The 187,634-nt window shown below is 33.0% G+C and carries 172 protein-coding genes, 3 tRNA genes and 1 rRNA gene (1 of these 176 cut by a window edge); 78 read left to right on the top strand and 98 right to left on the bottom strand.

The window, feature by feature from the left end:
• Positions 1–1,198 (bottom strand): 16S ribosomal RNA (locus EZS29_RS14170) (it extends 339 nt beyond the left edge of the window).
• A gap of 633 nt (positions 1,199–1,831) precedes the next feature.
• On the opposite strand from EZS29_RS14170, the gene guaB reads away from it, so the two are divergent.
• The 5 genes from guaB to ahcY all read left to right on the top strand — a co-directional run bounded on the left by guaB (position 1,832) and on the right by ahcY (position 9,279).
• On the top strand, positions 1,832–3,367 hold the full coding sequence (gene guaB, locus EZS29_RS14175; RefSeq protein WP_216678691.1) for an IMP dehydrogenase: 1,536 nt from the start codon (positions 1,832–1,834) through the stop codon (positions 3,365–3,367).
• Positions 3,368–3,425: 58 nt separating this feature from the next.
• Positions 3,426–4,991, top strand: a complete 1,566-nt coding sequence (gene guaA / locus EZS29_RS14180) for a glutamine-hydrolyzing GMP synthase (RefSeq protein WP_130612184.1) — start codon at positions 3,426–3,428, stop codon at positions 4,989–4,991.
• A gap of 916 nt (positions 4,992–5,907) precedes the next feature.
• Positions 5,908–6,768, top strand: coding sequence for a glycosyltransferase family 2 protein (locus tag EZS29_RS14190; protein ID WP_130612187.1), 861 nt, complete (start codon positions 5,908–5,910; stop codon positions 6,766–6,768).
• A 29-nt stretch (positions 6,769–6,797) separates the two neighbouring features.
• Entirely contained in the window at positions 6,798–7,823 is a 1,026-nt protein-coding gene (locus tag EZS29_RS14195; RefSeq protein ID WP_130612190.1) for a glycosyltransferase family 9 protein, read from the top strand.
• Positions 7,824–7,986: 163 nt separating this feature from the next.
• Positions 7,987–9,279 (top strand): adenosylhomocysteinase, encoded by a 1,293-nt coding sequence (gene ahcY, locus EZS29_RS14200; RefSeq protein WP_246035204.1) that lies wholly within the window; start codon positions 7,987–7,989, stop codon positions 9,277–9,279.
• Between the two features lie 4 nt (positions 9,280–9,283).
• Here the strand turns inward: ahcY and EZS29_RS14205 are convergent, their stop codons facing one another.
• From EZS29_RS14205 to EZS29_RS14215, 3 genes are read right to left on the bottom strand one after another with little or no spacing between them, the layout of a single operon-like run.
• Complete coding sequence (locus EZS29_RS14205; RefSeq protein ID WP_130612196.1) at positions 9,284–10,216, bottom strand: DMT family transporter; 933 nt, start codon at positions 10,214–10,216, stop codon at positions 9,284–9,286.
• A gap of 9 nt (positions 10,217–10,225) precedes the next feature.
• Entirely contained in the window at positions 10,226–10,999 is a 774-nt protein-coding gene (gene sfsA / locus EZS29_RS14210; protein ID WP_130612199.1) for a DNA/RNA nuclease SfsA, read from the bottom strand.
• A 2-nt stretch (positions 11,000–11,001) separates the two neighbouring features.
• Positions 11,002–11,901, bottom strand: coding sequence for an Hsp33 family molecular chaperone HslO (locus EZS29_RS14215; RefSeq protein WP_130612202.1), 900 nt, complete (start codon positions 11,899–11,901; stop codon positions 11,002–11,004).
• 190 nt (positions 11,902–12,091) lie between these two features.
• Between EZS29_RS14215 and galE the strand changes: the two genes are divergently transcribed.
• Positions 12,092–13,129 carry a UDP-glucose 4-epimerase GalE gene (galE, locus tag EZS29_RS14220; RefSeq protein WP_130612205.1) on the top strand — a complete coding sequence of 346 codons (1,038 nt, stop codon included), beginning with the start codon at positions 12,092–12,094 and terminating at the stop codon, positions 13,127–13,129.
• Positions 13,130–13,331: 202 nt separating this feature from the next.
• Positions 13,332–15,299: a leucine-rich repeat domain-containing protein gene (locus EZS29_RS14225; RefSeq protein WP_130612208.1), complete on the top strand. Its 1,968-nt coding sequence runs from the start codon at positions 13,332–13,334 to the stop codon at positions 15,297–15,299.
• A 9-nt stretch (positions 15,300–15,308) separates the two neighbouring features.
• Here EZS29_RS14225 and EZS29_RS14230 read toward each other — a convergent pair whose 3' ends face one another.
• On the bottom strand, positions 15,309–16,748 hold the full coding sequence (locus tag EZS29_RS14230; protein ID WP_172603970.1) for a hypothetical protein: 1,440 nt from the start codon (positions 16,746–16,748) through the stop codon (positions 15,309–15,311).
• Positions 16,672–17,331, bottom strand: a complete 660-nt coding sequence (locus EZS29_RS14235) for a nucleotide exchange factor GrpE (RefSeq protein WP_130612214.1) — start codon at positions 17,329–17,331, stop codon at positions 16,672–16,674. Before EZS29_RS14235 ends, EZS29_RS14230 begins: the two co-directional genes overlap by 77 nt.
• Before the next feature lie 163 nt (positions 17,332–17,494).
• On the opposite strand from EZS29_RS14235, the gene serS reads away from it, so the two are divergent.
• Both serS and EZS29_RS14245 read left to right on the top strand, forming a co-directional pair.
• Entirely contained in the window at positions 17,495–18,763 is a 1,269-nt protein-coding gene (gene serS, locus EZS29_RS14240) for a serine--tRNA ligase (protein WP_130612218.1), read from the top strand.
• 37 nt (positions 18,764–18,800) lie between these two features.
• Positions 18,801–19,055, top strand: coding sequence for a hypothetical protein (locus EZS29_RS14245; protein ID WP_130612221.1), 255 nt, complete (start codon positions 18,801–18,803; stop codon positions 19,053–19,055).
• On the opposite strand, the gene EZS29_RS14250 is transcribed toward EZS29_RS14245, so the two are convergent.
• On the bottom strand, positions 19,048–19,794 hold the full coding sequence (locus EZS29_RS14250; protein WP_130612224.1) for a 4'-phosphopantetheinyl transferase family protein: 747 nt from the start codon (positions 19,792–19,794) through the stop codon (positions 19,048–19,050). The genes EZS29_RS14245 and EZS29_RS14250 overlap by 8 nt on opposite strands.
• 3 nt (positions 19,795–19,797) lie before the next feature.
• Positions 19,798–22,140: an aminotransferase class V-fold PLP-dependent enzyme gene (locus EZS29_RS14255; RefSeq protein ID WP_130612227.1), complete on the bottom strand. Its 2,343-nt coding sequence runs from the start codon at positions 22,138–22,140 to the stop codon at positions 19,798–19,800.
• 386 nt (positions 22,141–22,526) lie between these two features.
• On the opposite strand from EZS29_RS14255, the gene EZS29_RS14260 reads away from it, so the two are divergent.
• The 5 genes from EZS29_RS14260 (at position 22,527) to EZS29_RS14275 (ending at position 26,646) form a co-directional block, all read left to right on the top strand.
• Complete coding sequence (locus EZS29_RS14260) at positions 22,527–24,077, top strand: APC family permease (RefSeq protein ID WP_130612230.1); 1,551 nt, start codon at positions 22,527–22,529, stop codon at positions 24,075–24,077.
• 89 nt (positions 24,078–24,166) lie between these two features.
• Positions 24,167–24,778 carry a peptide-methionine (S)-S-oxide reductase MsrA gene (msrA, locus tag EZS29_RS14265; protein ID WP_130612233.1) on the top strand — a complete coding sequence of 204 codons (612 nt, stop codon included), beginning with the start codon at positions 24,167–24,169 and terminating at the stop codon, positions 24,776–24,778.
• 58 nt (positions 24,779–24,836) lie between these two features.
• The gene (gene msrB, locus EZS29_RS14270; protein ID WP_172603995.1) at positions 24,837–25,337 is read left to right on the top strand and encodes a peptide-methionine (R)-S-oxide reductase MsrB; all 501 of its coding nucleotides are present in this window, start codon (positions 24,837–24,839) and stop codon (positions 25,335–25,337) included.
• Positions 25,338–25,660: 323 nt separating this feature from the next.
• A complete protein-coding gene (locus EZS29_RS16025) occupies positions 25,661–25,822 on the top strand; it encodes a hypothetical protein (protein WP_172603971.1) in 162 nt (53 codons plus the stop codon).
• A gap of 206 nt (positions 25,823–26,028) precedes the next feature.
• Positions 26,029–26,646: an NAD(P)H-dependent oxidoreductase gene (locus EZS29_RS14275; protein ID WP_130612239.1), complete on the top strand. Its 618-nt coding sequence runs from the start codon at positions 26,029–26,031 to the stop codon at positions 26,644–26,646.
• A 409-nt stretch (positions 26,647–27,055) separates the two neighbouring features.
• Here EZS29_RS14275 and groL read toward each other — a convergent pair whose 3' ends face one another.
• From groL to trmB, 9 genes are all read right to left on the bottom strand, one after another.
• Positions 27,056–28,690 (bottom strand): chaperonin GroEL, encoded by a 1,635-nt coding sequence (gene groL, locus EZS29_RS14280; protein WP_130612242.1) that lies wholly within the window; start codon positions 28,688–28,690, stop codon positions 27,056–27,058.
• A gap of 63 nt (positions 28,691–28,753) precedes the next feature.
• Complete coding sequence (gene groES / locus EZS29_RS14285; protein WP_130612245.1) at positions 28,754–29,041, bottom strand: co-chaperone GroES; 288 nt, start codon at positions 29,039–29,041, stop codon at positions 28,754–28,756.
• Between the two features lie 248 nt (positions 29,042–29,289).
• A complete protein-coding gene (locus EZS29_RS14290; RefSeq protein WP_130612248.1) occupies positions 29,290–29,838 on the bottom strand; it encodes a hypothetical protein in 549 nt (182 codons plus the stop codon).
• Between the two features lie 93 nt (positions 29,839–29,931).
• Positions 29,932–30,417 (bottom strand): deoxycytidylate deaminase, encoded by a 486-nt coding sequence (locus EZS29_RS14295; protein WP_172603972.1) that lies wholly within the window; start codon positions 30,415–30,417, stop codon positions 29,932–29,934.
• Between the two features lie 8 nt (positions 30,418–30,425).
• Entirely contained in the window at positions 30,426–32,042 is a 1,617-nt protein-coding gene (locus EZS29_RS14300) for an acyl-CoA mutase large subunit family protein (RefSeq protein WP_130612254.1), read from the bottom strand.
• A 23-nt stretch (positions 32,043–32,065) separates the two neighbouring features.
• A complete protein-coding gene (locus EZS29_RS14305) occupies positions 32,066–32,851 on the bottom strand; it encodes a hypothetical protein (RefSeq protein WP_130612257.1) in 786 nt (261 codons plus the stop codon).
• A 153-nt stretch (positions 32,852–33,004) separates the two neighbouring features.
• Positions 33,005–34,117, bottom strand: a complete 1,113-nt coding sequence (queG, locus tag EZS29_RS14310) for a tRNA epoxyqueuosine(34) reductase QueG (protein WP_130612260.1) — start codon at positions 34,115–34,117, stop codon at positions 33,005–33,007.
• Positions 34,114–35,037 (bottom strand): cation diffusion facilitator family transporter, encoded by a 924-nt coding sequence (locus EZS29_RS14315; protein WP_130612263.1) that lies wholly within the window; start codon positions 35,035–35,037, stop codon positions 34,114–34,116. The genes queG and EZS29_RS14315 overlap by 4 nt, the downstream gene beginning before the upstream one ends.
• A gap of 11 nt (positions 35,038–35,048) precedes the next feature.
• Complete coding sequence (gene trmB / locus EZS29_RS14320; protein ID WP_246035224.1) at positions 35,049–35,750, bottom strand: tRNA (guanosine(46)-N7)-methyltransferase TrmB; 702 nt, start codon at positions 35,748–35,750, stop codon at positions 35,049–35,051.
• Positions 35,751–35,875: 125 nt separating this feature from the next.
• Here trmB and EZS29_RS14325 point away from each other — a divergent pair, with 125 nt between their 5' ends.
• Entirely contained in the window at positions 35,876–36,781 is a 906-nt protein-coding gene (locus tag EZS29_RS14325) for an OmpA family protein (RefSeq protein WP_130612269.1), read from the top strand.
• A 180-nt stretch (positions 36,782–36,961) separates the two neighbouring features.
• A complete protein-coding gene (locus EZS29_RS14330) occupies positions 36,962–37,804 on the top strand; it encodes a follicular epithelium yolk protein subunit (RefSeq protein WP_130612272.1) in 843 nt (280 codons plus the stop codon).
• A 47-nt stretch (positions 37,805–37,851) separates the two neighbouring features.
• Here EZS29_RS14330 and EZS29_RS14335 read toward each other — a convergent pair whose 3' ends face one another.
• Positions 37,852–38,730 carry a hypothetical protein gene (locus EZS29_RS14335; RefSeq protein WP_130612275.1) on the bottom strand — a complete coding sequence of 293 codons (879 nt, stop codon included), beginning with the start codon at positions 38,728–38,730 and terminating at the stop codon, positions 37,852–37,854.
• A 134-nt stretch (positions 38,731–38,864) separates the two neighbouring features.
• Here EZS29_RS14335 and EZS29_RS14340 point away from each other — a divergent pair, with 134 nt between their 5' ends.
• Genes EZS29_RS14340 through EZS29_RS14360 form a run of 5 tightly spaced genes read left to right on the top strand, consistent with a single transcriptional unit; the run spans position 38,865 to position 44,995 of the window.
• The gene (locus EZS29_RS14340; RefSeq protein WP_130612278.1) at positions 38,865–39,656 is read left to right on the top strand and encodes an ABC transporter ATP-binding protein; all 792 of its coding nucleotides are present in this window, start codon (positions 38,865–38,867) and stop codon (positions 39,654–39,656) included.
• A gap of 26 nt (positions 39,657–39,682) precedes the next feature.
• Positions 39,683–42,490, top strand: a complete 2,808-nt coding sequence (locus tag EZS29_RS14345) for an excinuclease ABC subunit UvrA (protein WP_130612281.1) — start codon at positions 39,683–39,685, stop codon at positions 42,488–42,490.
• 58 nt (positions 42,491–42,548) lie between these two features.
• Positions 42,549–43,484 (top strand): phosphatidylserine decarboxylase, encoded by a 936-nt coding sequence (locus EZS29_RS14350; protein WP_130612284.1) that lies wholly within the window; start codon positions 42,549–42,551, stop codon positions 43,482–43,484.
• Positions 43,485–44,480 (top strand): GNAT family N-acetyltransferase, encoded by a 996-nt coding sequence (locus EZS29_RS14355; RefSeq protein ID WP_130612287.1) that lies wholly within the window; start codon positions 43,485–43,487, stop codon positions 44,478–44,480. It begins immediately after the preceding gene.
• A 47-nt stretch (positions 44,481–44,527) separates the two neighbouring features.
• Positions 44,528–44,995 (top strand): acyl-CoA thioesterase, encoded by a 468-nt coding sequence (locus tag EZS29_RS14360; protein ID WP_130612290.1) that lies wholly within the window; start codon positions 44,528–44,530, stop codon positions 44,993–44,995.
• Positions 44,996–45,002: 7 nt separating this feature from the next.
• Here the strand turns inward: EZS29_RS14360 and EZS29_RS14365 are convergent, their stop codons facing one another.
• The 6 genes from EZS29_RS14365 to EZS29_RS14390 form a co-directional block, all read right to left on the bottom strand.
• The gene (locus EZS29_RS14365) at positions 45,003–45,956 is read right to left on the bottom strand and encodes a hypothetical protein (protein WP_130612292.1); all 954 of its coding nucleotides are present in this window, start codon (positions 45,954–45,956) and stop codon (positions 45,003–45,005) included.
• Between the two features lie 333 nt (positions 45,957–46,289).
• Entirely contained in the window at positions 46,290–46,913 is a 624-nt protein-coding gene (locus tag EZS29_RS14370) for a hypothetical protein (RefSeq protein ID WP_130612295.1), read from the bottom strand.
• A gap of 48 nt (positions 46,914–46,961) precedes the next feature.
• Positions 46,962–48,935: a S8 family serine peptidase gene (locus EZS29_RS14375; protein WP_130612298.1), complete on the bottom strand. Its 1,974-nt coding sequence runs from the start codon at positions 48,933–48,935 to the stop codon at positions 46,962–46,964.
• 79 nt (positions 48,936–49,014) lie between these two features.
• Positions 49,015–49,677, bottom strand: coding sequence for a hypothetical protein (locus EZS29_RS14380; RefSeq protein ID WP_130612301.1), 663 nt, complete (start codon positions 49,675–49,677; stop codon positions 49,015–49,017).
• A 63-nt stretch (positions 49,678–49,740) separates the two neighbouring features.
• Positions 49,741–51,717, bottom strand: a complete 1,977-nt coding sequence (locus tag EZS29_RS14385; protein ID WP_130612304.1) for a S8 family serine peptidase — start codon at positions 51,715–51,717, stop codon at positions 49,741–49,743.
• Positions 51,718–52,051: 334 nt separating this feature from the next.
• Positions 52,052–52,672: a 5-formyltetrahydrofolate cyclo-ligase gene (locus tag EZS29_RS14390; protein WP_130612306.1), complete on the bottom strand. Its 621-nt coding sequence runs from the start codon at positions 52,670–52,672 to the stop codon at positions 52,052–52,054.
• 73 nt (positions 52,673–52,745) lie between these two features.
• Here EZS29_RS14390 and EZS29_RS14395 point away from each other — a divergent pair, with 73 nt between their 5' ends.
• The 10 genes from EZS29_RS14395 to EZS29_RS14440 all read left to right on the top strand — a co-directional run bounded on the left by EZS29_RS14395 (position 52,746) and on the right by EZS29_RS14440 (position 61,640).
• On the top strand, positions 52,746–53,012 hold the full coding sequence (locus EZS29_RS14395) for a hypothetical protein (RefSeq protein WP_130612309.1): 267 nt from the start codon (positions 52,746–52,748) through the stop codon (positions 53,010–53,012).
• Between the two features lie 8 nt (positions 53,013–53,020).
• Entirely contained in the window at positions 53,021–54,280 is a 1,260-nt protein-coding gene (locus EZS29_RS14400; RefSeq protein WP_130612312.1) for a DNA methyltransferase, read from the top strand.
• A 78-nt stretch (positions 54,281–54,358) separates the two neighbouring features.
• Positions 54,359–54,664: a hypothetical protein gene (locus EZS29_RS14405; protein WP_130612315.1), complete on the top strand. Its 306-nt coding sequence runs from the start codon at positions 54,359–54,361 to the stop codon at positions 54,662–54,664.
• A 9-nt stretch (positions 54,665–54,673) separates the two neighbouring features.
• The gene (locus tag EZS29_RS14410) at positions 54,674–55,495 is read left to right on the top strand and encodes a MotA/TolQ/ExbB proton channel family protein (RefSeq protein WP_130612318.1); all 822 of its coding nucleotides are present in this window, start codon (positions 54,674–54,676) and stop codon (positions 55,493–55,495) included.
• Positions 55,440–56,009 (top strand): hypothetical protein, encoded by a 570-nt coding sequence (locus tag EZS29_RS14415; RefSeq protein ID WP_130612321.1) that lies wholly within the window; start codon positions 55,440–55,442, stop codon positions 56,007–56,009. The genes EZS29_RS14410 and EZS29_RS14415 overlap by 56 nt, the downstream gene beginning before the upstream one ends.
• Before the next feature lie 8 nt (positions 56,010–56,017).
• Positions 56,018–56,560 (top strand): hypothetical protein, encoded by a 543-nt coding sequence (locus EZS29_RS14420; protein ID WP_130612324.1) that lies wholly within the window; start codon positions 56,018–56,020, stop codon positions 56,558–56,560.
• 29 nt (positions 56,561–56,589) lie between these two features.
• Positions 56,590–58,335, top strand: a complete 1,746-nt coding sequence (locus EZS29_RS14425; protein ID WP_172603974.1) for an AgmX/PglI C-terminal domain-containing protein — start codon at positions 56,590–56,592, stop codon at positions 58,333–58,335.
• A gap of 11 nt (positions 58,336–58,346) precedes the next feature.
• Positions 58,347–60,002 carry a ribonuclease J gene (locus EZS29_RS14430; protein WP_130612330.1) on the top strand — a complete coding sequence of 552 codons (1,656 nt, stop codon included), beginning with the start codon at positions 58,347–58,349 and terminating at the stop codon, positions 60,000–60,002.
• 101 nt (positions 60,003–60,103) lie between these two features.
• On the top strand, positions 60,104–60,874 hold the full coding sequence (locus EZS29_RS14435) for a substrate-binding periplasmic protein (RefSeq protein WP_130612333.1): 771 nt from the start codon (positions 60,104–60,106) through the stop codon (positions 60,872–60,874).
• A gap of 100 nt (positions 60,875–60,974) precedes the next feature.
• Positions 60,975–61,640, top strand: a complete 666-nt coding sequence (locus tag EZS29_RS14440) for a hypothetical protein (RefSeq protein WP_130612336.1) — start codon at positions 60,975–60,977, stop codon at positions 61,638–61,640.
• Here the strand turns inward: EZS29_RS14440 and EZS29_RS14445 are convergent.
• Positions 61,637–62,671 carry a 3-oxoacyl-ACP synthase III family protein gene (locus tag EZS29_RS14445; protein WP_130612338.1) on the bottom strand — a complete coding sequence of 345 codons (1,035 nt, stop codon included), beginning with the start codon at positions 62,669–62,671 and terminating at the stop codon, positions 61,637–61,639. The genes EZS29_RS14440 and EZS29_RS14445 overlap by 4 nt on opposite strands.
• A gap of 82 nt (positions 62,672–62,753) precedes the next feature.
• Here EZS29_RS14445 and EZS29_RS14450 point away from each other — a divergent pair, with 82 nt between their 5' ends.
• The gene (locus tag EZS29_RS14450) at positions 62,754–64,634 is read left to right on the top strand and encodes a DNA repair protein RecN (RefSeq protein ID WP_130612341.1); all 1,881 of its coding nucleotides are present in this window, start codon (positions 62,754–62,756) and stop codon (positions 64,632–64,634) included.
• 2 nt (positions 64,635–64,636) lie between these two features.
• Here EZS29_RS14450 and EZS29_RS14455 read toward each other — a convergent pair whose 3' ends face one another.
• The 8 genes from EZS29_RS14455 to EZS29_RS14490 all read right to left on the bottom strand — a co-directional run bounded on the left by EZS29_RS14455 (position 64,637) and on the right by EZS29_RS14490 (position 72,460).
• Complete coding sequence (locus tag EZS29_RS14455; RefSeq protein WP_130612344.1) at positions 64,637–65,869, bottom strand: MFS transporter; 1,233 nt, start codon at positions 65,867–65,869, stop codon at positions 64,637–64,639.
• A gap of 2 nt (positions 65,870–65,871) precedes the next feature.
• The gene (locus EZS29_RS14460) at positions 65,872–67,071 is read right to left on the bottom strand and encodes an AMP-binding protein (protein WP_172603975.1); all 1,200 of its coding nucleotides are present in this window, start codon (positions 67,069–67,071) and stop codon (positions 65,872–65,874) included.
• Entirely contained in the window at positions 67,061–68,122 is a 1,062-nt protein-coding gene (locus EZS29_RS14465) for an enolase-like domain-containing protein (RefSeq protein WP_130612350.1), read from the bottom strand. The genes EZS29_RS14460 and EZS29_RS14465 overlap by 11 nt, the downstream gene beginning before the upstream one ends.
• A complete protein-coding gene (locus EZS29_RS14470; RefSeq protein WP_172603976.1) occupies positions 68,109–68,936 on the bottom strand; it encodes an NRDE family protein in 828 nt (275 codons plus the stop codon). The genes EZS29_RS14465 and EZS29_RS14470 overlap by 14 nt, the downstream gene beginning before the upstream one ends.
• Before the next feature lie 7 nt (positions 68,937–68,943).
• The gene (locus EZS29_RS14475) at positions 68,944–69,864 is read right to left on the bottom strand and encodes a 1,4-dihydroxy-2-naphthoate polyprenyltransferase (RefSeq protein ID WP_130612356.1); all 921 of its coding nucleotides are present in this window, start codon (positions 69,862–69,864) and stop codon (positions 68,944–68,946) included.
• A complete protein-coding gene (gene menB / locus EZS29_RS14480) occupies positions 69,861–70,679 on the bottom strand; it encodes a 1,4-dihydroxy-2-naphthoyl-CoA synthase (protein WP_130612359.1) in 819 nt (272 codons plus the stop codon). Before menB ends, EZS29_RS14475 begins: the two co-directional genes overlap by 4 nt.
• A 124-nt stretch (positions 70,680–70,803) precedes the next feature.
• Complete coding sequence (locus EZS29_RS14485; protein ID WP_172603977.1) at positions 70,804–71,736, bottom strand: ABC transporter substrate-binding protein; 933 nt, start codon at positions 71,734–71,736, stop codon at positions 70,804–70,806.
• Positions 71,737–72,052: 316 nt separating this feature from the next.
• A complete protein-coding gene (locus EZS29_RS14490) occupies positions 72,053–72,460 on the bottom strand; it encodes a hypothetical protein (RefSeq protein WP_130612365.1) in 408 nt (135 codons plus the stop codon).
• A gap of 729 nt (positions 72,461–73,189) precedes the next feature.
• On the opposite strand from EZS29_RS14490, the gene EZS29_RS14495 reads away from it, so the two are divergent.
• Entirely contained in the window at positions 73,190–73,588 is a 399-nt protein-coding gene (locus EZS29_RS14495) for a chorismate mutase (protein WP_172603978.1), read from the top strand.
• 71 nt (positions 73,589–73,659) lie between these two features.
• Here the strand turns inward: EZS29_RS14495 and EZS29_RS14500 are convergent, their stop codons facing one another.
• From EZS29_RS14500 to gcvT, 5 genes are all read right to left on the bottom strand, one after another.
• Positions 73,660–74,823, bottom strand: a complete 1,164-nt coding sequence (locus EZS29_RS14500) for an iron-containing alcohol dehydrogenase (protein ID WP_130612371.1) — start codon at positions 74,821–74,823, stop codon at positions 73,660–73,662.
• A gap of 25 nt (positions 74,824–74,848) precedes the next feature.
• Entirely contained in the window at positions 74,849–76,327 is a 1,479-nt protein-coding gene (gene gcvPB, locus EZS29_RS14505; RefSeq protein ID WP_130612374.1) for an aminomethyl-transferring glycine dehydrogenase subunit GcvPB, read from the bottom strand.
• 12 nt (positions 76,328–76,339) lie between these two features.
• Positions 76,340–77,701, bottom strand: coding sequence for an aminomethyl-transferring glycine dehydrogenase subunit GcvPA (gene gcvPA / locus EZS29_RS14510; protein ID WP_130612377.1), 1,362 nt, complete (start codon positions 77,699–77,701; stop codon positions 76,340–76,342).
• Positions 77,702–77,764: 63 nt separating this feature from the next.
• Positions 77,765–78,151, bottom strand: a complete 387-nt coding sequence (gene gcvH, locus EZS29_RS14515) for a glycine cleavage system protein GcvH (RefSeq protein ID WP_172603997.1) — start codon at positions 78,149–78,151, stop codon at positions 77,765–77,767.
• A 26-nt stretch (positions 78,152–78,177) separates the two neighbouring features.
• Positions 78,178–79,308 (bottom strand): glycine cleavage system aminomethyltransferase GcvT, encoded by a 1,131-nt coding sequence (gcvT, locus tag EZS29_RS14520; RefSeq protein WP_130612383.1) that lies wholly within the window; start codon positions 79,306–79,308, stop codon positions 78,178–78,180.
• 353 nt (positions 79,309–79,661) lie between these two features.
• Here gcvT and EZS29_RS16385 point away from each other — a divergent pair, with 353 nt between their 5' ends.
• The gene (locus EZS29_RS16385) at positions 79,662–80,798 is read left to right on the top strand and encodes a glycosyltransferase family 87 protein (RefSeq protein WP_425460371.1); all 1,137 of its coding nucleotides are present in this window, start codon (positions 79,662–79,664) and stop codon (positions 80,796–80,798) included.
• Between the two features lie 26 nt (positions 80,799–80,824).
• Here the strand turns inward: EZS29_RS16385 and EZS29_RS14530 are convergent, their stop codons facing one another.
• Positions 80,825–81,388: an inorganic diphosphatase gene (locus EZS29_RS14530; protein WP_130612388.1), complete on the bottom strand. Its 564-nt coding sequence runs from the start codon at positions 81,386–81,388 to the stop codon at positions 80,825–80,827.
• Positions 81,389–81,521: 133 nt separating this feature from the next.
• On the opposite strand from EZS29_RS14530, the gene EZS29_RS14535 reads away from it, so the two are divergent.
• The 11 genes from EZS29_RS14535 to EZS29_RS15775 all read left to right on the top strand — a co-directional run bounded on the left by EZS29_RS14535 (position 81,522) and on the right by EZS29_RS15775 (position 90,595).
• Positions 81,522–81,899, top strand: a complete 378-nt coding sequence (locus tag EZS29_RS14535; protein ID WP_130612391.1) for a translation initiation factor — start codon at positions 81,522–81,524, stop codon at positions 81,897–81,899.
• Positions 81,900–82,048: 149 nt separating this feature from the next.
• On the top strand, positions 82,049–83,122 hold the full coding sequence (locus EZS29_RS14540; RefSeq protein ID WP_130612394.1) for an RICIN domain-containing protein: 1,074 nt from the start codon (positions 82,049–82,051) through the stop codon (positions 83,120–83,122).
• Between the two features lie 208 nt (positions 83,123–83,330).
• Entirely contained in the window at positions 83,331–84,515 is a 1,185-nt protein-coding gene (locus tag EZS29_RS14545; protein WP_130612397.1) for a nucleotide-binding protein, read from the top strand.
• Positions 84,516–84,520: 5 nt separating this feature from the next.
• A complete protein-coding gene (locus tag EZS29_RS14550; protein WP_130612400.1) occupies positions 84,521–85,231 on the top strand; it encodes a helix-turn-helix domain-containing protein in 711 nt (236 codons plus the stop codon).
• 37 nt (positions 85,232–85,268) lie between these two features.
• Complete coding sequence (locus EZS29_RS14555) at positions 85,269–86,255, top strand: RluA family pseudouridine synthase (protein ID WP_130612403.1); 987 nt, start codon at positions 85,269–85,271, stop codon at positions 86,253–86,255.
• Complete coding sequence (locus EZS29_RS14560; protein WP_130612405.1) at positions 86,252–87,334, top strand: chorismate-binding protein; 1,083 nt, start codon at positions 86,252–86,254, stop codon at positions 87,332–87,334. Before EZS29_RS14555 ends, EZS29_RS14560 begins: the two co-directional genes overlap by 4 nt.
• 175 nt (positions 87,335–87,509) lie before the next feature.
• Entirely contained in the window at positions 87,510–87,812 is a 303-nt protein-coding gene (locus EZS29_RS14565) for a hypothetical protein (protein ID WP_130612408.1), read from the top strand.
• A gap of 160 nt (positions 87,813–87,972) precedes the next feature.
• On the top strand, positions 87,973–89,151 hold the full coding sequence (gene sucC / locus EZS29_RS14570) for an ADP-forming succinate--CoA ligase subunit beta (protein WP_130612411.1): 1,179 nt from the start codon (positions 87,973–87,975) through the stop codon (positions 89,149–89,151).
• Between the two features lie 26 nt (positions 89,152–89,177).
• Positions 89,178–90,059 carry a succinate--CoA ligase subunit alpha gene (sucD, locus tag EZS29_RS14575; RefSeq protein ID WP_130612414.1) on the top strand — a complete coding sequence of 294 codons (882 nt, stop codon included), beginning with the start codon at positions 89,178–89,180 and terminating at the stop codon, positions 90,057–90,059.
• A 76-nt stretch (positions 90,060–90,135) separates the two neighbouring features.
• Positions 90,136–90,354, top strand: coding sequence for a hypothetical protein (locus EZS29_RS14580; protein ID WP_130612417.1), 219 nt, complete (start codon positions 90,136–90,138; stop codon positions 90,352–90,354).
• Between the two features lie 85 nt (positions 90,355–90,439).
• Positions 90,440–90,595: a hypothetical protein gene (locus EZS29_RS15775; RefSeq protein ID WP_172603979.1), complete on the top strand. Its 156-nt coding sequence runs from the start codon at positions 90,440–90,442 to the stop codon at positions 90,593–90,595.
• Positions 90,596–91,091: 496 nt separating this feature from the next.
• On the opposite strand, the gene EZS29_RS14585 is transcribed toward EZS29_RS15775, so the two are convergent.
• Positions 91,092–91,982 carry a follicular epithelium yolk protein subunit gene (locus EZS29_RS14585; RefSeq protein WP_130612420.1) on the bottom strand — a complete coding sequence of 297 codons (891 nt, stop codon included), beginning with the start codon at positions 91,980–91,982 and terminating at the stop codon, positions 91,092–91,094.
• 762 nt (positions 91,983–92,744) lie between these two features.
• Positions 92,745–93,635, bottom strand: a complete 891-nt coding sequence (locus EZS29_RS14590) for a glycosyltransferase (RefSeq protein WP_130612423.1) — start codon at positions 93,633–93,635, stop codon at positions 92,745–92,747.
• Between the two features lie 160 nt (positions 93,636–93,795).
• Between EZS29_RS14590 and EZS29_RS14595 the strand changes: the two genes are divergently transcribed.
• Positions 93,796–94,521 (top strand): hypothetical protein, encoded by a 726-nt coding sequence (locus EZS29_RS14595; protein WP_130612426.1) that lies wholly within the window; start codon positions 93,796–93,798, stop codon positions 94,519–94,521.
• Positions 94,522–94,536: 15 nt separating this feature from the next.
• Here EZS29_RS14595 and EZS29_RS14600 read toward each other — a convergent pair whose 3' ends face one another.
• The 21 genes from EZS29_RS14600 to EZS29_RS14700 all read right to left on the bottom strand — a co-directional run bounded on the left by EZS29_RS14600 (position 94,537) and on the right by EZS29_RS14700 (position 118,419).
• The gene (locus tag EZS29_RS14600) at positions 94,537–95,001 is read right to left on the bottom strand and encodes a cytochrome C oxidase subunit IV family protein (protein WP_130612429.1); all 465 of its coding nucleotides are present in this window, start codon (positions 94,999–95,001) and stop codon (positions 94,537–94,539) included.
• A 20-nt stretch (positions 95,002–95,021) separates the two neighbouring features.
• On the bottom strand, positions 95,022–95,687 hold the full coding sequence (locus EZS29_RS14605) for a cytochrome c oxidase subunit 3 family protein (RefSeq protein WP_130612432.1): 666 nt from the start codon (positions 95,685–95,687) through the stop codon (positions 95,022–95,024).
• 3 nt (positions 95,688–95,690) lie between these two features.
• A complete protein-coding gene (locus EZS29_RS14610) occupies positions 95,691–97,346 on the bottom strand; it encodes a cbb3-type cytochrome c oxidase subunit I (RefSeq protein ID WP_130612936.1) in 1,656 nt (551 codons plus the stop codon).
• Between the two features lie 78 nt (positions 97,347–97,424).
• Entirely contained in the window at positions 97,425–98,411 is a 987-nt protein-coding gene (gene coxB, locus EZS29_RS14615) for a cytochrome c oxidase subunit II (RefSeq protein ID WP_130612435.1), read from the bottom strand.
• Positions 98,412–98,423: 12 nt separating this feature from the next.
• The gene (locus EZS29_RS14620; RefSeq protein WP_130612438.1) at positions 98,424–99,290 is read right to left on the bottom strand and encodes an SCO family protein; all 867 of its coding nucleotides are present in this window, start codon (positions 99,288–99,290) and stop codon (positions 98,424–98,426) included.
• Positions 99,291–99,305: 15 nt separating this feature from the next.
• Positions 99,306–99,659, bottom strand: coding sequence for a hypothetical protein (locus tag EZS29_RS14625; RefSeq protein WP_130612441.1), 354 nt, complete (start codon positions 99,657–99,659; stop codon positions 99,306–99,308).
• 11 nt (positions 99,660–99,670) lie between these two features.
• Entirely contained in the window at positions 99,671–100,885 is a 1,215-nt protein-coding gene (locus tag EZS29_RS14630) for a quinol:cytochrome C oxidoreductase (protein WP_130612443.1), read from the bottom strand.
• On the bottom strand, positions 100,882–101,550 hold the full coding sequence (locus EZS29_RS14635; protein ID WP_130612446.1) for a c-type cytochrome: 669 nt from the start codon (positions 101,548–101,550) through the stop codon (positions 100,882–100,884). Before EZS29_RS14635 ends, EZS29_RS14630 begins: the two co-directional genes overlap by 4 nt.
• Positions 101,551–101,554: 4 nt before the next feature.
• Complete coding sequence (locus tag EZS29_RS14640) at positions 101,555–102,094, bottom strand: DUF3341 domain-containing protein (RefSeq protein ID WP_130612449.1); 540 nt, start codon at positions 102,092–102,094, stop codon at positions 101,555–101,557.
• 31 nt (positions 102,095–102,125) lie between these two features.
• Entirely contained in the window at positions 102,126–105,242 is a 3,117-nt protein-coding gene (locus EZS29_RS14645) for a TAT-variant-translocated molybdopterin oxidoreductase (RefSeq protein WP_130612452.1), read from the bottom strand.
• A 64-nt stretch (positions 105,243–105,306) separates the two neighbouring features.
• On the bottom strand, positions 105,307–105,957 hold the full coding sequence (locus EZS29_RS14650) for a cytochrome c3 family protein (protein WP_130612455.1): 651 nt from the start codon (positions 105,955–105,957) through the stop codon (positions 105,307–105,309).
• Positions 105,958–106,293: 336 nt separating this feature from the next.
• Entirely contained in the window at positions 106,294–107,178 is an 885-nt protein-coding gene (gene cyoE / locus EZS29_RS14655; RefSeq protein WP_130612458.1) for a heme o synthase, read from the bottom strand.
• Between the two features lie 26 nt (positions 107,179–107,204).
• The gene (locus tag EZS29_RS14660) at positions 107,205–107,681 is read right to left on the bottom strand and encodes a hypothetical protein (RefSeq protein ID WP_130612461.1); all 477 of its coding nucleotides are present in this window, start codon (positions 107,679–107,681) and stop codon (positions 107,205–107,207) included.
• Positions 107,682–107,764: 83 nt separating this feature from the next.
• The gene (locus EZS29_RS14665; RefSeq protein WP_145987956.1) at positions 107,765–111,481 is read right to left on the bottom strand and encodes an ATP-binding cassette domain-containing protein; all 3,717 of its coding nucleotides are present in this window, start codon (positions 111,479–111,481) and stop codon (positions 107,765–107,767) included.
• Between the two features lie 73 nt (positions 111,482–111,554).
• Positions 111,555–112,214 carry an HAD family hydrolase gene (locus tag EZS29_RS14670; RefSeq protein WP_130612467.1) on the bottom strand — a complete coding sequence of 220 codons (660 nt, stop codon included), beginning with the start codon at positions 112,212–112,214 and terminating at the stop codon, positions 111,555–111,557.
• 3 nt (positions 112,215–112,217) lie between these two features.
• The gene (locus tag EZS29_RS14675) at positions 112,218–112,628 is read right to left on the bottom strand and encodes a cupin domain-containing protein (RefSeq protein WP_130612470.1); all 411 of its coding nucleotides are present in this window, start codon (positions 112,626–112,628) and stop codon (positions 112,218–112,220) included.
• A 57-nt stretch (positions 112,629–112,685) separates the two neighbouring features.
• Positions 112,686–113,477, bottom strand: a complete 792-nt coding sequence (gloB, locus tag EZS29_RS14680; RefSeq protein ID WP_130612473.1) for a hydroxyacylglutathione hydrolase — start codon at positions 113,475–113,477, stop codon at positions 112,686–112,688.
• 2 nt (positions 113,478–113,479) lie between these two features.
• Positions 113,480–115,915 carry a Tex family protein gene (locus tag EZS29_RS14685; protein ID WP_130612476.1) on the bottom strand — a complete coding sequence of 812 codons (2,436 nt, stop codon included), beginning with the start codon at positions 115,913–115,915 and terminating at the stop codon, positions 113,480–113,482.
• A 144-nt stretch (positions 115,916–116,059) separates the two neighbouring features.
• On the bottom strand, positions 116,060–116,491 hold the full coding sequence (ndk, locus tag EZS29_RS14690) for a nucleoside-diphosphate kinase (protein WP_130612479.1): 432 nt from the start codon (positions 116,489–116,491) through the stop codon (positions 116,060–116,062).
• 130 nt (positions 116,492–116,621) lie between these two features.
• A complete protein-coding gene (locus EZS29_RS14695) occupies positions 116,622–118,166 on the bottom strand; it encodes a hypothetical protein (RefSeq protein WP_130612482.1) in 1,545 nt (514 codons plus the stop codon).
• Between the two features lie 16 nt (positions 118,167–118,182).
• Positions 118,183–118,419, bottom strand: a complete 237-nt coding sequence (locus tag EZS29_RS14700) for a NifU family protein (protein ID WP_130612485.1) — start codon at positions 118,417–118,419, stop codon at positions 118,183–118,185.
• A gap of 214 nt (positions 118,420–118,633) precedes the next feature.
• On the opposite strand from EZS29_RS14700, the gene EZS29_RS14705 reads away from it, so the two are divergent.
• On the top strand, positions 118,634–119,758 hold the full coding sequence (locus EZS29_RS14705; protein WP_130612488.1) for a M14 family zinc carboxypeptidase: 1,125 nt from the start codon (positions 118,634–118,636) through the stop codon (positions 119,756–119,758).
• A 128-nt stretch (positions 119,759–119,886) separates the two neighbouring features.
• On the top strand, positions 119,887–120,996 hold the full coding sequence (tgt, locus tag EZS29_RS14710) for a tRNA guanosine(34) transglycosylase Tgt (RefSeq protein ID WP_130612491.1): 1,110 nt from the start codon (positions 119,887–119,889) through the stop codon (positions 120,994–120,996).
• 67 nt (positions 120,997–121,063) lie between these two features.
• Here the strand turns inward: tgt and EZS29_RS14715 are convergent, their stop codons facing one another.
• Positions 121,064–121,567: a CarD family transcriptional regulator gene (locus EZS29_RS14715; protein WP_130612494.1), complete on the bottom strand. Its 504-nt coding sequence runs from the start codon at positions 121,565–121,567 to the stop codon at positions 121,064–121,066.
• A 564-nt stretch (positions 121,568–122,131) separates the two neighbouring features.
• Here EZS29_RS14715 and EZS29_RS14720 point away from each other — a divergent pair.
• The 3 genes from EZS29_RS14720 to EZS29_RS14730 are packed head-to-tail and all read left to right on the top strand — an operon-like array spanning position 122,132 to position 126,767.
• Positions 122,132–123,739 (top strand): HD domain-containing protein, encoded by a 1,608-nt coding sequence (locus tag EZS29_RS14720; protein WP_130612497.1) that lies wholly within the window; start codon positions 122,132–122,134, stop codon positions 123,737–123,739.
• Positions 123,740–123,760: 21 nt separating this feature from the next.
• A complete protein-coding gene (locus EZS29_RS14725; protein ID WP_130612500.1) occupies positions 123,761–125,908 on the top strand; it encodes a thioredoxin domain-containing protein in 2,148 nt (715 codons plus the stop codon).
• Between the two features lie 13 nt (positions 125,909–125,921).
• Positions 125,922–126,767, top strand: coding sequence for a pyruvate, water dikinase regulatory protein (locus EZS29_RS14730; RefSeq protein WP_172603980.1), 846 nt, complete (start codon positions 125,922–125,924; stop codon positions 126,765–126,767).
• A gap of 755 nt (positions 126,768–127,522) precedes the next feature.
• Here the strand turns inward: EZS29_RS14730 and EZS29_RS14735 are convergent.
• The 10 genes from EZS29_RS14735 to EZS29_RS14780 all read right to left on the bottom strand — a co-directional run bounded on the left by EZS29_RS14735 (position 127,523) and on the right by EZS29_RS14780 (position 137,576).
• On the bottom strand, positions 127,523–127,963 hold the full coding sequence (locus tag EZS29_RS14735; RefSeq protein WP_130612507.1) for a GFA family protein: 441 nt from the start codon (positions 127,961–127,963) through the stop codon (positions 127,523–127,525).
• 93 nt (positions 127,964–128,056) lie between these two features.
• On the bottom strand, positions 128,057–128,398 hold the full coding sequence (locus EZS29_RS14740; RefSeq protein ID WP_130612510.1) for a tRNA-binding protein: 342 nt from the start codon (positions 128,396–128,398) through the stop codon (positions 128,057–128,059).
• The gene (locus EZS29_RS14745) at positions 128,382–129,119 is read right to left on the bottom strand and encodes a hypothetical protein (protein WP_130612513.1); all 738 of its coding nucleotides are present in this window, start codon (positions 129,117–129,119) and stop codon (positions 128,382–128,384) included. Before EZS29_RS14745 ends, EZS29_RS14740 begins: the two co-directional genes overlap by 17 nt.
• A gap of 153 nt (positions 129,120–129,272) precedes the next feature.
• Complete coding sequence (locus tag EZS29_RS14750) at positions 129,273–130,184, bottom strand: fatty acid desaturase family protein (RefSeq protein ID WP_130612516.1); 912 nt, start codon at positions 130,182–130,184, stop codon at positions 129,273–129,275.
• Positions 130,181–131,521, bottom strand: a complete 1,341-nt coding sequence (locus tag EZS29_RS14755; RefSeq protein WP_130612519.1) for a preATP grasp domain-containing protein — start codon at positions 131,519–131,521, stop codon at positions 130,181–130,183. The genes EZS29_RS14750 and EZS29_RS14755 overlap by 4 nt, the downstream gene beginning before the upstream one ends.
• 87 nt (positions 131,522–131,608) lie before the next feature.
• Entirely contained in the window at positions 131,609–132,793 is a 1,185-nt protein-coding gene (locus EZS29_RS14760; RefSeq protein ID WP_172603981.1) for an MFS transporter, read from the bottom strand.
• A gap of 916 nt (positions 132,794–133,709) precedes the next feature.
• Positions 133,710–134,879: a mechanosensitive ion channel family protein gene (locus tag EZS29_RS14765; RefSeq protein WP_130612525.1), complete on the bottom strand. Its 1,170-nt coding sequence runs from the start codon at positions 134,877–134,879 to the stop codon at positions 133,710–133,712.
• 36 nt (positions 134,880–134,915) lie between these two features.
• Positions 134,916–136,145: an MFS transporter gene (locus EZS29_RS14770; protein WP_130612528.1), complete on the bottom strand. Its 1,230-nt coding sequence runs from the start codon at positions 136,143–136,145 to the stop codon at positions 134,916–134,918.
• A gap of 14 nt (positions 136,146–136,159) precedes the next feature.
• A complete protein-coding gene (locus tag EZS29_RS14775) occupies positions 136,160–136,948 on the bottom strand; it encodes a sterol desaturase family protein (RefSeq protein WP_130612531.1) in 789 nt (262 codons plus the stop codon).
• On the bottom strand, positions 136,938–137,576 hold the full coding sequence (locus tag EZS29_RS14780) for a DUF547 domain-containing protein (RefSeq protein WP_172603982.1): 639 nt from the start codon (positions 137,574–137,576) through the stop codon (positions 136,938–136,940). The genes EZS29_RS14775 and EZS29_RS14780 overlap by 11 nt, the downstream gene beginning before the upstream one ends.
• 296 nt (positions 137,577–137,872) lie before the next feature.
• Here EZS29_RS14780 and EZS29_RS14785 point away from each other — a divergent pair, with 296 nt between their 5' ends.
• A complete protein-coding gene (locus tag EZS29_RS14785) occupies positions 137,873–138,442 on the top strand; it encodes a CDP-alcohol phosphatidyltransferase family protein (RefSeq protein ID WP_130612536.1) in 570 nt (189 codons plus the stop codon).
• 14 nt (positions 138,443–138,456) lie between these two features.
• Here the strand turns inward: EZS29_RS14785 and EZS29_RS14790 are convergent, their stop codons facing one another.
• The 4 genes from EZS29_RS14790 to lpxC form a co-directional block, all read right to left on the bottom strand.
• Positions 138,457–140,604 carry an FAD-dependent oxidoreductase gene (locus EZS29_RS14790; RefSeq protein WP_130612539.1) on the bottom strand — a complete coding sequence of 716 codons (2,148 nt, stop codon included), beginning with the start codon at positions 140,602–140,604 and terminating at the stop codon, positions 138,457–138,459.
• Between the two features lie 184 nt (positions 140,605–140,788).
• A complete protein-coding gene (cysS, locus tag EZS29_RS14795; RefSeq protein ID WP_130612542.1) occupies positions 140,789–142,267 on the bottom strand; it encodes a cysteine--tRNA ligase in 1,479 nt (492 codons plus the stop codon).
• 9 nt (positions 142,268–142,276) lie between these two features.
• Positions 142,277–143,404 (bottom strand): molecular chaperone DnaJ, encoded by a 1,128-nt coding sequence (dnaJ, locus tag EZS29_RS14800; protein ID WP_130612545.1) that lies wholly within the window; start codon positions 143,402–143,404, stop codon positions 142,277–142,279.
• 201 nt (positions 143,405–143,605) lie between these two features.
• Positions 143,606–144,571, bottom strand: coding sequence for a UDP-3-O-acyl-N-acetylglucosamine deacetylase (gene lpxC, locus EZS29_RS14805; RefSeq protein WP_130612548.1), 966 nt, complete (start codon positions 144,569–144,571; stop codon positions 143,606–143,608).
• 404 nt (positions 144,572–144,975) lie between these two features.
• Here lpxC and EZS29_RS14810 point away from each other — a divergent pair, with 404 nt between their 5' ends.
• On the top strand, positions 144,976–145,464 hold the full coding sequence (locus EZS29_RS14810; protein WP_130612551.1) for a single-stranded DNA-binding protein: 489 nt from the start codon (positions 144,976–144,978) through the stop codon (positions 145,462–145,464).
• Between the two features lie 35 nt (positions 145,465–145,499).
• Here the strand turns inward: EZS29_RS14810 and EZS29_RS14815 are convergent, their stop codons facing one another.
• Together EZS29_RS14815 and EZS29_RS14820 are read right to left on the bottom strand one after the other, a co-directional pair.
• Entirely contained in the window at positions 145,500–146,258 is a 759-nt protein-coding gene (locus EZS29_RS14815) for a substrate-binding periplasmic protein (RefSeq protein ID WP_130612554.1), read from the bottom strand.
• Between the two features lie 72 nt (positions 146,259–146,330).
• Positions 146,331–147,032, bottom strand: a complete 702-nt coding sequence (locus tag EZS29_RS14820) for a YceI family protein (RefSeq protein ID WP_130612557.1) — start codon at positions 147,030–147,032, stop codon at positions 146,331–146,333.
• A 497-nt stretch (positions 147,033–147,529) separates the two neighbouring features.
• Between EZS29_RS14820 and EZS29_RS14825 the strand changes: the two genes are divergently transcribed.
• On the top strand, positions 147,530–148,648 hold the full coding sequence (locus EZS29_RS14825; protein WP_216678693.1) for a tetrahydrodipicolinate N-succinyltransferase N-terminal domain-containing protein: 1,119 nt from the start codon (positions 147,530–147,532) through the stop codon (positions 148,646–148,648).
• Positions 148,649–148,674: 26 nt separating this feature from the next.
• Entirely contained in the window at positions 148,675–149,784 is a 1,110-nt protein-coding gene (locus EZS29_RS14830) for a hypothetical protein (protein ID WP_130612559.1), read from the top strand.
• Positions 149,785–149,821: 37 nt separating this feature from the next.
• Here EZS29_RS14830 and EZS29_RS14835 read toward each other — a convergent pair whose 3' ends face one another.
• Together EZS29_RS14835 and EZS29_RS14840 are read right to left on the bottom strand one after the other, a co-directional pair.
• Complete coding sequence (locus EZS29_RS14835) at positions 149,822–151,336, bottom strand: sulfatase-like hydrolase/transferase (RefSeq protein ID WP_130612561.1); 1,515 nt, start codon at positions 151,334–151,336, stop codon at positions 149,822–149,824.
• 644 nt (positions 151,337–151,980) lie between these two features.
• A complete protein-coding gene (locus EZS29_RS14840; RefSeq protein ID WP_130612564.1) occupies positions 151,981–152,991 on the bottom strand; it encodes a histone deacetylase family protein in 1,011 nt (336 codons plus the stop codon).
• A gap of 173 nt (positions 152,992–153,164) precedes the next feature.
• On the opposite strand from EZS29_RS14840, the gene EZS29_RS14845 reads away from it, so the two are divergent.
• The 6 genes from EZS29_RS14845 to EZS29_RS14870 all read left to right on the top strand — a co-directional run bounded on the left by EZS29_RS14845 (position 153,165) and on the right by EZS29_RS14870 (position 160,104).
• On the top strand, positions 153,165–153,893 hold the full coding sequence (locus EZS29_RS14845) for a glycerophosphoryl diester phosphodiesterase (RefSeq protein WP_130612568.1): 729 nt from the start codon (positions 153,165–153,167) through the stop codon (positions 153,891–153,893).
• Position 153,894: 1 nt separating this feature from the next.
• The gene (gene ugpB, locus EZS29_RS14850; RefSeq protein ID WP_130612571.1) at positions 153,895–155,187 is read left to right on the top strand and encodes a sn-glycerol-3-phosphate ABC transporter substrate-binding protein UgpB; all 1,293 of its coding nucleotides are present in this window, start codon (positions 153,895–153,897) and stop codon (positions 155,185–155,187) included.
• Between the two features lie 3 nt (positions 155,188–155,190).
• Positions 155,191–156,072, top strand: a complete 882-nt coding sequence (gene ugpA, locus EZS29_RS14855; RefSeq protein ID WP_130612574.1) for a sn-glycerol-3-phosphate ABC transporter permease UgpA — start codon at positions 155,191–155,193, stop codon at positions 156,070–156,072.
• Entirely contained in the window at positions 156,073–156,918 is an 846-nt protein-coding gene (ugpE, locus tag EZS29_RS14860; protein ID WP_130612577.1) for a sn-glycerol-3-phosphate ABC transporter permease UgpE, read from the top strand.
• A gap of 14 nt (positions 156,919–156,932) precedes the next feature.
• Positions 156,933–157,979 carry an ABC transporter ATP-binding protein gene (locus EZS29_RS14865; protein ID WP_130612580.1) on the top strand — a complete coding sequence of 349 codons (1,047 nt, stop codon included), beginning with the start codon at positions 156,933–156,935 and terminating at the stop codon, positions 157,977–157,979.
• A gap of 94 nt (positions 157,980–158,073) precedes the next feature.
• Positions 158,074–160,104, top strand: coding sequence for an alkyl/aryl-sulfatase (locus tag EZS29_RS14870; RefSeq protein ID WP_130612583.1), 2,031 nt, complete (start codon positions 158,074–158,076; stop codon positions 160,102–160,104).
• Between the two features lie 122 nt (positions 160,105–160,226).
• On the opposite strand, the gene EZS29_RS14875 is transcribed toward EZS29_RS14870, so the two are convergent.
• Together EZS29_RS14875 and EZS29_RS14880 are read right to left on the bottom strand one after the other, a co-directional pair.
• Positions 160,227–161,444, bottom strand: coding sequence for a glycosyltransferase (locus tag EZS29_RS14875; RefSeq protein ID WP_130612586.1), 1,218 nt, complete (start codon positions 161,442–161,444; stop codon positions 160,227–160,229).
• On the bottom strand, positions 161,431–162,483 hold the full coding sequence (locus EZS29_RS14880; protein WP_172603983.1) for a class I SAM-dependent methyltransferase: 1,053 nt from the start codon (positions 162,481–162,483) through the stop codon (positions 161,431–161,433). The genes EZS29_RS14875 and EZS29_RS14880 overlap by 14 nt, the downstream gene beginning before the upstream one ends.
• A 136-nt stretch (positions 162,484–162,619) precedes the next feature.
• On the opposite strand from EZS29_RS14880, the gene EZS29_RS14885 reads away from it, so the two are divergent.
• Positions 162,620–162,695: transfer RNA gene (locus tag EZS29_RS14885), tRNA-His, on the top strand.
• Positions 162,696–162,798: 103 nt separating this feature from the next.
• Positions 162,799–163,365, top strand: a complete 567-nt coding sequence (locus tag EZS29_RS14890) for a GNAT family N-acetyltransferase (RefSeq protein ID WP_130612591.1) — start codon at positions 162,799–162,801, stop codon at positions 163,363–163,365.
• A 2-nt stretch (positions 163,366–163,367) separates the two neighbouring features.
• Here EZS29_RS14890 and EZS29_RS14895 read toward each other — a convergent pair whose 3' ends face one another.
• Both EZS29_RS14895 and EZS29_RS14900 read right to left on the bottom strand, forming a co-directional pair.
• Positions 163,368–163,796, bottom strand: coding sequence for a universal stress protein (locus EZS29_RS14895; RefSeq protein WP_130612594.1), 429 nt, complete (start codon positions 163,794–163,796; stop codon positions 163,368–163,370).
• A gap of 29 nt (positions 163,797–163,825) precedes the next feature.
• Positions 163,826–164,248 (bottom strand): universal stress protein, encoded by a 423-nt coding sequence (locus EZS29_RS14900; protein WP_172603984.1) that lies wholly within the window; start codon positions 164,246–164,248, stop codon positions 163,826–163,828.
• A gap of 297 nt (positions 164,249–164,545) precedes the next feature.
• Here EZS29_RS14900 and EZS29_RS14905 point away from each other — a divergent pair, with 297 nt between their 5' ends.
• Positions 164,546–164,773, top strand: coding sequence for a hypothetical protein (locus tag EZS29_RS14905; protein ID WP_130612600.1), 228 nt, complete (start codon positions 164,546–164,548; stop codon positions 164,771–164,773).
• 97 nt (positions 164,774–164,870) lie between these two features.
• Here the strand turns inward: EZS29_RS14905 and EZS29_RS14910 are convergent, their stop codons facing one another.
• The 6 genes from EZS29_RS14910 to EZS29_RS14935 are packed head-to-tail and all read right to left on the bottom strand — an operon-like array spanning position 164,871 to position 170,704.
• Positions 164,871–166,376, bottom strand: coding sequence for a thioredoxin-like domain-containing protein (locus EZS29_RS14910; protein WP_130612603.1), 1,506 nt, complete (start codon positions 166,374–166,376; stop codon positions 164,871–164,873).
• 41 nt (positions 166,377–166,417) lie between these two features.
• Positions 166,418–166,849: a hypothetical protein gene (locus EZS29_RS14915; RefSeq protein WP_130612606.1), complete on the bottom strand. Its 432-nt coding sequence runs from the start codon at positions 166,847–166,849 to the stop codon at positions 166,418–166,420.
• 37 nt (positions 166,850–166,886) lie between these two features.
• Positions 166,887–167,663 carry an ABC transporter ATP-binding protein gene (locus EZS29_RS14920; protein ID WP_130612609.1) on the bottom strand — a complete coding sequence of 259 codons (777 nt, stop codon included), beginning with the start codon at positions 167,661–167,663 and terminating at the stop codon, positions 166,887–166,889.
• The gene (locus EZS29_RS14925; RefSeq protein ID WP_130612612.1) at positions 167,663–168,676 is read right to left on the bottom strand and encodes a FecCD family ABC transporter permease; all 1,014 of its coding nucleotides are present in this window, start codon (positions 168,674–168,676) and stop codon (positions 167,663–167,665) included. The genes EZS29_RS14920 and EZS29_RS14925 overlap by 1 nt, the downstream gene beginning before the upstream one ends.
• Position 168,677: 1 nt before the next feature.
• On the bottom strand, positions 168,678–169,493 hold the full coding sequence (locus tag EZS29_RS14930; RefSeq protein ID WP_130612615.1) for an ABC transporter substrate-binding protein: 816 nt from the start codon (positions 169,491–169,493) through the stop codon (positions 168,678–168,680).
• Positions 169,490–170,704: an RNA polymerase factor sigma-32 gene (locus EZS29_RS14935; protein WP_130612618.1), complete on the bottom strand. Its 1,215-nt coding sequence runs from the start codon at positions 170,702–170,704 to the stop codon at positions 169,490–169,492. The genes EZS29_RS14930 and EZS29_RS14935 overlap by 4 nt, the downstream gene beginning before the upstream one ends.
• Positions 170,705–170,733: 29 nt before the next feature.
• Here EZS29_RS14935 and EZS29_RS14940 point away from each other — a divergent pair, with 29 nt between their 5' ends.
• The 14 genes from EZS29_RS14940 to EZS29_RS16245 all read left to right on the top strand — a co-directional run bounded on the left by EZS29_RS14940 (position 170,734) and on the right by EZS29_RS16245 (position 183,820).
• A complete protein-coding gene (locus EZS29_RS14940; protein ID WP_130612622.1) occupies positions 170,734–171,717 on the top strand; it encodes a diacylglycerol/lipid kinase family protein in 984 nt (327 codons plus the stop codon).
• 28 nt (positions 171,718–171,745) lie between these two features.
• Positions 171,746–172,513: a GNAT family N-acetyltransferase gene (locus EZS29_RS14945; RefSeq protein ID WP_130612625.1), complete on the top strand. Its 768-nt coding sequence runs from the start codon at positions 171,746–171,748 to the stop codon at positions 172,511–172,513.
• 41 nt (positions 172,514–172,554) lie between these two features.
• Complete coding sequence (locus EZS29_RS14950; protein WP_130612628.1) at positions 172,555–174,906, top strand: ATP-dependent helicase; 2,352 nt, start codon at positions 172,555–172,557, stop codon at positions 174,904–174,906.
• 19 nt (positions 174,907–174,925) lie between these two features.
• Positions 174,926–175,594, top strand: coding sequence for a ribulose-phosphate 3-epimerase (gene rpe / locus EZS29_RS14955; RefSeq protein WP_130612631.1), 669 nt, complete (start codon positions 174,926–174,928; stop codon positions 175,592–175,594).
• Positions 175,595–175,658: 64 nt separating this feature from the next.
• Positions 175,659–176,663 carry a polyprenyl synthetase family protein gene (locus EZS29_RS14960; RefSeq protein ID WP_172603985.1) on the top strand — a complete coding sequence of 335 codons (1,005 nt, stop codon included), beginning with the start codon at positions 175,659–175,661 and terminating at the stop codon, positions 176,661–176,663.
• A gap of 6 nt (positions 176,664–176,669) precedes the next feature.
• Positions 176,670–178,025: a M16 family metallopeptidase gene (locus EZS29_RS14965; RefSeq protein WP_130612637.1), complete on the top strand. Its 1,356-nt coding sequence runs from the start codon at positions 176,670–176,672 to the stop codon at positions 178,023–178,025.
• Positions 178,003–178,959, top strand: coding sequence for an isopenicillin N synthase family dioxygenase (locus tag EZS29_RS14970; RefSeq protein ID WP_130612639.1), 957 nt, complete (start codon positions 178,003–178,005; stop codon positions 178,957–178,959). The genes EZS29_RS14965 and EZS29_RS14970 overlap by 23 nt, the downstream gene beginning before the upstream one ends.
• A gap of 25 nt (positions 178,960–178,984) precedes the next feature.
• Positions 178,985–179,953, top strand: a complete 969-nt coding sequence (locus EZS29_RS14975) for an ABC transporter ATP-binding protein (RefSeq protein WP_130612643.1) — start codon at positions 178,985–178,987, stop codon at positions 179,951–179,953.
• Positions 179,954–179,971: 18 nt separating this feature from the next.
• Entirely contained in the window at positions 179,972–180,742 is a 771-nt protein-coding gene (locus EZS29_RS14980) for a nitroreductase family protein (RefSeq protein WP_130612646.1), read from the top strand.
• Between the two features lie 9 nt (positions 180,743–180,751).
• Positions 180,752–181,756 carry a dipeptide ABC transporter ATP-binding protein gene (locus EZS29_RS14985; RefSeq protein WP_130612942.1) on the top strand — a complete coding sequence of 335 codons (1,005 nt, stop codon included), beginning with the start codon at positions 180,752–180,754 and terminating at the stop codon, positions 181,754–181,756.
• A 100-nt stretch (positions 181,757–181,856) separates the two neighbouring features.
• Entirely contained in the window at positions 181,857–183,050 is a 1,194-nt protein-coding gene (locus EZS29_RS14990) for a 4-hydroxyphenylpyruvate dioxygenase family protein (RefSeq protein WP_130612650.1), read from the top strand.
• Between the two features lie 121 nt (positions 183,051–183,171).
• On the top strand, positions 183,172–183,303 hold the full coding sequence (locus tag EZS29_RS16240) for a hypothetical protein (RefSeq protein WP_281276282.1): 132 nt from the start codon (positions 183,172–183,174) through the stop codon (positions 183,301–183,303).
• 17 nt (positions 183,304–183,320) lie between these two features.
• A tRNA-Ser gene (locus EZS29_RS14995) sits at positions 183,321–183,410 on the top strand.
• 284 nt (positions 183,411–183,694) lie between these two features.
• Complete coding sequence (locus EZS29_RS16245; protein ID WP_281276283.1) at positions 183,695–183,820, top strand: hypothetical protein; 126 nt, start codon at positions 183,695–183,697, stop codon at positions 183,818–183,820.
• A 3-nt stretch (positions 183,821–183,823) separates the two neighbouring features.
• On the opposite strand, the gene EZS29_RS15000 is transcribed toward EZS29_RS16245, so the two are convergent.
• The 7 genes from EZS29_RS15000 to EZS29_RS15030 all read right to left on the bottom strand — a co-directional run bounded on the left by EZS29_RS15000 (position 183,824) and on the right by EZS29_RS15030 (position 187,517).
• The gene (locus tag EZS29_RS15000) at positions 183,824–184,333 is read right to left on the bottom strand and encodes a hypothetical protein (protein ID WP_130612653.1); all 510 of its coding nucleotides are present in this window, start codon (positions 184,331–184,333) and stop codon (positions 183,824–183,826) included.
• A 101-nt stretch (positions 184,334–184,434) separates the two neighbouring features.
• Complete coding sequence (gluQRS, locus tag EZS29_RS15005; protein ID WP_172603987.1) at positions 184,435–185,328, bottom strand: tRNA glutamyl-Q(34) synthetase GluQRS; 894 nt, start codon at positions 185,326–185,328, stop codon at positions 184,435–184,437.
• A gap of 25 nt (positions 185,329–185,353) precedes the next feature.
• A tRNA-Lys gene (locus tag EZS29_RS15010) sits at positions 185,354–185,429 on the bottom strand.
• A gap of 116 nt (positions 185,430–185,545) precedes the next feature.
• Positions 185,546–185,869, bottom strand: a complete 324-nt coding sequence (locus EZS29_RS15015; protein WP_130612659.1) for an ATP synthase F0 subunit C — start codon at positions 185,867–185,869, stop codon at positions 185,546–185,548.
• Between the two features lie 211 nt (positions 185,870–186,080).
• Positions 186,081–186,938: a F0F1 ATP synthase subunit A gene (gene atpB / locus EZS29_RS15020; protein WP_130612662.1), complete on the bottom strand. Its 858-nt coding sequence runs from the start codon at positions 186,936–186,938 to the stop codon at positions 186,081–186,083.
• 50 nt (positions 186,939–186,988) lie between these two features.
• Positions 186,989–187,270: a hypothetical protein gene (locus EZS29_RS15025; protein WP_130612667.1), complete on the bottom strand. Its 282-nt coding sequence runs from the start codon at positions 187,268–187,270 to the stop codon at positions 186,989–186,991.
• Complete coding sequence (locus EZS29_RS15030; RefSeq protein WP_130612669.1) at positions 187,263–187,517, bottom strand: hypothetical protein; 255 nt, start codon at positions 187,515–187,517, stop codon at positions 187,263–187,265. Before EZS29_RS15030 ends, EZS29_RS15025 begins: the two co-directional genes overlap by 8 nt.
• Positions 187,518–187,634: the final 117 nt, after the last annotated feature.

The following is a 187,634-nucleotide window of genomic DNA, read 5'->3' on the forward strand; positions in this document are numbered from 1 at the left end:
GAGGACTTGACGTCATCCCCACCTTCCTCCGGTTTATCACCGGCAGTACCCCTATAGTTGCCAACTTAATGATGCCAAATAAGGGAAAGGGTTGCGCTCGTTGCGGGACTTAACCCAACATCTCACGACACGAGCTGACGACAGCCATGCAGCACCTGTATCCGTGTGTATTGCTACTATTACGCATCTCTGCGCTTTTCACGGTATGTCAAACCCAGGTAAGGTTCTTCGCGTTGCTTCGAATTAAACCACATACTCCACCTCTTGTGCGGGTCCCCGTCAATTCCTTTGAGTTTTAGCCTTGCGGCCGTACTCCCCAGGCGGATAACTTAGCGCGTGAGCTACGGTACTGAGGGGGTCAACTCCCCCAACACCTAGTTATCATCGTTTACGGCGTGGACTACCAGGGTATCTAATCCTGTTTGCTCCCCACGCTTTCGTTCCTCAGCGTCAGTATTTAGCCAGGTGGTCGCCTTCGCCTCCGGTGTTCCTGCTGATCTCTACGGATGTCACTCCTACACCAGCAATTCCACCACCCTCTCTAAAACTCAAGAAAAACAGTCTCAAATGCACGTCCCAGGTTGAGCCTGGGGATTTCACACTTGACTTGTCTTCCCGCCTACGAACCCTTTACGCCCAGTAATTCCGAACAACGCTTGCACCCTTCGTATTACCGCGGCTGCTGGCACGAAGTTAGCCGGTGCTTCTTACTCTGGTACCATCAAATGTGAGACTTATTAACTCCCACACCCTTCTTCCCAGCCGAAAGAGCTTTACAACCCGAAGGCCTTCATCACTCACGCGGCGTTGCTGCGTCAGGGTTTCCCCCATTGCGCAATATTCCCCACTGCTGCCTCCCGTAGGAGTCTGGACCGTGTCTCAGTTCCAGTGTGGCTGATCGTCCTCTCAGACCAGCTACCCATCTTCGCCTTGGTGGGCCGTTACCCCGCCAACAAGCTAATGGGACATGGGCTCATCCTTTGGCAACCGGCCTTGCGGTCCCGGCTTTTCCAAAAACCTTTCGGCTTTTGCTTATGCGGTATTAGCTACAGTTTCCCGTAGTTATCCCACACCATAGGGCAGATTCCCATGCATTACTCACCCGTGCGCCACTAAGGTATTGCTACCTCCGTTCGACTTGCATGTGTTAGGCACGCCGCCAGCGTTCGTTCTGAGCCAGGATCAAACTCTTAGCTCTAATTACTTACTCCATAACTCGCGTTATGAAGATTTTTTTTCTTTTGACGGCTCGTCTTTTATCTCGAGCCCCGAAGCTTCCTTCTCTCTCGACTTGCGCCGATTGAGTCAAAGCCTCTAAGGACCCGCACTCTGTTTCTGCTCTCTTCTCTTGTCAAATAACTTCTCTTTGCTTCACTCCGTCTTTCCTTTTTCAGAGAGACTTCGCTAGCAGCGAGAACCTTTAGCTACACAACCCACATTCGCTTGTCAAACCTTTCTTGGAAAAAATTTTAACTTTTTTTTCAGATCATTTAATATGTTGAATTTATTAAAATTTTTAAAATTCATCCTTGCAAAATTTTAGCCTATTTTTTGCGCATTCAGAATAGAAAAGCAATTGCCCTAGAATCCTAGGACTTTAGCTTTCATCTTTCCCGGCATATCTCAAACCTTCTTGTAAATATTTGTATTTACAAGAAAAAAAAGAGTCTCTCCTTTGCGCGAAACTTTGTGACTCTTCTACTTAAAAAAAACGATTTTTTTTACTGAAATTTTTTAATTTACTAGATTAAGAAATCTTTATTTGGTAAAGCTTTCGCACTACTTTTACGAGCCGTGAGATTTCACACCACAGAAAAGAATGGAGTACAAGATGAATACTAATTTTACTAAAGAAAACTCATTATTTTCTAAAAAAATTGTCTCAGACGCATTAACATTCGATGACGTCCTTTTATTACCTGGTTACTCAGAAACCTTACCGCACGAAGCAAATGTAAGTTCATATATTTCAAAGAATCTAAAACTTCATAGCCCTATCGTTTCTGCAGCAATGGACACGGTGACTGAGCATGAGCTTGCGGCAAGCATTGCTCGCCAGGGTGGACTTGGAATTATTCACAAGAACTTAACACCTGATGATCAAGCAGAAGAAGTTAAACTGGTGAAACGTTCAGAAAGTGGAGTTGTTTTAAATCCAATTCAAGTTTCTCCACTCGATACAATTCAGTCCGCTAAATCCATAATGGAATCGCGTAGAATATCTGGACTCCCTGTTGTTGAGAATGGAAGACTCGTCGGCCTTGTTACAGGACGCGACGTTCGCTTTGAATCCGATCCCGCAAAAGTTATAAAAGATATAATGACTGAACGCAGTCGTCTTATAGTTATGAGGAAAGAGCACAGAGACGCACCTTGGGAGCAGAATCTGTTTGAACAAGTTAAAAATCTTTTGCAAAAACATAGAATTAAAAAGGTTCCGATTGTTGATGCCGAAGATCGTTTGGTTGGTCTCATCACAAGAAGAGATATCGAAAGTGCAATCAAATATCCAAATGCATCGAAAGACTCCTCAGGCAAACTTCTGGTAGGCGCAGCCGTTGGCGTGACTCCTTTTGATGTTGAGAAGCGCATCCCAGCACTTGTTGAAGCAGGCGTTGATGTTCTTGTCATTGACACCGCACATGGACATAGCAAAGGCGTGATCTCAACAGTCGCTGCTATTAAAAAGCAATATGGCAATAAAATAACTATAGTTGCAGGCAATATTGCCACTGGCGAAGCAGCAAAAGCACTTGCCGATGCAGGAGCTGATTGTGTGAAAGTCGGAATTGGCCCAGGTTCTATCTGCACAACTCGTATCGTAGCGGGCATAGGAGTTCCACAAATCAGCGCTATTATGAGCGTTGCCGAAGCTCTTGCAGGAACCGATGTTAAAATCATTGCTGATGGCGGGATCAAATACAGTGGTGACATTGTCAAAGCACTTGCCGCTGGAGCCCACTTGGTCATGCTCGGTGGACTTTTTGCTGGTACAGAAGAATCCCCAGGTGAAAGAGTGAGTTTTCAAGGAAAAGTTTACAAACGCTACAGAGGAATGGGTTCTTTAGGCGCTATGAAATTGGGCTCTAAAGATCGTTATTTCCAAGGCACTCAAAGTGATAATAACAAGTTAGTTCCAGAAGGAATTGAAGGTCAGGTTCCATACAGAGGACCTCTCTCCGATGTTATCCATCAACTCGTTGGTGGAATTAGAGCTGGCATGGGTTACACAGGAGCAAAAGACATTCTCGATCTTCACGAGAAGGCTAAATTTGTAAAGATCACTGCAGCAGGCTTAAAAGAAAGTCATGTGCACGACGTCACAATCACGGAAGAAGCTCCAAACTACAGTCTCCACAGATCATAAAATCTAGCGCTCGCTTTTTAGCGGGCGTTCATGTTTTACATTATAAAAGGGAAAAGAAATGATTCTCGTTATCGATTTTGGTTCTCAATTTACACAACTCGTTGCAAGAAGAGTAAGAGAGCTATCTGTTTATTCTGAAATTGTCCCATTCAAAAATGGAAAAGAAAAAATTCTCGAACTCAAAAAGCAAGGTAAATTATCGGGCGTCATATTTTCCGGCGGACCTCATAGCGTATATGAAGAAAATGCCCCTAAAATTGACATTAATATTGAAGAACTTGGTGTCCCACTTTTAGGTATTTGTTATGGTCTGCAACTTATAAATTATATGCTTGGCGGTAAAGTTTCTCCTGCAAAAAATAGAGAATATGGCTTCGAGAAAATTAAAATTGAAAATAATATTAATAAAAATAATCCTCTGTTTAATTTAATCGGCAGAGAAGAAAATATCGTATGGATGAGTCATGGCGATCAAATTCAAGAACTCTCCAGTAAATTGACAATCGATTCTCTGACAAGAAACGGTGTTATATCTTCCTTTCATCATAATGAACTTCCTATTTTTGGTCTCCAATTCCATCCAGAAGTTGAACATTCACTCTGTGGAAAAGAAATTATCAAACATTTTGTAGAAGAAATTTGTCAAGATAAAAAATCTTGGGACAGCTCTTCACAAATTGAAAATGCTGTTAAATCAATTAGAGAAACTGTTGATAAAGAAGGAAAAGACACAAAAGTTATCTGCGCTCTCAGTGGCGGTGTTGACTCTTGTGTAGCAGCTGTTCTTGCACAAAAGGCTGTTGGGGACAGATTACTTTGTTTATTTATTAACAATGGTTTGTTACGTAAAAATGAATACAATGAAGTTCTTGACCGCTTTAAAAAAGATCTCAATCTAAATGTCAAAGGCGTAGATGCATCGGAGCTCTTTCTTGGCAGACTCGCAGGCGTACAAGACCCAGAACAAAAGCGTAAAATAATTGGCAATACTTTTATAGATGTCTTTGAAGCTGAAACAAAAGAAATTCCAAATGCAAAATTTTTAGTTCAAGGCACTCTTTACCCCGATGTTATTGAATCTATTTCTTTGCATGGAACAAGTGTGACGATAAAAACCCACCACAATGTGGGTGGATTGCCTGAGAAAATGAAGTTTAAACTCATTGAGCCACTTAGAGAACTTTTTAAAGATGAAGTGAGAAGATTGGGCGCCGAAATGGGTATTCCGCAGGACATGCTTGCTCGTCATCCTTTTCCAGGACCAGGTCTAGGTATTCGCGTTCTAGGAGAAGTCACAAAAGAAAGATTAAATATTCTGCGTGAAGCAGACGCTATTTTTATCGAAGAACTCAAAAAGCAAAATCACTATCATTCAACTTGGCAGGCATTTGTGGTGCTCTTACCCGTTAATTCCGTAGGAGTGATGGGCGATGGGCGGACTTATGAAAGCGTTGCTGCAATTCGTTGTGTCAGTGCAACAGATGGCATGACGGCTGATTGGACAAAGCTTCCATATGACTTTTTAGCACATGTTTCTTCAAGAATTATAAATGAAGTTAAGGGCATAAACAGAGTCGTGTATGACATTAGCACCAAGCCACCAGCGACGATTGAGTGGGAGTAGTCTTTAAGAAATAACAGTTATTTAACTGCACAAGATCCGCGCCTAAAGTATTCGGCAGAAAAAACGTCGCATTCGGGCGAATAGCAATATGCTGGATATGAATAACTTGTAAGCATTTTTTTGCGAAATAAAGCGAGAATTTTACTTGCCTTCTGGGCTGCCGCTCTCTGATCCAATCTTTTATATAAATAAACGATTATTTAGGCTGTTTTATTAGGAATGCTAAACCTTCTCCGCCGACCCAAAATCCTTTACAATCTTAAGCTTTGAGAATCAAAGTATTGTTTTCCGTTCCATTACCAACTCCAAATTCAGCAAAAGTCACTCATCTGTACAATTTAAACGCTTAAGAATTTCAAGAGTAATGCCACCTTCATTTGCCTGGGAAAAGCATTTTTTACCAAAGCTATTAAGCAGATTTAGATTTGATTGATGCCGTTGATTTACTTGAAAAGCAAGGATTATATCTTGAATTTCATAAACATTAGATTGTGTACTTATAATGGATCGCAAAATTGATAATAAAGATTTTGGCAGAATGGCTTTTATTAAATTTTTTTCTTACATGGATGCAAAATCCTTATTTAAATTTAAGATCACTTCATTATTAAATTATACAAATAATTTTGAGCTGTGTTCTCTTCTGAAGCAGGTACATAATGACAAATTAATGAGAATATTCAATTATTTTAAGATAATAACCTTTAATCTTTGCAACTTTTTTAATCTAAATAGATCGTCGTGATAAAATGCAAATAGACTTTTTGAAATGCATAGATAATATGAATAAGTGTATGTTAAGGAGAAAATTTCGTTGATATCGCTCATACGACGAAAAATTACACATGGAAACCTATGCTTTTTAAGAGGTGTAAATGTATAATATAGTTGACAAAAAAACTTGGGTGCCCATAAGATGGAAGTAAAAGAAATCTACGAACAATATCAGAAAAGTCAAAACTATGACATTTCAACTTTTGTTCCAGAGCCTGAAAAGCTCACAGCGATCGTTATCACCAAAAATGAAGAGAAAAATATTGCAAGATGTCTTTCCTCCCTAGATTTTGTTGATGAAATAATTATCGTTGACTCGGGCAGCACAGATAAGACGATTGAAATTGCAAAAAAATTTAGCAAAGTCTGTGTCATTCAAACAAAATGGTATGGTTTTGTTGAAAATAAAAGAATTGCTGTCGAAAAAGCTGAGCACGATTGGATTCTTTGGGTCGATGCCGATGAAGTGGTACCTGTAGATCTTGCAAAAGAATGGGATGAACGTGTGGCAGAAGGAACTTTTCATGAAACTGCTGGGATTGACGTCGCGCGCAAAACTTTTTTCTTAAATCACTGGGTAAAGCATTCAGGTTGGTATCCAGGTCGGGTTACGCGATTTTTCCATAAAAAACGGGCATATTTCAATGACAACATTTTGCATGAGGGTGTCGTTGCCAAACAAGGATATATTGTTGAAAGTTTTAAAACAGATCTTTTACATTACTCATATACATCTATTTATCAATATTTTGATAAAATGAACAAATATGGATTTGCAGGAGCGAATGAAATTAAAAGAAAAAGAAAAATCGTTTTTCTTCCACAATTATTTTTACAGCCAATGTGGACATTTTTTCGTTTTTATTTCTTAAAAAAAGGCTTTCTTGATGGCCGAATTGGTCTTATTGTTTGCATTGGTGCATCCTTTTCAAATTTCATAAAATATGCAAATTATTTTTTCCTAAAAAAATATAACTATGTAGAAATCAATGAAAAAGAATAATTTTAATCGAGCAATGGAATACTTATTATATGAAAGATGATTCATCCAATAGAATCTTAATTAGTAGAACTGATAATATTGGTGATGTTATTTTAACTTTACCAATGGCAGGAATCATCAAAAGTCAAATCCCAAATACAAAAATACTTTTTTTAGGGAAAAAATACACTAAACCAATTATAGATTGCTGCGAATATATTGATGAATTTTATGATTGGGATGAAGTAAAAAAAAATAATGAATTGATAGAATGCGACACAATAATTCATGTTTTTCCAAACAAAGAAATTGCGAAATATTTTAGCAAATTAAAAGTTTCAAATAGAGTTGGAACAAATAGAAGGCTATATCATTGGATATATTGCAATAAAAAAGTAAATCTCAGTCGCAAAAATTCTTTATTGCATGAGTCTCAACTTAATATCAAATTACTCTCTCCACTTAACTTTAAAAGTGAATATAATCTTGAAGAGATTATTAGTTTTTATGGATTTAACAGAACTCAAGGCTTAGACAACGAATATTCAAAATGGATTAAAAAAGACAAATTCAATTTAATTTTACATCCTAAGTCCAAAGGAAGCGCCCGTGAATGGCCACCAGAGAAATTTGTTGAATTAGCCAATACTTTGGATAAGAATATTTATAATATTTTTATTTCCGGAACAAATACAGAAAAAGAATTCATTGAAAAGCAAATCGTAAAATATGCTCCGCATGTGAAAAATATTGCAGGTACACTGAACTTATCTCAATTTATTTCATTTATTAAAGAATGTGATGGTTTAATCGCTGCCAGTACGGGTCCACTGCATATTGCAGCTGCTCTTGGAATTCATGCGCTCGGTTTATATCCACCGATAAAAACTATGATTCCAGAAAGATGGGGGCCACTTGGAGAAAAAGCAGAGTTTTTATTAGCTACGACAGAAAATAAAAATAATTTGTGTATGAAAAATTGCAATATTTTAAAAATTTGTTCTTGTATCAAAAAACTGGAAGCACATTCTGTTTTAAATTTAATTCTTAAATGGGGTAAAAAATCTCCTAGTTGATAATCTATTACCAATCTCGTAGTCTCTAAATGTTAAATCATCATTTTTGAAAAATTTTGGTGGTTCAATTTGACTTTATTTTCATACGAAAATTAAAATATTTTTTTTGTGTATATTATTTCTCAATTAGATACTTTTTCCTACTTACGAAATGGAGACAAACATGGATTATAAAGTAAAAGATATATCTCTGGCTGAATTAGGCAGAAAACAAATTGAAATTGCTGAAAAAGAAATGCCTGGCCTTATGACTCTTAGAGAACGTTATGGCAAATCTAAACCTCTCAAAGGAGCTCGTATAGCAGGCAGTTTGCACATGACAGTAGAAACAGCCGTTTTGATAGAAACCTTGTGTGTACTTGGAGCAGATGTACGTTGGTCAAGTTGTAATATCTTTTCTACAGTTGATGCTGCTGCAGCTGCCATTGCAAAAACAGGTGTGCCTGTCTTTGCATGGAAAGGCGAAACTGAAGAAGAATACATTTGGTGTATTGAGCAGTCATTAAAATTTCCAAATGGCAATGGCCCAAATATGTTGCTCGATGATGGAGGAGATCTCACATCTTTAGTGCACAAAAAATTCCCGCAGCTTCTAAAAGATATTAAGGGAGTTTCTGAAGAAACAACGACAGGAGTTCATCATTTACACCAAATGGTAAAAAAAGGTGAACTCAAAATACCAGCAATTAACATCAATGACAGCGTAACAAAGAGCAAATTCGACAACCTCTATGGTTGCCGTGAATCATTGCCAGACGGAATCAAACGCGCAACAGACGTTATGATTGCTGGTAAAACCGTTGTCGTTGCTGGATATGGTGATGTTGGAAAGGGTTGCGCTCACGCAATGAGACATCATGGTGCACGGGTTTTAATTACTGAAATTGATCCGATTAATTCTTTGCAAGCCGCTATGGAAGGTTACCAAATCGTCACAATGGATGAAGTCGTAAAAGACGCTCATATTTTTGTCACAGCTACAGGCTGCTGCGATATTATTACTGCAGCGCATATGGCGAAAATGCGCGACCAAGCCATTGTTTGTAACATCGGACATTTTGATGTGGAAATTGACGTTGCAGGTCTCAAAGCAACTAATGGAATTAAGCATATAAATATCAAACCACAAGTGGATAAATATCAATTCACTGATGGGCACGAAATTATTCTTTTAGCAGAAGGACGTCTTGTTAACTTAGGCTGCGCAACAGGACATCCTGCTTTCGTTATGAGCACAAGTTTTACGAATCAAGTCCTTGCCCAGATTGAATTATGGCAAAACCATGGGCAGTATAAAATAGATGTTTATACCTTACCTAAAAAACTCGATGAAGAAGTTGCAAGATTGCATTTAGAAAAACTAGGAGTTAAATTAACAAAACTCACAAATAAACAAGCAGAATATTTAAGCATACCAGTTGAAGGACCATATAAACCTGATTCTTATAGATATTAATAATTCAAAGTTTATTTAAAGCATCGGATTGAATCCGATGCTCTTTTTGTTTTTGCATTGACACCAAATAAATAGACAAAATTATCAATACAATTGATAACCATTCTGTCAGACTAATTGTCTCATTAAAAATAATATATCCCCAAAATAATCCCACCATAGCAACTATACAACCAACGAGGCTATAATAAACGGGACCAGCAATTTTTAATAATTCAAAAAAGATAACATAACCTATACTAGATAATATTATTTCAATAATAATAAAAAAATTTGGTAGATCGAGTGGAAACTTAATAATATGAAAATTATCCGTCATGATCGTTATTGGAGCAATAATCATTGAGGAGGCCAACAACATTCCTGCACTGAGAGCGAGTGAAGAGGCATGCACAGGCCTTAGTTTCACCATAAAGATAGTGCATGATGCGAGGAGAAAAGGAGTTAATAAAGCAAACAACATCCAATTAAAATCTGCATAAATCGTTAACTTAGGATAAAAAAGAATAACAAGACCAAAAAATCCTATTATAATACCAAGAAATCTATAGACAGAAAATTTTTCAAGAAGGAAAAAAATAGATAATACGTAAGTAATAATAGGTGAAGTATTTACTATCAAACCCAAAATACCAGAGGGCACATGAGTTGCAGAAAAATACATCGTTATATTTGGCAAAACGATTCCAAGTAATCCGCAAATAAAATAAAACAAAATATGTTGAATGCTAAATTCTGGAAATTTTTTATCTCTCAATAAAGTTACTATAAGAATAAAAACTGCTGGCCCAAAACTTTGCCAAAAAGAATATCCGAGAGGTGTCACCCCGCTTTCCATTGCGAATTTAGCAATAGAAAAGCCTGTCCCCCAGCACATTCCTAAACTTACGAGCAATAAAAGAGATTTAAAGAACATCTTATTAAATGTGAACAGCATTTAGACGCCTCAATTCAAGCAATTAAATTTCCTTAAAGAAAATCCTTCAATAGAAATTTTTGGAATAATAAGAGCAATTTTCACTCCTATTTTTTTTGCTTCTTCTAACAAACTTGCGTATTTTGCATCTATTTCATGCGCTGTACGGAAACCTTTGAGAAGAATATTCTCATCTACTTCACTTCCACGCATAAGTACGAAAAATAACCAAGCTTCATCTCCAGCGTGTTTCGCATTCATAAGTTCAGTAAGATGTTTTTGCCCCCGAGTTGTGACAGCATCAGGAAAGATCCAAGTATTATCAATTAATTTCATACTCACACTTTTTACTTCTATCCAGCATTTTTGATCACTTTTTTCAGATGATAGACAGAAATCAAAGCGTGTTTCCTTGGTAAAGACAGCTTCACGTTTTACCTTTTGCCATTTTTCAAAGCATTCATAAGGGAAGTTTGTAGAAATAAAATATTGTTCTCTACTTTTTCCCACAGTTTTATTTAATAATTCTTCAACAAATTGATTGGCTCTTGCAGTGTTTAAACAGGCGTAACCATCTTCTAAATAAAGCAATTCTAAAGAATGGCGTAATTTACGTTTAGGGTTTTGTGAATCTAAAATATATGCAGGAGCATTTTGCACAAGACAGCTTTTCATACTTCCACTGTTTGCGCAATGAACTGTTTTAACCTCGTTTTCCGCTGACATGACGTCAACAAAAAAGCGTTTATATCTATTTATAAAACTACATTTTTCCAAAGGAAAAGAATATTTTAATAAATTCATTCTTAATTAATTTCAGATGAATTGTCTTGCGTATAATTTCTGCTTGCAAACATTTGCATTACTTTTTCAAAGGGAACTTGATAATTTGTACTGCAATAATGACATTTCATTTCTACGCTTTCAGATTTTTTAATAATATCTTTTAATTCATCCATAGGTAAAGTCACAAGCACGCCTTCGACTTTTTCCTGTGAACAACTGCAAACGAGTTTTGGATTGATACTTTTGATTGCCTTTAACTCATCGGGGATCAATTTTTGTGCTAATATATCTGGATCATTATTTTCTAAAAACAATTCACGCATAGACGGCAAATTTTCAATATGATTTCTTAATTTCTCTGAAGCTTCATCAGAAATATCTGGCAATTCTTGATAAATTACTCCAAAAGCATGAATTTCGCCACTTTTCTCATCTATCCAGCTGCTCAATTGTAATTTCGTGTTCATTTGAAAACTTGATTGCAAATGTTCATTCAAAGCATCTTCAATCGAGCTTGTTTTTGACAAAGTAAAACCTTCTGAGAGGCCCGCATTATTGCGCTGCGAACGTAATGAACGCACTTGCAATTCAGAAAAGCATTTTTCACCCTTATCTAGACTTTGCACTATAGGAGTGTCATCCGCACACTCAATATAGCCCTTTGTTTCTGCTTGAAAAGTTGTTTCCGCCCCAATTGTGAAATCACCACCACATTGTATTCTTAGATTAATTCTCTCTTCATAGTCGAGCACAGAAGAAAGCAAAACACAACCGAGCATAGAGTCTGAGAGGAGAAGAGTTCTTGGGGTATTTAAGCTATGAATTTTTTTGACTTCTTGCATTAAATTGCTCAGATGCAACATGCGATAGCAATATTGCACCTTTGTATCCACAGCAAAAAATAAGTAATCTTGAAACATGAAATTGTCCTTACTTGTAAGAAATTCTTAGGCAAAATCTAACCTAAGCGAAGCATTCATCTCTATACTAAACTTAAGTATTTTACGACAAAATATTGTGTGATACCCTTGGCTCAAATTAACTTTTTTAGATCGATCCTGTATAAAATGAAAAATACATTCATATCCATTCTACAGAAGAGGAAAAAAAATGAAAGTTCTCGTAACTGGGGGTGCTGGATATATTGGAAGCACAATATGCTCAGCATTAGAAGATGCTGGGCACACACCCATTATTCTAGACTCACTTGTCACCGGTCGAATCGAGTTTATAAGGGATAGAGCTTTATATAAAGGTGATATTGCAGATGTGAAACTGCTCAATAAAATCTTCAATGACCACCCAGATATCAACTGCACAATTCACTGCGCTGCACTTATAATTGTTTCAGAAAGTGTGCAAAAACCTTATGAATATTATAGAGAAAACGTAGCTAAATCCAACGAATTATTTGAAAACTTAAAATCACTGGGATGTCATAAAATTGTATTTAGCTCATCGGCCGCTATTTACGATGCTGTTCCTAATTTTATGGTCACAGAAGATTCTCCTTTAAAACCGCTCAGTCCATATGCAAAAACAAAGTATATGATGGAAATGATACTACAGGATTATTGTACATCTTTTGAATATTTTAAAGCAATTTCATTAAGGTACTTTAATCCAATTGGCGCCGATCCTAAAATGCGCTCAGGTTTATATATTGAAAACCCATCTCATGTTTTAGGCAAATTGGTTGACACCGCAACAGGTAGGAACAAAGAATTTCAAATTACAGGCGTCGAATGGCCAACACGTGATGGAAGTGGCATTCGCGATTATATCCATGTCTGGGATCTCGCACAGGCGCATGTAAAAGCAATTGAAAACTTCGATTTTGCTTTTTCAAAACGCGAACCTAAATTTAAAAACTTTCATATAATTAATTTAGGCACAGGTCGCGGTGTGACAGTAAGAGAATTATTAAGAGAATTTGAAAATGTATTTGGGCGTGAAATCCCCAAAAAAGTTGCTCCATCACGTCCGGGTGATGTAGCAGGAGCCTATGCAAATGAAAATACCGCATTGGATTTGCTAGAATGGAAAGCTACTTTGCATATTAATCAAGGTATTGAAGACTCTTTAAAGTGGCACAGCATACGAGAGCAAATTATAATATATAATCCCAATAATAATAAGCATAATTGATAATAATTTATTTATATTAACACTTCAAATAAATAAAGCAAATTTAAATTAAATTTTATAAATTATTGATTTTTATGACAATTTAATTTTAATCAACATCCCTTTTAATAAAATATAAATATGATATTTTATATTTAGATCCAATTTATTAATAGAATTGGATTTAGGACTAATAATTAAACCTCTTGGAAAAGGATTTCTAATGAAGAGAAATGGATTTATCTTATCAAGTTCCGCCCTTTTAGCAATTGTTTACAGCAGTTCTGTATCTGCTGCAGAATACAAAGTTGTAGAATTCAAAAAAAATATCATTTATCTTGACCCCAATGCACAGGGTCATTCTGAAAATCCAAAATCTTTCCCAATTACTGTGAAAGATGAGAATAAAATTTCGAGTGATTTGGCAGCAAAGGCTATACAATTCAGTCCAGATGAAAGTTTATTAACAGAGTTTAATCAAAAAGTATTTTGTAGAAAAGTTAAATTTGAAGTAAAAAATAACCAATTGCAAATTATTTCTATGCCAAACGAAATTTCTACTTTGATGACTTGCTATTATAAACCACGCTCAACAGATCGAAATATTACTTTAACAGATAAGCAAAAAAGTCTTGAAATAAAATTCAACTACACCTTCGACTCATGGCGGAACTTAATAAAAAAAGATTACAATGGTAAAGAATATTTTTTACCAGCTACTAAGTTTGCAAAGTATATACATTCAAAAATTAATTCTGGCAATAATATTAATTATGCAACAGACATTCTTCTCGATGGGAGTGATCTTTGGGAAGATGAAAATTATGGCATTTTAGAAAAAGAAAGAACTGGTGTTTGGAACCAAGGTACTTTATCATATAATGGTGATACTTATTTAGACATGAGTGCTATTTATCAAAGTGAAAAATTTCCTAAATTAGAAAAATTAACTATCAGACAATTTAAAATAGAAAATCTAAATTCCTTTGCATTTCCAAAAGCAAAATCTTTAAAACACCTAAATTATTCTCTTAATAAATTCTATGTTGTGAAAAAAAATTCTTTCAAAAGACTTAAGAATTTAGAAATTCTCGATCTTAATGGAAACAGAATCAAAACAATTGAAGGTAATTCCTTTGAAAGACTAAAAAATCTTAAAAAATTAGACCTGCAAAATAATTACATTAGCGCAATATCAGAAAACACCTTCGCAGGGCTTGTTAATTTACAAGAACTTGATTTATCGAATAACAAACCACTAGATAAAGATGACAATTTGATTCAAATGGAGCTTAACGGAGAACCTAAACTGCCTAAGTTAGAAAAATTGACAATAGAAGGAAGTAATGTTGGCAAAATAGATAAAGTATTCTTTCAATCAATGCCCTTACTAACTTCTCTTAAGCTAAAAGAAAATGCATTAACAGATATTCCTGAAAACGTTTTCGCGAATAATCATGAATTGAAAGAAGTTGATTTAAGCCAGAATAAAATTCAAAATATTTCTTCATTAGGCAACACAAATATCGCCAATTTGAATTTGAGTGACAATAAAATTGAATCACTAAATGATTCTTTCTTTAATAGCATTCAAAATATCGAAGTTCTAAACCTTTCTCAGAACTCTATTCATTCTATTAATAAATCACATTTATCTCCAGAATTAAAAATTGTGAATTTAGGAAATAATAAATTGACATCTATTCCAAACGCGCTCTCAAATAACTTAGAAGATCTTACCATCTCTATAAATAAAATTGAACAGTTAAATGGCAATGAACTTGCTCAATATTTCAATCTTAAATCATTAAACTTATTTGACAATCAAATCAAAGAGATTCCAAGTGAAGCTTTTAAAACTCAAAGCACACTTATAAAACTTAATCTAGCTAAAAATAAATTTACAGAAGTTCCCACAACCTCATTTCAATATTTAGCGAGCCTAGAAACTTTAGATCTCTCTAACAACTCTCTACAGAGCATAAATCAAAATTCCTTTGATGGATTGAAAAGTTTAAAATATTTATTTATAAACCACAATGAAGTACCGTTAGCATTTAATATCAATCATAATATTAGACTTGATTCTATTTCTATCCTATATTCATTAAGGGAAGATGAAGTAAACAGAGTAAAAAAATTATTTGAAGGCACTCCCAAAATCACAATTCACAATGAATACGATTATTAATTTTTATCTTTATTTAATGGGATTGCTATTTTCATAGACAGCAATCCCGTTGACTTTCCAGTATGCGTCTTTCAACATTTTATCAATTTGAGCGCTCTGTGAGCCATTCGCTAAAAATTGCATATTGCGTATCAAAATAAGTGAATCAAAAACCTGTGACTCGGTGCTTAAATTTTTAATATTTTCTTGCAATATTTTTTCAAAATAGTCATTAAATTTTCCTTTTTCAGACAAGCGTTTTATTGAACTTAAATCATTACTATCACGAGAAACAACTAAAAATTCTTTTTTATCACTTGGAATAAGTAAAGGAATAGAAAATAATTTCGTCAATTTACTCAACTCACTCAAGTCCTCAAAACCCTCCCCAATTAAAAGAGTATGAATATGCTTCTTAAAAATGAGCTCATAAGCTTCTCCTGACAACCTCCCACCGTCATTTTTAGATTCAACTATATAAAATTCATATGAAACTCCACTTATGGCAGAAGAAGATAAAAAAGCAGCCACTCCTCTCAAAAAATTTTGCTTATACTTCTGATTTTTTCTGCTTTTTTCTAAAATAATCCCTATGCGCATCTCTTGGGGGTTGTCGTTTATGAGATGAACTAAGCGATTTCTTATCGCAGAATTATTTATAGAAATCCCTGACAGAAGTGTTAGGCTATCAGAATTTTTAACTATATTTTTTTCTAATATTTCAAGAGCAGTAGAATAATCTCCATCTTTTATTTTTGTCAAAAAAACATTCGCTACAAAATCATTTGAAAATTCAGAAGCAATATTTTCATCAAAATTCAAGACTGATAATCTTGCTTCAACATCAAAAAGCGTTAATTTTTTTGTGTCCTCTTTATCTAACGAGACAGTTTGAAAATTATTTTTCTTCATTAAATCTTGAAGTTTTTTTAATTGAATTTTTTCAAATTCCTTATTAATTGAAAATCTTGCTGCTTCAGCTGCCAATGCATAGTATTTTACTAAATAATTCGCTTGTAAATTTGGAAATTCAAGAACCTTCACGAGACTGACTGCAAGAGAATATTTTTTTACTTTTATATATACTTGGAGTAAACCATATGAACAGATTGAAGTCATTGGCAAACTTAAAATATTTTCACTCAATGCTTCTTCTAAAAACATCTGCGACTGCAATTGCTCTTTTTCATCCATATTAATGAGAGCTATTCTGCACTTAGCCATAGCTATATCTTTTTTTGAAGAATATTCATTTTTTAAAATATTTTTATAAAGTTCCGAAGACTTTTCATAATCTTTATTATAAAAAAAGCTCTCTGCTTTATCTAAAACAGAGAGTTGAGCAAAAGTTGCAAAATGGATTTGAATTAAACCTAAAAAAATGAGTTTAAAATTAATCTGGCGCCCCAACCCGCACCATAGCTGTTCTAAGAATTCTTTCACCGATTTTATAACCAGCCATAAATTCATCGATTACTGTTTCCTGCTTGAATGAAGCGTCCACGATTTTTGCGATGGCATTGTGATAAGTAGGGTTAAATGGAGCATCCTTACCAGGAAGTCTTTCAATTCCATGCTTTTTCACTGCATCTTGAAACACTTTAGAAACCAACTGAACCCCTTCCACAATCCCTGCTACTTTTTTCCCTTCTTCAGTTTCAAAGTTAATTTGGGTAAGTTCAATAGCAGACATTGCCTTATCGAAGGCATCAATGACGGGGAGAAGATCTTTAGCAAATTCTTGGATGGAATAAAGACGTGTATCTGCCTTCTCACGTTCCATTCTTTTACGCATATTTTCGGCGTCAGCAGCAATGCGCAACATACGGTCGTGAGTTTCAGAAAGTTTGGCTTGAACCGCTGCGCACTCTGCCTCAAGGGAAGAGATTCTCGCAGCTTCTTCATTTTGTGCGGTCGATGCCCCTTGAACTTCAGGATTTTGGCTATCAGAATTGCTAGATTTATCATTAATTTCAGGAGAGTTTGTTTCACCCATCGCTTCATCAGATGACATTTGTATAATATTTTTCAAAAACATAGTGCATATCCTCACATTTCGGTTCTATCGTTACCAAGGTCATTGAGAGTTTAAGCAGAGAAAGCATCTGGTCAACAACAAAAATTTTGAATAAATGCATTTGGTGCTTGAAAAGTTTTCTTCACTTTATAAGAATGACCTTCGTTTCAGCTACTTTGAAAGAAAGGCGCTCCTGACTATGCTTGATCCAAAATTTATCCGAGATAACCTAGAAGCTATTGCAATTGCAGCAAAAAATAAGAGATTTGAATTTGATCCCAATCTCTTTTCTGAACTATACGACAAACGCTCTAAATATATCAAAGAAACTGAAGAGCTCAGAAGCAAACGCAATGAAGGCTCCGATGCCGTAAAAAAAGCGAAATCTAAAGAAGAAAGAGAATCTTTAGTCGCTCAAATGAGAGCTTTAGGCCCTATTCTCGAAGAATCTGAAAAAAATCTTCGCGAAGTTGAAAAAGACTTCGAAAGACTCTTACTGACCGTGCCAAGCATAGCTTCAGATGACACACCAATTGGCGCAAGTGACGCTGACAATGTTGAAATCAAAAAGGTGGGTGAGATCCCAAGATTTGAGTTTAAAGCTTTAGACCACATCACACTCGGCAAAAATCTTGGCATCATGGACTTTGAAAGAGGGACACAGATTGCAGGATCCCGCAGTTATTTTCTAACAGGCGTAGGAGCAGAGCTTGAAAGAGCTGTGCATTCGCTGGCACTCGAAGTCTTAAAAAAACGCAATTATAAACAAATGAGTGTCCCTGTTCTCGTGCGCACAAGCGCAATGGAAGGCACAGGATATCTTCCAGGTGGGGCAGACCAAGCTTATTTCGTTGAAAAAGATGATATGTGGCTCGTGGGCACTTCGGAAGTTCCACTAGCAAGCTATCACCAAAATGAGATGATCGAAGCCGCTCAATTGCCTATAAAAATGTGTGCATGGTCAACTTGCTTCCGCCGCGAAGCGGGTGCTGCTGGCAAGGATACAAAAGGACTTTACCGCGTTCATCAATTTCAAAAAATTGAACAAGTGATTATTTGTGAACCAAATATTGAAAAAAGTGATATTTTGCATGCAGAACTCTTACAAAATGCTGAAGATATTCTCCAATTATTAGAGCTTCCGTACAGAGTTGTTCAGGTATGCACAGGAGATTTAGGGCAAGGCCAGGTTAAAAAGAATGATGTGGAAACTTGGATGCCAAGTAGAAATAATTACGGAGAAACTCATAGCTGTTCGAGTTTTTATGATTTCCAAGCACGTCGCCTCAAAATTCGTACACGTGATGAAAATGGCAAAGCTCAAATTTGTTTTACCTTAAACAACACTGCCGTAGCGACTCCTCGTTTACTTATCCCTCTGCTCGAAAATCATCAAACTCCTGACGGACGTATTCGTATACCGAAAGCTCTCCGTAAATTTATGGATAACGCAGAATATATTGGCTAAAAAAGCAAAGAATATCGCATTTTATTTTGGAGAAAATATGCTTGCTTGCATCTGGGATTATTATGGAATAGATTCCAAGGGAACGGCAGAACACTTTGAAAAGCATTTAAAAGAATTTATACATGTGAAAAATGTTGAAAACTGTATCACTGGGGTTCGAGCAGATGGAAAAAATCAAGCCTTTGTTTGGTGCGCAGGTGAAGAAAACTCTTTAGATAAAGTCATCACAGCATTAAAACCTAAGCATTTTATTCACAAAGAAGACTTTACTGAGTTTGGTATTCTCATTTAAAATCATTCCATTCAAAATATTTTATAATAAAATTCTTTTTTTTCGTTGCAATCGCAGCTGAATAATTCGCATCGATATAAAATTTTTCCAAAGTCCAATCCCAAACTGGATAATCTGAGTTTTTATCTTCAATAACTTCACAGCTTTTTTGGGGATCTATAGAAACAGTTATATTTTCAGGTGGATAATAAAATCCTAATCCTAATGCTTTTATAATCGCTTCTTTGCAACTCCAAACATGGAAAAATGATGCACATTTATCTATACTACTTAAACTCAGCCAAGCATTGTATTCGCAAAGTGAAAAAACTAATTTTGCGGAACCAGCCATATCAAAATCATTATTAAATTCTTCAATATCGACACCAATTTCATGTTCCAGACAAAAAGCAAGAGCAATCCAGTTGCCTGCATGGGAAATATTGAATTTTAAATTCTTTACATTTATATTCTCAGATAAGAATGGTTTATGATATTTAGAGTATGCAAATAAAACTTGGGAAGTTTTCAAGTCTAAATATTTTGCTGATAATATTCTTATTAAAGCTCTACCAACGATAGAACGAATAACATCTATTTTTTTATAAAATTTTCTAAATTTATTCAGTTCAATTTCATCTAATATCTGCTTATATTTAAATAAATAATTTTCAGCTTCAGAAATATTAACTCGCCAAATATGCACTTCATCATTATTCAGATGAACAACATCATTATTTTTAACTTCCCAATAATTCATGTTTCATTTATCCTGTTCATCATGTTTGAGTCGAGAAAAAGCAAAACCTCCATTCAAGCTCCAGACTAACTTAAAGCCAATTCTTCTTAAACTCTTTGCAATAAATAAAGATCTATTGCCAGTAGAGCAAACTAATGCTATTTTTTTATTATTATATTCATTTTCACCATGGACAAGATTAATAATTAAATTTACAATTTGACTTTTTGGAATATTAGTTGGTCTCACTTCCAGTCCTATAAAATTCCAATCTTTAAAAAGCAATGACTCCGCTCGTTCACGTATATCAATCACAAAATAGTTATCTGCTAACAATTTTGCATGGTCTAAAATTGGTAAATTTGTATCTTTAATTTCATATGTATTAATCAATCCACAGACGATTTGTCCGTGTTGATTTTGAGACGTGATCTGTGAATCTAGTATTTTCTTTTCGCTAGAAAATTCCTCAAATGAAAAGATGCAATAAGGATTAAATACTTTTTGTAAGAGTTGATTATTTTTCTTTTCAACTCCCCAGACAGTAGCAAAGCTACTGTTATAATCGTGCGCCGAACAAAGTATTGTCTTTTCCGCTAACACTTTATCAAGAGTTTGTAGTGTTGTGTAAAAATGTTTAATACCACTGACTCCAAAATCAGTTCTTCCCAATCCTCCACTTAAAATTGTATCGCCAACAAAAGCAAAAATAGGTTCATTTTGATCGGATAAATTGTAAACTAGATATGTCACACTATCAAGTGTATGTCCTGGGGTTTTTAACTTCTTTATTTTCCAATAATGGGAAGAAAAATTTAAAAACTCATCACTTTCATTAGGCCATCCAAGTGGATCTTTTGAGTTATCGGGTAAATTTAAAGCGAGGAATATATTTTTCCGTGCAGATTCATGATCTGCATGTGAATGTGTGTCTAAAACTGCGCATACATTAAAATTCCGACATTTTATTATATTAACTATTCTATCTATACTTTCATAAGTAGGATCTATGATAATACAATTTTTTTCATTTTTATCAATTAATAACCAAGAATTCGCATTTTGATAGTCTATTTGAATGACTCCATGAATTTCGTCTTCAGGAGATATAGATTCATAAGAATTATTTTCAATATTGCAGGATAAATTTAAACAAGTATTTCTCAATGCTTTTCCTGCAGATAAAATAGCTTCTGCTCCTGCCAAAATCTCTTCTTTTTTTGTAGCGAAGCCAAAAGAAAGCCTAATAGCGGATGCTAATTTCCACTCTGGAAGTTTCATTGCTATGAGCACATGACTGTGACTCACCGACTTAGAATTACACGCAGAACCACCACTTACACTTATTCCTGCCGCATCGAAAACATTCATGAGTTCCTTAGATGAAATGCCAAATATTGAAAAGTTAAGCGTGGTCGAAACAGAATCTTTAAAATCCGAATTAAACTCAATTGTAGGAAAGGCTTTTTTTAAAGCATTTACTAAAATAGCTCTAAATGATTCAAGCTCTTTTTCTGTCCTTAAGGCTTGAACAGGTACCCCCTTTTTTCTCCCACTTAACATTTCGAGCACAACTCCAAGCGCTGCAATACCAGGTAGATTTTCTGTTCCAGAACGAATCCCTTGTTCCTGTCCCCCTCCAACTATCAATGGGCAGCGAGGAGCTCCATCGCGCAGATATAAAAAACCAATTCCTTTTGGTGCATGAATTTTGTGCGCACTAAACGAAGCATAATCAATGCTGAAATTCTTGAAATCAAGATCAATTTTTCCAAGAGCTTGTACGCAATCTACAAGCCAATAAATATGATGTTTTTGTTTCCTAATTATTCTTTCAATTTTTTTTAAGTTCTGTATTACTCCTGTTTCGTTATTTACAGCCATTGTACAGAGAAGCAAGGTATCTTTTGCATGTTCAGACAGCTGTTCATATTTAATAATTCCATCTGTGTTTACCTCTAAAACAACGATTGGAATATTCAATTTAAGCACTTTTAGCCAATGCTCTAATGCACTTGAAACAGCTTTATGCTCAGTAGATGCCACTAAAATTTTTTTAGAATTATTTAATTCTTTTTTGATAGAACTATCCGCAAAACTTTGCAAACAGGAAAGAATGCCAATTTGAATAGCTTCAGTCGCTCCGCTTGTAAAAAAAATTTCGTTTGGATTGGCATTTAAGACATCACTGGCAAATTGGCGTGAACGTTCAAGGATCAGCTTAGCTTCTGCTCCAGCCATATGCGTGCTGCTTGGGTTGCCATAAACACGTTGCATAGAACAAATAGCTGCTTTGCATGACTCCTCTAAGATTGGAGTCGTGGCGTTGCAGTCAAAATAAATTCGATTCTGCCCATAAGTTACCATTTTTTATGCCTCCATTGGCTGATTAAGAAAATTTAATACATATAAGATTTAACAAATACACCTAAATAACTCCAGATAAAAAGATTTTTTAATTTATTCTGTCGAGTTCTAAACTAGAAAAATTCAAAACAAGTTAATTGCTAAATTTTTTTTGGCTATCTAAAATTGATTTTTTAATTTTTATACACATTTAACAAAACATCATAAAATATATAATTAATTGAATCTTTAGGTAGAATTTTTTGCAAAAGGGATATAAAGAAAAAGCTTTGGCATGATTGTTCATGTTTAGATATTCATTCGCAATAAATAAGTGTCACTAATTTTGCAAAATAATAATACATATTTTTATTTTGCACACTTAATAATTTTTGAAAGTTGAGCATATGAAGAAAATAACTCTTTTAAATCTCCTATTTTTTTCATTAGGATCCATCATTGGATCTGGATGGCTTTATGGGGCTTATTACACTGCTAAGCTTGCTGGAAATGCTGCAATTATTTCTTGGATTATTGGGGGCCTCATGATGTCTATTGTTGCCCTAAGTTATGCAGAAGTAATCTTAAATAAAAAGTTTAATAATCTTTCCGACGCCGCTGCACATAGTTTGAGTAAGAATGGCTGTACGCTTGTGAGCATCTTAACTTGGATTTGGACAGCCCTGATCCCCCCCATTGAAGTACAAGCCACAGTTCAATATGCTTCAAATTATTTTAATTGGATCCGAAAGAGCGACGTACAAAATTTTGAGCTCTCAAGCGCTGGTTTAGTACTTTCATTTTTTCTTCTTTTTATCATGTTTTCTATAAATATATTTGCGTCAAATACAGTTGGACGCTTTAATAAACTCATCACAATTATTAAAGTCATTATTCCTATTTCAGTAGCATTTATTTTCTTCTATGTCATATATAAAAACCCGATAAATGCAATTAATAATTTATCCCTTGGTATTTTCAGCGAAGGGATTTCAGGAATGCTCGTTGCAATCTCAACAGGCGGTATTGCATTTTCATTCATAGGTTTTCAAACTGCTATTTTCCTAGCGAAAGAAACGGATAATCCCCAAAAAAATATTCCTATAGCAGTCTTCGGCTCCATATTCATTGCTATTGTTGTTTATTTACTTATACAGATTGGTTTTAATCTCTCGATTCCTAACGATCATCTAAACAATGGGTGGTCACAATTAAACTTTGCCGGCGACTCAGGTCCTATTGCAGGTCTTTTAGCCATGTTTGGTTTCTTATTTATGAGTTATTTTCTTTATTTTGATGCAGTCATCTCGCCATTCGGCACTGGACTTGGTTATAAAGTAGCAGCCTCTCGCGTACTCAGCAATCTATCTGAAGCAAAAATTTTTCCTAATATCATTTCACAAAAAAATCGCTATGGTTCTCCCTACTACGCGAATATAATTAATTTTATAATAGGAGTCGTATTTTTAAGCGTCGTTTCAGGCTGGCAAAGCATGATAGCAATTCTATGTGGACTTATTATATTAACCATGTCCTATGTGCCTATTTACGTTTTATATGCACGTATAAATAATTTTATGGAAACGAGTTTTAAAGTAAAATATTTTAAAATAATATCATTTTTAAGTTTCTATTTCTGTAATTTAATGCTTGTTTGGTGTGAATGGGCACAAATAAAATCTGTTTTTATAATTTTCTCAACGATATTCTTATCAATCAATATAATCAATAAGTTAAAAAATAATTTCTCTTTTAATCCCATTTTCCATGCAATTATTCCCCTTCATGCTATTTCAATTGCGACTATCACCTACTTAAAAAAATTCCAACCCTCATTTTACTTTGAACTCATTAGTATTCTTATAATTTCTTTAACATTAATGATTTTAATTTATAAATTATATAGCAAAACATCTTCTGTAAATAAGAAGAATGAAGAAAATAAAATGGCGTCATAAATTCTAATAATTTTTTATATTGCACAAAATAAAAATATTGCTAATCTATAATGAGCAGCACTCCCATACAAACTTGGAGGCTTTTGTCGATGCTTAAATTTATTATTATTATTATTTCTTTAGTCCCTGGCTTTATTTTTTCAAATGAAGCAAACAAAAACACTTTGTCTACAAAAGCAGAGATTGCTAGTGAAATAGCTATCGTTGCAGGTGGATGCTTTTGGTGCGTGCAATCCGATTTTGATAAATTAGAGGGTGTTACAAAAACAGTTGTCGGATATGATGGAGGCTTTGATAAATCTATAACTTATGAAAAAGTATCATCAGGCAAAACACTATTTGTCGAATCAACAAAAATCTTTTATGACCCCAAAAAACTTAGCTATGCTCAGCTCTTAGATTATTTTTGGCGACATGTTGATCCTACCGATAATAATGGACAATTTTGTGACAAAGGAAAACAGTACAGAACTGTTGTTTTTTATTTAAATGATTCACAAAAAAAAATAGCTCTTGAAACTAAAGAAAAAATTAAAAAAATTATTAAAAATGTTCATACAGATATTATTCCTTCCACTGTTTTTGTAGATGCAGAAGAATATCACCAGAATTATTACAAAAAAAATCCTATTCGCTATTCATTTTATCGTAAAACTTGTGGCAGAGACGCCAGACTAAAGGAGCTTTGGGATGCTAAATAAAACAAATAAAATTCGGATAATTTACTCTACTTTAATTCTATCTTTAACAGGAACAACAATGGCTGATAATAATGAAAAAAAAGCGCAAGTATTTTCACAAGATGATTCAAAATATGAAAAAATTGACAAGCAATCTGCAATTGAAAAGCTCACTCCAATACAAAAAAAAGTAACGCAGCATGAAGGCACTGAACCTGCTTTTAACAATGAATACTGGAAAAATGAAGAACCAGGAATTTACGTCGATGTTGTCTCTGGTGAGCCATTATTCAGTTCAACTGACAAATACGATTCCAAAACTGGTTGGCCTAGTTTTTCAAAACCAATTGATAATAAATATATAGCGACCAAAACCGATAAACGACTCCTCCGCGAAGAACGCACTGAAGTACGCTCAAAATACGCCGATTCACACCTTGGCCATGTATTTGATGATGGTCCTGCTCCTACTCACAAACGCTATTGCATGAATTCAGCCTCTATGCGATTTATTCCACTTAAAGATATGGAAAAACTTGGATATGGTAAATACTTATATCTTTTTAATAAGAATAAATAAATTGAAATATTAGAAATATTATTCGATATTCAAGTTCTCTCACTTTATAATCAATGAATTAATCAACAATTCATTACAAATATTCTCCGTACTAAGCATAAGCTTTATAAGTTCATGTGGCCTTAAATTTGAAGTAAAGAAATCAGATAAAAAAACTGCTACTTTCGCTGGCTCCTATAAAGTTACAAGTTTTTCTTGCGGTGATGAAATCAATAGCAATTACGCTCCATACAGCCCTGACGGTTCTCTTCCTCCATATGGATATTCTAGTTTTGGTTTTACCCCATTTGGCTTTAAACCATTTGGATCATTAGAATAATAAAATGATAATAGTCAGTTGTTTTTTTGCAGGATATCCAAGTCCATCAGACACATTAAATAAATGCCTAGCTCCACCAAACTCCATATCAAAGGCCTTGAGTGATGCCTTGAATGATAAGGCTTTAATTGGTTTTAAAAATGGATTGGGATCAACTCGAACGTAGTGTCCAGGCTCATAAGGATTTATAATTATGTTTATACATTATGAATCATGTATTCATCTGTATATAGATATTGCATAGATTATACAGGGATTGAATAGAACATTTTGATTTTTACTTATGTTAGCTTGATACAGAATTTAAACTATATTATATTAAACCCTCAAAGTTATATTGTATTTTTTTGAAAGTTTATTAGGAATTAAATTATGGAATTTTTAGAAGCTCTTTCTTTACGCCATGCTTGTAAAGTTTTTGATGAGTCTCGTACAGTTTCCGAAGAAGACAAAAGATTAATTGTCGAATTTGGTCGACAATCTCCTTCTTCATTTGGCATTGAACCATGGCACTTTCTAGTTATTTCGGATAAAAATTTAAGAGAACGTTTAAAACCTGCTTGTTGGAATCAAGCCCAAATAACGACATCTTCTTTTATTGTTGTTTATTTATCTTATTTGCCTTATCACTTCAGAGGAGACACTCCTTTTTTAAAACAAAGGCTTTGGCGAAGAAGTCAGGATAATGAACGATATAAGATCATGCTTGACAAAGTAACAGATTTTTTAGCTGCCCAAGATACACAAGAATGGGCAAAAAGGCAGGTCTATATTCCCCTTGCCAATATGTTAACAGGAGCAACGACATTAAGAATTGATTCTTGTCCGATAGAAGGTTTTGATTCGGAAAAATTAAAACCACTTCTTGTTGAATATATTAATTGGAATACTTTTGATCTTGTTGCTATATCTGCTTTCGGCTACCGAATAAATGAACAACCTAAAAAAATTAGAGAAGAAGTCTCATCTGTTATAACTTATATTAATTAACACCCACTAATTTTATTTATCCAAAATAACTCTTTATTTGTAAATATTTAAGATAGCTAATTGCTTTTTGTAAAGTAGAATTCTATCTAAAAATAATTAAATTTTACTTTTAAATAATTTACTTTTCTCTTAAGAGGTATTGGAACTCATAAATTTTATTTAGGAAAATTTGGAGTCGGACTTTTATATGTCCTTTTTTGTTGGACTTTTTATTCCATGAATCTTAGCATTATTGAAGGAATACGTTTGCTTTGTATGACTGATCATGAATTCATTGATAAATATTCTCGATAAATCATATATAGATGACATTATAAAATATAATAAATTTTTTATTCACTGTACAAATTAAAAACCCCGAATTCAAAAAAATTGAACTCGGGGTTAAAAATAATTTCTTATAAAGAAATTACATCATGCCTGGGTAACCAGCACCTGGCGCAGGAGCTGCTTTGTCGTCTTTTGGACGCTCAGCAATCATGCACTCAGTTGTAAGTAGTAGTGAAGCAACAGAAGCTGCATTTTGCAATGCTGAGCGAGTTACTTTAGTTGGGTCAATAATACCAGCTGCAACCATGTCTTCATAGCGCTCTTCTTTAGCATTAAAGCCATAGTTAGCGCATGTGCTTTCACGCACATTGTTTACAACCACAGATGGCTCATATCCACCATTTGCAACGATTTGGCGAAGTGGTTCTTCGCAAGAACGGGAAATGATATCAATTCCAAAACGCTCATCGTTGTTAGAATTTGCGCGAAGTGTTTCGAGTACTTTTTGTGCACGAATAAGTGCAACTCCACCCCCTGGGACGATACCTTCTTCAACCGCTGCACGGGTTGCATGCAATGCATCTTCAACACGCGCTTTCTTTTCTTTCATTTCTGTTTCAGTTGCAGCACCGACACGAATAACAGCTACGCCACCAGAAAGTTTTGCAAGACGTTCTTGCAATTTTTCACGGTCGTAATCGGAAGTTGTGTCAACGATTTGTTTGTTAAGTTGTTTAACGCGCGCTTCGATATCTGCCTTTGCTCCTTGGCCGTCAATAATTGTTGTGTTGTCTTTGTCACAACGCACACGTTTTGCAATACCAAGTTGTTCAATAGCCGTTGCTTCGAGTTTCATTCCAAGTTCTTCAGAAATAACTGTTGCACCAGTAAGAATTGCAATATCTTCAAGCATTGCCTTGCGACGGTCACCAAAGCCAGGAGCTTTCACAGCAACGATCTTAAGATTTGCGCGGAGACGGTTAAGAACAAGCGCTGCAAGAGCTTCGCCTTCAACATCTTCAGCAATAACAAGAAGTGGTTTACCAGTGCGAATTACTTTTTCAAGAATTGGCACAAGATCTTTAAGAGAAGAGAGTTTTTTATCGAAGATAAGAACATAAGCATCTTCGTAATTTACTTCCATTCTTTCCGCGTCATTTACAAAGTAATTGGATAAATAACCACGATCGAATTGCATACCTTCAACAACATCAAGAGTTGTTTCCATGCCTTTTGCTTCTTCAATTTGGATAACGCCTTGCTTGCCTACTTTTTCCATAGCTTTTGCGAGAATGTCACCAATATACTGATCGGAGTTTGCTGAGATCGTACCAACTTGCGCTATTTCATTGTGACTTGAAATTGCTTTGCTTACTTTCTTAAGTTCAGCTGTGACTGCACTGACTGCTTTATCAATCCCGCGCTTTAAATCCATTGGATTGTGACCAGCTGCAACGAGTTTAACGCCTTCGCGATAGATAGCTTGAGCAAGAACAGTTGCGGTTGTTGTACCGTCTCCAGCGATATCAGAAGTTTTAGATGCAACTTCCTTTACCATTTGCGCACCCATGTTTTCGAACTTGTCTTCAAGCTCGATTTCTTTAGCAACTGTCACACCATCTTTAGTTACATTTGGTGAACCAAATGACTTATCAATTGCAACGTTACGACCTCTAGGCCCCATTGTAACTTTTACAGCATCTGCAAGGGTGTTCACACCAACAAGAATTTTTTTACGAGCATCTTCACCAAAATTAATCATCTTAGCTGACATGGATATCTCCTAAAGTTTTTTAAATTTATTAAGCCCCAAAATAAGGAATGGGGTGTTTGCTTCTTAACCAATAACACCAAGTACGTCGTCTTCACGAAGAATAAGATGATCTTCGCCTTCAACTTTGATTTCAGTTCCGCTGTATTTGCTGAAAAGAACACGATCACCAACTTTAATGTCTATGGCACGTACTTTACCGTCTGCAAGCACCTTGCCGTTGCCAACAGCAACAACAGTCGCTTCAACCGGCTTTTCTTTAGCATTGTCAGGAATCAAAATCCCTCCAGCTGTCTTAGTTTCTTCAGCAACGCGTTTCACTAAAATACGGTCGGAAAGTGGACGAATCTTCATAATGAGCCTCCAAAAAGTGGAAATAAACCACAACATTAAAAACTTAATTTTAAAGGTGAGAGGAGACTTCCTCCCGATACCTCAGCTGGAAAATAAGCGCTCGCTCAATGCTGTCAAGGCTGCTGAGAGAATAATTTTTTTTTATTTCTTTTCACTTAAAATAAAAATAGTTTTTAAAATATTCAAAATGAATTATAAATAACATTCACTCAATAAATGGGCAAATTACTAAGTCCATTACTTTAAATTTAGAGTGGCAAAGGAATATTTGAAAGGCCAATTTGTTTAATTGAAATATCTTGGTTATTGGTACGCTTCACAGAATAAACTGCGCCATTTTTATTATCCAAAACGATTGCTATTGGAGTTGCTTTTGTATCACAATAAGCCACGATTAACTTGGAGTTTGAGATTGAATTTATAAAAGGCTGTATGGCTTGATTATTTGCATCAATAATCTTTCCAAGTTTTGAAATAATTTTATTATTATTAATTAAAAATAAAATATTTTTTCTATTAAAGGCAAGGATATTCTGGTTTAATTTTGAGTCAACATATTCTTCATCGTCAAATAAATAAATGGGAGAGAGATTGGGAAACTTTTTTTGAAATTCGTAACTTAATTTTGTAAAACTTTCTACAGAATCGGAATCAGGGATACGGTAATCTAAGCTTTTAGATTTTTGCGAATTATTACTTATTAGCACAAAATTATTGTCGTTTTTTTCTTGAGCAATGACTGCATGTGAGAAAAAGAAAGATAATACATAACCAATTAAAATTATAAAACTATTCATAGTCTCTGGCACCTAAGTTCATTAATAAGCCCCTATCCAAAGTCTATTTAGCTGAAAATATAGATGAGTGCAAATGATTTTGTCTTAGAGTTATTACTTAACTTGGCGAACTTCAACGTCACAAGCTTTTAAAAAATCCATAACAAAATCGTAATCTTCATTCTTATAAGCCTTCTTGAACACAACTCTTTTTACTCCAGCAGTTATGATTGCTTTTGCACAATCTCGACAGGGGCTGTAGGTACAGTAAAGAGCGGAGTTTCTGAGATCTTGCCGCGATGCCGCAATTGCATTGATTTCAGCATGTACCATAAAAGGATATTTATCTGGGCGTAGGTTTGGCAGTTTTTTATCATCACAACCAGGAGGGAATCCATTGTACCCAGTCGCTAAAATTCTTTTATTTTCATCAATAACTACAACACCAACCTGGGTTTCACCATCATGACTTCGCTTAGAAACAGCTTCAGCAATATCTAGAAAGTAGTCATCCCAATTGGGCCGTACGAGTGGCTTTCTATTATCATAGTTAATTTTTATTACGGGAAATGATTTACGGTCTTCCTTTAACTGTGTCACAGTATTACTCATAATATTACACTTTCTTTATATTCGCCAAAGACTTCTCTTAAAGTATTACAAATCTCACCAATACTTGCATAAGCGCGTACCGCAGACAAAATATGCGGCATTAAATTGTCAGTTCCTTGCGCTGCACCTTTTAATTTTATTAAGGCCTCTGTAACAGCTAAAGTATCTCTTTTACGTTTTATTTTTTTTAAACTTTCAATCTGAATTTTCTCTACTGTTTCCTCAACCCTAAGAAGTCCTTCTAGTTGTTTTTCTTCTACTACAAATTTATTTACCCCAACTATCACGCGCTCAAGAGATTCGATATCTTGTTGATATTGATATGCAGATTTTTGAATAGAAGCTTGAACATATCCTTGTTCAATAGCCTGAACCATACCGCCAAGAGAATCTATTTTTTTGATAATATCAACGACTTCATTTTCAATTCGATCGGTTATAGCTTCTATATAATAACTTCCAGCCAAAGGATCGACTGTTTCAGCCACGCCACTTTCATGTGCAATTATTTGCTGAGTTCTAAGCGCTATACGTGCAGATTCTTCAGTCGGCAAAGCCAATGCTTCATCTTTTGAGTTCGTATGTAAACTCTGAGTTCCACCCAAAACTGCTGCAAGGGCTTGAATAGTCACGCGGACAATATTATTTTCGGGTTGCTGAGCCGTTAATGTTGAACCTGCTGTTTGCGTATGGAAACGCAGCATAAGACTTTTGGGATTCTGAGCGCCAAAACGCTCTTTCATTATTTTTGCCCACACTCGACGCGCCGCTCTGAATTTCCCTACTTCTTCAAGAAGATCGGTATATGAATTAAAAAAGAAGGAAAGCCTTGGAGCGAATTCATCCACATTTAATCCTACTTTTACTGCAGCTTCTACATAAGCAATTCCATCTGCAAGGGTAAAGCCAACCTCTTCAGATGCTGTACTTCCTGCTTCACGAATATGATATCCACTGATTGATATAGTATTCCACAGAGGGACATGCTCCTTACAAAAAGCAAATATATCGGTGATAATACGCATAGAAGGTTGTGGAGGAAAAATATATGTACCACGCGCAATATATTCTTTTAATATATCATTTTGTATCGTGCCACGTAATTTAAGGCTACTTATTCCTTGTTTTTCAGCCACTGCAATATAAAGAGCCAATAAAACTGCTGCAGAAGAATTTATAGTCATAGAAGTTGATATTTTATCTAACGGAATGCCATTAAATAATATCTCCATATCTGCAAGCGTATCGATCGCAACTCCGACCTTACCAACCTCTCCAGCCGCTTCATCACTGTCCGAGTCATAACCAATTTGTGTGGGTAAATCGAAGGCGACACTCAAACCCGTTTGTCCTTGAGCTAATAAATATTTATATCTTTTATTACTTTCTTCCGCACTCGCAAATCCAGCGTACTGGCGCATTGTCCATAAGCTGCTGCGGTACATTCCAGAGTGCACACCACGTGTAAAAGGGAACTCTCCAGGAAAATTAATTTTGCTTAAATATTCGCTGTCTGTCATAGCATTACTAGGAAAATAAAGTTCATCAACTACAGATCGAGATGCTGTCACAAACTCTTTTTTCCGTTTTAAATCGCTTTTAGTAGATGACATTTATTTTTTCCTTCTACTGCATTTTATTTTTTCTTTATCTTTTTATCGACTACTCTTCCTGGGAAATCATCCCAGAAATTATTTGTAAAAACTCCATTTATTAGGTCTGACCAATACGGGAAATATTTTTTCTCAGGAGGGTTTTGCAATGTTAAATTGCCATCTTTTCCCCATACAAGTTTTGCATTGTTTGTATCAACTAATAATACAGAAAATCCACCCGTTATAGAATAAATACCATCAACGAAATGCGATTCAATTTGGTTAATAACCAAAATAAGTGCTGTATCTGCATTCATAACACGAGCAGTTAATGTATTTAAATTGTCAATCCAAGTAGGTTCAGTCGCAAGACAATAAGAATAAAATTCAAGAAAATTGCGCCTTGATAAACATGAAGAAGTTATAAGAGTACGAACAGAAGAATCGCGCGATGAAAATCTATTTGCAACATTCTTCATTGTTTCATTTAATTTGAGAAGAACGTTTGAATTGCTTTTTAATAATGCTTTTTGCACCACTTCAAATGGGTATCCATTTATATTTGGCTGTCCATCAAAAGAATCAATTACTTTTTTTTGCAATAAAGCAATTATATTTTCAGAAGATATAGTTGCGAGATCGATCGATATGGTTTTTGAAGGGTCAGGCAAAATAAAAAGAGGAACTGCGATGATAGAAGCCGGATTGACAGCCTCATATCCAGTTTGAATCCCAGAGGGAAGAGGCTTCGAAGTCTGGCATGATATAAAAAAAATCGAGAATATTGCTATAAAAACAATCTTTATCAATATGCTATTTTGCAGCATTTTATCTTCCTTAACAGCTCATAATCATCGTCAAGAGGTATCCAGTTTTTAATTATTTAGTTACCTTTGACAGAATACATTTTTTAAAACATTTGGAAAGTACAAAGCTGCCATCTCGAACCTGCAAAAGCAAGTTAAACATAAAATTTCACTTTAAAAATTGCGTATTTGTTTGACAGTTTCTGAAATGAGTTTGAACTCTGAGTTTTCATGATGTCTTAAAATATTCTCCATATTCTCATCCTGAACTGCGTATAAATGATACAATGCATTTCTGATAAGTCCTTGATATTTTGCTCGAGTTGCAGCCGTCCCACCAAACCACTTTTCATATTCGAACGGAGTCATTAAAGCAATATTATGCATTGTTATATTTAAAAAATTTTTATTGAATTCTGAAAATTCTTTTAAAATACCAAAATCATTTGTAACTAAATTATAAGGACACACGTCTTGACAAATATCACATCCATAAATCGTCTTGGCAAAATGTGCTAAATATTCCTTTGGCACAATATCTCTATGTTCTATTGTTAAATATGAAATACATTTATTTGCATCTAAATAATAAGGCTTTGTTAGAGCACTCGTAGGACAAGCATCTAAACATTTTTGACAATCACCGCAATCTAAATTGGCTATTGGATTCAATTTGTTTTTTAAATTATTTTCGACAATTTCAGAGTAAGGCAAATCAATAAGAAGCGTTGCTATAAAAAAGAAACTCCCCATGCCAGGACGAATAAGCATAGTATTTTTACCAATAAAGCCCAAATGAGCCTCTCTGGCATGAGCCCTATCGAAAAAAGGGATCGAGTCGATAACGGGTCGAAAAGCAAAATTTATATTTAAATGCTTCTGCAAAGCATGCGCAATTTTCTCTAAATTTTTTTTTAATACTTTATGATAATCTTTTCCGTATACATATTTAGAAATTAATTTTTCCCCAATTAACGAATTTTTTTTAATTTTTATTGCTTTCGCGTTTGTTTTTCTATTTCTAACACGATGTCCTAATGAGTACGGAAAAAGAAAAATAAGAGCTGTTTTTGATTCTTGTAAAATAAACGAAGGATCTTTTCTTGCATCAATATTATTTTCTAAAAATTTCATCCCTGCATGAGAGTTTTCACTTATCCACTGTTCAAAAGCTCTTAAGTCTTTTTCAAAGATGCTTAAAAACTTTTTATCTTCAAAAGAAAACACACCTGAAACATGGGCATCACATTTTTTAAAAAGTTCAATTATATCTGGTTTTATAATCATTTTTCTGGTCTTACGCTACTCGGATCAGCATGCACAATAACATCCCCTTCAAATTCTGAAGATAAAACATTTTCAATATTTTCGATTATAATATGAACTTCATTAAATAATAAATCCTCAGGTAAAGTAACATGGAAGTCGAAAAAATACCTATGTCCGCTCTTACGCGCACGGAAACGATGAATATCTAAAATCCGCTCATCTGTACCTTTTACAATTTTTTTAGCTGTCTCTTTTATTTCTTCAGGAATATCATGATCCATGAGTTCATTAATGCTTGTTTTAACCAATCCGAAAGATCCATAAATAATATACATAGAAAATATCAATGCAATCACTGGGTCTAAAATAGTATATCCAGATACAGCTATTAGTATAAGCGCTAACGTTGAGGATATATTTGTCACGAAATCTACTTTATAATGCTCAGCATCTGCTATAAGAGCTGGGCTCTTCAATTTTAATCCATTTACTTTTAGCCATTTTGTTACAAAAAGGCTGACAAAAGCTGCAATAATAAAAAATGCAATCTGCTTCCAATCTGAATGATTTACTTCAAGAGAAATTCCCGATAAAACATCATAAATCTGCCTTACGCTTGAAACAACAATCGCAATTCCGCCACCAATTATGAGGCTGCCCTGGCCTAAAGCAGCAATACTTTCAGCACGACCATGGCCATAGGGATGATTGTGATCAGGATCAAGGCGAGCAAACTTAACAATTTTGCGATTCACCAAACTAACAACCATATCCATTGTACTATCAAGAGCTGATAATGCGACAATCAATGAACCCGTCATAAAAAAAAGCGTGAGTTTACCTATAGCTAAAAATGCTGCACAAAATGCTGCAATTAAGGCTGCATTTTGTGCTGTTTTTGAATTGGAAAGACCATCTTTTGTTAATTTATGGAGCATGAAAATTCTTTCTAATGTTTAAGAAAAACTCTTTGATAAAAAGGAACTCCTTTTGCAGTAAAAAGTTTTTGAAATGCTGTTTCGTAAGAATCACCCCTAATATTTCGTGGCTTTGCCAAAGGGGAAGAGTCATTTGCATCATCAGGCGTAAAACCTGAGCTTAAAACAAATTTCTGTGTTTCCAAAAAGTAGGGTTCATGATCTGTTTTAAACCAAAAAAATCCGCCAGGTACGAGCTTTGCATGTAATAACTTTATGAAATCAGATTTTAATAGCCTATTTTTTTCATGTCTATCTTTAGGCCATGGATCTGGGAAAAAAATACAAATACCAAGGAGAGAATTATCTGGCACGATTTCACTTAAAAAAGATTTTCCATCACATATAGCTATCCGCCCATTTTCGGAAGAATTTCTTTTGAGTTTACGTGCAGCTTTCACTACCCTCTTATAAGTAATATCTAAGCCTAAAATATTTTTATCTTTATTATTTTCGACAAGTTCAAGAACAGTTTTTCCCATATAACAACCAACTTCAATTACAATTGGTTTAGTCATATCGGTAAACAATGAGGCGTATTTTTCATGCAACTCATTTTGGGTTAAGAGAAAATCAGATAAACCGAGAGCTTCTTTTAAATAAGGATTTTCATGCCTATCAGGAGCTTTTTCCCCTTTACGCAAATTATCTATAATTGTTCCAACTTTTCTCATCTGCAAAAATCTTCCGTATAAAATCTTAAAGTCTTGACAAATTAAAAAATTTGCCCACTGGTTCATGCGCAGGTTGCCGAAAAGATGGCAATGGATCAAGTCTAAAATGAGCTATTAGGAAAATTATGAAACGAAACTTGATTTTTAAATCACTCATTCATTATGCTAAACCAATGGGAGCATTTTTAGTCTGTTTATCCCTCACAAACGTATGTTCAGCATTGTCTCTCATAAGCTATTTTTATCAAACTTCCTACCCAAATGAAGAATGCACGCCTGCTTCACTTGATCCACAAACTCTTAAGTTAACTTACTCAGAACGGTCAAATATGAAAAATGAATTTAAGGTCGGCTGGGACTTATATACAAATAAAAATTTAGCATTTTACCAAAAACCTTCAATTGGTGGTGAAGTGCAAATTGCTCGATGTCTACCTCCAGGGAGATGGGTCTATTTAGGACGAGGAAATGTAGAAAATGTAAATGGCAATACAGTTGAAGCAACAATTAAAGGAATCGATATGATTCAAGGTTCTTCTGTAAAGTTTCCTAAGAAATTTATTGAAACCGGAAATTTTTATTGGCGCCCAATGGCGGGGGACAGTGTTTTTCCGGTTGAAAAATCAGTTTCGAGAAAAATTTCAATAAGTCCTAAAATTGAAATAGCTTATGAAGATATTTTTGTATATTTAGGAAGCGGTGAGTATTCTTACGATATTACTCCTGAAGGAGAAGAATTTCTCAATAATAAATTTAATCATTTTAAAAAAATAAATGGAAGACTAGAAATAGATGGTTTTTATATTGCAGCAGGTAAAAGCGAAGATTTAAGATTAGAATCGTTGATGCGAGCCCAAGCTGTTGGAAATTATTTTATAAGAAAATTTAAACTTAATCCTGATCAAATTGTGACAATCGGGTATGGAAATGACTGGCTTCAGTCTGGTATGCAACCGGTAAAAGCTTGGCCAAATCGGAATTTAATGCGTGGGATCATTTTGAAAATATTACCTGAAAGTGCTGATTATTAATAAATTATGCCGCCAAACCTCAATTTAAATAATAAAAAAATATAAACCCAAATTTTTAAAAGCGATACTTGCAAAATATTTTTAGGCAATGTAAAAACTAGCAAATATTAAATTAGAAGCAACAGAAAAATAAATTTTTATATTTCTGTTTCAATAAAATAGCATAAATGGAGGTATATAGTGCCGATTAATTTAGAAATTATATCTGGTTCCGATGTATTCAATACTGAAGTTTTGCCTTTTGGCTATGAAGAACACTTTATAACTCCCGAAGAAAGAGAAATGTTTAATATAGGAAAAGATTCACAGCTTAAGAGCGCAGTTGAAAATCATTTTGGAGAAAGACCTGAAGATGTTCACTTATTACCTGAGGATTACCCTTGGGGCAAAATATATAATGATTACAATTGGTCACCAGTTAAAGCGAGTTACTATGTTGCAGATATATCTATTTTAGATGTTCAGCAAGAAAAAGTGATCATCAGTCAAAAAGAATTTGAAAATAAAAGTTCAATTGCTGCCACATATAATGCCTCAATAACTGAATCTGTTGCCAACACAATTGAAAGCTCTTGGAACAGTTCAAATAAACTTTCTGGTGGCTTCAATATTAAAGGGAAATTCTCAGTTTTAGCAGTAGAAACAGAAGCAACGACCTCAATTGGCTTTGAACACACTTGGGGGAAAGGGGGAACAACCCGCCATATGACGACTGTTGGAACAACGACAGGATTATCCGTTACTCTAAAGCCAAAGGAGGCCGTGATTGCTGAGCTTACAGCTACACGAGGGAGATTAAAAGTTGAAATAAATTATAATGTTCTATTATCAGGAAGTATTTTAGCAAATTACTATCCACCTTACAAAGATCATCATTTTTGGTTTTTGCCTATTCGAAAAGTCCTTGATAAGAAAAGCACTAAAAAAGTTACAGAAAATATTTTAATAAATTACTATTCAAATACAAAAGTAGTATTAAGAGACAAAAAAAGTTCAAAAATCATAAAAAGCATGAATATTTAGTGGAAAATCTTGCTTAACAAAAAATTATATAATAATAAAACAAAAAATCATCTTAATTTTTTTAATACTTCAGCAGCATTTATTTCTTCGCCTTCTGGAATTCCAAGTTTTTGTTTTACGGTAAGCTCTTCTATTCCGCCTTTAGTATCTGCTTTTCTTTGAATTTCTAGAGTTAAATCTTTTATTTTAAATAGATGACAATCTTCGATAAAGTAATAGCTTTCATGAAAAGTAACAACTTTACGATTCAAGGAACCACATAATTTTTGCGGTGACGGCAGATTTCTTTTAATTATTTCTTCACTCTCATTCACAATTAAATTTGTTTTTTCAACCACTATTGCATTGCCTATGGGGAACTCACCAAGAATCTGAGGAGCTAAAGTGTAAATAGGACGACTTTTTTCACTAAATTTTAAAACATCACTATATTTTGAAAACGGTCTTCTCTTACAATTATCAATATAATAGTATATTATACTATCTGATGTTAGAATACTTTTATCATAATTCTGGCATAAATATTTAAAATTAATTGTATTCTTTTTTTCAAAATCGTTGTAATAATCATCATAAGTATAATTCTCGCCAATTGGAATAAGAGAAAAAACTTCACTCGAAAGATTCACAATATGTTTTTTTCTTATTTGAACAAATTTATTTACGATTTCTGAATTTTTGACGGGTCTTAATTTACAATCATTCAAGTAATAAATTCGATCTATATAAGAAACAATCCTATTTCGCAATTCTGCACAAGCCACGATTTTTGATTTAATTGAATCCATCATAATTTCATCATCACCCAAAGTAACGAGTGATTTATGATTTTGCTCTTCTGCAGCTATAACTTTTTTGCTGGAAAATAAAATAAAACAAATAGCAAGCAAGAAAAATAGGAAAAATCTTTTAAAAATAATATTCATTATAATCTCTTAACCCGATCCTAGTTTAAGTTATGAAATAAAATTATAAGCTTCTAAACACTTACTCAACAATTGCAAATTATACAATAATATCCTAACCTATAAAACTGTCAGGCAAAAGTTAAGGAGGCTGAGTGCAATCAACAAAAATTGTGACACTAAATGACATAAATGTCTCTTTTATAAAAAATAAACCTGTCCTACAAAACTTAGATCTCGAAATATTTAAAGGCGAATCTTTAACTATCCTAGGTCCTGGGGGCTCAGGTAAAAGCACACTTCTTAAGATTATATTAGGAATCATTGAACCGCAATCAGGAACGCTCAATGTATTTGGCAAAAATATAAACTCATTACTGCACAAAGAGCGTTCAGAAATCTTAAAAAAAATTGGCATTGCCTTTCAACAGGGCGCTCTTTTTGATTTTATGACTGTGAGTGAAAACATAGATTTTGCTATGGAAAACATGACTCAATTCACCCAAAAAGAACGGGAAGAAAGAATTCCAAATTTCTTAGCTCAAGTTAATCTCACCCACGCAGCAGACAAACTCCCAAGTGAGCTTTCCGGCGGGATGCGTAGAAGAGTTGGCTTTATACGGGCTCTTATCACCAATCCAGAACTTGCTCTCTTAGATGAACCCACTGCAGGTCTTGATCCTGTTACGACAACAATAGTAATAGACATCATACACCGCATTGGACGGCAAATCGGTACCACCATGGTTTGCGTGACCTCAAATATTGATGTGGCATTTCGATTTGCAAAAAAAGTTGCTATCTTAAAAGATGGAAAAATAATTGGGGTTGGTACAAAAGCAGATCTTTTGAATTTAAATAATGAATGGATTACAAATTTTCTTACAATACGTGAAAATAAATTCCATACTGATGAAGAAATAGATATGAACGAGTCTTCAGTATGAGTAACAATATATAAAAAGAAGACAATATGACAGGAAACTCTGAATTTTTAATTTGTGAAGGGGTTAAAACTCATAATTTAAAAAATATCAATCTCAAAATACCGTTAAAAAAATGGATTGCAATCACAGGAGTTTCGGGAAGCGGGAAAAGCAGTTTAGCATTCGATACAATTTATTCCGAATCACAACGAAGATTTCTTGAAACTTTAGGGACATATGAGAGACAGTTTCTCCAAGGTCTTCCTCAAGGTGAGTTTGTTGAAATTGATAATATTCCAGCAGCCGTGTCTTTGAAACAAAATAATAAAACAGGAGATCCTCGCAGTGTCATTGCATCTTCTGCTGATATTGCAACGCCTCTGCGTAATCTTTTTATCGCATTGATGGAACCATCCTGTGCGAAATGTGGATCACAAGTCAATGTTGATCAAGCAAAAGATCTTATAGATTTTTTAAATAACGAAGATATTAAAAAAAATAATTTAAATTACTTGATTTCTGTTCCTTATGCGATCCAGTCAAAAAAAAGCATAGAAGATCTTATTTTTGAAGGCTATTCCAGAGCACATATCGACAATGAAATAGTTGATTTAGAAGAATTTTTGACTCATAAAAATAGAATAATTCCCAAAGAATTTGAAATTATATTAGATCGTATTAATTGGCAATTAAATAAAGATGAACTATCTAATCGTATAGAGACGATTTGGTCACAGGTAAAATTCTCCCCTCGATTTTCATATATAAATTTAGTTAAATTAAGTAACAAAAAAGATTTGAGTGACGAAAAAAAAGTATTTCACGTTCAACCATTCTGTACAAGTTGCAACCAACAGACGACTATTATTCAATTGAATGATTTAGATTGGCAATCTATTTTAGGGGCATGCGCAAATTGCAATGGACTTGGAAATACTCCTGTGCTTGATCATCTCAAAATTATTCCAAATCCTAATTTATCAATCATAGATGGAGCAATAAAACCTTGGAATTCTGATACATTTTTATGGATGAAAGAAGAACTTATAAGAGCTTGTAAAAAAAGAAATATAAAAACAAATATCCCCTATGAAAAACTCTCAAGTGAAGCGAAAGATTTTATCTGGATAGGAGATGATTTAGATAAAAAAAGCAAAAACCAAAGTGAATATGTTACTTTAAAAAATTTCTTTGATATTCTTGAACAGGAACGCTATAAAAGCACTTCAAGAATACTACTTGCTAAATATAGAAAATATGAAACTTGTCCAGAATGTCTAGGTGCTCGCTTAGGGAAAGCAGGGATGAATGCAAAGTGTTTTCATTCATCATATAATGATCTTTTCCAACAAGAAATATCTAAAACACTTAATTGGCTTGAGCAGATTAAGTGTGAAAAAAAATTCGAAAAAAAAATCAATGCAATTCAAGAAATATATGAAGAAGTCTATAAAAAAGTATCTCTTCTCGTAAAGCTAGGGCTCGGTTCTGCTCAACTCTTTAGAAGGTGCAAAACCTTATCAGGAGGGGAATATCAGCGCGTGCTTTTAACGCGAGTTATTGGTAATGGCCTGACCGATGCACTCTATGTATTAGATGAACCCAGCATTGGACTCGGCAAAAATGAAATTCCATCACTTATACATTGTATAGAAGAATTGCGTGATTTAGGTAACACAATTCTCATGGTTGAACACGATAAACAATTGATATCAAGTGCAGACGAAATATTTGAATTAGGACCAGGCGGTGGAGAAGAGGGAGGTTCTTTGCTGACGGTGAAAAATAAAATACCAAGATGTTTTCAAACACAAATAAGCAATAGTTTATTGAATTTAAACAAAATGAATATTTTTCCTATTAACTCTTTCCAAAGAAATAATTCTATTATTTTAAATAAATTTTCAGCAATGAATTGTCACAATTTAGATATTGAATTTATTTTAGGAAAATTGAATGTAATTATAGGCCCAAGTGGTGCTGGAAAATCAACTCTTATTCGTTTTGGCCTTGGAGCCGCTCTAGATAAATATAAAGAAATTCAAAGCACTGAAAATTCTGACTTCGATGCAGACGCAAAAATTGGAACCTGGGAACATTTTAGTTTTCCTAATTATTTTTTTGAAAATAACGATATAATAAGTGTTGAACAGAAAGCTTTGCACCGAACTATTTCGAGCGTCCCAGCAACAATTTTAGGACTTATGGATATTTTACGAAAAAACTTTGCAGCGACTCATGAAGCAAAAGCCCAAGGCCTACAACTTTCCGATTTCTCTTTTAATGGTGCAGGTGGATGTGAATATTGCAATGGGAAAGGCACCATTGAGGATGATTTATTCTTTTTAGGTTCCGTAGAAAAAGTGTGTCCAGAATGCAATGGCTCGCGCTACCGCAACGAGATTCTGACTGTCACTTGGAATAAAAAAAATATCAGTGAGTGGCTTTCCACAAGTATCAATGAATGCCTGTCTACTCTTGGCAGGCAACAAGGTTTTGCCAAAGCCCTTATACTTTGTAAACAGCTTGGATTAGGTCACATTCCATTAGGTCTACCCACATCCTCAATGTCAGGCGGCGAAGCGCAACGACTGCGTATTTGCGCAGCTCTTTCAAAGTCTTCCAAAAAAATCTTCTGCCTACTTGACGAACCCACCCGAGGGCTCTCCGATTTTGACATTGGAAACCTTCTTGAAACTTTATTGCGTCTTTGCAATGAAGGGCATACATTTGTCGTTGTAGAGCATCATGAACTCTTTGAAGAAAATGCACACCATCTTATAAAAATGGGACCAGGGAGTGGTGTTCAAGGTGGAAAAATCATAGAAAGATTGTTAGCAACTGCTCAAGGATAAACCATAAGAGTCAATTGCTTGTAAAAATTAAGTGCTATCGATCAGGGAAGCAATAAAAATGTTAAAATCTATTTTAGGAAGCGCCACTAAGCAAATTGAAGTTATTAAAAGAAAAAGTGGAGAAAAATTCATAGAAAAAATTTATGGCGAAGACGCTATGAAAGTTTTTTATGGAAGTCCTGCTGGAGCTGCTTTTACTGCAAAATTTTTAACGAATAAATGGATCAGTAACATTTATGGCGCTTACAACGATTCTGGAGCCAGTAAGCATAAAATTGAAGAATTCGTAAATAACATGGGCATCGATGTCTCTGAATCAGAAAAAGACATTTCAGAATATCATTCCTTTAATGATTTTTTTGCAAGAAAATTACATCCACGGGCGCGACCAATCAATCGCTTGAGTAGCAGCATTATATCCCCTGGTGATGGAAGGTTGCTCGTTTTTCCAAAAATATCAGAAACAACTTTAAGTTATGTCAAATGGGCTCCTATTCAACTCATTGATCTTTTTCAGGGCAATGAAAGTTTAGTCGAACGCTATAAAAATGGTTCTTGTGCCATTCTTAGATTATGCCCTTCAGATTACCATCGATTTCACTTTCCCGTTTCTGGTAAAGCAGGGATCACAAAAACAGTTCCAGGACTTCTTCATTCCGTAAATCCTTATGCATTAGAACAACAAATTCCCGTGTACTGCATGAACAAGCGCACTTTATGTGAGCTGGATTCCGATCAATTTGGCAAAGTTCTGTTAATGGAAGTGGGTGCACTTTTTGTAGGAACTATCGTGCAAACTTATAGACCTGCTGTACAAGTCGAAAAAGGAGATGAAAAAGGTTACTTTAAATTTGGCGGAAGCACCTGCATTTTCTTTTTTGAAAATGGTATAATGGAATTTGACACTGATATTGTGAAATCTTCTGAACAGGGCTTGGAAACTCTCGTTCAAATGGGAGAAAAAATAGGTCATTTAGCGGAAAGGAAAGTCTAAATGCACAATTCGGATGTTTTCCCAGAAATCGTCCGAGAAAAAAATATCTCTTTTAGAGAATTAGAATATTTGACCAATATCTGCTTTGAAAGTAATGACTACCTAAATAATTTTCCTCAAGTTTTTAATCAAGAAAATAAAGAAAATCTCTTTTTATATAAAATTAATGGGCAAGCGGTTGCATTCTGTTCAATACACCCCATTCACTTTCAATTACCCAATCGAATGTTAAATTCTTATTGTATAGGAAGCGTGTGCACCCATCCAAATTTTAGAAAGAAAGGTTTCGCTAAAAAGATTTTAATGGAAGTTGAAGCTAAAGCAAAAGAAAATCTAGCTGATTTTTTATTTTTATTTAGTGACTATAAATCACTGTATACAAATTTAAATTACGTTCCTGCAGGCAAAACTTATTTAGCCCAAGTAAATTCAAGAATTTCGACATCTATATATCTTAATAAATTAAGAAAATTTAAAACGGAATACAATAAAGCACTGCAGACAATTGAAGAAAGAAAACTAGATTTCTTGAGTATTAATAATTTAGTAGAAATAGATGAAAAGAAAAAATATAATATTTGGCAATTTATCGTTCGCAATGCTCCAAAGTCTGAATCTATTCTTTCTTATTTAGAATTTACAGACATTATAAAAATTAGAAAAATGCAACTCTATCTATTAAGCTATGATCAAACCATTTGTGCAATTGCTTTTATCAACAAAGGGGATGATTTTCAAAATGTAATTCATTCAATTTACTTCAACAATTTTAGTTACGCTCTTGCTCTACTTCAAGAAGTTATTGTAAAAAACACAGAAGAAGAACTTATTTTTTTCCCTGGTTCACATTCATCAGAATTTTTCTCACTTTTTGATTTTCAATCTATCCCTTCGCTATTCTTAAAATCACTCGATGAGAAAAAAATTGCTACGCAAAAATTGCAGGAATTATGCGAAAAAAATGACATTTTTATTGGCAGCTTGCAAGGAACTTAACAAAAATATAATATAAAAATAAATAAATTAACAAAAAGGTCACAAACATGAAAAAAGTAATTGTTCATGATAAATCTATCGAAATGACAGTGCTTATGACTCCAGACATGGTGAATTTTTCTGGAAAAGTTCACGGTGGAGCCATCATGCGACTGCTTGATCAAGTTGCATATGTTTGTGCTTCGCGCTATTCAGGTCACTATGTTGTTACTTTATCAGCGGATCAAGTTTTTTTTAGACACCCCATACATGTGGGCGAGCTTGTTACCTTTTTAGCCAATGTAAATTACACAGGTAAATCGTCAATGGAAATAGGGATTAAAGTTGTTTCAGAAAATACGCGCACACGCATCCGCAACCATGTCTTATCAAGTTATTTTACAATGGTAGCAGTTGATGAAAACTCTCGACCCGTAGAAATAGCCAAGGTAGACGTGACTTCGAATAAAGATCAAGAGCGTTTTGAATCTGCATTACAAAGAAAAAAAATGCGTGAACAATTTTGGAAAAAATAATACGATCTTAAGTTGCAGGTTTTTTAATTTTGATCGTGTCCACATTATAGCTACTTTTCCCATCTTGTGTATTTACAAGTACAATTTTTAGTTCAAAATTTTGTGGTTTCTGAGTGTTAATCTTTTGAATTAAGCTATTAATCTCCGCTTTCGAAATACTAAAAGTATCCGCACTTGGGCTGATACTTTTTATACGTGCAGCATTCTGTGGCTTTTTGTGAAAATCATCCAATGCTTTATAATCCCCTGTAGCGACCGTGTCATTTACTAAAATAAAGTAACTAGAAGCTTTTTGACCACCATTTTTAACTGTAAAAACGAGATCGCTGAAAAAATAAGGAAAGCCTGTGGCTAGAAATTTAATGTTTAAATTTGTACTTGTAAAAGTATATTCCGGAGAACTGATTCCAATAACTGAAAGGGAATTGCCCTTCAAATAAACCAATTTATCTGGTGTAAGTTCCACAGGATTTGTATGATGGGACTCAGTGATTTTAATTTCAATAGAAGGTTCTGCTGAGTAATTATCAGGTGTCATTACTGCAGTTATATAGATTACTTTTGCGTTAACATTATCAGAAAATTTAATCGAATCACTTTTAAATAAGTTGAGTGTATTAGAAGCCGGGTCACTATAATTATAACTTTTTGAACTATTCCCTGTACCGATTTCAACTTTAGTTAAATTAAGTTTACAAGCCGTGTCATCTTTAGCAACTTCAAGACTTGAAGCGCCCACATCACTCTGAAGAATCCAAGAACTATTATCCTCTTTATCAAAGCAGTTCACATATGTGCCATGTAACCTATAATCTGCTATATTCATTGATAAACTTGCGGAATTTACATTTTCAAGTTTTACTTTATATACTTCTCTCTTGTTATCTTTACCACAACCTACAATAATCATTGATATCATTGAAATTGATATTAACGTTTTTGAAATATATCTTTTTTTCATAAACACCTCCTTGTGTTCAAAAATGACTTTAAGAGCAAAGCAAAAAATCTTTGCGAGTTTTATATAAAATATTTATAAATAAAAATCAATTTTTAAATATATAATTTGATTTGACTTATAGGCATATTTACACCTAAATATTGTAATAGTACAAATTTTCAATAATTTAAATAATTGTTTTAAATATTTATGTTATGATTTCTTGTTGTTTTTATTTGTAAAGAATAATTGTAAATTTTAATATAATATTAATAAATTATGGATAGTTATTTTTTTCGGATTGAGCTATATAATTTATAAAATATTAGCAAAATAATTTAGTTTAATTTGCTATTACATAGGCTCTTGCAGATTTTCGAGAATTTCTACTATCACTTTATCTATATCACGATTTGCCTTTAAGGAATTAATTGACTCACCAATTGTTTTATTTTCTGGCTTATTCAAAATAACATAATTCATCTGAGGATAACTTTTAGAAATTACAAAATTTGAGTCTGAAAAAGTTTTGCCTTCTTTCATTTGCACAATAATTTTACCACTGAACGCAGCAAACTTTTTTGAACTTGTGTTGTAAATAACCGCTGGCTTCTTCTGCAAAGAAGTATTATTTCCTTGCGATTGCATTTGAGTATTGACTTCATAAATCTTAAAACTTTGTGTTGTTAAAACCTTTTTTATTTCTTTATCCTCATGACTCTCTTTTTTATTGAATGAAATCTTTAAGTTTGGGTAATAAGAATATTTTACACCATCTTGTATAAAGGTTTCGGCTGCCCCATAATTTTTAATCAAATTTTCTTGTTCTGCCAGACTTTTTTTATAATCAGCATCACTCATTATTTGATCATTGCTATCAGCTATTTGTATATTTTTATTGATAGCAAAACCTCCACCAGCATATAAAAGCGAAGCACTTAGTAGACTAACCATTGGAAAAATTTTTTTTATTTTCATAAAATTCATACTCCTAGAAAAATTAAAGTTCTAAAAAATCACTGAGACTTATTTATGCCCAGTGACCATAATTTTCCAGCCTTTAAATGTCGTATTTGAATTGAAGAAGCCTGCATTAATCACTTTAAGTTTCCAGTTACCAGAGCTATTTTCTCCATAGAAAGCATTGCTTTGCAAGGTGATTTTATCCAATTTTTTAGTGTAGACAAAACCATTTCCAACATTCCACAGAATGCTCTTAGTCCCACTTGGAGAAGTCAATTCAAAACCAATATCACCTAAATTTGTACTGTCTGCAGACACTTGAATTTGCACTGATTCAATATTTAAGCCATCCCTAGTAGGAATATTCAAACTCGTAACGTAACCATTAGGATCTGCTTTAGGTACCTGCTTAGTGTGATCGATGAATTTTGAACTCATTTCTTGATATTGGCCTAAATTGACTTTGTAATTTTTTGCCAATTCTACTGCTTCAGAAACATTGACTCGGCCAAATCCATACCAATTTGAAAAACTAAACCCAGCCGCATTTTTGACCCAGCCCTGTTCAGCTTGATAAAGCGAATTGCTATCTCCTTTGACCAATTGAACTTGTGAGCCTGCATTCTCTGCGTCTACTTTTGTTGATGTTTTTGCTAAAATATATTTAACATCTCGCCAAGTTAATTTTGGATTGGCTTCTAGAATGAGAGCCAAGCTTCCCGAAGTCACAGGCGCAGCAGACGATGTGCCATTCATTGTATTTGTATAATCACCATCCAAATTTTCATCGAAATTGAGTGCATTAAATTCATTGCGTATGTTTAAAACAGAATCGAGATCATTCAAATCAGCCGTTTTACTCATACCATAGCGAGTTCCACTGTAATCTGTTGTGATTATAGCAGGCTCACCAATTGTTGGTCTGTATTTGCTCCAATCAATTTTTTTATCATAATCACTATATCTTCCTTCAACAAATTCTTTGTTAACCCCATATTCACCCCCAGGAGCACTGACCCAAAGCGAAGATCCTGCGGTTGAATAACTCGCTTTTTTTCCTTTTGCATTTAATGCGCCTACAACGATGGTTTCTGGGATAGCATTTAATAAATTCATATTCGAATTTTGGCAGGAAACATTTATTTCATTTGCTTTAGAACATTTAAAATAAAATATTCCTGAAGATATATAGCCATTACCTGCTGATTTAACATAAAGTGCACCTTTTCCATCACGCAACTGGCGTGCTCCATAGCGCATAGCCAAAGCACCAGAACTGATTAATGGGTGACTATCTGGAATCTGTTCGAGATTTGAAAAACCAAAGCTCATATTAAAAATATCATTTCCTTGAGAAGCATCTGAGCCACCTAGAGCATCGACAAAGTTTTGAAAGTTTTGTGACCCACTTGAAATAACATTATATCCAGATAATTTCGCGCGTGGTGCAACTCCAGAACCTCCAAACCCAAGATTACTGCGCATAGCAATTATTCCTGCAACCATTGTTCCATGATCAACTACATCATCTTCTAAATCACCTTCGCTATCTTCTGCGGGTGATGGTGAAGGATCATTTGGTGCCAAGCGATTATTTTTAAAATTAATAGACCAAGATTTACTGACATATTCTTCGTTATCAATATTCGGATTCAATGATTTATGAGCAATGTCAATGCCAGAGTCAACAACTCCGACGCGTATTCCATTCCCACTTAAGCATTGTTTCTTTAACACATCATCGACATTTATATCTTCACCTGCGATTCCGCTTTCAGAAGCAAATGCATCTTGTCCTGTGTTCTTTAAATGCCATTGGTATTTACCAAGAGGATTTAATTTCTCATTAGCTAAATCCGTACAGAATTTATTTCGTTTTATCTCAGTATTATTTGCATCGAAAGAACTTTGAGCAGTTAAGACTGATTTTGTCGATAATTCTACATTTTCTTGATTTTTATTTCCACAAGATGATAAAAACGAGATAGCAATAACAGGTACAGAAAGAATAAGCATATTCTTTTTATTTATGATCATGGCTTCACTCCGTATTAAAAGTCAAAAAATGAGTCAAGCAATCGGCTCATTTTAAAAATCAAATCGAAAGACAACAAAATCAAAGGGGCTTTTTAGTAAAGTTTTCTATAACTTCAACCTTTATACTTTCGATCGAAGAAATATTTTCTTCTCTAATTTCTTTAATCACATCTGATATTTTTGCATTTTCGGGTATATCAACAATATAATAACCGATTTGTGGATAATCTTTATGTTTAAGTTTACTGCTTAATTTAAAATTATTGTTTGCTTTCACAATAATTTTCTCGCTCAAAACACCCACTTTTTTGGTCTTATTGTTTATAACAACGCGATAACCTTTTTTCTTATCTTGATTATCCCCTAAAGCATGCATTGAAGTTTTTAGAGATGAATTTTGCGAAAGTGAACTTGATTTTTCATTATATACTTTAAGTCCTTCTTTTTCAAAAATAACTTCGTTTTCAAATTTATCCCCGCCGCTCTCAACAGAATTTTCGAAACCACTTTTTCTTAATTTTTTATTTGGTTCTTTATTATTTTCTTTAACATGTTCAGTTTCCTTTGACAAACTTGCACGAACACCTTCTACTACTGAAAAATCCTGTGATTCATCTGAATATTGATCTACAATTGCATAATGATTTAATTTTTGAGCTTCTGTTTGATCATTTGCAAAACTTTGAGATGCGTATAGAGAAGTTAATAAACACAGTCCTAACTTTAAAGTCGATTTTTTCATAAGTTAAAATACCTCAATTAAAATATTTAAGTAAACAAATAAATATATCATTTGCAAAACTCATTATGCTTTCGTTTTTTGTCCTGCAAATTGAATACCTAAACCTTTGAGTTTCACGTTAGCACTGTGCAAGCCAGAATTTATAATCTTAACTTTCCAGACGCCTTTACTATTTTCTCCATAAAACGCATTGCTTTGGATTGGCATATTTTTTAAATTGCCTTTATTAGAAAATGCATTGCCGATATTCCAGATAATACTCTTTGTCCCACTTGGAGAAGTTAATTCAATTCCAACATCTCCAATATAACTACTATCAATCGAGACAAAAAGACGGACAGAATCTAAGGTTAGATTTTGTGCACTCCGTACAGTTGGTAATGAAACCGTGTAAGAATTTTGCACGCCTTGTTTAATTTCTGTATTGAAACCAATTGTTTTTAGCGCTGACTCTCGAGGTATCTCAACATATTGTCCTAAACTGCCTAGCTTATATTTCTTTGCTAACTTAACAGCTTCAGCAACATTTACGCGACCAAATCCGTAGTAATTTGAGAAATGAAAACCAGCCGCATTATTTACCCAACCTTGTTCTGCTTGGTACTCACCATCAGCAAGTTTGACTTTTACACCTTCAAAATATGGATCAACTTTTGTTGCTGTTTTAGCAAGAATGTATTTAACATCTCGCCATGTTAATTTTGGATTTGCTTCTAAAATAAGTGCAATACTTCCAGAAGTAACAGGTGTTGCAGATGATGTTCCATTCATGGTATTTGTGTAATCGTAACTTTCGTTTTCTTCGACCAATCCTGCATTAAAAGTATTTCGTATATCTAAGATTTCTTCTGCTATGTTTAAATTAATTTTTTTACTCATTCCACTAGCAGAACCGGACATATCTGTAGTTACAATTGCTGGATCTCCAGCTGTTGCTCTTTTCTTTGACCAGTCAAAAGCAATGCCTAATCTGCTAAATTGCTCACTAAGCCAGTCTTTATCAAAACCAAATTCTCCACCAGGTGCGCTAATCCACAAAGATGAGCCTGTCGTAGAATAACTAGTCTTTACACCATTGGCATTTAATGCTCCGACAGTTATTACTTCTGGCAATGAATTATCTGTATTCATATTTGAATTTTGACATGAAACATTTAATTCCAACGCTGTTTTACATGCAGAGAGATAAGGTTCTTCATTTCCTAATTTATAAAAACCATTTCCTGCAGCTTTTACATAAAGTGCACCTTTTCCATCTCTTAGATTTTTTACACCATAGCGATAAGCAGTGAGTGAACCATTTGTAACAAAATCATCTGAACTGATTTGTGAGATATTATTATCACCATAACTCATACTAAAAATATGGTTTTTATTTGACTCTTCAGAGCCACCCAAGGAGTCGACAAAGTTTTGGAAAGTCTGAACATTATCTTCTTGCTGGATAATATTATATCCAGTTAAAAAGGCGCGGGGAGCAACGCCAGATCCGCCATAACCTAAATTACTGCGCATACCAATAATTCCTGCAACCATCGTCCCATGATCGTCTTTATCTTGTGCTATAGGTGAAGGATCGTGCTTTTGGAGTCTGTTTTCTCTGAAATTTAATGATATTGGCAGCTCCTGACTGTTTCTATCATTTCTTACCACATTGTCTTTTAATGAACGATGCTTTATTTCAAGCCCAGTATCAACAACAGCTACGTTAACTCCATAACCACTGAGACAATCTTCTTTCAATACGCTTGCGACATTTATATCTTCGCCAGAAACTCCAGGATTGGATGCGAATGCTTTTTGCCCCGTATTCTTTAAATGCCATTGGTATTTACCTAGGGGATTTAATTTTTCATTTGCTAAATCTGTACAAAACTTTGGAGACTTTAATTCTGAGATATCATTCTCAACATCAAGTGATTCAGATCTATTTGCAAATTGCAGTTCTGCTTGATTGGAACCCTTTCCACACGATGATAGGAAAGAAATAGAAACGACTGATACCGAAAGCAATGCTGTGCAGTTCTTGTATAAACCCATAAAAACACTCCGTTTTCTGAGAAATATTCATATTATCTAATGTATTGACTGGATAGCCAAAATATAAAAGTTCATACGGTTTGTCAAATTTTTATGGTTGGTTTTTAAAAGAAATATTTTGAGAGAAATTTGGTGTCCTCAACTACTATAATAGTACAATAAATATTGTTAAAAACACAAATGACTCTACTCTTTATATTATTAATTTAAAAATAATTAATTTTAATAGATGGGATTTACTTAATAAAAATGGATAAATGCATTGCGAAAACAAAATTAAATGTGACAATTCATAAATAATATTAAATTAATATATTTTATTTTTTTTTAAAATTTACCAAATTACAAGATCTACTTTCTCATCCCATTGATCAATGGGTAAGCTATCAAAAATAAATTTTTCTGAGGGTAAGCAAAATACCGTTGTTACATTATTCTTAAATTTATTAAGAAATCTATCATAATAACCGCCTCCGTAGCCAAGTCGATAACCGTCCTGCGACGCTGCTAAACCTGGAACAAATAACAATAGTGGCGGCTTATTCTCCGAATAAAAAAAGCAATGTTCTTCGCTTTTTTCTTTTATTCCATATTTATTTTCAATATATTCTGTTTTTCCATCCCCGAATTCAAACCACATTATTTGATTATCTTCTGTTATAGCAGGAAATAGCCAGGTTTCTGAAGCAAAACAAGCAATATCGAGTTCATTGCGAATTGGAAAATAACAAGCCACCTTAATTTTATTTTCTTGCTCTTTCTTCTTTAATTCTTGCACAGTTAATTTTAACAAATCTAATGCCCTAAAAAATTGCCGCGCTCCCCAATCTTGTGGTTTAGAGTTTTCTGCAAGAACTTTTCTTTCTTCGATAAGTATTTTTCTCAATTCCGTCTTTTTCATTGAAACATCTAAGCTATTTTGATTTGCGGAAAGGATTTGGCTTAAATTTCTCATTTCTGTCTTGTCGCCTCCTTGTAATTAGAATAACCTAAGTATCGTTTGTTAACCTCTTTCAAGGAGAAATGCCATGGCATTGTCGGATACACTTGTAAAAATGTCACCTGTAAAAGGTGAGTACTATCTAGTTGAACGCGAGAAAATAGATGATCTCTATCGCAATGCAGGACATGGGGACGAAGATGAAGTTCCTAATTTCATTACTATCGATGGCAAAGAATGTCTCTTTACCGAAAATTTTATAGAAAAAGATGGTAAAGAATATGAAATCGTCATGGTTGCAAACGGATTTTCTTGGGAAGATATTATTATTTATGATGAAGATGAAGATGAATAATTTATAACATGGTAGCTACTCTTTCTTTTTTAGGCAAAGAACTGGCAGCAAACCTTGCTATTGAAAAACCCCTACATGTCTATCATGAATTGGGGTCTTCTATTCTTTTATCTCAAAATATTATTTTAAATAATAATATCCTCATCCGTAGTGAAAATCTTGAAGCACTTAAATTTCTACATATCTCTCATACCAAATTTAATATTATTTATATAGATCCTCCATATAATACAGGATTAAAATTAACTTATAAAGATAATTTTAAATCTCCTTTAGAAAATCAGGATGCTTGGCTTTGCATGATTTATCCACGTATTATTTTAGCACATAAAATTTTGCAGGAGAATGGTGTTATTTTTGTTTCAATAGATGATCGTGAAAATGCAAATTTAACAATCTTAATGCGTGAAGTTTTTGGTATCAATAATCATATTGGCACTATTAAGTGGCGCAAAAAAAATAAGCCCTCATTCTTGGATAAACATTTAGGGAGCGTCATTGAATATATTCTTGTTTTTGCAAAAAATAAGAAAAAATTATTGAAATTAGTTGGAGAAAAAAGCACTGAAATAAGCCGCCCTGTACTCAATTTTACCAACCCAATTTCAAACCGCATCTTACTTGCCGGAACAAAAGCCAAATGTAAAGATGGGGTTTATCCAAAAGGGATGTACACAAATCGCACTCTCAGTTTAGAACTAAAACAAGAAGCTGTGATTAAAAATGGAACACTATTACAAAGCACTGAAGTCAGCGGTAAATTCAGAGTATCCCAAGAAATTCTTGACAAAAGTGTTTTTATTACAAAAACTTTTGGCTTAAGAAGAAGTATTCTTGAAAGTGAACAGGTACAGAGGCACGCTACAGATGACGCCACCCTCAATTTTGAAAGCAATGAAGATGCTGAAACGCAACTAAAATCTTTATTCAACGGAGAAAAAGTCTTTGACTTTCCAAAACCTGTTGGACTTTTAAAACATCTCATATCTATGTATCAAACAGAAAATGAAAATGAAAAAATTCTCTGCCTTGATTTCTTTGCTGGCAGTGCAACTCTTGCCCAAGCTGTCTATGATTTGAATTTTATAAAACAAAATAAATATTTATTTTGTTGTGTACAAAGTGATGAAAAAATAAATAAATCTGTAAATTATAACGGTTTACACACAGTCGCTGATATAGCACAACAACGCATAAAAGCTATTGAAGAGAAGTACAAAATTTTTCCTAGATGCAAAATTTTCACAACAAAAAGTCAAAAAAATTAATACTTATTATTGATATTAAAGAATTATTAATTCAAAATATATCTCAGCGATAGAATTTACGTATTTGAAGGGAAAAAAATGCTTTTTTCAAGGCTTATAAATATAAATTGTCTTATATACTCTTTATCTATAATAAGTTTAATTTGCTCATGGAAGAGCTTTTCTCAACCATTAGATGATCAAAGAAAATCAATAAAAATTGAAGGTGAACCAGAAGGAGCTGATGTTTCTGATATCCCCCTATCTCCTTTCGAATATGATTTTGATTCTTTCAATACAGGCTTTATGCCAGAAAAAGAACTAATTAATTTATTAGACAGACCAGAAGAGTTAACAGGAATGTCACAAAAAGAATTATCATTAGAATTTGATATGAAAAAATAAGGGGTTTTTATGTTAAATGATATATTTATGATGTATCGGAATGGTGAAGTCATCCCTTATGTACTACTCGCAATTGTTGCTGTTGGATATATAATCATCTTCGAAAAATTTATTGTTCTTCAATTTGTTTACCGCATAAATTTTGAAAAATACAATACACAAATGAAAAAAATGCTCACTGCAAATGATATGGAAAGAGCTAGAAATTTTAGTCGTGCAACTTCGAGAACGACTGTCCCCATGCTTGCTATCAAAGCTATCGATGCTTATGAAACCGATCCCATGCGTGTTCGTTCTGCAGTCTCTGAAGAGAGCTTAAGATTTTTCCCACGCATACGTAGACGTATCAACCAACTACCGAATTTAGCAGCCACCTGTGTGCTTTTAGGCGCCATTGCCGCAGTTCAGGGAATTTGGGGTTCATTTCATATGGTCGAAGGTCTTGAGCTCGGAATAAAAAGCTTTGCCTTTTCTTCTGGACTTTCCCATGCATTGTTACCTTTGACTATCTCCCTCGTGTCAGCTGTTGTCCTTATGTTACCTTTTGGAATTTTGGACGCAATTGCTTGGAGACTTGAAGCAGAAATGGAACACAGTTTATGTGTAATTCTTAATATTCTATCACCAGAAATGCAACCAATGTTTGCGGGTGGTGGTGGTAGCTCATCAAACAATAACAATTCAAATGATGATTCGCAGGGCGGAGGATATTCTCCTTCTTCTGGTGGCATGGATTCGGATGACGACATGGATGACAAACCAAGGAGAGCAGGAAATGAAAGCGGGGCGGGTAGTCTACAAGAAGTTCCTGACGAAGAAGAAATTATCTAGCTTTGGGTGGACACATTGGGGTTTTGCTCTCATTGTGACCGTCGGTCTTGGAATTTTATTTACATTTATAGAACTGGTAAAAATGCATGATAGAAAAGTTGTTTTTTTTAATATCAGAACTGTAAATACAGAATACTCAAAAACGGAACCCATTAAAAATGAAGCTGTTCTCACAAATAATTCACCTGTTTTTGTATTCTTGAAAGACAATGTATTATTTGGTTCATTAAAAAGTATAATAGCACCTCAACCAAATGATGATGTACTTATATTAGGCGAAAATTGGAAAGAGGATTTTCTTGAAAAGATAAGTTTTTACAAAAATAAAAGATTAATATTTCCCGCAAAAGTCTTTGGCATTGTTTTTGAAAGAAGTCTTACTTATGAAAAACATGCAGAAATATTACAACAAGCTTTCGAAGTCATAACTCTCGAAAATCAAATTTTAGGAAAATCTCCTTTAAAAAAATCATATCCAGCAATTGTTTTTTTAGATGCAATTAAGTCTCCATGAGGAAGTAAATGTTTACGAGAGCAACCAAAAAATTTGGAGTTTGGAAAGAAGAAAGAGAGAGCTCTAAAATTTTTTATTTAGTTACATCTCGTCACTTTTTCTTTTCTCTTGCCATTGCTGCATTTGTAAGCTGGATAATATTTCTTATAACTATTAAAGTTCGTCAAGAATTTTATGTCATGGAATCTACAACAAGAACGTTTACAAAATTCAAAAATCTTAAAAAAATAAATCCTGGATTTTATTTTACGGAAAGAAGATCAGCACTTTCTATTTTATTAATTCTAGATAAAGAATCAGGATTTAAAATTTTTTTTGATACTGGAAAATCTTTTTACCTACCTAAACAAGCAAATGAATTTTTAATGTATCTTGAAGAGCGAAGACAAAATATTATGTTAACATCAATGCTCATGCGTATAGAAGATCGTTCCATATCAAGAGTAAAAATATGGTCTGACAACAATGTTTCATTTAAAGATATTCGCTATATTATGAAATTATTTTCACAATATGGTTACGATGATTTTGATTTCGTAGTCGAGAGGTAATCTCTATGGCAGGAAATTATTTTAAAGGAATGAAAAGAAAAAAAATCTTATCGGATAACGCATATCTTCATTTAGTCGTTTTCCAAACCGGATCAATCCAAGTTGAAAAAAAATTGAAAATCTCTTCATTATTCACAAAAAAAGTAAATATTGGCTCTAAACCAACATGTGATCTATTTATTCCATATGCTCGTACCTTACTTGAAATGTGTATTTTTAAAATTGGCAGAAGTTATGTTGATATTATTTTAGATCCACGCTTAGATGGTTTTTTAAATTCAGGTAATAAATATGGAGAATTAAAAGAGTTTACGTCACCGCGCGGATCCTTAGCAAAATTAACATCAATAGAAGATCCACTTATTGTTCCACTCGAGTATGGATCAAGAGGAACAATACGTTACAGCGGCTTTGACATTGCATTTAAAATAGAAAAAGAGCAAATACCAAAGAAAATTAATAGTTTAAAAGGCGCTGATAATAATCCATTCGCTTTGCCTCCATATGATGTTTCAATAGAACGTAATGTTATTCCAATTAGTTTAATCGCTACTGGACTTGCTTTTGTTCCAGTGCTTTTTTGGTTATTAAACGCGCCAATGAAACCCGAAACAGGTCTTATAAATTTACCTGCAGAAGTGTCTCTCGGTTTTATTGCTCCCGATAATTTACGACTGCTTCCTTTTGTGTTTAAAACACAATATTCTGATGAAAATGCTACTAAACTTGCTGTATTTTGGGTCAGAGAATTGCAAAAAAGATGGGAATATGCAGAAGATGGAAAAGAATATAAATCCATAATTCCATTTTTAAGTAATGCGCATAAATATATGGACTATGAAATTCCTTATGAAAATTGGGAAAAAAAGATTTTTGATAACTATAAGAATATTGATCAATCTATTCCATTTTTTACATTGGAAAGATATTATCAATATTTAAAACCTTATCCTGCATTTTTTACCACACTTTCTGGAAATAATGGTGAATCCCAATATGTTACATTAATAAAGAGAATAAGCCAACTCAAAAAAACAGATGCCGCTATTGTTGAATATTTAACCAGTGAACATGAAATATTAAAAGACTATTATGCAAAAGAATTTAATGCTAAAAAAATAGGAATTGTTGAACCTCCTTCGACAGGTCAAGTACTTGGCCGCCAACCTGCTAAGTCATTTTATACAGAATATCAACAATATAAAGATGCTGAGAGAAATGCATCTATAGCTGAAACATCAGATTTTAGAAGATCTTTTTATCAGGATATTGAGAAAAATAAAGAAATACTCGAAAAACAATCCTCATTACTATCGACTCCAGTTATTTGGATAACAAACACAAACTTAATTATTCCTGCGAATATTAAAAGAATTTATGATAATGAAAATAAAGAAACAGAATTTGCAAATATGTGGCACAATGCTCTGTATTCCACGGGTGTTTATAAAATACCAGATCTTCCACCTCCCAAAGCATACGTTGATATAAAAATGGTTGAGTTTGCAATTTTTAATAAAAAAGAAGAATTAAGATCATGCTATAATACTGTGTTACGCAAAAACCCTGTCTTGCAAGGAAACTTAATATTAAGGTGGCGCATTTTAGAAAGCGGAAAGGCTGCAAATATTGTAGTTTTGAAATCAAGCATTCAGGATCAGAATCTGTTAACTTGCATCGAGTCTCGGATATCGGTTTGGAATTTTCCTAAACCAAAGAACGGTTCAGTTATTGTCACTTACCCATTTCAATTTATTGTGACGCAGAAAAAGTGATTGGAATTTAAATGGACGATTTTTCTTTAAAAATCATTCCACTCGGCGGATGTGGCGAGATTGGAATGAACATGACACTATTATGTGTCATGGATAAATATTTTTTTGTCGATGGTGGAGCTTTATTTCCAGACGCTTCTCTCTTGGGTGTTGATCTCATCTTGCCTGATACAAAATTTATTGATGAAAACCAAATTTGGCCTGAAGCTTGGCTGATCACACATGGTCATGAAGATCATATTGGAGCCCTTCCACATCTCTATAAAAAATATCCTGCACCAATTTATGGAACAGAATTTACTATTGAACTCATAAAAGCAAAGTTTGATGACGCAAATATCAATGATGCCATATTAAATAAATGGGATTTTTTTCAAACTGTTTTTTTTAGAAATTTAAAAGTCACGCCTTTTCCAGTAAATCACAGTATTGCTGATGCCTCAGGTCTTTTTTTTGAAACTCAGCTTGGAAATATATTGCACATGGGAGATTTTCGCATAGATTATTATCCGCCTGAAAAAAGTATGACCCATGAAAATATCGAAAAAGTCATAAATGGTAAAAAAGTTCATCTAATGATGAGTGACAGTACAAATTCATTTCAAACTGGAACTGATTTCAGCGAAACTGAAGTACTACCAAGCATAGTCGATTATTTAGATAAAGCTGAAGGCATTGTCGTTATTGCAACATTTGCAAGTAATATTTGGCGACTTCAAAGTATTTTTGAATCCGCTAAATTAACAGGACGCAAAATTGCTTTATTTGGCCGTTCCCTTTTCCGCAATACAGAAATTGCAAATAGACTTGGTCTATTGAATTTTGCCGAAACAACTATAATCGAAATTCAAGATGTGTCACGCTATCCTAGAAATGAAGTCTGTATTATTTGTACTGGATCCCAAGGTGAATCTTTTTCAGGTTTGCATCGAATTGCTTGGGATAATGTAGCAGATTTTAAAATTGAGGCTCAAGATACTATTATATTTTCCTCAAGAATTATTCCTGGCAATGAACGCCCTATTGAAAGCATAGTGACTCAGCTGACACGTATTGGCTGCAAAGTCGTAACTGCAAAAGATGATAAAAATATTCATGTAAGTGGTCATGGCTATCAAGATGATCTCATAAAGTGTATCAAAACAGCTAAGCCAAAGGCATTTATGCCAGTTCATGGCACATTTAGGCATTTAAAACAGCATAGGGAACTTGCAGTGGAATGTGGAATACCTGAAGAAAATTGCATACTCGTAGAAAATGGAGATGTTCTTGTCGCAGGTCCAGAGTTCTTAGGCGTCGTAGAAACTGTTCATTCTGGAAGAGATTATGTCTGCCCTGGGGGAATTTTTTCACAGTCAAGTCCTATATATAAAGATCGTGTCGCCCTTATTTATGGAGGTGTTGTTGCTGTTAGTTTTGTTTTTCCAGATGTAGGTTATGATTTAATTGGCACTCCAGCGGTTACATTAAAAGGAGTTCCTTTAAATGCTCAAGAGCTTTCAAAAAAAATGTCAATGATTTTTAATTACACAATCGATCTCAGCCTTAAAAAGAGAAATTTCAGCGATGAAGCTCTTCAAGAAGATTTAAGAATTGCCGTGAGAAGGTTTATTGAAAAAAAACTTAATTTTAAAGCTAATATATTAATTTTATTTCAAAGAGTTTAAATTATTATTTAAAAATAAAATTCATTCCTTAAAGTTTTCAGAGTGCTTGTCGATACGCATAAGACTTTATAGGACTTTTCAAAAATGAATGGATTTTATTTATGAGAATTTTCACCTTATTAATATTACTTTTATTAATAAATAATTCTTACGGAAAAAATTTAACTATTAAATTAAGCACATTAGACTTGTATCCATATGTAGGGCAGAGCACGCGGAAAAATGGAATTGTACAAAATATCATTGAATCCGCTTTTGATGTGATTAATTATGATATGGAAACAAATTTTATGCCCTGGGACAATGCTTTGAATGAAACTATGATAGGAAATTATGATGCTGTTTTTCCAGTTTCCTTAACAGAGGAAAGAAAAAAATATTTTTATTATTCTGAACCTGTATATTATCATCATTTAGTATTTTTGATTTCTATCCATTCAAATATCATCTATAATAAATATGACAATTTAAACAAAACTTATGATGAACTCAAGAAATACCGATTCGGAGTTGTGCGTGCCTACGCCAATGAAAAAAACTTTGATCAAAGAACGGATCTGACAAAAATCATAAGTAACAATGATACTTCTAATTTGTTAAAATTAAAAAATAAAACCGTTGATATTGTTTATATAGATAAATACGTAGCCACTTTTCTTATCTATAAAATGAACGATCAGTTTAAAGATCAATTTAAATTCCTAGAACCAGAACTCGCCAATGAAGCTCTCTATATTGCTTTTTCAAAGAAAGCTAAGGACGCATTAAACAAACGAGATAGCTTCAATGCCGGATTGAAGAAAATAAAAGAAAGTGGTCTCTACGACAAAATCCTAAGCAATTTTCAAAAAACAACCTCACAACCTAATTGAGATAAAAAATCGCTTAGTCAAATTTCTAACTTTTGATTTCCTATTATGCTGGAAAAAATTGCCGAATAAAAAAAAGAAATAGTTATTATATGGAATAAAAATGCTTAGATCATTTAAAATATTCAAAAATAATTCAGTCTTCTTATTAAAGATAAAGTATTTATTTTTGTTACTTTTTTTTTATTTAAGCCCACTCTATGCGGCAAACAATGAATCATCTGCTGGAATTATTCTGACTTTATTTCAGCCTGATTATGGTAAATTTTCAACCATTGCAACGACCCAAGGACAACCTAAATTTCAAGCAGATATTTTACTTGTTGGAGGCGATGTCACCTTCATGCGCAAAGGCTTTTTTACCGGTGGCCGAGTCTTATTTGGTAACACATCAACAACCTCTGTGAGCACATCAGCAAGCACTTATGAAGTTGCAAATATTGGGTTGAAAGCAGGATATGGTTTAGATTTAAGTATAATTGATCTAAAATTAGGCTCTTATTTTGGTATTGGAAATTTAAATTTTACCTCAGTTAGCACTACATCAAATGGATCTATTTTAATGGATTATTTATTTTTAGAACCATTTGTTATGGTGGGTGTTGCTGGTGGAAAATACTTTTCAGCAAGTATTGGTGCAGGATATCACTATGCTTTTCCATACAAAGTAACAACATATGGTTCAACCTTGCTGAGCGATCCAACTCAAGCCAGCATAGGCGGAATAAATATAATGTTCGAATTGAGTTTTGGAGATTTTTCTCGTTAAAGTCGAATTAAACTTCCGCCCCAAGTGAATCCTGCTCCGAATGCTACAGTCAAAATAAGATCGCCTTTTTTTAAACGCCCTTGTTCTAAAGCTTCGTTGATGCAGATTGGAATTGTTGCTGAGGTTGTATTTCCATAGCAATGAATATTGTTAAATACTTTTTCTTTTGGCAATTCCATTTTTTCTCTGACCATCTCACTGATTCTTAAATTTGCTTGATGTGGGACGAGGCAGGCAAGATCATTTGCTGAAATATTATGGCGTTTCATAAGTGTTTCTGCGACTTCACACATACGTGTCACTGCATGTTTAAAGACAGAACGACCTTCCATAGTAGGATGCCAATCACCATTTTCCATCGCTTCGGAATTCATAAATCCTTTCGTTGCCGTTCCTGGTGAACGTGTCAATAAAAGCTCTGCTCCAACCCCATCACTGCCTAGAATTGTATCAATGACTCCTGAAATATTATTTTGCACTGTAGGCATTTCTTTCTCGGAACACTCTACTGCTTCACATACAACAGCCGCAGCTCCATCGCCAAATAAAACAGCAACATTGCGTCCCTTTGTGGTTAAATCTAACATTTTGCTTTGTACGTCAGAAAAAACCAGCAATATTCTTTTGTATTGACCACTTTTAATCATTGCTTCAGCCATTTGAGTTGAATAGACAAAAGCACTGCATTGGACTCGAATATCGATAGCAGGTATCGTTGGAAAACCCAGCTTATGTTGAATAATGGGAGCGATGCCTGGAAAATAATAGTCAGGTGACAAAGTCGACGCAATAATATAATCAAAATCAGATGGTTTTAAATTAGAAGCTGCAAGCACGTTTTTGACCGCTTCTATGCCAAGATCTGAAGTAGACACGGATTCTTCGACAAAACGTCTTTCACGAATACCCGATCTTTCGGTTATCCAAGCATCGTTTGTATCCATAAGTTTACTCAGATCATTATTGGTGACCTTACCTGGAGGTAAATACTTAGAAAAATGAGTCATAACCATTTTATATTGCTTTGCCATGTAAAGGCTCCTCTATTAAACATGACGATCCCTGAAAATCGAACACAATTTCTTACAAACTTGCATATAATTGCAAATTTTCATGAATGCGCAAGCTCAAAACACATTCCATGAAAAAGATCAAATTGACAGAAATGTGCTTATCCTTTCAAAGCAAAAAAAAGAAACACTTTTTGAAGGAAATAAGATGTTAAAACGACTTATCATACAAAATCTGGCTATTGCAGAAAATATTTCTGTCAACTTCCATGAAGGGCTCAATGTCATAACTGGCGAAACAGGGGCTGGAAAATCGCTTTTAGTGGACGCTCTTTGTCTTTTAAGAGGACAGCGTGCAGATACAGCCTTAATTCGCACAGGTCACGAAAGCGCTCAAGTGACTGGAATTTTTATCCCAAGTAAAAAAAATAAAGACATCTTTTCATTACTAGAAGATCTCGGCATTCCATTATTCGACGATGCGCCCGAAGAAATTGTGATAAAAAGATTTATCCAGCGCAACGGTAGACATCGAGCCACTGTAAATGAAAATTTAGTGAGTACAAAAATCCTACAGCTTATTTCGTCTGACTTAATAGATATCAGTAGTCAGTTTGAAAATCAAAGATTGCTCGATAGCGATTCTCATTCTCTTTTTCTTGATGAGTTTTGCAATACCATTACATTACATAAAAAATATCTTGAAAATTTTAATCAATCAAATGATTTTTTAAAACAAATAAAAAACACAATATTAGAAATAAATTTATTGAAGAGAGAAAAAAATTTATATGAATTTGAACTTTCTCAAATTCGAGAGGCAAATGTATCAGCTTCAGAATTTCAAAAATTAGAAGAAATTATTTCGATTGGCAATAAGGCAAATTATACTAAAAATATTTGTCGAGAAATCGATGAAATTATGCAAAGCGGAGAAACAAATTGTTTGTCTCAATTAAAATATTGCAAAAGAAATGTCGAAAAACTGCTAAAGAACACTGCTCAATCACAAATCAAAATAAATACCGATCAAATTGATGGAATTATTGCTCTGATTGAAGATTTTATTCATAAAAATGAAATTACTTCATCCTATTTTGAAATTGATGAAACCGTTTTAAGCCAAGCTGAAAATAGAATTGAAGTTTATAATAAAATTTTGCAAAAATTTGGTCCAAATATTCAAGATATAGAAAAGTATGCTTTAAAATGCGAAGATTATTTAGATAAAACAAATATATTAGAAGAAAATTTTAAATTACTTATAAGTAAATGCGAAAACTCGCTTAAAGAAACATTAAAACTTGCGCACAAACTCAGCACTGAGCGGCAAAGTAAATTGAGTTTCATTTCCACGTCTGTTGAACAGGAACTGACTGAACTTGGTATTCCAAAAGCTAAATTCATATGTCATTTAAAAGAAAATAACTCGGATTCTTCTAAAGTATTTTCGGAATTAAATTTAAATATTAAAGTCGATCTTTTAAATTCTTTTTCTAAATTAACAAAGTCAGGTGCTGAAAAAGCACAATTTCTCCTCAGCACTAATTTAGGAATTGAAGCTCAGCCTATAGAAAAAGTAGCCAGTGGTGGTGAACTTTCGCGAATAATGCTTGCCATAAAAAATGTTTTATTTGGTGATGATAGTATGAGCGTTTTTATTTTCGATGAAATTGATACAGGCATTAGTGGAAATATAGCTTCTAAAGTTGGAAAAAAGCTTGCAGAATTTTGTAAAAATAAAAAAGGTCAAATCTCTCGACAGGCACTCTGTATCACCCATCTCCCCCAGGTCGCATGCTACTCACAAAATCATTTTATCGTTACAAAAGTTTTGCAAGATAATAAAACTGTAACCAAAATAATTCATGCGAGCGAAGAAGAAAAACTAACGGAAATAGCAATTTTATTATCAGGAGAAACTCTTAGCCAAGAAAGTCTTGCACAAGCAAGATACCTAGTGAATCAAGCACATGCTCTCTAAAATCAATTATTTTTAGCGACAGTTCCTTCGAAGAAATCGAGAGATGTATTATTTGTTTCCTTTAAGAAATAAAGAGAAATTATCCCCAAAAAGAAAAAAATTGCCACTGAAATCATTGAGGCATACCACATATTAGAATAATGCAGAGCAAGCCATGGAACAAGAGTATTGATTCCAACGAGTGACGCGCGCGATAGACTTGAGATCATAGACGCTGCTGTTGTACGCTGATTGGTACCAAAGCTTTCTACAGCTAAAACCATAAAAATTCCTGGATATCCACTGGCAAGGCCAATTAAACATAAAATAAAGTAAAAAGAATATGTATTTAGAGAAGAACCCAAACCAAATAATGAGACTGCACAAACCATTAGAATAAGAGCCGAAAGGACAGCGATCCTGCGACTTGCCGCTAATTTGGCAATATATGGAAATAAGTGGGATCCGAAAAAAGACCCGGTAAAGTAAAATGCCAAGGATATAGATTGATTGACAGCTTCTCTCATCCCAACCTGTTTAGCAATTTCAGGCGCGAAATTAACAAAAAATGCCATAAACCAGAAAGGTATATTTGAAAAAGTAAGAGCTAGAATTTTAAGCACAGAAGCCTTATTTGCAAGTAATTGTTTCACATTCCCGCGAGCAATATTTTTCTTAAGCTTAATATTTTTAAATAAAATAGAATCGGCAAAAGAAATTCTTGCAAGAAGAATTATAAACCCCGCTCCTCCACCAATTAAAAACATCGTTTGCCAGTGAAAAGCACTGCCAATATAGGCAGCGAGCATTCCGCCAACTATACCAAAAGAATAAACAACTCCCGAAACAAAGCCACGCTTCTCTGCTGGCAAGATTTCACTTAATAATGTGATGGAAGCAGCAAACTCTCCCGCTAAACCAAGAGCTGCAATAAAGCGCATTGCGGTAAAGAGCTGAATATCTGTGGTAAAAGCGTTTATAATAATTGCAATGGAATAAATAAGAATTCCTATTCTCACCGCAGACAATCGACCGAATTTATCACTCCATATGCCACTTAGAACACCACCTAGGACAAGACCTAACGCTTGAGCATTAAACATATAGGCCCCAATGCGCATGAAATCTTCTTCAGGCACACCTAAAGATCTTAAGATAGGAACTCGCACGACGACAAATAGAGACAAATCATAAAAGTCAATCAAATATCCAATAGCTAGGAAGAAGATTATAAACTTATAATTTTTATTATCCATAACTAATCCTTTAATTGTTTCGAAACAATTTTGTGAAGAATGGAATTTAGCAGAGTGCGTTTTAATTTGCCAAGATCAGTTCGAGGAATCTTATCTAATATATAAAAATTTCGTATTCTTTCGAATGGAAAAACTTTATTATTAAATTCATTGAGCATTCTATCAATATCTTTATTAATTAAAGGCTCATTTGATTCAATAACAAGAACAATAGATTTTCCAAGTCTTAAATCTTCTTGAGCAATCAATGCTAAATCATTCTGAATAGAATATTTACTTTTAAGATCCAAAATAATACTTTCTAAATAAACAAGATTAACATTTTCTCCACTAATCTTAATAACATCATCACTTCTGCCAATGACTGATAAATAATTCCCATCCACTTTGCCGATATCGGAAGTTGAAATATATTTAATTTCCTTGCCATCATTTAATTTTAATACTTTTCTTGGATCGTGAAAAACAATATTTTTTCCATTTAGCAAAATATATCCTGAGAGCAGTGAATTACCTGCAATACAAATCCGCCCAACTTCATCACACCATACCTGTAAATGATCCATAATTTTTAATTGAGCAAAACCCAAATCTTTATTAAATAATGGCAATGCTGTTGCGACTTGAGAACAACATTCCGTCATTCCATAACTGGGTAGTAAATTCCAGCCTAACTCAACTGCTTTTTCGTACAAAGACTTTGCTAGAGCTCCACCACCCACAACAATCGCTCGCATAGAAGAAGGGCATTTTAAAGACAACTGGACAATATCGAAGATTTGAGTTGGCACAAGTGAAGAAAGAGTTGCACCACTCTTAATAATTTCTTGAATAAAACAGAAAGCTGACCATTTATAATTTTCACTGTATAGATTTATTAGTTTTGCCTGACTTAAAAAAGCTCTTGAATATAAAGAAAGTCCGCCAATATGGAAATAAGGCAGTGTATTGATAAGAATATCTTTTTGCGTGCACTCTAAATGCCTATTAACACTTAAAGATGAATTTAAAATCGCTTCTTTTTTTAACGCAACCCATTTTAATTCTTTACTAGAAAGCGCAGTCGAGCCCGATGTGGCAAGAAAAATATGAGACTCCAAACAAAATTCCCTTGCAATTTTTTCTATACTTTCTCTTTCTTGCAAGGGAATACGTGGGTTCATAAAAAAGTGGTATTCTTTTGAGTGCCAATCAATATTCACAAATTTCTCTCCAGTTTTCCTTTTCAAGCAATTCATCATATCCAAAACCTGTGCCAGCAGTGTCTGGTATGAGTTGAGTTTTATTCAGACTTAATCTCTCTGAGTAAGCATTTTCTTCATATAGAAAGTGTGTCAGAAACCCACAATATTCTTCATATTTCGGGTGATCATGATAGAATAAAGCGGCTTCATAGAGAGCGCAGAGTTGCCCAAAAGGATGATCCATATAACTTGTAAAAACCACTTTATCAAGCTTTGCTCTGATAGTTTTTAGTTTATTATTTGCCAAAATTTGCTGGGCTGGCTTTATTACTAAACGTTGAAAATAAATATCTTTTTCATCTTTTAAGTTTTCTAAATGATGAACAGATTTATGATCCAATGCTAAATTTAAAGACTGAATTTCTTTTATCAGACGAGACCAATTACTAAAATTAAACGGACAAGGATCCTCAACATAATCAATTATATCCAAATAATATTTAATATTTTCTAAAAACTGAAGAGCTTCTTTAAAACTTAAAGTAGAATTAAAATCTAAGCGTAATTTAAAATTAAAATCTTTTAATAAGCAATAATTAGTCTTTATTAATTCAAAATTATTCTGAAGAATTTTCCCACACTTTATTTTAAGTAAATGAAAATCATTATCCTTTAAAGACATTAAATTCTTCTCAGTTAAAAACCGACTATCACTTACAGTCCAATGGTTTTTTGGCAAAGATATATTTTGAAAAGCATTTAATTTATTTTTTCGAAATTCTGCATCAATTCTTGCAAAGCACAAGCTCTTATAAAGAGAGTCAGTTAAATTCTTTGTTTTAAGACACTCTATCTGTCTGGCTATTGGGAGATCTGAGAGCTCTTCAAAGACAAAACAATCTGAATACCCTATTGACAAATCTTTAAAAAAAACTTTAAGCAAAAAACCATCTCTATTTTGAAACTCTTTTACTTTTGCATTTAAAATAGATTTGGGTTTTAAACTATAAGGGGAAATTGCAATTTTAGATATATTGGCATAAGGGTCTTCAATATCAATAAATTTCATATTGAACACGAATTCTTTTAGAGTTCTCTATTTCTGCATTTTGCATATATGTTTGTTCATATATAAAAATTGCTGGTTTTTCTTCGATCCCGAAAAAAAGAGTGGAACGGGTTCCATATTTATCACCATCGATAAAAAGCGCGGATAAAAATATCTCCATCTCCTGTGAAACTCCTGTGTTTGGTAGTTTTGCGAGTTCATATCTTTTTTTATTCATCATTTCTTGTCGAAAATAATGCCAATAATAATCGCTCTCCTGACTTATCTTATGTTCAGAAAAATTCTTTAGAAAGATGTTTTTTGTAACACTCACTTTTGGCCAATCGGAATCGAGTGTTCCATTACTTAAACCAAATATATATTTTCTTTCATCCCCATAAGTATATATTACTTTTTGTTCTAAGGTTTTGCTATTAAAAAAAATGATCTCATTCTCATCGGAAAAGATAAGATTATAAAAATTATAATCTCCTGCTGTTTTATTTAACTGAGATAAAAAAGCTTTTGACGATAAATTATTTTGCAAAAAATCAGTGATTATTCCGCCACGCGATTTCATATTATCTTTATAAGCCTTAAGATCACGGATATTGGTTAAAACCGCCCATTTTCCTTTCCATTTATTTTCACATGCAAACCAAGTTCCCTTTTGTTCTTCATCTCTTGGACCAAATAATTGATTTCCCCGAGTTAGATATTGTATATCCCATCCCTGGATTTCAGTGCTCATTCTCCCACGAAATTCATCTCTATTAGAAATGAGTGCAATTGGGATTGATTTTATTTGATTCACAAGTAAAAACAGTGTGCACAAAATTTAGTTACCTTATAAAAAAACCAATTGACATAAATATACCAAAAAGCATTTGAACAGCAGCGGACATTCCTAAAAATTTATTAAATATTGGAGAAGGTTCATTTATTATGACACCTCTCGTAACATAAATTGATAATGGCAATGATATCAATGGGAGAAAAGCAACAAAGATATATCCACTTAAATACCAATAAATATTTAATAGAAATGCAAAAGAAAAAAGAAATGCGATTTCAAATCTTGCAAATTTTTTCCCAAATATAGCTGCTAATGTCATTTTATGCACTTTTTTATCCTCAATATAATCACGAAAATTATTTATTGAAATAAGAACTGTTGCTAATAATCCAATCTGTAAACTAGCAATAAATGCATGCAAATGAATTGTATTTGTTTGTAAATAATAAACACCTAAAACAGCAATGATGCCAAAAAATAAAATAACAAATAACTCCCCGAGCCCTTTATATGCCAAAGGATAGGGACCACCTGTGTATATATATCCACAGATAATTGAGACTATTCCAACGAATAAAATAGGTAAACCACCCGATACAATCAAAGGAACGCCAAAAAGTGCTGCTAGCAAAAAACAGCAAAGACCGCCAAATAAAACCTGCTTCGAACTGAGCAGACCACTTTGTGTCATTCTTTTTGGACCTATACGCTTTTCGTTATCTGCACCTTTTTTAAAATCGATCGCATCGTTGATAAAATTCGTTCCAATTTGAATAAAAATAGAACTTAACAATGCAAACAGACTTAAGCTCCATTGCACCTTTAAACCACTCGCATTTAATTCAGAATATGCAACAGCTGTAGCTACAAGTATGGGAACAAATGCAGCAGCTAAAGTTTTTGGTCGTGCCGCTAAAATAAAAGCATTTATTTTGGATTGCTCCTGTGCTTGTTCAATAGAGATCAAGGAAACCTCCCAAACTTGTTAAAATCTGGTTTTCTTTTTTCAACAAAAGCTTCTTTGCCTTCTTTTGCTTCTTCACTCAAATAATAGAGAAGTGTTGCGTTGCCTGCTAAATCCAATAACCCCATTTGTCCATCACAATCTGCATTCAAAGCTGATTTTAAGCAACGCAAAGCGAGGGGCGAGTGTGCCAGCATTTCGCGACACCATTTTAAGGTTTCTTGCTCAAGTTCTTCAACTGGTACAACGTGATTGACTAATCCCATCTCCAAAGCTTGTTGGGCATTGTACTGTCTACACAAAAACCAAATTTCTCTCGCTTTTTTCTGACCAACGATACGTGCTAAATAGCTGCTCCCAAGCCCGCCATCAAAGGATCCTACTTTAGGGCCTGTCTGTCCGAATTTCGCATTGTCGCCTGCGATAGTGAGGTCGCAAACTATATGCAGGACGTGTCCACCTCCAATTGCATAGCCAGCTACCATAGCAACCACGGGTTTAGGCATTGAGCGAATAGATTTTTGCACATCCAAAATATTGAGACGAGGAAGACCATCTTGACCAACATATCCCCCATGCCCACGTACTTTTTGATCACCACCTGAACAAAATGCCTCTTTGCCTTCTCCAGTTAATACAATGACCCCGACATGGGAGTCTTCGCGACAAATTTCGAAAGCAATTAATAATTCTTTTACAGTTTCTGGGCGAAATGCATTGCGCACATGTGGTCGATTGATAGTTATTTTTGCAATTCCATCTTCTGTCCGCTCAAGCTTAATATCTTCAAATGATTTTATGCTACTCCAAATACTCATTTTTAACTCCTAATTTCGATAAAAACGCAAGGTGTAAAACTCTGCCCCGTTTTTATATCATTATAAAACATAAGGACAATATCAAATGAAAAAAAATAAACATTTTTAATAACTAAGATTTTTATCATTCAACAAAGTAGGCATCATGAACCAGATTTTTTGAAAGTTTTATTTTCCATTTCTTTAACTGGAATTTACTGAAAATAATACTACCTTTTTCTAAGTATACTGGTGGGATTGACTTTGGCAAAACGCGTGGGTGAATTAAAATCTTTTCTGCTAATTTTGCAGCTTCATAACCTTGATTGATTTGAGTGACAACAATTCCTGCTATTGCTTTGTCTTTTCCAACAGAATTATCCAACAAACCAAAAATTGGAATAGGCGAATTCATCGAAGTCCATTTAATCACTTCATCTGAATCAATATTTTTATCATAATTTCCTTTTAAATACTGATAATAACCAACAATAATTACATCATAATTCTTCTTTGAGTTTACAATAATCGCTTGCCAGTTTAAAAAATTCTCTATTGATTCCACTTGAAAATGTATACCAAAAACGAAGTTATTATTCAAATTTTTTAATATTTCTTCATATAATATCTCAGAAGACTTACTTCTATCAACTAAAATCAAAGCACGTTTTGTTTTAGGCAACACTTGTTTTAAGTAAGAAGCTGTTTCTAAGATCAGTGGTTTGGCATACACGCCAGTTATATAAAGAGAATCTTTTGCAATCAATTCATTTGGATCTTTTTTTATACCTAAGTATACCGTAGGAATTTTTGCTTGATTAAATTTATCTCCAAGAAGTTTCAAAGCAATCTCATCCGCTAACATAACCAAATCTGGTTCAAATTTGTCAAAATATTCTAATGCATTAATAATATTTTCTTCATTTTTTTTCTTTGTATTCTTATTTAATTGCATAGAGTAATATGATATTAAATAATTATTTTTTAAATAATCTGAAATAGACTTCTTATAATTATTTCCTGAAGCTAATTCTGTATGAGAACTTTCAATAATAAGAATTTTCTTTTGCTTTTTCACAAAAGACTGACTCGCAATAAAAATTAAACTTATTAGTAATATAATTCTTATTACTTTGTTTATATTGATTTCTCCTCAGATTTTTTAGAAAAATTATATTATATAAACACTTTGAAATTATCGGGTTTTGTTAAATAATTCTTGATAAATAAATTTTGACGGTTTAAAAAAATTTATTATATTAATTATAAATATCATAGGTATAAAAAGTTTATTTCAGGAATATCTTATTGAATTTTTGACGATTTTAATACGAAAATAATCCAGGTACTGAGCTACTTTTTAACTAACACTGTCGTTCAGTACCCCAATTTTGTTACTTTTTGAATAATCTGACTGAGTCTACTACTCTTCCATTTTGATCTACTTTGAGTAAACGAATATAGCCCTTTGCTTCATTACCTAAATTATGAACAACTTCATAGTTACTATTTTCTAGTGAGTAAAGTGTAGTCATGCGGTCTGTTGCAAAGGGTTTTACAACTAAATTTCCATTCGTTGGGAAAACACCCATTCTTGTACATCCTGCAACATGACCTAAGGAATTAAAAAAACATGAATTTATATCTTCTGTTACTGAAACACTTTCTTTTGAAGTTACTTGAAGACTATAGACTCCTTTTCCAACAACGTAATCACTTTCCCAGTTCGAATTTAAAGGTAAATTGTGCGCAAACGCAGATGTGGAAAATAAAACTAAAGACGCATAAGCAAGCTTTTTCATATATATCTCCTTAAGAATATATTTGTTCAGTTACAGAAATTTATTCTTGCTTTTTAAATTATTTATTTTTAGAAGTCAACTTTTTATCTAATCGTCTTTTTATTGAATTATTATTGGTTATGGATTTATATTATAAAAATCTTTATAGAAAATATTTTTAATGATTAAGTGATTAAGTAATATTAATATTTTTTTATTTTATCGCGCTAAAATATTAATCATTAATTTAAATTTTCAACTTCAAATTAATAAGAATCTACTTAAAAAAAATTGAATATTATTTTAGAAGATAATTCAAAATAAATTATGATATTTAGTAAGATGATTTAAAAAATTAAAAGATAGTGTCAGGACTACTCAATAAAGCTTCCAATTTCATTTAAGTTGGCCACCCGAAAGATATTAAAGAGAAGCTCTTTTATTGTACTTATCATTTCCCTCTACGCCTGATGAATAACTTCAACCAAATTACTATAGAATCATGGATAGATTAGTTTATTTATTGGGTTAAAGATTATTTAGAACAGTATTTTACGACTATAATCATCATGCACCTCATTCGAAACTTGCAATGTTGAGTCAAGTACATTATCAAAACTCACCTTAATCATGTGTCAATTGAACTGCTGTTCATTGCAGCTGACATTAATTTGATTGAGTGAAATTGTTTTGAGATTTTTTTATCTCACTAGAAAGTATTTGTTTTAATGAATTTTATAGGAGATTATTTTGAAAAAAATATCGTTATCAATAGTGTGTTTGTTTTTTATACAATTTTCTTTTATCGGTAATTCTTACTGTTTAAATCATGAAAAAAACAAAAATGTTGATGAATGCCAAGATTTAAAATGTGTTCGCACCAATATTGATGAGATCAATAAAAAAATAGTTTTACTTCTTTCTGAAAGGATGCAATATGTCATTCAAGCTGGCAATATAAAACTTAAAAATAATATTGCGACTGCTGAAGATAAGTTACGAGCGTCTCAAGTTATAAATCAGGCGGAAAAATTCGGGATAGAGAACAGTCTTCCGCCTGGATTTACAAAAAAAGTATTTGAGGAAATAGTTAAAGGATCGATGCTTTATGAACAAAAAGATATGGATAAAAGAAAAGTTAAAGACTAATCTTGAATTTTTTAAAAATTAGAAGAACAAGCATTATTTACTTTTATTTTAACTTTTAAACATAAACACAGTCATTTTTCAAAAGCCAAATCCAAAATTTTTCCTATTTCCTTTGCACCAATATTGCCATGCTCTCCAAGCTTTTTTCCGCCCGTTACTTTCATAACTTGCTCAGGAATAGCTTTTAAGGATTTTTTGGTAATTTTATATTCTGACAATCGAGTCTTTGCCCCTAAAGAGCGAAAGAATTTTTCAGTCTTTTCTATGGCCTGCTTGGCAATTTTAGAATCGGAATCCCCTTTGATTGCAAAAACTTTTGTCCCGTAGTGAGCCAATCTTTTCTTTTTATTCTCAAATTCATGTTTGAGCACAGCGGGTAAGATGACAGCAAGTGTCTGTGCATGATCCAAACCAAACTGCGCAGTCAATTCATGGCCAATCTCATGGGTTGCCCAATCTTGCGGAACACCTTTACCTATTGTGCCATTCAAAGCATTGGTAGCACACCACATTAAATTTGCTCTCATTTCATAATTTTCAAGATTTTTTAAAGCTTTGGGACCTTCTTCAATTAAGGTCAGTAAAATAGCTTCACTTTGTCTCGTCTGTAAGGGGGCATTTACATTATAAGTTAAATACTGTTCTGTTACATGAACATATGGATCAATAATTCCATTTATAATTTGTCTTTCAGGTAAACTTAAAGAAAAAGTAGGATCGAGAATTGAAAACTTTGGAAAAGACAATGTCGAAGAAAAAGCTCTTTTTTCCTTGGTGCTGCGTTTTGAAATAACACTGAAAGTGTTCATTTCAGAGCCTGTCGCAGATAAAGTCAAGACACAACCCAAAGGCAGCGCATCTTTAACCTCTTTCCCACACAAAATATCCCATGCATTTTTACCCTTAAACTTTGCTGCATGCGCAATAAATTTACAACCATCAATAACTGATCCGCCTCCCACTGCAAGAATAAAATCAACACTTTCATTCTTACAAAGTTCAACAGCTTTTATAAGAGTGTCATAATCAGGATTTGCTTCAATCCCAGAAAATTCTATAATATTTTTATTTGCAAGAGCACTTCTTATTTGCTGATAAACTCCATTTTTTTTAATGGAGCCACCGCCAAAAGCAAAAAGGATATTTGATTTATCTTTTAAAAGATTTGGTAATTCGCCAATCGTATTTTTTCCAAAAATAACATTCACTGGATTAAATAATTGAAAATTATCCATATCTAATTCCTTTTTGTAAAAAAATTTACTCTTCTTTAAATTTAAATTTTAAAATTAATTCTCGCGCAGCTTTAACTTCGTCCACCTTTTCCCTAAATGTACGTTTAGGAAAAATAGTTTGAGAATCATTTTGTTCTATAATTTCTTTAACAGAATTTATAAATCGGTCAAGCTCTTCTATGCTTTCTGTTTCAGTTGGCTCTACCATGAGTGCATTTTTAACACATAAAGGGAAATAAACTGTTGGGGGATGCATACCGTAATCGATTAAGGCTTTTGCTAACTTTGAAGTATCAAAACCATTCTCTTTTAGATTTAAATCATTGAATATGATTTCATGTAAATGATGTCCATTCACAGGTATATTTAAAATATCTTTTAATTGTGATTTTATATAATTCGCATTCAGAATAGCATTTTCGCTGACTTCTCGCAAACCTTTCCCGCCAAGCGCTTTAATGTAACACCACGCTCGGATAAACATCCCAAAATTACCATAAAATGCTTTAACTCTTCCAATAGATTTGGGGGAATTATAATTTAAAGCATAACCATTATTTTTTTTCTCGATTAAAGGAACTGGCAAAAATGGAACCAATTTCTCACTGACTGCTATAGGCCCACTGCCTGGCCCACCGCCACCGTGCGGAGTCGTAAATGTTTTATGTAAATTAAAATGAATAACATCTGCTCCAAAATCACCAGGGCGGCTGATTCCCAACACGGCATTCATATTTGCGCCATCAATATATAGAAGCGCATCTTTTTCATGTAATAATCTTGCAATCTGCGCTATATTTTTTTCAAATAAACCGAGAGTATTAGGATTAGTGAGCATCATTCCTGCAACATCATCATTTAATACCTCCTCAACAGACTCTAAAGTAACATAGCCGTCTTCACCTGTTTTCACTTGCACAATATTAAATCCTGCTAGAGCCGCACTCGCAGGATTTGTCCCATGTGAAGTATCCGCTGTTAAAATCGTGCGTCTATTTCTACCTTTATTTCTATGATAAGCAGATATTAAAAGTAACCCCGCAAATTCTCCTTGTGCTCCAGCACTCGGTTGTAAGGAAACAGCTTTGAGTCCTGTTATTTCTTTCAAATCTTCTTGCAATTCATACATAATTTGTAAATGAGCCTGACTCCATTGAATAGGGTCATAAGGGTGCAATTCACAAATTTCAGCACTCCTTGCAACCTCTTCATTAAATCTTGGATTATGCTTCATAGTACAAGAACCCAAAGGATAAATTCCAAGATCAATTGCGTAATTCCATGTTGACAGACGGGTAAAATGTCTAACGACTTCCGATTCAGAAAGTTCAGGAAGTCTTGCGTCTTTTGCTCGTGAGTTATGCGCAAAATATTTTTTGGATATTATTTTTGGCACATCTAATTCTGGTAAGCCAAATCCATAAGCTCCTTCATGTGATCTTTCAAACAAGAGAGGTTCTTCTAAAACAACTGCATGACTCGTAGTTTTATTTAAATAGCTCATAATATTTTCACCTTATCCAAATCTTTTTAAAAGTTCAACATATTTATCTAATTCATCGCGTGTTTTCTTTTCAGTCACAGCTACTATTAGACCTGTTTTATCTTCAGGAAAAAATCTTTGCAATGAAACACCAGGAGCCAAATCATTCTCTACACATTTTTGAATAAATTCAGCTGAAGATATTTTTAAATCAATCACAAATTCATTAAATGAATTTGTCTTACCATAGCGAATTTTTGCTTTTCCAGTTTTCAATAATTCCGATTTTAGATATTCAGATTTCGCTAAATTCTGCTCAGCTAATTCAATGAAACCTTGCTTACCAACCAACGCCATCCAAATTGTCGCCCAAAGTGCGCATAAATTTTGATTTGTACATATATTTGAAGTTGCTTTTTCTCTACGAATATGTTGTTCACGCGTGCTTAGCGTTAAAGTATAACTTCTTCTTCCGAGGGAGTCGACTGTTTCACCGCAAAGGCGCCCAGGCATTTGCCGAACATTTTCCAATCGACTTGTAAATAAACCTAAATAAGGTCCACCAAAACTCTGCGGTAAACCAAAGCTTTGTCCCTCACCTGTAGCAATATCAGCATTATATTCACCGGGGGTTTTTAATAGAGCGAGACTTAGTGGCTCTGTTACATTAGCAGAAAATAAACTTCCTTTAGCATGCACTAAATCAGATAATTCATGCATGTCTTCTATACAGCCCATGAAATTAGGACTTTGCGCAATAACAATGGCAACATCACTTCCCAATAATGTTTTTAACGCAGTTGAAGATGTTTTGCCTTCTTCATTTAAAGGAACAACTGTTACCTCTATTCCTAAGTTTGTAACATAAGTTTTTAACACTTCGACATATTCAGGATGCACACCACCAGAGACCAGAATTCTTTTTTTATTCGGCTGCATACGCATTGCCATTAATGCTGATTCTGCCAAACTTGTGGAACCATCGTAATGAGAAGCAGATGAAATATCCATACCAAATATTTCTGCAATCATACTTTGAAATTCGAATAAAGCTTGTAATGTTCCTTGAGATATTTCTGGCTGATAAGGAGTATATGATGTTAAAAATTCACCCCTTAATGTCAATTGATTCACTGCAGCAGGGCAATAATGATCATAAACACCTGCACCTAAAAAACTTAAATAAGAGTTTTTATTTCTTGAGTTTTTTAGAAGTTCATTTATTTTTCTTTTAATATCAAATTCAGATAATTCTTTTCCAATTGCTAAAGTACCAGAATATTGAACTGCTTCAGGAATTCCTTTTAATAATTCATCAAGGGAATTTACCCCACATGCTGCCAACAATTTTTTTTTATCTAACTCTGTAGTTGGCAAAAAACGATGACTCGACATTTAATACTCCTTATTAAAAAAAAAGACGGGTTTTTACAACCCGTCTTTAAAATCTTTTTAAAATTAATTGCCACCTTTAATGTAGTTTTCATACTCAGAAGCACTCAATAAATCGGCTGGAATATTTTCGACCTCTACTTTTACGAGCCATCCTTTCGAATAAGCATCTTCTGCGAGGCAATCTGGAGAATCGATAGCTGTCTGATTTATTTCTGTAATTTTACAGCTTACAGGCATATAAAGATCGCTAACTGTTTTGACAGATTCAACTGTACCAAAATTTACCCCAGCTTTGAAACTTGCACCCACTTTAGGAAGATCAAGATACACAATATCCCCAAGCTGATCGATCGCATATTTCGTGATGCCAATCGTTGCAACACTTCCTTCAATTTTAATCCATTCATGTTCTTTTGTATATTTTAATCCATTTGGATAAGACATTTGTATTCCCCTTTTACACTTAATCCTTAAGCTCAACCCTGAGCACTACCATGAACAAAAAATGGTTTTTTTACAACTAAAGCAGGTTTTTTTTCACCCCTAATTTCAATCCATATTTGCGATCCAAGTTTAGAATAAGCTTGATTTACATATGCTAAACCAATATTTTTGCCGACTGTTGGAGCTGGACAACCACTCGTCACGTTGCCTATAGAATTTTCTCCCTCGCTCGATGCATAAACTTTATAACCATGCCGCCCGATTGCTCTATCTTGCATTTCAAATGCAACTAATTTTCTTATTAAACCTTCTTCTTTTTGTTTGAGAAGGGCTTCTTTACCAACAAAATTATTTTTTTCAAATTTAGTGACCCAGCCTAAACCACATTCTAAAGCGCTGGTTGTGTTGTCCATATCATTTCCATATAAAAGATAACCCACCTCTAAACGCAACGTATCTCTCGCTCCTAAGCCACAAGGTTTTACAGAATACTCATGACCTACTTGCAATAAGCCTCTCCATATTTTTGCTGCCGCAGAAGCGGGGAGATAAACTTCATAACCCAATTCGCCTGTATAACCAGTACGCGCTATAATTGCAGGCACCCCAAGCACTTTTCCTTCAGTAAAATGATAATAAGCGAGCTCTGTTATTTTAACGTCCACAACTTTGGCTATGAGTTCACGGCTTTTTGGCCCTTGAATCGCAATTTGTGCATAATCATCACTTACATTTTCTAAATGAACTCCCTGTTTAGGGCAGCGCTCTTTGAACCAGGCAAAATCTTTTTCAATATTACTTGCATTTATACAAATAAAGAAAGAATCAAATCCTCTTCTATATATGATAATATCATCAACTAATGTGCCATTTTCATAGCACAATGCACTATATTGTGCCTGACCTATTTGCAATTTTGCGACATCATTTGAAACAAGTCCCTGTAAATAATCAAGCGCTCCTCGACCCGTTACGATAATTTCGCCCATATGACTGACATCAAAAATTCCAACGGAATTTCTGACCGCTTTGTGTTCATCAACAACACCTGTGTACTGAACAGGCATATTCCAACCCGCAAAAGGTACCATTTTTCCATTTAATGCGAGATGCTCTTCAAATAATGGAGTCAATTTAAGTTTTTCTTCTACTGGTAATGACATTTCATCCCCCAACGGCAGCATATAAATTTTTTGGACAAATCATCATCTTAATATTAATGAAATGAGTCAACTTATTTAAAAATTAATTTTATGAAATTGCAAATTGAATCTTACAATTCAGAAATTTAAAATATTCATTTGGAATTGTCTTTGATTATTGATATGTTTGATAGATATCCATTATTTGAGGAATCTTTTAATTTATGATTAAATTTGAGCTAATTGATATTAAGGCTGAAACATTCTTGAAAAGTTTTTTTGCCCTTCTATTTTCTCTTGTGGTTATTCGATTTTTCCAAGATAGACTTACACTTTCCGATTTGAAAGTATATTATGGCGCCTCCCGCGCTCTGATGGGTTGGAGCATCGATCCAAACATTTTTGGTCATTATTTTGAGCAAACAAAAGATCCCAATCCTTATCATGCCTATTTTGGTGTCACCAGTGGTATTTATAAATACGCGCCATTTTCATTATTATTATTTCTTATTTTTTCTATATTCCCTTGGAATATTCTATTATTTCTTTACCCTTTATTAAATATGTTAGCCTTTTATGCTTTCTTCAAAATTTTAAAAACTTTAATAATTGAAAATTTTTATTCAAATAATCTTATCGACCTGAAGAAATTAAATATTGCATTTATCCTTTGCTTTATACTACAATCTCATAATATTTACAGAGAAATATTTATGGGAAATATAAATATATTTTTAATGCTTTCATGCGTATTTTTTTTAAAATTATTTCTTAACAATAAATTTCTTCTATCTTCAATTATTTTATCATTGATAATTCTAATTAAACCTCATTTTGTATTTATTATCCCGTTACTCTTCATATTTAGATATTTCAACTTGATTTTTTATACTGGAGTCGTTTCATTTCTCATTTTTTTCTCTGTTTACCCTATTTTTGGGATAGAAAAATCTATTGCACTTATTTCTAGTTGGCTCAATACAATCAATGTCCACAATAATTTTTCTTGGTATTTAGAAAATCCGCTCAATTTTCAATATATTATATGGAAGATTTTAAAAATATTCTTATTCAATTTAAACACCAGACAATTAACAGCTTATACTTATTCTGTTATTATAATGAGTCATTTAATTATATTTACATACATATTATTAAAGAGAAAACAGTTTAATAATTTTTTATTTATGAAAGTCTATTTTGTAATATTAGCTATAATCCCGTTTGTTTTTTTAGTTGACACCAATCAACTAATTTATACTATCCCGTTAATAGTTATATTAATATACAATTACATGCTAAACGCAAAGAGCCCCAATAAAATTCTTTCACATATTTCTATTTGGTTATTTGCTTTACTCTTTATTTTTACTATTATGACTCAACAGATACCAAGGGATTGGTTACCATTAAATTTTTTCGTAGGAATATCTTACATAACATTATTTGTATATAGCTATTCTATAAAACATATTTTAAATATTTTGCATAGGCTGACAAGCAATAGCTAGCTTTCTTGAAGATGATAAACTTAAAATTAGTTTTTAAGTTTATCTTTATTTTTGTTATAAAGTTCAATACTTTCTAAAACAACTTTTTCAGCTTCTGCTTTACTATACCAGCCAGAGACTTCCACTTTTTTGTTATCAAGTAGTTTATATGTCTTAAAAAATTGTTCTATTTCTCTAAGCATATGCGGATTCGATTTTTGAATTTCTTCTATATCTGACACGTGTTTGTATTGAGGATCATCTGCATGCACTGCTAAAATTTTATCGTCTGTTTCTCCACCATCAATCATTTTCATAACACCTATGACTTTTGCGTTCATCATGCACATAGGTTGGGCAGGATCTTGGCCAATAACCATGATGTCAAGCGCATCGCCGTCATCGCAATATGTTTGGGGTATAAAACCATAATTAATGGGATAAAACATAGGACTCGACATAACACGATCAAGCAATAATAATCCAGATTCTTTATCTATTTCATACTTATTTTTGGATCCACGGGGAATTTCTATAATTGCTGTTACAACTGATGGAACTTTTTTACCAATACTCACCGCATGCCATGGATGCCAAGGATTCGCTGCCATAAGATAAACTCCTCAAAAAAATAGTTTAAAAATCCCTTTCACATTGCAAAAGCAAGGGATAAAGAAGACTTTCTGTTGTACATGCTGATTGCCCATTTGTGAAGAAAAATTTGGGCACGACTTGGAGGGGATCATGACAGCTAAAAAACGGGCAAAACCAATTAAACTCGAGTGGAGTGGGGGGCTTTCTTCAATTGAGAGCGAAATCCCTGTCAGCTTAAAAGGTAAAAACCAAAAATCTGAAAGCAAAATTGCTGCTAAAATCACTGGAAAAGCAGATATTAGGCGAGAAAGCAAAGGAAGAGCGGGCAAACCTGTGGCAATTGTCTGCAAATTTTCAGATGAAGAAGCGAAAAATCCGGAAAGTTTAAAAATGCTTTGCTCCGAATTAAAAAATTCGCTTGCATGTGGTGGCACTGTAGAAGATGACGAAATTATTTTAACTCTGCGTGATTTTGAAAAAATAAAAATTATTCTCGAAAAATTTGGAATAATAGCGAGAATAGTTTGATCTAAAAACAAATTAACTAATATTAATCTCAATAAAATAAATATAAATATACAATTAAATAAAAATTGCTCTTTCAGTATTTATACGTTATATTAAGCTTTGCTATTATTTTTTCCTACCTAAGTGCAAATAAGCAAGAATGTCCTGAAATGCAGACTTATAAAGATGATTTTATCCCTCAATATGAGTCTATTGAAATTCCAAAAAAATTTTTAGAGAATAAAACATTTAATTTATATATTACGCATCAAAATAAAGATTACTGCTTAAAATTAAATGATAATTATATTTATCTAAGTGAAGGCTGTAAAGTTTCGCCTAAATGGAATTATACTAATTTAGGACAGATTATTACAAAAATCAATGATGGGAGAGAAGAACAATTTTATTGTATGTCAATCGATCCAGCTCAAACAGATTTTGGACAAAATATTTTACTTTCTCCTTGTGATTTAAACAATACAGGCCAGTTTTGGCAACTCAAACAATCTACTTTAAATAACGGAATGTCATTTGTTAATTTCAATAATGTTTATTTAAAAGCAAAAAAAAGATACTTATATATTTACCCAAAAAGAAATGAAAAAATCGAAGAAATTATTACTATCAAAAATCATCCCGATCTTGAAGAAAATAAAACGGAACCTCTCATTCAATTTTCTATAGATAATGATAAAAATGAAGGAAACTTTCGTATTTTTCCCTCTAAACAAGGATATGCAATTATTGATAAACGCCGCTATGCTGATTCAGATTATATGACTTATTATAACGCCCATAATAATATGCTGTTTACAAATCAACATAAGAATTTTATCAAACCACAACTTTGTTATATGTCATCTCTGTTAAAAAAAAGAGGTTCATCTTGGGGTTGGGTATGGAGCGAACACTGCTCAAATGTTGATGAAACAAAAAAAGAATATAAATGGTATATTAATTTTAAGTCTGAAGGAAAATATTTTATAACCGACAATGCTGGTCATTTATTAAGAAAACATAACGTTAATAAATATGTGTACACAGCTTACAAGTATTGGACGGATGGTTACGATGTATTTACCCAATATTTTATTTTGCCAGCTTATCTAGAAAAATTTGCTAAGAGTTTTTCAACAGTTGCAATTGATAAAGAAAAAAGTTATTTAAAAGCATTTAAAGTTATAAAAAACGATTTTGAAGAAAAATATCTGAAATGCATGTATTTAGAAATTTGTATTTGATATAAATTATATATCTCTTATTTTTAATTTCAGCATACTATTGATATAAAATAATTTTTAATCTAAATTTTATAAATAATCAAATAAGATTAAGCGATATTTTTTATTTTTTTGACAAAGCCCTCACACTGCAAAAAATTTCTCCTATGTTTTTAAATAATCTGACGATAATAAAGGAGATATAAAATTTTATTCAAGGTGATTAGATATGTTAAAAACGGTTTCTAAAGGAATATTTAAACCGAATAGCAAGGAAGCCATTAACTTCACTGAAAAAATAATACGCGCATACTATAATGGGCAAAATATTGAAGATAGAGACGATCCAAGCAATAATATAACAGAACAAAATATATCTATCATTGAGCAAAACTTCTCTTCTAAAGAAGAAAAAAAACAAAATAATCACACTGCAGAATCCCAAGAAAAACAATACTCATCTCAGAATAACAATGGGCCACAAATTATATCAATAGGTGGCGGTAAGGGTGGTATAGGTAAAAGCTTTCTTTCAGCTAATATTTGTGTCCGTTTGGCTTCTTTAGGTTACAAAGTTTCCGTCGTTGACCTCGATCTCGGAGCGGCAAACTTACACACATGTCTGGGAGTACCAACTCCGCGTTCAGGAATCGCAGATTTTATCCATGGCACTGTCTCTACACTTGAAGAAACAGGTATTTCATGCTGCTTTCCAAACCTCATTTTATATGGAGGTGGACAAGAATTTTGGCAACAGATCAAACCGCAAAGCGCGCAAAAAATAAAACTTATTTCAAAACTCCAAGAACTTGATGCTGATTTTGTTTTTCTTGATTTAGGTGCTGGAACACATGTTCACACGCTCGATTTCTTTATTTTCTCCCACGGCGGTATTTTAGTCGTAGCTCCAGAACCGACCAGCATTGAAAATGCTTATGTTTTTATGAAAAGCATTTTGTATCGAAAGATACAGAGTATTTGCAAGGCATTTGATATAGATGCTAACACTGAAAAAGAATTGTTAACTAAAATATCGAACCCACGGAGTTCAGAAACACCATTTTCACAGCTCATTACATTTTCACAAAAAAATACTGATATTGGTAGACAAATTAAAGAAATGATACAAGAGACAAATATTGGAATTATAATGAATCAAGTCCGAACAAAAGAAGATCGCGATCTGGGCGAGTCTATGGCACTCATTTGCAATCGCTATTTTGGTTTTAGCGCACAATTTTTAGGATCAACCCGATATGATGATGCTGTTTGGAAATCAGTGCGTATAAGAAGACCTTTGATCTTAGATTATCCTCTGTCAGCAATCGCATCAAATATAAATCAAATTACTGATAAAATTATTAAAAAATTCATTCAAAATGATGAAAAAGAAAGCATAAATAGAGCTGGATAATTAATATGAACACAGCTAATAAAAAAAGAAGTCCTTTTGAAATTCTAGGTCTGAGCGAAAATAATATTTCACTCCGCAAAATACATGTTGCTTATGCAAATTTAAAGAAACAAGTAGAAACTTCCTCTGCTAAAGATATTACCCATGAAGATCTTGAATTTGCCTTCCAAGAACTTGTAAATTTTACTGAAAGACAAAATCCGAATGACAATGAAGAAGAGGTCATATCTGCTCATTTATTACCAAATATGAAAACAAAAAGAAAATCTGTAAGAGACGATGCAAACATTATATATATTAGAAAAGATATACCTAAAAAACAAAAAGAAATTGAAATTATAAATCGTCCGATTGATAGTCTTATGGACATGAAAGTCTCTGTTAAAAAGTCTCGAGCTATATTTGCAGAAAATCCTGACCATATGAAAAGAATTGAAGAAATAATCTCTGAAACAGAAGAGATAACTGGGAATTTACTAAAACGTCTCAGAGAAGTACTGGGAGTTCCAATTGACGAAGTTGCAAATCGAATAAAAGTAAGTAAATCTTATCTCGAAGCAATAGAAAATGATTCTTTCTCAAGCTTACCTGCAGAAGTTTATGTAAAAGGATTTTTCAATTCGTATTTAAACTATCTCGGTCTTGACAGAAAGGACATTGTTGAAGCATTAACAGAAGTCTATAGAATGCGGAGAAGGCTGACAAAAAGAAAATAAGCAGTCAGCTCATTTGTACACAGGTTTATTTTAAATCATGAATAATACAATAGAAATAACTGTTCCTGACAATCTCCAAAATGAACGTCTTGATGTTATACTCTCTCGACTGATAGATGTTATTCCAAGCAGATCGTTTGCAGCCAAATTAATAGCAAATAAACAAGTTCTTGTTGATGATAAATATGTTAAATCGTCATACAAACTAAAAGAATTACAAAAAATATCAATTGATCTCAGTTTTCTCGAGACAGTTAACTCTGAACCCATTGGTGAAAAAATAGATCTCGATATTATTTTTGAAGACAACGATTTAATTATTATAAATAAACCTGCAGGAATGGTAGTCCATCCAGGAGCAGGCGTGCACTCAGGTACACTCGTAAATGCTATTTTAGCTCATTGTGGAGTGACTTTACCTTCCCTTGGCCTCCCATCACGGGCAGGCATAGTTCATCGACTTGACCGCGATACAAGCGGTGTTATGGTCGTTGCAAAATCACAAATTGCTTTAACAAATTTATCTAAACAATTTGCCGATCATTCTCAAACTCGTATTTATCATACTTTAATTTATGGAAACATTCTTCCTGTCAGTGGTAAAATAGAAACTTGGCATGGGCGAGATCCTAAAAATCGAATTAAATATGCTGTTCAACCAGAAGGAAAAGGGAAAAAAGCAATACTATCATACAATAAACTAAAGACTTTTTTAGATGAAAAAATTTCTTTAGTCGCATGCCAATTGTATACGGGTAGAACTCATCAAATTCGTGTTCAATTAAGCAATTTAGGCCACAGTATATTAGGAGATGCTTTATACACAAATAACGCCAATGAATTAAATTCTAACAAAGAACTTAAAGCGCTCATAAATAAAAATGCTCAAAGACAAATGCTTCATGCAGTCCATTTGGGTTTTAAACATCCTGTTACGAATGTAGATATGTCTTTTCAATCTCCATACCCCCAAGATTTTAATAATTTATTATTATTGCTGGAGGCGAAAGGAAAAAAGTTTTGAATGATATTTTATTAAATCAGTTTTTAAATTGTGGATTCTTTATTGGTGACTTGAATGAAGATAAAATGTGGTTTATGACTTCATCAATTCGCCAATTAAAAAATCAAGAAGAAAATTTATTTCCTTTTTTTTACTTGAATAATTTTTTTTCAAATAAAAAAAATCCATTTTATAAAGGTCTTAATTTTCAAGAAATGTCCATTTCAGATTTTCAAAAAATAATTGATAATAATTCCAGTAAAAAACCAAATATTAAATGGAAATCAGCAAATAAAGATTTTTATTTAAAACAGTACTCAGAGTTAAAGAAGGAAATTTCTTTGAAAATTCTTAAAAAAGGCGTTCCTTACTCTTTTCAAGAAGGCTCATGCAAATTAAGCAAAGAAAATAAACTTTATTTGTTAAAAAATATTTTGAAAAACAGAAAGAAAAATTCTTCCTATATTTATGGATATTGGAATAAATCTGAGGGTGTAATTGGCACAACACCAGAACTTCTATTTATACAAAAAAACAATAATATTCAAACTATAGCTTTAGCTGGCACAGTTCCAAATGAAAAAAATGTTGATAAAAATAATTTTATAAATGATCCAAAAATGCAAAATGAACATGCATATGTTATTGAAGGAATGAAACAAACACTTGAAAAATTCGGTGACTTTTCTTTTGGTAAAACTCACTTACTTGAGCTACCTAAACTTATCCACTTAAAAACTGATATAAATATTAAAATATCGGAGAATATAGATTTTGATTACGAGTCATTTTTAAAAGAATTACATCCTACTGCTGCATTAGGTATTCTACCAAAAAACTCTAAAAGCAATTGGCTCAATTCATTCGAATCGTCCAAAATTAATAGAGGATACTTTGCGGCTTCTTTTGGCGTTGTCCTAAACAAAAATAATTCTATATTTATTGCCACGATAAGAGGTATGCAATGGCAAAACAATACACTCAAAGTAAGTGCAGGCGGCGGGGTTATACAGGAAAGTATTTTTGCCGATGAATGGAATGAAATCAACACTAAAATCAATTCTATAAAAGACAATTTAGGACTTCATTCCACAATTTAAGCTTTTATTTTTGTTTAAAATCAAGAGTTACAAATACATATAACACTCGAATACTTCATATCTAAATTTTACACCCTTATTTACAAGTACTTACAAAAAACACGTGGATTTAAGTCATATTTTTATGCAAACTCTCCTAAGAGAGTTTTATTTTTTCGAAATTTTGAGGATTATTTTGAATAAGAAAAATAATTTCAAAAAATTACATTCAGATGAGTTACATCAAGCCCTGCAAAAAAGAAATGATTATTTTGATGCTCTCCCTCCTGAAAAAAAAGAAATAGCACTTAAATTTCAAGGATTCATCGACAGTGAACTTAAAAAAGCTGGAAATCAAAATAATCGAATCACGATTTTACATACTTTATTAATGAATTATATGAATGAGCTTGGATTTGAATCCAAATCTCTTGCAAAAGTCCTGCAAGAACTTAATAAGAATATTAAAGACATCACAAAAAATGGATCCTTAAAATAATTATTCTTTAAATCAGATAAATCAAGCTTTAGCATGAGGAACCCCTTTCACTCTCTTTAAAATAAATGTAAAGTCACACTTTGTTGAGACAATTGCCCCTTTGGCAAATAGGGTTTGATTGCCCTTTTTATTAAATGGATTTTAAAATTTGGAGAGTTTCATGAATATTCATGAGTATCAGGCAAAAGAGCTACTTTCTCGCTTTGGCCTAAGTATCCCACGCGGCAAACTCGCATGCACACCCACAGAAGCTGAATGGGCAGCCCGTAAACTTGGCTGCGGAAAAGATGGAAAAATTGCTGTCGTAAAAGCACAAGTTCATTCTGGTGGCCGCGGTAAAGCAGGTGGCGTTAAATTAGTGAAAAGCCCCGAAGAAGCTAAAGTCGTAGCAGAAAAAATGATTGGCATGAACCTTGTCACCAATCAAACTGGCCCTCAAGGCAAAAAAGTTCATAAACTTCTTGTTGCTGAAGGATGTGATATCGAAAAAGAATATTATTTTGCTCTCGTAGTCAATCGTGAGACAGCAACAATAGGGGTGATGGCTTCTACAGAAGGCGGCATGGATATTGAAGAAGTTGCTGAAAAACACCCAGAAAAAATAGTAACAGCAAGTATCGACCCAACTATTGGCTTACAAGAGTTTACGATCCGTAAATTAAGCATTGCATTAGGTTTTGGTTTGGGAACTCCACTCGCAAAAGATTTTGCAAAAACATTGCGTGGACTCGTAAATGCATTTGTTGCTTATAATTGCGATATGCTCGAAATTAACCCTCTTGTTTTAACAAAGCAAAATACAATTGCTGTGCTTGATTGCAAAATGAGTTTTGATGAAAATGCTCTCTTTCGCCATCCAGAAATCTCGGATCTTCGCGATTACGAAGAAGATGATATTAAAGAACTTGAAGCTTCAAAATATGGCTTAAGCTATGTCTCCCTTGAAGGAAATATTGGTTGCTTAGTTAACGGCGCAGGCCTTGCTATGGCGACCATGGATATTATTAAGCAAACAGGAGGAGAACCTGCAAACTTCCTCGACGTTGGAGGAGGAGCAAATCAAGAGACCGTGACTCAAGCATTCCGCATTATTTTACGTGATAAAGCTGTAAAAGGCATATTTGTAAATATTTTTGGTGGCATCATGAAATGTGATGTTATTGCAAACGGAATTGTTGCTGCTGCAAAAGAACTTGGCTTAAGAGTTCCATTAGTCGTTCGTCTCGAAGGAACCAACGTGGAAATTGGTAAGAGAATTCTAAATGACTCTGGACTGAATATTTTAAGCGCTTCTTCGATGAGCGATGGCGCAAATAAAATTGTTCAAGCGGTTAGATAACAAGAGCTTAAAAAAGGACTAAAATCATGTCAATTCTCGTTGGGAAAAATACAAAACTAATTTGCCAAGGTATTTCTGGGAGCGCTGGGAAATTTCACTCTGAAAAATGTGCAGAGTACGGCACAAATCTCGTTGGAGGCGTTGTTCCTGGTAAAGGCGGCTCATCTATTCTTGATCGTCCTGTGTTTAACACTGTAGAAGAAGCAATTAAAAAAACCGGTGCTAACGCATCGATGATTTTTGTTCCACCCCCTTATGCAGCGGACTCCATTCTCGAAGCAATCGATGCTGGTATTGAACTAGTAGTTGCAATTACAGAAGGAATTCCAGTGCTTGATATGCTTCGAGTTAAAAAAGCACTGATGAGCTCTGGTGGAAAAACCCGCCTGATCGGACCGAATTGCCCAGGAGTTATCACTCCAAGCGACAAGTGCAAAATCGGAATTATGCCTGGCCACATTCACCTTCCAGGTCGTGTCGGGATTATTAGTAAGTCAGGAACACTAACATACGAAGCAGTGGGGCAAACATCTGCTCTCGGTATAGGCCAATCAACCTGCGTTGGCATTGGCGGAGATCCTATCAATGGAACAAGTTTCATTGATGTTCTCGAAATGTTCCAAAAAGATCCCGACACCGATGCCGTGATTATGATCGGTGAAATCGGTGGTAATCTCGAAATAGAAGCTTCTGAGTGGATTAAGCGCAATATGAAAAAACCTGTCGTTGGCTTTATTGCTGGTCAAACAGCTCCAAAGGGCAAGCGCATGGGTCATGCGGGCGCTATCATCAGTGGCGGAAAAGGCACTGCTGAAGAGAAAATCGAAGCTATGAAAGCGTGCGGACTACATGTTGCCATGAGTCCTGCAGATATGGGAATCACTCTTAAAAAAGCTTTAAGAATGTAATTCTTATATTTCACACTAAAAAACCTCTCAATTTAATGAGAGGTTTTTTTATTTATACTATCTGTTAAATAAATATATGTCTATATCTGTAATTATATTAGCAGGAACATCTTTCGCCTTATCTAACGTAACAACTCAAGGGAATACACAACATATCATTGATGAAGCTGAAAAAATAAATTTTAAAGTCGCAAATTCAGACGAACTCACAACGGCTTGTGGCAAAATTGGAGTGACTGTTGTTTTGCAACCAGGAGTAACAGTAACCACTGTTCTCAGTGCAGGTAGTTTATGAAGCTTCATTGGGAGCAAACATTGCACTGAACTATGATCCCCCTTTTAATAAGCACCATTTTTACGTATTAAAAACTGCAGAAATTATGAAAGCAGCAAATATTCCAAATAATATAGAAATAAGTGAAAATATTGAAATTGGTTATTATTCAGACTCAGTTATTACTGTTTTTAATCGAACAGTGCAAAAAATCCAACCACTCAAAGAAATAGACGCTAAAGTAGCTCTGTCTGTATACTGAGTCTATAATTATTTTAAATGCGCTGCACATAAGAACCCTCTGCAATTTTTATTGTACAGAAGAGACAAAAAACTCATCTTCAGAAATTCCAGATTGGCTTTCTTCAGATTATGATTCAATATATAAAATAAATATTGTGAAAAGTAACTATTCATATAAAATATCATTTACGAAAGAAGCAGAGAACCTAGACGGACTCAGTGAGATGTGTCCCAATTAAAAAATTTAATTCTTAACAAGCAAATCCAAGCCACAATCGGTGTATGGAATATTTTTTTCTTCTACTTCTTTTAACAAAGATACTTGCTTTAACTCGGATCATTTTAATGGATATTAAAGAGAAATAAATACTTGTAGTATTGAAGAGCTGCTCCAAAGCGGTAGAGCAAATAATCAATTAATTTAAATCAAATTGCAAGCTTCATTTTTTAGAAAAAGTTTTTTAAACTTGTAAGACGTTTCAGTTTAATTATTCTGTCTAAGCACTTCCTAATTTTTAGGCATTATTAATTGGTTCTGAAACAAATTCAGAACATATTGAAGGTTTGTTAGAAAAGAATGAATTCGTTATTTTTCCTTCTGCATCTATAATATCAATTTGTGAATTAGAATAATAATCGATATCTATTTCTTCTGTAATATCTACACTTCGTGGAGATCCTGCTCTTTCTATAACATCATTAATTGATGATGCATAATAATGATGTCCATTATACGTATTTGAATAATCAAACACAGTTTCACCAATTAAAGTTGCTGTATAAACAATTCTAATTTTCATTGTTCCTTTGCTAGAAATTAAATTTGCTTGAACAGATACTCCGGGGTTTAAAGTAACAGAGAACCCAGAAGTGGACCCAATTGTTTCTGTTTGACTATTTGAACCTCCTTGACCCCAATTATAAGAATAGCCAAAAGTTGTTTCTTCTTCAATTCCTAGTCCCAAAAATGTTGCTTTACATTTAACTTTTTCATTAAAAGATACGGAGTTTGAAGATGACCAAGTACTAGTAACTGTATTTGTTATTTGAGAAGAAATTGACGCATTACAAACTGCAGTTACACTGCTATTATTTCTAAATGTTTGTGTTTTTATAATAGAAGGTTTAGATGATAATTCAAGTATTTCTGTGCTTTTTGCATTTAAAATAACAGTTACTTCTGACCAATTGTATTTATTGTATAACTCAGTTTGATTTTTTGTCAAATAAGCATAATCTGGATTTTTTCCCATAAGTTTGCCAATAGCTTCTTTAAGTAAACTATCTGTTCCAAAACCAAAAGAATTTCTCTCAGCAGATGTAATGACATATTTTTCGAAACCTTCAACATTCACTTTAGAGTCTGCAATTGTGTTTCCAGCCTTGATATTAACTGAAATAGTCATTATAGTTATCCTTTATCCATAAATTATTAAAATTCAACAATTTTTCGCATTTTTAATAAATTAATTTATTAACAAATAAACTCTAAAAAGAATTTTCCCAAATGAATTAGCTTACCAATTCATTATTAATAAGTGTTACTTCATTTATTTTTTTATCTCAACTTATTTTTTATATTTTTCAAAATTGTAAAAAATAATATCATATTTTAAAAACAATCAATTCGGGCTCTAAGTGCTAATCACCGAAATTTCAGAAGCCTTAATCTTTATGAATTATTAGCTTTGTTTACGCTGAGGCAGATTTTTTACTCTCTGGTAGACATCGTAAATCAAGTTTATTAATATACAAATTCAAGCCGAAATAATTGGAGTAATTTAAAAAAATTTTTCTATTTATAACGCACAAACCAAAATCTAGCAACTTTTTTTTTTAAAGTAAGTCTTTATCAGGTTTTCTTTTTTAAAATATATCTTTTGGCTATCCAAGGCAAAACCATTGCATTTATTTGTTGGCAAGAACTTCATTTGTTACTAAGTTGATAAGATCCCGCTCAAATTCTGCGAATAATGAAAATAGGGAAATAATAAATTCCTCTATATTTTAAGCCAACGGCTATATTCTGTTAAAGTTTAGCTTTCTTCTAATTATGATTCAAAATATAAAATAAATATTGTGAAAAGTACCTATTCATATAAAATATCATTTAACAAAGAATCGGAGAACCTAGATGGACTTAGTGAGACTTGTTCCAATTAAAAAATTTAATTCTTAACAAGCAAATCCAAGCCACAATCGGTGTATGGAATTTTTTTCTCTTCAACTTCTTTTAAAAGAGCTTCATTTAAAATTTGTTTAGAACCTTGTTCTCTTTTTGCATGAAAAATATGATATTGTATTGCACGATGGCACAAAGAACGAACTCTAACGCCAGTTAAACGCAAGCGATATTCGAGATCACTTTCTTCTCCTCCATAGGATTGAAACTTCATATTAAAGCCATTTATTTCTTCAATATCTTTTTTATAACAAGAAAAATTGCAACCAACAATTCCTCTTTTTTTTCTATTAAAATAGTTAAATAAAGAATCATTCTTAAAATAAATAGTTTTAAATCCATTGCCATCTTTAAAAAAGGATAAATAAACAAATAACCACCAAGTGATTTTTTCTAAATATTTGTCTAAAATTTTCTGCGCAGAGAGTTTTTGCGAGATTGATTTTGTCAATTCTGCTCTTCTGCCAGCAAGAGCTACTTTAGGCTCAGCAAAATTAAGATGATCTTCTAAGAATTTATGATGCAAAATACAATCTGCATCGATAAATACAAGGTAATCACCTTTAGAATGATAGATACCTTTATTTAAAACTTCAGACTTTCGAAATCCCTTGTCTTCTTGCCAAAGATAGGTTGTGGCGAAAGGAGCTTGAGTTAGGAGCTTTTGAATTTGACTGGAATTCTCAGGATTTGAACCATCATCACAAACAACAACTTCAAATTGCTTACGTTCGAGAGACTGATTGATAAGACTATAATAGGTCAGTTCCAGAAATTTAAAATTATTATAACAAGTAACAATCAAAGAAACTTTCGGCTTTGTCTCTAAGCTGCTCTCATTTTGCCAAATCGAATAAGGTATTTGTATAAAGTCCATAAGTCCCAATTAAAATCAATATAATAAAGATCAGAAAGAACAATGCAATCCAAATAAAATTATCTAATATTTTATTTCAGATTGCAAATATAAATTTTATTTTATAGCCTCGCGCTGCTGCCATTTCGGTGGAATTACAACCGACAAATACAGGATTTATATGAATAATTTCAATATTTTAATTAAAATATCTCTCGCTTTTTCTTTATTACAAAATATACCCGCGTTGAGTTATCCCTCAATAAAAAGTATAGCCGCCCCCTGTTTTGGGATCAGCTGCATTGAGAGCGATTCGTTTGAAAACTACGTGGTATTGACACAATCTAAACCACAGACGAACGATGATGATTCTTTTTTTGTTTATGATCTATCTAGCAATAATCCAATTCAATTTAGTTATGATGTTTTATATCTACTTTTCCAAGAAAATAATTATAAAAATATTCATAATGCCGAGATTTCGGAGTTACTTGAAAAGAGATTAAAAATAATAAACTCAGAAGATCTAAAAATGAGTGATCTCTTTATGAATCTTGTCATCGTATCTGAAATGACTCATAAAGAAATCCTCCAAGCTCCCCTCGCTGTCACATTATCTTCACCGTATGAAGAAAATCAGTTTAAGTTAAATGAGTTAAAAAATATTAATAGAATCCTCGCAATTCTTAAAACTTATTTAACTATGACAATTATTTATGATATATTTGGTATAGATAATACTTCTTACGAGAGCTTATCTAGAGATAATAAATTTGAAGTTTTAGAGAATCATAATAAATTGAAGAATTTATTCACTGCATTTATTCTTGAAAGAAGCGAAGAAAATAAAATAAAAATTTATAAATTTTTAAGAAAAATCAGAAAAAAGCAAGCTGAAAAAAACTAAAATAAGTCGCATTTATCAATGCGACCCTTCACTTTTCTTTTCTATTTTAGGACCACCTGGCGCATAATTTCCATTTTGATCAACGCCTCTCATCATCTTAACACCTTCAGTTGCAGTAAAGAAATCTCTACCTCTAATCTCTCCGAGTGTAATGCCAAAAAACAGAAGCATAAACAATATAGCCGAGCCAAAAATAAACGAATAAAACTTATCTTCATGGATAAGTTCCATATAAAAGACAGACACTAATATTGTTTGAATCACGGCAATAAATATTAATAGCGAAATAATCCAAATGGATGGTATGGGCAGCATTGAAATGCCAATATTCATAAATATCATCATTAATAGAACAATGAATATACCTATATATAGACGAACAGGCAAAAGACCATGCTCATTATTTTTTGAATGTTCATGATGACTAGCAGAATTGTCGGCATTTAACTGATTGTTACTATTTTTTGATGTCTTCAACATAATTTTGCTCTCCCAAACTGTTACTTTGCGAGATAAAGGAGTGGATATAGGAATATCCAAACAATATCGACAAGGTGCCAGAATAAACTTGTATTTTCTAACGAAACATAATTTTCGGAGCTAAACTCTCCACGATTCGCGCGTACAAGCATCCATGTCATAAGGCCAAGACCGACAACAATATGCAAACCGTGCATACCTGTCATAACGTAATAAAGACCAAAAAATATGTGTGCCAATGGGTTTTGTATATCTGCATGGGCGACTGGACTGAAGAATTTTCCAGGATAATATCCTTCATGAAAGTGCATTCCCCACTCAGACATTTTAATGACCAAAAACAAAAAGCCGCAGATCATTGTCGCAATAAGAAATTTCACTGTTCCCGCTTTGTTATTTGAACGAGCGGAACGCACACACAAACTCATCGTTAAAGAACTGACAAGGAGAATAACACTGTTGACACCACCCAGTCGCCAGTCCATAGAGGACTGACCTTGGGCTACCATATCAGGATACATAAAGCGCATAAAACCATATGCACAAAATAGACCTGAGAAGAATAACAATTCCTGCGCCATAAAAATCCACATGCCAAGCTTGCCGGCAGCTGTTTGCTGACTCATGGATTTAAAATGATGCGCTAAATATTTAGGGTGTTCACCTTCGTGGCTATGCAAAGACATAGATCAATGACCTCCCGACGAATGAGCTGGTTTGACTATTTCATCAAAATCATATGGCCCATGCGTTGATATCGGTTGCTTTTCAAAATTATGTTCAATAGGAACGACAGCTGTATCAGTCCAATCAATTGACTTTGCTTTCCATGGATTTGAGCTAGTTTCATTTTTCCCGAAGAAAATAGAATGAAGCCAAATAAAAAGTACCATGAATAAACCAATAGAAAGAACAAAGGAACCAATGGTAGAAAGCAAATGGAAATTATAATATTCTGGTAAATAATCATAATATCGACGAGGCATACCTCGTGTTCCCATCACAAATTGAGGGAAAAATGTTAAATTGAATCCTAAAAATACAACGACTGCACTGATTCTTCCCCACACTTCACTGTATTTTTTACCAGTAATTTTTGGCCACCAGTGAAAAATTGCACCGATCCAAGCAATTAAAGTACCACCCATCATCACATAGTGAAAATGCGCAACAACAAAATAAGTATTATGTAAGTGAACATCTGTCGAAATTGCACCTAAGAATATTCCTGTTAAGCCGCCAATTAAGAATAAAAACAAAAAGACGAGAGCATAACACATTGGAGTCGTAAATGAGATTGACCCCTTATAAAGAGTTGCAACCCAGCTAAAGACTTTAATGGCAGTTGGAACCGCAACGGCATAGGTTAAGAATGAAAAGAACACAGTCGCAAAAGCAGATTGACCACTTGTGAACATATGATGTCCCCAAACAAAGAAGCCAATTACAGCAATACCAATACTTGAAATTGCAACTGCTTTATAACCAAAAATACTTTTTCGTGAATGTGTCGTAATAAGTTCACTGATTACACCGAAGCCAGGAAGGATCATGATATAAACAGCAGGGTGTGAATAAAACCAGAAGAAGTTTTGAAATAAAATAGGATCTCCACCTAAACTCGAATCAAAAATTCCGATCCCTAACAAGCGCTCCATAGCTACCAAGACTAAAGTAACAGCTAGCACTGGCGTTGCTAATACTTGAATAACGCTTGTAGCATAGATAGCCCATACAAATAATGGCATTTTGACCCAAGTCATACCTGGTGCACGCATTTTATGAACTGTTACGATAAAGTTAAGACCAGTTAATATTGATGAAAATCCTAAGATAAACGCACCAAAAACTGCAGCAACAACGGATGTAGACGTTTCAGTACTGTAAGGTGTATAAAATGTCCAACCTGTGTCCAGTCCGCCAAATGCTATTGTGTACACAAGAAAAATTGCACCTACAATATAAATATGAAAACTCATTAAATTTAATTTTGGGAAGGCAACATCCTTAGCACCAATCATAAGTGGGAGTAAAAAGTTTCCTAAAGTAGCAGGTATCGAAGGAATAATTACGAGAAACACCATAATTGAACCATGAAAAGTAAAAGCTTCATTATAGTGATCGGCACTTATCATATATGAGTTTGCAGTTGCATTAACAATTCTTTCTTGCATTAATTCAGCACGTAAAAGGATTGCAAAAAATCCTCCTACTAAAAAGAAAACTGATATTGCGACAAAATACATAACGCCAATACGTTTGTGATCCACCGTAAACAACCAGGATAAAAATCCTTTTTTTGCATTCAAATAATTTGAACCTGTATCATGATGCGATGCAAGCATTTCCGCAAACAATACGGGTTTTCCCATATCTCGTTTTTCCATAAGCAAAACTCCTAAATATCCAAAAAATCTTATTCGTTATTTTTTCAGTGATTTAATATATTCAACCAGAGCATTCATTTCTTTTTCATCTAATTGCCCTTGATAAGAAGGCATCACTGGAGGATAACCAACAACAACCCGAACATTCGGATCAACGATAGATTCACGAATATAATTATCATCAAATTTTATAGTTTCTTTCTTACCATTTTTGTTAGTTACAGATTTATTTTCACCGTAAGCACCAAAAAGTGGGGGCCCGACCATTTTTGTGCTATCTGGAGTTACACTGTGACAAGATGCACATGCACCTTTTCCAGAGAAGATTTTTTTACCCAGTTCTTCTGGCGAAAGACCGGCACCTTGCGCTGCTATCATAGCTTTATTGTATTCTTCTTCCGAAACCACTTTCACATAGCGAACCATTTGTGAGTGTTTTGTTCCGCAATACTGTGTACATAAAATAGGATAACTTCCTTCTTTTTCAGCTTTAAACCAGACAACTGTGTATTGATTTGGTAACACATCGCGGTTTATACGAAAGTCAGGAATATAAAAACCGTGTATAACGTCTGCAGAAGACATAGTTAATCTTACAGGGGTATTAATTGGAACAATTAAATCTGAAGTTTCTGCTCCCGTTTTTTGATCCGTAAATAACCAGTCCCATTTTCTGCCAGTTACCTTAACTTCCAAAGCGCCTTGAGGGACAACATTCAATTTAATCCAATCGAAAAAGCCCCAAACGAAGATTACAATAAAAAGCAAACCTGGAATGACACTCCAAATTATTTCGAGCTTGGTATTTCCATGAATATTTGCAGTGCTTTCACCTTCTTTCCGTTTGCGATATTTCCATGCAAAAAATACCATGAATCCAACAACAAGCACGAAGAAAAGTACAGATAAACTGTAAATAAAATAGAACAACGCATCTTGTCCACTTGTCATTGGCGAAGCATTTTGTGGCAACCAGAATGATCCTTGCCATGGTGTTGTTTCAGCCTTTACTATTTCTGACACGTTTCACACTCCCTAAATTGCCTTGCGCTTATCACGCCAAAAAAAGAATCCTAAAATAAGAAATAAACAAAACACTGTTATTGAAGCCCCAATGCGAAGCATTCCCACAGCAAATGCATCATATTTCCCAGATGTTGGGTTATAATGAAAGCATGTCAAGAGCACCTGATCCGTCGGGGAACCAATTTTATTCAAAGAAGCATCCATTAAAGAAAACTTAATATCACGTACTTTATAAGTTATACCATAAAGATACCTTGATATTTTTCCTTCCGGACTGATGATAAATATGGCAGCAGCATGGGCGAATTCCTTACTTGCTGTGTCATATTTATAGTAAAAACCAACTTCATCTGTTAATTTTTTTATACTCTCATCCGCGCCAACATAAAACTGCCAATCGGCGTTTTTTTGTTCGGTAAGAGATAAATAATGATTTTGCTGTTCTTTTGCTAATTGCGGGGTATCTGTTGGGTCAAAACTAACAGTTGCAATTTTAAAATCTTTTCCAATTTTCCAGCCCATTTCTTTCAAAGTATTTGCAAAATTTACTAATTGCAAAGAACAAAGAGAAGTGCAGCGATAATAATTGAGAGTTAAAATAAGCGGTTTGCCGTCTGCGAGCATGTCAGAAAGCTTTGTTACTTTACCACTTGAGTCCATAAATGTATTATTGAGATCAATAGAACTTCCAAGTTTTTCTGTAATTGTAACACCCTGCATAACAGTTGGCACTTTATTTAGTGGCAAGCCCGAACCTGTCGAGGGGCCTTTTGCATTTGGGAAAGGATTTCTTTCGTCAAATGCAAATATTTCTTTACTCAAAATTGAGCAAAGAAATATTAAAAGGATTTTAATACTAACAATATAAGACTTCAAAACAATAACTCCTGACTAATTACTATTTTGTTCTTGCACAAATTTCTTCATCGCTTGTGATATAGGAATTTGATAGTAACCATCATCTAATTTTTTATATGTCGATAAAATGGCTTCTTGTTGTTTCATAAATTCAATTCTATGCGGATCGGCCATTCCCGTTTCAACTTCTTTTTCACGAGATTCTGTTGCTTTCCAAAGAACAGTGGAAGCCGCAATAGCAACGAGCAAAAGAAATAGAAAAGATAATACAACTATTACAGTTGTAACTAACACGGGTGGACGATCGGGTTCATCTTCAGGTTCTGATCCTGAAGAATGATGCTCAGACGATAAGTTTTTTTGAAGCCCTTTGATAAATTTTAACATCTCAATCCACCTTACACATTTTCATAAGTCATTGATTCTGGAAGACGAGGATCTTTAATAGGAACAAGAGCCTTTCTTCGAGTCACTGCAGCAAATAATGCAACAAAAAGACCACCAATTCCTAAAAAACAGAATATATCTATTAAACCGAATTGAGGACCTTCTTCAAATCCCGTTGGCACAATCAACCAGTAAAGATCGAGGAAGTGCATAAACAACATCCACGCTGCTACAATCAAAATAAGAGTACGTGAACGCTTAGCCCTTCTTGCCATCAAAAATAAAAATGGAACTATAAAATGACCGACACAAAGTAACACAAATACATAAAACCAACCATGGTTTTCACGTATTCCATACCATGCTGTTTCTTCCGGTATGTTACCATACCAAATGAGGAGATACTGACAAAAAGCTGCATATGCCCAAAAACATGTGTGCCCAAAAAGAAGTTTGCCCATATCATGATAGTGTTCAACTGTAATAACATCTTTTAAAATTTGCACATTGTGCATTATTCTTGTTGCTATTATTAGAACAGCAAAAAATACCATGTAACAACTTGCAAAGAAATAAAGTCCAAAAATTGTTGAATACCAGTGAGGATCTAAGGACATAATCCAATCGAATGCAGCAAAAGTAACAGAAAATCCTAGAACAATCAAAAATGGATAACTCGCATTTTGCAATTTATAAGTAATTTCATGATTGCCAGTTTCATCTTGTTGTGCTGAATATTTGGAAAAATATACTGCTGCCCAAGTAAATACAATCATATAAAAAACGGAGCGCACATAAAAAAAAGGAATATTTAAATACCATTGCTTAGATTGGATAATTTTATCTGATAATGCCTCATGACCTAGCCAATGATGAAATAAAGTATGAGACCCAATAACCATGACAATAAGTAACACAAAAAATAAAGGCATTGTCATGCTTATATTTTCAGCTAATCTCCTAACAACAACACTCCATCCAGCCTTGGTCGCAAATTGTATTAAAACAAAAAATACAGCTCCAATTGCAATGCTTAAAAAGAAAAGCCACCAAACATGAAAAGAAAAGAAAAAATAGGTTGAATTGGAACGCCCAAGCATAAATGCAATTAAAAGTGACGTTAATCCAATAGCAGTCCCAGTAAGAGGTAATTTTGAAAAAAAATGTTCTTGGGGTAAACGAGCATTTTCCTTTGTTAACGTAACTTTAGTGTGGCTGCCACTCATTTTTTATTACTCCAACCATTTTTAGCTTTTATATCCGAAGGTATATCTTCTAAACTTGCACGTCTTGTTAATTGTAATGCACGAACATATGCGACAACAGCCCATTTGTCTTCCACACTCAATTGCGAAGCAAATCCAGGCATATTCCAATTGTTGACTCCATTATGAATGGCATCATAAATTTTACCTACAGGTAAGGCAAGCCGCTCTTTATCATGCAAATTGGAAGGACGGATAGAACCTCCCGCTCTTTGTGTAACAAGTCCATTAGAGTCACCTGCATAATCATGACATGGTGTACAAAATACATTATAAGATATTTGTCCCTGTTTCATAACTTTATCATTAATTTCAATAGGTATTTTTTTAACCCAAATAGGATTTTGCTCCGTTGATTCAGGTTCTTTACCTTGATATAGACGAATGTTTGTTTTATCTTTACCAAATTCTACTGTTTCTAAAATTTGTGGACGATATGCTCGACCATCTTTATAATTTTCATTTTGTGATTGAGGCCCATAAGAAGTTTGCTCAACCATATTTTGGATCGGAATTATAGGTGGTTCTTTACTTCTTTGTCCACGACAGCCAATTAAAACGAGAGACAAAAAAGCCGCTCCTAAAATGGGTGACATTGTTTTTATTTTACATTTAATCTGTGCCATATTTTTACTGCTCCACAAGTTCCACTTGAGTTGCGCCTAATTCTTTTAAGAATTCCACAGTTTTTACTGGATGGAATTTTGGATCAGTTGCTTCAATGGAAATAAAAAAACTGTCATCCGTTACTCTTTTAAAAGCTTCTGAGCGAAATAAAGAATGGTACCATTGCGGCAGTTTATTTAATGCAAGCATACCTACTAAACAAGCAATAGCAGCAGATAAAACTGCGCATTCAAATCCAGGCAAAAAATAACCTAATAGACCTAAGAAAGGTTTACCCGCAATAACCATTTTATAATCTACACCATTCATCCACATCCAAAGTAAAAATCCACCGATTCCAAAAATTGCAGATGTCCCACCCACAATCCAAGAAAGTTTACTTTGAGGTAGTCCCATAGCTTTATCTAAACCATGTATAGGAAAAGGAGAATGAGCGTCCCATTTTATAAAACCTCTTTCTCGCACTTTTTCACAAGCATGATAAATTTCTGGAACAGTATTAAACTGAGCAAGTGCTCCGTATATCAATTTATTTGAACTCATATATCCTCCACCTTCATAATGCTTTTTATTTTTAACTTAATTCAGGATTAGCATTACGAAGTTTTGCGAGATAAGTCGTCCTTGGTTTAGTATTTAATTCACCAAGAAGCGCATAATTTCGACTTTGTTCTTTTAATTTAGATATTGCTGTTGAAGGATCTGCAACATCACCAAAAACAATTGCATTTGTTGGACACACGTTTTGACACGCAGTTGTTACTTCTCCATCAGGAATAATTCCATCATTATTCTTTTTGAATTTTGAACGCGCTTTATTTATTTTTTGAACACAATAAGTACATTTCTCCATAACACCGCGGAAACGAACTGTTACGTTAGGATTCTTTTGCATTGCATAGAGAGGATTGCGCTCATCATCTATTTTACTATAATTGAAGAAATTATAGCGACGCACTTTATAAGGACAGTTGTTAGCGCAATAGCGTGTTCCAACGCATCTATTATATGCCATATCATTCAAACCATCTGGACTGTGCACTGTTGCAGCAACAGGACACACAGCTTCACAAGGTGCATTTTCACATTGCTGACAGTTCATAGGTTGATAGACTGTTCTCACTTCAGGATCATCTACGTTACCTGTAAAGTAACGATCCAAACGGATCCATGACATTTCTCTGTTTTTAAAGACTTCTTCTTTTCCAACCACAGAAATATTATTTTCGGATTGACACGCAACAGAGCACGCATTGCAACCAATACAGGTATTTAAATCAATAGTCATACCCCATTGTTGGCGCGCCCACTTTCTTTGTGCAGGGTCTTTTGGAAACTTAAATAAATTATTTTTTTGTTCTTCAATCGGTAAGAGTTCATATTCAAGAACAAATTCTGGATTGGCTTTAAATTCTTTTAGAGTTGTTTCTCTCACTGCTGGAGGGCGATCTTCCAAAAGACCTGGAGTACCACTCATTGCTCCATGCTCTTGCGTTGAAACAAGTGGATACTTCTGTCCTATTTTTTCAACTTTTGCGCCTGAGCCATACCATGAGTCAGATGTGCGGATGAGATTTGCATTAAATCCACAATCCTTAGCAACTTTTCCAACTTTCCGACCATAGCCTAATTGTAGAATACCGGTGAAATCAGCAACTCCTGGAACTTCCCAAACAGCGACATCGAAGCTTCTGCTACGATAGGTGATCCGCACAAGATCTACTTCAGATTTGCCAGGTTTTGGTCTTGCTTTTAAACCCATGGCTTTAGCAGTTTTTGGACTGATAAGAAGCGCATTATCCCAGACAAGTTTATGCACAGGGTCTGGTAATTCTTGCATCCATGCGTTATTAGAGTAACAACCATCATAAACTGTTCTGTCTAAATAAAATTCAATATCAATTGATTTTTCATTAGGTTCTTCAGTACGAATGGATTTTGCATAATCCGTTGAAAATTGAGAATAAGAATAATTTGTCGACGATATAATTTCTTTTTTGATTTCAGAAATAAAACCATTGCTTAAAGAGTGTCGCCAAATATTTTCAAAACCAGCTGGATTACCTAATTTTCTTTGCCAATATTGTTTGACGTAATTATAGCCAGAAATTTTATGATCAAGATGTATTAAATAATTCACAAAGGAATATTCATCGCAGCAATCATCAAAAAGTGGTAAAATTAAGGGTTGTCTTATACCCACAGTTCCATCAGTTGAACGAGCGTCGCCCCATGACTCAAGGAAATGAGTTTTCGGAATATAATGTGAACAAAGATTTGCAGTTTCATCAGGACTAAATCCTAAATAAAAACTATTTTTTATCTTTGCAATGAGTTCTGAAAATTTTAAATCCGATGCCAACGAATAAGCTGGATTGCCATCAATAATTATTATATTGTGTAAATTATTCGCTTCAACAGCAGCTTTTAAGTTAGAAAATGATGAATTATTTTTAACTTTACTCGTATCATTAACTAAACTAACAGTTTTGCCGATCGCACTTAAAGAAACATTTATTGCAAAACCTAATGAATGCATCCAAGCAGGTTGACGATCACCTACAATAACAAGACTTCCACCTCTGTTATTATAAAGATCTTTAGCACATGCCTTAATCCATTTTTTGAGTCCATCAGAAAAATCAAATTTATTTTCAAAATATTTGCTAATTTCTGCTGGAAAATGAGTTCCTAAAACTGAAAGCTCTGAGGCTAATGCTATTAAAAATTCACCAATCTTACCACTTCTTAAAGTATAGCGATGATCGGAAGCGGTACCAGTGATACTAAAATGCGACTCGACACAGTATAATCTATTCATAGTTGAATTTGCATTGAGTACTTTCCTTTTTTCAGAAAATTCTCTTGCATTTTTTACGCTGTCGCCTTCGTTCCCCATAAAGTCTGAATCAACAGCTAATATTACATTTGCATTGAGAAAATCATAGGAAACATCCGCGGAAGTATTTGCTACTTGAGTCAATCCTAATTTTCTATTTTTTGAATAATTAGTATCTTGCTCAATTACAATTGCTTTGGCATATTTCAGTTTGAATTCTTCAATTAACGCAGCATACGATGGCGATGAGTTTGCAGAATAAAGTAACGCAAGATTCTCACCATTATTTTTATGCGCGTGGTTTAGCACAGAAGAAAGTTCTTTAAAGAAATCTACTTTGTTTGCTACTTTTCCTGATATTTTGCACTTTTGACCCCGATCAGGATCGTACATATTTAAAATTTCTGCTTGAGCATAGGAATTTGAGGAACCGATTTTACTTCCAGATATTGGATTGCTAGTAATATGTTTAGAATTACCATCAATTTTTGTAGGTCTGCCATCAGTACTTGTCACTAATAAACCGAGAACTCCTCCACCAATTTGTGCAGAAGTGGCAAAGTTTTTTGGCACACCAGGAAGTGTGTCTTCAGGTCTATTATTTTCTGGATAAACGTGCTCTTTAGGCCTTCTAATACAGCCTGTAGAAGTGACTCCAGCTAAAGCAAGTGATGCACCAATAATTCCTAAGAATTTTCTTCTATGAACGCCTGGGCGCATTTCGAGTTCGCTGGCACCGTGAGGAAATTCACGCTGAAGTTTAGATATAAATTCAGGTGATTGTTCTAAATCCTCAATGCTGCGCCAATGTGTTTGTTTTTTTTGTTCATCATTGGAATTGAACTGTGTCATGTTGCAAACTTTCCAATCAAAATTTGTTACTTTACGAATGCTCAAAAAAGCATTCGATTAAAAATCAATAGTGACAAGCCCCACAAGCTTGTGGTCCTTGAATTAATTTATCTTTATAATCTGGATCTTTTAAAGGATCATATCCTTCTGTATGCGGATTATAAATCATATTTTTTAATTCACTCTGCGGTCTGATATTAGGCAATGGATTTCTGTGGCAATCAAGACACCATCCCATGCTCAATGGAGACGCCATACGCACAGTTTGCATTTTATCCACTCTATCATGACACGTCACACATCCCACACCTGCAGTTAAATGCGCGCTGTGATCAAAATGCGAATAACGTGGCAAAGCATGAACTCTGACCCAAGGAATTGGGGTTTTATTTTCATAACTTTCACGTAATACTTTTAATCTTGGACTGTCTTTTTTAACTTTATTATGACAACCCATGCATGTGTCTGTTGGGGGAATTGGTGAAAAAGAAGTTTTTTCAACCCCGACATGACAGTAGCTGCAATCAATACCCATTTGTCCTGCATGAAGCTGGTGACTAAATGCAATCGGTTGATCAGGCTCATAACCAACTGCCAAAAATTTTGGCGAAAAATAGTACCAAATCCCTGCAACAATCGCTATCAACAGTAACGAAACACCTACACCAGCGTATAGAGGAATTCGGTTTGTCCATTTTGGAAATATCGGTTCCACGGCACCACCCAAATAAAAGCAAAACAAATAATAAATAAAAAAATTCAAAAAACGGATCGAATGCAAACTATAAAATAGTTTACTGCATATTCAAGAAAACCCGAATGCGCTGCAACCTTTAGTTGCGGAAGAGTTCTAACGGATCACAACAAGACGAGCAAGAGCTCCATCCTAGATCATCAAAAAGAATTTTTAAACTCGTATTCAATCAACAAGATAAAATATCCTCTTTCAAAAGATCTCTTGTCAAGTAAACGAACAAAAGAGTGGCGAAAATTAATGAGAATGATTCTCAATTAGAGCGCTTGATAAAAAAATAATTTAACTTTTTTTTTATTAATTATTAAGAATGATCGAGACAAATCTATCTATAACTAAAGCAAAAACCAAAACCGGTAAGTAAACAAGCGAGGCTAAAAAGAATTTGCGTGGCCAGTTTGGCATAAGGTCTTTTTTTAATCCGATAATACTCAAACGCAAAAACCAAATACCTAAAGCAATCGCAATTATGAAATAAACCAAACCACCAACTTTTAAAGGAACAAGCAAAAAACTGATGAGAATCAATGCTATAGACCAGAAAAAAGCTTGAGTTTTTGCAACCTGATCTCCACGCACAGCTGGAACAACTTTTATATTTGCTTTTGCATAATCATCTTTATGATAAATAGCGATAGCTATGAAATGCGGCATTTGCCAAGCAAATAATACACCAAATAAAGCCAATCCTGCTAAATCAATTTGATTATTAACAGCAGTCCAGCCAAGTAAAGGTGGCATAGCTCCCGGAAATGCACCTATCACTAATGCCAAAGGAGTTTTAGATTTTAAAGGTGTGTATATTAAACTATAACTTGCGATTGCAGCAAAAGATAATATTGCGGTCAACGAATTTACAAAATAAGTTAAAAGAAAAATACTTAACATTCCAAGAATTGTTGCATATATAAGTGCGTCTTTAACTTTAACTCGCCCCATTGCAATAGGACGTGCTCGCGTTCTTTTCATGAGTTTATCTGAATTACGTTCATAGATCATATTAAACGTATTTGCTGATGCTACTGATAATGCAGTTCCAACAAGTGTCATTATAAATGATATTAAACTAATATTACCCGGAGCAAGAACAACACCACCAGCAGTCATTATAATACAAAAAAATGTTATCCGTGGTTTACATAGTTCAATATAATCTTTAAAAGTAGAATTTTTTTTAGACATTTTATATTTGATTTCCAAAATTCTTTTTAATGATTTTGTGCAGCTCTCTTAGCAACAACTTTGCAATAATCTGCTATAGTTTGCCAAGTATCTGCACAAGCCTTTTTCTGACGCTTAAGCTTTTTGTCATGCATGTAAGGAGCACATTGTTTTGCACCAAAATTATAGCCGTAAATTTCTTTTCCATATTGCGAACAATCAGCCGATTTATCACTATTTGCAAGACAAACTTTCACTAATCGTGGAACAGTATCATCACAAAGTTGGGTCATGGCATCACATTTTTGAAACCAGGTTAATGTTTTTTCTGCACAACCATTCAGAGAAAGATGAGTTGACTCCTCTTGCATTTGAGACAATGATTGAGTGATTTCCTTTGAGGAATACTCGTAATTTCTAAAAACTACCCACCCAAGAATAATAGCAAGTACAAATAGACCTATTACTAAGGGAACACCTAAATCTCCCTTACGTCTAAATGCACCGTTATCTTTATTTTGCATTACTCCACTTCCTAATTTAAATTTATAATCTTTAAAAAGAAAAATTGTATTATGCGGCTCAGCCGTTCGAAAGTAGCCTTAGCCTATTCATGACACAATTGCCAGAAATAACCATTCTCTTTTTTGCGTAAAATCTCTGGCGCGTCAAACTCAACTATACAACCTCTATCCATAACTAAGACTCTATCGCAATCAAAAACGGACGTCACGCGATGAGCTATTGTAATAACAGTACATTTTGAAAAAACCTGTTGGATTATTCTTTGAATTATTCCATCTGTTTCAAAATCTAGGCTCGCTGTCGCTTCATCTAATATAAGAATTTTATTCTCGCGCAAAATTGATCTGGCTAAACAGATCAATTGTCTTTGACCAATACTAAAATTACTTCCACATTCTAACACAGGAGTATCTAATCCTAAATTTAATAATCCAGGGAGAGCTTTCTCAATTTGGGCATACGTGACGGCTTCCCAAATTTTATTATTATCAAATTCATGAAAAGGGTCTAAATTTTTTCGCAGTGTACCTGTAAATAAAATTGGATCTTGCGGAATTATAGATATACTTTTTCTAAGCGCTATAAGAGAAACATCACTGATATTTCTTCCATCTATTATAATTTTACCCGACAATGGTTCGACACAACGAAACAGAGCATTTATCAAACTACTTTTTCCAGCTCCCGTTCTTCCAACTATTCCTATTTTCTCACCTTCGTAAAAATGGAAATTTATGTTTCTTAATATAGGTTTCATATTATTTTCATATTTTAAAACAATATTTACAAAAGATATTTCTCCTTTAATTGGCCAATCTTTTTCAGGGATATCTCCATTGTATTTTTCAGGTGAAATCTTTGAATAGTTTGAAACTCTCTCAATTGAATTCATTCCAGAGGCAAGCTCAGCATACATTCTAACTGACCAATTCAAAACTGAATTAATCATCAATGAATAAGTAATTGCCATACCTAGCAATCCTGTATTTATATATGCGTGTATAGCGAAGGAAGTTACAACTGTTAAAAATAAAATACCACAACCAATAAATTCTACTCTTAAAGCTAACCATCTATTCAGTGAAATAATAGTGTAATAAGCTTTCTGATTTTTTTCAATTAAATCTATATTCTCAGATATAAATTTTTTTTGTACCTGATAGATTCTAATACTCTGTATTCCTGCAAGAGTCTCAGAAAAGTAAGCATAAACAGGACTTCTTGTCACAGAGTCAAGCCTTCTTGCTTCTATTGAAGATGAAAAATACTTCGACTGAATATTATAATAAACAAAAAGAATTGGAATAATACCAATAATACAATATGGGCTTATAAATATTAGAATAAGCATTGTTGAAAGTATCGTAAAAACCGAAGCAAAAAATTCCTGGAAGTTCTGAGGCAAATAAAGATCAATGTTTTCTTGATCTTTCCCAAATCTATTTAATATCCTTCCAATTGGGTTGCTATTAAAAAATTTTAATGGAGCATAGATTACACCTTCAAACAATTTATCATGAAAATTTTTTGCAGCAAATACTCCATTTCTTAATACTGAATAAGATCTTAAATATGAAAAAATAATGCCTAACATCCCTAGTGAAAAATAAGTAAACAAAAAATAATTTGTCGTTAAAAATTTATTAGAGCTCCAATATCCTAGCCATGCATCTGTCATAGCAGAAAATATTTCTTTGAAAAGAAATAATAAAAACATGACATATATAAATATACCAGGGACAATTGCTTTAATGTAAGTAGTATAAAAATTTTTATCAATTTTTCCAAAATTTCTATCTTCATCCATTATTATTTTCTGAAATTGAAGCTTCTCATTATTTTGATCATCCAATTCATGCATATTCAAATTACTATCAGAAATATTAATTCCTACACTATTTTTGTTTAGGTTAGAATTAATCATTCCTCTCATTAAATATTTATTCTTTTCTTTTGACTTTGCGCTATAAAACAAATCAATTTTATTTTCAATATGAGAGTTTGAAATTATTTTTTTAATGCTCCCATTTTCCAAATATATTATTTTATCGGCAAATTTAGCATACTCTTGTTTGTGTGTGATTAAGATTCGGGTTTTTTGTTTGAGTTCTAACAAAAGACTTCTCTCAAATATGAGATCACTCGTATTTGCATCAATTGAACTAAAAATGTCATCAAATAAATAAATATCTGAATCATTATAAATAGCTCTTGCTATATTGACTCTTTGTTTTTGCCCACCCGATAGATTGACCCCGTTTTCACCAATCTCAATAGAATCTCCTGCTTCAAAATTTAAAATATCATTTTCTAAAGCAGCGCAAAAAATACTCTTTTGATATCTCTCAATATTTTCTTCTTGTTTAAAAATAATATTTTCTTTTAGAGTTTTATTGATTAACCATGGCACTTGAGGCACATAAGAGATTTTTCCATTGTATTTAATCGTACCATTTATTTTTATTGCTTCGCCCAAAATTGCATTTAAAAGTGTTGTCTTACCGCAACCAACCGAGCCTACGATTATAACAAGTTCGCCAGAACTGATATTCAGATTTAAATTTTTAAGACAAAAAATAGAATCTTCGGAATTTTTAATCGAAGCATCTTTAAATATAATATTACCATTCGGTATTATGTCTGTTTGAAAATTTTCTTTTTTTTCTGGTAGTGACAAAAATATTTGAATTCTTTTTAAGGAAACAGATGCATCTATAAGATTTGTTATCACTTGGGGAAGTTGTGTCATAATTGGTTTTAGCAAAGAAAATAATGCTATCGATGAAAAAATAACAGATAGACTTAAATGATTATTAAAAAGGATCGAAACACTGAAAGTTATAATTGCAAAAATAATTGGAGTCGCAATAAAGATCGTATTTAAAATAGCTGAATTATTTGCTAACAATTTAAGAAAAGAGAGTTCTTTTTCTCTCTCTCTCAAAACTTCTTTGGTAAAGAATTTTTCCCAAGTGTAAAACTTAATTATTTTAATGCTGTTTAAAATATCACTCATATAAGAAACTCTTAAATCACTTATATTTAAAAGTTCTTTTTTTATGTTAAATATTTTTTTTGATAATTTAAAAGACAATAACAATAATAAAAAGAATACAAGTATTGCAGGTAAAACTGCAATGCCAATTGCGTAAAATAAAATGCTAACGATTGCTATAAGCTGAATAGGTAAAATCCATAAGTTATGAAATTGTGAGGCAAAGTTATAAATTCTAGCATTATCAATCACCATTAAATTGACGATCTCTCCACTTTTTAAGCGATCGCGCTTGTCTTTGGATAAATTTAATGATTTTTCATAAATAACCCCACAAATAGAGGCCTTTAATCTGCACCCTAGGCGTAAAACAATATGATATGTGTGCTGAATAAGCATATTAGACAAAAAGACGATTAAACAAATTTTTATAGATAAATAAATTCCGTTTAATATATTTATATCGTCCTCTTGAATATGTAATATAATATCTTTCAAAACAAAAGTTACATATATATTTAATAATAAACTCAATAAACATATAAACGAGACTAATATTACTTTTTTTAAATGCAAATTTAAGAGTGATATGAGTAATGCGTTTTTTTTTGCTAAATTTTTTTTATAAGCATGTTTTAAGTTTAAATAACTTGCCTCTATGCTGTCTAACTTTGGTATGTCGAGTAAATCTATTTCTTCTAATGGCTTTTTTTTACCTAGCCGAACTATTGGATTCACCCAAAGAAAAAGAATCCGAGAAAAAAAGGTGGATGAATCTTCATAATTTTTTTTTGCTTTTAACATAACCACACTTTATCTTCCTATTTGATAATTAAAATTTACCAAATGAGGAAAAAAAAGTCAGTTAGATGTTCCTTTATTGCATAGCTAAAGTCAAAAGTTCATGAGGTGAGTTAATTGTATAATCGGGTTTTATAGAACCATAGCTTTTAATGTACCCATAAGAACACCATATTGTCTTTGCGCCAAAGGCCTTACCAGCCTGAATGTCACCCGCGCTATCTCCAATCATAAAAGCTTTATCATTCTCAAAAGAAAAATTGTTACGTTTGGCTGAAATCTGCAGGGGTAGGGGACTGGGTTTCATTTCAGCACAGCTGTCACCACCCATAACATCCGTAATATATTGATTAATTCCTAAACTCACCAAAAGAGCTCTTGAATGCTTTTCTGGTTTATTCGTTATCACTATTATTTTCGAATTTTTCGCAAATTCTTCTAAAACTTTTTCAATATTATCATAACAAAAACTTTTTATACAAATATTTTCTAGATAATGTTTCTCATATTCCGTTTTAACTTTTTCGTACGCAGTCTCATAATGCGCACTATTTGAGAAAAAATCGTCAAAACAGGAAACATATAAATCATGCATACCTCGATTGACATGCTTTTTTACATCATCGATTTCTCTAAGATTTAGTCCCAACAATTCTCTGACCGCGTTCACTGAACGCGCCATATCTTCACGGGAATCCTCGAGAGTGCCATCAAGATCAAAAAAATAAAAATTCATAAACTAGCCCTTATTTATCTTTTGACTTGCCAAATCTTCTATACTTCCACGGCCATCACCAAATTCAGTGACGCTGCGTTCGCCAGATCGACTCCCTTTGAAAGCTTTAAATGGCCTAGAATTATGCGAAATAGCCTCATGCGGAATTCCAGGAGGAATAATAACAATATCACCCGCCTCAATTGTGATAGGAAATTCAGCAAAATGAAAAGTGATACATCCTTCTACAGCAGCGCGAATCTCTTCATAATTGTGCGCATGACTGCTTCGCTCAAACCAAGGTCCACAAGTTTGTAGATCATAGGCCTTAAAACCTAAATTAATTAATTCTTTTTTCATAAGCTCTTCGGTAGGATCAATTTTATGAGGCCATTTATATAAAACAATTCCATTAGGTAACTTAAATTGATACATAACTTTACTCCTAATAAAATCCCTGTACTGGGAAGTGTAAAATAATATCTCAAATTCTTAAAAAGGAATTTTTACTTTCGGTGGATTGTCTCTAAATTTTCGCACTGCAATAAATGTTTCTAGGCTATTTTTAGTTGACAAAATGTTTCTTAAACTAGGATCATCCCACCGCAATAAACTATTTATTTTTAACTCTTCTGAAATAAGACAAGGAATTGTGGGTAAATTCTTTTCTCTTAAGGATAAAATGTTTTGAATTTTATCCTTTATATTTATATTATGAGGTTCAAGGCACTCGAGAATCAGATAGTTTTCCAAAGTATATTCATGTGCACACCAAATAAATGTATTTTCAGGTACCGTGTCACGAAGAAAAGAGAGCGAAGAAAACATTTGTTCAAAGGTTCCTTCAAATATTTTTCCACAACCTCCAGAAAAAATAGTGTCACCTATAAACAAATGACTCTCACCATTTTTCATAAGAAAATGATAGCAAATATGTCCCAAAGTATGACCAGGAACATAATAAATATTTGCAATTTCATCCGCAAAATTAACTGTATCACCATGTTTTAAGAAAAAGTCTTGTTTACCAATTCTTCCAGAATCTTTTTCGCCTGCATAAACATTAACATTTTTATAAAAATCACATAGTTTTATATTCCCACCAATATGATCGGAATGATGGTGGGTATTAAAAATATGCTTTAATTTTAGATTATTTGTTTCTAAGAAATCGATCACAGGTTTAGCTTCGGCTGGATCTATAACGGCTGCTTCTAATTTTAACTCATCAATTAAAATAAAAATATAATTGTCATTTAAAACGGGAAGCAGTTCGATTTTCATAGTTAGACTCTATTTGAATTAAACTTACTTAATAGATCAGTCAAACTTGCAGGTTTTTCAGGCTCTTTATTCATAGAACGATTGCCATTCGCTTGAGAATTATTTTTTCTAGATGAAAAACCGGTAGTTTGATTTTTCCTGTTATCATCACGTCCTTTATTATTATAATTAGAGCGAGAACTCTGTTCAGTCGATGCGCCTGAACGGCTAGACTGATTCTGATTATTATTTGCTGAATTGTGTGTATTTTCTTCACAAGCACGCTTAGAAAGAGAAATTCTTTTTCTTTCTTTATCAATACCAATGACCTTAACTTTCACTTGTTGCCCAACAGTGATTGCTTGTGAAAGATCTTTAATAAATTGATTTGAGAGTTCCGAAATATGGATTAATCCATCTTGATGCACACCTATATCAACAAATGCGCCAAAATTTGTTACATTAGTTACGGTACCAGTTAAAACCTGACCTTCTTTCAAATGATTAAAGTCACGCACTTCACGGTTGTAAGATTGTTTTGCCCCTTCTTCACGAGGATCCCGGCCTGGCTTTAACAACTCTTTAACTATATCTTGTAAAGTTGGCAGACCGACTTCTTCTGTAACATAACTTTCAAGTTTTATTTTAGAAATTATTTCTCTTTTACCAAGTAATTCATTAACTGAAATAGATAAATCGGATGAAATTTTCTCTATAATTGAATATGTTTCTGGGTGAACTCCAGTGTTATCAAGTCGATTTTCACTCTCAGGAATTCTTAAAAATCCTGCAGATTGCTCAAAAGTTTTTGCACCAAAACCCATGACTTCAAATAATTTTTTTCTATCTTTAAACTCACCATTTGCATCTCTATGTCTAACAATGCTTTTTGCCAAACTTGGCCCAATTCCTGCAACATAAGAAAGTAGACTTGGACTTGCTGTATTTAAATTAACGCCAACATAGTTCACACAACTTTCAACAACTTCGCTTAATTGTTTTTTTAAACGACTTTGATTTACATCGTGTTGATATTGACCAACACCAATACTTTTTGGATCGATTTTTACAAGCTCAGCAAGCGGATCTTGAAGTCTACGCGCAATACTTACTGCTCCGCGATAAGTAATGTCGAGATCAGGGAATTCTTCACGCGCAATGTCACTTGCAGAATAAACACTCGCCCCGGCTTCGTTTACAATTACAATTCTTGGATTTAATGCTTTATCGGTTGCCAATGCTTTTTCAACAAAGGCTTCCATTTCGCGACCTGCGGTTCCATTTCCAATTGAAATCAATTCGACTGAATGTTTTTTTATTAAATTTAATAAAATTTCAACTGAATTCTTGTTCTTTGGTTTATCAAGCTCTTCATCATGAATTGGATAAATAGTTGAGTAATCTAAAAGTTTTCCTGTCCCATCAACAACAACTATTTTGCTGCCTGTTCTCAAGCCTGGATCTATTCCTAAAACTATACGCTTTGGAATTGGTGGTAGTAATAATAAATTCCGTAAATTTTTTCCAAAAACAAAAATAGCCTCTTCTTCAGCATATGTTTTTGTTTCTAAACGCAATTCAGTTTCAATACTTGGTGAGATAATTCTTGTATAACTTTCTGATATACACTCTGTTAAAAAGTTTTTCACTACATCTGAAGCAGTGTTTTTTATAACATGACTTGCAATCATTGCTTTTGGTATTTCGATATCAAAATCAAAAGATACTTTTAAAATTTCTTCTTTTTCACCACGACGTAGAGCCATGAGTCTATGCGCTGCAATTGATTTAGCTGGTTCAGTAAAAGAATAATAATTGTTGTATTTTGTTTTTTTATCTTTGTGTTCTTCTCTTACTTCAGATTTAAATATTGCATTTTCGTACATCCAATGACGCAATTCTTTTCTCATCTCTGCAATTTCAGAAACGTTTTCTGAAATATAGTCTTTTGTACCTTGTATAACTATTTCTAAATTTGTTAAATCATCGTGTTTGCCGATATACGCAGAAAACAAAGGCGCTAAATCGACAAGTGCAGATTCTTGCTTTAATATTTCTTCTGCAAGCGGTGCTAAACCTCTTTCAGAAGCAATTTGACCTCTAGTACGTTTTTTAGGTTTATATGGTAAATATAGATCTTCGAGATCAGATTTTACTTTGCAAGAAAGAATTTTTGCTTGTAGCTCAGGATTTAATTTACCTTGTTCTGTAATCGATCTGAGTATTGCATCTTTTCTTTCGTTCAAAGCAAAGATATATTCAAATTTATCGCGAATATCTCTAATTTGAACTTCATCAAGGCCGTTTGTTACTTCTTTTCTATATCGAGCAATAAATGGTATTGTACAGTCATCAAGGATAAGATTAAGAGTATTTTCAACCTGATTTTTAGGTAATTTTAAATCATTTGAAATATCTGATAATATTTCTTGAGTGAGAAGAATTTCTTTTATAGCCATAATAGTTACTCGCAATTTATGGTAGCTGGACAATGCTTTCCGCTCTTAGGGAAAGCAAAACACACGACAGACACTACACTTTTTTTTTACAAAAAAAAACCGCTTAAGCGGTTTTTTAAAATTATTATCCGTTTTTATCAGATATTATTTTGCAGAATTTACAAGTTCTGTTCCAGAAAAGAAATACGCAACTTCGATTGCAGCATTTTCGAGAGAGTCAGAACCATGTACAGTGTTTTCACCAATACTGAGACCAAAATCCGCGCGAATTGTTCCCTTAGTTGCTTTAGAAGGATCAGTAGCCCCCATGAGTTCACGGTAAGCAGCGACTGCGTTTGTTCCTTCAAGAACGGATACAACCACAGGAGCAGAAGTCATATATTCACAAAGTTCACCAAAGAAGGGACGAGCAGAGTGAACTGCATAGAATTGCTCAGCTTCACGGCGAGACATGTGCATTGTCTTTGTAGCAACGACGCGAAGACCACTTTCTTCTATTTTAGTGAGAATTTTGCCTATAATATTTCTTTTTACACCATCTGGCTTGATGATTGAAAAGGTTCTTTCCATGATTATATACCTCTTAAATTGATAAAGAAAGCAAAGTTTAATAAACCCGTTGGGAGGCTATTTTTAAAATAGCTCTGATGTCAATAGAAAACAGAGAAAAGAGAAAAATCATTTTGTTTTCTACTCATTTTGGAAGCTACTTGTCCCCAATGGACTCTTTCATTATAAAGTCTTGCAAAATATGCAGCCATATACGGGGGCGCGGATTACCTTCATGAGAATCCCGAATAATTTCCTTTAAAATACGAATCAAAAAACAAAAATTAAATAAATCCTGAGAAGTTTCTGAACTCTTAGGTTTTAACTGAGAAGAGCCTATATTTTCGTCTAAACTATTATTGTAAAACTTAAAAAAAGTCGACTCTATTTCTTTTAATGTTGGCAAATATTTCTCGGGCATAACAACATCGGAAATTTTAACAGAGCCAAAATTATCCATTTTAATATTCATATTGTCTTCAATATCTGTCAAAGATGCATAATATTTCCGCTCGGTAAAATACCAAGCAAATCTGAGACTCACAATTATTGAAGCTATGTCTTTTAAACACGGTTGTTTTAATCTCCGATAAGTTGGATCATCAAAATGATCTGACTCATAATCCAGTAATATAAGGCCATCTTTACCAATTAAAATCTGACCAAGATGCACATTACCGTGATTTCTTATTCTCAAACCTAGATCATCTGCTTCCTTGATTTTTTCTATTATTCTTTCTACAAAAGAAGGAAGCAAATAAAATACTCCAGAATAAATTGGATATAATTCTTGCATCTCCAAGACTTTTTTCATTCTTTCATGCAATTTTTCAATTAAAATATCAAGCCATCTTGCCTTTGACTCTTCTGTATTTTGTTCTGGAGCTAAATCCGTACCACGAGGGGCAATGACCATTGCCTTATGGAAATCACCTAAAACGCGGCCAAGCGATTCGATTATATTTAAGACTTGATTCCACGCATCTTCAGAGGACCGCTCTTTTAATTTTTTAGGAAAACGAGCTTTGTGCAGTAAAGAAACAATTTGCGGGAATAAAGTACCATTATTTTGAATATATTTAATACCTATCGCTATATGTGATTTTTTAATATTGTGTGAATTGTACTCAAAAATACTTATTAATTTTGCGAAATTTAAAAATATATTCTGACTGCTTAAATAACTTAACAGCTCAACTTCAATTGATTGGGGATGTTCTTTTTCAATTGTTCTAAATATTTTATAAGCTATTTGAAAATCCAAGCGCACACAGGTATTTTTCGTATCACTCCAAATACCAATAGCGATAAAACTTGGCTCTCCTGTGCTTTTTTTATGAAAAAAAGTCCCCTTTTTTGCCGTCGGTAAAGGATTTTTCTGTTTTTGCGCCAAACGCCAGGATTCATAAAAGTGCCCATCCGCAGAGGCGTCTCGTAAGCTCCAAGGAGAGATGGTGATAAGATCTCCGTCCTCACTATATCTTGCTAAACGAAAGGGTAAAACAAACAGGTCAGAAATTCCTTCGAATTCGATTATAAGAAAACCAGCAGCGCCTTGTGCACTTGTTTCAAATAAACACACATCAAAGACTTTGCCTTTTGGTTCTTTTAAATGTTTAAACGGAAAATTACTCTGTTCTAACCAAGTTTGATGCGAAATAGCCTCTACAAGTTTCTCAATAATTTCAATAAAGGCATTCATATGTATTTTTCTTAAGTTAGTCTGTTACGATAACATCTTCTAAATCAGGAAATTCTTCTAATATATAATTAGAAATAGACTCAGATGTATAGGCCTGTATAGAACAACTCCCACAAGATCCTGAAAGTTCCAAAGTTAGTATATTATTATCTAAGCTAATAATATTTACTTCACCTCCATGTGCAGCCACACCGGGAGATATCTTTTCATCTATAAAACTTTTTACATTATTGTACTGAACCGAGTTTTTCATTCTAAATGACTACCTTTTTTTAAGTCTAATAACAAGCTGAGAATGCTTATTCTAGGAGCTGCCTAACTTACTGAGAAAGTTAACCCTTAAAATATTAGCATAGTTTGGTTCATGACGGAAGACTTGCGCCGAAAAGTATATCGTGTTGCAATAAAATTAGACGATATTTTCTATGAAGTTATCTCATTATTTATAAATTTTTGTGAGGAAATTCATGAGCGTTGCTCCAATTTCGAGCAAAATCAAGTTTAAGATGCTAATACTATTGATTAATTTTCTTTATAGCCAAAATATTTTTGCTTCATATTTTCCGCTAGAATTTGACGATGTTAACTCTTTACCCTTCCGTTTTAATAACGTTCCCACATCCTTATTCAATCTTTCTGGCTTGCCTCTCAATGCTTTACAGGTATTGAATGAGTCATACCGCTTAAGAATGCAAAAACAGATCTCAGATTTATGCCAAAGAGTTGATTATACCTACAAAAAACTCGATTGGGGCAAAAGCCCCTGCTTTTCATTGCCTTTGACATACAATTATGTCAGCGAAAATGGCAAACCCCTTGTCTATTGGGAATTTTCAGACAATTCATCTGGTTTTGATGAGAGCCAAAGACGCAATGTCACTCTCATCTTAGGGGGAGTTCATCCTGATGAGCTCACACCTGTTCATCTTGCCTTCCAATTTGCAGATGCTTTAAATAAAAATCCAAACTTGTATAAAGATTCTCGAGTTATTATTGCACCCCTTGTGAATCCAGACGGTTTTTTTGCAAATCCACCTAAAAGAACAAATTCGAATGGAGTGGATTTAAATAGAAACTTTCCAACTGCCACCTGGAGCAAATACGCATATCAAATATGGTATAACTCTAAAGATCGTGATAAAAGAAAATTTCCTGGAAGATTTCCAAACTCTGAACAAGGCACGCGCTTTCAAGCAGACTTAATCAATAAATTTCAGCCAAATAAAGTTATATCAATTCATGCTCCCCTTGCATTTCTCGACTTAGATTACGAAATACCCAAACTTCTAACAATTGGACCACAAACAGTACAACAGAAAAAAGCACGCAATTTAACGGAGCTCCTTTCAAGAAGTGCGGGCAATTATAAAATAAAAGATTTTGGAATTTACCCAGGCAGCTTAGGAAACTATGCTGGTAATGAAAGAGTTATTCCAACCATTACTTTAGAATTGAGCAGCAGCAATCCTAAACTCGTTAAGAAATTTTGGCGGGATTTTTCACCTGGAATTTTTAAAGCACTTAAATATGAATTTAAGAAACATCAATTAGACGATCTTCAAGCCTCAGCCCTATGGAAAACTTTGAATTGAGAGCAATGTATTAATCTCTTCCAACTAAAACTTGATATTTTTTACCTACTTGTTAAATAAATCAAGCTATCGTCATTTGATTGTTTATAGCATTTAAAAATTCAAATCACATACTGGATCTCAGACTCATGCCACTAAAATTCGATTACATTGCCAAGGATCCCCACTCAGAAGCAAGACGCGGACGTGTCCACACAGCTCATGGAACCATCGAAACCCCCGTTTTTATGTCCGTAGGGACGTTCGGAGCGGTGAGAACACTTGATCACACTGAAATCGAAGAAATTGGCGTGCAAATCATATTAGGCAATACTTATCACCTGTATTTGCGCCCAGGGCCTGAAATTTTAAAAGACGTGGGGGGGTACCATAAACTCATTGGCTGGAATAAACCTATTTTAACGGACAGTGGGGGATTTCAAATATTTTCTCTTCCTCATCAAAGAGTTATAGGAGAAAAAGGGGTTACTTTTAAAAGTTATATTGATCAAAGTTATAAACGCCTTACTCCGGAAAGTGATATTGCCTTTCAGGAAACAATCGGCTCCGATATCATGATGGTTCTTGATGTTTGCGTTCCCTCAACAAGTCCGTATGAAGTTTGCGTCGATGCCATGAAAAGAACCCACCGCTGGGCTAAACGCTGTAAACTGGCAAAAACAAGAGATGAAAATTCACTCTTTGGCATTGTTCAAGGTGCAATTCACGAAAATCTCCGCAAAGAAAGTGCCGAAACTTTAGTTGATCTTAATTTTGATGGTTATGCTGTTGGGGGATTAGCAGTTGGAGAAACCGATGAAGAACGTGAACATTTTACCAATTTCACCGCTCGTCTTTTACCGACTCAAAAACCACGCTACCTCATGGGAGTTGGTACCCCACACGATCTCGTTCGCAGCGTTCGAGCGGGCATTGATATGTTCGACTGCATAATACCTACAAATCATGCACGCCAAGGGGTTGCTTATACCTTTTCAGGCAAAGTAAAAATGCGCAGAGTTTTCCATGCACGCGAGCAAAGCCCGATCGATCCTTCTTGTGCATGTTACGTATGCAAACGATTCACCCGAGCTTATTTACATCAATTGACAAAATGTGAAGAACCTACAGGGTGGAAACTGATTGCTTATCATAATACCTGGTTTTATGAACGCCTAATGGAAAAAATTCGAGACACTATCGTTGCTGGCACGTTTTCACAATTTGCCAAAGATTTTTTGTCTCACGTTGAAGAATAGAAATTTTTAAATTTATTCACCTATAAAAAAAGCCCCTCTTTTTGAGGGGCTTTTTTTATAGGTGAACTTAAATCGCGAAAAGTATATGATTTAACTCGTGTTCTATCACACTTTTTTCTTCGCCACGGGCAACAGAGATTTCCGAAACGAGCATATTACGAGCGCGTTCAAGCATTTTCTTTTCGCCAAAAGAAAGCTCTTTGTCGGAGCTAAGAGAGGACAGATCTCTTAAAACTTCTGCAATTTCAACAAGATCGCCAGTGTTTAACTTATCATTTAAAGCTCTAAAACGACGATTCCAAGTTGCAGTCGACTTTTTTGAAGGAGATTGCAAGATTTGAAAAACTTTTTCTACATCTGGAAGAGAAATGACGGAACGAAGTCCTACTGTTTTTGCAGCACGTGTAGGCACCATGACTTTCGCACCCGTAGAATGGATTTTTAAAACGTAAAAATCCTGCTGAGCCCCACCAATACTGCATTCTTCAATGTTTTCTATTGTTCCAACACCATGGCAAGGATAAACAGCTTTTTGACCAACAGTAAAATCATAGAATTTTTCAGCATTCATGCAGCAAGACCTCCAGAAAAAGTTAAAACCCGTTGAAACTTGGCAGAGTAATTCAAGCAAAACAACGAGTTACACTTGTGTTTTTTAAATAAAAAATGTAATACTATCTAAATTTAATAACTTTATTCTTATGCAAACAGATTTCATCGATGAAAAAACCAAGGAGCCCCCAAAGTACCCAAAAATTTTTGAATACAAAATTTTTCAAATAAATTTCAAAAAGTTATGTTCATATAACTGTAGTGAAAAACTTGAAGTTAAGATTTGACACTTTCAAAAAAACCTAATAATGAGTCGCCTAGAGAGAATGTAAGTAAAAAACTCTGATACAAATGTGAAACCAGGGTTCAACCAACATTTCTTAGCGCATATAAACTTTGTGTGTCGGACGCCCCTAAACTTCATGCATCAAAAACGAGACCTAAATGAGTCTGTTTTCGTAAGTCAAAGCATCAGCAACAATACCCTAGACAAACAGTCTTTGTCAATTTATTTTGCATAGAATTTGCGCAGCTATTTAACATTTATACATTTTTTGTTACGTAGTTTATAAAAGGAGAAAAAATGGGACTTATTTCAGGTTGGAAGGGGTATTCTATAGTTGATAAAAACACATCTAGCCTCACATTTATCGGAAAAATTCGAGATTCTCTGCATGATACGATACCATTTACCGAAGCTGAAAAAATAATCATAGATCGCCCAGAATTTCAAAGACTTAGACGTATAAATCAAACAGCATTCACTCAATATGCTTTTCCAGGAGCTTCACACTCTCGTTTTGAGCATTCTTTGGGAGTTATGCATGTGGCAGGTCTTGTTCTCAACTCAATAATCGCCAATCAACGCAGAATGCTTTCTGCACTCAATTCAGCTTATCAAGCAACACCTAAACACATCTGCGAAAACCTTTGGGAGTACGAAAAAACCAATGGCTCCCTCAGCTCAACAGATAAAGCTCTGAATTTTCTAGAACAAAGTGTCTATCTCTCTCAATGCCTACGCTTTGCTGCTCTTCTCCATGATTGTGGCCATGCCCCTTTCAGTCATTCAGGAGAGCGGTTTATGATGTCTTGGAAGAATTTTGAAAACAATATAGATTCTTTAAAACTCCCTGATTGGCTGGCTAAGTCATTGCATAAAAAGATCCATAAATTTAAAAAACAAAACGTAAATTTCTTAGAATTAAATATTCGCCATGAGGTATATACTCTTCTAATTATTGCTAAAATATTTAATTTTGATAGCGAATTCCTCACAGCAGAAATGGGGCAAGACATTTGTGCCGTTTTAGACTTATCTGTAGAGCCCCATCCAGAAAACGACCTAGCGAAAAGTGGTTTAAGAAACCTCTTACATGAAATAGTGAGCGGAGAAGTCGACGCAGACAGGATGGATTATCTTTTACGAGATTCTAGAGAGTGTGGAATAGTTTATGGTTATTTTGATTTAGGCCGCATTTTAGACTCCGTTGGTTTCTACTTAAATACCAAAACATCACAGTATCACTTAGCCATGCGCAGAAGCGGCGTTTCAGCCTTTGAAGATTATTTACGGGCACGTTGGAGCATGTATCAACAAGTCTATTTTCACAAAACGGTCACTGCCTGTGAAGCGATGCTTCAACATGTTAACAAACAAATATCTGGTTTCACTTTACCGATACAAATAGACGAATATTTAAAATTAGATGATCATACTTTTGTCCCGTATTTAAAAGAAAAATATGCCGATAAAATCACGGATTATTTAAGCAATATTTTGAACGATCTCGTCTACAATCGAAAACTTTGGAAGAGAGTATATGAAGAATTTATACCTAAAACTTCATATCGTACAACCCCATCTCTCTGTCCAGCTATTGTTGGATTTCTAAAAGAAATTGGCTGCCCATCAGAAATAATTGAAAACAGCACCAATTTAACTCGATTTTCACCAAAAGGAAGAGAAGAGTCCTCGAAAAATAATTTCAAAATTATCATAAAAGATGTTCACTCGCTTCGTTATTTGGAACCAGTAGAGAATCATAGCACACTTATCAATCGTATTGATGAAGAGGTTGTCATCAGAAGAATATATATCTCTCGCTTTAATGAAAGTATTGAAAATATACAGTCTGATGAAATCCAAAAGAGAATATCAGATAAAATAATAAACCCTGACGAAAATTAATAATGAAGTAGGTTACTTTAAATGTCTGAAAATAAATTAAATAAAGAAACAAGTCCTTATCTTCTTCAACATAAAAATAATCCTGTCAATTGGTATCCATGGTGCAAAGAAGCATTTGAAAACGCACAAAAAGACGACAAACCGATTTTTTTATCGATAGGTTATTCAAGCTGTCATTGGTGTCACGTCATGGCGCATGAAAGCTTTGATGATAAAGAAACAGCAGATTTCTTAAATGAAAACTTTATTAATATAAAAGTTGATCGAGAAGAACGGCCCGACATCGATGAAATATATATGGAAGCCGTTCAACTCATGACTAAACATGGTGGCTGGCCCCTGAGTGTCTTTCTCACACCCGATCTCAAGCCTTTTTACGGGGGTACATATTTTCCTTTAGAAGCACAATATGGACAGCCTTCATTTAAAGATGTTCTTTCCGCAATTGCAAAGTTTTATGATGAAAATAAAAAAGATATCAACGAACGAAGTAGTAAAATTTTGGAGTATTTAAAAGAAACAGCCCAATCAACAAGTTTAGTCATGCTTGAAAAAAAACTAAATGATAAATCTCTTACTACTGAAAAAATGATTGAAAATCTGCAAAATACTTACAATAGATTGATTGATTTATTGGAACTTGACTCGGATAAAATCAATGGCGGGTTTGGTAGAGCCCCTAAATTTCCGCAACCCGCAAAATTATCCGCTCTGCTTTTTTCTAAAAATAAAGCGAATGTAGCGCATGCTATTTTTACTTTAAATAAAATAAGATGTGGTGGAATTATAGACCAAATTGGCGGAGGTATTGCTCGTTATAGCGTCGACACTCAATGGCTTGTTCCTCATTTTGAGAAAATGCTTTATGACAATGCCCAAATTATATCACTTTTTTCTGCTGCGCATTGTATTTTAAAAAATGAAAACCCCGTTTTAGCCTCCGAACTTAAAGAAACAGCTCAAAATATTTATTCTTACTTAGAACGAGATTTAAAAAATAATTCTTGTGCTTTATATTTTAGCGCTGAAGATGCAGATAGCGAAGGTGAAGAGGGATTATTCTATACTTTTTTCCACGAAGATTTTTCTGAAGTTTTTAATAACAATTTTGAGTTAAAGGAATTTGCTCTTAATTATTTTAATATTTCATTAAATGGAAATTTCGATGGGACAAATATTTTAACAATACCTGAAGACATTAGTATATTTTGCAAAAAAAATAATATATCGCTGAATGAATTCAATATTTATAAGAAACAAGCAAGAGAAATACTCTTTAAAGAACGCGAAAAACGTATTCGCCCAGAACTCGATACCAAATGTCTACTCAGTTGGAATAGTCTTGCTGTTACAGGATTATTACAATCTTCTTTATATTTAAATAACGCAGATATGTTCAAATCTGCTCTGGATAAATTAGTAAATATTTTATCTATTTTCAAAGTAAGTAATGAATATAAACATGTTTATAACGGTATTTCAGCAAACATAAACGCATTTTCAGATGACCTCGGATATCTGCTTGAAGCCTGCACAGAAACGCTACTTGTAACTGGCAGCGATTCTCTTTTGAAAGAAATTTTAAATATTGTAAAAGAAATTCATAAAAACTTTATCGATCCAATTGAAGGTATTTTATATTATTCTGCCAAACAAGAAGATCACGTTAATAGACCAACAAAACCTGAAGATAATGTCATTCACAGTGCACATTCTGCAATATTTGGTAGTATTTCTAAAATAATAGCCTGGCTTGGCGCTACAGGCAAATATGAATCACTCAGTCAAAGCGAGCATAAAATGCTAGAATCACTTGCGCTTATTTCGCTCTCAAATACTGTTTCTTTATCAGAAAATGTCCCAATAGCTTGCGCACAAATGCTGCAAAAAGTAAAATGGTTTGAACATAAAAATGTTGTTATTTTAAATGAATCGAATAGTAAATTAGCAACTCTCAAACATTTTAATAAAATTTATTCACATATTTTTTCCACAGATTCAAAATATTTTGTTATAGGCAATCAGCATAACGACAAATACAATATTGATAATTTAACTAATTATTGCAATGAAATATTTGCGCAAAATATTGAAATAAGCTATTCATATTGTAATAAAAATGGCTGTCAGTTGCCAACCGATAATTTATCTGAACTTGCGGTTATATAAGAGGTTTTTTATTATGCTTAAACAAACAGACACAAGTGTGCCAAATATATTTACTGTGTCAGATGGCACTGGTGAAACGGCAATCAGTATTGTTAGAGCCGTTCGTGTCCAATTCGATCACGCAGATATTCATATAGAACGCTTTAATAAAATCCGCCGTAGAGAAATGCTTGAAGAAATTCTCTTAAATGCACGAAATAAAAAAGCAACAGTTGTAGCAACTCTGGTTGATCCTGAACTCAGAATATTTTTAATTTCTCGATCTATGCAGCTTGGCGTGAAAGTAGTCGATGTTTTATTCCCACTCATGGAAACAGTCTCTGAACAATTAGGAAGAAGACCCAGCGCCATTCCAGGTCTCCTTCGCCAATTAGATGAAGGATATTTTAAAAGAATAAGTGCCATTGAGTACACTGTGCGGCACGATGATGGAATAATATCGAGCGATCTCGCAGAAGCTGATATTGTTTTGATTGGTGTTTCACGCACCTCCAAAACTCCTCTTTCTATGTATCTTGGCCATAAAGGATATAAGGTTGCCAATATTCCTCTTGTTCCAGGCATAGAACCGCCAAAAGAATTAGAAAATATCGATCAGAACAAAATCATTGCCCTTATAATTGATCCGACTCGACTCGCAGAAATCCGTGCTGCGAGAATAGAAGCGCTTGGAACTGATGATATAGGCGATTATGCGGATATTGAAAAAATCTTCGAAGAATTAGAGTGGAGCCGTAAGATTTTCAAACGCAATAAACGCTGGCCCGTTCTTGATGTCACTGGGAAAGCTTTGGAAGAAAACTCAGTCGAAATAGAAAAAATAATTCTCAGTCGTTTTCCAGAATTAATGGATGAATAAGTAAGCATAGAAATTTATTTTAAAGGATCAGTAAATCAAGTGTTTAAAAAAAATAACTCTTGCCTAGCTGTTACATTATCTTTTACACAAATTGTAATACTTACAAGATATTTGAACCATAGTTTACGAAAAACTCATTTTGCACTAACTACTCTGCTAAAAAATGAAACTTTGAAACAAATTGACTAAACAAACTTATCTATATTTATAAGAATTTATTAGAAAAAATAGAAAAGAAATTCAAGTTTTAAAATCTAAACTAGCTGCGCACACCTGTCACGTGAATGAATTTGTGATAAGGTACCATTCTGCAGATTCATAAATATAATAGAAAAATATAAATTATAATTTATATTTTAATTATAATTGAAAAATTAATAAATTATATTTTTATAAAATATTATTTTCAAATTCATATTTTTTTAGTATAATTTTTTATAAATATTTTTTGCTTCTATTAAAGACAGAATAATATTTAAAATAAATTTTTCTTTTGTCTTCTTTTTGTTACAAACGCACATGACTACGCTGCAGGAAGCCAAATGTCATTACTTAATTCTACGAGGAGAAATTTATGCTTGCTGCAATACTGATCTGATCCCCTAAAAGTGGACAATTTAATTTTATAATTTGCTTTTTACTCCATAGGTGAGCAATATCCACAATCCTCATTCGTTTTTCTGAATTGATGGATGAATAATTATTTTTTTTGAGTAAACATTATAAATATAAAATATTTTAACTTTATTTAAGACTTATTCAGTTAATTTATGCTTCCCTTCAGCTATACTTTTCTCCCAATTTTTCCCATCAAAATTTACATATTCTTTACTTAAAGCCAGACTTAAATCTAGGCATCTTGCATTCACACTAAAAAAACCTGTTGGATGCGATCTGGGCCGATAAAATGGCATAATTCCACACACAACACAAAACGTATGATCTGCAATCTTATTACCGAAACGATAGGGTTTTAAATATTCTTGACCACGGTGCAATTTAAATCGTTCTTCGGTAACCATAAGCTCTTGGTGACCAGACATAAAACATATATCGCAATTACAGAGAGTAATGGTTAAATTTCTACTTGCACTTGCCTCAAATATGACGCCACCACAATGGCACTTGCCAGAATACCAAACTCTTTCTATTTTATAGTCAATTTCAGAATATATATTATTAATATCTTCGCTCATATTTTCTCCATGAAAATATATATAAAATTATTTCATATAAATATTATTTTATTTCTCCATTATTAAAAAACTATATAAAGGATAATTTTTTATCTATAAGACCTGACTCCCAGGAATAACTGAAGAATGAGGCTCAATCAAAAGTGTTCCTTTATTTTCACATACAGTTGCTAAAACTAAAACTTCAGACTTCACACCGGCTACTTTTTTTGGTGGAAAATTCATAACTGCAATAATTTTTTTATTTATTAAATCTTCCTGTGAATAGTTCTGTCTGATTTGTGCTGAACTTATTTTATAGCCAATATTTTCACCAAAATATATTTTAAGGATATAAGCTGGTTTTAATGCTTTTTCATTCAGCGCAACTTCAACTATTGTGCCACAACGCAATTCAACCTTTTCAAAATCTTTCCATTCAATGAATTGATTCATTCTTAATTGCCTCACACCACTCTGTATGAAATTTATAGTTCTCAGTGAAATATTTTATAAATAATGATCTTTTCTCTTCATTATTTGCAATTAATTCTATCATTTCTTCTGTCATTTTCACATGATATTGCTCTGCTGGATCTTCGCCGCCCACGTGATTATAAAAGTATTTAAGTTCATTTTTTATTAAAAAATTATATCTATTTGCCAATGAATCCCACAACGATGTAATCATATTATTCGCATGAACTTCAAAACTAACCATCGTAGCGCATCTTTTTATACTATCATTATCAGATAATTTTTCATACAATTTATTTAAATATTTTTTTGTAGTTTCTGAATAATAAGGAGAAATATTCTGCCCAAAAATCATATAAAGATCATCTTGAAGATTATTTGAGTGAAAATATTTTTCTGTCTTCAATATTTCAGATATTCCTGCCATTTTTTTTCTAAGTGTGATGAATAATCCACCTGTTTCATCCCAACTTAAAAAATTTCCGACAACGGACGTTATTTCCAAATCCTTATCTATCGGTTTATTATCATTCATATAGTTAAAAAAAAGATCCTTTTGCGAACCTGCTTGCAAATATGGAAAAGCTTGAGACATTGCCAAATAATTCGCCATAAATCCCTTCATATTTTCAATATTGATCGAGTCAAATGGATGATTCGAAGGAATTAAAGAAGTTAAGAAATGATGATCAATTTTCATAATTTTTCCTTTTTTTTAAAGGTTAAGTATATAAAATAACTACTTAGTGCCAAAACCTAAAATATATATATGATAATTAAATTATTAAAATAATACTATTATTTTTCAAACTATTATCAGAAATAAACCCCCATTTATTTATAAATAATAATATCATATTTCACATTTATTTTTTTTCTTATTAACTAATTCTAATATTACTTTATAATGAAAATATATATAAGACGTATCAGTATTAAAATAATTTTTTGGAATTACATTTTCTAATTTTCCCAAATTATTAGCAGGTATTCTAGGAAATGCATGATGTTCAGAATGATAATTAGCATTCCACATAAAAAATCTAACTAAAAAATTTGATGAGACACTACGAGTGTTAGTACGAATATCCTTCGAAAATTTTTCACATTTGTAATGTTCAGGTAAGCTAAAGACAAAAAGAATGCCTGGGTAAAATAAAAGTGGTATCCAATAAAAATGAAGCATAATAATAGGAAATTTATATGTTATACAAAATGTTATTAGAATGAATACTTCTATTATAGCATTATCTATCTTAACATCAAAAATTTTATTTCTATTTAATTGAACCGATTCTGGGAATAAATTTCGATTGATTCTATAAATCCCTCTTAAAACTGCGTACCAATAATGAATTCCTATAAATTCAAATAGATATTGTTTAAATGATCTAAACTCAAACGAAGGTTCAGTATCCCCATCAAAACTTGTTTTTTGATGATGAATTAAATGCTGATATTTATATCTTGAAAAATTAATTAACAGAGGTGTACTCCAAAATATACCAAAAATTCGATTCATTTTTGATGATTTAAACTGTCCTAAATGCACACAATCATGGCCTGCATTAACAAATCCCGCAAGAATAAAACTCAAGATTGGTGTAAGTAACAATCCAGAATTTCCAAGCACATAAGAAGTATAACCAATCGCTGTATATACAAAAATAATTAGTATTATCCTAATTGAAGATAAAATAGGGATTCTTTTTATTAATGTCTGATAAAAATCTTCATTTATTTTATATAAAAAATCCGATTTCATCTATCCCCCTGAAACAAAATCAATATTTTATTTTCAATTGCCCGAACTTTTTCTATACTTTTTTCAATAATTAAGCACTCAATAGAATTATCTAAATAAATGCTCGGCCTGAGAATAATAACACCAGTTTTCCGTTGCATATTAAATTTTAAATCATTCGATTTTAATATATGAAGTGCCTCTTGAAAAGATTTTGATGGAACTTCTCTTAAACTAGATAAATAATATTCATTCATATAGTTTTTACCTAATAACTTATTTCCAATAAAATGCATAGCTGTTCCACCACCCCAGCGTGCATTGATTTCATTAAAAATATATTCGTTGTCTAATGTTACTATCATATCAATATTTACATATCCTCGATAGCCTATTTGTCCCATTTGATTAGCCAAGCGCGTTGCTTCGCTTACGACTTTTAAGTTTGTTGATAAAGGCAAAATAGCGGGTATTTCTAATCCTATCCATTTCATTTCTCCCAAAGGATTGGATTGATCTTTTTCAACTCGTATTGACCCATTGCTTAAAAAGGAAGGTTGACCATTAGAGTCGATGAAATATTCACAATATAGTGCGACTGAGGATTTATGATAACACTCTATAACAAGTTCATTATTCCAAGAGTCAGTTAATTCTGACCATATCTTCTCCGCATGTTCTTCAATTGATAAATCAAAAGGAATAACTTTACTTACACCAGGAAGTTGTCTATCTTTTGTTTTAGTTAATGCGAGATTTCCCATTCCCCCACCACCACGATCCTGTTTAATGATCAAAATCCCTGTTTCATCAATTAAATTATTAATCGAAGAAGCTAAACTTAATGGATTACTAACAACAAATCCTTTAGGAATAGATAAATTAATTCCAGCGGCAATTCTTCTGAAATGTGATTTTCTATTAAATAAATCAGGTCCTTTTTGCTCTATAAATTCAAAACCTGAGGGCATATCAATATTCAGTTTTCTACATAATTCTATTAATCCTGATGTTTGATAGCATGCGCATAAATTCCATTTTTTCTCGATGCACATTTCAGATTTTAAAGAATTGATTATATCATCACTCAACAAAACTTCATCGCTTAAGATTTGCGGATTAGATGAACTTTTTTTTGGAGTTATTACTTTAATTTTGTTATTTGAATATCCATAATTTTCAGACACATAATTTAAAAATTCGCTAGAAATTTGTGAAGATGCTACAATAATATCATCTTCATCTGCAAGCCAAGAATTACGATCTGGTCTTTTTAATGCCCTTATTAAAAATTCTGGATTAATTACCCCTCCCATCATTTGTTCAGTTGAAATATTTAAAACAATTAACTTAGGCATCGCATATCTCCTGATGTATTAGCTGTATAGAAACTATTGATATATCTTAATTTATTAGCCATTTATATTAAATAATATTATTTAATATTATTTCGTTACCAAACTAGAAGTTGAAAATCTTTCGTCTTCAGCCCTATATAGTAAATAAGCAATAGCTACAAAAACGTTTATTATAAAACAAGAAATCCATAGAGTTGTGCTTCCAAAATTTCCTAAAATAAATGAACCAAAAATAGGAGAAATAAACTGAGGAATAGTGAATGTCATTTGACAAGTGCCTTGATAAACACCTTTTAGCTCAATGGGTGCAATTTTAGCTGCAATTGAGAGAACTATACCTGCAGAAATTATTTCCCCTAAACTCCAAAAAGCAACGGAAACCAAATAATATAAAAAAGTCCCTGTAAATGCATTCATTCCAAATCCAATTCCAATTAATATGGCCGAAAGCGCTAAAACATATTTAGGCCTAAAATTTCGGATATAAGGACCAAGAAGAGGTTGTAAAAAAATTATTAAGAGACCATTTACAGAAAGAAGATAACCATATTCTGTTGTAGATATCCCCCGTTTAGTTAAATCAATTGCCCATGAAACATATAACTGGGTAAATACAATATTTCCGATAGTAGTAATCATAAATAATTTAAAAAATATAGGGTCAAAAAAAGGTTTAGATAAAAGAGAAATCTTTCGAGCCACTTTTTGAGTTTTAATTTCTTTAATAAATATCCAAATTACTAACGCATATATAAATGAAGAAAAAGCATTTATAGCACTTAATAGAAAAAAACCTTTGGATAGTATATAACCTGCAAGAGCAGCACCTACTGTCCCTGCTAAATTAAATGACCAATGGTAAAGGCGATATGCTCTTAACAAATCATTATTTGGCACAATATCTGATATAAGCGATGAAGCTGCTGGTCTATACATATTACCCAAAAATCCTAAAAGAAAAACGACGGTTAATATCGATATTTTACTCTTAACTAAAGCTAAAATTAGCAATAATATTGAATTAAAAAGTAAAGACCAAACAAGAATTTTTTTTCTTCCATATAAGTCTGATAAAAGCCCACCTAAAGGCCCTGCAAGAAAACTTCCAACTCCCAAAATCGAAACAATTACTCCGATAAATTCAACAGTAAACTGATTCGTATTTGTTAAATTTACGGCCAAGAACATAACTACGAAAGAACCTAATCTATTAATGAAATGGCCTACTAATAATATATATAAACTTCGAGGGAGCCCAGCAAATTCTCTCAAACTAAACCCTTTTATATTTTTAAATTTAACCCATTATGTAATCATAAATACTTCAACATTATGGGAATTTAAATTGCTTAAAATTACAAATAAGAACTATGTATATAATTTTCAAAATTTTATATAATCTATTTTTTTTGTTAGCACAAATTTTTTATCAAAAAATTTATTATTTTACTACTTTTATATATAAAAATAAATATGTTTTTATCAATATTTACATATATTTATACGAATATATTGATAAAATTTATAAGGTAAATTATTTATATACTTTTGCTTGATAAATTTATTTAAAATATATTAAATACAATTACTGGTTCGCTGGCACTCTCCAATGATTTATAAAATATTAATTATTATTAATAAATTTAATAATAATTTATTTTTTTTTTATAATTTAATTAAATTTCAGAAATAATAACTATTTATATAAAACACTTCTTATTTAAAATATTGCTTTACTTATGCTCGCATTTCGGCAAAATAATATGAGGATTTTCAATACAATTTTAATAATTAAGTGTATGAGGAAAAGTCAAGGTTTGATCGAGATTTTGCACACTATGACCTGTAGAAAAGCAATATTCAATTCCTTCTAAGTCTTCTGATACAATGTAACCTCCGTCACCTTGGCACCCTAATCAAATCAATGAGAATTGAGTGGCATAAAGTATTAGTTCTTTTAAGAATTCTTTGATGCCAAAATATTATTAATATTATCTACGTTATATCTTTTTCAGTAATGAATGTTTTATAATTTCTTGAACATATATATTTAACCTCAAGTGAATACGAATTTTAATAATAAAATATTGCAATACATATCAAAATATCATTTTTATAATCTATAAAGTTTGGGGAATTAATTTTAGCAGTATTTTACAAATATATGATTAGATTATCCATTAAGTATTTATTTAATCTGATCTTTTTGCAATAAACTATAATATACTGGAGAAATTAAAATCACATTTTCTTGCTTAAATAAATCTTGAATATTTTGATTTAGTTCTGAATGTGTTTCATCCATTAAATTAGGTTGCTTCGTATAACAATTCAATTCATAAGATGCATGGTAGTCATTCAGTTTCACTTGCAAGACGAAAGGTGCTGGCTCAGGACGTATATCTTTTGTTTTTAAAGCTGCTTTGATCAATATCTCATTCACTTTCCGCCAAGGAGTCTCATAGCCTATAGTGACAATTGAGGTTAAAATTAGTCCATGAGATTGAGCTGAAGAGCTGTAATTCACAATATGACTGCCTAGAACCATGGAACTTGGAATCGTAATATCTACGTTTTTGATCGTCCTTACACGAATAACTAACAGATTTTTTTCAATTACATCTCCTATAGTATCAGCAATTTTAACCCGGTCACCCACTTTGAATGGGCGCATATATGTTAAAAGTACACCAGAAACCATATTTGCGATTGCAGAACTCGATCCTAAAGAAAAGAGAATACCTAAAAAAACTGATATACCTTGAAAAGCAGGGGAACCAGAGCCAGGAAAATATGGGAATATAATAATTAATGTAAATGACATTATTAAAATACGGATTAATTTATATGTGGGTGTCGCCCAATCTTTGTAAAAACCTTCTATCTGAAACGATCCATTCTCAATTCCTAAAAAAATAAATTTCACAAATCTTAAAATATAATTTGTTATAACAAATGTTATTGCTATGAAAAATATGTTTGGTATAAAATTAAAAGTAACTCTAAATATTTTATTAATCGGATCTAAAATATAATTATATATTTTAGGCGCTAAATCTGACGTCCAAGGAAAAAAACTAAAAATGAGTGGTATATAAAAATATAACATTGCTAAAACAATAAATACTCTTAAAAATTTAAAAAAGAAAAGCAGAGAAGAAACAATTCTATCGGCTGTCAAAAGCTCAAACGATCTAAACTTTATAGAGTGGATACGTACACCTTTCCAATCCACTATTTTGAGAATAAGTTTTTTATAGATATACTTTAATAAAAATAAAAGTAGGAGCAACCCTATCGTTGTTAATACAGAGTAGACAGAAGGCATGATATATATTTCATAACCTAATGAATCCATGACATTTATCCTTCTGAGAAACTCTACGAAAAAGTTCTATGCCAAGTTCACCTTTTTCTTATGAATAAGATAAAAAAAGCATACAAAACTTAATAAATATGCAACTAAAACAGGTAAAAATGAAATAAACCATCCAAAATTATTATAAAGTTGAGTATATAATGGCATTGTTAAAAGAGAATAGACTGTCACAATTAAATTAAACCCGATATTAAATGCCGTGCAACGAATTTGCATTGGAATCAAGTCAAATAATAGAATTAACAAAAGAACTGGACTAAAGACATAGCCAAAATCATAAATATAAAACTGTAAAATTTGCCCAAAATAGAGAAATGAAATTGCATAAAAGAGCAAAGGCACTATAAATCCCAATGCAAGTATAATATTTCTTTTAAGTATTTTATCTCCTATAAAAGAAACAGCATACATGACAAAAAGCTGAAAAAGCATTGATAAAGTTAAATTTTTAAGAATAATTGAATTCTCTATGTGAAAGCTATTGTTTAAAATATTAGGAAGAAAACTGAATTTATAAAAAAAACTAAGCGGAACTATCGACCAAATAATCATTACAATTATTGAATATTTAATTATATCCCTTAATGAAGACTCATTTATCTTAAGACTCGAAATATTTTTATGCAGATACTTTTTTTTATCATCTAAATATTTATCAAATAAAAATAATTTTCTAATAATAAAAACAAAAAGACTTAATATTGTTGAAATAATAAAAATTATTCTAAATTGTACATGTGCATTACTTGAATAAAGTGTAACTAAATATAACGCAAAAGTTGCTAGTAATATACCTAATAATACTGCAGCTTCAGAAAAATAATTATTTCTAAATTGCCTTCCAACTTTTGTATTCTCAAACACGTAGATTGAAATCACACCATTCTCACCAGCAACAACAAAACGTTGGAACAGTCTTACTATTGAAATAAGAACCCATGAATAAGTAAATGTTGCATAGGAAGGAATAAAAATCATTGCAAAGCTAGACAATCCCATAATGATGGGTGTATTAAAAATACTTCTCACTCTACCTTTTTTGTCTGCCAAATATCCATAATAAAATGCCCCTAAAAATGTAGCAAAACAACCTATTGCAAAAGGAATAAGCCCCTGTCCTTCATCATAACTTGTCTGGTTAAAAAAAACCTGGCCAATCTGTGCGGCAAGTAAAAGAAATGCCATATTCTCAAACCATTCCACTACTATCCCAGAAAAAAGCGCAACTTTATGCTTAAAATTCATTTAAAACCCTTTATTTAAGACCCTTTATCTTTTTTATTAAAAGGCCATACTAGTATATTTAATAGTTTATTTGCGTCATTTTCTGCAATATCATTTAATCCAATTTTAATCATCGCCACATTTTCCGTCATTTTGAAAGATCTATGAAACCGATCCCAAAATGAAAAAACCACTGAAAAATTTGAATTCATTTCAGAAAAATCTCTAGAATGATGAATGCTGTGAATGCTTGGTGTGACAATAACTCTAGATAGTATTTTATCGTATTTAAAATAATAATTACTATGATGAAAAACTATTGCAAATAAACTTATAAAATCATAAATAAGGACGTATTCCATTTGTACAGCAAAAAGCATTATCACAAAAAATCTAAAAAATTGTGCGAAAAATTGTTCACCAAAGTGAAAGCGAAAGGCCGTACTTGCGTCTAAATCTGGATCAGAGTGATGCACTTTATGAAAAGTCCAAAAAAAAGGTATGGAATGATTAATTCGATGCCAAACATATTGGGAATAGTCAAGAAAAATGAAAGAAAATATGAAAGATAAAATCGCACTAAACTCAAGTATTTTCAGTATTCCAAAATGATCTTCACCGAAAATTCCTCTCACTATAAAGATGATCGGGTATGAAAATGATCTTGCTATTATAAACGAGATAAATGCAAATGATAAATTTATCAGCACTCTCTTTTTAACTGAAAATTTTTTTTCTCTTAATGGATATTTTCTTTCAATAAATACCATAATGAAGAAAAATATTATGACTAAATAGTATTGCATAATAATTTCAAATATCATTTAAATTCCAATCATATTCCAAAAATTCAATTTTTAATTTACTTCTTTTAATTTGGATTTTAATATTATTATCTTTACTAATATTTTCTATGACAAAGTTATTAAATGACTTATATTTTTCTTTAAAATCATCCCCATACCATTTAAATATGCTAGATAAATATAACTTATGTTCTTCTGATTTATAATAATTCTTCTTCTTATTTTCCAGAAAATTAGTTGCTGCTATTTGCAACTGATTTTGCAAATTTTCTGGCAAAAAAACATTTTTTGCCAAACTTGGGCAACCTTTAGATGCACAAACTAGAGCAAAATGAATTCTCGGCTCATGAAAATCTTTTCTAATAATATTATGCTCAATTTCATCTAGATAATGATATTTTTCTAATAAAGTAAAAAATCTTTTTTTCCATGGATTAGAAAGCACTCCTCCTATATCTCGTATACTTTTTAAAGGGTAATTATCAATAATTAATTTTAATGTAAGAGCGTTATAGGCATTTATTAAAAACGCAAGTTTCTCATTATAAGTTAACTTTTGATAATCACTATTTTTAATAGTAGACATATTCTTAATAAAGTTATTTAAATCTACAGAATTTTCTTTTAAATTTTTGTAGTCAACCAATGTTTCTCCATTTTTTTCAAAGACATACCTGTCTAAGACTTTCTGATATGAACTATAATCAATATTTATTTGTTTTTTTGCTATGGCCATTTGGCATAAAATTAAATGACTTATTAATAAGAAAATTCGAAATAAATAAAAGGAAAAAAAATTCATAGAGCACCTATTTATAAATACATATATCAAAATACTTTTATGTCAAAAAAATTAAATGAGACTTTATTTATACTGTTATTTTAATTATATTCATATTTGAAAGAAAAGAAAAGTTTCTGGCTCTCAAATAAGGTGGCTTAATGATATTAAAAATTTTTTCTCCCAATAATTTGACACTTTTAAGAATCATTCTCATGCTCCCTGCAGTTTATTTTTTATTTAATAATTATGTAATATCCTCATTTATTTTTGCTATTCTTGCAGTCTTGACGGATTTTTTTGATGGAATCATTGCTCGAAAGTATAATATAATTTCAAATTTTGGCTCCATTCTTGATCCCATTGCAGATAAAGTATTAATTATCACCTTGCTGACAAGTTTTTATTTTCTTAATTATATACCTTTTTGGTTTATTTTAATTTCAAATACACGTGATATATTTCAGCTTTTATCAATACCTATTCTCATTTTATACAAAAAAATAAACTTCAAAGTAAAACCAAAAACTTTGCCAAAATGGGCAACAGCTCTTAAATTCATTATCATCCTTATTTGCTATATTTTTAGTATATTTCACTATTATAGATTAAATAATATTTACTTTTTAGCACTCTTATTTATATCCACTTTATTAGAGTTCTATATATTAATAACCTTTGTTCCGCGATTTATTCAAATATACCAAAGAAAGCATGATACATTTGAGTAATTTATTTGACAATCTTAACTTCTTTTCCATGCATGAAACTTTTGTACATAAGAAAGTAATTTCGTTGGTACATGTGCTTTTTTCCATTCCCCTGCAACAAACTTATTAGCTTCAGAAAATGTAGGATATGCATGTGTTGTCGATAATATTTTATTTAGACCAATATTGTATTTCATCGCTAAAGCAAATTCTGCCATGAGCTCTCCAGCAATAGCGCCGACAATGGTTACGCCTATGATTTTATCTGTATTTGGCCTAACCAACACTTTTATAAATCCTGCCGCTTCACCTTCTGTCACAGCACGATCCAGTTTAGCCAAATCATATTTTACAATTTCAAAGGGTATTTTTGCTTGGCCTGCAATTTGCTCATTGAGTCCAATGCGCGAAATTTCAGGGTCTGTAAAAGTTGTCCAAGGAATGTTGTTATAATTAATTTTAAAGCGTTTAAAATCTCCAAATAGAGAATTGACTGCAGCAAACCAGGCTTGATGAGATGCCATATGAGTAAATTGAAATGGTCCAGTCACATCTCCGCAGACAAAAATATTATGATAATTTGTTCGTAGGAACTCATCGCATTCAATTGTTCCATCATTCCTAAGTTTAATACCAAGTTTTTCCAGACCAAAGCCTGTTACATTTGCTTTTCTTCCTAAAGCAATAAAAACAATATCAAATTCGAGCGAATAAGAAGTCCCAGTACGCGTATCTTCATACTGAACGATATTTATTCCATTTTTTCTTTCAAACAATGACACTTTTTTATTTGTTAGGATTGATATATTTTCATGCCGAAATTTGTTTTCAATAAATATAGAAATGTCGATATCTTCTTTTGAAAATAATCTATCTTGTTTTTCTAAAATCGAAACGTTTGACCCCATACGTGCAAAGGCTTGTGCCATCTCACAACCTATTGCACCTCCTCCCAATATGAGCATATTCTTCGGCAATGACTTGAGTTCCCAAATATTTTCTGATGTCCTATATTCAACTTTCTCTAACCCTTCAAAAGGAAATAAATTGGGTGATGCTCCTGAAGATATAACAATATTTTTTGTTGTTATTATTTTATTATCTACTTGTACTTCGTAAGGTGAAATAATTTCTGCCTTACCTGTAATACAATCGACTCCAAGCTGCGTAAATCGTTCTCGTGAATCATGCGGCTCAATTTTACGAATAACATTTTTAACTCTCTGCATTATTTCTGTAAAATTTATGTTATACTTGCAATTGTCAATTCCGTATTCATGAGCATTTTTTAAATAAGAAATAATTTTTGCAGATTTAATTATTGTTTTACTCGGCACACATCCTGTGTATAAACAATCTCCACCCATTTTGCCTTTTTCTATTAAAGCAACTTTTGCTTTCACTGTAGCGGCTATGTAGGAAGTCACTAATCCAGCCGCGCCACCACCAATGACAACTAAATTATAGTCAAACTTTTTTGGCTTTTTAAACTTAGCCAATTTTATTTTCATGCTTATATAGGATATAGTTGTTTTAATAAGATACGGGAATAAGCCCAGAAGAGCGAATGAAATAAACAGTTCAATGGAAAAGATGTCTTTTACACTCTTAATTGTACCCAGTTGTTTACCGGCATTGACATATACAAGAGTCCCAGGCAACATGCCGAGCATACTCACCCAAAAATAATCACGAACACGAATAGCAGTAAAACCCATAACAAGATTGACCATGAAAAATGGAAAAATAGGTATTGCTCGTAATGTAAATAAATACGCTTTTCCATTTTTTTCAAAGTTATCTTGGAATTGTTTGATTTGATTTGAAAATTTATTCTTTACAGAATCTCTTAAAATATACCTGGAAGAAAGAAAGGCGAGGGTAGCACCAATAGTACTCGCCAATGAAACGATTGCTGTTCCCCATAAAACTCCAAATAATGCCCCCCCTAAAAGGGTCAAAACAGCGGCTCCAGGGAAAGATACCGTTGTTAGTACTATATAAAGTAAAAAAAATCCAATTAAAAATTCAACTCTTTTATCTGCAAAAATTTGATAAAAGTATTCTTGATTTTCTCGAATATAGTCAATATTAAAATAACTTTTCAAATTTAAATATTGAAATATAATAATAATAACTAAAAATAATATTACTATAGAAACTTTTTTTAGATTAAATTTCATCAATCCTCCGAACTTTCCACAATTTTAACATCAATTTGTTATGTAACATTATTTTTAAATATGAGGCAATATTTTTATGACCTAGCTGAATTTTATAATGAGTAATCACTTTTTAATTTAATCCTTTTTCACGCAGAAAAAAAAAGCGCTTTCTTAAGAAAGCGCTTTTCCTCGTAAAAGTACTTTAAATAACAACTGTCCATTTCGTTCCAGCGGGCGCATCTTGAATCTGCACCCCTTGTGCAAGCAACTCTTCGCGGATCGCATCGGACTTTGCCCAGTCTTTATCAGCTCTCGCTTTCGTTCTTTCTTGAATTTTTAGCTCAATATCTTCGACTGAAATCTCTGTCCCTAAATTATAATTTCTTAAGTTTTCAAAAAATACTTTAGGCTCATCTATTAAAATTCCTAATGTAATCTTCAACCAATTTTTAAATTCAGGCCATTTTGTTTTCAATAAAAGAATATCTTCTTCTCTTAATTTCTGCCCAGATTTTTCAAGTTTACCTAGTTGGATATTGACATTTTTAATGAAATCAAAAAATGTCGCCATTGCTCCGTTACTATTCAAATCATCAGATAAAAATTCTTTCATCTTAGTCACGAGATTACTTAAATCAGCGAAAATAAGTCCATCAAATTCTTTATGAATTGTACTTAAATTCGCTTGCACTGCATAGCTATTAACTAAGGAAACAAAACGATAAATCTTAGCTAATTTCTTCAAGTTTTCAGTTGCTAACTCGAACGTAAAGTCAAGAGTTTGAGAATAAGAAATAGATAAAAATATTAAGCGCAAAACCTCAGATGGATATTTGGCTAAGAAATCTTTTATTGCAACCAAATGATTGGTGCTTTTACTCATTTTTTCGCCATATAAAGTTACCATACCCGCATGCAACCAAGTGCTTGCTAAAGGTTTGCCAAATGCAGCCTCTGACTGAGCAATTTCCGCTTCATGATGCGGAAAGATAAGATCTCTACCACCCATATGGATATCTATGGAATCGCCAAATAACGAGTGAATCATAGCTGAACATTCTACATGCCAACCAGGACGCCCATCTCCCCAAGGTGAGGGCCAATAAATTTCACCTGCTTTTGCAAACTTCCAAAGGGCAAAATCGAGAGCATCTTCCTTTGCTTCGTCTACTTCAATCCGCGCACCGGCTTTTAAATCATTTATTTTATTTTTACTTAATTTACCGTATTCTTCAAATTTACGTACACGATAATACACACCAGACTGACTCACATAGGCAAACTGTTTTTCAATGAGTTTTTCAATGAGAGTGATTATTTGCGGAATTGTTTCTGTTACCTTGGGTTCATGTTGTGGTCGGAGTAAATTAAATAGCTCTAGCATTTCGTTTTGTTCTGAAACATATCTTGAAACAAGCTGTGAGCAGGAAATATTTTCGCTATTTGCTTTATTAATAATTTTATCATCTACGTCAGTTATATTACGCGCCCAATGAACTTCATTACCATGATCTTTTAAAGTACGATAAAGTAAATCATACGAAAAAAATGTGCGGCTGTGACCAATATGGGTATTCCCATATGGGGTTACACCACAGCAATACATTGTTACTTTTCCATTTTGCAGAGATTTAAATGGTTCTTTTTTTCCAGAAAGCGTATTAAAAAATTGTATTGCCATGAGTTATTTTTATCCAAATATTTTGTCAAAAAAGCCATTGCTATTCTTTACATTTTGACCCATTTTCAAGGCAAATGCTCTGAGATGTTCTTCTGCTTCCTTATTTATTTTTGTTGGAATTTCTACATTAACCTCAATAATAAGATCGCCTTTACCTCTACCATATTTTTCAAGTTTCGGTATTCCTGCGCCGTGCACGACCAATCTTTGTCCAGGTTGAATGCCAGCTGGTATTTCAATTTTGCGCGGCTCTTCTTCGAAGCAATCAATCATAACTTCTGTTCCAAGAATTGCTTGGGCAACACCAACTTTTAATGAATAAATAAGATCAAATTCTTCCCGTTTGAAAAGATGGTTTGGCTCAACTTCAATGAAGACATAAAGGTCGCCCGCAGGTCCACCATTTACACCGCCTTCACCTTCACCACCTACGCGCAAGCGCATACCCGTATCGATTCCGGCAGGAATTTTAACATTGATATTACTTGATTTTGTTTGAAAACCTGATCCCTTGCAATCACCGCAAGGAGTTGAAATGCGCTTTCCGCTGCCATTACAGTCCGGACAAGTTGAAGCATAAGTGAAAAAGCCCTGTTGAACAGCAACTTGTCCTTGTCCACGGCAAGTTGAACACGTGACCGGCTTTGTCCCTTTTGCAGCACCCGATCCTTCACAAGTGCCACAAGCTGATTTACGGGGTATTTGAATTTTTTTCTCTGTGCCGAGTACAGATTCTTTAAATGAAATGCGAAGATCGTAACGGAGATCTCCTCCTTTACGCGCCCTGTTTCCACCACCGCTACGTCTACTTGAGCCTCCCATGCCAAAGAGATCTTCGAAGATAGAGCCAAAGTGCTCGAAAACATCATCCACGTTGCCAAAGCCAGCTCCACCGCCAAAACCACCTGCATTGAGGCCGGCATGACCAAATTGATCGTAGCGTTGACGCTTAGCGGAATCACTCAAAACTTCATAAGCTTCCGCAGCTTCTTTGAATTTTTCCTCTGCTGCTTTATCCCCAGGGTTTCGATCTGGGTGATATTGGACAGCAAGCTTTCGATAAGATTTTTTTATTTCATCTGCCGATGCAGACTTCGAGACTTGTAAAATTTCATAATAATCGCGTTTTGTAGCCATCTTAAAATTACTCCAGAGCTCTGCCGAGATCAGTAACGACAGGGGTGACAAGGTTGCGCTTGGAAACTTAACCTTGAACGTAAGAGAGTCAATAAGCAAAAAGCTATATTTATTATAATTTAAAAAGACAAACCGTAGAAAAACAGACGACACCACAAAAAGAGTCTCATGGTGTTTCTCCGTCAAAGGTTTAGCTGTATTTTAGCCAACTGCAAGACCAATAAGATTTCTATCAATCTCTGAGAGAGATTTGGGGAAAGAAAGAATAGCTTTGAAACGAGCTTCTTCCTTTGCAGAAGGAACTATAATGCTTCGACAAGACACTTCTGCCAAGATTGCACGCGCAAGTTTGTTATGAAGATCATGACCCGCTTTGTGCGCTATAATATGCCCTAAAATTGGCATTCCAAGCATGTGGAGGTCACCTATACAGTCTAAAGTCTTGTGCTTCACAAATTCTTGTTCATGTCTTAAACCTTGCCGATTCATAACGCCTTCTGTCTTTGAAACAAGAATAGCGTTTTCCATCGATCCACCTTTAGCGAGACCTTTGGAATACATGAGTTCAATATCTTCTTTTAAACAGAAGGTTCTTGCAAACGAAAATTCTTCACAAAATGATTTCGCAGTGTAATGCATAGAAATATTTTGACGACCAATTGCAGCAGCTCTTTCAAAATCAATCACATATGTAATAAGAGGTTTTTTAGACGGCTCTATTCGCATAAAACGAGTTGGATTTTTTTCATCTACGACTTCAATGACTTTATCAATCACAACAACCTTTCTTGGTTCCTTTAGTACTTCAACACCCACTTCATCGAAAAGTGTTAAAAAGGGTGCTGAAGATCCATCCAATATAGGCATTTCGCTATTATTTATAGCGACAATAGCATTGTCTATACCAAATCCAAAGAAAGCTGCCATCAAATGCTCAATAGTAGAAACACTTACCGCAGGCGAGCCGATGCGAGTTGCTAATGTTGTATCGAAAACAGAGTCTATATCCGCCTTGATATAAGGTTTATTGGGCAAATCTGTGCGTTGAAAAATAAAACCTGTGTTTGCAGAAGCTGGTCGAATTTCAACAGAAATAACACTTCCAGAATGAACTCCGACACCAGAAAAAGAGACAGAACGTTTTAAAGTTCTTTGAAAGTTACTCATGCTTTCTCCGTTAAGATCCCAAACATAAAAACATTAATAAGCCTATGCCACATGATTTATTCAAAAAAACAAAAGAGCAAATCACTATGTAGCTTCATTCGCTAGCACTTTTATGAAATGACAGCAAGGGAGGCTCAATGGAAAAGTATAAAAGATCCATTGGCAAAGTGTATCGGATATTTTATCTTATCATCCAGTCTTTTTTAAAATAATATAGTATTATTTCGTAGTTACTTTTTTGACATTTTATTAAGCAAAATCAATCGGTCACTAACTGGTCAATATATACGAAATATTTCATAGCTGCTTTCAGCAATTGACGCTCGAATGCACTCAATATAAGCCTATTGGGTGGGCAAAATTGTTTCCCATTCATTTTCTTTGGACACTGTGAGGAGTTTTTTATGTCTGGTGTAAATAAAGTCATTCTTATTGGTAGACTTGGGCAAGAGCCTGAAATTAGAAGTACTGCAGGCGGCCAGCAAGTCTGCACTTTAAATATAGCCACAAGCGAATCCTGGACAAAAGATGGCAATAAAGAAGAAAGAACAGAATGGCACCGTGTCGTTCTTTGGGGAAGACAAGCAGAGCTTGCACATAAATATTTAAGAAAAGGGCGCATGGTTTATATTGAAGGCAAGTTACAAACACGTTCTTGGCAAGATCAACAGGGGCAAAAGCGCTATACAACTGAAATCGTTGCAAATAATATGCAATTCTTAGAAAGTGCTGGCACAAATGCAAATCGTGACCAAAACAACGACATACCACCACCAAATGATCAAGGGAATGACTCTTATTATTCAAATGAAAGCCCTTATGCTTCTTCTGGTAATAACAGCCAACCTTTCAGTAAAAACTCTCGCCCAATTGATGACGACATTCCATTTTAATTGGGGAGTAAAGCATTCACTTAAAAATATATATTTTAATTGGAAAAGTATTTTTTTTCATAAATACTTAGTTTATCTGTTCTTAACCAAGACTTTAAAAATTTATTAAACTGATTCTTTAGGGCAACATCTTCAGGTCTAAATGCAGCTGACACAGATTCTTGATGTACTAATGTTGGTATTATATATATTTTTTCTGCAACATGTTTTGGTAATGCATTCAAATAATGCTTTTCAAATAAAACGGCATCACTCTTTTTTGTTAATAATGAATCAATAGGGGCATCGAAACTTTTATAAGTTTTAACATTTAAATTATTTTTTGATGCATATAATGATGAACTCGTACCTATAGCAACAGAAATAACCTTTTTTTCTTTTACTAAATCATCTAAGCATTTATATTTTTTTATATTTTCTTCACTATTCAATATAGCTAGTGCCAAATCGTTTTTATAGACTACATCAGCAAAACTAACAATTTTTTCTCGTTCAGGTGTAATCACTAGACCCACTGCAATCATATCGCATTTAAATGCTAATAATGAAGGCAGGATACTCGCCCATTCCACATCTATAAATTTAGGATTCGCATTTAAATATTTTGCAAAGTCTTTTACAATATCTACATCAAATCCCTCCCACGTCCCATTGATTTTTTTTATTTTATAAGGGACGTAACCACCAGAAAGACATATTCTCAAATCTTTTTCTTTATTATTAATCGCAAATATTTCTGATTTATATACCCAAGAAATAAGAAAAATAATACAGTAAAAAATAAAATTTCTCATAAATAATCTCCCCCAAAAAAATCTTATATATTGCCTTATTTTTAAATTATAATAAGGCAATAAAAATTATATTTATGTAGATTCACTTAATTTATGAATACCTTCTGAAGTTATACTAATCGTAATAATATCACCGATAGCTGGAGTCGCTTCGAAAATCATCTGAAAATTCATTCCAAAATCTTTTCTATTAATTTTTGCAGTAGCTTTAAAAGACTGTTTAATATCATCCTTTGTATTGAACTCACCTTTATAAATAATTTTAAATATTACTGGCTTTGTTACGCCCTTAATGGTCATATTGCCTATTAAGTCTAAAGTATTTTTACCCGTCTTTTTTGCTGACGTTGACTTAAACGTTAATAATGGAAACTTATTGACATCAAAAAAATCTGCACTTTTTAAATGCTCGTTCCTTGGATTAAAACCTGTGTCAATAGAAGATGCTTTTGCATTTGCAATTAATTCAGTTTTAGAAAAATCTTTTGGATTAAATTTAAATTTCCCTTCAAAATATTTAAATTCACCAATAACTGAACTCACAACAAGATGATCAACTTCAAAATAGATTTTGGAGTAAAGAGGATTTATCTCGTATTCATAATTAGCTGGAGATGATTCAATTGATTTATTCTTCTTTGTTTTAGGAGATGATTCAATAGAAATAACATTATTTTTTTCAATGGATGATTCAATTGATTTAGCATAACAGGACATTGGAAGCGCTAAAATAATAGACTTAAGTATATATTTTTTTAATTTATTTAATAACATAAAAATCCTCTAAATACCGCATTATTAATAATAACAAGAGGCAGAAAATTTCATAATCAACATAAAAAGTCAAGATATATTATTACTAAAAACTTAATCATTTGATATTAGACATTTATAAAATAAATCTCATCAAAACTATACTCTTTAATAACTCAACTCCAATGTGTTAACTTAAATTATGCTAATAAAATATTAATAATATTAAATATTTAATATACTCAAGTGACATTATAACTTTTTCTTAAATCGAGATGAATATTCGCTTCATTGAAAATAGATTCAGAGCTTTATCTCAAATAAATACTCTCAATTAAGTAAGGAACACAATATTTTCTGTTTGGTAGACAAAGCTTCTTGAATACAAATCTAAAAAAGCACATAGATGAACATCAATAAGAAAAAATCTTGATTGCCACAGCCAATTATGTTTTTATACAAATGAAAATTTATTCATAACGAGCTTTGTCTTAAGCTTATGTAGGAAAGATAATTACATGCTTGTAAAAGATATGACAGAATTTAAGAAAATCATTGAGAATATAGAAAAAAATAAGGATTACATACGCCCCCAAGCATTTGCTATAGGCATCGCAACACTTGCTCAAAATGGCACTTTGCTTGATTGTTACTTTCCTTCACCAAATTTTCAAACAAACTTTGCAACTGCTGCGATCCTTGCAAATGTACTCGGTTATAAAAATGGCACGCATTCTTATCAACTGACAAATGAACAAATTACTGAAATATTAAGTTATTTCACACCATTTGCCAATGATGGCAAAGAACATGCCAACATCGAACTTTTAAAAAACTTGCAGAAAATCATGCAAAATCCAATTAAAAATCGGAAAGCTATTGTTGTTTCATTTATTACGTCTTCAGAAAATGATACCGGCCCAAAAAGTGTCCCAGACGCTTATCTGCGTTTGCACTTACTTAGCCACAGATTTGTAAAACCCCATTGTATAAATTTAACAGGAATCTTTAATATTTTGCCTAACGTTGTTTGGACATCAGAAGGCGCTATTGCTGCACAAGATTTAAATCTCAGAAAAATGGAAGCAATATGCGAGGGCCGCAATTTAGTCGTTCACTCCATAGATAAATTCCCTCGAATGACCGATTATGTTACCCCCACCGGAGTACGCATTGCAGATGCCTCTCGAGTTCGTCTAGGAGCTTATTTAGGAGATGGGACAACAGTTATGCATGAAGGTTTTGTCAATTTCAATGCCGGCTGCGAAGGTCCAAACATGATAGAGGGGCGCATCTCGGCAGGTGTCTTTGTTAAAAAAGGCAGTGATCTAGGTGGAGGATGCTCCACAATGGGCACATTATCAGGTGGTGGCAATATAATCATATCTATCGGTGAAAACTGTTTGCTTGGAGCTAACTCTGGTTTAGGTATTCCGCTTGGAGATCGCTGCACAATAGAAGCTGGACTTTATATTACTGCAGGTACAAAAGTTTTATTTAATAATACAATATTAAAGGCAAAAGATTTTGCTGGAAAAAATGATATTCTTTTCAGAAGAAATTCTCAATCAGGTTGTATAGAAGCTATTTCTAAAGCTAACTCAGTAGAATTAAATACTGAGTTACATAATAACTAAATTTTTATATTTTTTAGGATCAAATCATGACGATTCCTAATATACATAATTTTATAGTAACTAATTTGCTTTGCGCTGGAGTTGGTCGTCCTTATCTTGTAGACGAAGGCGTGGAAGCTAATAGAACTTGTAAACTTTATACATTAGAAGCTAAAATAAATTCTGTTAAGATAAGTAAAGCAGATACTCTAATTGATAACCATGAATTTTATTATACAAACCAAAGACTGATGAATTTTCATGAAATTATTGATTCATTATCAATACAAGGTAATTATATAAAACTTATAAGACAAGCGTTAAATTTTGAAGTAAATTTTCGGGATTATTTTCATCCAAGTTATTTCCAAAAGAATTTAAATACTAGGTATCTTGATAAGCTTAATCTTCAATCATTAGATCCTAAATTAATTAAAGCTATTTTAAGATCTAATGTAAGGCGAATAGAGGAAATCGCTAATAATGCAAGAAATGTCGCTTTTAATGCAAACAATCAATTAAATAATTATCAATATCAACATAATTTAGGAGATGCATGTCTTAATGATTTTGCAGATTCTATTAAATCATTAAACGATCCTTTTAGTTTAAGAATAGATGAAATATTTAAACCGCAAATTATAACTATTATAGACCATTGGAGGCACCTAACTTCTCTAAATGCCCCTGGATTGGGCGCTGGATTAAGGACACCAGGAGGTTGGTTCGCTCCTAAATATGGATTTACTGATGCTTGTAACGGATATATTCCAGATCCTAGAGCGTTGGCGAGATATCCAAAGGTAATTCATCAAAATATGACAGATGATGATCTTACTATTCCTTCAGCAGAAGCGATAAGAGAAAAAATTAGTCCTATACATAATAGCAGTTGGGTAAATAATTTTATTTATAATAATAATAATGTATTGACGGAATATCAATCTCGACTTGTTTTAGCTATGGCGGCTACTATGTGTTTTGCAAATGGAGCCAATAGAATACGTTATCAGCAAGAATATAATATGTTCATTAGTCAAATTAATTCAATTATATTCTTTTGTGGAAATATATTTGCAGCATTACATATTTGTTTATCTCAAGCACAAAATCCGCCATGCGTAATATTACAAAATCCTCCATTAATATTAAATTAGTAAATAGAGATTTAAGCATCTACAGAATTTTACAAAACTATCTTTTTTTACAGCAAATTCCTTTTATTTTTAAATATTCATTTAAGCGAAATAAAGCTTTTGCTGTCAAATAATATTCTGCATCTTCTTTTGGAATAAATACATTTTTATTTTCTAGAAGATCCTCTCGTTTCCATTGCACCACTTTATATTTATTCAAATGCAATGGTGGAACAAATACTTTACCAAAACCTTCCGTATAAACAGGCCATCGTCTCTGTTCAGAAAATAAAGAATCTGAGATAGTTTCAATCTGATTGATATTTAAAAAATCAAGAAGTGTTGGATAAATATCCGCCTGGCTTTTGCTTATATCTGTATTGAATGTATGCAAATTTAATTTTTTTAATACATTTTCAACTAATCCACCATGCATAACGAGGTTTGCCCTTGTTAACATATTCGCCAATTTATCAGGATTTTTGCTCTTATCCGAAAGAGGATATTCTAAATCAGGTATAAAATTCCCATGATCATTAACCATGATTAATAAAGATTGATCCCAAATTGTTGTATTAGATTTTTTATTCAATTTTCTATTTTTTAAATTATTGATAAATATTTCCAAGCTCAAATCTGTATAATATGTAGTTTTTTGCATATTAACTTCAGCCTTACTCAAAAGAGATTGATCCGGGTAAGTAAGATCATGCAACAAAGTAAATTCAGGGTGATTTGTCAAAGTCATAACAATATGCAACTGAACTTTGGGTTCAATAGTAACTAATGCATTGACTTTGTCAAACAAACTTTTATCAGATGCTCCCCACCAAGTCGACTCAGAATCTTTCGCAAAATCACCCAAACCGGTCATGAATTTAATCCCATGAGTCGTCCAAAATTTTTGAGTATCATCAAAACGCAAATCCCCAGCATACCAATAATAACTCTGGCTGTTAGTGAATTTTTCGTTCAATAATTCAGGAATGCAAACAGGATAATACTTAAATGTCCCTCTGAAAGCATCAGATGTTTCACCTGTCCAAGATCCACAAAGTGAGCCTTGTTGTCCAGCACGAGTCACGCCACCCACGGTCCATGCATTTGAAAAAGATAAACCAGAAAGCGCTAGTTTATCATAATATGGTGTAAAAGAATACTCATGCTTTGGATACAGCCATTGCCCATTTTGAGGTTTAAAACTCTCTAGAAGAATAACCCAAATGTAAAGAGGCTCTTTACCGCTTAAACTATTCTGAACTTGATTTTTTAATTCAGCACCAATTTTATTGTGTGTTAAGATAGGTTCATCTTGGATAATATTATAAATATCATCATCAGATATTTGAACTTGTGTAGAATCTTTTTTATACCGCCATCTATATAATATTCTATAATCACTATCTAAATTTCGAATATATTTATCATTTTCAGACAACTGTTCAAAAAGAAGATAGATAAAATTCTCGGTAACTGACTTAGTGGCAATATTTGCTGAAAATCTCTTAAAAAAACTTGACTCACTTATTAAATTCTTAGAAACCAATAAAAAGATAGACAGAAGACTAATCACTATTAATTTCAATATTGAAAATTTCATAAAACGAGCTTGTCTAATCTTAATTAATAGAAAAATAAAAGCTAAATTCAAAAGTACCACAAACAAATATCTAAAATTAAAAATCATATTAAAACTAGAGCTCAAAAAATTCAAATCAAGCAAAAATTTTAAGTGCAACTTACTCATTCCTGACTTGTAAAAATCAGTATAAATTATATACATAGAAAGAAACGATGCAATTAATAAATTAACTACAAAAAAAGTTTTTATTTTAAATTTTTTTCTATTTAAAATAAAAATTATTGGTAAAAATAATAATATCAGAATAATTGATATTAAAAAATCATTTGCAAGCATGATATACAGAGAAATAAATCTATTTAAGTTTCCTTTTACCAATTCAAAACCCAAATCATTCATTGTAAAAAAATGTATAATTGTTAAGTTAAAGAAAAAAATTAGAAACTGGACTGATATCAATTCTAAAGTATTTTTTTTAATATTAGAAATTGCTTTCAATTATCCTCCAAATAAATTTTACTTTTTATTAATTTAAAAAGATTAAAAATACAATTACTAAACACAGATTAACTAACTATTACAATATATTTCTAAAAGTCAAGGATATTTAGATCCTCAATAATCTCTATATAATCTTAAGATTGGAACCCATTGAGAAAGCTTTCAACATTTTTACCCAACTCAGCAACTAAATAACCGCCTTCTTGTAAAATAATTGTCGGCTTATTGAGTAGTTTTAACTCTTTTCCGAGAATATAAAAATCATCTATAGACATATTAAAATGTCCAATAGGGTCTCCTGCTTCAATGTCAAAACCTGCAGATAAAATAATATAATCTGGATCCATTATTTTAAACGCTTTTTTAATTCCCTTTTGCAAAGCAATAAAGTATTCTTTGGGAGAACATAGAGGCATCAGAGGTATATTTAAATTGTAGTTTACTCCATCATCTATACCTATTTCATCTTCAAATCCTGTAAAGTATGGATATTCAATTTTTGGATGCGCATGAATACTCAAATAAAAAATATCGGAAGAATCATAAAAAATACTTTGCGTACCATTTCCATGGTGAAAGTCAAAATCAATTATCATTACGTTACCAGATCTAACCAAATATTTAGCTGCAATCGCTGTATTATTAAGGTAACAATATCCCCCAAACATATTTTTAGACGCATGGTGCCCTGGAGGACGACAAAGAGCATAAGTGGCTTCACCTGTTTTTTTTGTGTGCATCGCTGCAGAATATGCTGCGCTAGCAGATGCCACAGCCGCACTCCAAGTATGATTCATCAATGAAGTTCCAGCATCAAAACAGTAATATCCTGCCCTTTTTGGAATAAAAGGTTCATGTCGAGAAATTCTATTATCGCATGGAAAGACATAGGGGCAAATAATTTCATCGTTTTTAAGGTTTTGCGCCGATTCCAAAAACTTAAGGTAGTCTTCATCATGTACACTTAATAAAGCGTCATAGGGAAGAATATCTGGCACAACTATCTCGTAATTACCTGCTATTTTAAAAGCTTTTAAAATCGAATCAATTCTACTGACTTTGTCATTATAAGAATGAGCTTTTCCATTATAAACTTCTTTTTTAATTACATGTTTTTTTTGCAGTGAACTATAGAAAATTTTCATGCATTAAAGACTCTCTTTTAAATGTTAATATTTAAATTCAATAAAAATTCTAATTATATAAGACTACCAAATTTAAAAAGATCTTTAAAAAAAGTTAAACTTGTAAATTTTAAAAATCTTTCTAGTATAGTATCAAATTATTTGGCCTGTCAAAGAGCCCCAAAGGAGCAACCATGCTAAGCAAACTAAAAATACCAAGAATTATTGGCCATCGTGGCGCAAAAGGATACGCACCAGAAAACACTCTCAGTTCATTTCGGAAAGCTAAAGAACTTGGTGCATCATGGGTGGAGTTTGATGTCAAAGAAACCGAAGATGGTGTTCTCGTAATTATGCATGATGATGATTTAGACAGAACCACTAATGGAAAAGGCCCAATGGCAAAAACTCCTTGGAAAGAGGTCAAAGAACTTGATGCAGGAGCTTGGTTTAATGAAACATTTAAAGGAGAAAAGATTCCAACCTTCGAAGAAACTCTTCTTCTTTTAAAAGAATTAAATTTAGGTGCAAATATCGAAATTAAACCTTGCATTAATCGCGATGAGCGCACTGCAGTTGCAGTTGCAAATACAATTTTAAATAAATGGCCAAAAGAACTACCTCCCCCACTTGTTTCAAGTTTTAGCATGGAAGCATTAAAGTTTGCAAAAAGAACTCATTCAGAATTGATTATTGGGGCATTATTTGAGACACTTCCAGCGGATTGGGAAAAAATAGCTAAAGAGGTTCAAGCACAAACTATAAATATTGATCAAGATATAATTACGCTTGAATTAATATCTAAAATTAACAATAAAGGGTATCCTGTTCTTGCATATACAGTAAATGATAAGAAAAGAGCAAATGATTTATTTAATTTAGGCGTTCACTCTATTTTTACAGATTATCCATGGAAGGATTAATATGAAAATCAAAGCAATATCTTCACTTATACTCATAACATATATTTCTCCCGCGTTTTCCGCAACAGATATTCAATTTTGGCACGGTCTTAGTGGTCAGGCCGCTGAAGTAATAGGAGATCTTACAAAAGAATTCAATAAATCACAAAATGAATATAAGGTAACCGCAATTCGCAAAGGCAATTATCAAGAAACAATGATCGCTGGTATTGCTGCATATAGATCAAAGAAACAACCAGATATCATCCAAATTTATGAAGTTGGTACTGCAACAATGATAAATGCTAAAGGGGCTACTATACCAATTTCAAAACTTATGACAGATAATAAAATAGAATTTGACACAAAAGATATAATTCTTCCTGTTCGTTCTTATTATAGCAGTGGTGACCAACTCCTATCATTTCCATTTAACAGTTCAGCTCCGATTATGTATTACAATAAAAATTTATTTAAAAAAGCTGGTCTTGATGTTAATAATCCTCCAAAAACTTGGGATGAACTTTTTCTTTACGCAGAAAAAATTAAGAAATCAAATCCTAAAAAATGCGGATTTACAACTACCTGGCCAGCATGGATTCAACTCGAAAATTTTAGTGCATGGCATAATGTTTCTTACGCTTCTCAAAGCAATGGTATGGAAGGAAACTCTCCAACATTAAAATTTAACTCTCAGACTCATATTAAACATTGGGAAAATATTCAAAAAGCATATAAAGAAGGATATTTTACATATTTTGGCAGAACAACGGAAGCAGAATTATCTTTCACCACAGAAAAATGTGGCATTATTCTCGATTCAACTGGTTCTTATGGTAAAGTAAAAGAAGCAAATATTGATTTCGCAGTGTCTCAATTGCCATATTACGATAAAGTAACTGGCGCACCTCAAAATACAATTATTGGCGGAGCCAGTCTTTGGGTTTTCAATGGCATTAGTAAAGAAAAACAAGCTGGTGCAGCTAAATTTATCTTATTTTTAAGCAGACCTGAAATCATGTCTAAATGGCACCAACTGAGTGGATATTTACCTGTCACCCAGACCTCTTTCGATCACTCTAAAAAGCAGGGATTTTATGAAAAAAACCCTGGATTTACTGTAGCAATTTCTGAATTGACCAACAAAGCGCCTTCCGAAAATTCAAAAGGTCTGAGAATAATTGGGCTACCAAATATTAGAAATATTGTTGAAGCAAATTTTGAATCTATGTTGTCTGAAAAAATGACTGCTCAAAAAGCATTAGATGACGCTGTCGAAAAGGGCAATGACATAATTAAAAAAGCGGGCAGGTAATAAGTGGAAAAGCGTGCGATATTTAACTCAAGGTTATTCCCTTATTTCTTTTTGGCTCCACAATTATTAATTTCATTTGCGTTTTTCTTTTGGCCTGCTTTACTTGCAATATGGCAATCTTTTCAAAAGGAAGACGCTTTTGGTTTAAGTTCTGAATTTGTTTGGTTTGAAAATTATATAGAAATATTTAAAGATTCAAATTATATTTCAGCAATTTTTGTTACAATTATTTTCAGTATTAGTGTAACATTAATTTGTCTTTTCTTTGCTTTATTTCTTGCTGCTTTAGCCAATAGAATTAAGGCTGGAAAAATATTCTATCAAACTCTTATTATCTGCCCTTATGCAGTCGCACCTGCAATAGCTGGTGTTCTTTGGTTTTTTCTCTTTAGTCCTTCCATTGGTTATTTATCTAATATTTTACATAATCTTGGTTTCCAATGGAATCCAAGTTTAAATGGAAATCATGCGCTTATTCTAATCATTTTGTCTGCGAGTTGGAAACAAATTAGCTATAATTTTTTATTTTATTTAGCAAGTTTACAATCAATTCCTAAATCTTTATTAGAAGCAGCTTCCATTGATGGCGCAAGCCCAGTGCGTCGCTTTATCGATATAGTCATTCCATTGATATCGCCAACAACATTTTTCTTATTCATCATGAACATGATTTATACTTTCTTTGATACATTTGGAATTATTTATACAACTACACATGGTGGACCAGGTTATTCGACTACAAACCTCGTTTATAAAGTTTATGTCGATGGAATAGTAAATTTAAATTTAGGAAGTTCTGCTGCTCAGTCTGTTATTTTAATGATATTTGTTTCATTTATAACAATATTACATTTTAGATTTGTTGAGAAAAAGGTGCACTATTAAATGGAAACAAAAAGAAATTTTTCAACAGCCTTGTCTCACATTATTTTAATTATCGGCATCATCGTCATTATTTTTCCAATTTATTATGCATTGGTTACTTCTTCTCAAACTTTACAAACCATTCTTTCAGGCAAAACGACACTCATGCCAGGTGGCAATTTTATAGAAAATTACAAGGAAATATTTTCTACAGACAAAAATATTATCCAAGGGATTTCAATTTGGAGATTACTTTTTAATAGCTTAATTGTTACTTTATGCATCACGCTTGGAAAAACAACTATATCTATTATGTCTGCCTATGCAATAGTTTATTTTAAATTTCCTTTGCAAAAAATATCCTTTGCACTTATTTTTTTAACTCTCATGCTTCCAATTGAAGTCCGAATAGTTCCAACTTTTCAAATGGCAGCCAATCTTAATTTTTTGGATACTTTTCAAGGATTATCAGTTCCACTCATAGCTTCAGCAACTGCTACATTTCTATTTAGACAATTTTTTATGAGCATTCCCGATGAACTCTGCGAAGCAGCTCGTATAGATGGAGCAGGACCTTTAAGGTTTTTCTTTGACACAATTCTTCCACTTTCGAAAACAAGTATTGCGGCTCTCTTTGTTATTTTATTTATTTATGGATGGAATCAATATTTATGGCCTTTACTTATAACTACTAAACAAAGCATGGGAACAATTATAATTGCCCTCACACAAATGATAGCCAACGATGGAACGACGCCATGGCATCTTGTCATGGGTGTTTCTCTCGTTGCTATGCTTCCTCCTGTCCTCGTTGTTGTTCTGATGCAAAAATGGTTTGTAAAAGGACTGATAGATTCCGAAAAATAATTAAAGGTAAAAATATGGCTAAAGTTCTACTTAAAAATTTAAAGAAATCGTATCAAAATACTCAAGTTATAAAAAATATAAATTTTGAAATCAATGACGGTGAATTTATCGTGGTGCTTGGTCCGAGTGGATGCGGAAAATCCACAATGTTACGTATGGTTGCAGGATTAGAAAATGTATCTGATGGCGAAATACACATCGGAGATTCAAATGTAACAAAATTGGAACCCAAAGATAGAAGCATTGCAATGGTGTTCCAAAATTATGCTTTATATCCTCATATGACTGTATATAAAAACATCGCATATGGTCTAAAATTACATAAAGTACCTAAATTGGAAATTGAAAAAAAAGTAAATAAAGCAGCTGAATTGCTTCAACTAAAAGAATTGCTCCATAGAAAACCAAATCAATTGAGTGGCGGACAAAGACAAAGAGTTGCTATGGGCAGAGCAATCGTTCGTGAGCCTAATGTCTTTTTATTCGATGAACCTCTGAGTAACTTAGATGCTAAACTCAGAACTCAAATGCGCTTTGAAATAAAAAATATCCATAGAAATGTGCAAACAACAAGCATATATGTAACTCATGATCAAATTGAGGCAATGACTTTAGCCGACAGAATCATGTTATTAAATAAGGGTGAAATTGAGCAGGTTGGAACACCCAGTGAACTTTATGAAAAACCCGCTTCGATATTTGTAGGCGGATTTATTGGAAATCCACCAATGAATTTTATTTCAGGACAAATTGCATCACAGTATGTAAGTTCAGATAAGTTAAATGAAACAACTGTTGTTGGAATAAGACCTGAAAAAATTCAAGTTTGTGATCAAAATTCTACAACTAAACAAAATGAATACTCGATTCCATTTGAAATAAAAATGTGTGAATCAATTGGTTATGAAACTTTAATTTATGGGATTATTGAAAAATCTGAAACGGAATTAATTGTGAAAGTTACAAAAAATACTTTTCATGATAGACAAAAAATATTTTTAAATATTTCAATATTTGATATACATTTATTTAATAAATTTACAGGAAAAAGAATAGAATAATTTAACTAAAATAATAGCAAAAATATAATTTTAAATAATTATATTAGTTAAAATATTTATTTTAACAATTTATCAAATTACACGGAGAATCAAAATGCCAATTAAAAAAAAATTAATTAATCAATTGATTTTTTTTTTGATATCACTTTTCACTATTATTGTATGTGATCTGTTTAAATGTTCTTTTGCTCTGGGTTCAGAAATAATCAATCAAAACGACAAGTCATCAAAAGAACCCTCAAAACACACAATAGCTCTATATGAAAAATATAGGAAAGAATTACCCTTTGCTGATAAAAGGGACTATGAAGAAGCAAAAAGAGGATTTATTGCTGCACCCAAATTCAAACAAGTGAGATCTGATAAAGGTCATCTCATATGGGATATGGAAAGTTATAGTTTCCTATTGAATCATAAACAATATCCGAGCATTCATCCTTCCTTACAACGCCAAGCTGAACTCAATATGGCATATGGTTTATATGAGGTGATACCTAAGAAAATTTATCAAGTACGTGGTTTTGATATTTCAAATATTACCTTTATTAAAAGCAAAACAGGATGGATTGTATTTGATCCTTTAATTTCAAGTGAAATGTCTAAGCTAGCATTGAATCTTGTAAATCAAAATTTAGGAACCTTTCCCATTAAAGCAGTAATCTATTCACACTCCCATGGTGATCATTTTGGTGGTATTCATGGAATAGTAAGCGAAGAAGATGTTAACTCTGGAAAAATTCAAATTATTGCTCCAAAAGGATTTATGGAAGAAGCTATTTCTGAAAACGTATATGCAGGAAATGCGATGAATAGGAGATTATATTATCAATATGGCATTTTATTACCACGAAATCCCTATGGCCATGTAGATCAAGCAATAGGAAAAAATCTATCCACTGGCACAATGGGTTTAATCCCACCAACTGTTTCTATAAAAAAAGATTATGAAACCATGGAAATAGATGGAGTGAAAATGATTTTTCAAAACACTCCCGGGACCGAAGCCCCTTCAGAAATGAATACTTATTTTCCTGACATGAAAGCTTTCTGGGCTGCAGAAAATATCACCAGTACCATTCATAATATTTATACATTGAGAGGAGCTTTAGTTAGAGATGCACTTAAATGGTCTAAACATATTAATGATTCATTATATCACTTTGGCAAAAATTCAGAAGTAATGTTTTCTTCACATTCTTGGCCTCGATGGGGAAATGAAAGAATTCAAGAAGTCATGCGTGCCCAACGAGATACCTATGCGAATTTAAATAATTCAGTGTTACACCTTGCTAATAAGGGTGTTACTATAAATGAAATTCACAATATTTATAAATTACCGACTATTTTACAAAAGCAATGGGCAGCTCATAGTTATCATGGTTCAGAAGGACACAACAGTAGAGCAGTTATTAATCGTTACCTTGGCTATTGGGACTCCAACCCTGCAACATTAATTCCTTTATCACCTAATGAATCCGCACCATTATATGTAGAAATGATGGGTGGTTCTGAAAAAATTATTGCAAAAGCTATAAAATTAAATGATGAAGGCAAATACATGCATTCCATCGAAATTTTAAATAAATTGGTTTTTGCAGAACCAAATCATCAGAGAGCAAAAGAACTTTTAGCTGACGTATTTGAGCAAATCGGTTATCAAAAAGAAAGTACGAGCTTAAGAAATAGTTTCTTAGCTGGAGCCTATGAACTTCGCCATGGCATTCCCAAAGGTAACACACCTAAATCATTTGGCCCAAAAATGGTGTCAGCTATGTCTACTGAGCTTTGGCTTGATTATATTGGAATTCGACTTGGTTTGAATCTCCCAGAAAATATTCACTTCTCTATTAATCTCTTTACGCCAGATAATGGTGAAAAATTTGCAATCGAATTCAGCAACGCAACACTAACAAATATAAAAGGATTTCATGCGGAAAAACCAGATTTAGCAGTAACAATTAATCGTTCAGACTTAGAAAATGTAATGCTTTATAAAACAAATTTAAAAAGCCTTGAAAAAGAGCGCAAAGTTAAAATAAAAGGTAACAGAAAAGTATTTGAACAACTAATAAGTATGATAACAGAATTTAATTCATCCTATGAAATATTGCCAGGTACCAGTTAAATAGATGCTTAGTCTTATTAAGAATTTCGGTCTCCTTAATTAAACTTTTTTAAAAGAATGTGTTGGATTTTTCAATTAATAAAACGATATTTGGCACATTTTTAATAGATTAAGAATAAATTCTAATTTCGATTAACAAAATCAAATAAATTATCATAATTTTTTAGCGAAAACTTCTCAACGCCAATCCGCTTTGCTTTTTTTCTTTTTTCAAAATAATCTTCTTTATCTAAATAAATTTTGGAAGAAGATTCCAATCGATGCCGAAGAAGTTTGGTATCGCCTACTGGAAATATCAACTCTTTAAAATCCGAGAAAACCTCGGGCAGAGCACCCGCGTTAGAACTAATTACTGGTGTTCCACACTGTAAAAATTCAACCCCAACACGACAAATCACTTCGCTGTCTAAACTTGGAATTATCCCAAAGTGGACCATACTTATAATTTTGTCAATATTTGGAATTTTTTCACTGACTATAAATAATTCTTTATTGAGCTTATCAGACTTTAAATAGTATTTATTCTTAATACATTTTCCATCTCCAAATCTTTCAAAATATTTATCATAAAGCATTTCAGCTGACAAATTTGCATTGTAACCCAAAAATACAAGTTGAGATTTAATCTTATTTCCTTCTTTATTATTTAAATCTGCTTGTAAAAATGCATCAATTAAATAATCATGGCCTTTTACCTTATCAAATCTGCCAATTACTAAATATAATAGATTATCACTTTTGATTGATGGAAAACTGGAATCAATCAAAATTTCTTCACTTTTTCTCTCATTAGATACAATATTTTTAGAAAAATCTTTGGAATAGTATTGAATCATCGTTTTATCTTGTGGAATATCAAACATAATTCTATTTTTAACACAGTCAGCTGCAAAAATAATTTTATTCGTTATTTTATTATATAATAACTTTGAAAATAAATTAGATCGAATACCTTGAGCTTGTCCTCTCACTCGAATCAATATTTTATTTTTCCATAAAAATGGAAATAATATTTTTGAGAGTGCACAAAGACTATGTTCTCTTCCTTCAAAAACCCAAATATATTTTAAAGATTTTTTATTTTTAATCAGTTGATTGTGTAGAAATATAAAACTTTTTAAAAAATTAAAAATACTTTGATTGTGAATCGGAACATTTGCAAATGGTATTTTATATTCTTGACATTTTTGATCCATTGCAGTGCTACCAACTTCGCTACAGTAAAGAATATAACCTTGCTGACTCAAATAGAGAGCCAACTGTAAGCTGTAATCAGTAACGGCCGAGAACCATGGATTTGAGTTTAAAAAAAGATGTTGGATTTTATTATTTAGACTCAATTTTAATTCCCTTGCGATATATCATTATTGGATTTGTTAATAATTCTTGTTTTTTATCTGCCTCAAGAATCTTATACCAAACTTCTATTGGATTTTCAAAACCAACTTGGTAACCCATGTTTTCTATTTTACCTTCACAATATATCATTTCTAATCCTAATTGAAGGGCACACTCATGAAAATAATTTAAGGATATCCCTTGATCTGAGGGATGCATAAGCGCATCAGCCACAGACACAGAGCCAATTCCTAAATACCTAAATCGTTCCGTTGTAGCAGGTAAAAATCCTAAGTAATTTAAAAATTGCCACACTCGCAACTGTAAATAGTTTAGTAAAATTTTTATTTTGAATCTCTTCTCAAAAAAAGAACTCCACATTGCTTTGTAACGTGCTTGAATTCTCCGTTCAAGTTTTCTCCCATGGTAGCTATAAACCATCAATCTTAAAGCTCCGCCTGGGTTTAAACGCTCTTCAATTGCTTTTAAAAGTAAGTAAGGATTGGGTTGATGATGCAAAACACCAAAACATTGGATAAAATCGAAGCTCCCCAAAGCTTTCTCTTTTAAAATCATTTCTGCGTTGCCTAATAAAAAATTAACTTTTTTGAGGCTTTCCTGATGAGTAAACAGGTTTTTAAATCGCTGATAAGATATCTTTTTTTTTGCATTTTTCAAGGCTTTTCGGCTTAGATCAACAGCTAGTATTTCATTTTTTTTATGGAGTTTTCTAAATAATAGGGGTTCGTCCGTGCCACAACCTACGAGAAGAATTCGATTTGAACTTGGGAAAACAGCTTCTATTTCTCCTTTAAACATATAGATTTCTTGCTTGTTAACTGTCTTATTGTTTTTTTTGTAGCTCAGGCTCATTTGCCAGAGTCTCTGTGCAAATGAAATTCTTCCCAAACTGATTAATCGCGCAAATCCTCCATGGGAGGTAAGGTGAGCTTCAATCTTTGGCGAAAGAAAAAAAGGGCGATTTGGGTAAGGAAAAAGATCATAAAACTGACGCATTTTTTCAATCTTTAACTGCTCCATAAGCGCTTCCTTTCTATAAACTATTAAAAAACACATAAAATTCATATATTATAGCATATCATAACAATGTTCCAAAAGACTTTAGTTCGCACTTGACACTTAATTTCTGGTAAAGTATTGCTGTTGGACTGATCTGGTGGCTGTAGTCAAGCGGTTAAGACAATGGATTGTGATTCCATCATTCGGGGGTTCGAATCCCCTCAGTCACCCCATCTCTTCATAGAACTTCATGAATCAGTTTTTCCTCTTTAAAAAATTTTACCATTTATAAAAAATCATGTAATATTACATCCTTAATAAGACAAAGGATAAATCATGAAATTGAGCAAAAAACCTTATTTTTCAACAAAAAGACTCCAGCTCCGCTATATTACAGAGCAAGATGTTGATGATATATTTTATTTTGCAAAAAACAGTAATATTACCCGTTATACAACTTTTGATACCCATAGAAATATCCAAGACAGCTATAATTTCATTAGAAGAAGCCGTGCTCTCAACATCAAAGATCCCCTAAACCCATTAGCCATTGTCATACAAGAGAGTGGGAAGGAGAAAATGATTGGAACTGTCGGATTATTTCATGGATCTATGTGCAAAGAAAACACTCTAGAACTTGGCTATGCCCTCGGCGAAGACTGGTGGGGAAAAGGTTACGTGGTAGAAGCCGCTCAAATCTTAATCAACCATGCTTTTAAGCAAACTAGCACCCATAGAATTCAAGCAGTTTGCGTGAGAGAAAATATTGGTAGTTTTCGGGTAATGGAAAAGTTAGGAATGCAAAGAGAAGGGATATTAAGAAAATACGCTTACAAAAACGATTATCATTACGACTTATATATGTACTCATTGCTCAAGGAGGAATGGGAAGTTTTTAAATAAAATTAATTATTCACTATAAGAACATCGCAATGGATTTTATTTGCAATATAATTCGCGGTTGAACCTAGCATACCAATAAAGGAATGATGATGGCCAGCAACAATAACGAGATCAAATGCATTTTCTTTAGCAAAAGCCACTATTCCAGGCTTCGGATTGCCAAAAAAAACATGCTTTTGATTGGTTTCTAATTTATATTGCGCAGCGACTTCTTGCATTTTTTCTTCAGCTTTTTCCATTATTTTTTTTTCAAGATCAATATCCATAGGATAATAATAACCATGAATTGGCACAGATGCTACAGGAAGCACAACGTGACATAAATGAGTTTCTGCTTGAAATGAATGAGCGATTTTGAATGATTTTCCTAAATATTTTAAACTATCTTCAGAAAAATCAGTGCACAATAGAATTTTTTTATACATTGACATGAATAAAACCCCTAATAACAATAAAAAATTTACTTTTTAACGATTAACACATCACAATCAGCCTTATTTGAAAGAACTGCCGCAACAGAACCTAACATACCTAAGCGAGAATGATCATGTCCACCAACAATGATTGCATCGATATTTAATTTTTTAGAAAGATTGAGTATTTCTTCTTTTGCATTGCCCCTTAAGAAATGAGTGTTCTTCTCACTGATAGATAAATGATGAGCTAATTCTGCAAATTTTTTCTTAAGTGGATCGAGGACATTTTCGTTGAAATCAAAGGATTGATAATAAAAATAAGATGCAGGAGCTACAACACTTTCATCACCCAATACATAGCATAAATGCACATCTGCTTTTGTTATTTCACGTAACAAAAGAGTTTTTTGTGAAACAGCTTCCGTTACTTCTGAGAAATCGATAGCCATTAATATATTTTTATACATAACTGACCCCATTTTAAATGAAATATCGAATTTTATGCCCATTCATAAAATTATAAATCCACCCTTAAAAATTCATGTTCCAACTTATATATATATTTCACAAGTTAAATAAAGGCAATATTTCTCTTGAAAATAGAAAATATTGCTAACCAGTTATAACTCATTTAAATCCCACAACTGCGCTCCTTTTGCGTAGATTACAATAATTCTGCTTAATTTCTTTTATATTATGCCAAATACATATAAGCTCCATATATAAGGGCTCTGCTTTAAGTTTTATCCTGTGCGAGGATCAATATGCTTGTAAAATATTCATTTTATTTTTTATTTTTTATCTTTTCAAATTCAATTTCTGCCGAAGAAAACCAAACACAGCCTATTATTGAGACAATTACTATAGAATATTCAGAAACTAATTCGAACTTAACAGTTTTTATGTCTAATTGCTTTGCAGATGGCAAAAATATAGATCAGTGCGAATATGAATACTATTTATATGTTAATCATCGTTTAAGAGTTATGTGAGCATATGCTAGATTAAAATTTCTGTATCAGAAAAAAATAAACAATGAAGTTAATATTGTTATTCATTACAGATTTTTTTTAAATGAAATATTAAAATTTAAACTATATCCTGCGTCAACATATATTTTGGCACATCTGAAATATGTCCGAATGGGCCTGAATATATGTTCTCAATAGGAATCACATCTAAAGAGTCGATATTGTCTTTTTGCGTGATTTTTGTTTCATCAATTACAATAATTCTATGACAATTTGTATCAGAAATAATTAAATGTCCGTCAAACCATGAAATACCTGATGGTTCATTTAATTTTTCAGAGAGATGAACTGTTCCTAAATAATCTTTATCAACAGAATAAATTCTTAGAGCATTATTATAGCTATCAACGATATAAAGATTGTTACTTACTGAACTCCAGGCACAACTCAACGGATGTTGGAGTCGAGCTTCTGCTCCAAGACCATCGCAAAAACCAAAATCGAAAAGCCCTTCTCCTACGAGACTCACTATCATTGTTTTACCAGATTCATTCCAATTTTTAACCACAAGACGAATTGAGCTTGTTTCACTGTCGGTAAATGCGAGCACAGTGTCGGATATTGCTGTTATTCCAGATGGCTGAGCAAGTGCAGCAAAAGAAGCGGGGCCATCCACAATGTCCTCACGCCCAGATCCTGCAATATGTAAAATAGATTCATCTTTTGCAACAAATAGGACAATTTGATGGCTTCCTGTACAAGTTATTGCAAGATCATTTCCCCATAAACAGACATCGGTTGGGGAATTAAGAGGCGCTAACTTGGCCACATACTCTGAACGACTTTCGAAAACCCCCTTATCGCCCTTACCAGCAATGACACGATATTTTCGCTGAGGCTTTCCTTCTAAATCGAAGGCAATAAGTCGGTGATGCTCAGAGTCGCAAACGATAAGTTCACTTTTCCAAACGCAACAACCTTGTGGGGATAATAAAATTCCTTCACCAAACGAGGAGATAAATTTTCCTTCAGAGTTTAATTGCACTATTCTATTATTATAAGTGTCTGATACAAAATAATGAACTGTATTATTTATTTTCGTAGCCACTGCTTTTGTTGGATAACGAAAATTTAATTTATCTTCTATATTTTCCCATTCACATAATTTTATCTCTGGCAAATTTTTATTATGCAACAAATTAATTATATGTTCTTTAAGAATATCATATTTATTTTCACCAGAAGCCGAAAAGGCTATCATTCCATCGCTATCAATTAATATAAAAGTTGGCCAAGCGCGTACAGCAAATTTTTTCCAGAGCTGCATTTCTTCATCTACAATAACTGGATGTTGAATATTTAAACGGTGACAAGCATCTTTAATATTTTCATAATCTTTTTCATGCGAAAATTTAGCACAATGCACTCCTAGTACAACTAAACCTTTTGGACAGAACTCCTCTTCAATTTTCTTTAAATCATGTAATATATGTACGCAGTTTATACAGCAATATGTCCAAAAATCGAGTAATATTGGATGTCCTTTAAAGTTTGCTAAACTTAAATTATGTTTTGTGTTAATCCATTTAAATTGCGGAGGGAAGTCGGGGGCATGAACCGGCATTGTGACACCTATAATAAAAAAAACTTGTTACAGTTTATATTTTACTTCATTTTGAATCGATCAAAAAGTCCCTTAATCATTTTATAATCCATTTTAAGCCCAGAAATACCCTTACGTTTAATTATGACAATAAGTTTTGGCAAAAAAATGACAAACGCAATCAAACCAAAAAGTAGAACAAAAGTAAATATAACCAAAAATATGGGAATTAATAAAATAATTGATAAGATAGAAGGTCTATTTTTAGTCAGGACTGAACCCTTAGAAAAGGTCCAAGAAAATGAGCGAAATTGATTATTTTGATTCATATTCGTAAAATTTTGCGAAGAATAATCAATATCTGGATTAATAGACAAATTTTCTATTTCATTAACGGAATTATTTGAATCAGGTATGCTTTTACTAGAGCCTTCTTCTGAAACAAATTCAGCATCAATAATATCATTATATTTATTCGACTCATCCTTCTTCATATAAACCTCTTGAATAATGTGATAGATTATTTGAATTTTAAAAACTCAAACTTTCTTTAGATTTAAAATAGAATTCATCTTGATTATTCAAATCATAAAGTTTTTTAAGAATATTTAAATTCCAAAAAATATCTGCTTCAGAATTCCAAGTAAGAACTCCATTATTTAAGGCACAAATTCTATTTGCAATCATTTTTGCAAAATGTAAATCATGAGTAGCTAAAAAGATTATCGCTTTATTTTTTACTACGTATTCTCTACATTTTTCAACAAGATTTATTTTATGCTTTAAATCTAAATCCCCATCAGGTTCATCTAGAATTAATATTTTTGATTTCCTTTGCCATATTCTAGCTAATTGAACCCTTTTCCACTCTCCACCGCTTAAAAGAATAATTTCTTTTTTTGCTTGTGAAGCTATATCAAAATCTCTTAATAAACTCGAAAAGTCAATTGAAAATTCATTGTTTGATTTCTGTAAAAATTTAATATTATTTTCTCGCTCAAGCAGCAAAAACTCTTCTACATTAAAATTTTCTGCTCTGGTAAATGACTGTGGCAACCAAGAGATCATACGAGATCTATACAAGTTATTAATATTACTTATTTTTTCTTGATTGATTGATACTTGTCCGTATGATGGCTCCACAACTCCAGCACATATTTTAAGCAAAGTACTTTTCCCAGCTCCGTTGTTACCTAAAAAACAGATAATTTCACCTTCATTAAACTCAAAATTAATATCCTTTAGTAAAGTTTTTCTATTATAGTCTAAATAAAAAAGTGTTTTTACCTTGAAGTTTAAACCCATCATTAAACTTTTTTCCTTATTAAAATAAAGGCCAATACGGGTGCTCCTAGAATTGCTGTAAAAATACCCAACGGCAATTGAGCAGGTGAAAATAACGAGCGAGAAAGTGTATCTGCATTAATTAAGACTATAGCTCCTAAAATCATACTTAAAATACATTCAAACCTTGCAGAAAACCTATGCAGTCTTCGAATCATATGCGGAATAATCAGACCAATAAATCCTATTGACCCGGCTGTAGAAACAACTAGAGAAACTAAAAAACAAATCATTACTATTGAAGTTTTTCTTAATTTAACAGGATTTATTCCCATTGATTTAGAAAAATCATCTCCAAACAACATAAGATCAAAGTAATTCGTATTCCTTAAAAGAAAAAAAATAGGCATGATAGACATAGTATAAAAAATAAATAATTGAATTAAAGTAATTGGCTGTAACGTACCTATCATGGCATTGTGAATTTCAGATAGCTGTTCTGGCCTTGCAAGTGTTATAATCATCAGAGAAATCGATGAAAAAAAAGAGTTTATAATAATTCCTATCACAGGATAGATGTATTCATCATTCACACTCTTAATTTTTTTCCTAAAAAAGATTAAAATAAAAAAAGATAAAAAACAGCCTATAAAAGTAAAAATAGACTGGAATGGAATAAAATTTTGAAAAGATAAATCAGAAAAAAATTGAGTTGAACTTAGAATAATAAATAGAGCTAAAAAACAGGTACCACCTGATGAAATACCCAGGATAAAAGGATCGGCCAAAGGATTTCTGAGAACTCTTTGCAAAACACATCCACTTAATGCTAAAATCGCACCAACTAAAGCGGCCTGCATAAGACTATTAAATCTTAACTCAAGTATTTTATATTCATTACTAGAAAAAGCAAATGAGGAATTTAAAACTTCGCTAAAAGAAAGCTTTACTGATCCGTGATAAATACTTAAAAAAGCAGATAGAAAAAAAATGAATGTATATATGGAACACACTTTAAGAGAAAAATTTGATTTCAACTCACAAACTTTCTATAAATTTTATACCTTCTATTATTCTTGGTCCTGGTCTTACTAATACATCGTCTGGAACAATTATAACTTTGATTTTATCAATATCATTACCATAAATTTTTTTAATGAATCCAGTCTGCAAAGTTAAAGATTCTTTTTTATTTTTACCTTCAACAGATCCTACAAGAATAATATCAGGTCTGTTTTTTATTAAATACTCTTCAGATATAATTGGGTATTTTATAACACTTTTACCAACAATATTTTTTAAACCCGATTTTAAAAAAAGTCCGCCTAACCATGTTTCTTCACTCACTGAATATATTGGGTTAAACTGAAGCGCAAATAAAAAAGAATTACTTTTCTTTGGTTTATTTTCAAGTGAATCCATTGCTTCTTGAATTCTTTTCGCAATAATTTCGCCTTTTTTTTCCACACCTAATTTTTTTGCAACTTCCTTAATTATAACTGGTAAATCCTCAGCTCGTTCAGGATTCACTTCTATTATTTTAATCCCGTAAGATTTTAACTTATTTAATTTTGTTATTGGATTTCCTTTAGTAGCTAAAACAACTGTAGCACCTGATGTTAATATTTTTTCAAGGTTTGGATCGTTGTATTGTCCTACTTTAAAAATTGACTTTGCTTTTATTGGATAATCACATATGAGTGTATTTCCAACAAGCTGATCTCCGAGATCTAAAGCAAATACAATCTCAGTGAGATTGGGCGCTAAAGTAACAATTTTTTGCTTATTATTTGCATAAGAAACTTGAAAATAAAATATAATCAATATAACAAAATTAAAATATTTAGATCTCATTTTGTTATTCCAGCAGCGATAATTCTATCTTTTATTTTCTTAATAACTCTCGCTTCTAATTGACGCGCTCTTTCACGAGTTATTCCATATTTATCGCCAACATCTTGGAGAGTGATTGGTTCATCTGCCATAATTCTATGATGAAAAATAAAAGAATCTCTTTCATTTAAATCTTTTTCAACAAAAGCCATTTCTTTCCGAAGAATTTTAAGAAGTTGTTCTCTTTCATAAGACAGTCCTGGGTCATCAGTGTCTGACATGAGTAAATCGACTTGACGGGCGTCTCCTTCTTCTCCCACGGGTGTGTCTAAAGAAACATCATTTTTAGTTAATCTTTGTTGCATTTCAATTACATCATTTGGCTGAACTCCAATTCTTTCTGCCAATAAATTTGCATCGAATTTTTGCGTTAAAGCGTAAAGTCTTTCTGCCTCACCACGCAGTCTAAAAAATAATTTTCTTTGCGCATCGGTCGTTCCCATTCTGACAAGACTTTTATTATCCATTAAAAATTTTAAAATATAGGCACGAATCCACCATGCGCTGTAAGTTGACAACTTGACTCCACGATATGGATTAAAACGATTGACCGCTTGAACCAAACCCGCATTGCCTTCTTGAATAAGATCGAGAATTTGTGAATATGCCCGGCGATATTCCATAGCTATTTTTACGACTAATCTAAGATTAGCTGTAACAAGTTGATTGCGAGCATTCATTTCGTTGTGCTCATAAGCTCTGATAGCAACTTCCTTTTCTTCCTCACGGGTCATCAGAGAATAGCGGCGAAGCTCAGCCAGATACCTTTGCAAAGCATTGGTGGTAACAAGCCCAGGCTCTTTTCCTGTTATTTCAAAGCTATCATCTAAATCACCATCCTCTTCTTCATATTCAGAATCTTCGCTTTTCAGAGCGGGTAAAATGTCTGTATCATCTAAGATGACTTCAGATTCGGAGTCTTTATAATTGTCTACATCTATTATATCGTGATGTCTTGATGACTCATTTGAATCATCTTCTTCGTCCAATATTTCAGCATCTAGCAAATCTGCTTGTTTTGCCTTGGAGTGTTTAGTTGGTTTTAAATATGAGTCAGACGTTTTTGATTTTTCTTGTACCGAAACACGAACAAAAGACTTCTTTTTTGCATTTTTGGTCTTATCATTTTGTGTTTCATCTTCAGTAATCACAATCTCTTTCTTACGAGTCATAGGGTTTACTCCCTGAAAAGGAATCTACAATGCTCAGAGTCGGAATTATTTCCAACCCTTTTGCAAAAATCAATAAACTCAACCCTGAGTACAACACTCATCTTTGGTATATCTTAGCTAATAAAGGACAACTTGAAGTCACCCGCTCTCTTGAACAGCTTAATCAAGTGTGCCAAGAATTTAGCGAAAGAAATATCAACTTAGTTGGAATTGTTGGTGGCGATGGAAGTATTAGTCTTGTACTTTCAGCAATATACAAAGCATATGGGGCAGAAAGACTTCCTAAAATTCTCCTTTTAAAAGGAGGAACGATTAACTTTCTAGCTTCGAATTTAGGTATTAAAAACGAAGCAAGAACGTGTCTAGAAGACACAATACAGCTCATCAGCAAAAAACATACCATGAAAGAAGCTATTCTCAGTACAATCCATGTCAATGGGCGACTTGGATTTATCTTTGCAAATGGGGTTGCTGCCTCATTTTTAGAAGAATTTTATAAAGATAAAACCAATTCCTTTGGTGCCGCACTTAAAGTTGCAGGATATATAGCTGACGGAATTTTTCAAGGAAAATTAAACGGAGAATTCCATAAAATTGTTAAACAACAGAAGATGAAAATAGAGACTTATCCAACCCCCCTATATAATGATATTTCTACAAATTCACAGATAAATAACAAATATAGCATGATTTTAGCCTCAACTGTTCCAAAACTGCCATTGACAACTCGCTTCTTTAAAAAAGTTGTTATGGGCGATAATTCAGCAGAAATGATCGCTATCTCTGAAAAGGGTTCAAAGCTATTAAAAGGTGCTATTAAAGCCCTTTCCGGAGGGTGCATTTATAATTTGCCAAATGTAAATTCTATAAAATTTCAAAAAGCAAATATCACATGTGAAGAAAATACTTCATATTCTCTTGATGGAGATCTTATTTCAAACCCTGATGGCAAAATCAGCATTGAAATGGGGCCAAATTTTGTGTTTTGCTCTCCTTACGATATAGCTAAATAAATATTATTTAGCTGCTAAAGGAAAATTTATGAGTTCAAAAGAAAAACGAGAAAAAGATAAGGAAAGAGAAAAAGAAGATTTAAAAGAAGAAAAAAGATTCTTTGATGGAAAAAGAAGTTTTTCCATCAGAGAGCTCGAAATTCAAGACCTTGCTGAAGTTTATAACCTAGGTGAAACCTGCTTTCGTGCAGACCTTTGGCCTATGCTTTACAGAGGTTGGGATGAATATGAAGTCACGACAATGTTCAATACTGATGGCGATTATTGTCTTGTTGCAGAAAATGATGAATTCGAGAAAGGAATGGACCCCGATGACGAGCGCATAGTCGGTTTTGTTCTGGGCACAGTCATGTCTAAACCAGGAACGGCATGGAGTTATGGATATATCGTTTGGCTCTGCGCACATCCAAATTGGCAAAGAGAAGGGGTTGCAAGCAAATTAATCGACAAAGTTGTGGAAGCCTTCGTTGAAAATGAAGGGGTTCGTATCATTATGGCCGATACCGATCCCAGCAATGAAAGAGCAGTTAAATTTTTCAAGAAAAAAGGTTTTGATCAAGAAAGACAGCATGTTTTTCTCACATCAAATATTGAAAATAATCCACTTTATTCAAATCTTTTGCACAAATCACGCGCTCAGGCATTAGAGGAACAATATTTAAAGAAAATAAGAAGACTTGCTGTTGGTTCTTCTGGTCTTGCTGCAGTAAAAAATCAAAAAAGAAAAAATGTCAATAGCAAGAAAAATGCTCAAACTGCGAAACAAAAAAAATCAAAGAAAAAGAAAAAAAAGTAAAATAAGATTCTTTGTTATTCGCTCTAAAGGACAGATTTATAATGTTTAATGAAATAGAAACTCCCGATCTTTCAAATCTTAATCCAGTGCAATTGTTAGCCAGCACACATAAAGATGGCCCAGCAGTTGTTTATGCAGGGGCGGGAAGTGGAAAAACCAAGGTTATTTGCTCAAGAATTGCTTGGCTTATTACCCATGAACATGTTCCGGCAAGTGCAATATTAGCTGTTACATTTACAAACAAAGCTGCCAAAGAAATGAAAGAAAGAGTCGAGCAATATATAGGAGCTAAACGTTCTAAATATGTCATCGTTTCTACATTTCATGCCTTCTGTGCCAGATTTCTTCGTATTTATGCAGAAGAAGCGGGTTATAATTCTGCTTTTTCAATATATGATGACGATGATCAAAAGAGTTTATTGAAAGATATCTTAAAAAAATTAAATATCTCTGATAAAATTTTATCCGTAAATACAGTTAAATCTAAAATTGATAAAATAAAAAATCAAGGATTGACACCCGAAGAATACCTTCATGAATTAAAGCACAATCCTGAGTTAAGTTTTCAAGAACAAAGACAACAGTTCAGAAACTTTGGTGAACAATACGATCCGGAGATTATCCAAAAAATCTATAGTTTATACCAAAGCACATTGAAAAAACAAAATGCAATGGATTTTAATGATTTACTGCTGGTTATGTTTAAAACCCTAGAAAACAAACCCCATGTGTTAGAATCGTTGCAAAATAGATTCCGCTATTTTCTCATTGACGAGTTTCAAGATACCAACCCTATTCAATTTAAACTTATCCATTTATTAAGCTCTAAAAGTCAAAATTTGTTTATTGTTGGAGATGATGATCAAAGTATTTATTCATGGCGCGGCGCTGAACCTTCTTTTATAATAAACTTTCATCATTTATATAAGAATGCAAAAGTATTTAAACTTGAAGAGAACTATAGAAGTACTAAAAATATTATTCAAGCAGCCACCGAAATTATTAAGAATAATAAAAAACGCGCTGACAAGACACTTTTCACTAACAACGAAGTTGGCACAAAAATTAAAATTAAATCCTGCGAAGATCCTTATATAGAATCTAAATTTATTTCTAATGAAATATATGCGGATGTTCAAGAAAATGGTAAATTTTCTGATTTCTGCATTTTATATCGCACAAATGCACAAAGCCGTTCACTTGAAGATGAGTTAAGAAGACGAATGATGCCATATATCATATATGGATCAGTTCGTTTTTATGAGAGAGCTGAAATAAAAATATTACTTGCTTATATTAAATTAATTATAAACCCAACTGACGAAGCTGCATTTCAAAAAATAATTAACACTCCCCGTAGAGGTTTTGGTGACAAGGCACTCTCAAAATTAAAAGAATTATCTACTTCTCGCAATGAAAGTTTACTAAATACGATTACTGAAATTGTCTATGGCGGATTAGAAAATGAAGTATCTCGATCAATTGCAGCAGTAAAAGATTTCGTAATGTGCTTTCAAAAATGGAAGAGCAATCTAGATTATCACAACAAACCATCAGTTACTTTAGCTGAGGTAATATCAGATATCAATTTCGAAGAATATTTAAGAAATTCATATCCTGAAGATTTCGACGAAAGATGGTTGAACGTAATTGAATTAAAAAATGCGATTATAGAATTTGAAAATATAAATATTGAAGAAGAAATAGGACAACAACAAAAACAACTCTCCGGGTTAGAAAAGCTCTCTCGCTTTTTAGAACAAGCTATGCTCACCGTTGAGCCAACCGTGGTCAATGTTCAACAAGGTACTGCAAACGCAATCACTTTGATGACAATCCACTCTGCAAAGGGGCTTGAGTTTCCAAAAGTTTTTATTGCGGGCCTTGAAGAAGGCGTTCTTCCACATCAAAACTCGATCGATTCTCCAGAAGCTATCGAAGAGGAACGAAGACTTATGTATGTTGCTGTTACCCGCGCAAAAAGCAAATTAACTCTGACAAATTGCAAACGTAATAGATATAAAGATTTTATTCCAGCTCAGGAAAGTCGTTTTATTTCTGAAATTTCTTTTGAAATAACCGATTGGGTTGACTCTGCTAAAAAAACATTTCCAAGAGAATTTGGTAAAATAACTTCTACCCCTAAATTTGAAGACAAACCAAGAATTTTTAAGGGTGATGATCTTTTAAATAAAGAAAATATAAATTTAAAAAGTGAAATGAATCAAGATTTAATTTGGAGAAAAGGACAAAAAGTTACACATAAAGTATTTGGCGATGGTGTTATAAGAGAAATTGAAAAAAGCACCTCAGGATATAGACTCAGAATTAAATTTGATAAAAATTCTGTTGGAGAAAAGACTCTTATACATACATACGTCACGCCCATTTAATTTACAAAAGGTATAAAGAATGAGAAAAGAATTAAAAGTTTCCCCATCAATTGCAGCAGGAAATCTATTAAAACTAGAAGAAGAGGTACGTAAATTAGAGCATAGTGGAGCAGATAGTATCCATTTTGATGTGATGGATGGCCACTTTGTCCCACTTCTCACCATTGGTATACCATTTATAGAACAAATGCGGAAAATTACAAAAATGCATTTAGATGTGCACATTATGGTAACAAATCCCGATTCTACTTTTGAAAATTATTTATCTGCTGGAGCGGACACACTTTCTTTTCACATAGAAACAGCATTACATCCCCACAGAATTTGTAGCAAAATTAAAGAAACAGGAAAACGCGCTGGTATTGTCTTAAACCCTTCTACACATTGGAAAGACATTGAATATTTATTACCCGTTCTAGATCAAGTCACACTTATGACTGTTAATCCCGGCTTCTCAAGACAAGCGCATATTCCACTTGTCCACAAAAAAATATTAGAATTATCTAAATATCGTAGCGAGAATAATTTGAAATTCGATATTATGGTTGATGGAGGCGTGAGTCACGAAAACGCAAATACTCTAAATAAACTTGGAGTCGATATCGTTGTTGCAGGTGGTGCCGTTTTTAATTTCGAAAACTATAAAGAAGCTATTGTAAAAATTAAGAGCGCTTCCATCACAAACTAAAACTATAATAAAGAATTATTATTTTCTTTATTTTACTTAATCATTCATGAAAAGAATTATTGATATGACACCTTCTTTTTTCCAGCCAATCTCAGAGGAATTAGCAACACTCGAAACAAAACTGGTCGACTATTTACTCACTCCAAATAAACCTACGAATCAGATTTTGGAACATATATTTTCTTCAGGTGGAAAAAGAATTCGTCCTGCTCTTTTCCTCTTATGCAGCAGACTGATTAATTATAATGGAGATCATAAGTTTCCAATTGCATCTGTCTGTGAATATATCCACACAGCTAGTTTATTGCATGATGATGTCATCGACAACTCGACTCTGCGTAGAAATAAGCCAACAGCTAACTCCATCTGGGGGGACGAAACGGCAGTATTAACAGGCGATCTTATTTATTCTGCAGCCTGCCGTTTGATGGTTAAAACCAAAAGTCTTGAATTGATCGATGATTTTGCAGAGTGCATACGCTTTATGAGTGAGAGTGAGTTATTTCAACTCGAGCTTCTATGGAAAATCGATACAAACTATGAACAATATTATAGCGTTGTTGAAGGAAAAACCGCCTTTTTATTTCAATGCAGCGCAAAAACTCCTTGTTATTTAGCTCAATCAGATAGTATAACAACCCATCTTTTAGGCGATTATGGCAAACATATTGGTTTTGCATTTCAAATATTTGATGATTACTTAGACTATGCAGGAGATGCTGCTCAAGTTGGAAAACCAATAGCAGCAGACTTATTAGAAGGAAAAATCACTCTTCCTTTAATCTATGCATTAAATTCTAATAATAAATACACGCAAAATTTAAAGAATTTAATCCATAAGATTATTGAAAATAATTTTGCCACTATGGAAGAACAAAAAGAATTGATAACACTTGTTAAAGAAACGGACGGATTGAATAAGGCATTACAACAAGCAGAAACGCACGCTCAAAATGCAAGAAATTGTCTTTCTAAATATACGCAAAACAACGATCTTAATTTAGAACAAAAAAATGCATTAACAGCTTTGAATGAAATCACTTATTTTGTCTTGAATAGAAAGAATTAAAAACAAATGAAGTCACTAGCATTAAATAAATATACGCTAAGCAATGGTGTACCCGTATTTTATTGTCACACACCCGAGACAGTTTGTTTTGAACTCTCTATCCATATAAATACAGGAGCGAGAGACGAAACAGAAAAAAATAATGGTGTCTCGCATTTTTTAGAACACATGATGTTTCGTGGCTCAAAATCATATCCAAATTCAATTCAACTCTCAAAAGCGATGGAGTCTTTTGGCGGCGAGACCAATGCCATGACTGGTATTGAAAACACGACTTATTGGTTAAAAGGGGACGCTGAAAAAACTCTGGATGCCATCGATTGCTTTGCTGATTTCTTTTTAAGACCAAATTATGCAGATTTAGAAATAGAACGCTCTGTCATTCTCCAAGAAATGGCGTCTGATTTTAATGAAGCCGGTGACAGTATTGACACAGAGTCACTCGCTATGGCCACACTATTTTCCAACCATCCCCTTGGCAATCCTATTATTGGAAAAGAAGAAATAGTTAAAAAAATATCACAATCTGACTTATCAGAAAAAAGACGAGATTATTATACACCTAATCGCTGTGCAATAACCATTCATACTTCAATCAATGAAAAAGATGTCATTGCCCAACTTGAAAAATCATTAGGCAATGAGTGGACCCATACACAAGATTCTGTACCAAACAGAATTATGGCTGATAATTATATTCCACATATAAATTCACTCAGAAAACCACAAAATGCACTTTGTTTACAGAATAATCCTGATAATCAATTTGCCGTAAAACTCGTTTTTCCAACTGTGGGTGGACTTTCAAATGAAGTTGTATATATAACTTTCTTACAAAGAATTCTTGATGATGGAATATGTACAAGACTCCCTGCAAATATTCGTGAAAAATATGGACTGGTTTATGATATCAGTTGTGACACCCAATTTTTCAATGAAATTGGTACTTTTAGTATAGATGCAACTGTTTCAGAAGATCTTTTACCTAATTTACTTGAAAAATTAACTCAAGAACTTAGAAATATAATTTCTGAAAAGCCTCTTCAAGAAGAATTAGATCACATACGTTTTCGTTATATTTTTGACTTAAAACAAATTAAAGAAACACCTTCTCGTCTTTTAAATAGGGAAGTCTCTGCTTATTTTATGGAACAAAAACTTACATTAGATGATGAAATTAATATTGTAAAATCTGTAACTACAGAACAAATTTTAAAAACAGCGCAGAAAATTTTCGGATCTGCAAGAAGAGGATTTGTTTTAATTGGACCTAAAGCACGTAAAAAAAGAGAACTTGTTGAAAAATTATTGTCTATATTTGATGGCATTGGAGATTTAAATGAAAAAGGTTCCTCTAACTGATGTGCGTCTATATACTCAAGGATCTCATAAAGAAAAAGCAGAATTTATCCAAAAGTTTGGACGCGCAATACAAGAGTTTGGTTTTGTAATAATCGAAGGACATAATATATCTGAGCAAGTTATTAATAATACTTATTCAGCAATTGAAAAGCTTTTTTCTTTACCAATTGAAACAAAATTAAAATACGTTGATAACTCAATTATTGGGCAAAGAGGTTATGTTAATTTCGGCATTGAACGAGCAAAAAACAACACAATAGGTGATTTAAAAGAATTTTGGCATATAGGCAGAGAGCATTTTTTAAATTCTAAATTAAAAGTTGAATATACAAAAAATATATGGCCAGACAATGATTTACCAAATTTCAAGCAATTTACTCTAGATCTTTATTGTAAATTAGATCAATTATCCCAAGTTTTATTGTCGGCTCTATCTGAATATTTAAATTTACCAAAATACACTTTGCCACAAATGGCTATGGACGGAAATTCGATACTTAGAGCTTTACATTATCCTCCCCTAAATAAAGAGCAGTATCACTCTGGAGCTATCCGCGCTGCTGCGCATGAAGATATTAATCTATTAACTATTCTTTGTGAAACAAAAGAAAGTGGTCTTGAAATTCTAACAAGAAACGGAAAATGGCTGCAAATAGAAAGTCACCCAGGTCAAATGATTGTAGATTCAGGTGATATGTTATCTAGAGTCACAAATAATATTATACCTTCAACAACTCATAGAGTCGTCAATCCAATAGACTCAAGAAATACCTCAAGATATTCCTTACCGTTTTTTGTCCATGCTTATGAAAAATGTGAATTAAATGTGTTGGAAAACTGTAAATCTCCATCAAAACCAAATTTATTCCCTCCTATCCTTGCAAACGAATTTTTGTTACAAAGATTAAGGGAAAATGGACTTGTAAAAACGTAACAGATTCTTATGTGGAGACACAACCGTGGCAGAAGAAGTTATATTGAAAGTTGAAAATTTAATTACAAACTTTAACGTCTCTGGTAAAAATATTTTTGCTGTTGATGATTGTTCCTTTCATGTTAATAAAGGAAAGACTTTGGGTATTGTAGGAGAGTCTGGCTGCGGAAAAAGCGTAACAAGTCTATCCATTATGCGCTTAATTCCATCCCCTCCAGGAAAAATATCTTCAGGAAAAATTTTTTTTGAAAAAAAGAATCTTTTGCAATTAAGTGAAAAAGAAATGCAATCTATTCGAGGAAATCGTATATCAATGATTTTCCAAGAACCAATGACAAGTTTGAATCCTGTCTACACCATCGGTTATCAAATAGCAGAAGTTTTTATTTTGCATAAAGGCGCGAATCATAAAGATGCAAGAGATCTTTCCATAGAAATGTTAAAACAAGTGCGTATTCCTTCTCCTGAAAAACGTTTTAATGAATATCCTCATCAATTGTCAGGTGGAATGCGGCAAAGAATTATGATTGCTATTGCTCTTGCTTGTAAACCTGCTCTTTTAATTGCGGATGAACCCACGACTGCATTGGATGTAACTATTCAAGCACAAATTCTTGCTTTAATGAATAATTTACAAAAAGAAAACGGAATGTCTACAATCTTGATCACCCATGATCTAGGGGTTGTTGCCGAAACATGCGATGATGTTGTAGTTATGTATGCTGGAAAAGTTGTTGAAAAATCAAGTGCAAAAGAATTGTTTACTAATCCCAAACATCCTTATACAATTGGCTTGCTTAATTCAATACCAAAACTTGGTGAAAAAAAACATAGATTAAATACAATTCCCGGAATTGTCCCCTCACTGGCAAACTTACCAAAAGGATGTCGTTTTCAAGATAGATGTCCTTTAGCTACAAAAGAATGTAAAGAAACAGAACCTGAGTTAAAATTAATCAATCCTAATAAATATGCTGCATGTTTTAAAATATAAATATATAAGGATCATTAAATGGCTGAGACTATTTTCAACTCCGTACCTAAGCACAATTACAGTGAACAAGAACCAACAATTAATCCTGAAGAATTCCGCAAAGTCATTCATTCTAGACGTAGTGTTCGTTTGTTTAATGGAACACCCATACCAGAAGAAATTATGAATGAATGTTTAGACTTGGCTCTTCTTGCCCCAAATTCATCAAATTTGCAACCTTGGGAGTTTTATTGGGTAAAATCGCCTGATAAAAAAAGTGAACTGGTAAAAGCATGTCTTTCTCAACCCGCCGCAAGCACAGCTGCAGAACTTATCGTTTGTGTTGCAAGATCCAAAACTTGGAAACAAAATGCAAATATAATGTTAGATGTATTTGCCAAAAGCAATGCTAAAATACCCAGTAGTGTCATTGATTATTATAAAAAAATTGTTCCACTTGCATATACACAAGGTTACTTCAGTATTTTAGGAACATTAAAACGTCTTATTTTATCTGTCCGTGGTTTAAAAACTCCAACACCAAGAAATCCAGTGAGCAATAGTGATATGATACTTTGGGCAACAAAATCTTGTGCTCTCGCAACAGAAAATCTCATGCTTGCATTAAGAGCATTCTCATTTGATTCATGCCCAATGGAAGGATTTGATGCGAATAGAATTGAAAAAATATTAGATCTTCCACCTGATGCACATATAGTTATGGTTATTGGAGCAGGAAAAAGATCTCCGAATGGGATTTATGGCCCCCGTATCCGTTTTGAAAGAAATTTATTTATTAAAGAGGTTTAAAAATCAATGATAGATGAAGATATTTTGCAAATAAAAAATTTAGTAAAATACTTTCCTATATTTGGAGGTATTTTTGGCAAAGAAGTTGCAAAAGTTCACGCTGTCGATGACATCTCATTTAAATTAAAAAAAGGACAAACCTTAGGACTTGTAGGTGAATCAGGTTGTGGGAAAAGCACTTTAGGTCGAACTATATTAAGATTACTAGAGCCAACTTCTGGTCATATTATTTTTGATGGAAAAGATATTACTAAACTTTCACAAAAAGAAATGCGAACACTCAGAAAAGAAATTCAAATTGTGTTTCAAGATCCTTTTGCAAGTTTAAATCCAAGGATGTCAGTACGAGAAATTTTATCTGAGCCTTTTGAAATACATAATCTTTATAAAAACCCAGATGAAAGAAAAAATAAGCTTGCAAATATTTTAAATGAAGTTGGTTTAAATCCTGAATCAATTGATCGATATCCCCACGAATTTTCTGGTGGGCAAAGACAACGTATTGGTATTGCCCGCGCTTTAGCTCTCAATCCAAAAATTATTGTATGTGATGAACCGGTGAGCGCACTCGATGTTTCAATTCAAAGTCAAATATTAAATTTAATGATGGATTTAAGAGATAAATATAATTTATCTTATATTTTTATTGCCCACGATTTATCTGTAATAGAACATATATCAGACAATGTTGCTGTTATGTATTTGGGTAAAATCGTTGAACACACTTCGTCTGAAAATTTATACAAAAATCCTATTCACCCTTACACCCGTGCGTTGATTTCAAGTATTCCTAGACATGATTTTACAGCAAAAAGAGATCGTCATGTTATACAAGGAGATGTTCCAAGTCCTATAAATCCTCCTACAGGCTGTAGATTTCATACTCGCTGCCCTTTTGTAAAAGATATTTGCAAATCTAAAGAACCCTTACTTGAAAATACAGGTTCACAGATCAATCCGCATTTTGTTTCCTGTCACTTTAGTAATGAATTAAAAAATAAATTAACTGTTTAATAAAAATATTGAATTTTTTAAAACACTCATCTCCAATTTATTTCTTTACATAATTGTATTTTTAGTACATCATACATAGAAATAAATTGGAGGAAAGTTTATGCAAAAGAATCACAAATCTATAGGTCTCGTAGGCTATCACTCAGTTCAATTCTTTACACGCGAACTTGAAAAAACAGTCAATTGGCATAAAGAAAAATTTGGTTTTATTGAAATGGCGAAATCTTCTCCAGAATGGGAAAAAAGGAATGGTATGCGCTCTATTGTTTTAAATGGAGCAGGAAAACTAGGTTGGATATTTACAGAGCCAATTGAAAAAGCGTCTTCTGCTGGTAGATATTTAAGTATGCATCCGGATGGGGCTGCTTTTTTAAACTTTAGAGTTAAAAATTTAAAACACACAGCTGAGTTTTTAGTGGATAAAAAAGCTCCTTTTCTCTATGATATTGAAACGCATAAATCGAAAAATGACGGTTACTGGAATGAAACCGCAATTGCAACTGCAATTGATGATGTTGGTTTCCGTTTTATCGAAGAAAAGAATTACGATCAATTTGCCCCAGGTTTTATTTGGACAAACAAAGATGCCAAAGATCAACCAAATTCACTTGGTCTCGATCTTGGAATTGATCACGTGACTTGCAATGCGCGCTCTATGCACTCTCTAACTGAATTTTACAGACACTGTCTTGGCTTTGAGCAGTATTGGGGAATAGAATTCCACACAGCCCATCATACAACGGAGCACAGCACAGGTTCTGGTCTAGAGAGTATTGTGATGTGGGATAAAGAGAGCGGAATCAAGTTTGCAACGAATCAACCTCTTGCCCCTTATTTCCATAATTCACAGATTGAAATTTATATTGAGGACAATCGGGGCTCAGGTATTCAACATCTTGCACTTGGCACTAAAAATATAATTCATGCTGTGAGTCAGATCAAAGAAAGAAATGCTGTTTTTCTAGATGCATCAGATAAATATTATCAACAACTCCCAGAACGTATGCATAAAATGAAATTGAAAAAAATCAACGAGCCAATGGATGTAGTGCAAAAAAATAATATTCTTCTTGATGGTGCAGATGGAAAATATTTATTACAAATATTCATGAAAGAACAAAGCATTCAGTTTAATGAAAAAGAATATGGTCCTTTTTTCTATGAAATTATTCAAAGACAAGGTGATGAAAGCTTTGGAGAAGGCAACTTTAAAGCTCTTTTTGACAGCATTGAAAAGCAACAGGTAGCTGATCAGAGACAGGAAATGCGAGATAGAAGCGACTCCCTCGCTTAACTGCAATTTTTTTAAAAAAAGCTTGCGCAGCCTAAATACGCATGCTAAACCTCAACGCCTGTATTGGAGAAGTTCGGCACACGTTTCGACTTCCCAACTTTCTTTGTGAGGAGACAAAAAAATGGGTAAGAGCGACAACCGCCGTACGTTTAAAATGAAGAGAAAAAAATCTCAAGTAGCTAAAAAAGCTCGTATTAAAGCTAAAATTGTAGCAGCTCAGGCTGTTGCTAAAAAAACTTCTGCAAAGAAGTAAGAGTTTTTGATTTTAATGGAGAGATGGCCGAGTGGCTTAAGGCGGCGGTCTTGAAAACCGTTGTGGGTGCAAGCCTACCGGGGGTTCGAATCCCTCTCTCTCCGCCATTTTAAAACCCCAGCTTATTTTCATAGGCTGGGGTTTTTAGTTATGGGAATCTTAGAGAACAGGCGATCTCATCCATTCACAGTTAAGCCATTCATGATTCCATTCGTATCCCAAGATTGCCCCTAGAATGACCAGAAATCCTGGTAGACAAGTATTATTTTTTAATTTCAATTAAAACAGCATTAAAATTTTGTTTGGTGAAAATGGTCATTAATCTATATATTTTATATTTTTGCAAATTACTATTGTATATTATGTGATTTTTTTTTTAAAAGGATTAATTATGAAATATTTGAACGAGCTAGAAAACGAAGAACTTTTTGATATCGATTTTAATATCACAGCTATAAACGTAATCGTGAGTGCAGATAGGAGTAGAGAAGATTCTTGTTGGAATGTGTGTCGATAAATTTCAGCAAATTTTGTTCTTAACTATTTTTTCAATATCGGATTCATTTAAATAATGAGATCTATTTGAATCATAAGGAATTTTAATTTTGCAATTATCAGTTGGTCTAAATACTGAATTTTCAAAACGATATCTTATTTCCATTTTTGCATTTAAAAATTTATTTTCACTCAACGCAAAAACATCCCAAGAATGATTTAAAATAGATGTTTTTGCAGGTTGTGGAACATAATAGCTTTGTCCAAAATTATCCATACACAGCTTCTGCAAATAATTGATATATATTTCATCCACATTTTCAAGCATAAAAAAGCTAAACGAATGTCGTCCAAATTTTTTCTTTTTCCAATGACCTTCCAATTCAATCCTATCTCCAGAACTATTTTTTAACCATTGCCAGGTATCTTCATTCGGTGAATAACAAAAAATATATGCTCTCTCAGAAGCATGCAGCGAGAATGAAGTTAAAGAAAAAAGAGAAACGTATTTAAAAAATTTGTTATTTTTTTTCATTAATTATCTCCTGAGTTTACTCAATATATAATAATTAAATAAAAAAAATTATAATAAATGTCAAATATTTTAGCATATATAATAATAAGTAGATAAATAATCTATTTATTATTTTTCAAATTATAATACATTGCAGCCTTTTCAAGGATTTCATTATTATTTTTGGTTGTCTCTAAAATAATATTTTGAACTCCATAATCAAAACCAAGATAATTTAATGCAGAAATTAAATTACTTCTGGCATTTTCTTTTATAATTGGATTTGCTTTGGTTTGTTTAGAAAGTTTTTGTCCAAACTCATTCATAACAACAGGAATATGTGCATAAATGGGGGTTTTAAAATTTAAACATCTCTGTAAATATATTTGTCTCGGAGTTTGAAAGTATAGATCGCTTCCTCGCACAACTTCGGTAATTCCTTGTAAATGGTCATCAACAACAACAGCAAGTTGATAAGAAGCAAAGTTTTCGGATCTCCATATAATAAAATCACCAACATCTTCAGCTAAATTTTGAGTTAGATCACCTCTAAGCAAATCATGGAAAGAAATTATCGTTTCAAAAGTTTTTATTCTTTGAGAATGCTTTAAAAATGAAGGATTATTAAAATTTCTACACTTACCACTATAAATAGATTCGCCAGATAAAGAGTTTTTTTTATTTTTTGAAATTTCTCTTCTCGTACAAATACAATTGTATATTAAATCTTTTACCTTTAAAATTTCTACATATTCTTGATATATGTTGCTTCTTTTAGATTGATAGATAATTTCATCATCCCATTGAAAACCATAATTTTCCAAAGTCGCCAAAATGGAGTGAATTGCCCCTTTTTCTATCCGAGTCGTATCTACGTCTTCAATTCTGAGCAACCATTTTCCAGCTTGGGAGCGTGCTCTCAGATAACTTGCCAATGCAGTCACCAATGAACCAAAATGAAGTTTGCCTGTGGGAGAGGGGGCAAAGCGACCTATATATTTTTTAGGTGTAGTCATCATAATTTGATAGGATAAATAGGAATGGTGAAGGGTCAGGGACTCGAACCCTGGACCAAGAGATTAAGAGTCTCTTGCTCTACCAACTGAGCTAACCCTCCACAAGTATTCTTGTGTTGTTATCGGAGAAGGGTTTTGAAGTCAAGAGTAGAATTAAAAAAAAAGCATATGGAAATGACTCCATATGCTTAAAAATAATTATGCAATAAACTTAGAATTATTTACCAAGAATAAGGAATGCAATAATTAAGCCTAAGATTGCTTGGAATTCAATAAGCGCCATTGCAAGAAGGAATGGTGTGAATATTTTATTATAAGCTTGTGGGTTACGCCCAATACTTTCGAGAGCGCCTCTTGCAGCAGTACCTTGACCTTGACCAGCACCAACAACAGCTAGACCAATTGCAAGTCCTGCACCGATTAATTTAAGGCCTGTTCCAGTAGACATTCCAGAAGTTGCAGCTTCTTCAGCTAAAGCTGGTAGTGTTGTTAAAAGTGCCGTTGTCGCAGCTACAGTCATTAAAGCAAATTTGCTTTTCATATTCTTCTCCTAAATAAAAACAAATGAAACTAATAAAAACCAAACCATTTAATATTTTATGAATGCAGAATACCAGTTCTCATTCACAGATCCCAAAAGGATCTCCTCAAAGAGGTCAGGAACATTATAAATTCAATTAAAAAAATTAAATGGAAAATTTAATTAACGAATTAATAATCCCTTTAAATCCATTAAACAAAAGCACTCAAAATTAATGATGAGCTTTTGATTCAAGTGCAAGTTTAATATATACAGCACTCAAAGTCATAAAAATAAATGCTTGGAGGCATGCCACGAAAGTACCAAAACCTAAGAATATTGCAGGAATTGGAATAAATGGAATATAAAAATCTTTCATTAATCCTGAAAATATTGCAAAAACAAAGTGATCTCCAGAAATATTTCCAAAAATACGAAGAGATAACGAAAGAGGACGCGATAAAAGACTAATTAATTCAATTAAAAACATAAGAGGAGCCATCCATAATACAGGACCAGCTAAATGTTTAATATAACTGAAACCAGCTTCTTTCAGACCATAATAATTGAAATATACAAAAATTGCCATTGCTGCAGCAAAAGTGAAAGACATGCTTGATGTAGCAGGAGAAAATCCAGGTAAAACACCAGACAAGTTAGAAACAATTAATACAAAAAATGTTCCACCTAACACGCCTACAAAGCGCATCCATTCTTTTTCACCTATTGTAGATTCGAGAGTCGAAGACACAACAGACCAGCCTATTTCAAAAAACGCGATCAAACCAAATTTCTTTGGAGGAAGAATTTCTTCATCACTCATTTGTTCTGGCTTCATGCGGGCAAAACCAGATATATAGGCTATCGCTGCTAAAAGAAGCACTGCAAAGGCAGACGCAAAAACGGGAGACCAGTGCTCTGCTTTTAGGGCAATCAAATTTGCAGAATTTTCATTACTAAAGAGAGAAAAGAATCTAACTAAAATTTCATGATACCAATTCACAACCTGGACTCCCGAAGAATCTGCATGAGCTGCAGGCATAATAGCAAGTGATAAAAAACCTAATATAGCAATAATTTTACGTTTCATATTGTTTATAAAGGATCCCTTCGTAAAATATCAAAGCAAACACTTGCCAATTACCTTAATGAAACTCTTCTTGCAAGTAGGTAGAGCAAAAAGGTGACTATGGAAGATAAAAAAAAGACCACTAAATTTAAAACAAGATGTTCTGTCTCAAATTTAATCAATAAAAACGCAAGCATGGCAAAACCAGAGTATTTCAATAACATCGCAAAGAATTTACCAAACCCACCTTTACCCATGCCTTGATCAAGCGTGGCTTTTGTCTGAAGCACTACGCCTAACATAATAATAAGACCACATAAACCATAAAGAACAATTAATAACATTTCATTCACTCTTATCTCCGTGACCCTTTTTTTTACGATTGATTAGATCTTTAAATGATTTATAAATAAGTAAAGAAGAAATAAAAACAAGCAAAAGCGTTATCGTTAATTCAAACTGAAGTGACGATACTCCAAATGTTTGTAAAGCATCTTTCGCCGACTCACTGTCTCCCCATACCCACGTTACAATAATGAGAATAAGCAAAGAAGTAATATGACTGTAAAGGAGAGCTATGGATTTCATTTCTTTGTTCATAGAATAGACACCAAAAATTAAGCAAAACACTTGACCATCTGAATCTCTCTCGTAATTATCGAACCTGCATCGCCAGATAAGATTTCTGACCTGCATACCCTATAAGAGGCTTATTTC

Source organism: Fluviispira sanaruensis, from assembly GCF_004295685.1.
GTDB lineage: Bacteria > Bdellovibrionota_B > Oligoflexia > Silvanigrellales > Silvanigrellaceae > Silvanigrella > Silvanigrella sanaruensis.

Bases quoted from the DNA above. Each gene is read 5' to 3' on its own strand.
- guaB (WP_216678691.1), top strand. From the start codon at position 1,832: ATGAATACTAATTTTACTAAAGAAAACTCATTATTTTCTAAAAAAATT.
- guaA (WP_130612184.1), top strand. From the start codon at position 3,426: ATGATTCTCGTTATCGATTTTGGTTCTCAATTTACACAACTCGTTGCA.
- EZS29_RS14190 (WP_130612187.1), top strand. From the start codon at position 5,908: ATGGAAGTAAAAGAAATCTACGAACAATATCAGAAAAGTCAAAACTAT.
- EZS29_RS14195 (WP_130612190.1), top strand. From the start codon at position 6,798: ATGAAAGATGATTCATCCAATAGAATCTTAATTAGTAGAACTGATAAT.
- ahcY (WP_246035204.1), top strand. From the start codon at position 7,987: ATGGATTATAAAGTAAAAGATATATCTCTGGCTGAATTAGGCAGAAAA.
- EZS29_RS14205 (WP_130612196.1), bottom strand. From the start codon at position 10,216: ATGCTGTTCACATTTAATAAGATGTTCTTTAAATCTCTTTTATTGCTC.
- sfsA (WP_130612199.1), bottom strand. From the start codon at position 10,999: ATGAATTTATTAAAATATTCTTTTCCTTTGGAAAAATGTAGTTTTATA.
- EZS29_RS14215 (WP_130612202.1), bottom strand. From the start codon at position 11,901: ATGTTTCAAGATTACTTATTTTTTGCTGTGGATACAAAGGTGCAATAT.
- galE (WP_130612205.1), top strand. From the start codon at position 12,092: ATGAAAGTTCTCGTAACTGGGGGTGCTGGATATATTGGAAGCACAATA.
- EZS29_RS14225 (WP_130612208.1), top strand. From the start codon at position 13,332: ATGAAGAGAAATGGATTTATCTTATCAAGTTCCGCCCTTTTAGCAATT.
- EZS29_RS14230 (WP_172603970.1), bottom strand. From the start codon at position 16,748: ATGAATTTATGGCTGGTTATAAAATCGGTGAAAGAATTCTTAGAACAG.
- serS (WP_130612218.1), top strand. From the start codon at position 17,495: ATGCTTGATCCAAAATTTATCCGAGATAACCTAGAAGCTATTGCAATT.
- EZS29_RS14245 (WP_130612221.1), top strand. From the start codon at position 18,801: ATGCTTGCTTGCATCTGGGATTATTATGGAATAGATTCCAAGGGAACG.
- EZS29_RS14250 (WP_130612224.1), bottom strand. From the start codon at position 19,794: ATGAATTATTGGGAAGTTAAAAATAATGATGTTGTTCATCTGAATAAT.
- EZS29_RS14255 (WP_130612227.1), bottom strand. From the start codon at position 22,140: ATGGTAACTTATGGGCAGAATCGAATTTATTTTGACTGCAACGCCACG.
- EZS29_RS14260 (WP_130612230.1), top strand. From the start codon at position 22,527: ATGAAGAAAATAACTCTTTTAAATCTCCTATTTTTTTCATTAGGATCC.
- msrA (WP_130612233.1), top strand. From the start codon at position 24,167: ATGCTTAAATTTATTATTATTATTATTTCTTTAGTCCCTGGCTTTATT.
- msrB (WP_172603995.1), top strand. From the start codon at position 24,837: ATGGCTGATAATAATGAAAAAAAAGCGCAAGTATTTTCACAAGATGAT.
- EZS29_RS16025 (WP_172603971.1), top strand. From the start codon at position 25,661: ATGATAATAGTCAGTTGTTTTTTTGCAGGATATCCAAGTCCATCAGAC.
- EZS29_RS14275 (WP_130612239.1), top strand. From the start codon at position 26,029: ATGGAATTTTTAGAAGCTCTTTCTTTACGCCATGCTTGTAAAGTTTTT.
- groL (WP_130612242.1), bottom strand. From the start codon at position 28,690: ATGTCAGCTAAGATGATTAATTTTGGTGAAGATGCTCGTAAAAAAATT.
- groES (WP_130612245.1), bottom strand. From the start codon at position 29,041: ATGAAGATTCGTCCACTTTCCGACCGTATTTTAGTGAAACGCGTTGCT.
- EZS29_RS14290 (WP_130612248.1), bottom strand. From the start codon at position 29,838: ATGAATAGTTTTATAATTTTAATTGGTTATGTATTATCTTTCTTTTTC.
- EZS29_RS14300 (WP_130612254.1), bottom strand. From the start codon at position 32,042: ATGTCATCTACTAAAAGCGATTTAAAACGGAAAAAAGAGTTTGTGACA.
- EZS29_RS14305 (WP_130612257.1), bottom strand. From the start codon at position 32,851: ATGCTGCAAAATAGCATATTGATAAAGATTGTTTTTATAGCAATATTC.
- queG (WP_130612260.1), bottom strand. From the start codon at position 34,117: ATGATTATAAAACCAGATATAATTGAACTTTTTAAAAAATGTGATGCC.
- EZS29_RS14315 (WP_130612263.1), bottom strand. From the start codon at position 35,037: ATGCTCCATAAATTAACAAAAGATGGTCTTTCCAATTCAAAAACAGCA.
- trmB (WP_246035224.1), bottom strand. From the start codon at position 35,750: ATGAGAAAAGTTGGAACAATTATAGATAATTTGCGTAAAGGGGAAAAA.
- EZS29_RS14325 (WP_130612269.1), top strand. From the start codon at position 35,876: ATGAAACGAAACTTGATTTTTAAATCACTCATTCATTATGCTAAACCA.
- EZS29_RS14335 (WP_130612275.1), bottom strand. From the start codon at position 38,730: ATGAATATTATTTTTAAAAGATTTTTCCTATTTTTCTTGCTTGCTATT.
- EZS29_RS14345 (WP_130612281.1), top strand. From the start codon at position 39,683: ATGACAGGAAACTCTGAATTTTTAATTTGTGAAGGGGTTAAAACTCAT.
- EZS29_RS14350 (WP_130612284.1), top strand. From the start codon at position 42,549: ATGTTAAAATCTATTTTAGGAAGCGCCACTAAGCAAATTGAAGTTATT.
- EZS29_RS14355 (WP_130612287.1), top strand. From the start codon at position 43,485: ATGCACAATTCGGATGTTTTCCCAGAAATCGTCCGAGAAAAAAATATC.
- EZS29_RS14360 (WP_130612290.1), top strand. From the start codon at position 44,528: ATGAAAAAAGTAATTGTTCATGATAAATCTATCGAAATGACAGTGCTT.
- EZS29_RS14365 (WP_130612292.1), bottom strand. From the start codon at position 45,956: ATGAAAAAAAGATATATTTCAAAAACGTTAATATCAATTTCAATGATA.
- EZS29_RS14370 (WP_130612295.1), bottom strand. From the start codon at position 46,913: ATGAAAATAAAAAAAATTTTTCCAATGGTTAGTCTACTAAGTGCTTCG.
- EZS29_RS14375 (WP_130612298.1), bottom strand. From the start codon at position 48,935: ATGATCATAAATAAAAAGAATATGCTTATTCTTTCTGTACCTGTTATT.
- EZS29_RS14380 (WP_130612301.1), bottom strand. From the start codon at position 49,677: ATGAAAAAATCGACTTTAAAGTTAGGACTGTGTTTATTAACTTCTCTA.
- EZS29_RS14385 (WP_130612304.1), bottom strand. From the start codon at position 51,717: ATGGGTTTATACAAGAACTGCACAGCATTGCTTTCGGTATCAGTCGTT.
- EZS29_RS14390 (WP_130612306.1), bottom strand. From the start codon at position 52,672: ATGAGAAATTTAAGCCAAATCCTTTCCGCAAATCAAAATAGCTTAGAT.
- EZS29_RS14395 (WP_130612309.1), top strand. From the start codon at position 52,746: ATGGCATTGTCGGATACACTTGTAAAAATGTCACCTGTAAAAGGTGAG.
- EZS29_RS14400 (WP_130612312.1), top strand. From the start codon at position 53,021: ATGGTAGCTACTCTTTCTTTTTTAGGCAAAGAACTGGCAGCAAACCTT.
- EZS29_RS14405 (WP_130612315.1), top strand. From the start codon at position 54,359: ATGCTTTTTTCAAGGCTTATAAATATAAATTGTCTTATATACTCTTTA.
- EZS29_RS14410 (WP_130612318.1), top strand. From the start codon at position 54,674: ATGTTAAATGATATATTTATGATGTATCGGAATGGTGAAGTCATCCCT.
- EZS29_RS14415 (WP_130612321.1), top strand. From the start codon at position 55,440: ATGAAAGCGGGGCGGGTAGTCTACAAGAAGTTCCTGACGAAGAAGAAA.
- EZS29_RS14420 (WP_130612324.1), top strand. From the start codon at position 56,018: ATGTTTACGAGAGCAACCAAAAAATTTGGAGTTTGGAAAGAAGAAAGA.
- EZS29_RS14425 (WP_172603974.1), top strand. From the start codon at position 56,590: ATGAAAAGAAAAAAAATCTTATCGGATAACGCATATCTTCATTTAGTC.
- EZS29_RS14430 (WP_130612330.1), top strand. From the start codon at position 58,347: ATGGACGATTTTTCTTTAAAAATCATTCCACTCGGCGGATGTGGCGAG.
- EZS29_RS14435 (WP_130612333.1), top strand. From the start codon at position 60,104: ATGAGAATTTTCACCTTATTAATATTACTTTTATTAATAAATAATTCT.
- EZS29_RS14440 (WP_130612336.1), top strand. From the start codon at position 60,975: ATGCTTAGATCATTTAAAATATTCAAAAATAATTCAGTCTTCTTATTA.
- EZS29_RS14445 (WP_130612338.1), bottom strand. From the start codon at position 62,671: ATGGCAAAGCAATATAAAATGGTTATGACTCATTTTTCTAAGTATTTA.
- EZS29_RS14450 (WP_130612341.1), top strand. From the start codon at position 62,754: ATGAATGCGCAAGCTCAAAACACATTCCATGAAAAAGATCAAATTGAC.
- EZS29_RS14455 (WP_130612344.1), bottom strand. From the start codon at position 65,869: ATGGATAATAAAAATTATAAGTTTATAATCTTCTTCCTAGCTATTGGA.
- EZS29_RS14465 (WP_130612350.1), bottom strand. From the start codon at position 68,122: ATGAAATTTATTGATATTGAAGACCCTTATGCCAATATATCTAAAATT.
- menB (WP_130612359.1), bottom strand. From the start codon at position 70,679: ATGAGTATTTGGAGTAGCATAAAATCATTTGAAGATATTAAGCTTGAG.
- EZS29_RS14490 (WP_130612365.1), bottom strand. From the start codon at position 72,460: ATGAAAAAGCTTGCTTATGCGTCTTTAGTTTTATTTTCCACATCTGCG.
- EZS29_RS14500 (WP_130612371.1), bottom strand. From the start codon at position 74,823: ATGGATAATTTTCAATTATTTAATCCAGTGAATGTTATTTTTGGAAAA.
- gcvPB (WP_130612374.1), bottom strand. From the start codon at position 76,327: ATGAGCTATTTAAATAAAACTACGAGTCATGCAGTTGTTTTAGAAGAA.
- gcvPA (WP_130612377.1), bottom strand. From the start codon at position 77,701: ATGTCGAGTCATCGTTTTTTGCCAACTACAGAGTTAGATAAAAAAAAA.
- gcvT (WP_130612383.1), bottom strand. From the start codon at position 79,308: ATGTCATTACCAGTAGAAGAAAAACTTAAATTGACTCCATTATTTGAA.
- EZS29_RS16385 (WP_425460371.1), top strand. From the start codon at position 79,662: ATGGGTTGGAGCATCGATCCAAACATTTTTGGTCATTATTTTGAGCAA.
- EZS29_RS14530 (WP_130612388.1), bottom strand. From the start codon at position 81,388: ATGGCAGCGAATCCTTGGCATCCATGGCATGCGGTGAGTATTGGTAAA.
- EZS29_RS14535 (WP_130612391.1), top strand. From the start codon at position 81,522: ATGACAGCTAAAAAACGGGCAAAACCAATTAAACTCGAGTGGAGTGGG.
- EZS29_RS14540 (WP_130612394.1), top strand. From the start codon at position 82,049: ATGCAGACTTATAAAGATGATTTTATCCCTCAATATGAGTCTATTGAA.
- EZS29_RS14545 (WP_130612397.1), top strand. From the start codon at position 83,331: ATGTTAAAAACGGTTTCTAAAGGAATATTTAAACCGAATAGCAAGGAA.
- EZS29_RS14550 (WP_130612400.1), top strand. From the start codon at position 84,521: ATGAACACAGCTAATAAAAAAAGAAGTCCTTTTGAAATTCTAGGTCTG.
- EZS29_RS14555 (WP_130612403.1), top strand. From the start codon at position 85,269: ATGAATAATACAATAGAAATAACTGTTCCTGACAATCTCCAAAATGAA.
- sucC (WP_130612411.1), top strand. From the start codon at position 87,973: ATGAATATTCATGAGTATCAGGCAAAAGAGCTACTTTCTCGCTTTGGC.
- sucD (WP_130612414.1), top strand. From the start codon at position 89,178: ATGTCAATTCTCGTTGGGAAAAATACAAAACTAATTTGCCAAGGTATT.
- EZS29_RS14580 (WP_130612417.1), top strand. From the start codon at position 90,136: ATGTCTATATCTGTAATTATATTAGCAGGAACATCTTTCGCCTTATCT.
- EZS29_RS15775 (WP_172603979.1), top strand. From the start codon at position 90,440: ATGAAAGCAGCAAATATTCCAAATAATATAGAAATAAGTGAAAATATT.
- EZS29_RS14585 (WP_130612420.1), bottom strand. From the start codon at position 91,982: ATGACTATTTCAGTTAATATCAAGGCTGGAAACACAATTGCAGACTCT.
- EZS29_RS14590 (WP_130612423.1), bottom strand. From the start codon at position 93,635: ATGGACTTTATACAAATACCTTATTCGATTTGGCAAAATGAGAGCAGC.
- EZS29_RS14595 (WP_130612426.1), top strand. From the start codon at position 93,796: ATGAATAATTTCAATATTTTAATTAAAATATCTCTCGCTTTTTCTTTA.
- EZS29_RS14600 (WP_130612429.1), bottom strand. From the start codon at position 95,001: ATGTTGAAGACATCAAAAAATAGTAACAATCAGTTAAATGCCGACAAT.
- EZS29_RS14605 (WP_130612432.1), bottom strand. From the start codon at position 95,687: ATGTCTTTGCATAGCCACGAAGGTGAACACCCTAAATATTTAGCGCAT.
- EZS29_RS14610 (WP_130612936.1), bottom strand. From the start codon at position 97,346: ATGCTTGCATCGCATCATGATACAGGTTCAAATTATTTGAATGCAAAA.
- EZS29_RS14625 (WP_130612441.1), bottom strand. From the start codon at position 99,659: ATGTTAAAATTTATCAAAGGGCTTCAAAAAAACTTATCGTCTGAGCAT.
- EZS29_RS14630 (WP_130612443.1), bottom strand. From the start codon at position 100,885: ATGAGTGGCAGCCACACTAAAGTTACGTTAACAAAGGAAAATGCTCGT.
- EZS29_RS14635 (WP_130612446.1), bottom strand. From the start codon at position 101,550: ATGGCACAGATTAAATGTAAAATAAAAACAATGTCACCCATTTTAGGA.
- EZS29_RS14640 (WP_130612449.1), bottom strand. From the start codon at position 102,094: ATGAGTTCAAATAAATTGATATACGGAGCACTTGCTCAGTTTAATACT.
- EZS29_RS14645 (WP_130612452.1), bottom strand. From the start codon at position 105,242: ATGACACAGTTCAATTCCAATGATGAACAAAAAAAACAAACACATTGG.
- cyoE (WP_130612458.1), bottom strand. From the start codon at position 107,178: ATGTCTAAAAAAAATTCTACTTTTAAAGATTATATTGAACTATGTAAA.
- EZS29_RS14660 (WP_130612461.1), bottom strand. From the start codon at position 107,681: ATGCAAAATAAAGATAACGGTGCATTTAGACGTAAGGGAGATTTAGGT.
- EZS29_RS14665 (WP_145987956.1), bottom strand. From the start codon at position 111,481: ATGTTAAAAGCAAAAAAAAATTATGAAGATTCATCCACCTTTTTTTCT.
- EZS29_RS14670 (WP_130612467.1), bottom strand. From the start codon at position 112,214: ATGAATTTTTATTTTTTTGATCTTGATGGCACTCTCGAGGATTCCCGT.
- EZS29_RS14675 (WP_130612470.1), bottom strand. From the start codon at position 112,628: ATGTATCAATTTAAGTTACCTAATGGAATTGTTTTATATAAATGGCCT.
- gloB (WP_130612473.1), bottom strand. From the start codon at position 113,477: ATGAAAATCGAACTGCTTCCCGTTTTAAATGACAATTATATTTTTATT.
- EZS29_RS14685 (WP_130612476.1), bottom strand. From the start codon at position 115,915: ATGGCTATAAAAGAAATTCTTCTCACTCAAGAAATATTATCAGATATT.
- EZS29_RS14695 (WP_130612482.1), bottom strand. From the start codon at position 118,166: ATGAATGCCTTTATTGAAATTATTGAGAAACTTGTAGAGGCTATTTCG.
- EZS29_RS14700 (WP_130612485.1), bottom strand. From the start codon at position 118,419: ATGAAAAACTCGGTTCAGTACAATAATGTAAAAAGTTTTATAGATGAA.
- EZS29_RS14705 (WP_130612488.1), top strand. From the start codon at position 118,634: ATGAGCGTTGCTCCAATTTCGAGCAAAATCAAGTTTAAGATGCTAATA.
- tgt (WP_130612491.1), top strand. From the start codon at position 119,887: ATGCCACTAAAATTCGATTACATTGCCAAGGATCCCCACTCAGAAGCA.
- EZS29_RS14715 (WP_130612494.1), bottom strand. From the start codon at position 121,567: ATGAATGCTGAAAAATTCTATGATTTTACTGTTGGTCAAAAAGCTGTT.
- EZS29_RS14720 (WP_130612497.1), top strand. From the start codon at position 122,132: ATGGGACTTATTTCAGGTTGGAAGGGGTATTCTATAGTTGATAAAAAC.
- EZS29_RS14725 (WP_130612500.1), top strand. From the start codon at position 123,761: ATGTCTGAAAATAAATTAAATAAAGAAACAAGTCCTTATCTTCTTCAA.
- EZS29_RS14730 (WP_172603980.1), top strand. From the start codon at position 125,922: ATGCTTAAACAAACAGACACAAGTGTGCCAAATATATTTACTGTGTCA.
- EZS29_RS14735 (WP_130612507.1), bottom strand. From the start codon at position 127,963: ATGAGCGAAGATATTAATAATATATATTCTGAAATTGACTATAAAATA.
- EZS29_RS14740 (WP_130612510.1), bottom strand. From the start codon at position 128,398: ATGAATCAATTCATTGAATGGAAAGATTTTGAAAAGGTTGAATTGCGT.
- EZS29_RS14745 (WP_130612513.1), bottom strand. From the start codon at position 129,119: ATGAAAATTGATCATCATTTCTTAACTTCTTTAATTCCTTCGAATCAT.
- EZS29_RS14750 (WP_130612516.1), bottom strand. From the start codon at position 130,184: ATGAAATCGGATTTTTTATATAAAATAAATGAAGATTTTTATCAGACA.
- EZS29_RS14755 (WP_130612519.1), bottom strand. From the start codon at position 131,521: ATGCCTAAGTTAATTGTTTTAAATATTTCAACTGAACAAATGATGGGA.
- EZS29_RS14765 (WP_130612525.1), bottom strand. From the start codon at position 134,879: ATGGATTCATTAGGTTATGAAATATATATCATGCCTTCTGTCTACTCT.
- EZS29_RS14770 (WP_130612528.1), bottom strand. From the start codon at position 136,145: ATGAATTTTAAGCATAAAGTTGCGCTTTTTTCTGGGATAGTAGTGGAA.
- EZS29_RS14775 (WP_130612531.1), bottom strand. From the start codon at position 136,948: ATGATATTTGAAATTATTATGCAATACTATTTAGTCATAATATTTTTC.
- EZS29_RS14785 (WP_130612536.1), top strand. From the start codon at position 137,873: ATGATATTAAAAATTTTTTCTCCCAATAATTTGACACTTTTAAGAATC.
- EZS29_RS14790 (WP_130612539.1), bottom strand. From the start codon at position 140,604: ATGAAATTTAATCTAAAAAAAGTTTCTATAGTAATATTATTTTTAGTT.
- cysS (WP_130612542.1), bottom strand. From the start codon at position 142,267: ATGGCAATACAATTTTTTAATACGCTTTCTGGAAAAAAAGAACCATTT.
- dnaJ (WP_130612545.1), bottom strand. From the start codon at position 143,404: ATGGCTACAAAACGCGATTATTATGAAATTTTACAAGTCTCGAAGTCT.
- lpxC (WP_130612548.1), bottom strand. From the start codon at position 144,571: ATGAGTAACTTTCAAAGAACTTTAAAACGTTCTGTCTCTTTTTCTGGT.
- EZS29_RS14810 (WP_130612551.1), top strand. From the start codon at position 144,976: ATGTCTGGTGTAAATAAAGTCATTCTTATTGGTAGACTTGGGCAAGAG.
- EZS29_RS14815 (WP_130612554.1), bottom strand. From the start codon at position 146,258: ATGAGAAATTTTATTTTTTACTGTATTATTTTTCTTATTTCTTGGGTA.
- EZS29_RS14820 (WP_130612557.1), bottom strand. From the start codon at position 147,032: ATGTTATTAAATAAATTAAAAAAATATATACTTAAGTCTATTATTTTA.
- EZS29_RS14825 (WP_216678693.1), top strand. From the start codon at position 147,530: ATGCTTGTAAAAGATATGACAGAATTTAAGAAAATCATTGAGAATATA.
- EZS29_RS14830 (WP_130612559.1), top strand. From the start codon at position 148,675: ATGACGATTCCTAATATACATAATTTTATAGTAACTAATTTGCTTTGC.
- EZS29_RS14840 (WP_130612564.1), bottom strand. From the start codon at position 152,991: ATGAAAATTTTCTATAGTTCACTGCAAAAAAAACATGTAATTAAAAAA.
- EZS29_RS14845 (WP_130612568.1), top strand. From the start codon at position 153,165: ATGCTAAGCAAACTAAAAATACCAAGAATTATTGGCCATCGTGGCGCA.
- ugpB (WP_130612571.1), top strand. From the start codon at position 153,895: ATGAAAATCAAAGCAATATCTTCACTTATACTCATAACATATATTTCT.
- ugpE (WP_130612577.1), top strand. From the start codon at position 156,073: ATGGAAACAAAAAGAAATTTTTCAACAGCCTTGTCTCACATTATTTTA.
- EZS29_RS14865 (WP_130612580.1), top strand. From the start codon at position 156,933: ATGGCTAAAGTTCTACTTAAAAATTTAAAGAAATCGTATCAAAATACT.
- EZS29_RS14870 (WP_130612583.1), top strand. From the start codon at position 158,074: ATGCCAATTAAAAAAAAATTAATTAATCAATTGATTTTTTTTTTGATA.
- EZS29_RS14880 (WP_172603983.1), bottom strand. From the start codon at position 162,483: ATGGAGCAGTTAAAGATTGAAAAAATGCGTCAGTTTTATGATCTTTTT.
- EZS29_RS14890 (WP_130612591.1), top strand. From the start codon at position 162,799: ATGAAATTGAGCAAAAAACCTTATTTTTCAACAAAAAGACTCCAGCTC.
- EZS29_RS14895 (WP_130612594.1), bottom strand. From the start codon at position 163,796: ATGTCAATGTATAAAAAAATTCTATTGTGCACTGATTTTTCTGAAGAT.
- EZS29_RS14900 (WP_172603984.1), bottom strand. From the start codon at position 164,248: ATGTATAAAAATATATTAATGGCTATCGATTTCTCAGAAGTAACGGAA.
- EZS29_RS14905 (WP_130612600.1), top strand. From the start codon at position 164,546: ATGCTTGTAAAATATTCATTTTATTTTTTATTTTTTATCTTTTCAAAT.
- EZS29_RS14910 (WP_130612603.1), bottom strand. From the start codon at position 166,376: ATGCCGGTTCATGCCCCCGACTTCCCTCCGCAATTTAAATGGATTAAC.
- EZS29_RS14915 (WP_130612606.1), bottom strand. From the start codon at position 166,849: ATGAAGAAGGATGAGTCGAATAAATATAATGATATTATTGATGCTGAA.
- EZS29_RS14920 (WP_130612609.1), bottom strand. From the start codon at position 167,663: ATGATGGGTTTAAACTTCAAGGTAAAAACACTTTTTTATTTAGACTAT.
- EZS29_RS14930 (WP_130612615.1), bottom strand. From the start codon at position 169,493: ATGAGATCTAAATATTTTAATTTTGTTATATTGATTATATTTTATTTT.
- EZS29_RS14935 (WP_130612618.1), bottom strand. From the start codon at position 170,704: ATGACTCGTAAGAAAGAGATTGTGATTACTGAAGATGAAACACAAAAT.
- EZS29_RS14940 (WP_130612622.1), top strand. From the start codon at position 170,734: ATGCTCAGAGTCGGAATTATTTCCAACCCTTTTGCAAAAATCAATAAA.
- EZS29_RS14945 (WP_130612625.1), top strand. From the start codon at position 171,746: ATGAGTTCAAAAGAAAAACGAGAAAAAGATAAGGAAAGAGAAAAAGAA.
- EZS29_RS14950 (WP_130612628.1), top strand. From the start codon at position 172,555: ATGTTTAATGAAATAGAAACTCCCGATCTTTCAAATCTTAATCCAGTG.
- rpe (WP_130612631.1), top strand. From the start codon at position 174,926: ATGAGAAAAGAATTAAAAGTTTCCCCATCAATTGCAGCAGGAAATCTA.
- EZS29_RS14960 (WP_172603985.1), top strand. From the start codon at position 175,659: ATGACACCTTCTTTTTTCCAGCCAATCTCAGAGGAATTAGCAACACTC.
- EZS29_RS14965 (WP_130612637.1), top strand. From the start codon at position 176,670: ATGAAGTCACTAGCATTAAATAAATATACGCTAAGCAATGGTGTACCC.
- EZS29_RS14970 (WP_130612639.1), top strand. From the start codon at position 178,003: ATGAAAAAGGTTCCTCTAACTGATGTGCGTCTATATACTCAAGGATCT.
- EZS29_RS14980 (WP_130612646.1), top strand. From the start codon at position 179,972: ATGGCTGAGACTATTTTCAACTCCGTACCTAAGCACAATTACAGTGAA.
- EZS29_RS14990 (WP_130612650.1), top strand. From the start codon at position 181,857: ATGCAAAAGAATCACAAATCTATAGGTCTCGTAGGCTATCACTCAGTT.
- EZS29_RS16240 (WP_281276282.1), top strand. From the start codon at position 183,172: ATGGGTAAGAGCGACAACCGCCGTACGTTTAAAATGAAGAGAAAAAAA.
- EZS29_RS16245 (WP_281276283.1), top strand. From the start codon at position 183,695: ATGAAATATTTGAACGAGCTAGAAAACGAAGAACTTTTTGATATCGAT.
- EZS29_RS15000 (WP_130612653.1), bottom strand. From the start codon at position 184,333: ATGAAAAAAAATAACAAATTTTTTAAATACGTTTCTCTTTTTTCTTTA.
- gluQRS (WP_172603987.1), bottom strand. From the start codon at position 185,328: ATGACTACACCTAAAAAATATATAGGTCGCTTTGCCCCCTCTCCCACA.
- EZS29_RS15015 (WP_130612659.1), bottom strand. From the start codon at position 185,869: ATGAAAAGCAAATTTGCTTTAATGACTGTAGCTGCGACAACGGCACTT.
- atpB (WP_130612662.1), bottom strand. From the start codon at position 186,938: ATGAAACGTAAAATTATTGCTATATTAGGTTTTTTATCACTTGCTATT.
- EZS29_RS15030 (WP_130612669.1), bottom strand. From the start codon at position 187,517: ATGAACAAAGAAATGAAATCCATAGCTCTCCTTTACAGTCATATTACT.